This window comes from Pseudomonas frederiksbergensis (genome assembly GCF_001874645.1).
Taxonomy (GTDB): Bacteria; Pseudomonadota; Gammaproteobacteria; order Pseudomonadales; family Pseudomonadaceae; genus Aquipseudomonas; species Aquipseudomonas frederiksbergensis_B.
This window is the reverse complement of record NZ_CP017886.1, coordinates 2,997,127-3,225,642: the sequence shown is the minus strand read 5'-3', so window position 1 is coordinate 3,225,642 and position 228,516 is coordinate 2,997,127. Positions and strand designations below refer to the sequence as shown.

General features: G+C 59.0%; 211 protein-coding genes, 1 other RNA gene and 8 pseudogenes (2 of these 220 cut by a window edge). 100 read left to right on the top strand and 120 right to left on the bottom strand.

Annotated elements, in window-relative coordinates; all coding sequences use genetic code 11:
- On the top strand, positions 1 to 916 hold the 3' portion of the coding sequence (locus tag BLL42_RS15485; RefSeq protein WP_071552880.1) for a CYTH domain-containing protein. 452 nt of this gene lie to the left of the window's left edge; 916 of the gene's 1,368 nt are visible here — the last part of the coding sequence; its start codon lies beyond the left edge, outside the window; the stop codon is at positions 914 to 916.
- A 56-nt stretch (positions 917 to 972) separates the two neighbouring features.
- On the opposite strand, the gene BLL42_RS15480 is transcribed toward BLL42_RS15485, so the two are convergent.
- The gene (locus BLL42_RS15480) at positions 973 to 1,443 is read right to left on the bottom strand and encodes an Lrp/AsnC family transcriptional regulator (protein WP_071552879.1); all 471 of its coding nucleotides are present in this window, start codon (positions 1,441 to 1,443) and stop codon (positions 973 to 975) included.
- Between the two features lie 125 nt (positions 1,444 to 1,568).
- Between BLL42_RS15480 and BLL42_RS15475 the strand changes: the two genes are divergently transcribed.
- The 3 genes from BLL42_RS15475 to BLL42_RS15465 all read left to right on the top strand — a co-directional run bounded on the left by BLL42_RS15475 (position 1,569) and on the right by BLL42_RS15465 (position 4,251).
- Positions 1,569 to 1,907 (top strand): ACT-like domain-containing protein, encoded by a 339-nt coding sequence (locus BLL42_RS15475; RefSeq protein WP_071552878.1) that lies wholly within the window; start codon positions 1,569 to 1,571, stop codon positions 1,905 to 1,907.
- 139 nt (positions 1,908 to 2,046) lie between these two features.
- On the top strand, positions 2,047 to 3,828 hold the full coding sequence (gene tfpB, locus BLL42_RS15470; protein WP_071552877.1) for a type IV pilus assembly ATPase TfpB: 1,782 nt from the start codon (positions 2,047 to 2,049) through the stop codon (positions 3,826 to 3,828).
- A gap of 99 nt (positions 3,829 to 3,927) precedes the next feature.
- Positions 3,928 to 4,251, top strand: coding sequence for a DUF2388 domain-containing protein (locus tag BLL42_RS15465; RefSeq protein ID WP_071552876.1), 324 nt, complete (start codon positions 3,928 to 3,930; stop codon positions 4,249 to 4,251).
- 117 nt (positions 4,252 to 4,368) lie between these two features.
- Here BLL42_RS15465 and gcvP read toward each other — a convergent pair whose 3' ends face one another.
- Positions 4,369 to 7,242: an aminomethyl-transferring glycine dehydrogenase gene (gcvP, locus tag BLL42_RS15460; RefSeq protein WP_071552875.1), complete on the bottom strand. Its 2,874-nt coding sequence runs from the start codon at positions 7,240 to 7,242 to the stop codon at positions 4,369 to 4,371.
- Positions 7,243 to 7,395: 153 nt separating this feature from the next.
- Here gcvP and BLL42_RS15455 point away from each other — a divergent pair, with 153 nt between their 5' ends.
- The 3 genes from BLL42_RS15455 (at position 7,396) to BLL42_RS15445 (ending at position 10,555) form a co-directional block, all read left to right on the top strand.
- Complete coding sequence (locus BLL42_RS15455; RefSeq protein ID WP_071552874.1) at positions 7,396 to 8,538, top strand: DegT/DnrJ/EryC1/StrS family aminotransferase; 1,143 nt, start codon at positions 7,396 to 7,398, stop codon at positions 8,536 to 8,538.
- A 390-nt stretch (positions 8,539 to 8,928) separates the two neighbouring features.
- The gene (locus BLL42_RS15450) at positions 8,929 to 9,618 is read left to right on the top strand and encodes a hypothetical protein (RefSeq protein WP_071552873.1); all 690 of its coding nucleotides are present in this window, start codon (positions 8,929 to 8,931) and stop codon (positions 9,616 to 9,618) included.
- Between the two features lie 220 nt (positions 9,619 to 9,838).
- Positions 9,839 to 10,555, top strand: a complete 717-nt coding sequence (locus tag BLL42_RS15445) for a hypothetical protein (protein WP_071552872.1) — start codon at positions 9,839 to 9,841, stop codon at positions 10,553 to 10,555.
- 78 nt (positions 10,556 to 10,633) lie between these two features.
- Here the strand turns inward: BLL42_RS15445 and gcvH are convergent, their stop codons facing one another.
- From gcvH to BLL42_RS15405, 9 genes and pseudogenes are all read right to left on the bottom strand, one after another.
- Positions 10,634 to 11,017 (bottom strand): glycine cleavage system protein GcvH, encoded by a 384-nt coding sequence (gene gcvH / locus BLL42_RS15440; RefSeq protein WP_071552871.1) that lies wholly within the window; start codon positions 11,015 to 11,017, stop codon positions 10,634 to 10,636.
- A gap of 51 nt (positions 11,018 to 11,068) precedes the next feature.
- On the bottom strand, positions 11,069 to 12,151 hold the full coding sequence (gcvT, locus tag BLL42_RS15435; protein ID WP_071552870.1) for a glycine cleavage system aminomethyltransferase GcvT: 1,083 nt from the start codon (positions 12,149 to 12,151) through the stop codon (positions 11,069 to 11,071).
- A gap of 155 nt (positions 12,152 to 12,306) precedes the next feature.
- On the bottom strand, positions 12,307 to 13,923 hold the full coding sequence (locus tag BLL42_RS15430; protein ID WP_071552869.1) for an ABC transporter permease: 1,617 nt from the start codon (positions 13,921 to 13,923) through the stop codon (positions 12,307 to 12,309).
- A gap of 150 nt (positions 13,924 to 14,073) precedes the next feature.
- Positions 14,074 to 15,075: an extracellular solute-binding protein gene (locus tag BLL42_RS15425; RefSeq protein WP_071552868.1), complete on the bottom strand. Its 1,002-nt coding sequence runs from the start codon at positions 15,073 to 15,075 to the stop codon at positions 14,074 to 14,076.
- Positions 15,076 to 15,287: 212 nt separating this feature from the next.
- Positions 15,288 to 16,505: a 2-octaprenyl-3-methyl-6-methoxy-1,4-benzoquinol hydroxylase gene (locus BLL42_RS15420; RefSeq protein WP_174553359.1), complete on the bottom strand. Its 1,218-nt coding sequence runs from the start codon at positions 16,503 to 16,505 to the stop codon at positions 15,288 to 15,290.
- A gap of 9 nt (positions 16,506 to 16,514) precedes the next feature.
- Positions 16,515 to 16,613, bottom strand: a pseudogene (locus BLL42_RS30500) (tetrameric acyl-CoA thioesterase); the annotation flags it as partial.
- A complete protein-coding gene (gene ubiH / locus BLL42_RS15415) occupies positions 16,612 to 17,799 on the bottom strand; it encodes a 2-octaprenyl-6-methoxyphenyl hydroxylase (protein ID WP_071552866.1) in 1,188 nt (395 codons plus the stop codon). The pseudogene BLL42_RS30500 and the gene ubiH, both read right to left, overlap by 2 nt.
- A complete protein-coding gene (pepP, locus tag BLL42_RS15410) occupies positions 17,796 to 19,130 on the bottom strand; it encodes a Xaa-Pro aminopeptidase (RefSeq protein ID WP_071552865.1) in 1,335 nt (444 codons plus the stop codon). Before pepP ends, ubiH begins: the two co-directional genes overlap by 4 nt.
- A gap of 27 nt (positions 19,131 to 19,157) precedes the next feature.
- Positions 19,158 to 19,715 (bottom strand): YecA/YgfB family protein, encoded by a 558-nt coding sequence (locus tag BLL42_RS15405; RefSeq protein ID WP_071552864.1) that lies wholly within the window; start codon positions 19,713 to 19,715, stop codon positions 19,158 to 19,160.
- A gap of 128 nt (positions 19,716 to 19,843) precedes the next feature.
- On the opposite strand from BLL42_RS15405, the gene BLL42_RS15400 reads away from it, so the two are divergent.
- The 4 genes from BLL42_RS15400 (at position 19,844) to BLL42_RS15385 (ending at position 21,269) form a co-directional block, all read left to right on the top strand.
- Positions 19,844 to 20,053: a TIGR02449 family protein gene (locus BLL42_RS15400; protein ID WP_071552863.1), complete on the top strand. Its 210-nt coding sequence runs from the start codon at positions 19,844 to 19,846 to the stop codon at positions 20,051 to 20,053.
- The gene (locus tag BLL42_RS15395) at positions 20,050 to 20,367 is read left to right on the top strand and encodes a cell division protein ZapA (protein ID WP_019694181.1); all 318 of its coding nucleotides are present in this window, start codon (positions 20,050 to 20,052) and stop codon (positions 20,365 to 20,367) included. Before BLL42_RS15400 ends, BLL42_RS15395 begins: the two co-directional genes overlap by 4 nt.
- 30 nt (positions 20,368 to 20,397) lie before the next feature.
- Positions 20,398 to 20,576, top strand: a non-coding RNA gene (ssrS, locus tag BLL42_RS15390) — 6S RNA.
- A gap of 87 nt (positions 20,577 to 20,663) precedes the next feature.
- Positions 20,664 to 21,269, top strand: coding sequence for a 5-formyltetrahydrofolate cyclo-ligase (locus BLL42_RS15385; RefSeq protein WP_071555770.1), 606 nt, complete (start codon positions 20,664 to 20,666; stop codon positions 21,267 to 21,269).
- A gap of 42 nt (positions 21,270 to 21,311) precedes the next feature.
- On the opposite strand, the gene BLL42_RS30210 is transcribed toward BLL42_RS15385, so the two are convergent.
- Positions 21,312 to 21,470 (bottom strand): hypothetical protein, encoded by a 159-nt coding sequence (locus tag BLL42_RS30210; RefSeq protein WP_167368540.1) that lies wholly within the window; start codon positions 21,468 to 21,470, stop codon positions 21,312 to 21,314.
- Positions 21,471 to 21,665: 195 nt separating this feature from the next.
- Here BLL42_RS30210 and BLL42_RS15380 point away from each other — a divergent pair, with 195 nt between their 5' ends.
- Positions 21,666 to 22,115 carry an EVE domain-containing protein gene (locus BLL42_RS15380; protein ID WP_071552862.1) on the top strand — a complete coding sequence of 150 codons (450 nt, stop codon included), beginning with the start codon at positions 21,666 to 21,668 and terminating at the stop codon, positions 22,113 to 22,115.
- A gap of 105 nt (positions 22,116 to 22,220) precedes the next feature.
- Here the strand turns inward: BLL42_RS15380 and BLL42_RS15375 are convergent, their stop codons facing one another.
- Positions 22,221 to 22,637: a flagellar basal body-associated protein FliL gene (locus tag BLL42_RS15375; protein WP_071552861.1), complete on the bottom strand. Its 417-nt coding sequence runs from the start codon at positions 22,635 to 22,637 to the stop codon at positions 22,221 to 22,223.
- A gap of 151 nt (positions 22,638 to 22,788) precedes the next feature.
- Between BLL42_RS15375 and BLL42_RS15370 the strand changes: the two are divergent.
- The 3 genes and pseudogenes from BLL42_RS15370 to glpT all read left to right on the top strand — a co-directional run bounded on the left by BLL42_RS15370 (position 22,789) and on the right by glpT (position 26,008).
- A pseudogene (locus tag BLL42_RS15370) lies at positions 22,789 to 23,765 on the top strand (NADPH:quinone oxidoreductase family protein).
- 51 nt (positions 23,766 to 23,816) lie between these two features.
- Positions 23,817 to 24,431 (top strand): flagellar basal body-associated protein FliL, encoded by a 615-nt coding sequence (locus BLL42_RS15365; RefSeq protein WP_071552860.1) that lies wholly within the window; start codon positions 23,817 to 23,819, stop codon positions 24,429 to 24,431.
- 227 nt (positions 24,432 to 24,658) lie between these two features.
- Positions 24,659 to 26,008 (top strand): glycerol-3-phosphate transporter, encoded by a 1,350-nt coding sequence (gene glpT / locus BLL42_RS15360; RefSeq protein WP_071552859.1) that lies wholly within the window; start codon positions 24,659 to 24,661, stop codon positions 26,006 to 26,008.
- Here the strand turns inward: glpT and BLL42_RS15355 are convergent.
- Positions 26,005 to 26,652 (bottom strand): gamma-glutamylcyclotransferase, encoded by a 648-nt coding sequence (locus BLL42_RS15355; RefSeq protein ID WP_071552858.1) that lies wholly within the window; start codon positions 26,650 to 26,652, stop codon positions 26,005 to 26,007. The two genes, glpT and BLL42_RS15355, sit on opposite strands and share 4 nt — an antisense overlap.
- Before the next feature lie 342 nt (positions 26,653 to 26,994).
- Here BLL42_RS15355 and BLL42_RS15350 point away from each other — a divergent pair, with 342 nt between their 5' ends.
- Positions 26,995 to 27,474 (top strand): sn-glycerol-3-phosphate transporter, encoded by a 480-nt coding sequence (locus tag BLL42_RS15350; protein WP_071552857.1) that lies wholly within the window; start codon positions 26,995 to 26,997, stop codon positions 27,472 to 27,474.
- On the opposite strand, the gene BLL42_RS15345 is transcribed toward BLL42_RS15350, so the two are convergent.
- The 5 genes and pseudogenes from BLL42_RS15345 to BLL42_RS30785 all read right to left on the bottom strand — a co-directional run.
- On the bottom strand, positions 27,471 to 28,448 hold the full coding sequence (locus BLL42_RS15345; RefSeq protein ID WP_071552856.1) for a CDP-6-deoxy-delta-3,4-glucoseen reductase: 978 nt from the start codon (positions 28,446 to 28,448) through the stop codon (positions 27,471 to 27,473). The genes BLL42_RS15350 and BLL42_RS15345 overlap by 4 nt on opposite strands.
- The gene (gene ubiD, locus BLL42_RS15340; RefSeq protein WP_054594581.1) at positions 28,448 to 29,914 is read right to left on the bottom strand and encodes a 4-hydroxy-3-polyprenylbenzoate decarboxylase; all 1,467 of its coding nucleotides are present in this window, start codon (positions 29,912 to 29,914) and stop codon (positions 28,448 to 28,450) included. Before ubiD ends, BLL42_RS15345 begins: the two co-directional genes overlap by 1 nt.
- 143 nt (positions 29,915 to 30,057) lie before the next feature.
- On the bottom strand, positions 30,058 to 31,317 hold the full coding sequence (gene rho / locus BLL42_RS15335; protein ID WP_019694195.1) for a transcription termination factor Rho: 1,260 nt from the start codon (positions 31,315 to 31,317) through the stop codon (positions 30,058 to 30,060).
- Positions 31,318 to 31,564: 247 nt separating this feature from the next.
- Positions 31,565 to 31,894, bottom strand: a complete 330-nt coding sequence (gene trxA, locus BLL42_RS15330; RefSeq protein WP_003206727.1) for a thioredoxin TrxA — start codon at positions 31,892 to 31,894, stop codon at positions 31,565 to 31,567.
- A 120-nt stretch (positions 31,895 to 32,014) separates the two neighbouring features.
- A pseudogene (locus tag BLL42_RS30785) lies at positions 32,015 to 32,326 on the bottom strand (FCD domain-containing protein); the annotation flags it as partial.
- A gap of 68 nt (positions 32,327 to 32,394) precedes the next feature.
- On the opposite strand from BLL42_RS30785, the gene BLL42_RS15320 reads away from it, so the two are divergent.
- The 5 genes from BLL42_RS15320 (at position 32,395) to ppx (ending at position 36,957) form a co-directional block, all read left to right on the top strand.
- Entirely contained in the window at positions 32,395 to 33,180 is a 786-nt protein-coding gene (locus tag BLL42_RS15320) for a transporter substrate-binding domain-containing protein (protein ID WP_071552855.1), read from the top strand.
- Positions 33,181 to 33,216: 36 nt separating this feature from the next.
- Positions 33,217 to 33,897: an amino acid ABC transporter permease gene (locus BLL42_RS15315; RefSeq protein ID WP_071552854.1), complete on the top strand. Its 681-nt coding sequence runs from the start codon at positions 33,217 to 33,219 to the stop codon at positions 33,895 to 33,897.
- Entirely contained in the window at positions 33,894 to 34,544 is a 651-nt protein-coding gene (locus BLL42_RS15310) for an amino acid ABC transporter permease (protein ID WP_071552853.1), read from the top strand. The genes BLL42_RS15315 and BLL42_RS15310 overlap by 4 nt, the downstream gene beginning before the upstream one ends.
- A complete protein-coding gene (locus BLL42_RS15305; protein WP_071552852.1) occupies positions 34,531 to 35,277 on the top strand; it encodes an amino acid ABC transporter ATP-binding protein in 747 nt (248 codons plus the stop codon). The genes BLL42_RS15310 and BLL42_RS15305 overlap by 14 nt, the downstream gene beginning before the upstream one ends.
- Positions 35,278 to 35,454: 177 nt before the next feature.
- Positions 35,455 to 36,957, top strand: a complete 1,503-nt coding sequence (ppx, locus tag BLL42_RS15300; protein WP_071552851.1) for an exopolyphosphatase — start codon at positions 35,455 to 35,457, stop codon at positions 36,955 to 36,957.
- Positions 36,958 to 37,092: 135 nt separating this feature from the next.
- Here the strand turns inward: ppx and ppk1 are convergent, their stop codons facing one another.
- Together ppk1 and hemB are read right to left on the bottom strand one after the other, a co-directional pair.
- Complete coding sequence (ppk1, locus tag BLL42_RS15295; RefSeq protein ID WP_071552850.1) at positions 37,093 to 39,315, bottom strand: polyphosphate kinase 1; 2,223 nt, start codon at positions 39,313 to 39,315, stop codon at positions 37,093 to 37,095.
- A gap of 18 nt (positions 39,316 to 39,333) precedes the next feature.
- The gene (hemB, locus tag BLL42_RS15290; RefSeq protein ID WP_071552849.1) at positions 39,334 to 40,347 is read right to left on the bottom strand and encodes a porphobilinogen synthase; all 1,014 of its coding nucleotides are present in this window, start codon (positions 40,345 to 40,347) and stop codon (positions 39,334 to 39,336) included.
- A gap of 207 nt (positions 40,348 to 40,554) precedes the next feature.
- Here hemB and BLL42_RS15285 point away from each other — a divergent pair, with 207 nt between their 5' ends.
- Positions 40,555 to 41,187 (top strand): DedA family protein, encoded by a 633-nt coding sequence (locus BLL42_RS15285; protein WP_071552848.1) that lies wholly within the window; start codon positions 40,555 to 40,557, stop codon positions 41,185 to 41,187.
- Here BLL42_RS15285 and BLL42_RS15280 read toward each other — a convergent pair.
- Positions 41,168 to 42,403, bottom strand: coding sequence for a sterol desaturase family protein (locus tag BLL42_RS15280; RefSeq protein ID WP_071552847.1), 1,236 nt, complete (start codon positions 42,401 to 42,403; stop codon positions 41,168 to 41,170). The two genes, BLL42_RS15285 and BLL42_RS15280, sit on opposite strands and share 20 nt — an antisense overlap.
- 115 nt (positions 42,404 to 42,518) lie before the next feature.
- On the opposite strand from BLL42_RS15280, the gene elbB reads away from it, so the two are divergent.
- Positions 42,519 to 43,187: an isoprenoid biosynthesis glyoxalase ElbB gene (gene elbB / locus BLL42_RS15275; protein WP_071552846.1), complete on the top strand. Its 669-nt coding sequence runs from the start codon at positions 42,519 to 42,521 to the stop codon at positions 43,185 to 43,187.
- Between the two features lie 129 nt (positions 43,188 to 43,316).
- On the opposite strand, the gene BLL42_RS15270 is transcribed toward elbB, so the two are convergent.
- Together BLL42_RS15270 and BLL42_RS15265 are read right to left on the bottom strand one after the other, a co-directional pair.
- Positions 43,317 to 43,772, bottom strand: a complete 456-nt coding sequence (locus BLL42_RS15270) for a YaiI/YqxD family protein (protein WP_071552845.1) — start codon at positions 43,770 to 43,772, stop codon at positions 43,317 to 43,319.
- 117 nt (positions 43,773 to 43,889) lie between these two features.
- Complete coding sequence (locus BLL42_RS15265; RefSeq protein WP_071552844.1) at positions 43,890 to 45,788, bottom strand: FTR1 family protein; 1,899 nt, start codon at positions 45,786 to 45,788, stop codon at positions 43,890 to 43,892.
- A 309-nt stretch (positions 45,789 to 46,097) separates the two neighbouring features.
- On the opposite strand from BLL42_RS15265, the gene BLL42_RS15260 reads away from it, so the two are divergent.
- From BLL42_RS15260 to BLL42_RS15245, 4 genes are read left to right on the top strand one after another with little or no spacing between them, the layout of a single operon-like run.
- The gene (locus BLL42_RS15260; RefSeq protein WP_071552843.1) at positions 46,098 to 47,495 is read left to right on the top strand and encodes a COG3014 family protein; all 1,398 of its coding nucleotides are present in this window, start codon (positions 46,098 to 46,100) and stop codon (positions 47,493 to 47,495) included.
- 13 nt (positions 47,496 to 47,508) lie between these two features.
- Positions 47,509 to 47,880: a YcfL family putative periplasmic lipoprotein gene (locus BLL42_RS15255; protein WP_071552842.1), complete on the top strand. Its 372-nt coding sequence runs from the start codon at positions 47,509 to 47,511 to the stop codon at positions 47,878 to 47,880.
- Between the two features lie 31 nt (positions 47,881 to 47,911).
- Positions 47,912 to 48,499: a penicillin-binding protein activator LpoB gene (gene lpoB, locus BLL42_RS15250; protein ID WP_071552841.1), complete on the top strand. Its 588-nt coding sequence runs from the start codon at positions 47,912 to 47,914 to the stop codon at positions 48,497 to 48,499.
- A 3-nt stretch (positions 48,500 to 48,502) separates the two neighbouring features.
- Positions 48,503 to 49,246: a penicillin-binding protein activator LpoB gene (locus BLL42_RS15245; RefSeq protein WP_071552840.1), complete on the top strand. Its 744-nt coding sequence runs from the start codon at positions 48,503 to 48,505 to the stop codon at positions 49,244 to 49,246.
- Between the two features lie 63 nt (positions 49,247 to 49,309).
- On the opposite strand, the gene rhtB is transcribed toward BLL42_RS15245, so the two are convergent.
- Positions 49,310 to 49,942 carry a homoserine/homoserine lactone efflux protein gene (gene rhtB, locus BLL42_RS15240; RefSeq protein ID WP_071552839.1) on the bottom strand — a complete coding sequence of 211 codons (633 nt, stop codon included), beginning with the start codon at positions 49,940 to 49,942 and terminating at the stop codon, positions 49,310 to 49,312.
- A 178-nt stretch (positions 49,943 to 50,120) separates the two neighbouring features.
- The gene (locus tag BLL42_RS15235; protein ID WP_071552838.1) at positions 50,121 to 52,031 is read right to left on the bottom strand and encodes an ATP-binding cassette domain-containing protein; all 1,911 of its coding nucleotides are present in this window, start codon (positions 52,029 to 52,031) and stop codon (positions 50,121 to 50,123) included.
- Positions 52,032 to 52,081: 50 nt separating this feature from the next.
- Here BLL42_RS15235 and BLL42_RS15230 point away from each other — a divergent pair, with 50 nt between their 5' ends.
- Positions 52,082 to 52,546 carry a TIGR02444 family protein gene (locus BLL42_RS15230; protein WP_071552837.1) on the top strand — a complete coding sequence of 155 codons (465 nt, stop codon included), beginning with the start codon at positions 52,082 to 52,084 and terminating at the stop codon, positions 52,544 to 52,546.
- Here the strand turns inward: BLL42_RS15230 and BLL42_RS29265 are convergent.
- On the bottom strand, positions 52,543 to 53,472 hold the full coding sequence (locus tag BLL42_RS29265) for an AlgP family protein (protein ID WP_081427309.1): 930 nt from the start codon (positions 53,470 to 53,472) through the stop codon (positions 52,543 to 52,545). The two genes, BLL42_RS15230 and BLL42_RS29265, sit on opposite strands and share 4 nt — an antisense overlap.
- 192 nt (positions 53,473 to 53,664) lie before the next feature.
- On the opposite strand from BLL42_RS29265, the gene BLL42_RS15215 reads away from it, so the two are divergent.
- Positions 53,665 to 54,330 (top strand): FKBP-type peptidyl-prolyl cis-trans isomerase, encoded by a 666-nt coding sequence (locus BLL42_RS15215; RefSeq protein ID WP_071552835.1) that lies wholly within the window; start codon positions 53,665 to 53,667, stop codon positions 54,328 to 54,330.
- A 70-nt stretch (positions 54,331 to 54,400) separates the two neighbouring features.
- Here BLL42_RS15215 and BLL42_RS15210 read toward each other — a convergent pair whose 3' ends face one another.
- From BLL42_RS15210 to BLL42_RS30495, 8 genes and pseudogenes are all read right to left on the bottom strand, one after another.
- Positions 54,401 to 54,859, bottom strand: a complete 459-nt coding sequence (locus BLL42_RS15210) for an Rsd/AlgQ family anti-sigma factor (RefSeq protein WP_071552834.1) — start codon at positions 54,857 to 54,859, stop codon at positions 54,401 to 54,403.
- A gap of 175 nt (positions 54,860 to 55,034) precedes the next feature.
- Positions 55,035 to 55,586, bottom strand: a complete 552-nt coding sequence (locus tag BLL42_RS15205) for a disulfide bond formation protein B (RefSeq protein ID WP_071552833.1) — start codon at positions 55,584 to 55,586, stop codon at positions 55,035 to 55,037.
- Between the two features lie 231 nt (positions 55,587 to 55,817).
- A complete protein-coding gene (locus BLL42_RS15200; protein WP_071552832.1) occupies positions 55,818 to 57,056 on the bottom strand; it encodes a heme biosynthesis protein HemY in 1,239 nt (412 codons plus the stop codon).
- A complete protein-coding gene (locus BLL42_RS15195; protein WP_071552831.1) occupies positions 57,053 to 58,177 on the bottom strand; it encodes a uroporphyrinogen-III C-methyltransferase in 1,125 nt (374 codons plus the stop codon). Before BLL42_RS15195 ends, BLL42_RS15200 begins: the two co-directional genes overlap by 4 nt.
- 16 nt (positions 58,178 to 58,193) lie before the next feature.
- Positions 58,194 to 58,958, bottom strand: coding sequence for a uroporphyrinogen-III synthase (locus tag BLL42_RS15190; protein WP_071552830.1), 765 nt, complete (start codon positions 58,956 to 58,958; stop codon positions 58,194 to 58,196).
- Positions 58,955 to 59,896 (bottom strand): hydroxymethylbilane synthase, encoded by a 942-nt coding sequence (hemC, locus tag BLL42_RS15185; RefSeq protein ID WP_071552829.1) that lies wholly within the window; start codon positions 59,894 to 59,896, stop codon positions 58,955 to 58,957. Before hemC ends, BLL42_RS15190 begins: the two co-directional genes overlap by 4 nt.
- Before the next feature lie 136 nt (positions 59,897 to 60,032).
- Positions 60,033 to 60,779, bottom strand: a complete 747-nt coding sequence (locus BLL42_RS15180; protein WP_071552828.1) for a LytR/AlgR family response regulator transcription factor — start codon at positions 60,777 to 60,779, stop codon at positions 60,033 to 60,035.
- A pseudogene (locus tag BLL42_RS30495) lies at positions 60,776 to 61,021 on the bottom strand (sensor histidine kinase); the annotation flags it as partial. The gene BLL42_RS15180 and the pseudogene BLL42_RS30495, both read right to left, overlap by 4 nt.
- Before the next feature lie 254 nt (positions 61,022 to 61,275).
- Here BLL42_RS30495 and argH point away from each other — a divergent pair.
- Entirely contained in the window at positions 61,276 to 62,670 is a 1,395-nt protein-coding gene (gene argH / locus BLL42_RS15175) for an argininosuccinate lyase (RefSeq protein WP_071552827.1), read from the top strand.
- A gap of 75 nt (positions 62,671 to 62,745) precedes the next feature.
- Here the strand turns inward: argH and BLL42_RS15170 are convergent, their stop codons facing one another.
- The gene (locus BLL42_RS15170; protein WP_071552826.1) at positions 62,746 to 63,405 is read right to left on the bottom strand and encodes a glutathione S-transferase family protein; all 660 of its coding nucleotides are present in this window, start codon (positions 63,403 to 63,405) and stop codon (positions 62,746 to 62,748) included.
- A gap of 125 nt (positions 63,406 to 63,530) precedes the next feature.
- On the opposite strand from BLL42_RS15170, the gene BLL42_RS15165 reads away from it, so the two are divergent.
- The 3 genes from BLL42_RS15165 (at position 63,531) to BLL42_RS15155 (ending at position 67,326) form a co-directional block, all read left to right on the top strand.
- Positions 63,531 to 63,815 (top strand): hypothetical protein, encoded by a 285-nt coding sequence (locus BLL42_RS15165; protein WP_071552825.1) that lies wholly within the window; start codon positions 63,531 to 63,533, stop codon positions 63,813 to 63,815.
- Positions 63,816 to 64,046: 231 nt separating this feature from the next.
- Complete coding sequence (locus tag BLL42_RS15160; protein ID WP_071552824.1) at positions 64,047 to 64,292, top strand: TIGR02647 family protein; 246 nt, start codon at positions 64,047 to 64,049, stop codon at positions 64,290 to 64,292.
- Positions 64,293 to 64,476: 184 nt separating this feature from the next.
- On the top strand, positions 64,477 to 67,326 hold the full coding sequence (locus BLL42_RS15155; RefSeq protein WP_071552823.1) for a class I adenylate cyclase: 2,850 nt from the start codon (positions 64,477 to 64,479) through the stop codon (positions 67,324 to 67,326).
- Between the two features lie 6 nt (positions 67,327 to 67,332).
- Here BLL42_RS15155 and rnk read toward each other — a convergent pair whose 3' ends face one another.
- The 3 genes from rnk to cyaY all read right to left on the bottom strand — a co-directional run bounded on the left by rnk (position 67,333) and on the right by cyaY (position 68,568).
- The gene (rnk, locus tag BLL42_RS15150; protein ID WP_071552822.1) at positions 67,333 to 67,743 is read right to left on the bottom strand and encodes a nucleoside diphosphate kinase regulator; all 411 of its coding nucleotides are present in this window, start codon (positions 67,741 to 67,743) and stop codon (positions 67,333 to 67,335) included.
- A 263-nt stretch (positions 67,744 to 68,006) separates the two neighbouring features.
- Positions 68,007 to 68,231, bottom strand: coding sequence for a DUF1289 domain-containing protein (locus BLL42_RS15145; protein ID WP_071552821.1), 225 nt, complete (start codon positions 68,229 to 68,231; stop codon positions 68,007 to 68,009).
- A gap of 4 nt (positions 68,232 to 68,235) precedes the next feature.
- The gene (gene cyaY / locus BLL42_RS15140; RefSeq protein WP_071552820.1) at positions 68,236 to 68,568 is read right to left on the bottom strand and encodes an iron donor protein CyaY; all 333 of its coding nucleotides are present in this window, start codon (positions 68,566 to 68,568) and stop codon (positions 68,236 to 68,238) included.
- Positions 68,569 to 68,806: 238 nt separating this feature from the next.
- Between cyaY and lptM the strand changes: the two genes are divergently transcribed.
- Genes lptM through BLL42_RS15110 form a run of 6 tightly spaced genes read left to right on the top strand, consistent with a single transcriptional unit; the run spans position 68,807 to position 73,411 of the window.
- The gene (gene lptM, locus BLL42_RS30205) at positions 68,807 to 68,974 is read left to right on the top strand and encodes an LPS translocon maturation chaperone LptM (protein WP_167368539.1); all 168 of its coding nucleotides are present in this window, start codon (positions 68,807 to 68,809) and stop codon (positions 68,972 to 68,974) included.
- A gap of 9 nt (positions 68,975 to 68,983) precedes the next feature.
- Positions 68,984 to 70,231: a diaminopimelate decarboxylase gene (gene lysA, locus BLL42_RS15130; protein ID WP_071552819.1), complete on the top strand. Its 1,248-nt coding sequence runs from the start codon at positions 68,984 to 68,986 to the stop codon at positions 70,229 to 70,231.
- Between the two features lie 4 nt (positions 70,232 to 70,235).
- A complete protein-coding gene (gene dapF / locus BLL42_RS15125) occupies positions 70,236 to 71,066 on the top strand; it encodes a diaminopimelate epimerase (protein ID WP_071552818.1) in 831 nt (276 codons plus the stop codon).
- 13 nt (positions 71,067 to 71,079) lie between these two features.
- Positions 71,080 to 71,805, top strand: coding sequence for a DUF484 family protein (locus tag BLL42_RS15120; protein ID WP_071552817.1), 726 nt, complete (start codon positions 71,080 to 71,082; stop codon positions 71,803 to 71,805).
- Positions 71,806 to 71,807: 2 nt separating this feature from the next.
- Entirely contained in the window at positions 71,808 to 72,707 is a 900-nt protein-coding gene (gene xerC / locus BLL42_RS15115) for a tyrosine recombinase XerC (RefSeq protein ID WP_071552816.1), read from the top strand.
- On the top strand, positions 72,704 to 73,411 hold the full coding sequence (locus BLL42_RS15110; protein WP_071552815.1) for an HAD family hydrolase: 708 nt from the start codon (positions 72,704 to 72,706) through the stop codon (positions 73,409 to 73,411). The genes xerC and BLL42_RS15110 overlap by 4 nt, the downstream gene beginning before the upstream one ends.
- A gap of 154 nt (positions 73,412 to 73,565) precedes the next feature.
- On the opposite strand, the gene sutA is transcribed toward BLL42_RS15110, so the two are convergent.
- From sutA to BLL42_RS29690, 5 genes are all read right to left on the bottom strand, one after another.
- Positions 73,566 to 73,892, bottom strand: coding sequence for a dormancy-specific transcriptional regulator SutA (gene sutA / locus BLL42_RS15105; RefSeq protein WP_019694242.1), 327 nt, complete (start codon positions 73,890 to 73,892; stop codon positions 73,566 to 73,568).
- Positions 73,893 to 73,994: 102 nt separating this feature from the next.
- A complete protein-coding gene (locus tag BLL42_RS15100) occupies positions 73,995 to 74,420 on the bottom strand; it encodes a secondary thiamine-phosphate synthase enzyme YjbQ (protein ID WP_071552814.1) in 426 nt (141 codons plus the stop codon).
- A 213-nt stretch (positions 74,421 to 74,633) separates the two neighbouring features.
- Entirely contained in the window at positions 74,634 to 75,971 is a 1,338-nt protein-coding gene (locus BLL42_RS15095; RefSeq protein WP_071552813.1) for an ammonium transporter, read from the bottom strand.
- A 33-nt stretch (positions 75,972 to 76,004) separates the two neighbouring features.
- Positions 76,005 to 76,343, bottom strand: a complete 339-nt coding sequence (gene glnK / locus BLL42_RS15090; protein ID WP_002555808.1) for a P-II family nitrogen regulator — start codon at positions 76,341 to 76,343, stop codon at positions 76,005 to 76,007.
- A gap of 191 nt (positions 76,344 to 76,534) precedes the next feature.
- On the bottom strand, positions 76,535 to 76,759 hold the full coding sequence (locus BLL42_RS29690; protein ID WP_129586957.1) for a hypothetical protein: 225 nt from the start codon (positions 76,757 to 76,759) through the stop codon (positions 76,535 to 76,537).
- Here BLL42_RS29690 and BLL42_RS15085 point away from each other — a divergent pair.
- Complete coding sequence (locus tag BLL42_RS15085; RefSeq protein ID WP_071552812.1) at positions 76,758 to 77,015, top strand: accessory factor UbiK family protein; 258 nt, start codon at positions 76,758 to 76,760, stop codon at positions 77,013 to 77,015. The two genes, BLL42_RS29690 and BLL42_RS15085, sit on opposite strands and share 2 nt — an antisense overlap.
- A 285-nt stretch (positions 77,016 to 77,300) precedes the next feature.
- Positions 77,301 to 78,794, top strand: coding sequence for a YifB family Mg chelatase-like AAA ATPase (locus BLL42_RS15080; RefSeq protein WP_071552811.1), 1,494 nt, complete (start codon positions 77,301 to 77,303; stop codon positions 78,792 to 78,794).
- 6 nt (positions 78,795 to 78,800) lie between these two features.
- Here the strand turns inward: BLL42_RS15080 and BLL42_RS15075 are convergent, their stop codons facing one another.
- The gene (locus BLL42_RS15075) at positions 78,801 to 80,015 is read right to left on the bottom strand and encodes an aldose 1-epimerase family protein (protein ID WP_071552810.1); all 1,215 of its coding nucleotides are present in this window, start codon (positions 80,013 to 80,015) and stop codon (positions 78,801 to 78,803) included.
- A 150-nt stretch (positions 80,016 to 80,165) separates the two neighbouring features.
- A complete protein-coding gene (locus BLL42_RS15070; protein ID WP_071552809.1) occupies positions 80,166 to 81,086 on the bottom strand; it encodes a LysR substrate-binding domain-containing protein in 921 nt (306 codons plus the stop codon).
- A gap of 158 nt (positions 81,087 to 81,244) precedes the next feature.
- Between BLL42_RS15070 and BLL42_RS15065 the strand changes: the two genes are divergently transcribed.
- The gene (locus BLL42_RS15065) at positions 81,245 to 82,642 is read left to right on the top strand and encodes a NorM family multidrug efflux MATE transporter (protein WP_071555768.1); all 1,398 of its coding nucleotides are present in this window, start codon (positions 81,245 to 81,247) and stop codon (positions 82,640 to 82,642) included.
- Positions 82,643 to 82,690: 48 nt separating this feature from the next.
- Here BLL42_RS15065 and BLL42_RS15060 read toward each other — a convergent pair whose 3' ends face one another.
- Positions 82,691 to 84,361, bottom strand: coding sequence for a putative bifunctional diguanylate cyclase/phosphodiesterase (locus BLL42_RS15060; protein ID WP_071552808.1), 1,671 nt, complete (start codon positions 84,359 to 84,361; stop codon positions 82,691 to 82,693).
- A 265-nt stretch (positions 84,362 to 84,626) separates the two neighbouring features.
- Between BLL42_RS15060 and rep the strand changes: the two genes are divergently transcribed.
- Entirely contained in the window at positions 84,627 to 86,636 is a 2,010-nt protein-coding gene (gene rep, locus BLL42_RS15055; RefSeq protein WP_071552807.1) for a DNA helicase Rep, read from the top strand.
- 56 nt (positions 86,637 to 86,692) lie between these two features.
- Positions 86,693 to 87,265, top strand: coding sequence for a xanthine phosphoribosyltransferase (locus BLL42_RS15050; protein WP_019694255.1), 573 nt, complete (start codon positions 86,693 to 86,695; stop codon positions 87,263 to 87,265).
- Between the two features lie 109 nt (positions 87,266 to 87,374).
- Here BLL42_RS15050 and BLL42_RS15045 read toward each other — a convergent pair whose 3' ends face one another.
- From BLL42_RS15045 to dadA, 6 genes are all read right to left on the bottom strand, one after another.
- Complete coding sequence (locus BLL42_RS15045; protein WP_071552806.1) at positions 87,375 to 89,297, bottom strand: acetyl-CoA hydrolase/transferase C-terminal domain-containing protein; 1,923 nt, start codon at positions 89,295 to 89,297, stop codon at positions 87,375 to 87,377.
- A 134-nt stretch (positions 89,298 to 89,431) separates the two neighbouring features.
- A complete protein-coding gene (locus BLL42_RS15040) occupies positions 89,432 to 89,848 on the bottom strand; it encodes a c-type cytochrome (protein WP_081427308.1) in 417 nt (138 codons plus the stop codon).
- Positions 89,849 to 90,031: 183 nt separating this feature from the next.
- Positions 90,032 to 90,580, bottom strand: coding sequence for a cupin domain-containing protein (locus BLL42_RS15035; RefSeq protein WP_019694258.1), 549 nt, complete (start codon positions 90,578 to 90,580; stop codon positions 90,032 to 90,034).
- A 127-nt stretch (positions 90,581 to 90,707) separates the two neighbouring features.
- Complete coding sequence (gene alr, locus BLL42_RS15030) at positions 90,708 to 91,781, bottom strand: alanine racemase (RefSeq protein WP_071552804.1); 1,074 nt, start codon at positions 91,779 to 91,781, stop codon at positions 90,708 to 90,710.
- A gap of 103 nt (positions 91,782 to 91,884) precedes the next feature.
- Entirely contained in the window at positions 91,885 to 92,238 is a 354-nt protein-coding gene (locus BLL42_RS15025; RefSeq protein ID WP_071552803.1) for a RidA family protein, read from the bottom strand.
- Positions 92,210 to 93,514: a D-amino acid dehydrogenase gene (gene dadA, locus BLL42_RS15020; protein ID WP_071555767.1), complete on the bottom strand. Its 1,305-nt coding sequence runs from the start codon at positions 93,512 to 93,514 to the stop codon at positions 92,210 to 92,212. The genes BLL42_RS15025 and dadA overlap by 29 nt, the downstream gene beginning before the upstream one ends.
- Before the next feature lie 156 nt (positions 93,515 to 93,670).
- Between dadA and BLL42_RS15015 the strand changes: the two genes are divergently transcribed.
- Positions 93,671 to 94,159 carry an Lrp/AsnC ligand binding domain-containing protein gene (locus BLL42_RS15015; RefSeq protein WP_003177284.1) on the top strand — a complete coding sequence of 163 codons (489 nt, stop codon included), beginning with the start codon at positions 93,671 to 93,673 and terminating at the stop codon, positions 94,157 to 94,159.
- Positions 94,160 to 94,252: 93 nt separating this feature from the next.
- Here BLL42_RS15015 and BLL42_RS15010 read toward each other — a convergent pair whose 3' ends face one another.
- Positions 94,253 to 94,606, bottom strand: a complete 354-nt coding sequence (locus BLL42_RS15010) for a YkgJ family cysteine cluster protein (RefSeq protein WP_071552802.1) — start codon at positions 94,604 to 94,606, stop codon at positions 94,253 to 94,255.
- 152 nt (positions 94,607 to 94,758) lie between these two features.
- Between BLL42_RS15010 and BLL42_RS15005 the strand changes: the two genes are divergently transcribed.
- Complete coding sequence (locus tag BLL42_RS15005; RefSeq protein WP_071552801.1) at positions 94,759 to 96,072, top strand: NAD(P)/FAD-dependent oxidoreductase; 1,314 nt, start codon at positions 94,759 to 94,761, stop codon at positions 96,070 to 96,072.
- Between the two features lie 129 nt (positions 96,073 to 96,201).
- On the opposite strand, the gene BLL42_RS15000 is transcribed toward BLL42_RS15005, so the two are convergent.
- Entirely contained in the window at positions 96,202 to 96,447 is a 246-nt protein-coding gene (locus tag BLL42_RS15000; RefSeq protein ID WP_071552800.1) for a DUF1127 domain-containing protein, read from the bottom strand.
- A gap of 178 nt (positions 96,448 to 96,625) precedes the next feature.
- Between BLL42_RS15000 and BLL42_RS14995 the strand changes: the two genes are divergently transcribed.
- Positions 96,626 to 98,056 carry an aminotransferase-like domain-containing protein gene (locus BLL42_RS14995; RefSeq protein WP_071552799.1) on the top strand — a complete coding sequence of 477 codons (1,431 nt, stop codon included), beginning with the start codon at positions 96,626 to 96,628 and terminating at the stop codon, positions 98,054 to 98,056.
- 87 nt (positions 98,057 to 98,143) lie between these two features.
- A pseudogene (locus BLL42_RS14990) lies at positions 98,144 to 99,716 on the top strand (phospholipase D family protein).
- Positions 99,717 to 99,845: 129 nt separating this feature from the next.
- On the opposite strand, the gene BLL42_RS14985 reads toward BLL42_RS14990, so the two are convergent.
- Positions 99,846 to 101,339 (bottom strand): aldehyde dehydrogenase, encoded by a 1,494-nt coding sequence (locus BLL42_RS14985; protein WP_071552798.1) that lies wholly within the window; start codon positions 101,337 to 101,339, stop codon positions 99,846 to 99,848.
- A 228-nt stretch (positions 101,340 to 101,567) separates the two neighbouring features.
- Between BLL42_RS14985 and BLL42_RS14980 the strand changes: the two genes are divergently transcribed.
- Positions 101,568 to 101,930 (top strand): cupin domain-containing protein, encoded by a 363-nt coding sequence (locus tag BLL42_RS14980; RefSeq protein WP_071552797.1) that lies wholly within the window; start codon positions 101,568 to 101,570, stop codon positions 101,928 to 101,930.
- Between the two features lie 72 nt (positions 101,931 to 102,002).
- Here BLL42_RS14980 and rpmG read toward each other — a convergent pair whose 3' ends face one another.
- Both rpmG and rpmB read right to left on the bottom strand, forming a co-directional pair.
- The gene (rpmG, locus tag BLL42_RS14975; protein ID WP_007894709.1) at positions 102,003 to 102,158 is read right to left on the bottom strand and encodes a 50S ribosomal protein L33; all 156 of its coding nucleotides are present in this window, start codon (positions 102,156 to 102,158) and stop codon (positions 102,003 to 102,005) included.
- An 11-nt stretch (positions 102,159 to 102,169) separates the two neighbouring features.
- Entirely contained in the window at positions 102,170 to 102,403 is a 234-nt protein-coding gene (gene rpmB, locus BLL42_RS14970; RefSeq protein WP_007894701.1) for a 50S ribosomal protein L28, read from the bottom strand.
- A gap of 490 nt (positions 102,404 to 102,893) precedes the next feature.
- On the opposite strand from rpmB, the gene BLL42_RS14965 reads away from it, so the two are divergent.
- A complete protein-coding gene (locus tag BLL42_RS14965) occupies positions 102,894 to 104,480 on the top strand; it encodes an ABC transporter substrate-binding protein (protein WP_071552796.1) in 1,587 nt (528 codons plus the stop codon).
- Between the two features lie 7 nt (positions 104,481 to 104,487).
- On the opposite strand, the gene radC is transcribed toward BLL42_RS14965, so the two are convergent.
- The gene (gene radC / locus BLL42_RS14960; protein ID WP_071552795.1) at positions 104,488 to 105,162 is read right to left on the bottom strand and encodes a RadC family protein; all 675 of its coding nucleotides are present in this window, start codon (positions 105,160 to 105,162) and stop codon (positions 104,488 to 104,490) included.
- A gap of 134 nt (positions 105,163 to 105,296) precedes the next feature.
- Here radC and coaBC point away from each other — a divergent pair, with 134 nt between their 5' ends.
- The 4 genes and pseudogenes from coaBC (at position 105,297) to argB (ending at position 109,627) form a co-directional block, all read left to right on the top strand.
- Positions 105,297 to 106,505 (top strand): bifunctional phosphopantothenoylcysteine decarboxylase/phosphopantothenate--cysteine ligase CoaBC, encoded by a 1,209-nt coding sequence (coaBC, locus tag BLL42_RS14955; protein WP_071552794.1) that lies wholly within the window; start codon positions 105,297 to 105,299, stop codon positions 106,503 to 106,505.
- Positions 106,506 to 106,510: 5 nt separating this feature from the next.
- Entirely contained in the window at positions 106,511 to 106,966 is a 456-nt protein-coding gene (gene dut, locus BLL42_RS14950) for a dUTP diphosphatase (RefSeq protein ID WP_071552793.1), read from the top strand.
- A gap of 312 nt (positions 106,967 to 107,278) precedes the next feature.
- Positions 107,279 to 108,682, top strand: a pseudogene (locus BLL42_RS14945) (phosphomannomutase/phosphoglucomutase); the annotation flags it as partial.
- 39 nt (positions 108,683 to 108,721) lie between these two features.
- Positions 108,722 to 109,627, top strand: a complete 906-nt coding sequence (gene argB / locus BLL42_RS14940) for an acetylglutamate kinase (protein ID WP_071552791.1) — start codon at positions 108,722 to 108,724, stop codon at positions 109,625 to 109,627.
- A gap of 475 nt (positions 109,628 to 110,102) precedes the next feature.
- Here argB and pyrE read toward each other — a convergent pair whose 3' ends face one another.
- Positions 110,103 to 110,747: an orotate phosphoribosyltransferase gene (pyrE, locus tag BLL42_RS14930; RefSeq protein WP_071552789.1), complete on the bottom strand. Its 645-nt coding sequence runs from the start codon at positions 110,745 to 110,747 to the stop codon at positions 110,103 to 110,105.
- A gap of 82 nt (positions 110,748 to 110,829) precedes the next feature.
- On the opposite strand from pyrE, the gene crc reads away from it, so the two are divergent.
- Positions 110,830 to 111,609, top strand: coding sequence for a catabolite repression control protein Crc (crc, locus tag BLL42_RS14925; RefSeq protein ID WP_003176915.1), 780 nt, complete (start codon positions 110,830 to 110,832; stop codon positions 111,607 to 111,609).
- A 134-nt stretch (positions 111,610 to 111,743) separates the two neighbouring features.
- Here crc and gltS read toward each other — a convergent pair whose 3' ends face one another.
- From gltS to rph, 3 genes are all read right to left on the bottom strand, one after another.
- Positions 111,744 to 112,952, bottom strand: a complete 1,209-nt coding sequence (gene gltS / locus BLL42_RS14920; protein WP_071552788.1) for a sodium/glutamate symporter — start codon at positions 112,950 to 112,952, stop codon at positions 111,744 to 111,746.
- Positions 112,953 to 113,401: 449 nt separating this feature from the next.
- A complete protein-coding gene (locus BLL42_RS14915) occupies positions 113,402 to 113,770 on the bottom strand; it encodes a DUF4870 domain-containing protein (RefSeq protein WP_019694276.1) in 369 nt (122 codons plus the stop codon).
- Positions 113,771 to 113,813: 43 nt separating this feature from the next.
- Positions 113,814 to 114,536, bottom strand: a complete 723-nt coding sequence (rph, locus tag BLL42_RS14910; RefSeq protein WP_071552787.1) for a ribonuclease PH — start codon at positions 114,534 to 114,536, stop codon at positions 113,814 to 113,816.
- A 270-nt stretch (positions 114,537 to 114,806) separates the two neighbouring features.
- On the opposite strand from rph, the gene BLL42_RS14905 reads away from it, so the two are divergent.
- From BLL42_RS14905 to BLL42_RS14880, 6 genes are all read left to right on the top strand, one after another.
- Positions 114,807 to 115,670, top strand: a complete 864-nt coding sequence (locus BLL42_RS14905) for a YicC/YloC family endoribonuclease (RefSeq protein ID WP_071552786.1) — start codon at positions 114,807 to 114,809, stop codon at positions 115,668 to 115,670.
- A gap of 12 nt (positions 115,671 to 115,682) precedes the next feature.
- Positions 115,683 to 116,303, top strand: a complete 621-nt coding sequence (gmk, locus tag BLL42_RS14900) for a guanylate kinase (RefSeq protein WP_071552785.1) — start codon at positions 115,683 to 115,685, stop codon at positions 116,301 to 116,303.
- A 167-nt stretch (positions 116,304 to 116,470) separates the two neighbouring features.
- Positions 116,471 to 116,734: a DNA-directed RNA polymerase subunit omega gene (rpoZ, locus tag BLL42_RS14895; protein WP_003177259.1), complete on the top strand. Its 264-nt coding sequence runs from the start codon at positions 116,471 to 116,473 to the stop codon at positions 116,732 to 116,734.
- A 57-nt stretch (positions 116,735 to 116,791) separates the two neighbouring features.
- Positions 116,792 to 118,897: a bifunctional GTP diphosphokinase/guanosine-3',5'-bis pyrophosphate 3'-pyrophosphohydrolase gene (gene spoT / locus BLL42_RS14890; protein ID WP_071552784.1), complete on the top strand. Its 2,106-nt coding sequence runs from the start codon at positions 116,792 to 116,794 to the stop codon at positions 118,895 to 118,897.
- A gap of 38 nt (positions 118,898 to 118,935) precedes the next feature.
- A complete protein-coding gene (gene ridA, locus BLL42_RS14885; RefSeq protein ID WP_003229509.1) occupies positions 118,936 to 119,316 on the top strand; it encodes a deaminase RidA in 381 nt (126 codons plus the stop codon).
- A 55-nt stretch (positions 119,317 to 119,371) separates the two neighbouring features.
- Positions 119,372 to 120,112, top strand: coding sequence for a hypothetical protein (locus BLL42_RS14880; protein ID WP_071552783.1), 741 nt, complete (start codon positions 119,372 to 119,374; stop codon positions 120,110 to 120,112).
- Positions 120,113 to 120,224: 112 nt separating this feature from the next.
- On the opposite strand, the gene BLL42_RS14875 is transcribed toward BLL42_RS14880, so the two are convergent.
- On the bottom strand, positions 120,225 to 121,082 hold the full coding sequence (locus BLL42_RS14875) for an NAD-dependent epimerase/dehydratase family protein (protein ID WP_071552782.1): 858 nt from the start codon (positions 121,080 to 121,082) through the stop codon (positions 120,225 to 120,227).
- A 188-nt stretch (positions 121,083 to 121,270) separates the two neighbouring features.
- On the opposite strand from BLL42_RS14875, the gene exbB reads away from it, so the two are divergent.
- The 6 genes from exbB to BLL42_RS14845 all read left to right on the top strand — a co-directional run bounded on the left by exbB (position 121,271) and on the right by BLL42_RS14845 (position 128,247).
- Positions 121,271 to 122,266 (top strand): tonB-system energizer ExbB, encoded by a 996-nt coding sequence (gene exbB / locus BLL42_RS14870; protein ID WP_071552781.1) that lies wholly within the window; start codon positions 121,271 to 121,273, stop codon positions 122,264 to 122,266.
- 6 nt (positions 122,267 to 122,272) lie between these two features.
- A complete protein-coding gene (exbD, locus tag BLL42_RS14865; protein ID WP_071552780.1) occupies positions 122,273 to 122,701 on the top strand; it encodes a TonB system transport protein ExbD in 429 nt (142 codons plus the stop codon).
- Positions 122,698 to 123,447, top strand: coding sequence for an energy transducer TonB family protein (locus tag BLL42_RS14860; protein ID WP_071552779.1), 750 nt, complete (start codon positions 122,698 to 122,700; stop codon positions 123,445 to 123,447). The genes exbD and BLL42_RS14860 overlap by 4 nt, the downstream gene beginning before the upstream one ends.
- A 312-nt stretch (positions 123,448 to 123,759) precedes the next feature.
- Positions 123,760 to 124,683 carry a hydrogen peroxide-inducible genes activator gene (locus tag BLL42_RS14855; protein ID WP_071552778.1) on the top strand — a complete coding sequence of 308 codons (924 nt, stop codon included), beginning with the start codon at positions 123,760 to 123,762 and terminating at the stop codon, positions 124,681 to 124,683.
- A gap of 9 nt (positions 124,684 to 124,692) precedes the next feature.
- On the top strand, positions 124,693 to 126,768 hold the full coding sequence (gene recG, locus BLL42_RS14850) for an ATP-dependent DNA helicase RecG (RefSeq protein ID WP_071552777.1): 2,076 nt from the start codon (positions 124,693 to 124,695) through the stop codon (positions 126,766 to 126,768).
- Between the two features lie 78 nt (positions 126,769 to 126,846).
- Positions 126,847 to 128,247, top strand: coding sequence for an aminoacyl-tRNA deacylase and HDOD domain-containing protein (locus BLL42_RS14845; protein ID WP_071552776.1), 1,401 nt, complete (start codon positions 126,847 to 126,849; stop codon positions 128,245 to 128,247).
- Between the two features lie 94 nt (positions 128,248 to 128,341).
- Here BLL42_RS14845 and BLL42_RS14840 read toward each other — a convergent pair whose 3' ends face one another.
- On the bottom strand, positions 128,342 to 128,725 hold the full coding sequence (locus BLL42_RS14840) for an SCP2 sterol-binding domain-containing protein (protein ID WP_071552775.1): 384 nt from the start codon (positions 128,723 to 128,725) through the stop codon (positions 128,342 to 128,344).
- A 554-nt stretch (positions 128,726 to 129,279) separates the two neighbouring features.
- Here BLL42_RS14840 and BLL42_RS14835 point away from each other — a divergent pair.
- Positions 129,280 to 129,669: a DUF6124 family protein gene (locus BLL42_RS14835; RefSeq protein ID WP_071552774.1), complete on the top strand. Its 390-nt coding sequence runs from the start codon at positions 129,280 to 129,282 to the stop codon at positions 129,667 to 129,669.
- 115 nt (positions 129,670 to 129,784) lie between these two features.
- Here the strand turns inward: BLL42_RS14835 and BLL42_RS30050 are convergent, their stop codons facing one another.
- The 31 genes from BLL42_RS30050 to tssA form a co-directional block, all read right to left on the bottom strand.
- The gene (locus BLL42_RS30050; RefSeq protein WP_161492348.1) at positions 129,785 to 129,931 is read right to left on the bottom strand and encodes a hypothetical protein; all 147 of its coding nucleotides are present in this window, start codon (positions 129,929 to 129,931) and stop codon (positions 129,785 to 129,787) included.
- 14 nt (positions 129,932 to 129,945) lie between these two features.
- Positions 129,946 to 131,118, bottom strand: a complete 1,173-nt coding sequence (locus BLL42_RS14830) for a hypothetical protein (protein ID WP_071552773.1) — start codon at positions 131,116 to 131,118, stop codon at positions 129,946 to 129,948.
- A complete protein-coding gene (locus BLL42_RS14825) occupies positions 131,112 to 131,534 on the bottom strand; it encodes a hypothetical protein (protein ID WP_071552772.1) in 423 nt (140 codons plus the stop codon). Before BLL42_RS14825 ends, BLL42_RS14830 begins: the two co-directional genes overlap by 7 nt.
- Before the next feature lie 22 nt (positions 131,535 to 131,556).
- A complete protein-coding gene (locus BLL42_RS14820) occupies positions 131,557 to 131,979 on the bottom strand; it encodes a lysozyme inhibitor LprI family protein (protein WP_236721910.1) in 423 nt (140 codons plus the stop codon).
- A 162-nt stretch (positions 131,980 to 132,141) separates the two neighbouring features.
- On the bottom strand, positions 132,142 to 132,624 hold the full coding sequence (locus BLL42_RS14815) for a hypothetical protein (protein ID WP_236721909.1): 483 nt from the start codon (positions 132,622 to 132,624) through the stop codon (positions 132,142 to 132,144).
- A gap of 70 nt (positions 132,625 to 132,694) precedes the next feature.
- Positions 132,695 to 133,465 (bottom strand): hypothetical protein, encoded by a 771-nt coding sequence (locus BLL42_RS14810; RefSeq protein WP_071555765.1) that lies wholly within the window; start codon positions 133,463 to 133,465, stop codon positions 132,695 to 132,697.
- Positions 133,466 to 133,580: 115 nt separating this feature from the next.
- Positions 133,581 to 134,411: a tetratricopeptide repeat protein gene (locus tag BLL42_RS14805; RefSeq protein WP_071552770.1), complete on the bottom strand. Its 831-nt coding sequence runs from the start codon at positions 134,409 to 134,411 to the stop codon at positions 133,581 to 133,583.
- Positions 134,412 to 134,673: 262 nt separating this feature from the next.
- Complete coding sequence (locus tag BLL42_RS14800) at positions 134,674 to 135,087, bottom strand: hypothetical protein (RefSeq protein ID WP_071552769.1); 414 nt, start codon at positions 135,085 to 135,087, stop codon at positions 134,674 to 134,676.
- Positions 135,088 to 137,985, bottom strand: coding sequence for a hypothetical protein (locus tag BLL42_RS14795; protein WP_071552768.1), 2,898 nt, complete (start codon positions 137,983 to 137,985; stop codon positions 135,088 to 135,090).
- Between the two features lie 15 nt (positions 137,986 to 138,000).
- Positions 138,001 to 139,014 (bottom strand): SEL1-like repeat protein, encoded by a 1,014-nt coding sequence (locus tag BLL42_RS14790; RefSeq protein WP_236721908.1) that lies wholly within the window; start codon positions 139,012 to 139,014, stop codon positions 138,001 to 138,003.
- A gap of 11 nt (positions 139,015 to 139,025) precedes the next feature.
- Positions 139,026 to 141,062: a type VI secretion system Vgr family protein gene (locus tag BLL42_RS14785; RefSeq protein ID WP_071552766.1), complete on the bottom strand. Its 2,037-nt coding sequence runs from the start codon at positions 141,060 to 141,062 to the stop codon at positions 139,026 to 139,028.
- 21 nt (positions 141,063 to 141,083) lie between these two features.
- Positions 141,084 to 142,091: a serine/threonine-protein kinase gene (locus tag BLL42_RS14780; protein ID WP_071552765.1), complete on the bottom strand. Its 1,008-nt coding sequence runs from the start codon at positions 142,089 to 142,091 to the stop codon at positions 141,084 to 141,086.
- Positions 142,088 to 142,816: a PP2C family protein-serine/threonine phosphatase gene (locus BLL42_RS14775; RefSeq protein ID WP_071552764.1), complete on the bottom strand. Its 729-nt coding sequence runs from the start codon at positions 142,814 to 142,816 to the stop codon at positions 142,088 to 142,090. The genes BLL42_RS14780 and BLL42_RS14775 overlap by 4 nt, the downstream gene beginning before the upstream one ends.
- Positions 142,816 to 146,343 (bottom strand): type VI secretion system membrane subunit TssM, encoded by a 3,528-nt coding sequence (gene tssM / locus BLL42_RS14770; RefSeq protein WP_071552763.1) that lies wholly within the window; start codon positions 146,341 to 146,343, stop codon positions 142,816 to 142,818. Before tssM ends, BLL42_RS14775 begins: the two co-directional genes overlap by 1 nt.
- 14 nt (positions 146,344 to 146,357) lie before the next feature.
- A complete protein-coding gene (icmH, locus tag BLL42_RS14765) occupies positions 146,358 to 147,233 on the bottom strand; it encodes a type IVB secretion system protein IcmH/DotU (protein ID WP_071552762.1) in 876 nt (291 codons plus the stop codon).
- Between the two features lie 5 nt (positions 147,234 to 147,238).
- Positions 147,239 to 148,570, bottom strand: a complete 1,332-nt coding sequence (gene tssK, locus BLL42_RS14760; RefSeq protein WP_071552761.1) for a type VI secretion system baseplate subunit TssK — start codon at positions 148,568 to 148,570, stop codon at positions 147,239 to 147,241.
- A gap of 2 nt (positions 148,571 to 148,572) precedes the next feature.
- Complete coding sequence (tssJ, locus tag BLL42_RS14755) at positions 148,573 to 149,073, bottom strand: type VI secretion system lipoprotein TssJ (protein ID WP_071552760.1); 501 nt, start codon at positions 149,071 to 149,073, stop codon at positions 148,573 to 148,575.
- Positions 149,074 to 149,078: 5 nt separating this feature from the next.
- Entirely contained in the window at positions 149,079 to 150,278 is a 1,200-nt protein-coding gene (gene tagH, locus BLL42_RS14750; protein ID WP_071552759.1) for a type VI secretion system-associated FHA domain protein TagH, read from the bottom strand.
- 17 nt (positions 150,279 to 150,295) lie between these two features.
- Entirely contained in the window at positions 150,296 to 150,436 is a 141-nt protein-coding gene (locus BLL42_RS14745) for a hypothetical protein (RefSeq protein ID WP_008030659.1), read from the bottom strand.
- A 93-nt stretch (positions 150,437 to 150,529) separates the two neighbouring features.
- Positions 150,530 to 152,047 carry a sigma-54 interaction domain-containing protein gene (locus tag BLL42_RS14740; RefSeq protein ID WP_071552758.1) on the bottom strand — a complete coding sequence of 506 codons (1,518 nt, stop codon included), beginning with the start codon at positions 152,045 to 152,047 and terminating at the stop codon, positions 150,530 to 150,532.
- Between the two features lie 10 nt (positions 152,048 to 152,057).
- Positions 152,058 to 154,712, bottom strand: a complete 2,655-nt coding sequence (gene tssH / locus BLL42_RS14735; RefSeq protein ID WP_071552757.1) for a type VI secretion system ATPase TssH — start codon at positions 154,710 to 154,712, stop codon at positions 152,058 to 152,060.
- A 13-nt stretch (positions 154,713 to 154,725) separates the two neighbouring features.
- Entirely contained in the window at positions 154,726 to 155,733 is a 1,008-nt protein-coding gene (gene tssG, locus BLL42_RS14730; protein WP_071552756.1) for a type VI secretion system baseplate subunit TssG, read from the bottom strand.
- Entirely contained in the window at positions 155,697 to 157,484 is a 1,788-nt protein-coding gene (gene tssF, locus BLL42_RS14725; protein WP_071552755.1) for a type VI secretion system baseplate subunit TssF, read from the bottom strand. The genes tssG and tssF overlap by 37 nt, the downstream gene beginning before the upstream one ends.
- A gap of 91 nt (positions 157,485 to 157,575) precedes the next feature.
- Complete coding sequence (locus BLL42_RS14720) at positions 157,576 to 157,776, bottom strand: hypothetical protein (RefSeq protein WP_071552754.1); 201 nt, start codon at positions 157,774 to 157,776, stop codon at positions 157,576 to 157,578.
- 127 nt (positions 157,777 to 157,903) lie between these two features.
- Positions 157,904 to 158,209 (bottom strand): hypothetical protein, encoded by a 306-nt coding sequence (locus BLL42_RS14715; protein ID WP_071552753.1) that lies wholly within the window; start codon positions 158,207 to 158,209, stop codon positions 157,904 to 157,906.
- The gene (locus tag BLL42_RS14710; protein ID WP_071552752.1) at positions 158,209 to 158,961 is read right to left on the bottom strand and encodes an alpha/beta hydrolase family protein; all 753 of its coding nucleotides are present in this window, start codon (positions 158,959 to 158,961) and stop codon (positions 158,209 to 158,211) included. The genes BLL42_RS14715 and BLL42_RS14710 overlap by 1 nt, the downstream gene beginning before the upstream one ends.
- A 5-nt stretch (positions 158,962 to 158,966) precedes the next feature.
- Positions 158,967 to 159,473 carry a PAAR domain-containing protein gene (locus BLL42_RS14705; RefSeq protein ID WP_071552751.1) on the bottom strand — a complete coding sequence of 169 codons (507 nt, stop codon included), beginning with the start codon at positions 159,471 to 159,473 and terminating at the stop codon, positions 158,967 to 158,969.
- A gap of 10 nt (positions 159,474 to 159,483) precedes the next feature.
- Positions 159,484 to 159,891 (bottom strand): type VI secretion system baseplate subunit TssE, encoded by a 408-nt coding sequence (gene tssE / locus BLL42_RS14700; RefSeq protein ID WP_054594682.1) that lies wholly within the window; start codon positions 159,889 to 159,891, stop codon positions 159,484 to 159,486.
- 15 nt (positions 159,892 to 159,906) lie between these two features.
- Positions 159,907 to 161,382: a type VI secretion system contractile sheath large subunit gene (gene tssC / locus BLL42_RS14695; RefSeq protein WP_071552750.1), complete on the bottom strand. Its 1,476-nt coding sequence runs from the start codon at positions 161,380 to 161,382 to the stop codon at positions 159,907 to 159,909.
- Positions 161,383 to 161,410: 28 nt separating this feature from the next.
- The gene (tssB, locus tag BLL42_RS14690; RefSeq protein ID WP_071552749.1) at positions 161,411 to 161,914 is read right to left on the bottom strand and encodes a type VI secretion system contractile sheath small subunit; all 504 of its coding nucleotides are present in this window, start codon (positions 161,912 to 161,914) and stop codon (positions 161,411 to 161,413) included.
- A gap of 32 nt (positions 161,915 to 161,946) precedes the next feature.
- Positions 161,947 to 163,503, bottom strand: coding sequence for a type VI secretion system protein TssA (tssA, locus tag BLL42_RS14685; RefSeq protein WP_071552748.1), 1,557 nt, complete (start codon positions 163,501 to 163,503; stop codon positions 161,947 to 161,949).
- 709 nt (positions 163,504 to 164,212) lie between these two features.
- On the opposite strand from tssA, the gene BLL42_RS14680 reads away from it, so the two are divergent.
- Genes BLL42_RS14680 through BLL42_RS14655 form a run of 6 tightly spaced genes read left to right on the top strand, consistent with a single transcriptional unit; the run spans position 164,213 to position 171,707 of the window.
- The gene (locus tag BLL42_RS14680) at positions 164,213 to 166,240 is read left to right on the top strand and encodes a type VI secretion system Vgr family protein (protein ID WP_071552747.1); all 2,028 of its coding nucleotides are present in this window, start codon (positions 164,213 to 164,215) and stop codon (positions 166,238 to 166,240) included.
- Positions 166,237 to 167,085 (top strand): DUF4123 domain-containing protein, encoded by an 849-nt coding sequence (locus BLL42_RS14675; protein WP_071552746.1) that lies wholly within the window; start codon positions 166,237 to 166,239, stop codon positions 167,083 to 167,085. Before BLL42_RS14680 ends, BLL42_RS14675 begins: the two co-directional genes overlap by 4 nt.
- A complete protein-coding gene (locus BLL42_RS14670; protein ID WP_071552745.1) occupies positions 167,082 to 167,873 on the top strand; it encodes a hypothetical protein in 792 nt (263 codons plus the stop codon). Before BLL42_RS14675 ends, BLL42_RS14670 begins: the two co-directional genes overlap by 4 nt.
- Positions 167,874 to 167,914: 41 nt before the next feature.
- Positions 167,915 to 168,712 carry a hypothetical protein gene (locus BLL42_RS14665; RefSeq protein WP_071555764.1) on the top strand — a complete coding sequence of 266 codons (798 nt, stop codon included), beginning with the start codon at positions 167,915 to 167,917 and terminating at the stop codon, positions 168,710 to 168,712.
- On the top strand, positions 168,709 to 171,039 hold the full coding sequence (locus tag BLL42_RS14660; protein WP_071552744.1) for a lipase family protein: 2,331 nt from the start codon (positions 168,709 to 168,711) through the stop codon (positions 171,037 to 171,039). Before BLL42_RS14665 ends, BLL42_RS14660 begins: the two co-directional genes overlap by 4 nt.
- 29 nt (positions 171,040 to 171,068) lie before the next feature.
- Positions 171,069 to 171,707 carry a hypothetical protein gene (locus BLL42_RS14655; protein ID WP_129586956.1) on the top strand — a complete coding sequence of 213 codons (639 nt, stop codon included), beginning with the start codon at positions 171,069 to 171,071 and terminating at the stop codon, positions 171,705 to 171,707.
- 129 nt (positions 171,708 to 171,836) lie between these two features.
- Here the strand turns inward: BLL42_RS14655 and BLL42_RS14650 are convergent, their stop codons facing one another.
- The 3 genes from BLL42_RS14650 to BLL42_RS14640 form a co-directional block, all read right to left on the bottom strand.
- Entirely contained in the window at positions 171,837 to 172,112 is a 276-nt protein-coding gene (locus tag BLL42_RS14650; protein WP_003213368.1) for an HU family DNA-binding protein, read from the bottom strand.
- 189 nt (positions 172,113 to 172,301) lie between these two features.
- Positions 172,302 to 173,450: an NAD(P)/FAD-dependent oxidoreductase gene (locus BLL42_RS14645; RefSeq protein ID WP_071552742.1), complete on the bottom strand. Its 1,149-nt coding sequence runs from the start codon at positions 173,448 to 173,450 to the stop codon at positions 172,302 to 172,304.
- Positions 173,451 to 173,484: 34 nt separating this feature from the next.
- The gene (locus BLL42_RS14640) at positions 173,485 to 173,655 is read right to left on the bottom strand and encodes a rubredoxin (RefSeq protein WP_019694300.1); all 171 of its coding nucleotides are present in this window, start codon (positions 173,653 to 173,655) and stop codon (positions 173,485 to 173,487) included.
- A gap of 201 nt (positions 173,656 to 173,856) precedes the next feature.
- Here BLL42_RS14640 and BLL42_RS14635 point away from each other — a divergent pair, with 201 nt between their 5' ends.
- Positions 173,857 to 174,420: a chorismate--pyruvate lyase family protein gene (locus tag BLL42_RS14635; RefSeq protein WP_071552741.1), complete on the top strand. Its 564-nt coding sequence runs from the start codon at positions 173,857 to 173,859 to the stop codon at positions 174,418 to 174,420.
- A complete protein-coding gene (gene ubiA / locus BLL42_RS14630; RefSeq protein ID WP_071552740.1) occupies positions 174,420 to 175,310 on the top strand; it encodes a 4-hydroxybenzoate octaprenyltransferase in 891 nt (296 codons plus the stop codon). Before BLL42_RS14635 ends, ubiA begins: the two co-directional genes overlap by 1 nt.
- Positions 175,311 to 175,400: 90 nt before the next feature.
- On the opposite strand, the gene BLL42_RS14625 is transcribed toward ubiA, so the two are convergent.
- Entirely contained in the window at positions 175,401 to 175,778 is a 378-nt protein-coding gene (locus BLL42_RS14625; protein ID WP_071552739.1) for a COG4315 family predicted lipoprotein, read from the bottom strand.
- A gap of 151 nt (positions 175,779 to 175,929) precedes the next feature.
- Between BLL42_RS14625 and phoB the strand changes: the two genes are divergently transcribed.
- From phoB to BLL42_RS14610, 3 genes and pseudogenes are all read left to right on the top strand, one after another.
- The gene (gene phoB / locus BLL42_RS14620) at positions 175,930 to 176,619 is read left to right on the top strand and encodes a phosphate regulon transcriptional regulator PhoB (RefSeq protein ID WP_071552738.1); all 690 of its coding nucleotides are present in this window, start codon (positions 175,930 to 175,932) and stop codon (positions 176,617 to 176,619) included.
- Between the two features lie 81 nt (positions 176,620 to 176,700).
- Positions 176,701 to 177,986: pseudogene (gene phoR, locus BLL42_RS14615) on the top strand (phosphate regulon sensor histidine kinase PhoR).
- 124 nt (positions 177,987 to 178,110) lie between these two features.
- Positions 178,111 to 179,451 carry a hemolysin family protein gene (locus BLL42_RS14610; RefSeq protein ID WP_071552737.1) on the top strand — a complete coding sequence of 447 codons (1,341 nt, stop codon included), beginning with the start codon at positions 178,111 to 178,113 and terminating at the stop codon, positions 179,449 to 179,451.
- A gap of 105 nt (positions 179,452 to 179,556) precedes the next feature.
- Here the strand turns inward: BLL42_RS14610 and BLL42_RS14605 are convergent, their stop codons facing one another.
- The 8 genes from BLL42_RS14605 to BLL42_RS14570 form a co-directional block, all read right to left on the bottom strand.
- Positions 179,557 to 180,453 (bottom strand): M23 family metallopeptidase, encoded by an 897-nt coding sequence (locus BLL42_RS14605; RefSeq protein ID WP_071552736.1) that lies wholly within the window; start codon positions 180,451 to 180,453, stop codon positions 179,557 to 179,559.
- Positions 180,454 to 180,649: 196 nt separating this feature from the next.
- Positions 180,650 to 181,555 (bottom strand): response regulator, encoded by a 906-nt coding sequence (locus BLL42_RS14600; RefSeq protein WP_071552735.1) that lies wholly within the window; start codon positions 181,553 to 181,555, stop codon positions 180,650 to 180,652.
- Between the two features lie 179 nt (positions 181,556 to 181,734).
- Positions 181,735 to 182,496 (bottom strand): phosphate signaling complex protein PhoU, encoded by a 762-nt coding sequence (gene phoU, locus BLL42_RS14595; protein ID WP_071552734.1) that lies wholly within the window; start codon positions 182,494 to 182,496, stop codon positions 181,735 to 181,737.
- Positions 182,497 to 182,570: 74 nt separating this feature from the next.
- Positions 182,571 to 183,404, bottom strand: a complete 834-nt coding sequence (gene pstB, locus BLL42_RS14590; protein WP_071552733.1) for a phosphate ABC transporter ATP-binding protein PstB — start codon at positions 183,402 to 183,404, stop codon at positions 182,571 to 182,573.
- An 83-nt stretch (positions 183,405 to 183,487) separates the two neighbouring features.
- The gene (gene pstA / locus BLL42_RS14585; RefSeq protein WP_071552732.1) at positions 183,488 to 185,158 is read right to left on the bottom strand and encodes a phosphate ABC transporter permease PstA; all 1,671 of its coding nucleotides are present in this window, start codon (positions 185,156 to 185,158) and stop codon (positions 183,488 to 183,490) included.
- Between the two features lie 15 nt (positions 185,159 to 185,173).
- On the bottom strand, positions 185,174 to 187,207 hold the full coding sequence (locus BLL42_RS14580; protein WP_174553358.1) for an ABC transporter permease subunit: 2,034 nt from the start codon (positions 187,205 to 187,207) through the stop codon (positions 185,174 to 185,176).
- Positions 187,208 to 187,649: 442 nt separating this feature from the next.
- Complete coding sequence (locus tag BLL42_RS14575; protein ID WP_071552730.1) at positions 187,650 to 188,654, bottom strand: phosphate ABC transporter substrate-binding protein PstS; 1,005 nt, start codon at positions 188,652 to 188,654, stop codon at positions 187,650 to 187,652.
- A gap of 225 nt (positions 188,655 to 188,879) precedes the next feature.
- The gene (locus BLL42_RS14570; protein ID WP_071552729.1) at positions 188,880 to 190,178 is read right to left on the bottom strand and encodes an MFS transporter; all 1,299 of its coding nucleotides are present in this window, start codon (positions 190,176 to 190,178) and stop codon (positions 188,880 to 188,882) included.
- A 361-nt stretch (positions 190,179 to 190,539) separates the two neighbouring features.
- On the opposite strand from BLL42_RS14570, the gene BLL42_RS14565 reads away from it, so the two are divergent.
- Positions 190,540 to 190,944 carry an acyl-CoA thioesterase gene (locus BLL42_RS14565; RefSeq protein WP_019694314.1) on the top strand — a complete coding sequence of 135 codons (405 nt, stop codon included), beginning with the start codon at positions 190,540 to 190,542 and terminating at the stop codon, positions 190,942 to 190,944.
- Between the two features lie 56 nt (positions 190,945 to 191,000).
- Positions 191,001 to 191,900, top strand: a complete 900-nt coding sequence (locus BLL42_RS14560) for a D-hexose-6-phosphate mutarotase (RefSeq protein WP_071555763.1) — start codon at positions 191,001 to 191,003, stop codon at positions 191,898 to 191,900.
- A 39-nt stretch (positions 191,901 to 191,939) separates the two neighbouring features.
- On the opposite strand, the gene BLL42_RS14555 is transcribed toward BLL42_RS14560, so the two are convergent.
- The 4 genes from BLL42_RS14555 to purE form a co-directional block, all read right to left on the bottom strand.
- On the bottom strand, positions 191,940 to 192,476 hold the full coding sequence (locus tag BLL42_RS14555; RefSeq protein ID WP_071555762.1) for a DUF3299 domain-containing protein: 537 nt from the start codon (positions 192,474 to 192,476) through the stop codon (positions 191,940 to 191,942).
- Positions 192,477 to 192,564: 88 nt separating this feature from the next.
- Entirely contained in the window at positions 192,565 to 192,810 is a 246-nt protein-coding gene (locus BLL42_RS14550; protein WP_071552728.1) for a GlsB/YeaQ/YmgE family stress response membrane protein, read from the bottom strand.
- Positions 192,811 to 192,925: 115 nt separating this feature from the next.
- Positions 192,926 to 194,008, bottom strand: a complete 1,083-nt coding sequence (locus BLL42_RS14545; RefSeq protein WP_071552727.1) for a 5-(carboxyamino)imidazole ribonucleotide synthase — start codon at positions 194,006 to 194,008, stop codon at positions 192,926 to 192,928.
- An 11-nt stretch (positions 194,009 to 194,019) separates the two neighbouring features.
- Positions 194,020 to 194,511 carry a 5-(carboxyamino)imidazole ribonucleotide mutase gene (gene purE / locus BLL42_RS14540; RefSeq protein ID WP_019694319.1) on the bottom strand — a complete coding sequence of 164 codons (492 nt, stop codon included), beginning with the start codon at positions 194,509 to 194,511 and terminating at the stop codon, positions 194,020 to 194,022.
- Positions 194,512 to 194,923: 412 nt separating this feature from the next.
- Between purE and BLL42_RS14535 the strand changes: the two genes are divergently transcribed.
- A complete protein-coding gene (locus BLL42_RS14535; RefSeq protein WP_129586955.1) occupies positions 194,924 to 195,577 on the top strand; it encodes a hypothetical protein in 654 nt (217 codons plus the stop codon).
- 13 nt (positions 195,578 to 195,590) lie between these two features.
- On the opposite strand, the gene BLL42_RS14530 is transcribed toward BLL42_RS14535, so the two are convergent.
- On the bottom strand, positions 195,591 to 196,499 hold the full coding sequence (locus tag BLL42_RS14530; protein ID WP_071552725.1) for a LysR substrate-binding domain-containing protein: 909 nt from the start codon (positions 196,497 to 196,499) through the stop codon (positions 195,591 to 195,593).
- Positions 196,500 to 196,679: 180 nt separating this feature from the next.
- On the opposite strand from BLL42_RS14530, the gene BLL42_RS14525 reads away from it, so the two are divergent.
- From BLL42_RS14525 to BLL42_RS14500, 6 genes are all read left to right on the top strand, one after another.
- Positions 196,680 to 198,104, top strand: coding sequence for an aspartate ammonia-lyase (locus tag BLL42_RS14525; protein WP_071552724.1), 1,425 nt, complete (start codon positions 196,680 to 196,682; stop codon positions 198,102 to 198,104).
- A 463-nt stretch (positions 198,105 to 198,567) separates the two neighbouring features.
- Complete coding sequence (locus BLL42_RS14520; protein WP_071552723.1) at positions 198,568 to 200,019, top strand: alanine/glycine:cation symporter family protein; 1,452 nt, start codon at positions 198,568 to 198,570, stop codon at positions 200,017 to 200,019.
- Positions 200,020 to 200,116: 97 nt separating this feature from the next.
- Complete coding sequence (locus tag BLL42_RS14515) at positions 200,117 to 201,121, top strand: asparaginase (protein ID WP_071552722.1); 1,005 nt, start codon at positions 200,117 to 200,119, stop codon at positions 201,119 to 201,121.
- Between the two features lie 121 nt (positions 201,122 to 201,242).
- Entirely contained in the window at positions 201,243 to 202,235 is a 993-nt protein-coding gene (locus BLL42_RS14510) for an AraC family transcriptional regulator (protein WP_071552721.1), read from the top strand.
- A gap of 219 nt (positions 202,236 to 202,454) precedes the next feature.
- Positions 202,455 to 203,486, top strand: a complete 1,032-nt coding sequence (locus tag BLL42_RS14505) for a histone deacetylase family protein (RefSeq protein WP_071552720.1) — start codon at positions 202,455 to 202,457, stop codon at positions 203,484 to 203,486.
- Between the two features lie 12 nt (positions 203,487 to 203,498).
- Positions 203,499 to 204,599 carry a polyamine ABC transporter substrate-binding protein gene (locus BLL42_RS14500; protein ID WP_071552719.1) on the top strand — a complete coding sequence of 367 codons (1,101 nt, stop codon included), beginning with the start codon at positions 203,499 to 203,501 and terminating at the stop codon, positions 204,597 to 204,599.
- A gap of 149 nt (positions 204,600 to 204,748) precedes the next feature.
- Here the strand turns inward: BLL42_RS14500 and pdxR are convergent, their stop codons facing one another.
- Positions 204,749 to 206,293, bottom strand: a complete 1,545-nt coding sequence (gene pdxR / locus BLL42_RS14495; RefSeq protein ID WP_071552718.1) for a MocR-like pyridoxine biosynthesis transcription factor PdxR — start codon at positions 206,291 to 206,293, stop codon at positions 204,749 to 204,751.
- Between the two features lie 90 nt (positions 206,294 to 206,383).
- On the opposite strand from pdxR, the gene BLL42_RS14490 reads away from it, so the two are divergent.
- From BLL42_RS14490 to BLL42_RS14480, 3 genes are read left to right on the top strand one after another with little or no spacing between them, the layout of a single operon-like run.
- Entirely contained in the window at positions 206,384 to 207,013 is a 630-nt protein-coding gene (locus tag BLL42_RS14490; protein ID WP_071552717.1) for an FMN-binding negative transcriptional regulator, read from the top strand.
- A 2-nt stretch (positions 207,014 to 207,015) separates the two neighbouring features.
- Positions 207,016 to 207,462, top strand: coding sequence for a GNAT family N-acetyltransferase (locus BLL42_RS14485; protein ID WP_071552716.1), 447 nt, complete (start codon positions 207,016 to 207,018; stop codon positions 207,460 to 207,462).
- A gap of 17 nt (positions 207,463 to 207,479) precedes the next feature.
- On the top strand, positions 207,480 to 208,151 hold the full coding sequence (locus tag BLL42_RS14480; RefSeq protein WP_071552715.1) for a GNAT family N-acetyltransferase: 672 nt from the start codon (positions 207,480 to 207,482) through the stop codon (positions 208,149 to 208,151).
- 345 nt (positions 208,152 to 208,496) lie between these two features.
- Here the strand turns inward: BLL42_RS14480 and oadA are convergent, their stop codons facing one another.
- Entirely contained in the window at positions 208,497 to 210,320 is a 1,824-nt protein-coding gene (gene oadA / locus BLL42_RS14475; RefSeq protein ID WP_071552714.1) for a sodium-extruding oxaloacetate decarboxylase subunit alpha, read from the bottom strand.
- Between the two features lie 11 nt (positions 210,321 to 210,331).
- On the bottom strand, positions 210,332 to 211,747 hold the full coding sequence (locus BLL42_RS14470; protein ID WP_071552713.1) for an acetyl-CoA carboxylase biotin carboxylase subunit: 1,416 nt from the start codon (positions 211,745 to 211,747) through the stop codon (positions 210,332 to 210,334).
- A 189-nt stretch (positions 211,748 to 211,936) separates the two neighbouring features.
- On the opposite strand from BLL42_RS14470, the gene BLL42_RS14465 reads away from it, so the two are divergent.
- Positions 211,937 to 212,899 (top strand): LysR family transcriptional regulator, encoded by a 963-nt coding sequence (locus tag BLL42_RS14465; RefSeq protein WP_071552712.1) that lies wholly within the window; start codon positions 211,937 to 211,939, stop codon positions 212,897 to 212,899.
- Here BLL42_RS14465 and BLL42_RS14460 read toward each other — a convergent pair.
- Both BLL42_RS14460 and hexR read right to left on the bottom strand, forming a co-directional pair.
- Positions 212,841 to 213,053 carry a PA3496 family putative envelope integrity protein gene (locus BLL42_RS14460; protein ID WP_071552711.1) on the bottom strand — a complete coding sequence of 71 codons (213 nt, stop codon included), beginning with the start codon at positions 213,051 to 213,053 and terminating at the stop codon, positions 212,841 to 212,843. The genes BLL42_RS14465 and BLL42_RS14460 overlap by 59 nt on opposite strands.
- Positions 213,054 to 213,240: 187 nt before the next feature.
- Positions 213,241 to 214,107, bottom strand: coding sequence for a transcriptional regulator HexR (gene hexR, locus BLL42_RS14455; RefSeq protein WP_008027445.1), 867 nt, complete (start codon positions 214,105 to 214,107; stop codon positions 213,241 to 213,243).
- Between the two features lie 425 nt (positions 214,108 to 214,532).
- On the opposite strand from hexR, the gene BLL42_RS14450 reads away from it, so the two are divergent.
- The 4 genes and pseudogenes from BLL42_RS14450 (at position 214,533) to BLL42_RS14440 (ending at position 219,887) form a co-directional block, all read left to right on the top strand.
- On the top strand, positions 214,533 to 216,011 hold the full coding sequence (locus BLL42_RS14450) for a DUF6531 domain-containing protein (protein WP_081427306.1): 1,479 nt from the start codon (positions 214,533 to 214,535) through the stop codon (positions 216,009 to 216,011).
- 17 nt (positions 216,012 to 216,028) lie between these two features.
- Complete coding sequence (locus BLL42_RS14445) at positions 216,029 to 218,653, top strand: RHS repeat-associated core domain-containing protein (protein WP_071552710.1); 2,625 nt, start codon at positions 216,029 to 216,031, stop codon at positions 218,651 to 218,653.
- 37 nt (positions 218,654 to 218,690) lie between these two features.
- Positions 218,691 to 219,119: a hypothetical protein gene (locus tag BLL42_RS29675; protein ID WP_129586954.1), complete on the top strand. Its 429-nt coding sequence runs from the start codon at positions 218,691 to 218,693 to the stop codon at positions 219,117 to 219,119.
- A 455-nt stretch (positions 219,120 to 219,574) separates the two neighbouring features.
- A pseudogene (locus BLL42_RS14440) lies at positions 219,575 to 219,887 on the top strand (hypothetical protein).
- Between the two features lie 59 nt (positions 219,888 to 219,946).
- On the opposite strand, the gene BLL42_RS14435 reads toward BLL42_RS14440, so the two are convergent.
- Positions 219,947 to 222,814, bottom strand: a complete 2,868-nt coding sequence (locus tag BLL42_RS14435) for a putative bifunctional diguanylate cyclase/phosphodiesterase (RefSeq protein WP_071552709.1) — start codon at positions 222,812 to 222,814, stop codon at positions 219,947 to 219,949.
- A gap of 261 nt (positions 222,815 to 223,075) precedes the next feature.
- Between BLL42_RS14435 and uvrD the strand changes: the two genes are divergently transcribed.
- The 4 genes from uvrD to BLL42_RS14415 all read left to right on the top strand — a co-directional run bounded on the left by uvrD (position 223,076) and on the right by BLL42_RS14415 (position 227,425).
- Positions 223,076 to 225,259: a DNA helicase II gene (gene uvrD / locus BLL42_RS14430; protein WP_071552708.1), complete on the top strand. Its 2,184-nt coding sequence runs from the start codon at positions 223,076 to 223,078 to the stop codon at positions 225,257 to 225,259.
- 131 nt (positions 225,260 to 225,390) lie between these two features.
- Complete coding sequence (locus BLL42_RS14425) at positions 225,391 to 225,831, top strand: EamA family transporter (protein WP_071552707.1); 441 nt, start codon at positions 225,391 to 225,393, stop codon at positions 225,829 to 225,831.
- 177 nt (positions 225,832 to 226,008) lie between these two features.
- Complete coding sequence (locus BLL42_RS14420; RefSeq protein WP_071552706.1) at positions 226,009 to 226,881, top strand: Tim44 domain-containing protein; 873 nt, start codon at positions 226,009 to 226,011, stop codon at positions 226,879 to 226,881.
- A gap of 136 nt (positions 226,882 to 227,017) precedes the next feature.
- Positions 227,018 to 227,425: an SMI1/KNR4 family protein gene (locus tag BLL42_RS14415; protein ID WP_071552705.1), complete on the top strand. Its 408-nt coding sequence runs from the start codon at positions 227,018 to 227,020 to the stop codon at positions 227,423 to 227,425.
- A gap of 21 nt (positions 227,426 to 227,446) precedes the next feature.
- Here BLL42_RS14415 and BLL42_RS14410 read toward each other — a convergent pair whose 3' ends face one another.
- Positions 227,447 to 228,516, bottom strand: the 3' portion of a protein-coding gene (locus BLL42_RS14410) for a cation:proton antiporter (protein ID WP_071552704.1). It continues 694 nt past the right edge of the window; the window shows 1,070 of its 1,764 coding nt (coding positions 695-1,764); the start codon falls outside the window, past its right edge; it ends in the stop codon at positions 227,447 to 227,449.

Here is a 228,516-nt window from a genome sequence, read left to right as displayed (position 1 = left end):
CGTGATTGTCGGCAAGCAGAAAGAAGAGATCTGCGAGCTGGAACTGGAACTGCGCGAAGGCGAGCCGGCGGCATTGCTGGAACTGGCCGCTGAACTGGCCGCGACCCTGGCACTCATGCCGTGCGACATCAGCAAGGCCGAGCGCGGCTACCGTCTGTTCGACGCCAACAGCTATTCATTGAGCCTGCCGGCGCCGGAGTTGACCTTCGAACTGCCGCTGGACGACGCTTTCGCTGCGTTGAGCTGGCACTTGCTGGGCAGCAGCCAGCGTCTGGCCGAGCAATATCGCTTCAACGGTCATTGGCGCCTGCTGCAAGACTGGGTCGAAAACCTGGCTGAATTGCGCGCACTGCTCAGCAGCCTGGGTCAAGCCGCACCACGTCAGTCGACTCACGATCTGCGGCTCGCACTGGATGCCTTGCTCGAAGACTGGCGCCCGCTGGTACAAGCCGGTCTGGACGACGAAGACGTGCGCAAAGCCGCGCCGGAGCAGTTCCTCGAAGAGCTCGAAGATCCGCGCTGGGGCCTGTTCTCGCTGAACACCTCGCGCTGGTTGCTGGCCCGTACCTGGACTGCCGATCGCAACGTTCGCGGCAATCGCCAGGGGGCTGCACAACTGGGCAACTGGTTGCCGCGCCTGCTGGGCGAGGAGGCTACGTCCCTGCAATTGCAGCGTTATCAGCAACAACCGGAAGACCTGGCCGAGCAACTGCCGCGTATCGAACGCATCCAGGCCTGGCTGCACCATGCCCGCAACGTACTGGACATCCCGGAAATGGATCGCCTGTACGGTGAACTGAACAAACTGGCGCAACTGGCCAACGAGCCGATCACCGACGAAGTGCTGGATGCACGCAAGCAGCAGGCGATTGCGGTGTATCAGAACCGCGCGTGGAAGATGTTGCTGCGTATGTAACACCGAAAAAAGATCGCAGCCTTCGGCAGCGCCTACACAGGCTGCGATCTTGTGCTTCAACGCAACACCGGCAAACTCGTCGTGGACTTGATTTCCGACAAGGCCACGATTGAGTTGACCTCCTGAATCCCCGGCACCATCGACAGCTTCTCGAAGAAGAAGCGCTCATAGGCTTCGATGTCAGCCGTGACGATCCGCAACAAAAAATCCACCGCGCCCATCAGCACATAACACTCCAGCACCTCCGGAAAACCGCGAATCGCCTCGGTGAATTCCGTGAAGTTCGAACGCCCGTGGGCGTTGAGTTTGATCTCGGCGAAGATCTGCGTGTTGAGGCCGATTTTCTTGCGATCGAGCAAGGTCACCTGCCCGCGAATAACGCCCTCCTCCTTCATCCGCTGAATACGCCGCCAGCACGGCGACTGCGATAACCCGACCTGCTCGGCAATCTGCGCACTGGAAAGCGAGGCGTCCTCTTGCAGCAGCGCCAGAATCCGTCGGTCATACGCGTCAAGCTCGCCATGCATAGAAAAACCCGTAAAGATATTATTTGAGAATTAATTAATTCGATTTAAAGCCAATTAGCCCAATCATAGATAAGAAATACCCCGAACCGAATGTAAAAATTTCTCCAGTGATTTGGAGACCGACCATGCCCCCGCTCGAAACCGTCAGCACCCCCCCTACCCGCGCCGATGTGTGGAACGTCAGCAATGCCCATTGTCGCGTGCACTACCAACTGCTGGCCGAGGCCGAACCGGACGTGTTGTGCCGGGCGCTGAATCTGTTCGCGTTACAGTTCCTGGTGCCGCGGCGGGTCAATGTGTTGCGCGACGACGACCTGCTGTCGATCGGTATCGTCATGGATGGCCTGAGCTGGCACCGCGCCCAGGTGATCGCGGAAAAATTACGTAACCTGATCAGTGTGTGCTCGGTGGAACTGCAAGCGGCTGATTCGCAATGGGGTCAGCCTGCGCAGGCAGCCGGTTGAAGCCCCCTGTAAAAACTCGCAACGATGAATCGGCCAATGGCCAAACGGTCAGCCGTTGTGGGGACTACTCTTGGCATCAGTGGTCAGAGACGCACCTGTCTACACCGCTCGTGCAGGATCGTTTCCATAAGGAGCCCGGATGTCCGTTCAACTCACCACTCAGGATCGCTGGCTGGATCTCAATGACCTGCTGCGTGAACTGGTCGCTCAAGGCTTCATCAGCCAGGACTCGGCCGAACATGCGCTGACCACTCGCCGCAATGCCAGCAACAGTCAATTGCACCCGCTGGAGTTCCTCGCCAGCCAACACCTCGATGACCTCAGCCGCCCCGGCAAACGCCTGGATCTGGAAAGCCTGACCCTGTGGCTTTCTCAGCAGGCCGGCCAGCCTTACTTGCGCATCGATCCGCTGAAAATAAACGTCGTGCAAGTTACTCCGCTGATGTCTTACGCCTTTGCCCAGCGCCACAAGATTCTCGCGGTATCGATTGACCGCGACGCCGTCACCGTCGCCAGCGCGCAGCCTTACGTGCGCAGCTGGGAAGCTGACCTGACCCACGTTCTACAGCTGCCGATCAAACGCGTGGTGGCCAACCCGGCGGACATCCAGCGCTTCAGTGTGGAGTTCTTTCGCCTGGCCAAATCGGTCAGCGGTGCGACCAACGCCGATCAGCAGATGAACACCCTGAGCAACTTCGAACAACTGCTCAACCTCGGCGCCAGCGATCAGGAGCCGGACGCCAACGACGCGCACATCGTCAACATCGTCGACTGGCTGTTCCAGTACGCCTTCCAGCAGCGCGCCAGTGATATCCACATCGAACCACGGCGCGAGCAAGGCACTGTGCGCTTTCGTATCGACGGGGTGTTGCACAACGTCTATCAATTTCCACCGCAGGTGACCATGGCGATTGTCAGTCGCCTGAAAAGCCTGGGACGGATGAATGTTGCAGAAAAGCGCAAACCCCAGGACGGCCGGGTCAAGACCAAGACTCCGGATGGCGGCGAAGTGGAGTTGCGGCTGTCGACGCTACCCACTGCATTCGGGGAAAAAATGGTCATGCGGATCTTCGATCCGGAAGTGCTGCTCAAGGACTTCGACCAGTTGGGTTTTTCTGCCGATGATCTGCGTCGCTGGCAGGACATGACCCGCCAACCCAACGGCATCATTCTGGTCACCGGACCGACCGGTTCGGGCAAGACCAGCACGCTCTACACCACGCTGAAAAAACTCGCGACACCAGAGATCAACCTCTGCACCATCGAAGACCCGATCGAAATGGTCGAGCCGGCGTTCAATCAGATGCAGGTCCAGCACAACATCGACCTGACCTTTGCCAGCGGCGTGCGCGCACTGATGCGACAAGATCCGGACATCATCATGATCGGCGAGATCCGCGACCTCGAAACCGCCGAAATGGCCATTCAAGCGGCACTCACCGGTCACCTGGTGTTGTCGACCCTGCACACCAACGACGCACCGAGCGCCATTAGCCGCTTACTGGAACTCGGCGTGCCGCATTACCTGATCAAAGCCACCGTGCTGGGAGTCATGGCGCAACGTCTGGTCCGCACGCTGTGCCCGCATTGCAAGGCACCGCTGACGCTGGGCGAAGACGACTGGCAAACCTTGACCCGTCCCTGGCAAGCACCGCTGCCAAGCAACGCCCAGCGCGCGATTGGCTGCCTGGAATGCCGCGACACCGGCTATCGCGGACGCGCCGGGGTCTACGAAATCATGCAAATGACCGACAGTGTCAAAGCCCTGATCAACCCCGACACCGACCTGCTCGCCGTACGTCGTCAGGCGTTCAAGGAAGGCATGCGCAGTCTGCGGCTGTCGGGCGCACAAAAAGTGGCGGCGGGGCTGACGACTATCGAAGAGGTGCTGCGAGTGACGCCGCAGAGTGAGCAGAAATAGGGGGATATCCTGCTCGAACACGCCGATTGAAGGCTACGGAACTCGTTTGGGGTATTGGCAATCCAACCGGCCAGAAAACCCGAACCGGAGTCACCCGCAATGCGCTTCAAACTTGCTGCCGCTACGCTTGCCTTGCTTTCCCTCTCTGTTGGTTCAGCAATGGCCCATGATGATGGCTTCTGGCGAGGAGTTATTTCCTCAGGTGCGACCACCGCGTCCACCTACCTGACCTCCAGGGATCACAAGCTGATCGTTGCCGCTCAGGACGACGCCAGCAGTTTCGTGGCCAGTGACGGCAATATCCGTGGTCCGTACCTGGAATCTGCGATGCAGAAAGTCCGCGCCGACAACCCAGGCTTGAAGGCCACCGACATGGAACTGGCCAACGCAATCCTGGCCAAGAACGCGGTCGCCGAACAGTGATCCGTCAGTGCAACAAAAATACCCATTGAACAGCAAAGATCGCAGCCTGCGGCAGCTCCTACGCCGACCGCATATCTCCTGTAGGAGCTGGCGCAGCCTGCGATCTTTTGACTTTGTTCAGCGGTATTCATCCACCGGCACGCAGGCACAGAACAGGTTGCGATCGCCGTAAACGTTGTCCACGCGGTTCACCGTCGGCCAGTATTTATGCAGCCTGGTGTGCGCGTCCGGGGTCACCGCTTGCTCAATGCTGTAGGGCCGATCCCAGACACCAATAATGTCCGCCAACGTATGGGGCGAGCGTTTCAGCGGATTGTCCTCCGCAGACCAATTGCCATTCTGCACCTCGGCAATTTCCGCACGAATACTCAGCATCGCGCTGATAAAGCGATCCAGCTCAGCCTTGGACTCGCTTTCGGTAGGCTCAACCATCAACGTGCCCGGCACCGGGAAAGACATGGTCGGCGCATGGAAACCGTAATCCATCAGCCGCTTGGCGACGTCTTCTTCGCTGATCCCGGTCAGCGCCTTGAGTGGTCGCAAGTCGAGGATGCATTCGTGCGCCACCCGCTCGTTGCGCCCGGTGTAGAGCACCGGGAAAGCACCGGACAAATGTTTTGCCAGGTAATTGGCCGAAAGAATCGCCACTTCGCTGGCATCGGCCAGCTGCGGCCCCATCATCGCGATGTACATCCAACTGATCGGCAAAATGCTCGCACTGCCCCAGGGCGCCGCGCTGACTGCGCCATTCTGCGGATCGGGCCCGTCGATCGGCACCACCGGGTGATTGGCAACAAACGGCGCCAAATGCGCCCGCACGCCAATCGGCCCCATTCCCGGCCCGCCTCCGCCATGGGGAATGCAGAAGGTCTTGTGCAGGTTCATGTGCGAGACATCGGCGCCGATATCCGCCGGGCGGGCCAGCCCGACCTGCGCATTGAGGTTGGCGCCGTCCATGTACACCTGACCGCCATGCTTGTGGATAACTTCGCAGATTTCGCTGATGCCTTCTTCGTACACCCCATGGGTTGAAGGGTAAGTGGCCATCAGGCAGGAAAGCTTGTCACCAGCAGCCGTCGCCTTGGCTTTCAGGTCATCGAGGTCGACGTTACCGGCATCGTCGCAGTCGACGATCACCACCTGCATCCCGGCCATCTGCGCCGAGGCCGGGTTGGTGCCGTGGGCTGACGCAGGAATCAGGCAGATGTCACGTGCGCCTTGCTGACGGCTTTCATGGTATTTGCGGATCGCCAGTAACCCGGCGTATTCACCTTGGGCGCCGGAGTTGGGCTGCATGCAGATCGCATCAAAACCGGTAATCGCGCAGAGCCAGCTCTCCAGTTCGCTGATCATCAGTGAATAGCCCACCGCCTGCTCTTTCGGCGCAAAGGGGTGCAGGTTGGCGAATGCTGGCCAGGTGATCGGGATCATCTCGCTGCTGGCGTTGAGTTTCATGGTGCAGGAACCCAGCGGGATCATCGACTGGTTGAGGGCCAGGTCCTTGTTCTCCAGTTGCTTGAGGTAGCGCAACATCTCGGTTTCGCTGTGGTGGGCGTTGAACACCGGGTGGCGTAAATACGGCGTGGCCCGCAACAAGCCGTCGGGAATGCCGGAGATCAGCGCCTCGCGATCCAGTTCAGCCACATCAAGCCCATGATCGGCACCCAGGAACACATCAAACAGCTTTGTCACGGTGCGTTCATCACAGCTCTCGTCGAGACTCAAACCGACCTGCCCACGCCCGAGAATCCGCAGGTTGATCTGCGCCGCTCTGGCACTGTCGAGGATGGCCGTCTGACTGCCGCCAACTTCCAGGGTCAAGGTGTCAAAAAACTGCTTGTTGAGCCGGGTAATACCGTTGCGCTCAAGCCCGGCAGCGAGAATGGAGGTCAGCCGGTGTACCCGTTGCGCGATACGCTTGAGCCCCTGCGGGCCATGGTAGACCGCGTAAAAACTGGCGATGTTGGCCAGTAACACTTGGGCCGTGCAGATGTTCGAATTGGCCTTCTCGCGACGGATGTGTTGCTCGCGGGTTTGCAGGGCCATGCGCAGCGCGACGTTGCCGCGAGCATCTTTCGAAACACCGATGATCCGCCCGGGAATCGCTCGTTTGTATTCATCGCGGCTGGCGAAAAACGCTGCGTGAGGACCGCCGTAGCCCATCGGTACACCAAAGCGCTGGGATGAACCAAACACCACATCGGCGCCCTGCTCACCCGGCGGTGTCAGCAACAACAGGCTCAGCAGATCGGCGCAAACGCAGGCCAGCGCCTGCTGCGCATGCAAGTGATCGATCAGCGGGCGCAGGTCGCGGATCTCACCGTGAGTATCGGGATACTGCAGCAGCGCACCAAACACCTGATGCTGTTTCAAGTTATCCACAGCGTCGATGATCAGTTCGAAGCCAAAGCCTTCAGCCCGGGTCTGCACCACGGAAATGGTCTGTGGATGGCAGTTTTCGTCGACGAAGAACAGATTGCTTTTCGACTTCGCGACACGCTTGGCCAGCGCCATGGCTTCGGCCGCAGCCGTGGCTTCGTCGAGCAACGAGGCGTTGGCCAATTCCAGGCCTGTCAGGTCGATGGTCAATTGCTGGAAATTGAGCAGTGCTTCGAGTCGCCCCTGAGCGATTTCTGGCTGATAGGGTGTGTAAGCGGTGTACCAACCGGGATTTTCCAGCACGTTGCGCAAGATCACCGCAGGCGTCAGGGTGCCGTGGTAACCCATGCCGATCAGGCTGGTCCAGACCTGATTCTGTTCGGCATAGCCGCGTAGCTTTGCCAGTGCGGCTTCTTCATCGAGCGCTGGCGGCAAGTCCAGTTCGCGATTGAGACGAATGCCCGGCGGCACTGTCTGTTCGATCAGTTCGACGCGGCTGCCGAGCCCGAGGCTGTCGAGCATCGCCTGCTGCTCGGCGGTATCCGGCCCCAAGTGGCGCCGCAGAAAGGCATTCGGGTCTCGTAACTGACTCAAGGATGGCAACTGGGACATGACGGGCTCTCTCTTGAATGGCGCTCAACGTCGATGCAACTCGATCAAAGCAGCATAGCTCCCCTGCACACTCGGCATGGCGTCTTTGCTCAATCGGGCTCATCATGTGCGGCGCATATAACTACCGTCAGCCAATCGGGTGCACTGATCGTCATGAGCCAACTGCCTTTTCTGCCGTTTTCCAAACCTACTATCGATGAAACCACGATTGCCGCTGTCGGCGATGTCTTGCGCTCCGGCTGGATTACCAGCGGGCCCAAGGTTCAGGCGTTCGAAGCCCAGCTCTCGGAGTTTTTTGGCGGCCGTCCGGTGCGCACGTTCAACTCCGGGACCTGCACCATGGAGATCGCCCTGCGCATCGCCGGGATCGGTGCCGGTGACGAAGTCATCACCACGCCGATTTCCTGGGTCGCCACGGCCAACGTGATTCTCGAAGTGGGCGCCACCCCGGTGTTTGCCGACATCGACCCGATCACCCGCAACATCGACCTGGACCAGCTCGAAGCGGCCATTACCCCGCGCACCAAGGCAATCATCCCGGTGTACCTCGCTGGTTTGCCGGTGGACATGAGCCGCCTGTATGCGATCGCGAAAAAACATGGCCTGCGCATTGTCGAAGACGCCGCCCAGGCACTGGGTTCGAGCTGGAATGGTCAGCGCATCGGCGCCACGGGCGACTTCGTGTCGTTCAGCTTCCAGGCGAACAAGAACGTCACCTCCTCGGAAGGTGGCTGCCTGGTGTTGAACAATGCTGAAGAAGTGCGACTGGCCGAGAAGTATCGCCTGCAAGGCGTGACCCGCACTGGCTTCGATGGTCTGGACGTTGATGTGCTAGGTGGCAAGTTCAACATGACCGACGTCGCCGCCGCCATTGGCCTGGGCCAATTCGCCCACATTGATGCCATCACCGCTCATCGTCGCGAACTGGCCAAGCATTACTTCGCCTGTTTCGGCAGTGATTTCGAGGCCAAATACGGTGCGCAGCTGCCACCGGCAGACTTCACCAACAGCAACTGGCACTTGTTCCAGCTGGTACTGCCAGAGCGCAAGGACGGCAAACCGGCCCGCGCAACCTTCATGGAGCAAATGCAGGAACTGGGCGTCGGCATCGGCTACCACTACCCGCCGATCCACCTGCTGAGCCTTTACCGCGAACGCGGTTTCAAGGAAGGCATGTTCCCCGTGTCCGAGCGCGTCGGTCGCCTGATCGTCTCGCTGCCAATGTTCTCGGCCATGAGCAAAAGCGATGTCGAGCGTTCAGTGGCGGCGGTAAAGGCTGTCTTGCAAAACGCCTGAGTCACCTGGCCAGCCTTTGAACAGGCTGACATAGGCAACATTCAAAACGCCCAATGCACTGCATTGGGCGTTTTTTATTCCTGCTATAGATACACTTACAAATAGCTATATATAGACAGTCAATCGATCATCTCTTTGCGCCAAAAACCAGACACCCAACGGATGTTTATTCCAGCCGCCTCCGCAAACAGGTGATTAACCAGCATTAATCAACCCACTCCATTTCTGAAAAAAAACAATCGCAATAGATAGAATCAAACAATAGCCAATCAATCTATAGGCCAAAATCCTGCATGCTATGTTTGTTGAGGACTGGGCAGCGGCGACAAAACGCCACTGCCCAGTTACACACAACTTATGCCTCACCCTATTCGAAATGGAGTTCAAAAAATGAGCAGCAATCAAATAATTTTGTACATCGAAGAAGATCAGCTGGCAGCACAAAAAAACAACAATTACAGCCTTTATCTCGCCAAACAAGTCAACGGCAGCTTCACCGTTATCTGGAAATCGAAAGGCCCCGTAGCCACCGTCAATACCCCTAGTTATCAATACAGAAACACCTTTGATATTGCGACTCCGTCGTTCAATGTCAACTATACAAACGACCCCGTAACAAGCGGCGATGTCACCTTCACCTCCGGCGGGAAAAACCTGCCAATCAGTACCGGCCAAAAGACAATACTCAATCCCAACGGTATATTCTCACCCGCCCAAAACGGCGGCGTGTCATCCGACATTCTCATTACCAATCAACTGCAAGGCAACCCACGCGAGATACTGCTGGATTCCAATGGCAATAATATCTGGGTAAACCGCCAGAGTGGCATGAACATTGGCACCGCGACGCTGACGCCATTAAATAATTACCAACTTTGGTTCGGCAACACTCAAGCAACAGGCTCATTGATTGCCGTTAATGTGTCCAACACATACGCGGTTACTGTCAAGGATGGCGGCAGCGTCACCCTCACCTATACCAACAGCGGCACCTGGATAACTGGCGAACCCGCCAACAAGCTGAGCGCCAAACAAGTCGAGGCGCTTCACTCCAGGCTCGGAATCGAAGAGGTTGCATAACCACCCGGGCTGATCAAGCATCGGCGGCGAGATGAAGTGTGAACCGTATGCATGCCGTTGACAACCTTCAGCACGCCGACGTTTCTTAGGCCAATAAAAACCCTGTATATCGAGGATCTACAGGGTTTTTTATTGAATGCATCAAGGCCGTAGTCGAATCGAGTCAGGTGGATTCGGAATCCACCCTGAAATCACCCACAGGATGAATGGGAGATCAGCCATGAGCAGTCAAACTATTATTGTTTATATTGAAGAGGATCAATTGATTGCACAAAAAACCAACAACTACAGCCTCTACCTGGCCAAAAAAGTAAATAGCACCTTCACGGTCATCTGGCTTGCAAAAGCCCCACTTCCAACCCCAGGCCAACCGACCTATCAATATAAGAATACCTTTGATATTAGCAGTGACACCTACCGGGTGAATTTTACCAATACTCCATTGCAGGACGGAGATATCAGCTTCACCTCAGGAGGAAAAAGCCTACTGATCAACACCGGCCAAAAAACGACACTGAATCAATACGGGGTATTCAGCACTGCACAAAATGGCGGTGTCCCGGGAGACGTTTTAATCAACAACCAACTACCCGCCTATCCTCGTGCGATATTACTGGATTCCACGGGACGCAGTCTCTGGGTGAGTTCAAGTGGCATGGATATCGGTCCAACGACCATGACACCCAAAAACGACTTTCAGTTGTGGTTCGGTCCAGCCCAGGTGGCGGGTTCATTAATCCCCAGTACTGTATCCAACGTTGATGTCGTCACAGTAAACAACGGAGAAACCCAAACGATCACTTACACGAACAGTGGTACCTGGGTTTCTGGCGCACCGGCAACGCGCCTGACGACAGAAGAAGTAATAGCCCTTCACGTCAGGGTAGACCAAGCGGTGATGCAGGCCACATTAGCGGCCCGTCGAACCAGCCACTAAGCATCAAACATAAAACGCCACGCTCCCCCCGATAAGGGAAACGCGGCGTTCTTGCAGCGGATTCGCTTCTGGCGGTGATTACTCGCCGATAGCAGCCTTGTAGCCTGCCGCGTCGAGCAGCTTCTCAACATCAGCGGTGTTACTTGGCTTGAGCTTGAAGATCCACGCGCCGTACGGGTCGGTGTTGAGCAGCTCAGGGCTGGCGCTCAGGTCTTCATTGATCGCGATCACTTCACCGGCAACCGGGGAGTAGATGTCGGAGGCGGCCTTGACCGATTCGACCACACCCGCCTGATCGCCTGCACCGAATACATTGCCCACTTCGGTCAGCTCAACGAAAACCACATCACCCAAGGCCTCCTGAGCGTGGTCACTGATGCCCACAGTGACGGTGCCATCAGCTTCCAGGCGGGCCCATTCGTGACTTTCGGCAAAACGCAGGTCGGCAGGGATATCGCTCATGTTCTGTGTCCTCAAGAAGAAATGTCAGCGGTGTTGACCCGCCAGAAAAAGTTAGATCAAGGTTTTGCCATGACGCACGAAGGTCGGTTTGACCACCCGAACCGGGTACCACTTGCCACGAATTTCCACTTCTGCCCGGTCAGCGGTTGCCATCGGCACCCGCGCCAGGGCAATCGATTTGCTAAGCGTAGGAGAGAAACTACCACTGGTGATCTCCCCTTCGCCAACATCAGCGATGCGAACCACCTGATGGGCGCGTAAAACCCCACGCTCTTCGAGCACCAGACCGACCAGTTTATGCTTCACCCCTGCTGCCCGTTCAGCCTCAAGCGCCGCCCGACCGATGAACTGACGAGTAGCCGGTTCCCAGGCAATGCTCCAGGCCATATTGGAAGCCAGCGGTGAGACATCCTGATGAATGTCCTGACCGTAGAGGTTCATTCCGGCCTCAAGGCGCAGCGTGTCGCGGGCGCCGAGGCCAATGGGCGATATGCCCGCACCGACCAGATCGTTGAAGAATCCCGGCGCCTGATCGGCCGGCAAGGCAATCTCCAGACCATCCTCGCCTGTGTAACCGGTACGGGCGATGAACCAGTCACCGTCACACTGACCTTCGAACGGTTTGAGTTGCTGGATCAGCGTGCCACGGGACTGGGTCACCAATTCGGCGATCTTTTGCCGCGCCTGCGGACCTTGAATCGCCAGCATCGCCAACTCGCTGCGCTCGTGCAGTTGCGCCTGATAATTGCCGAGTTGGGCCTGCATCCAGGCCATGTCCTGATCACGGGTGGCAGCGTTCACCACCAAACGATAAGCGTCGTCCAGGCGATAGACGATCATGTCGTCGACCACCCCGCCATGTTCATTGAGCATGGCGCTGTACAAGGCACGGCCGTCGCTGTGCAGACGTTCGACATCATTGGCCAGCAAATGCTGGAGCCAGGCCTTGGCCTGAGGGCCGCTGACGTCTATTACGGTCATATGGGATACATCGAAAACCCCACAGTCGCGGCGCACCTGATGGTGTTCCTCGACTTGCGAGCCGTAATGCAGTGGCATATCCCAACCGCCAAAATCGACCATCTTCGCGCCGAGTGCGAGATGAAGGTCATACAGAGGCGTACGCTGTCCCATGGGTTTCTCCTTCCGGGCGTGGCGAAGGTACGGACAGGTGCTGAATGATTGAAAGCCTTTAAATAGAAGGCTTTCAGCCAATTTCAGCGACCCGGTCTGAAGGACGATCCGCACCGAATGCCGCGCATTGTAGCCGCAAGGTGTAGGACTGACACCTAGCCGTTTCGATGCGCCGAACGTCGAATCAACCCGATGACAGGCAACAGGCCCACCAGAATCAGTGTCAGCGCGGGCAATGACGCCCGCGCCCACTCGCCTTCGCTGGTCATTTCGAAGATCCGCACCGCCAGCGTGTCCCAGCCAAACGGGCGCATCAGCAAGGTCGCGGGCATTTCCTTGAGCACATCGACGAATACCAGCAACGCCGCGCTCAACGTGCCAGGCAGCAACAGCGGCAGATACACCTTGAAAAACAGTCGTGGCCCACCAACACCCAAACTGCGTGCTGCTTCCGGCAACGACGGACGGATCTGTGCCAGGCTATTTTCCAATGGCCCGTAGGCCACCGCGATAAAACGCACCAGATACGCCAGCAACAGCGCCGACAGGCTGCCCAGCAGCAACGGCTTGCCTGCACCGCCAAGCCATCCCGACAGCGGCACCACCAGTTCGCGGTCCAGATAACTGAACGCCAGCATGATCGATACCGCCAGCACCGACCCGGGCAAGGCATAGCCGATATTGGCCAGGCTGACCCCGGAACGAATCGCCCGGGTCGGTGCCAGGCGCCGGGCAAAGGCCAGCAGCAGCGCGACGCTGACGGTGATCAACGCGGCCATGGTGCCCAGGTACAGCGTATGCACGATCAGCCCGGCGTAACGCTCATCCAGGTCGAAGCGCCCGCGCTGCCAGAACCACGCCACCAGTTGCAGCAATGGAATGACAAACGCGCAGGCAAACACCAGCCCGCACCAACTGCTGGCGGCCACAGCCTTGAACCCGCGCAGGTGATAAAGCGCCTTGCCCCGTGGCCGCTCGTTACTCGCCCGGCTGGCGCCACGAGCACGGCGCTCACCGTACAGCAGCAACATCACCACCAGCAGCAACAAGCTGGCCAGTTGTGCGGCGCTCGACAGGCTGAAAAAGCCGTACCAGGTCTTGTAAATCGCCGTGGTGAAGGTGTCGAAGTTGAACACCGACACCGCCCCGAAGTCCGCCAGCGTCTCCATCAGTGCCAAGGCCACACCGGCACCAATCGCCGGCCGGGCCATCGGTAAAGCCACGCGCCAGAATGCTTGCCACGGTGATTGGCCGAGCACTCGCGCAGCCTCCATCAAACCTTTGCCCTGAGCCAGAAAGGCCGTACGCGCCAGCAAATAGACGTAGGGATAGAACACCAGCACCAATACCAGTATCACCCCGCCCGTGGAACGCACGCGCGGCAGCCGCAGGTCGCTGCCGAACCCTTCGCGCAGCAGGGTTTGCACGGGACCTGCGAAATCCAGCAAGCCGACGAAAACGAACGCCAGCACATAGGCCGGGATCGCAAACGGCAACATCAGCGCCCAATCCAGCCAACGTCGCCCGGGGAACTCGCAAAGGCTGGTCAGCCACGCCAGGCTGACGCCCAACAGCGTGACGCCAACCCCGACGCCGAGGATCAGCGTCAGGGTGTTGCCCAGCAGACGCGGCATCTGGGTGTCCCACAGGTGCGACCAGATCTGCAGGTCGACAGTTTGCCACGACAGCAGCAACACGCTCAGCGGCAGCAGTACCAGGGCAGCAACAACGAAAACCAGCGGATACCAACGGCGTTGGGCGGGATGGGCCAAGGAAAAGCTCTCTGGAGATGAATCACGCAAAAAGATCGCAGCCTGCGGCAGCTCCTACACCGAACGCATACACCCACCTATAACGGGTGAAACGAGGTCCTTGTAGGAGCTGCCGCAGGCTGCGATCTTTTGATCTTTAGTGCCCCGGACTCAGTTCCAGCCAGCGCGGTCCATCAGGCGAATGGCTTCTGCCTGACGCTGGCCAGCGACTTCGACCGGCAGGGTGTCAGGGATGAACGTGCCCCAGGCCTCGACTTCAGCAGACGGTTTCACCGTTGGGTTGGCCGGGAATTCCTGGTTGACGTCGGCGAAGATCTTTTGCGCTTGCGGTGTGGTCATCCATTCCACCAGAGCCTTGGCGGCTTCCGGGTGCGGGGCGTGTTTGGTCAGGCCAATGCCCGACAGGTTCACGTGTACGCCGCGGTCAGCCTGGTTCGGCCAGAACAGTTTGACCGGCAGATCCGGCTTCTGCTGGTGCAGACGGCCGTAGTAGTAGGTGTTGACGATACCGACGTCGCATTGCCCGGCGCTGATCGCTTGCAGTACGGCGATGTCGTCAGAGAACACGTCAGTGGACAGGTTGCGAACCCAACCCTTGAGGATCTCTTCGGTTTTTTCCGCACCGTGGGTTTCAATCAGGGTCGCGGTCAACGACTGGTTGTAGACCTTCTTCGCGGTACGCAGGCACAGACGGCCTTCCCACTGCTTGTCGGCCAACGCTTCGTAAGTGGTCAGGTCCGAGGGTTTTACCCGGTCGGTGGAATAAGCGATGGTCCGCGCCCGCAGGCTCAAACCGGTCCAGGCGTGAGACGCAGCGCGGTATTGCAGCGGGATGTTGGTGTCGATCACCTGGGAGGTGAACGGCTGCAGGATGCCCATTTGCTCGGCCTGCCAGAGGTTGCCGGCATCGACGGTGAGCAGCAGGTCGGCGGTGGCGTTCTCGCCTTCGGCCTTGATGCGCTGCATCAGCGGCGCTTCCTTGTCAGTGATGAACTTCACCTTTACGCCGGTTTTTTGGGTATAGGCATCGAAGACCGGTTTGATCAGCTCGTCGATACGCGAGGAGTAGACCACCACCTCGTCAGCGGCCTGAACGGTGGTACCTATCAGGGTCAGGGCGAGGGCTGTCAGTAGACGCTTCGGTGCCAACATGGGAGCGGTCTCTCGATCTCAAAAATGAGCCGAAATGATAATGACTCACATTTAGCTTCTCAACCGATCCCGCCGTGAAGGAGTTACCAGATGTTGCCGCAGGAGCTGCCGAAGGCTGCGATCTTTTCAAATGCTCCGCTGATTCCGGAAGATCAAAAGATCGCAGCCTGCGGCAGCTCCTACAGAGTGTGCGATGTGCAGGAGTGGGGGAGTCAGGCCTTGGCGAGGGTTGGCAGATCCCCGGTCAACCCGAGCGCCTGGCGCACGAACAGCGCCTTGGCTTCGGGCATCTGATCGACCATTTTCAACCCGGTATTACGCAACCAGCGCAGTGGCAATGGATCGGCCTGGAACAAGCGCTCAAAACCTTCCATCGCCGCCATCAACGCCAGGTTGTGCGGCATGCGTCGACGTTCGTAGCGGCTGAGCACTTTCACATCCGCCAGACGCTCGCCACGGCCGGCCGCGTGCAACAGCACTTCGGCCAGAACCGCCGCATCGAGAAAACCGAGGTTGACCCCCTGCCCGGCCAACGGGTGAATGGTGTGAGCAGCATCGCCGATCAGCGCCAGACCTTCGGCCACATAGCGCTTGGCGTGGCGTTGACGCAACGGCACGCAGAGTCGCGGATCGGCGCTCAGAACGCGCCCCAAACGCCCTTCGAAGGCACGCTCCAGCTCACGGCAGAAACCTTCGTCGTTCAGCGCCATCAGGCGTTCGGCTTCAGTCGGAGTGGTCGACCAGACGATCGAGCACCAGTCTTGCTGACCGTCACGCTCCAATGGCAGGAATGCCAGCGGACCGTGGTCGGTAAAACGCTGCCAGGCGGTCATTTGATGCGCCAGTGAGCTGCGAACGCTGGTGACGATGGCGTGATGCAGATAATCCCATTCGCGTGTCGCGACACCGGTGAGGCGGCGCACCGCCGAGTTGGCACCGTCCGCCGCGATCACCAGCGGTGCGCGCAACGTGCGGCCATCGGCCAGGGTCAGCAGCCAGTCGTCGCCGGAACGACGCATCTGCTCCAGACGCGCATTGGCCAGCAGGCCCAGGTCGCAGTCGTGCAGGCGATCGAGCAGTGCATCCTGCACCACCCGGTTTTCAACGATATGCCCGAGTGCCTCGGCGTGGACGCTGGCGGCCGAGAAATGAATCTGCCCGGTGCCGCTGCCATCCCAGACTTGCATGTCGGTATAAGGGCTGCTGCGCCGGCTGACAACGCCGTCCCACACACCCAGACGTTCGAGGATCCGCTGACTGGCGGCCGACAAGGCGCTCACCCGAGGCTCGAACGCCGACTGCGCGTCGAAGGGTTTGACGCTCATGGGGCTGCCGTCGAGCAGCAGGACTTCCAGCCCACTGTTCTGTAACGCCAGCGCCAACGCGCTCCCGACCATTCCGGCCCCGACAATCAGCAGATCTGCGCGCATTTCCATGCTTTAAGCCTGTCTCGCTTGCGGCGTGAGCCGCACGTAAAGGGTTTTATCGACCAAGGTGCCGGCGCCGTTGTGAATCTCGAATCGCTGGGGCAACCACTCAACCATCGGAGCGTGTTCCCAACCCCATCGCTTGCCGGGCGAACCAGCGTTTGGCCGGTGGCAACAGATCGAGGCCCAACAGACCGATGTTGCGGCCCAGTGAAACCAGCGGCTGGGTACTGCCGAACAACCGGGTGACCTGATCGGAGAAGCCCACGGTGAGGTTCTGGTCCAGGCGCTGGCGTTCGCGGTAAGCCTGCAAGGTAGTGAAGTCGCCCGGTGCAGTCGGGCTGGCGAGCAGCGCTTCGGCCAAGGCCTGGGCATCGCGCAGCGACAGGTTGAAGCCCTGACCGGCAATCGGGTGCAGGCTGTGGGCAGCATTGCCCAGCACAGCCAGATGCGGACGCACCTGCTCTTCGGCCTCGATCAACGACAACGGGTAAAGATGCCGTGCACCGACCTGTTTGAGAGTGCCCAAGCGATAGCCAAACACGCCCTGCAACTCGCTGAGGAAGCTGCGCTCATCCAGAGCAGCCAGACGCTGCGCGTCCATGCCCAAGCGAGTCCAGACCAGCGCGCAGCGGTTTTCCGGCAGCGGCAGCAGGGCCATCGGGCCGTCATCGGTGAAACGCTCGAACGCCATGCCATTGTGGGCTTCGCTCGGAGTGATGTTGGCGATCAACGCACTTTGATTGTACGGACGCTTTTTGACACCGATCCCTAGCTGCTCGCGCAAGCCCGAACGGCCGCCATCCGCCAGCACCGCGAGGTCGCATTCAAGGCTGGTTTCATCGTTGAGGGTCAAGCGGTAACCGTCTTCCAGCGGCTCCATGCGCGTGACTTCGGCCGGGCAGCGCCAACTGATCACGTCCTTGTCCAGACCTTGCCAGAGGCATTGGCCCAGCCAGGCGTTTTCCACCACGTAACCCAGTGCTGGAACGCCCTCTTCCATGGCCGACAGTCGCGCGGTCGAGAAGCGTCCACGGTCGGAAACATGGATCTGTTTGATCGGCTCGGCGCGGCGGGAAATTTCCTGCCACAGGCCCAATCGCTGATAAATTTGCCGAGCGCCGAAAGACAGCGCCGAAGAGCGCGCGTCGTAGCTCGGCTGGTAGGTATGGCCGGGCGCGAACGGTTCGATCAGCACGATCTTCCAACCACGGGCACGGGCACCGGCTTGCAAGGCCAACGCCAGACTGGCGCCAACCAGGCCGCCACCGATGATTGCCAGGTTGACCCGGTTCATGCCGCCTGGGTCCGTGCAGCGGCCATCAAGGCCTCGATCTCGGCGACCGTTCTCGGCACGCCGTTGGTCAGGATTTCACAGCCCAGTCTGGTTACCACCACGTCATCCTCGATGCGCACGCCAATGCCGCGCCATTTCTTCGCCACGTTCAGATTGTCCGGGGCAATGTAGATGCCCGGTTCGACGGTCAACGCCATGCCGACTTCCAGCACCCGCCATTCACCGCCGACCTTGTACTCGCCGACATCATGCACATCCATGCCCAGCCAGTGGCCGGCGCGGTGCATGTAAAACGCCTTGTAGGCTTCGCTGGCGATCAACTCATCGACGTCGCCCTGCAACAAACCGAGCTTCACCAGACCGGCGGTGATCACTTGAACCGTCGCCTCGTGCGCTTGGTTCCAGTGCTTGTTGGGTGCGATCTGGGCAAATGCAGCTTCTTGCGAGGCCAGCACCAACTCGTAGATCGCCTTCTGTTCTGGCGAATACTTGCCGTTGACCGGCCAGGTACGGGTGATGTCGCTGGCGTAACAGTCGATCTCGCAACCGGCGTCGATCAGCACCAGATCGCCGTCCTTGAGCAACGCGTCATTCTGCTGGTAATGCAGGATGCAGCTGTTGCGCCCGGCGGCGACGATCGAACCATAGGCCGGCATTTTCGCCCCCCCCTTGCGGAACTCGTAATCGAGCTCGGCTTCCAGGCTGAACTCATGCAAGCCGACACGACTGGCCTGCATCGCGCGAATGTGGGCCTGCGCGGAGATCCGTGCGGCTTCGCGCATCACCTTCACTTCTGCCGCCGATTTATACAGGCGCATGTCGTGCAGCAGATGATCCAGCGCAACGAATTCGTTCGGCGGTTGGGCGCCCAGGTGTGCCTTGGAGCGGATCACATTGATCCAGTCCATCAAGTGACGATCGAACTCAGGGTTGCTGCCCATGGCCGAATACACCCGGTCACGGCCTTCGATCAAGCCCGGCAGGATGTCGTCGATGTCGGTGATCGGAAAGGCGTCGTCGGCGCCGAAATCCCGGATCGCCCCTTCCTGCCCGGCACGCAGGCCGTCCCACAGTTCGCGTTCGGCGTTGCGTTCACGGCAGAACAGAATGTATTCGCCATGCTCACGACCCGGTATCAGTACGATGACCGCCTGAGGCTCGGGGAAACCGCTGAGGTACTGGAAGTCGCTGTCCTGTCGGTAAACGTGCTCGACGTCGCGATTGCGGATCGCCACGGCAGCGGCCGGCAGGATTGCGATGCTGTTGGGTTCCATCTGCGCCATCAACGCCTTGCGGCGGCGGGTGTATTCCGATTTAGGGATATGAATCATGGGCAGATGGAAGTCCCTTACAAACAATCAGTGCAGAGAAGGCTTGGCAGCCGATGCGGCTGCTTTGTTGTTCTCGGTGAACAGCAGCAATGGCGCGACTCGCAGGTACTCCATGACTTCCATGTAGTCGCTCTCGCCGTCGTCGGACTCTTCCAGTGCATCCTGAACCTGCGCGATGGCCGCCAGGTCTTGCAGGACTTCAGTGGCCTCGGTGCTCAGCATGCTGCTGTCACGGCAGTTCAGGCCGAACCCGCTGAGGAAGCCATGGCACCACTGGCCCAGTGCAGCGGCACGTTCGGTCAGCGGCGCGTCGTCGGTCGGCAACAGCAGAACGACGGTCATGTCGTCGCTGGTCAGCTCGCCCTTGACCATCTCTTGCAGGCCGATCAGGGCGTTGCGGACGTTGTCTTGCGGCTCGCCTTCGAGCAGTTCCGCAGCGTCGACCAACCAGCCGTCGACTTCAAAACCGGCACCGGCGCAGCTGCGACCGAGCAACAGGCCGTGCAGTTCGGCAGGCGAGACAGGATGGCCGCTGGTGCTCAGCAGGGTGGCGAAGGCTTGATACGGAGAATTCTGAATGGGCATGGGCAGCTAGGCGCCAGACGGCGCTATGTCTAGAATGAAGGCCTTGTATCCTACATCGACAGACTCGCCAAGACTATTAAAGGCTGTCCGCCAGTTACCGCCCATCAGACAAATCCCGTGGAACACCTATGGAAGACACCGACTTGCAAGCGCTGATGGCCAGACTCGAGCTGCTGATTACCCGGGTCGAGCAACTTAAGAGCCAAAACGGACTCTTAATAGCTCAGGAAAAGACCTGGCGCGAGGAACGCGCGCACCTCATTGAAAAAAACGAAATCGCCCGGCGTAAGGTCGAATCGATGATTTCGCGCCTCAAGGCCCTGGAGCAAGACTCATGAGTTCAAGCAATAGCGTTACCGTGCAGATCCTCGATAAAGAGTACTCGATCATTTGCCCCCAGGAAGAGCGCAGTAATCTGGTGAGCGCCGCCCGTTATCTGGACGGCAAAATGCGCGAAATCCGCAGCAGCGGCAAAGTCATCGGCGCCGATCGCATCGCCGTGATGGCCGCGCTGAACATCACCCACGATCTGTTGCACACCCGAGAACGTCCTGACGTACAGGCCAGTGGCTCGACCCGCGAGCAGGTGCGTGATCTGCTTGATCGAGTGGATCTGGTGCTCGCCACCGATCCGGATGTCAGCAAGGGCTGATTCCCGAGGGTGGTTGCGGTATACTCGCGCCACTCCCTGGGGTGCTTGCCAGTTGGCGATGTCCCTGAGCCGATTCGCACTACCCTGGAAGTTGCACGTTGGGCTGGTGTGCATGTCCGCTAGACGGAAAGCCTGAAAGCCTACTGCATCTTCCACCTTGAACTTTCGGGTTCAAGGGCTAAGTCGACAGCGGTTCATCCGGGGAGCCTGATTCAAGCCGATGCCAGTTTTTGCTGGCATCGGCTTTTTACGAAGGCGCCAATCGGGTGCCCTCGACACTCGAACAGCCCATGACGATGACCGAACCTGCGCCGCTTTCCCGCCCGCAACTTCGACGCATGCTACGCAAGGCCCGTCGCACTCTGAGCAACAGTGAGCAACGCCAGGCCGCTCGCGGGCTGTATCGGCAATTGGCGCAACATCCACTGTTTCGCCGCGCCAAACACATTTCCCTGTACCTGCCCACCGACGGTGAAATCGACCCGCGCCTGCTGTTGCGCGCCGCCCAACGTCGAGGCAAGGCGACTTACCTGCCAGTACTCAGCGCCTGGCCGCGAACCAAAATGGTCTTTCAGCGCATTCACCCCGGTGAAAAGCTGCGACCTAACCGCTTTCGCATTCTCGAACCACGCGTCAAACAGGCACAGCAACGCAAGGTCTGGGCACTGGATCTGGTGTTGTTGCCGTTGGTCGGTTTTGACGAACACGGTGGACGTCTGGGGATGGGGGGCGGTTTCTACGATCGCAGCCTGGCCTATCTGGCACGCCGAAAAAACTGGCGCAAGCCGACGCTGCTGGGCCTGGCCCATGAATGTCAGAAAGTCGAAAAACTGGATCAAGCGAGCTGGGATGTACCGTTGCAAGGAACGGTGACTGACAGAAAGTGGTATTTCGCGGACTAGACTCAGACGCCACTGCCATCAGCGGCGTCGCTTGCTGCGGTTTTAGCGTTTGTGCGGCTTTAGAGGTTGTGGCTGTTGTTGCGCGACGACGATCGATGCTTCAGTTTTGTTCGCCCACAGGCTTTGCGCATAACCCGTGGTTACGACACCCAGGCCGAACACAATAACTAAAATCCACAGTAAATCCGGTTTGCGTTTCATCGATTGCCCCCCTCAAGGCATGTCGCACACGATGACAGCAACGTACCGAAATAGGCCGTGCTTGCCGCGTCTCGCTTAAAAGTCCGGCATTTTGCGGTAACGTGAAGCGACACGCAAACGCTGGCGTCAACCGACCGTCGGTTTGTCATAAAATTGCCGGGCGACATTCCCGACCACCGCTTTCGGAGCAAAAAAATGGCCTACTGGCTGATGAAATCCGAGCCCGACGAGCTCTCGATCAAAGGCCTGGAGAAGCTCGGCGAAGCCCGCTGGGACGGCGTTCGCAACTATCAGGCACGCAATTTCTTGCGGGCCATGGCGGTCGGCGACGAGTTTTTCTTTTATCACTCCAGCTGCCCCGAACCGGGCATCGCCGGGATCGGGCGAATCATCGAAGCGGCGTATCCGGACCCGACGGCGCTGGAACCCGAAAGTGTTTATTTCGACCCAAAGGCCACGCCTGAGAAAAATGCCTGGAGCGCGATCAACGTCGGTCACGTCGAGACATTTCCTAAAGTGCTGAAGCTCGACTATCTGAAGCAGCAAACGGCACTGGCGCAGATGCCACTGGTGCAGAAAGGCTCACGACTGTCGGTGATGCCGGTGACGGCTGAGCAGTGGGCGGCGGTGTTGGCGCTGGGCTGAAAGAAGCCAAAAGATCGCAGCCTTCGGCAGCTCCTACGGGGGAATACGTGCATCGTAGGAGCCGCAGGCTGCGATCTTTTGGCAATCAACCAGGCAACACGCGACTTATTGAATGATCAGGTTGTTGAACAACAGATCTTCAACCACCGGTTTTCCGGTTTCGTCATTCATCACTTGCTGGGTCTGCTTCAAGGCTTCCTGACGCAATTTCTCTTTCGCTTCGACGTTGTTCATGGCTTCAGTGGTCTGCTGAGAAAACAACGCCACCAGCTGATTACGGATCAACGGCTCGTTGGCCTTCACAGCCTTGACCGCTTCTTCACCGGTTACCCGCAACGCCACGTCGGCCTTGTAGACCTTGAGTTTCGGGGTGCCATCCAGCCCGTAGTTACCCACGAACGGCGGGGTCAGGCTGATATAACTGACTTTCGGCGCCTCACCTTCTTTGGCTTCTTTGGCTTCTTCGGCCATCGCTGCCACAGGCAGAGACAGGGCCAGCATCAACATGATCCACGCTTTCACACTTCGCTCCTTATCCGGTTTGCGGCCTAGCATAACGACCCGCAGCCCAAGCACAAAGCTTATGGCTGACTATCAGGGTCGGGCATGCTCGTTGACCCGTTGACTCACACACCTACACTTATCGGCCATCACTCCCAAAGGAATAGCCCTGATGAAAGCCGTGCTGTGCAAAGCCTTCGGCCCCGCCGAATCGCTGGTGCTGGAAGAAGTCGCCGGTCCTGTCGCCAAGAAGAACGAAATCCTGCTGGACGTGCACGCAGCCGGGGTGAACTTCCCGGACACGCTGATCATCGAGGGCAAGTACCAGTTCAAGCCACCCTTCCCGTTTTCGCCGGGCGGTGAAGCCGCGGGAGTCGTGGGCGCGGTAGGCGAAAAGGTCAGCCACCTCAAGGTCGGTGATCGGGTCATGGCACTGACCGGATGGGGCAGCTTTGCCGAGCAAGTCGCGGTGCCGGGCTACAACGTACTGCCCATCCCCCGGCCATGGACTTCAACACCGCCGCCGCGTTCAGCATGACCTACGGCACCTCGATGCACGCCCTGAAACAACGCGGCAACCTGCAACCGGGGGAAACCCTGCTGGTGCTCGGCGCTGCGGGTGGTGTTGGCCTGGCCGCCGTGGAAATTGGTAAAGCCATGGGCGCCCGGGTCATCGCTGCCGCCAGCAGCGCCGAGAAACTCGCAGTGGCCAAGGCTGCCGGCGCCGATGAACTGATCAACTACAGCGAAGCCAACCTCAAGGACGAAATCAAGCGCCTGACCGACGGCAACGGTGCTGACGTGATCTACGATCCGGTGGGGGGCGATCTGTTCGACCAGGCGATCCGCGCCATTGCCTGGAACGGCCGCCTGCTGGTGGTCGGTTTCGCCAGCGGACGCATCCCGGAACTGCCGGTCAACCTCGCCCTGCTCAAGGGGGCAGCCGTGCTCGGCGTGTTCTGGGGCTCCTTCGCCCAACGCCAGCCACAAGACAACGCCGCGAACTTCCAGCAACTGTTTGGCTGGTTCGCCGAAGGCAAGCTCAGGCCTCTGGTGTCGCAGGTTTACCCGCTGGCTCAGGCCGCCCACGCCATCAATGATCTGAGCCAGCGCAAGGCCGTTGGAAAGGTGGTGGTGCAAGTACGGTGAACAAGACTCCCTGCTACGCTTCGAGTCTGTTTACCCATCACAGGACGGAGAATGAGCATGATGCTGCGCACATTGTTATTGGGGCTGGCCGTTTTACCGACATTGGTGATTTCAACGCAGGCACCGGCAAATCAGAGTGACAAGGCGGCCCAGGGCCTGAGAAATGTCACCGTGCTGATCGTCCGGCACGCAGAAAAACCCGATCAGGGCATGGGACTGAGCCCTCGTGGTGAACAGCGTGCCGAAGCTTATGCGCACTATTTCGACCCGCTGCAGTTGGGCGGCAAGAGCCTGGTGCCGCAACGACTGATTGCCACCAGCGACAGTCAATCCAGCGCACGACCACGGCTGACCCTGACACCGCTGTCGCAGCGTCTGCACATTCCGATCGAGCAACCCTATGCCGATGAAGAAGTCGACAAACTGGTCAAATCGCTGGGCAAGAAGAACCAGGCCCCGGTCGTATTGATCGCCTGGCATCACGGGCATATCGACAATTTGATCGAAGCGTTCGGTGGCGATGGCCAAGCGTTGACCGGGCAGAAATCCTGGCCAGAGGACGTCTATGACTGGCTGATCGTATTGCGCTTCGATGACCAGGGGCAATTGGTCGAATCCCACAGCCAGAAGATCCAGGAACATCTGTTACCCGGAGATGGCAGCTGATTATCCTGATCGCCCCCCCTCCCTTGCACCAGATCCATCCCGATCTGGTGCGCAGAACGCCCTATGCTCTGCCCCTCCCTTCTCTTCCACCTGAGCGACATGTTCATAAGAGAACATGCGTTTGCGTTCACTTCTCTCAATTTCCTGAGCGACAAGCGGTGCTATTTTCGGTAACGAAACTGTAACATTCGCATCCGCAGTCAAAACAAGAAATTTGGAGCTCTTGAATGTTTGCTTTCTTTCGTCCTGCCGCCCATCAGGCTCCATTGCCTGAAGAACACGTAGACAGCACTTACCGGCGCTTGCGCTGGCAAATCTTCGCCGGGATTTTCTTTGGCTACGCCGGTTATTACCTGCTGCGCAAAAACTTCTCTCTGGCCATGCCGTACCTGATCGACGAAGGCTACACCCGTGGCCAACTGGGCCTGGCAATGTCGGCGATTGCGATTGCCTACGGCTTGTCGAAATTTTTGATGGGCCTGGTGTCCGACCGTTCCAACCCGCGCTACTTCCTGCCCTTCGGCTTGCTGGTGTCGGCCGGGGTCATGTTCATTTTCGGTTTCGCACCGTGGGCCACGTCCAGCGTGACCATGATGTTCATCCTGCTGTTCATCAACGGCTGGGCCCAGGGCATGGGTTGGCCGCCGAGCGGCCGGACCATGGTGCACTGGTGGTCGCAGAAGGAACGCGGTGGTGTAGTTTCGGTCTGGAACGTCGCGCATAACGTCGGCGGTGGCCTGATCGGCCCGTTGTTCCTGCTCGGTATGGGCCTGTTCAACGACTGGCACGCGGCGTTCTACGTCCCGGCCGCCGTCGCTTTGCTGGTGGCGGTGTTCGCCTTCATGGTGATGCGTGATACCCCGCAATCGGTAGGTCTGCCGCCCATCGAGAAGTACAAGAACGATTACCCGGAAGGTTACGATGCCAGCCACGAAGACGAATTCAGCGCCAAGGAAATCTTCGTCAAATACGTGCTGCGCAACAAAATGCTCTGGTACATCGCCATGGCCAACGTCTTCGTCTACCTGCTGCGCTACGGCGTGCTGGACTGGGCGCCGACCTACCTGAAGGAAGCCAAACACTTCGACGTAGATAAAACCTCGTGGGCGTATTTCTTCTACGAGTGGGCCGGCATCCCGGGCACGCTGCTGTGCGGCTGGATGTCAGACAAGATCTTCCGAGGCAACCGTGGCCTGACCGGCATGGTGTTCATGGCGTTGGTGACCGTGGCGACGCTGGTTTATTGGCTGAACCCGGCCGGCAACCCGACCGTCGACATGATCGCGCTGTTCTCCATCGGCTTCCTGATCTATGGCCCGGTGATGCTGATCGGTCTGCAAGCACTGGAACTGGCGCCGAAGAAAGCCGCCGGTACGGCTGCGGGTTTCACCGGCCTGTTCGGTTATCTGGGCGGTTCGGTCGCGGCCAGCGCAGCGATGGGCTACACCGTCGACCATTTCGGCTGGGATGGCGGTTTCGTGTTGCTGGTCGGTGCGTGTCTGTTGGCGATGGCTTGCCTCGCACCGACCTTGTGGCACAAGCAAGTCGCCAGTCAGGGTCGTGAAGCACTCGTTTAATGCGCGGCTGATTTACAACGCTTGAGCCGCGCCTCCAGATTCCGGTCTGGCATGGCGTGGCTACGCAGGGCGTGGACGGTCTGCTCGACATAATCGCGAGTGGTGCCGTAACGCCCGCAAGCGCATTCGAACACCTGGCTCAGCACATGGTCCGGCAAGTTGCCGGCATAGCTGGGCAGGTGCCGCTCCAAAACAAACCCCAATGCCTGAACCTGGCTACCGTCTTCGAGGCGGCAATTGAGCCAGTGTGGGCGATAAGACGGCACCGGCATTTCGCGTTGCCAAAGCGCGTATAGCGATGCTTCCAATTGCTCCTCGGGCAACCGATAGGCAAAGCCGCTGCAAGAGCCGCCGCGATCCAGGCCAAACACCAGCCCCGGCATTTCCGGCGTACCGCGGTGCTCGTGGGACCACAGGTACAAACCGCGATGGTAACCGTGCACGCGTCCGCGCACCCGCTCGACTGCCGTGCATTCGGGGCGCCAGATCAATGAACCGTAAGCGAACAACCAGACGGGCCCACCCTTGTGCCGGGCCATGGTGGCCTGCATCGAGCTGAGCAATTGTTCGTGAGTCAGCTGCGCGCCCAGATCGAGCCGCGGAGGGTAAGCCAGATTCAAACAAGTGGATTCAATGGCGGTCATGGCAAAGGGTGTTCAGTCCCACAAGTATTACAGGATGTAAGCAAGATTAACGTAATAGAACATATAGCAGTAAACGTAAAACGAAAAGTGCTAAAGGACGTATGACCCTTCTATATCAAGGACTGCACCCATGAAAGAGCCTGACATATAGCTTAATACTCTTTGGGAAACACCTTAAATACCCGAATGAAATATGCATAAGCCTTGCGTCCGTTCAGAACCAATGGTCACTTAACAGCTCTTTCTGACGTCTTCGTCTGATACCCTGCCGCCCCTTCTTTGAATGCAGGCGTATAGCAGCCTCCACAGGCGTAAGCCGAATGGCTCAATAGAGGTCGCAAGATGAAAAATCTGAGAATTTACGGTCTGCTGTTACTGGCGCTGGCCACCTCGGCGCTGGCAGTAGAAAACCCGACTCAAAAAGACCAGGGTTCCTGGTACCTGCAAACCAGCGTCTTTACCAAACACTATTCGCCAGACCCTGATCACAATAACAACCAGGACTTGATCGGACTTGAACGCGATGAAGCATCCGGCTGGTTGTTTGGCGCAGCGACTTTTCGCAACTCGTTCAGTCAGCGTTCGTACTACGCCTACGCGGGCAAGCGCTACGAAAGTGCCAACTATCCGGTGTATATAAAGCTGACCGGTGGGTTACTCCAGGGTTACAGCGGCGAGTACAAGGACAAGATTCCGCTGAACCACTTCGGCGTAGCGCCCGTGATCATTCCATCACTGGGCGCCCATTACGGCCCGGTGGCCGCCGAACTGGTTCTGCTCGGTTTCAACGCGGCCATGATCACCACCGGCGTACGTTTCTAGTTTGCTTGCGGCCGGGGCGCGTAGGCGAAGACGTCGGCGCGCATCTGGTGCGCGTCCATCCCGGCGTTGACCAAGGCGTCCAGAGTCCCGTAAACCATCGCCGGCGAACCGCTGGCGTACACGTGCAGGGATTTCAGATCGGGGAAATCCTCGCAAACCGCCTCGTGCAACATGCCACAGCGTCCTTCCCAACCGCACAGATCGCTGACGACTTTATGCAGGAACAGGTTGGGCAGCTTCAGCCATTCATCCCAATGTTCGATCTGATAGAAGTCTTCCGGTCGCCGCACGCCCCAGTACAGGTGCACTGGATGCTTGAAGCCCTTGGCCCGGCAATGCTCGATCAGGCTGTGGATCTGCCCCATGCCGGTCCCCGCGGCCATCAACACCAGCGGACAGTCAGGTAACTCGGCCAAATGCGTATCGCCGAAGGGCATTTCGATCCGCACCATGCGATTGCGCTGCAACTGCTCGATCAGGCTCAGTGCACTGGTTTCGCGCGCCAGCACATGAATTTCAAGATCTCGCCCCGAGTGGGGTGCCGAGGCCAACGAGAAGGCAGATTTTTCGCCATTTTCGCGCTCGATCATCAGGTACTGCCCAGCGTGATAGCGCGGCGGCTTGCCGGCCGGCGTGCGCAGTCGAACCCGCCAGGTATCGCCGCCGACGTCCAAGCATTCAGTGACCTGACACGACACACTGCTCACCGGCAGCTCTCCCAGCGCAAGGACGCCATCCCACAATACGATGCAGTCTTCCAGCGGCTCTGCTATGCAAGTGTAGAACTCGCCGTGGTCGCGCACATCGCCGGTCTGTTCGACTCGACCTTCGACCAGCAACGCCGCGCAAACGTGGCAGTTGCCATTACGGCAGCTTTGCGGGCACTCGTAGCCCAGGCGCCGCGCCCCATCAAGAATCCGCTCGCCGGGCAGTATCTCAAGCACTGCTCCGGACGGCTGCAAGGTTACACGCATCAATCTATTCCTAACTGATTCCAGATGGCATCGATCCGGCGTGTCACCGCCTCATCCTTGACGATTACCCGGCCCCACTCGCGGGTGGTTTCACCGGGCCATTTATGCGTGGCATCGAGCCCCATCTTCGAACCCAGGCCGGAAATCGGCGAAGCGAAGTCGAGGTAGTCGATCGGCGTGTTATCGATCATCACCGTATCGCGCTTGGGGTCCATGCGCGTGGTAATGGCCCAGATCACGTCGTTCCAGTCGCGGGCGTTGATATCGTCGTCAGTGACGATAACGAACTTGGTGTACATGAACTGTCGCAAAAACGACCAGACACCGAGCATTACCCGCTTGGCATGGCCGGGGTACTGCTTTTTCATGGTCACAATGGCCATGCGGTACGAGCAGCCTTCGGGCGGCAAGTAGAAGTCGGTGATCTCCGGGAACTGCTTTTGCAGGATCGGCACGAACACTTCATTCAACGCCACCCCCAGAATCGCCGGCTCATCCGGTGGACGGCCGGTGTAGGTGCTGTGGTAGATCGGCTTGATGCGGTGCGTGATGCGCTCGACGGTGAACACCGGGAAGCTGTCGACTTCGTTGTAATAACCGGTGTGGTCGCCGTACGGGCCTTCATCGGCCATTTCGCCTGGATGAATCACACCTTCAAGGATGATCTCGGCGGTGGCCGGCACTTGCAGGTCGTTGCCACGGCACTTCACCAGCTCAGTGCGGTTGCCGCGCAAGAGGCCGGCGAACGCGTACTCGGACAGGCTGTCCGGCACCGGCGTCACCGCACCAAGAATAGTTGCCGGGTCGGCGCCCAACGCCACGGACACCGGGAATGGCTGGCCCGGATGCTTTTCGCACCACTCGCGATAGTCCAGCGCGCCGCCACGATGACTCAACCAACGCATGATGACTTTGTTGCGGCCAATCACCTGCTGGCGATAGATGCCGAGGTTCTGGCGATCCTTGTTCGGGCCTTTGGTGACCGTCAGGCCCCAGGTGATCAGCGGGCCGACGTCGCCGGGCCAGCAGGTCTGCACTGGCAACATCGCCAGGTCGACGTCGTCGCCTTCGATGACCACTTCCTGGCAGACGGCGTCCTTGACGACTTTCGGCGCCATGGCAATGATTTTGCGGAAGATCGGCAGCTTGGACCAGGCGTCTTTCAGACCCTTTGGCGGCTCAGGCTCTTTGAGGAAAGCCAGCAGCTTGCCAATCTCGCGCAACTCGCTGACGGCTTCCGCACCCATGCCCAAGGCCACGCGCTCAGGTGTACCGAACAGGTTGCCGAGCACTGGAATGTCGTAACCGGTAGGGTTTTCGAACAGCAGTGCCGGGCCTTTGGCCCGCAAGGTGCGATCGCAGACCTCGGTCATTTCCAGCACTGGTGACACTGGAACCTGGATGCGCTTGAGTTCGCCGCGCTGTTCCAGGCCGCTGATAAAGTCGCGCAAGTCGCGATACTGCATGCGTAAGCCTCGTTTGGCCGTGGCGTTCGGGGGGCATGAGTTTAGCCTCGAACCCACCCGTTCAGAAGAGTGACCTGGCAAATCATCAAAGGTCAGATAGCAAAAAGCCGGGTTTCCCCGGCTTTTTGTTGAGCCTGATCGATTTACTTGCGTTTCATCGACAGGAAGAACTCATCGTTGGTCTTGGTCTGTTTCAGCTTGTCGACCAGGAACTCGATGGCAGCGACTTCATCCATAGGATGCAGCAACTTGCGCAGGATCCACATGCGCTGCAACTCGTCGTCGGCGGTCAGCAACTCTTCGCGGCGGGTGCCGGAGCGGTTGATGTTGATCGCCGGGAAGACGCGCTTTTCAGCGATCTTGCGATCCAGAGGCAGTTCCATGTTGCCGGTGCCTTTGAACTCTTCGTAGATCACTTCGTCCATCTTCGAGCCGGTTTCAACCAGCGCGGTAGCGATGATGGTCAGCGAGCCGCCTTCTTCGATGTTCCGTGCAGCACCGAAGAAACGCTTTGGTTTCTCCAGGGCGTGGGCATCGACACCACCGGTGAGAACCTTGCCGGAGCTTGGGATCACGGTGTTGTAGGCACGTGCCAGACGGGTGATGGAGTCGAGCAGGATGACCACGTCTTTCTTGTGCTCAACCAGGCGCTTGGCCTTTTCGATCACCATTTCGGCAACCTGCACGTGGCGGGTTGGCGGCTCGTCGAACGTCGAGGCAACCACTTCGCCGCGCACGGTGCGCTGCATTTCGGTGACTTCTTCCGGACGCTCGTCGATCAGCAGCACGATCAGATGAACTTCAGGGTTGTTACGAGCGATGTTGGCAGCAATGTTCTGCAGCATGATCGTCTTGCCCGCTTTTGGCGGGGCAACGATCAGACCGCGCTGGCCTTTACCGATCGGGGCGCACAGGTCGATGACACGACCGGTCAGGTCTTCGGTGGAACCGTTACCGGCTTCCATCTTCATGCGCACGGTCGGGAACAGCGGGGTCAGGTTCTCGAAGAGAATCTTGTTTTTCGCGTTCTCGGGACGATCGTAGTTGATCGTGTCGACCTTGAGCAGTGCGAAATAACGCTCGCCTTCCTTTGGAGGGCGGATCTTGCCAACGATGGTGTCACCGGTGCGCAAGTTGAAGCGACGGATCTGGCTCGGCGAGACGTAGATATCGTCTGGGCCGGCGAGATAGGAGGCGTCTGCAGAGCGGAGAAAGCCGAAGCCGTCCTGGAGAATCTCCAGCACGCCATCACCGGAGATTTCCTCGCCGCTTTTCGCGTGCTTTTTCAGCAAGGAGAAAATCACGTCCTGCTTGCGCGAACGGGCCATATTTTCTATGCCCATCTGTTCGGCCAATTCGAGCAGTTCGGTAATCGGCTTTTGCTTGAGTTCAGTCAGATTCATATAGGAATGACGTAATCATTTATGGAGGGGGGAAATTAAGCTTTTGGCTTAATGAGGCCGCGCCGCAGAGAAGGCGACAGGATCGCGTACTTATTCGAAAAGGAGAGCGTCGGCGACGGCTTGCAGGGGGCGCTGGAGAAACCAGTGCGGGGCCGAATGTAACACCTGAGTTTCGGAGCGTCTAGCCCTGAATAACGAAAAAGCCCCGCTATTTACGGGGCCTTTTGGAGGACTCTTGCAACGACGCTTAGATGTTGGCGTCGAGGAAAGCCGCCAGTTGCGACTTCGACAGCGCGCCGACCTTGGTCGCTTCGACGTTGCCGTTCTTGAACAGCATCAGGGTCGGGATACCACGCACACCGTGCTTGGCCGGGGTTTCCTGGTTTTCGTCGATGTTCAGCTTGGCAACGGTCAGTTTGCCTTTGTAGGTTTCAGCGATTTCGTCCAGAACCGGAGCGATCATCTTGCATGGACCACACCACTCAGCCCAGTAGTCGACCAGTACAGCACCTTCGGCCTTGAGTACGTCAGCTTCGAAGCTAGCGTCGCTAACGTGTTTGATAAGATCGCTGCTCATGGAAGTCTCCAGGTTGTAAGCAAAAAAACGTGGCCCATCATAGCCGCCCTTCCCTCGTTCAGGAAGCCGCAGATGATTGAGTCTCGCTATGGTGGTGCATGACTTTGGGTATAGCTCAAGTCACGCCGCGGCGGGGGTCACGAAGGACACGCCAGTACGCAGGGCCGCGTTGCGCACGTGCTCCTGCATGGCCTTCTGCGCGGCCCCCGAAGCCCGGCGGGCTAGCGCTCGAAGGATCTTGCGGTGTTCTTGCCAGGTTTCCATGGCCCGTTCGGCCCGGATGAACGGTAGTTTCTGGCTCTCCAGTAGGCGCTTGCGCCGCAGGGGGTCGGCCTGCGCCGCAGATGCCCGATCGAGGTGCGACAAACCACTGACTGTTCGGACCAGCAAAATAGACTCACGCCAGTAAATCCGCGGCCTGACGGCCATTTCGCCGGGGGTTGGCATGGGCTGTGCTCTGTCGATTCGCAGACATCACTTGTCGAATCCGGAGATTTGCCATGACCCCGCGTTGTAGCGCCCTGCTCACTGCCCTGTTTGCCAGCCTGATGTTCAGTCAGCTCCCCGCCCACGCCGACGGCCTGGAAGATGTGGTCAAGCGCGGCACGCTCAAGGTCGCCGTACCTCAAGACTTCCCGCCGTTTGGCTCGGTGGGTCCGGACATGAAACCTCGTGGCCTGGACATCGACACCGCTGCACTTCTGGCCGACCAGCTCAAGGTCAAACTCGAACTGACGCCGGTCAACAGCACCAACCGCATTCCGTTCCTGACCACCGGCAAGGTCGACCTGGTGATCTCCAGCCTCGGCAAAAACCCTGAACGCGAGAAGGTCATCGACTTCTCCCGCGCCTATGCGCCTTTCTATCTCGCGGTGTTCGGCCCGCCAGACGTCGCCATCAACGGCCTGGATGACCTCAAGGGCAAAACCATCAGCGTTACCCGTGGCGCCATCGAAGACATCGAGTTGACTGCCGTGGCTCCGCAAGGCGTGACCATCAAGCGCTTCGAAGACAACAACTCGACCGTCGCCGCTTACCTCACAGGCCAGGTCGACCTGATCGCCAGCGGCAACGTGGTGATGGCGACCATCAGTGAGCGCAACCCGAAACGCATTCCAGCGCTGAAAGTGAAGCTCAAGGACTCGCCAGTCTACGTCGGCGTGAACAAGAACGAGCCGGCGCTGCTGGACAAGGTCAACCAGATCCTCGCCGCCGCCAGGACCGATGGCAGCCTCGAGAAAAACTCCCGGACCTGGCTCAAGCAGCCGCTACCGGCCGATCTCTGATTGCCGCTGGACGCCGTTTAGACAAGGAGCCTGATCATGGCTTATCAGTTCGACTTTTTACCGGTGGTGCACAACACCGACCTGTTACTGCGCGGTGCGCTGTTCACCCTTGAACTGACAGCCATCGGCGCGCTGCTCGGGGTTAGTCTGGGGATTGTGGGCGCGGTGGTGCGGGCGTGGAACATCCGTCCGTTTGCCGGGATTTTCGGGGTTTACGTCGAGTTAATCCGCAACACACCGTTTCTGGTGCAACTGTTTTTCATCTTCTTCGGCATGCCGTCGCTGGGCCTGCAAATTACCGAATGGCAGGCCGCCGTGCTGGCGATGGTGATCAACCTCGGTGCCTATTCGACGGAAATCATTCGCGCGGGCATTCAAGCGATCCCGCGCGGCCAGCTGGAAGCCGCGGCGGCGTTGGCGATGAGCCGCTTCGAAGCGTTCCGCCATGTGGTACTGCTGCCGGCGCTGGGCAAGGTCTGGCCGGCCCTGAGCAGCCAGATCATCATTGTCATGCTCGGTTCGGCGGTGTGCTCGCAGATCGCCACGGAAGAACTGAGTTTTGCCGCCAATTTCATTCAGTCGCGCAACTTTCGCGCCTTCGAAACCTACGCCCTGACCACACTGGTCTACCTGTGCATGGCCTTGTTGATCCGCCAACTGCTGAACTGGATGGGGCGGCGGTATCTAGCAAGAAGCAGCGCGAGGAATGGCCAATGAGCGACTTCACGTTCTGGGACATCGTGCGCAACCTGCTCACCGGCCTGCAATGGACCCTGGCGCTGTCGCTGGTGGCGTTTATCGGTGGCGGGCTGATCGGCTTGCTGATCATGACCCTGCGCCTCTCGAAAAACGCTCTGCCCCAGGGTTTCGCCCGCACCTGGATCGAGCTGTTCCAAGGCACGCCGCTGTTGATGCAGCTGTTTCTGGTGTTCTTCGGCGTGGCGCTGCTGGGGATCGAGATTTCGCCGTGGCTGGCAGCGGCGATTGCCCTGACGCTGTTTACCAGCGCTTACCTGGCGGAGATCTGGCGCGGTTGCGTCGACTCGATTGCCAATGGTCAGTGGGAAGCGTCGGCGAGCCTGGCGCTCAATCCCTTTGAACAGCTGCGTTACGTGATCCTGCCGCAAGCCCTGCGTATTGCCGTGGCACCGACCGTGGGCTTCTCGGTGCAGGTGGTCAAAGGCACGGCGGTGACCTCGATCATCGGCTTTACCGAACTCACCAAAACCGGCGGCATGCTCGCCAACGCAACCTTCGAACCCTTCACGGTCTATGGCCTGGTGGCGCTCGGTTACTTTCTGCTCTGCTACCCCTTGTCCCTCAGTGCTCGCTACCTGGAAAGGAGACTGCATGCCTCTGCTTAGAATTTCCGCCTTGCATAAATATTACGGCGATCACCATGTGCTCAAAGGCATCGACCTGAGCATCGACGAAGGCCAGGTGGTGGCGATCATCGGTCGCAGTGGCTCGGGAAAATCGACCCTGTTGCGCACCTTGAACGGCCTGGAGTCGATCAACGACGGGGTGATCGAAGTCGACGGCGAATACCTCGACGCCGCCCGCGCCGACCTGCGCAGCCTGCGACAAAAGGTCGGCATGGTGTTTCAGCAGTTCAACCTGTTCCCACACCTGACTGTGGGTGAGAACGTCATGCTCGCGCCGCAGGTGGTGCAGAAAGTGCCCAAGGCCAAGGCCGCCGAGCTGGCGCGGCAGATGCTGGAGCGAGTCGGGCTCGCCGAGAAGTTCGAGGCGTTCCCGGATCGACTGTCCGGCGGCCAGCAACAGCGTGTCGCGATCGCCCGAGCCTTGGCGATGTCACCGAAAGTGCTGCTGTGCGACGAAATCACCTCGGCGCTCGACCCGGAACTGGTCAACGAGGTGCTGAGCGTGGTCCGGCAACTGGCCAGGGACGGGATGACGCTGATCATGGTCACCCATGAAATGCGTTTCGCCCGCGAAGTCGGCGACAAACTGGTGTTCATGCATCAGGGCAAGGTGCATGAAGTGGGCGATCCGAAAGTGTTGTTTGCCAATCCGCAGACGGCGGAGCTGGCGAATTTCATTGGCACCACCGAAGGCCAGCTGCCGCTTATGTAGGAGCTGCCGAAGGCTGCGATCTTTTCGGCATCCGACACATTGTGCACACAGCCACGAAGATCGCAGGCTGCGCCAGCTCCTACGCACTGAGTCATATCAATGCTTTGGTTCGTGTCCGTTGGCGGCAGCGGTTGATCGTGGCAGGATGTCGAGGTTATCGACCGAGACCCCCTGACCATGCCCCAATCCCAAGCCAAGAATCTGTCCCTGATCGCCGCTATCGACCTGGGCTCGAACAGCTTTCATATGGTCGTGGCCAAGGCCCTCCACAATGAAATCCGTATTCTCGAGCGGCTCGGCGAGAAGGTTCAGTTGGCCGCGGGGATCGACGAAGAGCGCCAACTCACCGAAGAATCCATGCAGCGCGGGCTCGATTGCCTGAAGCGCTTTGCCCAACTGATCAACGGCATGCCACTGGGCGCCGTGCGGATCGTTGGCACCAACGCCCTGCGCGAGGCCCGTAACCGTGGCGAATTTATCCGCCGCGCCGAAGAAATCCTCGGGCACCCGGTAGAAGTCATCTCCGGTCGTGAAGAAGCCCGTTTGATCTACCTTGGCGTCTCCCACACCCTCGCCGACACACCGGGCAAGCGGCTGGTGGCCGACATCGGCGGTGGCAGTACCGAATTCATCATCGGCCAGCGCTTCGAGCCGCTGCTGCGCGAAAGCCTGCAAATGGGCTGCGTGAGCTACACCCAGCGCTATTTCCGCGACGGCAAGATCACCCCGGCCCGTTACGCCCAGGCCTACACTGCGGCGCGGCTGGAGATCATGAGCATTGAACACGCCCTGCACCGCCTGACCTGGGATGAAGCGATTGGCTCCTCGGGCACCATCCGTGCCATCGGCCTGGCGCTGAAGGCTGGCGGCCACGGGGCTGGCGAGGTCAACGCCGAAGGCCTGTCCTGGCTCAAGCGCAAGCTGATCAAACTTGGCGACGTCGAAAAAATCGATTTCGAAGGTATAAAACCGGATCGCCGGGCGATTTTCCCGGCCGGCCTGGCGATTCTCGAAGCCATCTTCGACGCGCTCGAACTGCAACGCATGGATCACTGTGAAGGCGCTCTGCGCGAAGGCGTGCTCTATGACCTGCTGGGCCGTCATCACCACGAAGACGTCCGCGAACGCACCCTCAGCTCGCTCATGGAGCGTTACCACGTCGACGTGGGACAGGCCGACCGAGTTGAACGCAAGGCACTTCACGCGTTCGACCAGGTGGCCGAGGACTGGGATCTGAATGACGGCGTCTGGCGCGAATTGCTGGGCTGGGCGGCCAAGGTCCACGAAGTCGGGCTGGATATCGCCCACTATCAATTCCACAAGCACGGTGCCTACCTGATCGAACACTCCGATCTGGCCGGCTTTTCCCGTGAAGACCAGCTGATGCTGGCGCTACTGGTACGCGGCCACCGCCGCAACATTCCCAAGGACAGGTTTGCCGAGTTCGGCGATGACGGCATCAAGCTGATCCGCCTCTGCGTGTTGCTGCGCTTCGCGATTCTGTTCCATCACATCCGCGGGACCCAAAAGATGCCGCAGGTCACGTTGCAGGCCAACGGCGACAGCCTGGATGTGTCGTTCCCGAAGAACTGGCTGGACGAAAACCAGCTGACCCAGGCCGACTTCGCGCTGGAAGCGGAATGGCTGACCCGCGTCAACTTCGTGCTTAACGTTCACTAACGCTTGCCGACAATCCCGTAGGAGCTGCCGCAGGCTGCGATCTTTTGATCCTGGCGTCCGTCCAGACAACGAATCGTCTGTTGGAAAGATCAAAAGATCGCAGCCTGCGGCAGCTCCTACACAGGGAGGTTCGCGTTAATTGACACTCAGAATCGGGCTGCCCAAACGCTCCAGCAAGGTGGCCTGGGCACTGCGCGGGTTCTGGTTGCCGGTCGGCGAGTTGCGGATGTAACGACCGTCCGACTGCAGGACCCAGCTGTGGGTGTTATCGGTGAGATAACTTTCCAGCTCTTTCTTGACCCGCAAAATCAGCTTCTTGCCCTCGACCGGGAAGCAGGTCTCGACGCGTTTATCGAGGTTGCGCTCCATCCAGTCGGCACTCGACAGGAACATCTGCTCTTCACCGCCGTTGAGGAAGTAGAAGACCCGCGTGTGCTCCAGGAAGCGACCGATGATCGAGCGCACGTGGATGTTGTGCGAAACCCCGGCGATACCCGGTCGCAGGCAGCACATGCCGCGCACCACCAGATCAATCCGCACCCCGGATTGACTGGCCTTGTACAACGCACGGATGACCTTCGGATCGGTCAGCGAGTTGAACTTGGCAATGATGTGCGCCGGCTTGCCGTCGAGGGCGAACTGGGTCTCCCGGGCAATCATGTCGAGCATGCCCTTTTTCAGGGTGAACGGCGCGTGCAGCAGTTTCTTCATGCGCAGGGTTTTACCCATGCCGATCAACTGGCTGAACAGTTTGCCGACGTCTTCGCACAAGGCGTCGTCGGAAGTCAGCAAACTGTAGTCGGTGTACAAGCGGGCGTTGGCAGCGTGGTAGTTGCCGGTACCCAAGTGGGCGTAACGGACAATCTCGCCGGCCTCGCGGCGCAGGATCAGCATCATCTTGGCGTGGGTCTTGAAGCCCACCACGCCGTAGATCACCACCGCGCCGGCCGCTTGCAGACGGCTGGCCAGTTGCAGGTTGGACTCTTCGTCGAACCGCGCACGCAATTCGATCACCGCGGTGACTTCCTTGCCGTTACGCGCCGCATCGACCAACGCATCGACGATTTCCGAGTTGGCGCCGCTGCGGTACAGGGTCTGACGGACCGCCAACACGTGCGGGTCCTTGGCCGCCTGGCGCAGCAGGTCGACCACCGGAGTGAACGACTCGAACGGGTGCAGCAACAGGATGTCCTGTTTGCTGATCACGCTGAAAATGTTCTCGCTGTTCTGCAGCAGTTTCGGGATCTGCGGGGTGAACGGCGTGTATTGCAGCTCCGGGTGACTGTCCAGACCGGTGATGCTGAACAGCCGCGTCAGGTTGACCGGACCGTTGACCTGATACAGCTCGGTCTCGCTCAGGTTGAACTGCTTGAGCAGGTAGTCGGACAGGTGTTTCGGGCAGGTGTCCGCCACTTCCAGACGCACCGCATCACCATAACGACGGGAGAACAGCTCACCGCGCAGGGCGCGGGCCAGGTCTTCGACGTCTTCGGTGTCGACCGCCAGGTCTGCGTTTCGGGTCAGACGGAACTGGTAGCAGCCCTTGACCTTCATGCCCTGGAACAGGTCATCAGCGTGAGCGTGGATCATCGACGACAGGAACACATAGTTGTCACCCGTGCCACCCACCTCTTCCGGCACCTTGATGACGCGCGGCAGCAAACGCGGTGCCGGGATGATCGCCAGACCGGAATCGCGACCGAACGCATCGATACCTTCGAGCTCGACAATGAAGTTCAGGCTCTTGTTCACCAGCAACGGGAACGGGTGCGTCGGGTCGAGACCGATCGGGGTGATGATCGGCGCGATCTCGTCGCGGAAATAGCGGCGCACCCAGGTTTTGATCTTGGTGGTCCAGTGGCGGCGACGGATGAAGCGGACCTGATGCTTTTCCAGTTCCGGCAACAGGATGTCGTTGAGAATCGCGTACTGGCGATCGACATGTCCGTGCACCAGATCGCTGATGCGCGCCAGCGCCTGGTGCGGTTGCAGACCATCGGCACCGGCCTGCTCACGGGCGAAGGTGATCTGCTTTTTAAGCCCGGCGACGCGAATCTCGAAGAACTCGTCCAGGTTGCTGGAGAAGATCAGCAAAAATTTCAGCCGTTCCAGCAAGGGGTAGGACTCATCCAGCGCCTGCTCCAGCACGCGGATGTTGAACTGCAGTTGCGACAGCTCGCGGTGGATGTACAGGCTGCTGTCATCCAGACCTGGAATCGCGATCGCCGGTGCCGCCGGTGCAGCTTCGACCACCACCACGGGTGGAGCAGGCGCAAGCGCAGGCTCGGTTTCGACGACGGGCTCAACGATGGGTTGAGCTTCTTTTACGGCAACTTCAGTGAGTCCTTCGGTATTCATCGAATGTTCCTGGGAGGGCTATTGTTGCTCTCGTAACAATTGAGCAGCACGTACGGCAAAGTAAGTCAGGATGCCATCAGCGCCAGCACGTTTAAAAGCGGTCAGGGATTCAAGAATAACCCCTTCGCTCAACCAGCCATTCTGGATCGCTGCCATGTGCATCGCGTATTCACCGCTGACCTGATAGACAAAGGTCGGCACTTTAAATTCTTCTTTGACCCGGTAAAGGATGTCCAGGTACGGCATACCTGGCTTGACCATGACCATGTCCGCACCTTCTGACAAGTCTGCCGCCACTTCGTGCAGGGCTTCGTTGCCGTTGGCCGGGTCCATTTGATAGGACGCCTTGTTCGCCTTGCCGAGGTTCAGCGCCGAACCGACCGCATCGCGGAACGGGCCGTAATAGGCGCTGGCGTACTTGGCCGAGTAAGCCATGATCCGCACGTTGACGTGACCGGCCAGCTCCAGCGCTTCACGGATCGCCTGAATGCGGCCGTCCATCATGTCCGACGGAGCCACCACCTGCGCACCGGCAGCGGCATGGGACAACGCCTGTTTGACCAGCGCATCGACGGTGATGTCGTTCTGCACATAGCCTTCTTCATCCAGAATACCGTCCTGGCCGTGGGTGGTGAACGGGTCCAGCGCTACGTCCGTAATCACCCCCAACTCCGGGAAGCGTGCACGCAGGGCGCGAGTGGCGCGTTGGGCAATACCCTCCGGGTTCCACGCTTGCGCGGCATCAAGGGATTTGAGTTCAGCCGGGGTCACCGGGAACAGCGCCACGGCTGGAATGCCCAGCTCGACCCACTGGGCCGCTTCTTCGAGCAACAGGTCGATGGTCAGACGTTCGACGCCTGGCATCGAGGCGACCGCTTCGCGACGGTTTTCACCGTCCAGCACAAATACCGGAAGAATCAGGTCATGGGTGGTCAGGATGTTTTCACGGACCAGACGGCGCGAAAATTCATCACGACGATTGCGACGCAGGCGGGTTGCAGGAAACAAACGGTTGGCGGGGGTAAAGCTCACGACAGACTCCTGAGCCCGCGCTGGCGGGCGAGCGTGACAGTTATAAGCGGCCATTATGACCAACACATGACAGTTGTGTGCACCCCTGCGACCTGTAGTCGCAACTATTGTCCTTGTAGGAAATGTTCACGTCGAGACACATTTCGAGACTTTCCTGAATGTGCGTGAAGGGTTAGGCTGCGCGTTCATTTCGCCAGCACCCAGACAATGCTCCAACAATTTCTGCATGACTTCGGCTACTTTGCCCTTTTCCTCGGCACGTTCTTCGAAGGCGAAACCATTCTGGTACTCGCAGGCTTCCTCGCGTTCCGTGGATACATGGACATCAACCTGGTGGTGGTCGTGGCATTCTTCGGCAGCTATGCCGGCGATCAGCTGTGGTACTTCCTGGGGCGCAAGCACGGCCGCAAACTGCTGGCGCGCAAACCACGCTGGCAACTGATGGGTGATCGGGCGCTGGAGCATATCCGCAAGCACCCGGACATCTGGGTCCTGAGCTTTCGCTTCGTCTATGGCCTGCGCACGGTGATGCCCGTGGCCATCGGCCTGTCGGGCTATCCTCCGGGACGCTACCTGGTGCTCAACGGCATCGGCGCGGCGATCTGGGCCACGGCCCTGGCGGCGGCGGCCTACCACTTCGGTGCGGTGCTCGAAGGCCTGCTCGGCAGCGTCAAGAAGTACGAGCTGTGGGTACTCGGCGCCCTGTTGGTGCTGGGTTTGTGCCTATGGCTGCGTCGGCGCTTCAAGAATGCGCGCCTCGCCAAGCAGATCTACCAGGACGAACAACTGCTGCAGGCCGAAAAGACCAAGACCAGCGAGCCTACGACGCCAGTCGAGTGATGCGGTTTCTGCAACAGTAGAGGCCGATGCCGCTGAGCAGGCTGTAACTGAGCAGGCCGACCCAGCCCACCGCGCTGGCCGGCCACAGCCCGACCAGCGGCGCCAGCCACACCAGCGGCAGGTTCAGTACCAGCCGCAACAACTCCAGCTTCAACGCCTGCGGGCGATTCTCCAGGGCCACGCCCAGCACAAACAAACCCAGCGCCACCGCCCCCCAGCCCAACACCAGGGCCGCGGTCGACAAACTTTGCGCAACGTTCATCAGGTAGCTGCCCAATGCGATGTACAGGCAAAACTGCAGCGCGATATACACCTGCTGTCGTCCGTCCAGCGGCACCTCGAATTTGCGGAACTGACTCAGGTCCGGCTTGTTCATCGGGTACTTCGCCGCCACGTCTGCTGGGCGCCAGCCGGTGCGCATGAACCAGATTCGCAGCTTGTCCCACAAGCGCTCGGCGCGTCGCGCATCCGCCCATAGCTGTGCATAGAACTGCACGTTCGCCCACAACGGGTTCCAGCTCGCCAGTGGCGTGGTCACGCCAAAAATCACCGGTTCGTTGTCGTCCTCTTCCTGGAACGAACCAAACAGCCGATCCCAGATAATGAACACCCCACCGTAGTTGCGATCCATGTAGAGCGCGTTCTGCGCGTGGTGAGCCCGATGGTTGGACGGCGTGACGAAGAACCATTCGAACCAGCCGAGCTTGGGAATGTGTTTGGTGTGAACCCAGAATTGATACAGCAGGTTCAGCGCCGCGACGCTGACAAACACCAGCAGCGGCACCCCGAGCACCGCCATCGGCAGGTAGAAAATCCAGCTCAGCAGGAAACCGGTGCTGGTCTGACGCAACGCCGTGGAAAGGTTGTAGTCCTCGCTTTGATGGTGCACCGAATGCGCCGCCCAGAGGATGTTGCGCTCATGGCCCATACGGTGCAGCCAGTAGTAGCAGAAGTCGTAGAAGACAAAGGCGAACACCCAGACCCAAACGCTCTCGGCCGACAGCTCGAACAACGCCAGATGCTTCAGCGCGAACGCGTATGTCACCAGCCCCACACCTTTGGTCAACAGGCCGGTAGTGGTCGACAACACACCGGTGCTGAGGCTGTTGATCGCGTCGGCCAGACGATAATGACTCACCCCGCGCCAGCGGTCCGCCAGCAGCTCGACGGCAATCAACACAAAGAAAAACGGCACCGCATACAGAATGAAGTCCATGACGCGACCTGAGCGCAATTGTGATGACTGATCCTAGGTGTAGCCGTGAATTAACCCTATGGCAACGAGTGACAAATTAGTGGACATTTAACGCCACGAATCTGGAGAAGAACCCATGAGCAAAAAAGTGGCAGTGATACTTTCCGGCTGTGGCGTGTATGACGGCGCCGAGATCCATGAAAGCGTGATTACCCTGCTGCGCCTCGACCAATGCGGTGCACAGGTCCAGTGCTTCGCCCCTGATATCGCGCAACTGCATGTGATCAACCACCTGACGGGCGAAAAAATGCCCGAGTCGCGCAACGTGCTGGTGGAGTCGGCGCGCATCGCCCGCGGGCAAGTGAAGGACCTGCGTGAGGCCAACGCCGAAGACTTCGACGCGTTGATCGTGCCCGGCGGCTTTGGTGCCGCCAAGAACCTGTCCAACTTCGCCATCGAAGGCGCCGGTTGCGTCATTCAGGCTGAAGTCCTGGCGCTGGCCGAAGCCTTTGCCGAAGCCGGTAAACCGGTTGGCCTGATCTGCATCTCGCCGGCGCTGGCGGCGAAGATCTATGGCCCGGGCGTGACCTGCACTGTCGGTAACGACGCCGACACCGCTGCCGCCATGACCCGAATGGGTGCGACGCATGTCGATTGCGCCGTCAGCGATATCATTGAAGACAAGGCACGCAAACTGGTGAGCACCCCGGCTTATATGCTTGCACAGTCGATCAGCGAAGCCGCCTCGGGCATCAATAAATTAGTGGATCGGGTTTTAGAGCTGACCCATGAGAATGATGCGTAAGGAAGCAAGATCAAACAATCGCAGGCTTCGCCAGCCCCTACAGGGAGTTATGCGTCTACCCGGGATTTTGTGCCGGGCACGGTCCTTGTAGAAGCTGCCGCAGGTTCGGGCCGCGTTCGGACGATCTTTTCAGGGTTTTCGGGCCAACCGGGTCAGAATCCGGTCCAGCGCATTGGCGAACGCCTGCTTCTCCCGTTCACCAAACGGCGCTGGCCCGCCGCCCATCTGGCCCTGCTCGCGCAGGTCGGTGAACAGGTTACGCACCGCCAACCGATCACCCATGTTCTGCGCATCGAACTCCTTCCCCCGCGGATCCAGCGCCGCGACGCCTTTCTTCACCAAACGGTCGGCCAGCGGTACATCGCTGCAAATCACGAGCTCACCCGGCAGCGCATGCTCCACCAGGTAATCATCGGCCGCATCCGGTCCGCTCGGCACCACGATCAACTTCACCAGGGCCAGGCCCGGCTTGATCTGCGGCTGCCCCGCCACCATCACCACTTCGAATTGGCGCTTGAGGGCGAACTTCACCACCAGATCCTTGGCTGCCCGAGGGCAGGCGTCGGCATCGATCCAGACACGCATTGTGTATTTCCTCTTGAAAGCAAAAGATCGTCCGAACGCGGCCCGAGCCTTCGCCAGCTCCTACGGATTATCCGCGTAGGAGCTGCCGGAGGCTGCGATCTTTTGGGGGGCTCTTGGTCAGGAAACCCGAACCCGCCGCTTCTCCGCCATCCGACTACGGCTGTAGAGCACGACAATCGCCAGAATCGCCACCGCCTGCGCACCCAGCGAATAGGCATCAGCGTGAATCCCCAGCCAGTCGAAGTCAAAGAATGGCACCGGACGAGTGCCGAAGATCCCGGCTTCCTGCAAGGCCTTGACGCCATGCCCGGCGAACACCACCGACAACGCGCAAAGCAAACCGGCGTTGATCCCGAAGAACAGCGCCAGCGGCAGTTTCGCCGAGCCGCGCAGGATTACCCAGGCCAGACCGATCAGCAGCACCAGCGCCGTGGCGCCACCCGCCAGTACCGCGTTATGCCCGGCCGGGCCTGCTTGCAGCCACAAGGTCTCGTAAAACAGCACCACTTCGAACAGCTCCCGGTAGACCGAGAAAAACGCCAGTGCCGCAAAACCGAAACGCCCGCCGCCGCTGACCAGGCTGCTCTTGATGTAATCCTGCCAGGCCGCCGCGTGACGACGGTCGTGCATCCACACCCCGAGCCAGAGCACCATGACACTGGCAAACAGTGCGGTGCAGCCTTCAAGCAGCTCGCGCTGGGCACCGCTGACATCGATCACATACGCCGCCAACGCCCAGGTCGCCAACCCCGCTACCAGCGCCAAACCCCAACCGATGTTGACGCTGCGAATCGCCGACTGCTGGCCAGTGTTGCGCAAGAACGCCAGCACTGCAGCCAGCACCAGAATCGCTTCCAGCCCTTCACGCAGCAAAATCAGCAGACCAGAGATATAGCTCAGCGACCAACTCAGGCCATCGCTGCCCAGCAGGTCCGCGGACTCTTTCAACTTGGCCTTGGCAAACGCCAGACGTTGCTCGACTTGCTCGATCGGCAGCCCGTCCTGCAACGACTGACGGTAAGCCATCAGGGATTTCTCAGTGTCTTTGCGCACCACCGTGTTGACGTTGTCCAGCGAGCTTTCGACCAGTTCAAAGCCCTCCAGGTACGCCGCTACCGAGAGGTCATAAGCCTGCTCGCGTTCGCCGGCACGGTACGCGGCCAGGCTCTTGTCGAGGGTCGCGGCGGTGTAATCGAGCAACTGCGCCGGACCGCGTTTGACCTGCGGTGGCTGGGCGCGCTGGGCGCGAAAAGTAGCGGCTGCCTGAGGACCTTCGGCTGTCAGCACTTCCGCCGGGGTCTGCCGGGCCAGGTCGGCGAGGTTGAAGTTCTTTTCGCTTTTCGCCGCGGCCGGATCGGCGCTGAACGCGGCGATATAGGTCGCCAGATCCCAGCGCTGACGCTCATCGAGTTGATCGGCGAAGGCCGGCATGTCCGTGCCTTCGATGCCCTGCCCCAGCGTGCTGTAGATCGCGTACAGGCTCAAGCGGTCTAGCCGCGCGGCATCGCGCAGGTTGGCGGGTGGCGGCGTCAGGCCGACACCTGCAGGACCATCACCGGCGCCGGCGTCGCCATGGCACACCGAGCAGTACTGCGCGTACAACGGCGCACCCCGCGTGGGGTCCGGGGTAATGATTGGCGCCTGACTGACTTCATAGGCCACCGCCAGCTTCGCGCCCAGTTGCCGCGCCTGTCGGGCCACCTCCGTACCGTCCTGACGCTGGGTCACCGCGTTACGCAGATTGCTCACGCCCTGCTCAAGCTCCGCACGCTCGGGTTTGGCTGGCAGCGCAACGATCAGCCCCTGCAACACGCCAAGAAACTCCAGCTGTTCGCGGTATTCGCCGTCATCGATGACCTGGCCCGCCTCCACGGTTGCCGGATAATCGGCACCAATGTAATCGAGTAAATGCAGTGCTTGTGGAGCGCCTTCCACCGTGTCGGCCAGCAGGTTGAAACTGCACAGGGCAAACAAAGGGAAGACCAGCCAGGCCAGAAAACGGGACGGGGCAGTCATGAATGAATCTCAATTGATAATACGAAGTAACACATTGTTCACTCTCAATGCGTTCCGCTCAAGCTTTGTCGTCCATTGCTTGTGGATTCAGACCCTCCTTGCATAGTGGCATTTATAGAAAAAATGAAATTAAAAAGCCATTACATGGCCAGCACGCACGTCTATAATGCCGCGCCCTCGTTATTGCGATCGGGTATTTAAGCTCCTCTTTTTATGAGGAATTGGCATGGAAAGCCATCTTCCCTGTCGATTGGTTCACCCAGCCCGACCAGCACGCTCGGCTGTTTAAATTCAGGGAAGAAGTACCCCATGGCATCCCGCGCCCTCACCTCGATCGCGCTCAGCGCAATCACTTTGCTTGCCGGTTGTTCGGCCTTTCGCAGCTACGACACAGAACTGCAACAAACCAACCAACAGTTGGCCAGCGGTAATGTCGACGCTGCACTGACCCTGCTGGAAAAGAACAACACAGGTGAAAACAAAGACCTGCTCTATTACTTCGAAAAAGGTGAACTGCTGCGCGCCAAGGGCGACCTGACCGGCAGCCAGACCGCCTGGAGAAGCGCGGACCAGGTCGTCGGTACCTGGGAAGAGTCGGTCAAGCTGGACACCGACAAGTACCTGACCCAGTTCGGCAGCTTTCTGGTCAATGACAAGGTCCGCCGCTACGAAGGGTATGACTACGAAAAAGTCATGCTGACCACGCAAATGGCCTTGAACCTGCTGGCAGTGAACGATTTCGACGGTGCCCGTACCGAAATCAAGAAGACCCACGAACGTGAAGCAGTGATCGCCGAGCTGCGGGACAAGGAATACCTCAAGCGCGAGGACGAGGCCGAGAAGCAAGGCGTCAAGACCCAGTACAAGGATCTGCAAGGTTACCCGGTGGCGAGTCTCGACGCGCCTGAAGTGGTCGGTTTGAAGAACAGCTATCAGAGTGCGTTCAGTCATTACCTGGCCGGTTTCGTCTACGAAGCCCTGGGTGAAAAAGACCTGGCCGCGCCGGGCTATCGCAAAGCCGCCGAACTGCGCCCCAACACTCCATTGCTCGAACAAGCACTGCTGAACCTGGACAAGCCAGCCGGCAAAAGCGAAGAAAGCGACATTCTTATCGTCGTGCAAAGCGGCCTGGCGCCGAGCCGTGACTCCATTCGCATTCCCTTGCCATTGCCGATCAGCAACAACGTGGTGATCACCCCACTGTCGTTCCCGGTGATCAAGCCTGACACCTCGACCGTGACGTATGCGCAGATCGGTGTCGACGGCCAGCAACAGAACCTGACCCAGCTCAACAGCACCACTGCCATGTCCCGCCGCGCCCTGCGTGACGATATGCCCGGGATCATCCTGCGCACCACCGTACGGGCCGTGACTCGCGCCGTGGCGCAAAAGAAGATCAACGAGACCAACCCTCTGGCCGGTCTGGCCGTAGGCATTACGTCGGCGGTGATGGAAGGGGCGGATACCCGCACCTGGCGCACCCTGCCCGACAACACTCAGGTTGTGCGCCTGCGCCTGGCCAAAGGCGAGCACCAACTGAGCCTGCCGAACGCTCTGGGCGGTTCGCGAATCACGGTCAAGGTCGATCAGCGCTACCAGGTGATCAGCCTGCGTACGGTGGGCAATCAGGTGTTCGCCAGTGGCGTCGCCGCCCACGTGATCCCAAGTGCTACCCCGCAAGTCGTGGCCAGCATCAAACAACCTTAAGCGGAGCTTCTCCATGCGTTTCAAACTGATTGCTGCCGCCGCCCTGGCTCTGCTGGCCGGTTGCGCCACCCCGCCGCCTCCTGCGCCTGGCAGTGCCGCGAGCAAAGTCGTGGTGATGAACAAGTTCAACAACGTCGCCATCGGCGCGATGCGGGTCGCCCGTGAAAACGGCTTCCTGACCGTCAAGGTCGCGCTGAACAATACCAGCCACACCAACATGACGATGTACTACCGCTTCGTCTGGCTGGGCGACGACGGCTTCCCGGTGGCCGATGAAGAAAGCTGGAAAACCCTGAACCTGTATGCCGCGCAGGCCACGTTCCTGCCAGCCATTGCGCCCGTGCCCAAGGCCACCGACTTCCGCCTTGAAGTCAAAACCCCTTAAGCCCCCTATTTCGTGACAGAGAGACACTCCCATGTTTGTACGCTTTTCATTCCTCGCCGTGGTCGCCCTTCTGGCCAGCGGCTGCGCCAACAACTCGCCGGTTCTGGGCGGGAAAAACATCGGCTACGGCGATAGCAAAGCTGTTGAGCTGGTGACCAACGAGTTCGGCTCCACTGACCTGCAAATGATCGCGGAGTCCATGACCCGCTCCCTGGCCCAGTCCGGCATCTTGCAGGGCCGCCCGGTCGTGCAGGTCTACGACGTGAAGAACAAGACCAGCGAATACATCGATACCCGTGAAATCACCACCAGCATCAAGACTCAGCTGATGAAGTCCGGCACCGCCCGTTTCGCCAGCGACAACACCGCGATGCAGAGCCAGGTCGACCAGCTCAAGCTGCAAAACCAGAGCGGCCTGTACAAGAAAGGCACCGTGGCCAAGACCGGCAACATGGTCGCTGCCAAATACCGTCTTGAAGGTTCGATCAGCTCGATCGTCAAGCGCAGCAGCGATTACAAGGACGTTTTCTACAAATTCAGCCTGCAACTGATCGACGTTGAAAGCGGTCTGGCCGAGTGGATGGACGAAAAAGAGATCCGCAAAACCACGGAGCGTTAAGCAATGCGTGCATGGATTGGCATCATGGCCCTGGCCTGTGCGCTTGGCGCGCAGGCGGCCCCGAAAATCGCGGTCACCGACCTCGCTTACCAAGAGCGGGTGGAGCAGTACATCCACATCGTCTCCGCGCAGAGCAACATGCAGGCGGGCATGTACCACGCCAGTGGTTCGTCGAGCTACAACGAGATCGAGGCCAGCAGCAGCTACATCGAGCAAGGCGAGCTTCGCAAGTTCAGCGGCGACATCAAGGGCGAGATTCTCAAGTCCGGGATGTTCCAGCTGGTACAGGGCTCGCCATACACTGCCAAGTCCAAGGAAGACGTCTACGACGTGATCAAGCGGATTAAGGCCGGTAACTACAAGGGCGCCGACTATGTGTTGTTCGGCACCTTGTCGGATATCGACTTCACCCGCGACATCACCTCGCTGGCCAACACCGACAGCTATTCGGCGATTCTCGGGCTGAGCCTGGTGGCGGACTTCAGTCTGATCAACACCCGGACGTTTGAAATCACTTCGGCGTTCACCGCCATGGGTGACGGCCAGGACACCAAGCTGGTCAACAGCGAAGACGTCAAAGTTTCGCTGAACCGCCCACGAGTGGTACGTGATGTGTCCAAGTCGCTGGGTGAGGACGTGGCTCGTCAGCTGGGCGAACAACTCGGTCGGGGCGCTCAGCAACAGCCGGGGCAAGCGCCACTGCGCAATAACCTGCCGCAGGATACGGCGCCAGTTATTCTGCGCTGAGTCATCCGTGCGGGAACGAAAAAGGCGACCGCTTGAGGTCGCCTTTTTTGTGCCTTGCGGGTTTTACACCGCGGCTCTACGAATGGTCGCCAGCAACCCGGCAGCCCCCATGAACAGTCCGGCAAACGTACGGTTCATCCGTCGTTGTTGCTTGGGTGTGCGCAGCAGTCGCAGCACCCTGGAAGCGAGGCCGGTGTAGCCGGCCATCACGATCAGGTCAACGCAGATCATGGTTACGCCAAGGATCAGGTACTGCGCCACCAGCGGCGCATGCGGGTCAATGAACTGCGGCAGCACCGCAAGCATGAACACCAGCGCCTTGGGGTTGCTGACATTCACCAGGAAACCGCGAAATACCAACGCCAGCGGTTTGCCAATCTGCCGAATGGCCGCGTCATCGCTCATGTTGCTGGGCAGTGCGCGCCATTGCTTGACCGCCAGATACACCAGGTAAGCCACGCCAAACCATTTGATCGCGTAGAAAGCCGTGGCCGACGTGGCGAGGATTGCGCCCACACCGGCGGCGACAATCGCAATCTGCATGGCCAGACCCAGTTGCAGGCCAAGGGCGTTCCAGTAGCCGCGCCAAAAACCGTACTGCAAACCGCAGGACATCGACGCAATGGCGCCGGCACCCGGGGAAAGACTGATCACCCAACAGGCGGCAAAAAACGCCAGCCATGTCTCAAGCACCATCGCACACCTCGACTCAGACTCGTTATAGACGTCTAAGCTAATGCGCTGGTCTGTGAATGACTATCGATTTTTTGCAGAAAAATGGCCCTGCCGACCAGCGTTACCGGCAGCCCGGCTACTGACGAAGCCACGCGACAACACATCGCTGCCGCGTACCGAGTGTTGGAAGGCCGCCCCATCAGGACAGCGCCTCCAGCTCCGCCTGCATGCTTTCGAGCAGCTCCAGGGCTTCCATCCAGGTTTCTTCAAGCTCGGCTTCGCGAACTTTCAACCTGGCCTGTTCGGCCAGTAGATCACGCAGCTCATCCTTGCGGGCGGCTTCGTAGACGGCGCTGTCGCCGAGGCTGGTTTCGATCTTCGCCAGCTTCTCGTGCAACTTGCCCAACTCGGCTTCGAGCTTGTCGGCTTCGCGCTTGTGCGGTGCCAGTTGCTGACGCAACGCAGCAGCGGCCTGACGCTGGGCTTTCTTGTCGGTCTTGTCCGGGTTGACCGGCGAGTTGTTCACCGGCGCATTGCGCTGGCGATAATCGACCAGCCAACGGGCGTAGTCTTCCAGATCGCCATCGAACTCCTCGACCTTGCCATCGGCCACCAGGAAGAAATTATCCGTGGTGCTTTTAAGCAGATGACGATCGTGGGAGACCACCAGTACTGCACCACTGAATTCCTGCAGGGCCATGGTCAGCGCCAGGCGCATTTCCAGGTCCAGGTGGTTGGTCGGTTCGTCGAGCAGCAACAGGTTCGGCCGGCCCCAGGCGATCAACGCCAGCGCCAGACGGGCCTTTTCACCACCGGAGAAGTTCAGCACCGGTTCGTCGATCCGCGCACCGCGGAAGTCGAAACCACCCAGGAAGTCGCGCAGGGTCTGTTCACGTTCGGTCGGCGCCAGACGTTGCAAGTGCAGCAACGGGCTGGCCTTAGAGTCCAGCGAGTCCAGCTGATGCTGGGCAAAGTAGCCCACCACCGTGTTCTCGCCACGGGTCAACCGGCCGGACAACGGCTCGAGTTCACCGGCAAGGTTTTTGATCAGGGTCGATTTACCGGCACCGTTGGGGCCGAGCAATCCGATCCGCGCGCCGGGGGTCAGTTGCAGCTTGACCTTCTCCAGCACAGCTCGCTCGCCGTAACCCAGTCGGGCGTCGGAGAGATCAATCAACGGGCTGGAAATTTTCACCGACTCGCGGAAGACGAAGTCGAACGGCGAATCGACGTGGGCGGCGGACAACTCTTCCATCCGCTCCAGCGCCTTGATCCGGCTCTGGGCCTGTCGGGCCTTGGTGGCCTGGGCCTTGAAGCGGGCGATGTAGCTTTCCATGTGCGCACGTTGCGCCTGTTGCTTCTCGTAAGCCTGTTGTTGCTGGGCCAGACGTTCGGCACGGGCACGTTCGAACGCCGAGTAGCCACCGCGATAGAGCGTGATCTTGCGCTGATCGACGTGAGCCACGTGATCGACCACGGCGTCGAGGAAGTCGCGGTCGTGGGAAATCAGCAGCAAGGTGCCGGGGTAGTTCTTGAGCCACTCCTCCAGCCAGATAATGGCGTCGAGGTCCAAGTGGTTGGTCGGTTCGTCAAGCAACAACAGGTCCGACGGGCACATCAGCGCCTGTGCCAGGTTCAGACGCATCCGCCAGCCACCGGAGAAATCCCCGACCTGACGATCCATCTGTTCGTTAGTGAACCCAAGGCCTGCGAGCAGCTTGCGCGCCCGGGCGTCGGCGGTGTACCCGTCGGCGCTGTCGAGTTCTGCGTGCAGGCGCGCCTGAGCGGCACCGTCATGGGCCGCTTCGGCCGCTGCCAGGTCTTGTTGCACCTGACGCAGGCGCAAGTCGCCATCGAGCACGTAGTCGACCGCCAGGCGCTCGAGCGTGTCGACCTCCTGACGCATATGGGCGATACGCCAATCGGCCGGCAGGAAGCAGTCGCCCGAGTCCGGGTGAAGCTCACCCCGCAACAAGGCGAACAGGCTGGATTTGCCGGCGCCGTTGGCACCGATCAGGCCGGCTTTGTGACCGGCGTGCAGGGTCAGCTCGGCGTCTTCTAGCAGACGTTGCGGGCCACGTTGTAAAGTCAGGTTCTGAAGTCGAATCATAATGGCGGCGGAGTCTACCAGCTTCGCTCGCAACTGGCGCGAGTAGCACTATGTCCTCTGACCTGTGGAGCTTTTCCCTTACCCTCTACACCCGACCGGGTGTTGAAGACGCCTGCCTGAAACTGCAAGCAGCCGGGGCCAACGTTTGCCTGCTGTTGTGCGCGGCCTGGCTCGGACAGCGCGGCGTGAGATGCAATGCGCAACGCCTGCAACACCTCCAGCACCTGGCCGGGCCGTGGCATGCACAAGTCGTGCAACCGCTTCGACAACTGCGTACGCAATGGAAGGCCGCGGCCCTCGACGACGAGGTACTGAACGCGCTACGAGCGCAAGTCAAAGCTCTGGAGCTGGAAGCGGAGCGGCAACTGTTGTTGCGCCTGGAGAATGCAGCGCAAGCATGGCCGGAGGGTCAAGCCAAAGATCTGGCCGTGTGGCTGGAAGGATTGGCGGCGAGCGCCGCCAACCTGAACCGCGACGCGCTGCATCAACTGCGCGTCGCGGTGACTGGCACTTAGGAAGCGCTGGTCAGGGTTTTGGTAGTGCTTGCAGCCGCCGGTACAGGTGAAGCGGATGGTGTGCTCGCGGCCGGAGCAGGTGAAGCCGCCGGTGCAGATGTCGCAGGCTTGGCAGCCGCTGGTGCGGTTGCCGGTTTTGCAGCTGCTGGTTTAGCGGCAGCAGGTTTGGCCACGACTGGCTTTTTCACCGCCGGCTTGGCTGCTGGTTTCGCAGCAACCGGCTTGGCAACAGCAGGTTTGGCAGCGCTGGACGTTGCAGGCTTGGCAGCGACGGCTGGTTTAGCGGCAGGCTTGGCCGGCGCTTTGGCAGTTGCAGGTTTGGCGGCAGGTTTTGCAGCAACCGGTTTAGCGGCTGGCTTGGCAGCCGGTTTGACCGCTGCGGTTTTTGCTGCTGGTTTTGCCGCAGTGGTTTTCGCTACTGCAGGTTTGGCGGCTGCTTTCGCTGGAGCCTTGGCCGGTGCCTTGGCGGCTACCGATTTGGCAGCGGGTTTTTTCGCGGTGGAAGCAGCGGTGGCTGGCTTGGCCGAACGCAGGGTCAGCGCTTTGCCGACAGCTTCTTTCACACGACCAATACCCTGGGCCAGTTTCAGGCTTTCCTGGGCATCGCGCTTGAGTTGCAGAATGTAGCCACGCGTCTCGGACTGGCGATCCTTGAGCGCATCGAGCAGGCCTTCAAGTTCTTGTACCGCATCCTTGGCCTTGGCTTGTGCCTTGGCTTTGCCGGCCGCCGCAGCGTCCTGCAATTTAGTGCGGGATTTGTGCAATTTTTCCTGCGCTTTTCCGCGCTGTTTTTCCAGTTTGGCGAGCAGCTTTTCAGCATCAGCCAAGGCTTGGGAACAAGCGTTTTCCAAATGCTCGAGCAAGCTGCCCGAGAGCTGTTGGAGTAAATGCAACGGAGTATTTACAGGCTTCTTATTGGCCGACATGGTTTACCTCCTGGCTGACGTGAGTGCGGCTCATACTAGACCTCTGCTGCTACCGCCGCTAGGGCATGTTGACAGTATCGATTGCCGTGCGTTGCACCGAATTGAAAATGTTCTGCACGCACTTAAAAGCAGTTCACCGGTCACGGCATTCTCACTGGCATAATCCACCGCATCTCAGGCTGGAGAGTGCCCATGTCGCGTTACCTTTTTTTACCTTTGTGCGTGTTTTTTTCGTTGGCTCACGCCGCTGAAAAAACCACGGAAACTGACGCCCATGATCTTGCCTACAGCCTCGGTGCAAGCCTGGGTGAACGTCTGCGTCTGGAGGCCCCCGATCTGCAAATTCAAGCATTGGTGGAAGGCTTGCAACAAGCCTATCAAGGCAAGCCACTGGCGCTGAAGGATCAGCAAATCGAGCAGATTCTGGCCGAGCACGAAGCGCAAATGGCCGAGCAGCCTGCCATACCGCAAAGCGAAGTTGCCCTGGACAAGGAGCAACGCTTCCTGACGGCCGAGAAGGCAAAACCCGGGGTTCGCGAATTGGCGGATGGCATCCTGCTGACCGAACTGGTTGCGGGCAACGGCGCCAAGGCCGGGCCCAATGGCAAGGTGCAGGTTCGCTACATTGGCAAGCTGCCCGACGGCACGGTGTTCGATCAGAACAGTCAGGCGCAATGGTTCAGCCTCGACAGCGTGATCAGTGGCTGGCGCAGTGCGTTGCAACAGATGCCGGTGGGTGCGAAATGGCGCCTGGTGATTCCATCCGCGCAAGCCTATGGTGCCGATGGCGCAGGGGACCTGATTGCACCGTTCACACCTCTGGTGTTTGAAATCGAACTGCTCGGCGCGACTGGCTGAGCAATCGTACACAACGAAAAACGGCGCGCAGAGCGCACCGTTTCAGGGATCGTTTGCATCGAGGAGAAACTCAGGCTTGTTCTGGAGTTTCTTCCTTGTGGGCCGTGTGCAGCACTTCGATCAGGCAATCTTCCAGTTCAAAGCGCTCGTGCAACAGGCCACCGAGCTCCTGGAATTTCTCCGCAACGCACTTGCCTTCATCGCAGAGATCGTTGAAAGCCAGCAGCTTCTCGGTGATCACGTCGATACGCGGGTAAATGGTTTCGGCCAATTCAAGCCCGCGCGTGTCACCGAACGCCTTGGCTTCGCCCGTCAGCTGTTCGTAGATTTCGAAGTGGCCGGCAGAGACGTAATCGACCAGGACACCACAGAACTCCTGCAACGGCTTTCGGTTTTCGCCCAGAGCCTCAGGCTTGGCGCCGAGAGCATCATAGGCTCGAACCAGTTCGTGACGCTCCTGCAACCAACGATCGATCAGCAGATGCACTCCACCCCAGCGTTCCTGAGCATTCTGACAACTTTCGAGCATGGTGATCTCTCTTCCCTTATGGGTAATGCCGCCCGCACTCGCCGCAAGACTTGAAGATCAAGATTTGGCCAGGCAGAGCACCATTGAGCAACAATTCCAATGATACGTGCGGGCCAGATTATGCCCGCACGACAACAGCTTCAAGGTACGCAGGAGATAAAGTTCATACAAGTGTTTAATCGTCCACCCTGCTCCGGTGCGACGACTCGCCGCTGATCGGTCGCTGATCGGCGTACCAGACCAGCCGCACGACCTGGTAAGCCCCGAGAATCGTCACCCCGACAAAAAACAACAGACTCCACTCGGGAATACTCAGGTCGAACAGCGTCCAGGAAATTTCCACGCAGTCAGCGGCTCCGCTGAATACCCGCTTCACAACACACAGCCAGGGCATGTTGGTGAAAAGACCTTCCAAGCCGGGAGAGCACTCCGACATGTGTTGACCCGGATCGCTTTGCAATACCACCTGGCGCCACGCCGTCACCATTCCCCCCAGGCTGCTGAACAGGCCGAGCAGCCAATAAAGTAAACAGCCCAGGCGCTTGGGCCCGTGCAGCGCGGCAATCAGGCAGACCGTCGTGAACAGGGCCAGAAAAAACCGCTGCAACAGGCACAGCCCGCACGGTTTGAGCCCGATGGAGAACTCCAGATAGTACGAAGCGCCCAAGGCCAGGGCACCCGCGATGAAAGCCATGAAAAACAAGGAGCGTGTGCTGGCCAATGACATGACTTATCCGTAACAGAAGAGACAGGCAGTTACGGTAGAGGAAAGCCCTCTGGCCTTTCAAGGCAAGGCAGTGCAGAGACTTCGCCACAGATGTAGGGAATTCCCGACAGAAGAGACAGGACCAAATGTAGTCCCTTGTAAGACGCTGCCTACACCCGGCAAGACGGGGAAGAACTTCGCGTTTTTCAAACGGCCGGGTCGCCTGCTCGGGCGACCCGGCCATCCTGCACCTTATGCGCGTGCAGGCACCGGCAAAGGCGAGGCCAGCAGGCGCTTGTCCAACAGGCCCAGGCCTTCCTGGAAGAGCTGATTGCTGCGTTCGGTGTCACCCAGCTGAGCCAGCAAGCGAGCGAGTTCGGCGCAGGCCTCGGGGTTACGCTGCACCTGCAGGCTGCTTTCCAGATAGTCCCGCGCCTTGCCCCACAGACTGCCTTGCAAACACAGCCGCCCCAGTGTCAGCAGCAAGCTTGGGTCGCCAGGATGGTCCTTCAACCAACCCTCGGCCGTGTGCAGTTGCCGCGTCGGGTCGCTGCCACGCAGCAAGCCATACAGCCGCGCCAGATGACTGTCATATTTACGCTTGAGCGCCCCGCGTAGTACTTCCTCTGCCTCCACCTCGGCACCCAGTTGTCGCAACTGTTCGGCATAGGCTAGCACCAGCTGTGGTTCTTGGCGCTGAGCGGACGTCAGCTGTTGCCAGGCGCGATTGAGCGCCTGCAATCCAACGGCGCCGTCTTCCTCCCGGCGAGCGGCCAAGGTGAGGTTTTCACCCCAGGCACGACGCTCCAACTCCGCCAGCTCGCTGGCCGGCAGAGCCTTGTCCTTGCGCAATTCCGGCAACAGGCGGATGACCGCCGACCAGTCGCCGCGCTGCGCAAGCAAACGTTGCAACTGACGCAGAACCTGAACGCTGTGAGGATGACGTTCGTGCATAGCCTGCAGTGTTGTCAGTGCACCGTCGGTATCGCCACGATCGGTCTGCAACTGTGCGTGACTCAAGGCAATCGCCAACTCGGCCTGAGGCTGACGCTCCAGTGCACGCTCCAGCAGGCTGTCGCTTTCGTCATAATGGCCCTGCTCGTTCGCCGCTCGTGCAGCACCCAGATAGTAGAGCAGCGGCTGGTGTTCGGCTTCAGCGGCGCGAGACAAGTGACGCTGAGCGCTGGCCCAACGACCTTCAGCCAGATCCAACTGACCGTGCTCGATCGCCACTTGTACACGACGACTGTGGTTGCGGCTCGACCATGGGTTGACCACACCACTGGAAGTGGCCACCAACTCGATCAGCATCCTGATCCCCCACAGCACCAGCCAGATCACTGCCACCAGTGCCAGGGTCGCCCACAGGCTCGATTCGTAGCGGAAGGTCTTGTAGGCGATCAGCACGTAACCCGAATGCTGGGCGATGGCCAGCCCCAATACCCCGGCGGCGGCGATGAGCAAAAACACAATCACATAAAGTCGCTTCATGGGCTGGTCCCCGGCGTAGTGCTCGCGGCAGGTTTCACCGAGTCCTGGGCACTGACGTTACGCCGCTCCAGGTAGGCCTGCACCGTGCTCAGGGTGGTTGCCAGGTCAGGCGTGATAACCGTTACCGGTTGCTTACTCAACTCGGCAACCTGTTCGAGTATCACTTTGCTTTGCGGGTTGTCCTGATTGAAGCTGCCCTTGAGCACATCCCGCGCTTCAGTCAGCGCCTGGGTATACACCGGCGCTTGGCCATTGAGCGCAGCCCATTGCGCTTGCTCAAGCGCCAGGCTCAGCGCCAGGCGGACCTGAGTCAGGCTTTGCCCGGCGAGCAATGGACGAATGTTTTTATCGGCGTTGAAATCGATGCGAATGTAGCGCGAAATCTGGTCCCACCATTGCGCCCAGCGACTGGCGCCATCGCCTTCGGCAGTCAGGCTCGACAGCGAATCGCGCTCATGAAACTCGGGGGCGAGTTCACTGAGCTCGACCACCTGATCACGCAAGGCGCCCAGTTGCAGGAACAACCCGGTGCGATCCGGTTGCTCGGTACTGCGCAGCGCAGCAAGACTTTTCGCAATCTGTTCGCGGGCGGCGAAAGAGCCCGGATCATTCTGCTCGCGGAGAATTTCATCGGCACCTTGCACGAGTGCCTGAGCGCTGCTGACGTCCTGCAAGGCAGACAGGCGCAAGCTGGCCAGACGCAGCAAGTGCTCGGCCTCGGCCAAACGCCAATCCTTGCGGCTGGCACCCAGAACCGTTTCCAGACGCTGATTCAAGCGCTGCTGGTCGCCCTGCAACTGAATCACCAGGCGTCGCCGGTCTTCCAGTTCATCGACAGGCGGTAATTGCTCAAGCCGGGCCGTCAGGCGCTGCTCATTGAGCTTGAGGCTTTGCGCCTGATCATTCAGGGCCTGCAATTGCCCCAGCTGTTGCTGGTTGTTGGCTTGCAGGCTACGCACCTGCCAGATCCCCCAACCACCCGCGGCAACCCCCGCGGCGCCCAGCAACATCGCCAGGATCACCAGCCCGTTGCCACGGCGCGGCTCAGGGCTCTTCACAGTTTCATCCGACGCATCGAGCGCTGGCTGGACGTCATCTTTCGGCAAGGCTGTTTCGCTCACGTATCCATCCTTTGCATTAGAAAACGGGCCGGGTTTCCCGCAACGCCGTTAGCAAAGCCGTGGCACTGGCGCCACGACAATCCACAACTGTTTGAACGCCTGCGGCCAGCGCCATCTCGGCTACCCGAGGGCTTGGAACAAACAATGTTAACCGCGCCAACTCAGGCCAGGCACTGCCCGCCAACTGGCGCAGGTGCTCAAATCCCTGCCCACTGCTGACCACCACGCCGTTCAAGCGTTCCGCTTGAATCCGCTCAGGCAATGCCCCCTCGGCATACCGCGGCAAGCCGCGACGGTACAACTCCAGATAATCGACACTAGCACCTTGCTCGCGTAAACGCTCTGCGAGCAGTTCACGTCCACCCTCGCCGCGCATGATCAACACACGAGCGTCAGGCCGTGCGATAGCCTCGCGCAACGGTGTCAGTCCAAGCAACGCTTCGCTGTCATCGCCATCCACCGGGAAGCTGACGTCCAACCCACGATCCTGGAGGATCTGCGCGGTCGCCGACCCCACGCTGAACCACTTCAAGCGCTGTGATTGCGGCCAGTGCCGTTCGACCAGATCCACACCGATTCGGGCGGCCGGCTTGCTGACCACGATGACCGCGCAATAGCGATCCATACCCTGAATCACCTCGCGCATTGTCTCAGAGACAGGAATCGGCTCTATGTCCAAAAGCGGCAAGCTACTGCTGAAAATCCCCTTTTCGGCCAGAATACGGGTCAGCACCGCCGAATCATCCGCGGGACGCGTCAACAGCAGGCGCCAATCCGTCACTCGTGATCTGCCTCGCTATAGACCGACTTCAGAATGTCGTTGGCGCCCTGGCCAAGAAGGTCTTCGGCGACTTGCACACCCAAGGCTGCGGCATTGCTCCGTGGCGCACGAGCCTCGGCACGGAGCAGCAGCCCGCCCTTCGGATCGCCCACCAGGCCGCGCAGCCAGATCTGCTCGCCTTCGAGTACCGCATAGCAAGCGATTGGCACCTGACAGCCGCCGTTCAAATGCTTGTTCAGCGCTCGTTCGGCAGTGACCCGCGTGGCGGTGTCCTGGTGATGCAGAGGGGCAAGCAGGGCATGAATTTCGTTGTCGGCGCTGCGGCATTCGATACCGACTGCACCCTGACCACCTGCTGGAAGACTGTCATCGACACTGATCGCTGAGCTGATGCGATCTTCAAAGCCCAGTCGAATCAAACCGGCTGCCGCGAGGATGATCGCGTCGTACTCACCGGCGTCAAGCTTGGCCAGCCGGGTGTTGACGTTGCCACGTAGAAAGCGGATTTGCAGATCCGGGCGACGAGTCAGCAGTTGTGCCTGGCGACGCAGGCTGGAGGTGCCGACCACGCTGCCCTGAGGCAACTCATCGAGGCTTGCATAGGTGTTGGAAACAAAGGCGTCACGCGGGTCTTCGCGCTCGCAGATGCAAAACAGACCCAGGCCTTCGGGGAAGTCCATCGGCACGTCTTTCATCGAGTGCACGGCAATGTCGGCTTCGTTTTCGAGCAGCGCGGTTTCCAGCTCTTTGACGAACAGGCCCTTGCCGCCGATTTTCGACAGCGGCGAATCGAGCAGCTTGTCGCCGCGACTGACCATAGGCACCAGCGTCACGACCAGACCCGGGTGGGCTTGCTCCAGACGAGCTTTGACGTATTCGGCCTGCCACAAGGCCAAGGCACTTTTGCGGGTAGCGATGCGTATTTCGCGAGGGGACATGGATCAATCCGTACTGAATAGATACGGCGGATAATAACAGCTCAGCCAAATCCGCTTTGACTTGTATCAGTAACAGCCGGCCTCCCTGGCCTCACCTGCCCGGCAATGGGGAGTGAAATCCGTTGCGAACAGCGGATTAAAGCTGTTGCATCATCTTGCGCACTCCAGCGACATGGCGTCGGCTGACAATCAGTGCATCACCGTTAAGCCCCTTGAGAAATAGCTGGAAGTGCCCGAGCGGTGTTCGCTGCAGCCGCTCGATACGCTCGCGGGCCACCAGCGCATTGCGGTGTATACGCACAAAACGGTCGCCAAATTCGTCTTCGAGGGCTTTCAACGGTTCGTCCAGCAGAACTTCGCCACTTTCGTGGCGCAAGGTCACGTACTTGTGGTCGGCGATGAAATAGACCACCTGAGCCAACGGGATCAACTCGATGCCTTTGCGGGTCCGCGCACTGATATGACTGCGTGGGCCACTGCCGCTTTCTGCCGCCGGCCGAGTCAGCGCCGCGAGCTGGACGCGGTTGGGGCGCTCAGCTTTTTTCAGGGCGTCGAGCAACTGCTCCGAACGCACCGGTTTAGCCAGGTAGCCCACCGCGCTGGTTTGCAGGGCGTCCAGGGCAAATTCATCCTGGGCCGTACAAAACACCACCGCTGGTGGCGTCTCGCGCTCACACAACCGGGCAGCAACTTGCAAACCGTCGAGGCCAGGCATACGGATGTCGAGCAGCACGATATCGGGCTTCAGGCTGTCGATCAGGGCCAATGCCTCATCGCCATTGGTGGCGCTGGGCTCCAGGACACTGTAACCCTCAAGCTCGCTGACCATACGGCTCAGGCGCTCGCGGGCTTGGGGTTCGTCATCAACGATCAGGACATTCATATTGCGCTGGATTCCTGCGTGAGTCTCGCACAAGGATAGCGTAGACAGGTGAAGTGACGTCCGTCACCGCGATCCACGCTAAGACTAGCGCGAGCGCCAAAAAGTGCCGCACGTCGGGTTGCAATATTTATCGGTGCCTGCGCAGTTCCGTTCGAAGCTCGCCGCAGCGTGGTGTCACCGTAGGGATTGCTGATACACAATATGAACACCCCTCTTCTCTTATAGTCGGCTTCGACGCTGACGTTGCGCGCTTTGATAAGGCTCGGCACACGATCAACAATTGCACCGCCCCTCACGTCCAACTGTAGACGCTTGCCGCGACGAAAGTGCTCATTTGACAAATATCGTTGCGTAAACGCGGCAGCGACCTATTGAGTATGGCCGGTCAAACAAGAAAAAAACGTATCGACCAGTGTCACCGACGGGATTGGCAACCCTGTTATTATCTGCGGCAGGTTTTAACGCCATCTTCCTTCAGCCGATCACGAGCGAATTCATGAGCACTGACAAGACCAATCAGTCCTGGGGCGGCCGCTTCAGTGAACCCGTCGACGCCTTCGTCGCCCGCTTCACCGCCTCCGTCACTTTCGACCAGCGCCTCTATCGTCACGACATCATGGGTTCCGTCGCCCACGCCACCATGCTGGCCAAGGTCGGCGTGCTGACCGATGCCGAGCGCGACAGCATCATCGACGGCCTGAAGACCATTCAGAGCGAAATCGAGGCCGGCACCTTCGACTGGCGTATCGACCTCGAAGACGTGCACATGAACATCGAAGCGCGTTTGACCGACCGCATCGGCGTCACCGGCAAGAAGCTGCACACCGGCCGCAGCCGTAACGACCAGGTGGCGACCGATATCCGCCTGTGGCTGCGTGATGAGATCGACCTGATCCTGGGCGAAATCACCCGCCTGCAAAAAGGTCTGCTGGAACAGGCAGAGCGCGAATCCGGCACCATCATGCCCGGCTTCACCCACCTGCAAACCGCACAACCCGTGACCTTCGGTCATCACATGCTGGCCTGGTTCGAAATGCTCAGCCGCGACTACGAGCGCCTGGTGGATTGCCGCAAGCGCACCAACCGCATGCCGCTCGGCAGCGCCGCGCTGGCTGGCACCACCTACCCGATCGACCGCGAGCTGACTGCCCAACTACTGGGTTTCGACGCTGTTGGCGGCAACTCGCTGGACAACGTCTCGGATCGCGACTTCGCCATCGAGTTCTGCTCGGCCGCGAGCATCGCGATGATGCACCTGTCGCGCTTCTCCGAAGAGCTGGTGCTGTGGACCAGCGCGCAATTCCAGTTCATCGATCTGCCTGATCGTTTCTGCACCGGCAGCTCGATCATGCCGCAAAAGAAAAACCCCGACGTCCCGGAACTGGTGCGCGGTAAAAGCGGCCGGGTGTTCGGCGCGCTGATGGGCCTGCTGACCTTGATGAAAGGCCAGCCATTGGCCTACAACAAGGACAACCAGGAAGACAAGGAACCGCTGTTCGACGCCGCCGACACCTTGCGCGACTCACTGCGGGCCTTCGCCGATATGATCCCGGCGATCAAGCCAAAGCACGCCATCATGCGTGAAGCGGCATTGCGCGGTTTCTCCACGGCGACCGACCTGGCAGATTATCTGGTGCGCCGCGGCCTGCCGTTCCGTGACTGTCACGAAATCGTCGGTCACGCGGTGAAGTACGGCGTGGAAACCGGCAAGGATCTGGCGGAGATGAGCCTGGAAGAACTGCGCAAGTTCAGCGACCAGATCGAACAGGACGTGTTTGCCGTTCTGACCCTGGAAGGCTCGGTGAATGCCCGTAACCACATCGGCGGCACCGCACCGACGCAGGTGAAAGCCGCCGTGGTTCGCGGTCAGGCGCTGCTGGCCAGCCGCTAATCAGCCAAAAGCATCGTCGGATAGCCTGCTCCGGGCGGCGATCCGACGATGACTGACTTCAGATCACTACAAGACTTACTTCCTGGCGGCGATCATCGCCAAAAACTGCGGCATCGCCGCGTCCTTGTCTGCCGCGATGCGCTTGGCATGCGGTGTCTGCTCCAATTGCTCAAGCAATGCCCTGGCGGCGGGTAACTCGGCCAGCAGATCCAGATCGAAGAGCTTTTTGCCGACTGCGCAGGCCAGGCTGACGCTGTACAGGAAGTACAAATCCGCCACGCTCAGGGTGGCGCCCGCGACGTACGGTGCGAACTGGCCATGACGTCCCAGTGATGCAATCCCCAGCAGCAGTTCGGCCTTGGCTTTTTCCTTGATCGCTTCCGGCACCGGCATGCCGAAGAAGGCTTCACCGAAACAAGCGCGAGCCGGCAGCTCGATGTACAACTCGATTTCCTTGGCCAGCGCCAGCACCTGAGCCCGCTCGAATGGAGTTTTGGGCAGAAGCGCAGGCCCCGGTTGCGTGTCTTCGAGGTACTGAAGAATCACGCTGGTCTCGTTGACGAAACCTTGTTCGACACCCAATACCGGAACCTTGCCGCGCGGGCTGATGGCCAGCGCCTCAGGGCTTTGACCGGGGTAAAACGCTACTTCCTCGAAGGGCAGGCCCTTCTCCAGCAACGCATGTTTGACCATGTTGTAGTAGTTGCTGACGGAAAATCCATAAAGCTTGAGCATCACATAGCCTCCAGGCCGTGCAGGGGGTTGGCAGCGATTGTTATAGAACGTCGGGAGCACTCTCGCCAGCAGCATCACACGGCTGAATGCAGGTAAACTGGCGACCTTTCCTTGAGGAGCCTGCCATGAGCGAGCCAGCCGATATCGATAACGACGAAGAAGAGTTCGCCGAAACCACCCTGATCGAAGCGATCGAAAACCAGATCGAAAGCGACAACCCGCCAGCGGCCAAGGCGACGTTCAACAAGCTGACGTTGGTCGGTTACGAGCGTGAAGAAATCCTGCAACTGATGGCGCACGTTCTGGCCGTTGAAATCGACGCAATCCTCGAAGAAGACCGCGCATTCAATACCCAATGGTATGAAACCGCGCTGCGCGCACTGCCAGAGTTGCCGCCAGAAAAGAAATAAAATCAAAAGATCGCAGCCTCCGGCAGCTCCTACGGAGTACGCCGTTCGTTTGTAGGAGCTGCCGAAGGCTGCGATCTTTCAGACTCCTCCCAGCGCTCAATTGATCATGCTCCTCCCTGGCCCCCGACACCCTGCCTGCGGCGAAAAGCCCTCAGCCAACACTGGACACGCCGCCCGAGTGCGTTCACCTTAGGGGCGCTATCGTCTATTCCTAGAAAGTCTGGAGTCCTTATGTCGCTTACCCCTGAGCTGGTTGCCGAACTGGAAATCCTTGCACTCTTCAACCTGGACAGTTCCCAGGAGGGTTTGAAAATCCATCAGACCGCTGCCCCGAAAGCCATTGCTGCCGCACAACGCCTGTTCGACAAAGAGTTGATCACCCAGCCCGATGGCGGTTATCTGACCAGCCTGGGACGTGACGCCGCACAGAATGTTCAGACCGTTCTGACCATTTTGTCTGTCGAAGAAACCGCATAACCGCTGCCGTATCGCCCACGGGAACCCCTGCTACGGGATTTCCGCGGGCTGACTGTCGCCCATCGATAGAAATTTGACGTCAGAAGCCAAAAATCAGCTTAAAAGTCCTGAGCGTCAGGCTGTAAACTGCCCACCGCCCTGAGACTTTCCCACGTTCGAGCACTGCGAACCGGTTTGAGCTGACATGACCCGCACCCATGAAATCCGCCCCGATCTGGACGAAGGAATCGATCGCAAGGTTCTCAGCCAGTTGCGCGCGCGCTTTCTGAAGCTCAATGACGGCCGGTTGGCCCGTGCCATGGAAGGGTTGTCACCCCGCCAGCAAGGGGTCTTGACCCTGCTGCCGCTGTTCTTCCACGTCAATCACCCGCTGTTGCCAGGTTACGTCTCGGGCAGCACGCCAGCCGGGCTGTCGAATTTCGAGCCTGACGCCATGGCGCTCGCCGAAGCGCAACGCCTGACCCGCTCCTTTTCCTACAAGCCCCGCCACGGCAATCCGCCGCGGCCGATTCATGGTTTGTTCCTGATGGGCAGCCTCGGCACTCTCGCTCAGGCCGATCAGAGCGACATGGACATGTGGGTCTGCCACGCCTCGGACTTGAGCGAAAGCGAACTCGCCGAACTGCGTAAAAAGTGCCAGTTGCTGGAAGTCTGGGCCGCCAGTCAGGGTGCCGAGGCGCATTTCTTTCTGATCGACCCGCAACGTTTCATCCGCGGCGAGCGCGACACCCAATTGAGCTCCGACAACTGCGGCACTACGCAGCACTATTTGCTGCTGGACGAGTTCTATCGCACAGCCATCTGGCTCGCCGGACGCACGCCGATCTGGTGGCTGGTGCCGGTGTACGAAGAGTCCGGTTACGACCGGTACACCCATACGTTGCTGTCCAAGCGCTTTATCCGCGCCGACGAAACCCTCGATCTCGGCCACCTGGCTCACATTCCGCCCGGCGAATTCATCGGGGCCGGGCTCTGGCAGTTGTTCAAAGGTATCGAGTCACCCTACAAATCGGTGCTCAAACTGCTGCTGACCGAGGTCTACGCCAGCGAACACCCGAACGTCGAATGCCTGAGCCTGCGCTTCAAGCACGCGGTGTTCGCCAACCGCCTTGATCTGGATGAGCTCGACCCGTACATCGTGGTCTACCGGCGCATCGAGGAATACCTTACGGCCCGAGGCGAGCCAGAACGATTGGAGCTGGTTCGGCGCGCGCTGTACCTAAAGGTCAATCGCAAGCTGACCGGCAGCAGTGGCCAGCGCAGCAAAAGCTGGCAGCGTCTGCTACTGGAGCGGCTGGCTCAGGAGTGGGGCTGGGATCATCGGCAATTGGCGATGCTCGACAGCCGCAGCCAATGGAAAGTCCGTCAGGTCAGCGCCGAACGCCGGGCGCTGGTCAACGAACTGAACTACAGCTACCGCTTCCTGACCCAGTTCGCCCGCACCGAACAAACCGTCAGCCTGATCAACAAGCGCGACCTCAACGTATTGGGTCGCAGGCTGTATGCAGCCTTCGAACGCAAAGCCGACAAGATCGAGTTCATCAACCCCGGCATCGCGCCGGATCTGGCCGAAGACACGCTGACCCTCGTCCAGTCATCGAACAAAAAAGAACCGGGGCTGACCCACTGGGGTTTGTACAACGGCAACCTGAGCAATCTGGAGTGGGAGCATTTCGCGCCGATCAAACGCAGCCACGAACTCCTGGAACTGCTGACCTGGTGCCACCGCAACGGCGTGATCGACAGCAGCACTCGCCTGGCCTTACACCCCGGCAGCAGCGACTTGAGTGAGTTCGAGCTGTTCAACCTGCTGGGCAGCCTGCAACAGACTATCGCCCTACCCCTGACCAGCGTCAGCGAAGAACAACTGCTGCGCGCCAGCGTGCCGAGCGAGGTGCTGATTCTGGTAAACGTTGGCGTCGACCCGCTCAAGCATCACCGTGACCTGAACATCCTGATGACCACCGAGCGCACCGACTCGCTGAGCTACGCCGGGGTGCGCGAGAACCTGGTGCTGACCCTCGATCAGGTCACGCTCAACAGCTGGAACGAAGTGTTGGTCAGCCGCTACGACGGCGCCCACGCCCTGCTCGCCTGCCTGCGCGATTACCTCAACAATCTGCCGGGTGGCCCTCGGCAACCCCGATTGCGAGTGCGCTGCTTCTGCCATAACCGTGCGCAGTTCATCGCCCAGCGTGTCGAGGAAGTCGTCGATACCGCGCAAAACCTGCTGCTCAGCCAACTCAATCATCGCTATCTGATCCAGGTCCAACAGCATTACCACGTACTGGAGCTGGTGCCCGGCCAGGTCAATCATGTCGCGCTGGCCAGTCTGCCGGCACTGCTCGATTACCTGAGCAAAGACCTGACCCGTTACAGCCCGCTGCAACTGGACCCGATGGCGCTGGCGGATCACGACCTGGCGCTGATCCTGCTGATGGGCCAGCCCGACTGCATTCAGGTGTTCTACCGCATCAACGATGCCTGTGCCGAGCTGTACGTGCTGGATGAGTTCAATGCCCTGTGGCAACAGCGCCAGCCGTATCACGACGAGCAAAGCCTGCTGGTGCCACTGCAACGCTTTCTGCAATCAATCCTGTTTCGCCGTGATGCGCTGTTGCCGATAGACCCCGCCCAACCGGTGACAGCCCTGGAAACCCTGTACTACCGATTGCTGCCATCGGGCATCAATCGTGCACGTCGGGTCGAGCCACGGCCCGCACCGCAGACACCCGTGAACAAGCCGTTCTACGACGTCCAGGCGATCGTCGGCAAAGCCGTACCGGGGCAAGGACAGGTCACCCTGTATTGCAATCAGCGAGAGTTTTCCGAGCTGGAGCACGGCGACCAGCTATTTGCCGTGGTCGCGCAAGAGATTGTCGGGCAGCGTCGCGAGGCGCAACACTATCGCTGCTACATCACCGACCTGGACCTGTCCGGCCTGCTCGGTGATGCTCAGAGCTCCAGCAATCTTTACCTGCGCTACAAGGCAGACCTGGAGCGCGCATTGAACAAGGCGCTCGAACAGGCCTGAGGCCTCTCAAAACTTGCAGTCGCCGCCATTTTTGGGCTGCGACTCGACCTCAAGCAATGTCAGCTTCAGGGTCTTGCCGCCCGGTGCCGGCCAGTCGATGTGCTGGCCAACCTTCAAACCGAGCAATGCACTGCCTACCGGCGCAAGAATGGAAATCCTGCCTTCGTCGGCATTGGCGTCCTGTGGATAAACCAGGGTCAGGTGATAATCCTTGCCGCTGCTTTCTTCACGGCAATGCACACGCGAGTTCATGGTCACGACATCGGCTGGCACTTCATCGTGACCGACCAGTGTATCGGCGCGATCCAGTTCGGTTTGCAGCGCGATAACACCTGGCAGCGAGTCATCCAGGCTGTCGATCAAACGCTCCAGACGTTGCACGTCCAGACGGGTAAGGATGATGGAAGGTGCGGTCATGATTAAGGCAGACTCCTTTTTTCTGCACGACAAAAGCAAAACCCCGCCAGAAATAGGCGGGGTTTTCACGGGCCTCGATGAGTTGAGGCGTATCCGGACACTATCACAGCTCAATAAATATACAAGCCAGCCCGGAGAACCTGCACGATCCCTGTGGAGCTGCCGAAGGTTCGGGCCGCGTTCGGACGATCTTTTCAGCACACCACGATGGGTGCAGAAGTCTGTAAAAGGCAAGATCAACAGATCGCAGCCTGCGGCAGCTCCTACGGATGGCTTGCGGGCTTGCGCTGTTGGGCCTGGGCGCAAATCACCCGGCGCCGATCATCGTCGGCCGAGCGCCATTCACGGATATCTTCGACGTGGCGAAAACAACCCAGGCAGACTTTCTGCTCGTCCAGTCGACAGACACTGGTGCACGGCGACGGCACCGCCGCGCTGACGTTGCTGTACAGCGGCTTTGGCGGGCGGGCGGCCGCTGCCTCGGTCACAAGATCACAGCCCTTCGAAATCAAGCTTGGCGCCGGCCTGCTGGCCGACAATGCGCTCAAGCATCTCGCCGAGCTGCTCTTCGCTCTTGTCACACATCCAGCGTTCGCTTTCTTCGTCATAGTCGAAGTGGAAGCCGCCGGACACTGCCGCCAGCCACAGCTGACGTAGCGGCTCCTGACGACTGAAGATCAACTGGCTGCCGCTTTCGAACTTGACGGTGAGCACACCGGCCGAGCTTTCCAGATCAACATCCAGGCCACTCTCATCGAAAATATCTTCCAGCATCTGCTGGGTAGCATCGACCAGATCGTGGAAACGGGCTTCAGTCAAACTCATTGCAGGAACCTCAAAAAGTGTCTACTCACGCTTAAGCGCCGCAAGATACGGCCGAGCCCCAGCGAATGCAAAGGATACCGACCAAGCATCAGGCAAGAGTAGAAAATATCCGCACGCCTTGCGCCGTTTGATCGCTTGCCCGGGCAAAGGCCCGCCAGACGGGCGGTCCGTCGCATAGGCAAGCCGCCGGGTGGCCGGTATACTCCGGCGCAATTAACGCATTTTCAAGGATTTCGCCATGAAGCGCCTGATCTCTTCCCTTGCTGCGCTCGTCGCGGTTGCCTGCCTTGTCACTGCCTGTGGTCAAAAAGGTCTGCTGTATCTGCCCGATGACAGCAAATCTCCTGAAGAACAGGCGAAGTCGTCGCAGTCCAAAGCGCACCAGCACAGCACCAGTACCTACTAAGGGAACATCATGGACGCTTTTAACTACCGTGACGGGGAGCTGTTCGCGGAAGGTGTTGCCCTGTCCGCCATCGCCGAGCGCTTTGGCACACCCACCTACGTCTACTCCCGCGCGCACATCGAAGCCCAGTATCTGGCGTACGCCGACGCTCTGGCCGGCACGCCGCACCTGGTCTGCTTTGCGGTCAAGGCCAACTCCAACCTGGGTGTACTGAATGTCCTGGCGCGTTTGGGCGCTGGTTTCGACATCGTCTCCCGTGGTGAGCTGGAACGAGTTCTGGCCGCTGGTGGCCAGCCCGACAAGATCGTGTTCTCCGGCGTCGGCAAGACCCGTGAAGATATGCGTCGCGCCCTGGAAGTCGGCGTGCACTGCTTCAACGTCGAATCCACCGACGAACTCGAACGCCTGCAAGTCGTCGCTGCCGAACTCGGTGTCCGCGCGCCGATCTCGCTTCGGGTCAACCCGGACGTCGATGCCGGCACACACCCGTACATTTCTACCGGTCTTAAAGAAAACAAGTTCGGCATCGCCATTGCCGACGCCGAAGACGTGTACGTCCGTGCCGCACAACTGCCTAACCTGGAAGTGGTCGGTGTCGATTGCCACATCGGTTCGCAACTGACCACCCTGCCGCCCTTCATCGATGCCCTCGACCGCCTGCTGGCGCTGATCGACCGTCTGAGCGATTGCGGGATCTACCTGCGCCACATCGACCTCGGTGGTGGTTTGGGCGTGCGTTATCGCGATGAAGAACCGCCATTGGCTGCCGACTACATCAAAGCCGTACGCGAACGCCTCGACGGCCGCGATCTGGCGCTGGTGTTCGAGCCGGGTCGCTTCATCGTCGCCAACGCCGGCGTGCTGTTGACCGAGGTCGAGTACCTCAAGCACACCGAACACAAGGACTTCGCCATCGTCGACGCGGCCATGAACGACCTGATCCGCCCAGCGCTGTATCAGGCCTGGATGGACGTCACAGCCGTGCGCCCGCGTGCAACTCCAGCACGCGCCTACGACATCGTCGGGCCGATCTGCGAAACCGGCGACTTCCTCGCCAAGGATCGTCAACTGGCACTGGAAGAAGGCGACTTGCTGGCCGTGCATTCGGCCGGTGCCTACGGGTTTGTCATGAGCTCCAACTACAACACTCGCGGCCGCGCCGCTGAAGTGCTGGTGGACGGTGATCAGGCATTTGAAGTGCGTCGCCGCGAGACGGTAGCCGAGTTGTTTGCTGGCGAAAGCCTGCTGCCGGAGTAAACCCATGCTGCTGCGTTTTACCAAGATGCACGGCTTGGGCAACGACTTCATGGTCCTCGACCTGGTCAGCCAGCACGCGCACATTCTGCCCAAGCACGCCAAACAATGGGGCGACCGGCACACCGGTGTCGGTTTCGACCAATTGCTGATCGTCGAAGCACCGAGTAACCCGGACGTGGATTTCCGTTACCGGATCTTCAACGCCGACGGTTCCGAAGTAGAGCAATGCGGCAACGGTGCGCGCTGCTTCGCGCGCTTCGTTCTGGACAAGCGCCTGACCGCCAAGCGGCAGATTCGCGTCGAGACCAAAAGCGGCATTATTGAACTGGATATCCGCAGCGACGGCCAGATCGGCGTCAACATGGGCGCACCGCGCCTGGTGCCTGCAGACATTCCGTTTCAGGCTCCCGCTCAGGCCTTGAGTTATCAGGTCGAGGTCGACGGCCAGACCGTCGAACTGGCCGCGGTATCCATGGGCAACCCCCACGCCGTTGTACGGGTCAGTGACATCAACAACGCGCCGGTGCATGAGCTGGGACCGAAGATCGAAAACCACCCGCGCTTTCCGGCGCGGGTCAATGTCGGTTTTCTCCAGGTCATCGACCGCAGCCGTGCGCAGTTGCGCGTCTGGGAACGCGGCGCCGGGGAAACCCAGGCCTGCGGGACCGGGGCCTGCGCTGCCGCAGTGGCCGCGATCAGCCAGGGGTGGATGGATTCGCCGCTATTGATCGACCTGCCCGGCGGGCGCTTGTCCATTGAATGGGCAGGTCCTGGCCAACCGGTGATGATGACCGGCCCGGCAGTACGTGTATACGAAGGACAAGTGCGTCTTTGAGTGAGCGAAATACATGACTGATCAGCCTCAGGTTCCAGCCCCACAGCCCGACGAATGCCCTTCCGAAAGCCTGGAGGCGGCGGCGATTGCCGCGTACCTGGAGGCTCATCCGGATTTTTTCGTCGAGCACGAAGAACTGCTCCAGACGCTGCGCATTCCGCACCAGCGAGGCGACACTATCTCGCTGGTCGAACGCCAGATGAAAATCCTGCGCGAACGCAACATCGAGATGCGCCATCGCCTCTCGCAACTGATGGACGTCGCCCGCGACAATGACCGGCTGTTCGACAAGACCCGCCGACTGATTCTCGCGCTGATGGACGCCAGCAGCCTCGACGACGTGGTCATCAGCGTCGAAGACAGCCTGCGCCAGGACTTCCAGGTGCCCTTTGTCAGCCTGATCCTGTTCAGCGACGAGCCCTTGCCCGTCGGTCGCTGGGTAACCGGTGCCGAAGCGCAAAAGGCAATCGGCGGCTTGTTGTCGGAAGGCAAAAGCGTCAGCGGCAGCCTGCGCGAACACGAGCTGGACTTCCTGTTTGGCGAAGAGCAGCGCAAGCAAATCGGTTCCACTGCGGTGGTCACCCTCAGTCATCAAGGCCTGCATGGCGTCCTGGCCATCGCCAGTCGCGATCCACAACACTACAAAAGTTCGGTGGGCACGTTGTTCCTCAGCTACATCGCTGAAGTCATGGGCCGCGTGCTGCCACGGGTCAACACTTCGCTACGCTCGGTACGCTGACCATGGAACGGCAACTCGACGCCTACTGCGAGCACCTGCGCAGTGAGCGTCAGGTGTCGTCCCATACGCTTGAAGCCTACCGTCGCGACCTGAATAAGGTCCTGGCGCACTGCAAAAAACAGAACATCGACAGCTGGACCGCGCTGGACATCCAGCGCCTGCGCAGTTTGATCGCCCGCCTGCACTCGCAAGGACAATCTTCGCGCAGCCTGGCGCGGCTGCTTTCGGCGGTACGCGGGCTCTATCACTACCTGAACCGTGAAGGCCTCTGCGACCACGACCCGGCCAATGGCCTGGCGCCTCCCAAGGGCGAGCGCCGCCTGCCGAAAACCCTCGACACCGACCGTGCGCTGCAACTGCTCGATGGCGCCGTTGAAGACGACTTCATGGCCCGCCGCGACCAGGCGATTCTTGAGCTGTTTTACTCGTCCGGTTTGCGCCTGTCGGAGCTGACCGGGCTCAACCTCGAACAGCTGGACCTGGCGGACGGTCTGGTGCAAGTGCTCGGCAAGGGCAGCAAAACCCGAGTGCTTCCCGTCGGCAAGAAAGCCCGCGAAGCCCTGGAATTGTGGTTGCCGTTGCGAGCCATGGCGAACCCGGTGGACGCTGCGGTATTCGTCAGCCAGAAAGGCCGGCGCCTTGGCTCACGGACCGTTCAGGCGCGGGTCAAGGCCGTCGGCGAGCGCGAGCTAGGGCAAAACCTGCACCCGCACATGTTGCGACACTCCTTCGCCAGCCACTTGCTGGAGTCCTCGCAAGACCTGCGCGCGGTGCAGGAATTGCTCGGCCATTCAGACATCAAAACCACGCAGATCTACACCCACCTGGACTTCCAGCATTTGGCCACGGTCTACGACAGCGCCCATCCACGGGCCAAACGCATCAAAGGCGATGAGCAATGACTATCCAACTGATCACCTTCGACCTCGACGACACCTTGTGGGACACCGCCCCGGTGATCGTCAGCGCTGAAGCGGTGTTGCGCCAGTGGCTGGCCGAGCACACGCCGAACCTCGGTGCCTTGCCGGTCGATCATTTGTGGGCGATTCGTGAGCGGGTATTGAGCCACGAACCCAACCTCAAGCACCGCATCAGCGCCCTGCGTCGCCGGGTGCTGTTCCACGCCCTGGAAGAAGCCGGTTACGCCCATGAGCACGCCACCGAGCTGGCGGATCAAGGCTTCGAGGTGTTTTTGCATGCGCGGCATCAGCTGGAAATCTTCCCCGAGGTGCAACCGACGCTGGAGATTCTGGCCAATCAGTACGCCTTGGGCGTGGTGACCAACGGCAATGCGGATGTGCGAAGGCTAGGGCTGGCGGATTACTTCAAGTTCATCTTGTGCGCAGAGGATATCGGCATCGCCAAACCCGATGCCCGACTGTTCCACGAAGCCCTGAAACGCGGCGGTGCAACTGCAGAGACCGCAGTGCATATCGGCGATCATCCGGGCGATGACATTGCCGGTGCTCAGCAGGCGGGGCTGCGGGCAATCTGGTTCAACCCGACGGGTAAAGTCTGGGAAGCCGACAAGGCACCGGATGCCGAGATCCGCAGTTTGACCGAGTTGCCAGCGTTGTTGGCGGGTTGGAACACAACCAAGATTTGAGTGGTGCCTGAAAAGATCGCAGCCTGCGGCAGCTCCTACGTTGATCGGAGTACACCCGTAGGAGCTGCCGCAGGCTGCGATCTTTTGACTTTGCTTCACCCATGAAAAAGCCCGCAGCGACGGCGGGCTTTTTCAGCAAGCACGTAGCAGGCGCTTAGATAGGCCGGCTGCCGTACTTGTTATCAGGCTTCTTTGGTGGATCCGCCACCACGTTGGCCTCGACTTCCTGAACCTTGCCACCTTTGGCAAGGAACTCTTCCATCGCGCGAGCCAGAGCATCACGCTCTTTGTTCTTGGCTTCGACACTCGGCAGCTCGTCTACTGACACCGCAGCCTTGGCCTTGCCTTTGGCGGTAGGGACCGGCGTGTCATCACCACCATCGTCGTCAGCAACGTCTTCCGCCGCTGCTTCCAGGCCTTCTTCGGTCTCGTCTTCGTCGCCTACTTCGAGGTCGTCGTTTTCCAGATCATCGTCGCTCATGTTCTACCTCATGACTTGCGAAAAGCAGATTAGTTATAGCCCAGCTTTGTCGTCTGTCGACGACCGCCGGAAAAAATTCAACATCCACTGGTAACCAGCGGTTTATGCCTCTTCACCGTGCACGGTGGCGAGGACTTTGCGAGCACCACCGTGATCGCGGTGCTCACCCAGATAAACACCTTGCCAGCTACCTAACGCCAGTCGGCCCGCCATTATCGGCAAACTCAACTGACAGCCTAGCAAACTGGCCTTGAAGTGCGCCGGGAGGTCGTCCAGGCCTTCGTCGTTATGCTCATAACCGGCTGTTCCTTGTGGGATCAGTCGATTGAAAAACCGTTCGAAGTCGCGACGTACCGCCGGATCGGCGTTCTCGTTGATGGTCAACGACGCCGAGGTATGCTGCAGCCACAAATGCAACAGACCAACCCGACAAGCCTTGAATTCAGGCAGGCCAGCGAGTAACTCGTCCGTTACCAGATGAAAGCCCCGGGGCCGTGCCCGCAGGGTTATCAGAGTCTGTTGCCACATACAGTTCTCCGCACGTTCGGGGCGCATTCTAGCGCGCTCTGGGAAAAAACAAAGGCCCTAATATTCCTTCAGTCATGTAAGCCATTGGCCGCAGAAAAACGCTCGCCACAAACACCACTAAACGTGTACGAAAAAACCTTTCAGCCGTACTTTCAGAGACAAAATCCAGACAAAAAAATGCCCGGCAAGCCGGGCAAATTTTTATGCGCTTGCTTACATGTTGTAGCCGCGTTCGTTGTGAAGTGCCAGATCGATGCCCACCGACTCTTCTTCCTCGCTAATGCGCAGCCCCATGACGGCGTCCAGCACCTTGAGAATGATGAAGGTAACGATCGCGGTGTAGATCACCGTGAAGCCTACGCCTTTGCACTGAATCCAGACCTGTGCCGCGATGTCGGTCACGGTGCCGAAGCCACCCAGTGACGGAGCCGCGAATACACCGGTGAGGATCGCGCCGAGGATACCGCCGATACCGTGTACACCGAAGGCGTCGAGGGAGTCGTCGTAACCCATTTTGCGTTTCAGGGTCGTGGCGCAGAAGAAGCACACCACGCCCGCGGCCAGACCGATAATCAGCGAGCCCATCGGGCCAACGGTGCCCGCAGCCGGAGTGATCGCAACCAGGCCGGCGACCACGCCCGAAGCGATACCCAGTGCGCTAGGCTTGCCGTGGGTCAGCCACTCGGCGAACATCCAGCCCAGGGCTGCTGCGGCGGTAGCGATCTGAGTCACCAGCATGGCCATACCGGCAGTGCCGTTGGCGGCTGACGCGGAACCGGCGTTGAAGCCGAACCAGCCGACCCACAACATCGCAGCGCCCATCAGTGTGTAACCGAGGTTGTGCGGAGCCATCGGAGTGCTCGGGAAGCCTTTGCGCTTGCCCAGTACCAGGCACGCCACCAGACCTGCGACACCGGCGTTGATGTGGACCACGGTGCCGCCCGCGAAGTCGAGCACGCCCCAGTCGCCCAACAGCGAACCCGGGCCGCTCCAGACCATATGCGCGATCGGCGCGTAAACCAGGGTGAACCAGATGCCCATGAACACCAGCATCGCGGAGAACTTCATCCGCTCGGCGAACGCACCGACGATCAGCGCCGGGGTGATGATGGCAAAAGTCATCTGATAGGTGACAAACACCGCCTCAGGAAACAGCGCCGTAGGGCCGGTAATACTGGCGGGCGTGATGCCGGCGAGGAAAGCCTTGGCAAAGCTCCCGACAAATGAATTGAGGTTGACGACGTTGACTTCCATACCCGTCGTGTCAAACGCCATGCTGTAGCCATAAAGGAACCACAGGATGGTGACCAGGCCGGTAATGGCGAAGCACTGCATCATCAATGAAAGAACGTTTTTGGAACGAACCATGCCGCCGTAGAACAGCGCGAGGCCTGGAATAGTCATGAACAGCACGAGGGCCGTAGAGGTCAACATCCAAGCGGTATCGCCGGAATTGAGGACTGGAGGAGCCACCGGATCTGCCGCCATGGCCAGACCGGGCATTACGATGGACAACAGGGCTCCTAGCCCTGCGAATTTACGCAGAGTCATATTGTTTTCTCCTGGGGCGTTAGGTTTGGCGGCTTAGATTGCGTCGGTATCGGTTTCGCCGGTACGGATGCGAATAGCCTGTTCCAGATTGACCACGAAGATCTTGCCGTCACCAATCTTGCCGGTATTGGCTGCCTTGGTTATCGCCTCGATAACCCGGTCCAGATCCTTGTCGTCAATGGCGACATCAATCTTCACCTTGGGCAGGAAATCGACCACGTACTCCGCGCCGCGATACAGCTCGGTGTGACCCTTCTGCCGACCGAAGCCTTTGACCTCAGTAACGGTAATGCCCTGCACGCCGATCTCAGACAACGACTCGCGTACGTCGTCCAGTTTGAACGGCTTGATGATGGCAGTGACTAGCTTCATGAAAACTCTCTCCCGAATTGGTGGACTTGCCCCAGGAAAACAAACCCGACTCAAGTCTAAGCGCAGTGCCTGGCTTTGTAACGCATCGTCGACCCTACTCGCCCGACTGACGCCAGTTAACCGCTCCTGACGAAACTCCCCGCTCCGCCTGCCGCACTGCATTCGTCACAGCGACTGCATCAGTGCATGGGTCACAAGGGACTAAGCAGAAAGCTTGCCATCTCGTGAAAAACCACTGATTTCAATCCCTTGACCGCTGCCGCAGGCGCCAATGCCCAATCGCCACCACCAATACGCACAACAACAGTGCGCAAATGCACGGCAACATGCGCGAAAAGCGTGCATCCGCCTCTGCGCAATTGACTATAGACACTGCGTGATACACTGCCGCCATCAGTTTTAAGGACTTCCACCATGCTCGCGCCCAAAGACCTCCTCGACGCCCTTAGCGGCCACGCCTCTCGCCTGTTCAGTGGCGAAACCCCACTGCCAAAAAGCGAAATCGAAAGCCAGTTCAAAGCCCTGCTACAAAGCGGCTTCAGCAAGCTTGATCTGGTGAGCCGGGAAGAATTCGACAGCCAGATGGTCGTCCTGGCACGCACCCGGGCACGGCTGGAGAGTCTTGAAGCGAAAGTCGCCGAGCTGGAAGCCAGACTGAATCCACCCGCGTAGGAGCTGCCGCAGGCTACGATCTTTTGATCTTTGCTGCGAACATCCCGGCCCTTTCCTACAAAAAAACCACCGCATTTCCGATTGCACCGCACAGCCCCGATTTCTAAGCTCACCGGCACCAAAGAAACCGCCTAAACGGCGGTTTTTTTCGCTCTCGAACGCTATACGCCGACATTCGCAACATCCTGCGAAGGTTTCACTCCTCAGTCGCCGTGCTAAAGCCAAACGCAGCGACTAGCCTTTCAAAACCGCAGGAAGCGGCCCCGTACAGCTCAAGGAATGATCATGTCTCTGGCCATCGTCCACAGTCGCGCCCAGGTCGGTGTGGAAGCGCCCGCCGTCACCGTAGAAGTCCATCTGGCCAATGGCTTGCCGTCGCTGACGATGGTGGGTTTGCCGGAGGCAGCGGTGAAAGAAAGCAAGGACCGGGTGCGCAGTGCGATCATCAATTCCGGGCTGCAATTTCCGGCACGGCGTATCACCTTGAATCTCGCCCCAGCCGATTTACCGAAGGACGGTGGGCGATTCGATCTGGCGATTGCTCTTGGAATTCTGGCTGCCAGCGTGCAGGTACCGACGCTGACGCTGGATGACGTGGAGTGCCTGGGAGAGTTGGCGCTGTCAGGCGCGGTGCGGGCGGTTCGTGGTGTATTGCCGGCGGCACTCGCAGCACGCAAGGCCGGACGATCGCTAATGGTGCCGCGGGCAAATGCCGAGGAAGCATGCCTGGCGTCAGGATTAAAGGTCATTGCAGTGGATCATCTGCTGGAGGCGGTCGCGCACTTCAATGGCCACACGCCCGTAGAGCCGTTTGTTTCCAATGGTTTGCTCTACGCCAGCAAACCTTATCCAGACTTGAATGAAGTACAGGGCCAACTTGCGGCCAAGCGCGCATTGCTGATTGCCGCGGCCGGGGCTCATAACCTGCTGTTCAGCGGGCCGCCGGGGACGGGGAAAACGCTGCTGGCGAGTCGTTTACCCGGGCTGCTGCCGCCACTGGCCGAGAGCGAGGCGCTGGAAGTCGCGGCGATTCAATCGGTCACCAGTTGTGTGCCGTTGAGCCATTGGCCTCAACGACCGTTCCGCCAGCCGCACCATTCGGCGTCCGGCCCGGCACTGGTTGGCGGAGGCTCGAAACCACAGCCCGGTGAAATCACCCTCGCCCACCATGGCGTGCTGTTCCTCGATGAGCTGCCGGAGTTTGATCGCAAGGTGCTGGAAGTGCTGAGAGAACCGTTGGAGTCGGGTTGTATCGTTATATCCCGAGCCCGTGACCGCGTACGTTTTCCCGCGCGCTTTCAACTGGTGGCCGCCATGAACCCGTGCCCCTGTGGATATCTTGGCGAGCCCAGCGGACGCTGCTGTTGTTCTCCAGACCAGATCCAGCGTTATCGCAACAAACTGTCGGGGCCGCTGCTGGACCGAATTGATCTGCACCTGACGGTTGCCCGCGAAGCCACAGCGTTGAATCCAGCGCCAAAACCCGGCGATGACACCCTAACCGCCGCAGCCCTGGTCGCGGACGCAAGGGAGCGGCAACACAAACGCCAAGGGTGCGCCAATGCCTTCCTCGACTTGCCGGGCCTGCGCCGACACTGCACGTTATCCACAACCGACGAAACCTGGCTGGAAACCGCGTGCGAACGATTGACCTTGTCGCTGAGGGCCGCGCACCGACTGCTCAAGGTAGCGCGCACCCTGGCGGACCTTGAGCAGGTCGATGGCATCACCCGCGAACACCTGGCCGAGGCGCTGCAGTATCGACCGACCGCAAACTAGTCGAGGTTATTCCTTGGTGAGATCCACCAACGGTGTTTGCCTCACCTCAGTCTCCCGCCCCCCCTGAATCTCACTCACCTGCGCCAACGCTTTATCCACAGCTGTTTTATCCGCCAACAGGCTGTAGCTGATCTGGAACTGCTTCTGCTCCTTGGCCGCTATCGTCGGCACCAGGTTCAGTGGTCTCTGATACCTGCGGTTGTAGGAAAAACTCGTCCCCGGCTCCAGCCCCGTGACGTAGCCCTGCCCTTGGGTATCGGTATTTTTCCACAGGGAGAACACCGGCAATTGCCGGGTATTAAAACCAACCGATACCCCGAGGCTGCCCGCCTTGTTATGCAGCACCGTCAGCGTGTCGCCCTTGGCATCGGCATATGGCACAACGTTGTATACCGTCTCGTCGTAGTCCTTGGTCGGTGCGCGATAGGTTTGCCAGTCGGGCAAATCGCCCTTGGCCTTGTCGTTAAACGGCGACACCTGTTTCACCGGCGCCGCGAAGCGGGCGCCCTGCTCCAGGAACGGGGTGCTGAAGTTGCTGTGGTAGAGCGCCTGGTATTCCTTTGGATAGTCGCCATTGTTGGTCAGCGTGTCGTTGAGGGCGAAGCGCACGCTGCCAGGTTCGGTGACCAGTTCGGTGATCACCGAGAAGTCGACTTTCTTGAACGCCTGCTCTTTCAACTCACCGCGCAGGCTGATGGCATAGGGCGGTTTTTCATCGATGTGCAGAGTGACTTTACTGGCCGGAATGTTTGCGGCGCGGCCATGCAGGGTCAGCAGTTCGCCGTTGTCCATGCCGGGGTGACCGACCCATTCGTAGCCGCAGCGGGCGACCAGTTCATTGAAGCCTTCGAGCCAGCCCAGTCCGCCACGGCCGTTGAGTTCGATGAAGGACGGATTGACCACGTCCTTGACCGGAGAATCCCACCCCATGCGCACATTACCTACCGATGCCTGCAGGACGTTCATCCCACGGGTCGGCACCACCGAGAGTTTCAACGTGCCGTTATCAATGTCGACGATGCTGACGCCCTCCTGCCGACCACCGTGCAAAGTGCGCAGGGTCACGGAAAAGGGCTTGTCGGTTTTCACACCGAGCTGTTGGCTGGTGATTTGCTGATTCTGGGCAGCCTTGTCGGTGTCGAGCAGCACGTAATCCCAGGCCATGACATGGGAGGCAGCGGTCATAGCACCGAGCGTGACGAGCAGTTTGAGCGGGGTCATGAGAAAAGCCTTTCTTGGAGTTGTGCTTTTTTATAGCGCTGATGAAACGATTCAGCAAGCTTAAAAACGGCATAACTACCACAAAACATCACTTGGCCGCGCCCACTCGATCAGCAGCGGACAAGGCCGCCATTTGGCGGTTACATCGGTTCAGTCGAGGCGCTCGACATCCGGCAACTCCATGGCCTGAACTTCGCCTTGAAGGAAGTCACTGAGGCGGCGCAAACGTTCACCGCCGGGGCGGGTTTTCGGCCAGACCAGGTAATAATTCAGGCCGCTGGCGACGGCGGTCGGCCACGGCAAACTCAGACGTCCCTGAGCCACATCCTCGGCCACCATCAGCAAGTCGCCCATTGACACCCCGTAACCACGGGCGGCAGCGATCATCCCCAGCTCCAGCGTGTCGAACACCTGCCCGCCCTTGAGCGACACTTGCTCGGACAGGCCCATACGTTCTAGCCAACTGCGCCAGTCACGACGATCGGGAGTCGGGTGAAGCAGCTCGGTGCTGGCCAGCCGCTCGACATCCCACGGTTGATCATTCAGCAGATTCGGCGCACCGACCGGGATCAACAGTTCCGGGAACAGAAAACTGGCTTCCCAATCCGGTGGAAAATGCCCGTTGCTCAGCAGCACCGCACAATCGAAAGGTTCGTGATTGAAGTCCACCGAGTCGACGTCCATCCAGGCGCTGGTCAGTTGCACCTCGTTGCCCGGCTGCAAATGCCGGAAGCGACTGAGTCGCGCCAGCAGCCAGCGCATGGTCAGGGTCGAAGGGGCTTTCATGCGCAAGACGTCATCTTCGGCGCGCAAGGTATTGCAGGCCCGCTCCAGCGCACCAAAGCCTTCACGCACGCCGGGCAACAGCAAACGCGCGGCCTCGGTCAGTTGCAGATTGCGCCCGCTGCGCTGAAACAGCCGACAGGCAAAATGCTCCTCCAGCGTACGCACATGGCGGCTGACCGCGCTTTGGGTAATCGACAGCTCTTCAGCCGCACGGGTAAACGAACTGTGCCGCGCCGCGGCTTCGAAAGCGCGAAGGGCATACAGCGGTGGAAGACGACGAGACATCAGGAACGCTCCTCTAGCGCGACCCTGAAACCCTATCAGAAACTCTCCAGCATGAGTTTTAATCATGCGAGCAATCGTTTTTATCCCTTTGTGCAAACGCTTGCGAGCGCCGAGAATCAACCCCTCCCGATTTGTCTGACTAAACGAGCGTGATGATCATGCAGCATCCAGCACGTACCGAACTCTGGGCCATCCTGCGGCTGGCGGGGCCGTTGATTGCCTCGCAGTTGGCGCACATGCTAATGATCCTCACCGACACCTTGATGATGGCCAGGCTCAGCCCGGAGGCCTTGGCCGGTGGCGGCCTGGGCGCGGCGAGTTATTCGTTCGTATCGATTTTCTGCCTCGGCGTGATCGCGGCGGTCGGCACGCTGGTGGCGATCCGGCAAGGCGCCGGTGACATCGAAGGCGCCACGCGGCTGACTCAGGCCGGGCTTTGGCTGGCGTGGTTGATGGCGCTGCTGGCGGGCCTGCTGCTGTGGAACCTCAAACCGGTGTTGCTGCTGTTCGGCCAGACTGAAAGCAACGTGCACGCGGCCGGCCAATTCCTGTTGATTCTGCCGTTCGCCCTGCCCGGCTACCTGAGTTTCATGGCCCTGCGCGGCTTTACCAGCGCCATCGGCCGGACGACGCCGGTGATGGTGATCAGCCTCGCCGGGACCGTGGCCAACTTCCTGCTCAACTATGCGTTGATCACCGGTATGTTCGGTCTGCCAAAAATGGGTTTGATGGGGATCGGTCTGGTCACCGCCATCGTCGCCAACTGCATGGCGCTGGGCCTGGCCTGGCATATCCGCCGGCATCCGGCTTACGACGCCTATCCACTGCGCAAGGGCCTGTCACGGCCCAATCGCCAGTACTTGCGCGAGCTATGGCGTCTGGGCCTGCCCATTGGCGGCACCTACGCGGTGGAGGTCGGCCTGTTTGCGTTCGCGGCATTGTGTATGGGCACCATGGGCAGCACGCAGTTGGCGGCGCATCAGATCGCCCTGCAAATTGTCTCGGTGGCGTTCATGATTCCGGCGGGGCTGTCGTATGCGATCACCATGCGCATCGGCCAGCATTACGGCGCCGGACAATTGCTCGATGCGCGCTTGGCCGGGCGGGTCGGGATTGCCTTTGGTGGCGCGGCGATGCTCGGGTTTGCCATGGTCTTCTGGCTGCTGCCGAATCAACTGGTGGGACTGTTCCTGGACCAAAATGATCCGGCGTTTCACGAGGTCATTCAGTTGGCCGTGAGTCTGTTGATGGTGGCGGCGTGGTTCGAGTTTTTCGACGGCACGCAAACCATCGCCATGGGCTGTATTCGTGGCCTGAAGGACGCCAGGACTACCTTCCTGGTCGGCCTCGCTTGCTATTGGCTGATCGGCGCACCGGCTGCATGGTGGATGGCTTTTCACCTCCATTGGGGGCCGACGGGCGTCTGGTGGGGCCTGGCGCTGGGGCTGGCCTGCTCGGCCGTGAGTCTGACGCTGGCGTTCGAATGGAAGATGAAGCGGATGATTCGGCGTGAGCCGTCGTCACAGCCGGATTTTCAGGTCGCCCAGCCGGAATAAGATCAAGAGATCGCAGCCTGCGGCAGCTCCTACGCAGGCTGCGATCTTTTAAATGGCCTCAACAATCGCCTGCTGGCTGCTGCCAAAGGTCAGATATTCAACCAGCTCGGCCAGCGGCAACGGCTTGCTGATCAAGTAACCCTGCACCTGATCACAACCAAAGCCGCGCAGTAGCTCAAGCTGTTCAGGGGTTTCAACGCCCTCGGCAACCACTTCCAGGTTGAGGTTGTGGGCCAGGTTGATCATCGCGTGAACCAGCTTGCGATTTTCCTCACGCATCTCCATGCCACCGACAAAGCTTTTGTCGATCTTCAGCAAGGCAATCGGCAGGCTGTTGAGGTGCACGAACGACGAGAAACCAGTGCCGAAGTCGTCCAGAGAGAAACGCACACCCAGACGCCCCAAAGCGTCCATGGTCTGCTTGACCAGATCGCTGCGGCGCATCACGGCGGTTTCCGTCAGTTCGAATTCCAGCCACTGCGCTTCAACGCCACGCTCGGCGATCAACCGGCTCAACGTCGACAGCAACTGACTGTCCTGGAACTGCCGGAACGACAGGTTCACTGCCATGTGCAACGGCGGCAGACCGCGTTCGCGTAACGCCTGCATGTCGCGCAAGGCGCGGGAAATCACCCAGTACCCCAGTGGCACGATCAAACCGCTCTGCTCGGCCAGCGGCACGAACTCGCTCGGCGGCAACAGCCCGCGCTCGCCATGGCGCCAACGCACCAGCGCCTCGAGGCCAACGATTTGCCCGTCGTCCAGGTTCAGCCGCGGCTGGTAATGCAATTCCAGCTCATCGCGACGCAAGGCCCGGCGCAGTTCGCTTTCAAGATCGGCGAGGCTGCGCGCATTGCGGTTGATGCGTTCATTGAAGATATGAAAGGTGCAGCCTTGGGTGCTTTTGGCCTGCTGCATGGCGATATGCGCGTGCCACATCAGCGGGTCGGCGCCAGCCTGTGCACGCGCGTGGGCGATGCCCAGGCTGCAACCGATCAACAGGCTTTCGCCGTCGACCCAGTAGGGCTCGGCCATGACTTCGGTGATGCGCTCGGCCATCCACTCGGCGCGTTGCGGCGCACGGCGGGTGTCGATGAGCAAGGCGAATTCGTCGCTGCCCAGACGCGCCAGTTGATCGCCGGCCTCAAGCTGGCTTTTGAGCCGCGAGACCACTTGCAGGATCAGCCGGTCACCGGCCTGGTGGCCGAGGGCGTCATTGGCGTGTCGGAAATTATCGAGATCGAGGTGCCCCAGCGCCAGGCCACGGCCGTCGTTTTCCGCCAAACGCGCCGCCAGCAGGGTCTGAAAACCCTGGCGGTTGGCAATGCCGGTCAGCGGATCTTGCTCGGCGAGGCGCTGCAAGGTGTTTTCCAGCACACCGCGCTCACGCACATGACGCAGGCAGCGGCGCAATGTATCCACATCCAGTGCATCGCGAACCAGCCAGTCACTGACACCGTCCGGTGGGATGGACGGTTCATGTTCGAGCAGCAGCACCGTCGGCAGGCTGCAACGGCCCGGTTCCGGTTGAAGCGCTGAAATGGTCAACAGGACCGCACTGCGGTTGTCAGTAAATAGACTGCTCACCGACTCCCAGGTCGGTGCACTGATCAGCACAGCCGAGCTCCCCATAGGAGCCAGACACTCGCGTAACAACGCTGCCCACGCTGGCTCTTCGGCCAGTAGCAGCAAACGCAAGGGTTCGACAGGCGTAGACAAGCTAGCTCCCTAGACTCTGCAAAAGATGTTGGCGGCGGGCATTATGACGCGCAGATAAGCAGCGGCCAATGATATTGATTATCAAAAACTCTGTTATACCGCTTTAAATCGAACATTAGTCGCCAATTCAGCACGCATCCTGCGGGAAAGTAACAAAACCGGCAAATTTAGATAGCGTGGTACGTCACAAGTCGGAGAGAGGCGGCAGAATCTGTGCATCCTGTTAAAATGCCCGCCCTTTTCGCAAACGACTCCCTTTTCCGTCATGTCCCGACTCAATCCCCGGCAGCAAGAAGCCGTGAGCTACGTCGGCGGCCCTCTTTTGGTGCTCGCCGGTGCTGGCTCCGGCAAGACCAGTGTCATCACCCGCAAAATTGCCCACTTGATCCAGAACTGCGGCATTCGTGCCCAGTACATCGTCGCCATGACCTTTACCAACAAGGCCGCGCGCGAAATGAAAGAGCGGGTCGGCACCTTGCTCAAAGGTGGTGAAGGACGCGGCCTGACGGTGTGCACGTTCCACAACCTTGGGCTCAACATCATCCGCAAGGAGCATGTGCGGCTGGGCTACAAACCGGGTTTCTCGATTTTCGACGAGACCGACGTCAAAGCCCTGATGACCGACATCATGCAGAAGGAGTATTCGGGCGACGACGGCGTCGACGAGATCAAGAACATGATCGGCGCCTGGAAGAACGACCTGATCCTGCCGCCCGAAGCCCTGGAAAACGCCCGTAACCCCAAGGAACAGACCGCCGCCATCGTCTACACCCACTACCAGCGCACGCTCAAGGCGTTCAACGCAGTGGACTTCGATGACCTGATCCTGCTGCCGGTGAAGCTGTTCCAGGAACACGCCGACATCCTCGAAAAGTGGCAGAACAAAGTCCGCTACCTGCTGGTGGACGAATACCAGGACACCAACGCCAGCCAGTACCTGCTGGTGAAATTGCTGATCGGCACGCGCAACCAGTTCACCGTGGTCGGCGACGACGACCAATCGATCTATGCCTGGCGCGGCGCCCGCCCGGAAAACCTGATGCTGCTCAAGGACGACTACCCGTCCTTGAAAGTGGTGATGCTGGAGCAAAACTACCGCTCCACCAGTCGCATCCTGCGCTGCGCCAACGTGCTGATCTCGAACAACCCCCACGAGTTTGAAAAACAGCTGTGGAGCGAGATGGGCCACGGCGACGAGATCCGTGTGATCCGTTGCCGCAACGAAGACGCCGAAGCCGAGCGCGTGGCCGTGGAAATCCTCAGCCTGCACCTGCGCACCGACCGCCCGTACAGCGATTTCGCGATCCTCTACCGCGGTAACTACCAGGCCAAGCTGATCGAGTTGAAGCTGCAACACCACCAGATTCCTTATCGCCTTTCCGGTGGCAACAGCTTCTTCGGACGTCAGGAAGTCAAAGACCTGATGGCCTACTTCCGCCTGATCGTGAACCCGGATGACGACAACGCCTTCCTGCGGGTGATCAACGTCCCACGCCGGGAAATCGGTTCGACCACGCTGGAAAAACTCGGTAACTACGCGACCGAACGCAAGATCTCGATGTACGCCGCCACCGACGAAATCGGTCTGGGCGAACACCTGGACAGCCGCTTCACGGATCGTCTGGCGCGCTTCAAGCGCTTCATGGACCGCGTACGCGAGCAGTGTGCCGGCGAAGACCCGATCTCCGCCCTGCGCAGCATGGTCATGGACATCGACTACGAGAACTGGCTGCGTACCAACAGCTCCAGCGACAAGGCCGCCGACTACCGCATGGGTAACGTCTGGTTCCTGATCGAGGCGCTGAAGAACACCCTGGAAAAAGACGAAGACGGCGAAATGACCGTCGAAGACGCGATCGGCAAGCTCGTCCTGCGGGACATGCTCGAACGGCAGCAGGAAGAGGAAGACGGTGCCGAAGGCGTGCAGATGATGACCTTGCACGCCTCCAAGGGCCTGGAATTTCCGTACGTGTTCATCATGGGCATGGAGGAGGAAATCCTCCCGCACCGCTCCAGCATCGAAGCCGACACCATCGAAGAAGAACGCCGTCTGGCCTACGTCGGGATTACCCGAGCACGTCAGACCCTGGCCTTCACCTTTGCCGCCAAGCGCAAACAGTACGGCGAAATCATCGACTGCTCGCCGAGCCGTTTCCTCGATGAGCTGCCACCCGACGACCTGGCCTGGGAAGGCAACGACGACACCCCGACCGAAGTCAAAGCCGTGCGTGGCAATAGCGCATTGGCGGATATCCGCGCGATGTTAAAGCGCTAGAATTGACCACTTTTTAACCGACTTTTGGCGCTCAACGCGCTTGATGAGGAAGCCTCATGGAAGCACTGCACAAGAAAATTCGCGAAGAAGGCATCGTGCTTTCCGACCAGGTCCTGAAAGTCGACGCCTTTCTGAACCACCAGATCGACCCGCAATTGATGAAGCTGATCGGCGACGAATTCGCCACGCTGTTCAAGGATTCGGGGATTACCAAGATCGTCACCATCGAGGCGTCGGGCATTGCTCCGGCGATCATGACCGGTCTGAATCTGGGCGTGCCGGTGATTTTCGCTCGCAAGCACCAGTCCCTGACCCTGACTGAAAATCTGCTATCGGCGACCGTTTACTCGTTCACCAAGCAAACCGAAAGCACTGTGGCCATTTCCCCACGTCACCTGACCAGCAGCGACCGCGTGCTGATCATCGACGACTTCCTGGCCAACGGTAAGGCTTCGCAGGCGCTGATCTCGATCATCAAACAGGCCGGCGCCACCGTGGCAGGCTTGGGTATCGTGATCGAGAAGTCGTTTCAGGGCGGCCGCGCCGAACTGGACGCGCAAGGCTACCGCGTCGAATCCCTGGCCCGGGTCAAATCCCTGGCCGGCGGTGTCGTGACCTTTATCGAGTAACGGTTGTACGCATAATAAAGATCGCAGCCTGCGGCAGCTCCTACACCGGACACATTCCCCTGTAGGAGCTGCCGCAGGTTCGGGCCGCGTTCGGACGATCTTTGCGCTCTCAAACCCGCGTCGCTTTCAGGCCTGCCAGCAGCAATCGCTGATACACATCTTCCTTCAACCCGTCAGGCTTCGTCAGCTGCATCCGTTCCAGATGAACCGGATACTCCGACGGCTCCGGCGCATCCAGGGCGGCCTTGCCCAACTCCAGAATCTCCGTGAGTTTGAACGTGCTCTTGAGCCAGTTCAGCGCCCGCAACAAATCCCGCTCCTCGCTGCTGAAATCACTGCCCAACGGATACTCCGGAAACAACCGGGGGTGCCGCGCAGCAATCGCCTGCAAGCGCTGTGGACTGTTGTCGGTGAAACGCGGATCGAGGCAAAAATCCTTCGGCAGTTTGCCAGCCTTCTGCGCCTGTTCGATCAAGCCTGGCTGGAAGCGTGAATCGCTGATGTTGAGCAATGCTTCGATCACCTTGGCGTCGGTCTTGCCACGCAAATCGGCGATGCCGTATTCGGTAACCACGATGTCGCGCAAGTGCCGTGGGATGGTGCAGTGGCCGTACACCCAGACCATGTTCGAACTCGCCTCACCGCCCGACTCGCGCCAGCTGCGCAGGATCAGAATCGAGCGCGCGCCTTCCAGCGCATGGCCCTGGGCGACGAAGTTGTATTGCCCGCCGACACCGCTGAGCACCCGCCCGTCTTCCAACTGATCAGCGACTCCGGCACCGAGCAAAGTCATGGTGAACGCGCTGTTTATGAAACGCGCATCCAGGCGCTGCAAGCGCTTGAGTTCTTCATGACCATACAGTTCATTGATGTAGCTGATGGCGGTCATGTTGAATTCGGCGAGCTTGCTGTGGGGTAAATCCCTCAACCGCTGATAGAAACTGCGTGGGCCGAGGAAGAAACCACCGTGTATCGAGACGCCACCCACTTGAGCCGATTCATCCAAGGCGCCGGCATTGGCTTGCTGTTGCAGAGCGACGCTCGGATAAACCTTACGCCGCACGATCCCGGCATCGGATAACGCCAGCAGACCATTGACGAACATCTCGCTGCAACCATAAAGCCCCTTGGCGAATGGCTCCACGCCGCCTTCACGACTCATCAGCGGTGCCCAGTAATGCGCGTCAAGGTCCGTCAATAGCGCACGGTAGCCGTCGTTATCCGCCTGCCGGGCCAACAGCGCGGCGGTCAGCGCATCGCCCATGGCCCCGATGCCGATTTGCAAGGTTCCGCCGTCACGCACCAAGGTGCTGGCATGCAGGCCGATGAAGTGATCCTGAAAACCCACCGGCATGTTCGGCGTGGAAAACAGCGTGCTGCCCTCCTCCTCGTCGAGCAGCAGATCGAACGCCTCGCGGCCGACTTCCGAGTCTCCCGGCATGTAGGGCAGGTCCCGGTGAACCTGGCCGAGCAGCAGAATGGTTTCCCCGGCGGCGCGACGCTTGGCGATCATCGGCAACAGGTCGAGGGTGATGTCCGGGTTGCAGCTCAGGCTCAGTCGATCCGGCTGTTGCGGGTCATGAGCCACCAGTTGCGCCAGCAGGTTCAACCCGGCGGCATTGATGTCCCGCGCGGCGTGGCTGTAGTTGCTGCTGACGTAGTCCTGCTGCGCCGATGTGCTGTGCAGCAAGCTGCCAGGCTGCATGAAGAACTGCTCGATGTGAATGTTCGCCGGGAGGCTGTCACGGTGCAGGTCGGCGAGAAAATCCAGCTCGGGATAGTCGCCAAACACTCGTTCGATGAAGGGTTCCAGAAAGCGCCGCTGCAAGCCGTCGCCCAATGACGGACGACCCAGGCTCAACGCGGTATACACCGTCAGCTGCCGCTCGGGCAGTTGGGCGATGCGCCGATAGAGCGCGTTGACGAAACGGTTGGGCTTGCCCAGCCCCAGCGGCAGGCCGAGGTGTATATGCGCGGGCAAACGCGCGAGCACATCATCGACTGCCTGTTCGATTGATACCGACTGCACCATCAGACCCTCCCGACCTGTCCATGAATTGAGGTGGGTCCGAGCTTGCCGGGTCCTGATCATTATGACCAGTCCAGAGGTCAAATCTCAGGTACAAAAAAGCCGCTCGCAAGCGGCTTTTTCACTGAAGATGGGGCTTATTTCAGGCCAGACATCTTCTGGATGGCGCCTTCAAGATCTTTCACTTCGCAGTCGCTGCACGTGCCTTTTGGCGGCATCGCGTTGAGACCTGCCAACGCTACTTTCGCCAGGCCAGCAGCAGTGCCGCCTTCTTTGTCGGCGCGTTTCTTCCAGTCTGCAGCATCACCGATTTTCGGTGCGCCCAGCAGACCCGTGCCATGGCAAGCATTGCAATGTTTGGCAATGATTTCGTCGGGGGTTTTCGCTGCACCGCCGCCTACCGAAGCAGCGACTTCCATCCCCTTGCACTCTTGACCTTGTACACAGACCTGGCCGACGGGCTCAAGGCGCTTGGCGATATCGTCAGTGGTCGACGCCTGAGCGCTGACTGCCCAAAGGGCCAATACGGTTGCTGGTGCGGCCAGCATTTTCATAATTAGATTCACGCGTACACCCTCAATGGTGGCTAGTCACGCCCACGGCCACGGTTTCGCAGGCGGGCGTAAGTATAACGGTTAGCCCGCCACACTGAAACAACCCTAAAGTCCAAGGGGTATTAAGTCGTGGCGAAATACAGCATGGGGCGACTCGCAAAACCCTGCCGGACGCCTCTTTTCTCAGAAATTCGCCGGTGTGGCTGCGCTGATTAGTCGCGCAGGCGCGTCGAACGGATTTCGGAAACGGTGCGGTTTGGTGCTTTCGAAATAGTAGCTGTCACCGGCCTCGAGCACGAATGTCTCCAGCCCGACCACCAGCTCCAGCCGACCTTCGAGCAGAATCCCGGTTTCCTCGCCCTCATGGGTGAGCATCTCTTCACCGGTATCGGCGCCTGGCGGGTAGATCTCGTTGAGGAACGCAATGGCACGGCTCGGATGAGCCTTGCCGACCAGTTTCATCGTCACGGCGCCATCGGAGATATCAATCAGCTCATTGGCTTTGTAGACGATCTGCGTCGGTTTTTCCTGGAGAATTTCTTCGGAAAAGAACTCGACCATGGACATGGGGATTCCGCCCAGTACCTTCCTCAGCGAACTGATCGAGGGACTGACGCTGTTTTTCTCGATCATCGAAATGGTGCTATTGGTAACACCTGCCCGCTTGGCGAGCTCTCGCTGGGATAGACCTTTCAGTTTACGGATCGATTGCAGTCGTTCACCGACGTCCAATGCATTAGCCTCCCAGGATTCAGATTGTGTGGATAGTGAGCGTTATCATGGCGACAGCGTTCAGTATTTACAACACTTGGGCCTGAATCCTGTTCAGCAAAACGACTTCTGGTCTCGACAGCGAGCCTCAGCTCCCGGAATAGAGCAGTGGGACGCGGCGCAGGTTGCAGAAGATCTGGTAGGGAATGGTCTCGGCAGCCATGGCTACGTCGCTGGCCAGGATGTTCTTGCCCCACAATTCGACCGTCGAACCGAGGCCGGCCTGCGGCACATCGGTCAAATCGATGCAGAGCATGTCCATCGACACCCGTCCCAGCAGCTGGCTGCGCTGCCCGGCCACCAATACCGGCGTGCCCGTAGGCGCCTGCCGCGGGTAACCGTCGGCATAGCCCATGGCGACCACGCCGATGCGCATTGGCTTCTGGGTGATGAACTTGGCGCCATAGCCCACCGGCTCACCGGCCGGCAGTTCGCGCACGCTGATGACTTTCGACTCCAGAGTCATCACCGGCTGCAAGCGGGCCGCTACGGGGTTGGCTTCTTCGAAAGGTGTCGCGCCGTAGAGCATGATGCCCGGGCGAACCCAATCGCTCGGCACCTGCGGCCAGCCCAGCACCGCCGGCGAGTTACGCAAGCTGACCTGCGCCGACAAGCCCTGGCGCGCCGCTTCAAACACCGCAACCTGCTCTGCCGCGCTGCGGCTATGCAGCTCATCGGCACGGGCGAAGTGACTCATCAGCACGATCTTCGAGACCTTGCCGCTGGCCAGCAAACGTTGGTACGCCGCCTGATAATCCGCCGGATGCAGGCCGACCCGGTGCATCCCCGAATCAAGCTTGAGCCAGACCGTGATCGGCTTGCTCAACGCGGCTTTCTCGATTGCTTCGAGTTGCCACAGCGAATGCACCACACACCAGAAATCATGCTCAACAATCAGCGACAGCTCATCGGCTTCGAAAAAGCCTTCGAGCAGCAGGACCGGCGCACGAATACCGGCGGCGCGCAGTTCCAGGGCTTCTTCGATACAGGCCACGGCAAAACCGTCCGCCTCGGTCTCCAGAGCCTGGGCACAGCGCACCGCACCATGGCCATAGGCATCGGCCTTGATCACCGCGAGGGCGCGCGCGCCAGAGACTTCACGGGCCAGTTGATAGTTATGACGCAGGGCTTGAAGATCAATCAGGGCACGGGCAGGACGCATGGCGGCAGACTTCTAGGCGGTCATGAGGAAGAAAAACCGGCGCTGGCTGACGGCGTGAACCGCCAACAGCGCCGGGAGAGGGATCGTTGCTTAAGATCGTTGCTTAAGGCAGAGCAGCCACTACCGACAGCTCAACCAGGATTTCCGGTTCGCACAGCTTGGCTTCGACTGTCGCACGGGCTGGCGCGACGTTCTTTGGCAGCCAGCTGTCCCAGACACTGTTCATGCCTTTGAAATGGGCATCGATGTCTTTCAGGTAAATCGTCACCGACAGCAGTTTGGTTTTATCGGTCCCGGCCAGATCCAGCAAACGCTCGATGTTGGCGAGGGTTTCACGGGTCTGCTGTTCAATCCCGGCACTCATATCGTCGCCGACTTGCCCTGCCAGATACACGGTACCGCTGTGGACAACGATCTGGCTCATGCGCTCATTGGTGAGCTGGCGCTGGATTGACATGTTTTTCAGACTCCTGATTGGTCTTGCCGTAACGGGAAATATCGAGGCCTTCGGCACTGATCTGCGGCGTTCTTTTCGCCATCAGGTCAGCCAGCAAGCGGCCGGAGCCACACGCCATGGTCCAGCCGAGCGTGCCGTGACCGGTGTTCAGGAACAGGTTCTTGAACGGCGTGGCACCAACAATCGGCGTGCCATCCGGCGTGGTCGGACGCAGACCGGTCCAGAAACTCGCCTCGGCCAGGTCGCCGCCCTGAGGATAAAGATCGTTGACGATCATCTCCAGCGTTTCGCGTCGACGTGGATTCAGCGACAGGTCAAAACCGGCGATCTCAGCCATACCGCCAACACGAATGCGGTTGTCGAAACGGGTGATCGCAACCTTGTAGGTTTCATCGAGAATAGTCGACGTCGGGGCCATCGCCGGATTGGTGATCGGCACGGTCAGCGAGTAGCCCTTGAGCGGGTACACCGGGGCCTTGATGCCCAACGGCTTGAGCAACTTCGGCGAGTAGCTGCCGAGCGCCAATACGTAGCGGTCAGCGGTTTCCAGCTTGCCGTCGATCCACACGCCGTTGATCCGGTCACCGGCATGGTCGAGGCGCTGAATGTCCTGGCCGAAGCGGAACTCCACGCCCAGCTTCACGGCCATTTCGGCCAGGCGCGTGGTGAAGATCTGGCAGTCGCCGGTCTGGTCGTTCGGCAGGCGCAAGGCACCGGCGAGGATATCGGTGACGCTGGCCAGCGCCGGTTCGACGCGGGCAATGCCGGCGCGGTCGAGCAGTTCAAACGGCACGCCGGACTCTTTCAGGACGGCAATGTCTTTTGCCGCGCCATCCAGCTGCGCCTGAGTGCGGAACAGTTGAGTCGTCCCCAGGCTGCGGCCTTCGTAGGCAATGCCGGTTTCAGCACGCAGTTCATCGAGGCAGTCACGGCTGTACTCGGACAGGCGGACCATGCGCTCTTTGTTCACCGCATAACGGCTGGCGGTGCAGTTGCGCAGCATCTGCGCCATCCACAGGTATTGGTCGATATCGGTGGTGGCCTTGATTGCCAGCGGTGCGTGGCGTTGCAGCAGCCATTTGATGGCTTTGAGCGGCACACCCGGCGCGGCCCACGGCGAGGCATAACCCGGCGAGACTTGCCCTGCGTTGGCGAAACTGGTTTCCATGGCAGCAGCGGGTTGACGGTCGACGACCACCACTTCAAACCCGGCCCGAGCCAGATAGTAGGCACTGGCGGTACCGATGACGCCGCTACCCAAGACCAGAACGCGCATTTTCATATCCCTCATCGCGGCTTACCGCTGACGTTTGTTGTTCAAAGCACAGATGCGCGCAGTGTAAAAAACATTTGCCAGTGCTTTTCACTATATAAGCACCTATATTTGGCGACAATTCTCGGCAAAATCCCTTTTCACGGAGGCGCATCCCCTATGCGTACCAATACTCAGACCAAACGCGAGCTGGACAAGATCGACCGTAATATCCTGCGCATCCTTCAAGCGGACGGGCGGATTTCGTTCACCGAGCTTGGGGAGAAAGTCGGGTTGTCGACCACGCCCTGTACTGAGCGGGTGCGACGCCTGGAACGCGAAGGGATCATCATGGGCTACAACGCCCGGCTCAACCCGCAGCACCTCAAGGGCAGCCTGTTGGTGTTCGTCGAGATCAGCCTCGACTACAAGTCCGGCGATACCTTTGAAGAGTTTCGACGCGCAGTGCTGAAACTGCCGCACGTACTGGAATGCCACCTGGTGTCAGGAGATTTCGACTACCTGGTGAAGGCGCGGATTTCCGAGATGGCCTCGTACCGCAAACTGCTGGGCGACATCCTGCTCAAGCTGCCTCACGTGCGTGAGTCCAAGAGCTATATCGTGATGGAAGAAGTGAAAGAGAGCCTGAGCTTGCCGATTCCGGACTGAAGATCAAAAGATCGCAGCCTGCGGCAGCTCCTACATGGGAGCGCGCACACCCGTAGGAGCTGCCGCAGGCTGCGATCTTTTACCCGGCGACGTTTAAACCAACACCTGCCGGGTGCTGGCCATGTATTCATGAATCTGCTTTTCGACCCGCGGATGAATCAACTCCACCGGGCGGCGGCCATTGGGGCATGGCAGGGTCTGCGTGGTGCCAAACAGCCGACAGATCAACGGCCGCTCGTCATACACGGTGCAGCCATTGGGGCCCAGGTGTACACAGTTCAGTTCGTCCATTGCGGCGTCCTGCTCGGCCCTGGTCTTACGTGGCAGACGTGACATTTCTTCTGGCGAAGTAGTCACCGGGCCACAGCAGTCATGGCAGCCGGGCACGCACTCGAACGAGGGGATTTGCTGGCGAAGAGCGCGGATTTTCTGACTGTTGCAGCTCATCGAAGCAAATACCGGGAAAGTGAACGGGGTGGGATTTTGCCCTAAAAGCCTAGGGTCTGTTGACGTTTGGTGACGAACCGCGTTGCCCAGGCCGAAAGGTCCGGCTTATGCTCCGTAAAATTTACTAAACACACGAAGTCCGGATGACGCACATGAACGCCCGTGCTCAGCAATCTGCCCCGAACCACCGGCACACCACATCTTACTACGCTGCCAGCAGCCTGCCGCAGCCCGATTATCCGGAGCTCACAGGTGAACTGCTGGCTGACGTGTGCGTGGTGGGCGGCGGGTTCTCCGGGCTGAACACCGCCATCGAGCTGGCCGAACGCGGCCTCAGCGTGGTGCTGCTCGAAGCACACAAGATTGGCTGGGGCGCCAGTGGACGCAACGGCGGGCAATTGATTCGCGGGGTGGGTCATGGCCTTGATCAGTTTGCCGAGGTGATTGGCACGGATGGCGTCCGTCAGATGAAACTCATGGGGCTGGAAGCAGTGGAAATCGTCCGGCAACGGGTCGAGCATTTTCAGATCACCTGCGACCTGACCTGGGGTTACTGCGACCTGGCCAACAAACCTCGCGACCTCGAAGGTTTCGCCGAAGACGCGGCCGAACTGCGAGACCTCGGCTATCGCTATGAAACCCGGTTGCTGCAAGCCCATGAGATGCACAGCGTGGTCGGTTCCGATCGCTACGTCGGCGGCCTGGTCGACATGGGTTCCGGGCATCTGCACCCGTTGAATCTGGCCTTGGGTGAGGCAACGGCCGCTCAGCAACTGGGCGTGAAGCTGTTCGAACAATCGACCGTGACCCGCATCGACTATGGCAATGAGGTCAAGGTGCACACCGCGCAAGGCTCGGTCCGTGCCAAGACCCTGGTACTGGGCTGCAACGCCTACCTCAACAACCTGAACCCTGAACTCAGCGGCAAAGTGTTGCCCGCCGGCAGTTACATCATCGCCACCGAACCCTTGAGCGAAGCGCAGGCCCACGCATTACTGCCGCAGAACATGGCGGTCTGCGATCAACGAGTGGCGCTGGACTACTACCGGCTCTCGGCGGATCGGCGCTTGCTGTTCGGCGGCGCCTGCCACTATTCCGGTCGCGATCCGTCGGACATCGCCGCGTATATGCGACCGAAGATGCTCGACGTTTTCCCGCAACTGGCCGGCGTGAAGATCGACTATCAATGGGGCGGGATGATTGGCATCGGCGCCAACCGCCTGCCGCAGATCGGCCGGCTCAAGGACCAGCCGAATGTGTATTACGCCCAGGCCTATTCCGGTCATGGGTTGAACGCCACCCACCTGGCCGGCAAACTGCTGGCCGAAGCCATCAGCGGCCAGCAAGGTGGGGGTTTCGATCTGTTCGCCAAGGTGCCGCACATGACCTTCCCGGGCGGGAAGTACCTGCGTTCGCCGTTGTTGGCGCTGGGGATGCTTTGGCACAAGTTCAAAGAACTGGTCTGAGCCCGCTCCCGAACCCGAATCCGCCCCCGTAGGAGCTGCCGCAGGCTGCGATCTTTTGATCTGGGCTTGCGTGGCGCTGCGAAAAAGATCGCAGCCTTCGGCAGCTCCTACAGGGAACCGCATTTCGGTTTACAGCCGCCAAAAGGGTTTGAGCCCCTCCTCCCGCGCCTGTGCAAGGCTCAACCCCACATCGCGCAACTGCTCGGGCGTGAGTTCAAGCAAGGCTTTGCGCGTGTGCAGACGATGCCACAACAGACCCCAGCGACCGAGACAGGACGGGGCATTGCGGGCTCTTGCCGCACGCATGCCCTTTTCCTGCCCTGCCACCAGTTCCTGACTGTGTAACGTCAGCCGCACATCGCTCAAGCCGCTCATTTTAATTGCTCCTGTTTACATGGGTCGCCAGAGATTCCATGATGCGCGGACAGGAAAAACCGTTACAGATTCAAAATAACCGTATTACATCAATACAGATTTCCCGCTTCCCCGACTGAATCCTGTATTTTTGCCCAATCTGTACTGGTTTCTTGAATCTCCTCACCGAGGCTGCACCATGACCCTTTACGTCAACCTCGCCGAATTGCTCGGCACGCGCATCGAACAGGGCTTCTACCGTCCGGGTGACCGACTGCCGTCGGTTCGGGCATTGAGCGTCGAGCACGGGGTCAGCCTGAGCACGGTGCAGCAGGCCTATCGGGTACTGGAAGACAGTGGGCTGGCGATGCCAAAGCCGAAATCCGGCTACTTCGTTCCGGCCGGACGCGAGCTGCCGGAGCTGCCGGTCGTTGGCCGCCCGGCCCAGCGCCCGGTGGACATTTCTCAGTGGGATCAGGTGCTGGAACTGATTCGCGCCGTCCCGCGCAAGGACGTCGTGCAGCTCGGTCGCGGCATGCCGGACATCACCACGCCGACCATGAAACCTCTGTTGCGCGGGCTGGCGCGGATCAGCCGGCGGCAGGACATGCCCGGCCTGTATTACGACAACATCTACGGCACCCTCGAACTGCGCGAACAGATTGCCCGCTTGATGCTCGACTCCGGCTGTCAGCTGAGCGCCAACGACCTGGTGATCACCACCGGTTGCCACGAAGCGCTGTCCACCAGCATTCGCGCGATCTGCGAGCCGGGCGACATCGTTGCCGTCGACTCACCGAGCTTTCACGGCGCCATGCAGACCCTCAAAGGGTTGGGCATGAAAGCCCTGGAGATTCCCACCGACCCGATTACCGGGATCAGTCTCGATGCGCTGGAACTGGCCCTGGAACAGTGGCCGATCAAAGCCATACAGTTGACCCCAAACTGCAACAATCCACTGGGCTACATCATGCCGGAGGCACGCAAGCGGGCGCTGCTGACCCTGGCACAGCGCTTCGACGTGGCGATCATCGAAGACGATGTGTATGGCGAACTGGCCTACACCTACCCGCGGCCCCGCACGATCAAATCCTTCGATGAAGACGGCCGCGTCCTGCTGTGCAGCTCGTTCTCCAAGACCCTGGCGCCGGGGCTGCGCATTGGCTGGGTTGCGCCGGGCCGGTATCTGGAGCGGGCGCTGCACATGAAATACATCAGCACCGGTTCCACTGCGCCGCAACCACAAATCGCCATCGCCGAATTTCTCAAAGGCGGCCACTTCGAACCGCATTTGCGACGGATGCGCACGCAATACCAGCGCAATCGCGACCTGATGCTCGACTGGGTCAGTCGCTATTTTCCCGCCGGCACCCGAGCCAGCCGTCCACAGGGCAGCTTCATGCTTTGGGTCGAATTGCCGGAAGGTTTCGATACCTTGAAACTGAATCGTGCACTGAACGATCAAGGCGTACAGATTGCCGTCGGCAGCATTTTTTCCGCCTCGGGCAAGTACCGCAATTGCCTACGCATGAACTACGCGGCCAAGCCGACAGCGCAGATTGAAGAGGCGGTGCGCAAGGTTGGCGCAGCGGCGATCAAGCTACTGGCCGAGCATCACGAGGAAAAATGACGTAATCAACCGACGCCTGAGCATTCGCGGAGCATTGCCAAATGCCGTGCCATACTCCGAATCTTGCCCATTCGCGGAAACTCCGATTTGCGCCCCAGACAAGCCCTGCTCTTTTTGCTGCTCGTCTCGCTACTGAGCGGCTGCACTTCTCTCGCCGTACATCACGAGCCGAGCCAGGCATTGCCGGCGACGGACTCTGCGTTTGGTCGTTCGATCCAGGCACAGGCTGCGGCGTATCAGGGCCGCTCCGGGTTCCGCCTGCTACCCAACAGCAGTGAAGCCTTCATGGCGCGTGCCGAGCTGATTCGCAATGCGCAATGCGCAAAGCAGCCTCGACTTGCAGTACTACATCGTCCACGACGGTGTCAGCACACGGTTGCTGGCGGCAGAGCTGCTCAAGGCCGCCGACCGCGGTGTGCGCATACGCATTCTGCTCGACGACACCACCAGCGATGGCCTGGACCAGATCATCGCCACCCTTGCTGCGCATCCGCAGATTCAGGTTCGCCTGTTCAACCCACTGCACCTGGGCCGCAGCACCGGACTGACCCGCACGATGGGGCGCCTGTTCAGCCTGTCACTTCAGCATCGGCGCATGCACAACAAGCTGTGGCTGGCGGACAACAGCGCAGCCATTGTCGGTGGCCGTAATCTGGGCGACGAGTACTTCGACGCCGAGCCCGACCTGAATTTCACCGACATCGACATGCTCAGCATCGGCCCGGTGGCCGAACAGCTCGGGCACAGTTTCGATCAGTACTGGAACAGCGCACTGAGCAAACCGATCGATGAGTTTGTCTCGAGCACACCCACGGCAAAGGATCTGGCCAACACCCGACTGCGGTTGAAAGAGTCGCTGGAAGACTCCCGCCAACAGAACCATGCGCTGTACCAGCAACTGAAGATTTACCAGACCCATCCACGCCTGAATGTCTGGCGGCGCGAATTGATCTGGGCCTGGAACCAGGCACTGTGGGACGCACCGAGCAAGGTGCTGGCCAAGGACGAGCCAGATCCGCAACTGCTGCTGACCACTCAACTCGCGCCCGAACTACAAGGCGTCAGCAAAGAACTGATCATGATCTCGGCCTATTTCGTCCCCGGCCAGACGGGGCTGGTCTACCTGACGGGACGCGCGGATGTCGGGGTTTCAGTCAGCTTGCTGACCAACTCCCTGGAAGCCACCGACGTGCCGGCCGTACACGGTGGTTACGCGCCGTACCGCAGGGCTTTGCTGGAACATGGCGTGAAGTTGTTCGAGTTGCGCCGCCAGCCCGGCGAGCATGGCGGCAGTGGCCCGAACTTGTTCCACAGCGCCGCCTCCCGAGGCTCAGATTCAAGCCTGCACAGCAAAGCGATGATTTTTGACCGGCAAAAGGCGTTTATCGGCTCGTTCAATTTCGATCCGCGCTCGGTGCTCTGGAACACTGAAGTCGGGGTGCTGGTAGACAGCCCGGAACTCGCCGAACGGGTGCGTGAACTGGCCCTGCAAGGTATGTCGCCGGCCCTGAGTTATCAGGCACAGCTGGAGAATGGCCAGGTCGTGTGGGTCACGGAAGACAATGGCGAGTTACACACATTGACCGGCGAACCGGGGAGCTGGTGGCGGCATTTCAATGCCTGGCTCAGCAATTCAGTGGGGCTGGAGCGGATGCTCTAGAAAACATCCCGGTCAGGTGGCGCGACTTACATTGCCAAGATCGCAGCCTGCGGCAGCTCCTACAGACAGACATCGGCGTAGGAGCTGCCGCAGGCTGCGATCTTTTTGCCGCACCCACGGTTGTACTTCCTACAGTTTGATCCAGGTCGCCTTCAGCTCGGTGTACTTGTCGAACGCGTGCAGCGACTTGTCACGGCCGTTGCCCGACTGCTTGAAACCACCAAACGGCGCAGTCATGTCGCCGCCATCGTATTGGTTGACCCACACGCTGCCGGCACGCAGGGCCTTCGCGGTCAGGTGACCCTTGGAAATATCCGACGTCCAGACTGCAGCAGCCAGGCCATACGGCGTGTCGTTGGCGATCTGAATTGCTTCCTCGGCGCTGTCGAAGGTGATGACCGATAGCACCGGGCCAAAAATCTCCTCCTGGGCGATCTTCATGGCGTTGCTCACGCCATCGAAAATCGTCGGCTCAACGTAGGTGCCACCGGTTTCCTGAAGAACCCGCTTGCCGCCCGCCACCAGTTTGGCGCCGTCGGTGTGACCGGACTCGATGTAGGACAGCACGGTGTTCATCTGTTGCGTGTCGACCAGCGCGCCGACGTTGGTGGCCGGATCCAGCGGATTGCCCGGTTTCCAGGCTTTCAGGGCCTCGATCACCAGCGGCAGGAACGTGTCCTTGATCGAACGCTCGACCAGCAGACGCGAACCGGCGGTGCAGACTTCGCCCTGGTTGAACGAGATGGCACCAGCAGCCGATTCAGCCGCAGCTTGCAGGTCCGGTGCGTCGGCAAACACGATGTTCGGGCTCTTGCCGCCGGCTTCGAGCCAGACGCGCTTCATGTTCGATTCGCCGGAATAAATCATCAGTTGCTTGGCGATCTTGGTCGAACCGGTGAACACCAGCGTGTCGACGTCCATGTGCAAGGCCAGCGCCTTGCCGACGGTGTGACCGTAGCCTGGCAGCACGTTCAGCACACCTTTCGGGATACCGGCTTCAACGGCCAGCGCCGCGATGCGGATGGCGGTCAGCGGGGATTTTTCAGACGGTTTGAGGATCACCGAGTTACCGGTGGACAGCGCCGGGCCGAGTTTCCAGCAGGCCATCATCAGCGGGAAGTTCCACGGCACGATGGCACCAACCACACCCACTGGCTCACGGGTCACCAGACCCAGTTGGTCGTGTGGGGTAGCGGCCACTTCGTCGTAGATCTTGTCGATGGCTTCACCGCTCCAGCTCAGCGCTTGCGCCGCGCCCGGAACGTCGATGTACAGGGAGTCGCTGATCGGCTTGCCCATGTCCAGGGTTTCAAGCAGCGCGAGCTCTTCGGCGTGCTGCTTGAGCAAGCCGGCGAAACGAATCATGGTGGCTTTGCGTTTGGCCGGCGCCAGACGCGACCAGACGCCCGAGTTGAACGTGGTGCGGGCGTTTTCTACGGCGCGCTGGGCGTCGGCGGCGTCACAGCTGGCGATCTTGCCCAGCAGACGGCCATCGACAGGGCTAATGCACTCAAAGGTCTCGCCGGAGACGGCTGCGGTGTATTCGCCATTGATGTAGGCGCGGCCTTCGATTTTCAGATCGCTGGCGCGCTGTTCCCAGTCGGCACGAGTCAGGGTGGTCATACGAGAGTCCTCCTCTTATTGAATACGAGCGCCACGCGATCTACGCAGGCACCTTCAGGAATTCTGCCCCGCCAGCCTACACAAATCGGCCCAAGGCACCTGCCACCCTAAACCAGCGGCCCCTCATGTTTCAATATATTTGACACAAGACCGGAAAACGGCCTTGCGATGTTCATTTTAATAAACATAGACTTTGGCTTTTCCAGCAATCACGGGGGGATTACAAGAATGAGCATCCAGGACATCGTCGACTTCAACCAGGCCACCACACCCGCCGAGCGTTACCGCCCGGACGCCGCAAAAGTCCTCAAGGGCGACCCCGAGCAAGCCGTCTACAACCACTACAACAGCCCTTGCGGTCAGTTGAACGCGGGCGTGTGGGAAGGGGAAGTCGGGCAATGGATGGTGAACTTCACTGAACACGAATACTGCGAAATCATGCAGGGGGTTTCGGTGCTGCGTGACAGCGACGGCAACGCCAAGACCCTGCGCGCGGGCGATCGCTTTGTCATCCCGGCCGGCTTCAAAGGCACCTGGGAAGTGCTGGAGCCATGCCGCAAAATCTACGTGGCGTTTGAACAGAAGTCCTGAGGCTTTTCTGACCACAACAAAAAAGGCCCGTATCTCGCGATACGGGCCTTTTTCTCAAGAGGGAAAAATCAATTACTTGATTTTGCCTTCTTTGTAGATCACGTGCTTGCGAACAACCGGATCAAATTTCTTGATCTCGATTTTGTCCGGAGTAGTGCGCTTGTTCTTGTCGGTAGTGTAGAAGTGACCAGTACCGGCGCTCGAGATCAAACGAATCAATTCACGCATGATTATCTCCCTTAGATCTTGCCAGCTTTGCGGATTTCGGCCAGCACGACAGTGATGCCACGCTTGTCGATGATACGCATGCCTTTGGCGGATACGCGCAGACGCACAAAACGTTTCTCTTCTTCAACCCAGAAGCGGTGATGCTGCAGGTTCGGCAGGAAACGACGACGGGTTTTGTTGTTTGCGTGGGAAATGTTATTCCCAGTCACCGGACCCTTACCGGTAACTTGACAGACTCTCGACATGCCTCAGCCCTCTAAAACCACATGCCCAACCCGGCATGGGTTGGCCGCTTAATCTCTCAGTCATTTGGCGCCAGGCGCCGCGTTTCTTTAAGGGTCTTACCGGCTACACCTACAGTGAAGGAACCGGGCCCCTAGAAAAGAGCGCTGCTTTATACCAGAAAGACCCCATAGCAACAACTATCGGTGTGAACAGACTTTTCAAAATCCCCGGTTTTACGGCGCCAGACGCCTTGAACAAAGGCTGTCGATGGCCGCGACCGCTCGTCGCAGAGTACCGACATCCACGTCCGCACAGACGATTTTCAGGTGCAAACCTACTCTGATTAGCCCTGCACGGGGGGTAATACAGCGCAAATTTTGCCCAAAAAACCAGCCGGACGCACGCCACAAAGTGAAAAAGGGGATAGTCATTTGTAAAAGAGCCCACTAGGGTAAGCCTTTTCCAGACTGCACTTGCAGATGGGCCTTCGATCTGCACAGGAATTCACGCATGCGCCTCGCTGCCCTACCGCTGTTGCTCGCCCCACTTTTGCTGAGCCCATTGGCCCAGGCTGCCGCGTTAAGCGTCTGCACCGAGGCCAGTCCGGAAGGATTCGATGTCGTTCAATACAACTCGCTGACCACCACCAACGCCTCGGCCGATGTGCTGATGAATCGTCTGGTCGATTTCGACACCGCCAGCGGCAAAGTCGTCGCCAGCCTGGCCGACAGCTGGGAAGTGTCAACCGACGGCCTGACCTACGTCTTCAAGCTGCACCCCCAAGTGAAATTCCACCACACCGAGTACTTCAGCCCCACTCGCGACCTGAGCGCCGAAGACGTGAAGTTCAGCTTCGACCGCATGCTCGACCCGGCCCACCCTTGGCACCCGGTAGCTCAAAGCGGCTTCCCTCACGCCCAATCGATGCAGTTGCCCGCGCTGATCAAGAAGATCGACGCGCTGGACCCGCTGACCGTGCGCTTTACCCTGGACCACCCCGACTCGACCTTCCTTGCCACCCTGAGCATGGGTTTTGCCTCGATCTACTCGGCTGAGTATGCCGACCAGTTGCTCAAGGCCGGCACGCCCGAGAAGCTCAACAGTCAGCCAATCGGCAGTGGCCCGTTCATCTTCGGGCGCTTCCAGAAAGATGCGTCGATTCGCTACAAGGCCAACCGCGACTACTTTGCCGGTAAACCGGCGGTGGACAGCCTGGTGTTCGCCATCACCCCGGACGCCAACGTGCGCTTGCAAAAACTGCGGCGCAACGAGTGCCAGATCGCCCTGTCGCCCAAACCACTGGACGTGCAGGCCGCCGCCCAGGAGCCGACCCTGAAGATCGAGAGCACACCGGCGTTCATGACCGCGTTCGTGGCCATCAACAGTCAGCATCCGCCGCTGGACAAGCCCGAAGTCCGCCAGGCGATCAATCTCGCCTTCGACAAGGCCAACTACCTCAAGGCCGTTTTCGAAGACACCGCGCAAGCCGCCAACGGTCCATACCCGCCCAACACCTGGAGCTACGCCAAGGACCTGCCGGGCTATCCAAAAGACATCGCCAAGGCTCGCGCATTGCTGGCCAAGGTCGGGCTCAAGGAGGGTTTTAAAACCACGATCTGGACCCGCCCTTCCGGCAGCCTGCTCAACCCAAACCCAAGCCTTGGCGCCCAGTTGTTGCAGGCGGACCTGGCTGAAATAGGGATTCAGGCTGAAATCCGGGTGATTGAATGGGGCGAGCTGATCCGTCGCGCCAAGGCCGGTGAACACGATCTGCTGTTCATGGGCTGGGCCGGCGACAACGGTGACCCGGATAACTTCCTCACGCCGCAGTTCTCCTGCGCTGCGGTCAACTCCGGGACCAACTTCGCCCGCTACTGCGACCAAGGCCTGGACAAGGTCATCAGCGCCGGCAAGACCACCACCGAACAAGGCGTGCGCAGCAAGCTTTACGAACAGGCCCAGACGCAGATCCAGCAACAGGCGCTGTGGCTGCCACTGGCGCACCCGACCGCTTACGCGCTGACGCGCAAGGAAGTTCAGGGCTACCAGGTCAGCCCGTTCGGCCGTCAGGATTACTCGAAGGTCAGCCTGAAATAGCCCGAAACTACATCCACCCGTACTCGACCATCGACAGCGGATCGCCGTCGCCGACGATGAAATGGTCGAGTACCCGCACATCAACCAGGTCCAGCGCCTCTTGCAGGCGCTTGGTCAGCGCTCGATCCGCCTGACTGGGTTCGGCACTCCCTGACGGATGGTTGTGGCACAGGATCAGCGCAGCGGCGTTGTGCGCCAGTGCACGCTTGACCACCTGACGCGGGTAGACGCTGGCACTGTCGATCGAGCCGCGAAACAGTATCTCGAATGCCAGCACACGATGCCGGGAGTCCAGAAACAGGCAACCGAACACCTCATGAGGCTCATGGCGCAACATTGCCTTCAGGTAATTGCGCACGTCAATCGGGCTCTTGAGCACCGAGTCGCGACGCAAGCGTTCCGCCAAATGCCGCCGCGCCATCTCCAGTACGGCCTGTAATTGGGCGAACTTCGCAGGGCCGAGCCCAAGCTGACTACCGAACGTCTGCTGGTCTGCCTCCAGCAACGTGCGCAGGCTGCCAAATTGATGCAACAGGTGTCGCGCCAGATCGACCGCACTTTTGCCGGTTACCCCGGTGCGTAGAAAGATGGCCAGCAATTCGGCGTCCGAAAGACTCGCCGAACCTTGCTCCAAAAGCTTCTCCCGCGGTCGCTCCGCCGCCGGCCAATCGCGAATGCTCATAGCACCTCCATGTGTGTGGGCGCCGCTGTTCCGTAGCGGTCGCTGTGATATCGTAGCCCATCTTTTTTGCGGGCGAATTCACCTTGGGGAGGGGGGTTCGCCACGTAGTCATCAACGAATTGAAAGGCAGGCCTATGCAGCGGCTGTATCGGAAACGCATCGTTCTCGGCGTCGGCGGTGGCATTGCCGCCTACAAGAGCGCCGAGCTGGTTCGCCGACTCATCGACCAGGGCGCCGAAGTGCGCGTGGTCATGACCCGCGGCGGCAGCGAGTTCATCACCCCGCTGACCATGCAGGCACTCTCCGGGCACCCGGTCCACCTGGACCTGCTGGACCCGGCGGCCGAAGCTGCGATGGGCCACATCGAGCTGGCCAAGTGGGCCGACCTGGTGCTGATCGCCCCGGCCACCGCTGACCTGATCGCGCGCTTGGCCCAGGGCATCGCCAACGACCTGCTGACCACCCTGGTGCTGGCCACCGACGCCACCGTGGCGCTGGCACCGGCGATGAACCAGGCCATGTGGCGCGACCCGGCCACCCAGGCCAACACCCAATTGCTCGAAAGCCGTGGCTTCAAGGTCTTCGGCCCGGCGTCCGGCAGCCAGGCCTGCGGCGACGTCGGCATGGGCCGCATGCTCGAAGCCAACGACCTGGCGCAGTGCGCTGCCGATTGCTTTCAGCGTCAGGCGCTGACCGGCAAACACGTGCTGATCACCGCCGGCCCGACCCAGGAAAACATCGACCCGGTGCGCTACATCACCAACCACAGCTCCGGGAAAATGGGCTTTGCCCTGGCCGAAGCGGCAGTTGAGGCCGGCGCCCGAGTGACCTTGATCACTGGCCCCGTGCACTTGCCGACCCCGGATCGCGTCACCCGGATCGACGTGGTCAGCGCGCGCGACATGCTCGCCGCCTGCGAAGCCGCAATCCCTTGCGACCTGTTCATTGCCTCTGCTGCGGTCGCGGACTATCGCCCGGAAGTCGTTGCCCCACAAAAACTCAAGAAAGACCCTACGAACGGCGACGGCTTGCTGCTGCAAATGGTCCGTAACCCAGACATACTGGCGACCATTGCCACGCGCCCCGACCGTCCGTTCAGTGTCGGTTTCGCCGCCGAAACCGAACACTTGCTCGACTACGCTGCACGCAAACTGAAAGACAAAAACCTCGACCTGATCGTCGCCAACGACGTGGCCAACCCGAGCATTGGCTTCAACAGTGAGGAAAACGCCTGCAGCGTGATCGACCGTGAGTTGCACGCAACACTCTTCGCCCAGACCAGCAAGGGCAAAATCGCCCGCCAACTGATCACTTTTATCGCCGAACGTCTGAACCAGGTTTAACTCGCATGCACGCTTTACAAGCCAAGATCCTCGACCCACGCATTGGCCGCGAATTCCCGCTGCCGCAGTACGCCACGCCAGGCTCCGCTGGCCTCGACCTGCGGGCGATGCTGGAACAGGACACCGTCATCAAGCCGGGTGAAACCCTGCTGATCCCGACCGGTCTGTCGGTGTACATCGGCGATCCGGGCCTTGCCGCGCTGATCCTGCCGCGCTCGGGCCTGGGCCATAAGCACGGCATCGTGCTGGGCAACCTGGTCGGGCTGATCGACTCCGATTACCAAGGGCCGCTGATGGTTTCCTGCTGGAACCGCGGCCAGACCGACTTCAACATTGTGGTCGGCGAACGCCTTGCCCAACTGGTGTTGGTGCCAGTGGTTCAGGCGCACTTCGAACTGGTTCAAGAGTTCGACGAAACCCAGCGTGGCGCCGGTGGTTTCGGCCATTCCGGTACCAAATGACCCGGTAGAAACGCTAAGCCCCGTGGGAGCTGCCGAAGGCTGCGATCTTTTGATCTTAAAAACGAAAATCAAAAGATCGCAGCCTTCGGCAGCTCCTACAGGGGAAGCGGGAGCAAGCTCCCTCGCCACAAATTTTATGCAGACTCACCTGCAAGGTTCATCGTGAAAATCAAGGCATCGGCCGGCTTTCAGAGGTGTCATAGCCTTTTCGCACCACGAACTCTCTGCCAAAAACACCGTCATACCCTTCAGTTTGATCCCGCTGGCGAACAGTTCGTCGGCCCGTCCAGCAACCGTTGAGTTGGAGCAGCCCCAGCAATGAGCAACGCAGCCCGAGTCGCACCGACCTTCCCCGACAGCATCTTTCGCGCCTACGACATTCGTGGCGTCGTCCCGGAAACCCTGACGGCTGAAACCGCTTACTGGATCGGTCGCGCCATTGGTTCCGAAACGCTTGCCAAGGGTGAGCCGAACATCTCTGTGGGGCGTGACGGTCGCCTGTCTGGCCCGGAATTGGTCGAGCCGTTGATTCAGGGCCTGCACGACAGCGGCTGCCACGTCAGCGACGTCGGCCTGGTGCCAACCCCGGCGCTCTATTACGCGGCCAACGTGCTGGCCGGCACGTCCGGCGTGATGCTCACCGGCAGCCATAACCCGTCGAACTACAACGGTTTTAAAATCGTTATTGCTGGCGACACCCTGGCCAACGAACAGATTCAGGCCCTGCACGAACGCCTGAAAACCAACAACCTGAGCAGCGGCAAAGGCAGCATCACCAAGGTCGAGATCCTCGATCGCTACACCACCGAAATCGTCCAGAACATCACACTCGCCCGCCGCCTGAAAGTGGTGGTCGATTGCGGTAACGGCGCCGCTGGCGTTATCGCGCCTCAGCTGATCGAAGCGCTGAACTGCGAAGTCATCCCGCTGTTCTGCGAAGTCGACGGTAACTTCCCGAACCACCATCCGGATCCGGGCAAGCCTGAGAACCTGGTGGACCTGATCGCCAAGGTCAAGGAAACCAACGCCGACCTGGGCCTGGCCTTCGACGGCGATGGCGACCGCGTGGGCGTGGTGACCAATACTGGCGACATCGTCTTCCCGGACCGCCTGCTGATGCTCTTTGCGAAAGACGTGCTGGCACGCAACCCGGACGCCGAGATCATCTTCGACGTCAAATGCACGCGTCGCCTGACCCCGCTGATCAAGGAATACGGCGGTCGCCCACTTATGTGGAAAACCGGTCATTCGTTGATCAAAAAGAAGATGAAACAAACCGGTGCCCTGCTCGCAGGCGAAATGAGCGGGCATATCTTTTTCAAGGAGCGCTGGTTCGGTTTCGATGACGGTATTTACAGCGCCGCGCGGCTGCTGGAGATCCTCAGCCAGGAAAAATCCAGCGCGCAGGAGCTGTTCGAGACCTTCCCGAATGATATTTCTACGCCGGAAATCAATATCCATGTGACCGAAGAGAGCAAATTCAGCATCATTGATGCACTGCACGATGCCCGCTGGGGCGAAGGCGCCGAACTGACCACCATCGACGGTGTGCGAGTCGACTACGCCAAAGGCTGGGGCCTGGTTCGCGCGTCCAATACCACACCGGTGCTGGTCCTGCGTTTCGAGGCCGACAACGACGCCGAACTGCAGCGCATCAAGGACGTGTTCCACGCCCAACTGAAACGTGTTGCACCTGACCTCCTACTACCATTTTGATTTTTTGAAGCGCCTTTTATTGAAGTGCCGGAGCCCCGAATGACCCTCGAACGCGAAGCCGCCGCCAACACCGCCAAGGTCCTGTCCGAAGCGCTGCCTTACATTCGCCGCTATGTCGGCAAGACCCTGGTGATCAAATACGGCGGCAACGCGATGGAAAGCGAGGAGCTGAAAACCGGCTTCGCCCGCGACATCGTGCTGATGAAAGCCGTGGGCATTAACCCGGTAGTGGTTCACGGTGGCGGCCCGCAAATCGGCGACCTGCTCAAGCGCCTGTCGATCGAGAGCCACTTCATCGATGGCATGCGCGTCACTGACGCCCAGACCATGGACGTGGTGGAAATGGTCCTCGGCGGCCAAGTGAACAAGGACATCGTCAACCTGATCAACCGCCATGGCGGCAGCGCCATCGGCCTGACCGGGAAAGACGCCGAGCTGATTCGCGCGAAAAAACTCACCGTCACCCGCCAGACGCCAGAGATGACCCAGCCGGAAATCATCGACATCGGCCAGGTGGGCGAAGTGGTCGGCATCAACACTGACCTGCTGAACCTGTTGGTCAAAGGCGACTTCATCCCGGTGATCGCGCCAATCGGTGTCGGCGCCAACGGCGAGTCGTACAACATCAACGCCGACCTGGTAGCCGGCAAGGTCGCTGAAGCGCTGAAAGCTGAAAAGCTGATGCTGCTGACCAACATCGCCGGTCTGATGGATAAAACAGGCAAGGTGCTCACCGGCCTGAGCACCCAGCAGGTCGACGAATTGATTGCCGATGGCACCATCTACGGCGGCATGCTGCCGAAGATCCGTTGCGCGCTGGAAGCCGTACAGGGCGGCGTCGGCAGCTCGCTGATCATCGATGGCCGGGTGCCGAATGCGATTCTGCTGGAAATCTTCACCGACACCGGAGTGGGCACCCTGATCAGCAACCGCAAGCGTCACTGAGTCAAAACCTTAAAAAGATCGCAGCCTGCGGCAGCTCCGATAGAGGATTTTCGAATGTCCGAAAAACCCGTAGGAGCTGACGAAGTCTGCATTCTTTTTGTTCGCGTCGGAAACGCCCGGCCGGACTTAGCGAAACGTCCGACATCGCGCACGAATCAATCTACATAGGATCCTCCCTGAGCCCACAGGAGATCTACCCATGCAAAAAGAACACGTTCCCTACGGCAGTGATGTTTCGGCCGGCAGTTACTCATGCGCAGACTGCGGACACAAATACTCCAATCAGTCGAAGACTTCGCTTCCACCCTGCCCCAATTACACTCCGAGCACTCACACGCTCAACGGCTGGAACATCCTGTCGGGACGAGGCGATGCGATAGGCGATCCGTATCCGAGCAGACCCGGTCATTGACCAAAGCAGAGCGTGAATCGCAGCCAATCAAAAAAGGCCCTGTTTTCACAGGGCCTTTTCTATCTAGACGCCGAACTGTGCTCGGTAGGCTTCAACTGCCGGCAGGTGTTGTTTGAGCTGCGGATCATCGGCGAGGTATTCCAGCACCTGATTCAGCGAAACAATGCTGATCACCGGGATACCGAAGTCACGCTCCACTTCCTGGATCGCCGACAGCTCACCGTTGCCACGCTCCTGACGGTTCAGGGCGATCAGCACGCCAGCGGCCTTCGCACCGTCCTGGGAAGCGATGATCTGCATCACTTCACGGATTGCGGTACCGGCAGTGATCACGTCGTCGATGATCAGCACTTCGCCGGTCAGCGGCGCGCCGACCAGGCTGCCGCCTTCGCCGTGGGCCTTGGCTTCCTTGCGGTTGAAGCACCATGGCAGATCGCGGTCATGGTGCTCAGCCAGCGCTACGGCGGTAGTCGCCGCCAAAGGAATGCCTTTGTACGCAGGACCAAAGAGCACGTCGAACGCAATGCCGCTCTCGACAATGGCTGCCGCATAGAAACGACCCAGCTGCGCCAGCGCAGAACCTGAGTTGAAAAGGCCGGCATTGAAGAAGTAAGGACTGGTACGCCCGGACTTCAGGGTGAACTCACCGAAGCGCAAAACGCCACGATCGATGGCAAAACGAATGAAGTCGCGCTGATACGCTTGCATGAAAAAAACCCCAAATACCACGGATTTAGCTAATTAGGTAGACGCCGTGTATCATACACGCACGCGATTTTTGGGGCCATTTATGCGGATCATCAGTGTGAACGTCAATGGTATTCAGGCTGCAGTCGAGCGTGGTTTGCTCAGTTGGCTGCAAGCACAGAATGCCGACGTCATCTGCCTGCAGGACACCCGCGCCTCCGCCTTTGAACTGGACGATCCAGCCTTCCAACTGGATGGCTACTTCCTTTATGCCTGCGATGCCGAAGTTCCCGCCCAAGGTGGCGTGGCTTTGTACTCGCGGTTGCAACCGAAGGCTGTCATCAGCGGTCTCGGCTTCGAGACGGCCGACCGCTACGGGCGCTACCTGCAAGCCGATTTCGACAAGGTCAGCATCGCGACCTTGCTGCTCCCTTCGGGGCAGAACGGCGATGAAGACTTGAACCAGAAGTTCAAGCTAATGGACGACTTCGCCCGTTATCTGGATAAACAGCGGCGCAAACGTCGCGAGTACATTTATTGTGGCTCGCTGTACGTGGCGCAACAGAAGCTGGATATCAAGAACTGGCGCGACAGCCAGCAATCCCCGGGCTTCCTGGCGCCAGAGCGTGCCTGGATGGACGAGATTGTCGGCAACATGGGCTATGTCGATGCCCTGCGTGAAGTCAGCCGCGAAGGCGATCAGTACAGCTGGTGGCCAGACAACGAACAGGCGGAGATGCTCAACCTGGGCTGGCGTTTCGACTACCAACTGCTGACCCCGGGCCTGCGCCGCTTTGTACGCAGCGCACGCTTGCCACGTCAGCCGCGGTTCTCGCAACACGCACCGCTGATCGTGGACTACGACTGGACGCTGACGATCTAAGCGTCTTTTCGCAGACACAAAGAACCGGCATCGCGCTGGCTGTGTGAAACCTGGCAGCCTGCCAACCGGTTAAAAAAATGCCCGTATCGCAAGATACGGGCATTTTTCATGCGTCAGTGAACATGACCCGAACCTCAAGCCACTGCAAAGAACGGTAGCGCAAGGTACAGTTTGATCACGATGACATTAATGATGTCGATGAAGAACGCACCCACCATGGGCACCACGAGAAACGCTATCTGCGAAGGCCCGTAGCGCTGCGTCACCGCCTGCATGTTGGCGATGGCCGTGGGTGTGGCACCCAGCCCAAAACCGCAATGCCCTGCCGCCAACACCGCCGCATCGTAGTTGCTGCCCATGACCCTGAACGTCACGAAAATCGCAAAGAGCGCCATGACCAACGCTTGCGCAGCCAGGATGATGAAGATCGGCAAGGCCAGCGCTGCCAGATCCCACAGCTTGAGCGACATCAAGGCAATCGCCAGAAACAGCGACAGGCTTACATTGCCCAGCACCGAGACTTCACGCTCGAATACCTGATACAAGCCCAACGCTGAAAGCCCGTTGCGTAAAACCACACCCACGAACAAGACGCACACGAACGTCGGCAACTCAAGGACAGTTCCTTGCAGCAAGCCATTCAGAAGATTGCCGGCCAATAAGCTGACTGCGATCAGAGCCAGTGTTTCGATAAACGAAAATGGCGTAATCGAGCGCTCTTTGTTCGGCTGCTCAAAGCCCTTTGGCAACCGTGGCGTTTCCTGAGGGTGGCAGCCGGGTGCTTGAACACGCTTGATCAGCAGCCGAGCGACCGGACCACCAATCAAACCACCTAACACCAGGCCAAACGTCGCAGAGGCAATTGCAAGCTCGGAGGCAGAGGCCAAGCCGTACTGCTCACTGAACACCGCCCCCCATGCAGCACCTGTACCGTGACCGCCCGACAAGGTAATCGAGCCTGTCAGCAGGCCCATCAAAGGATCGAGCCCCAGCACTTTTGCGAGGCCAATGCCCATGGCATTCTGGACGATCAGTAGTCCGGCCACCGCCAGCAGAAAAACGCCTACTACGCGACCGCCTTTCTTCAGGCTGGCGAAGTCCGCACTCAAGCCGATGGTGGCAAAAAAAGCCAACATCAACGGCGTCTGCAATGAAGTATCGAAGCGGACTTCAATATCAAAAGTTCGCAATACCAGGAGAACCAGGGCAACCAACAGGCCACCGGCCACCGGCTCAGGGATATTGTAATTACGTAGAAAACCAACACGTGTAACAAGTCCGCGCCCCAGCAAAAGCACCAGGGAAGCGGCCACAAGCGTTCCATAAAAATCGAGCTGAATCATTGGAATTATTCTTGGCTATATATATTCAGAGGCGCACTTTTTACCTGCGCACGCCTCTTGAATCGGCTGAGTGTCTCAACACTGATTGCTTGAAATTCAAGGACCTTCGATGGCTTGAATATGTCGAAATATTTCTTAGGGAATATGACGTGGGGCAACTCTATCAACCGTAAAGTCTCATTGCCAAGGACATAGCCGATGCTGAGGCATTGCAGTTGTGACTAAAGATGTAAGCGTGATATTTGATAAAGACATGTGGCATTTGGTTATCGCGGATATCACACGCTAGAAAATTTAATTGAGTTGTAAAAATACAAATGCCCTGACAAGTCAGGGCATTTGTTTTAAAGCGTCCAATGTAGGAGCGGGCGTGCTCGCGAATGCGCCGTGTCAGGCGACAATGGCATGGTGAAGACCGTTGCTCCCACAGGGGAAATCAGCATTGACCGTTACTTGATCAACCGCCAAGTGAACGGATAGCGATACAGCTGCCCTTCATTGGCTTTTACCCCGGCGATGATCGTCAGCACCAGCGCACCGATGGCCACCAGGCCAAACAGAAAGAAACCGATCACCACCACCATCAGCAACAGGCAGATCGCCGAAGCAATGGCCACGCTAATCTGAAAGTTCAGCGCCTCCTTGCCCTGGTCATCGATGAACGGGTCCATCTCGCGCTTCAGTTGCCAGAGGATCAGCGGCCCGATCAGTGAACCGAACGGCACCCAGATCCCCAGCAAGGCCGAGAGATGGCAGAACATGGCCCACTGACGAACCTCACGGCTCGGCACTGGCAGCGGAAGTTGCTCATCACTCATGACGCTCTCCTTGCTGGACATCGGAACCTGGACATCAAAACAATCAGTCGGCCAACGCAGCTTTTTGCAGATCGAAAATTTCGGTCATGCCTTTTTTCGCCAGCTCCAGCATCGCGTTCAGCTCTTCAGGCTGGAACGGCGCGCCTTCAGCGGTGCCCTGCACTTCGATGAAACCACCGGTGCTGGTCATCACCACGTTCAGGTCAGTCTCGGCAGCCGAATCTTCCAGGTAGTCCAGATCCAGCACTGGTTCGCCCTGGTACATGCCCACGGACACTGCAGCAATCATCTGCTTGAGCGGGTCACCGCCTTTCAGGCCGCCGCGCTTCTTGATCACTTTCAAGGCGTCGACCAGCGCAACCATGGCACCGGTGATCGAGGCAGTACGCGTCCCGCCATCGGCCTGGATCACGTCGCAGTCGACGTACAGGGTCACGTCGCCCAGCTTGGACATGTCCAGCGCAGCGCGCAAAGAGCGACCAATCAGACGCTGGATCTCGAGCGTACGGCCGCCTTGCTTGCCACGGCTCGCTTCACGCTGGTTACGCTCGCCAGTGGCGCGCGGCAGCATGCCGTATTCAGCGGTCAGCCAGCCTTGGCCCTGACCCTTGAGGAAGCGCGGCACACCGTTTTCGACGCTGACGGTGCAGATCACTTTGGTATCACCGAACTCGACCAGTACAGATCCCTCGGCGTGTTTGGTGTAGTTGCGGGTGATGCGGATCGAGCGGAGCTGATCGGCAGCGCGACCACTTGGACGTTTCATAGAGGAACACCTGTACGGAGGACGGAAATCTGCCGAGCATTATAGGGCGACCAGGCGCGGCTGGGCACTTCTAAAAAACCCGGGCGACGAGCGAGGGCTCTGAACCGCGCTCTGCGACGACCTGCAGCGCTTTGTCACACGCGCCATTTGGGAGCATCCGCCGCACTGCGCTACAATCCTGCGCCTTTACAGCCTGTGGGCTTTAATTCATCTAATCAGGTCCGTTGAGCCCGCAGGGTTCGGCGCCGGCCTGAATCGCGAGGTACCTCCATGGTGCACAGCATGACCGCCTTCGCCCGCGTCGAAAAAGCCGGCAGCCAGGGCACCCTGAGCTGGGAGCTGCGCTCGGTCAACAGCCGCTACCTGGAACCGCACCTGCGCCTGCCAGAGTCCTTTCGCGACCTCGAAGGCAACGTGCGCGAAGCACTGCGCCAAGGCCTGTCGCGTGGCAAACTCGAATGCACCCTGCGCTTCACCGAAGAAACCACCGGCAAACCGCTGCAAGTCGATCGTGAGCGCGCCGCGCAACTGGTCGCCGCCGCCGAAACCGTCGCCAGCCTGATCAAGAACCCGGCCGCCCTGAACCCGCTGGAAGTGTTGGCCTGGCCTGGCGTGCTGGTCGCCGACGCAAGCGACCCGCAAGCGCTCAATGCCGAGGCGCTGGGCCTGTTCAATGAAGGCCTCAAGGAACTCAAGGCGGGCCGCGAGCGCGAAGGTGCGGAGCTGGCCCGACTGATCAACGAGCGCCTGACGTCGATTGAAGAAGACGTGGTGACCCTGCGCGAACTGGTTCCGCAGATGCTCGCCACCCAGCGCCAGAAGGTGCTCGACCGCTTTGCCGACATGAAGGCCGAGCTCGACCCGCAGCGCCTGGAACAGGAAATGGTCATGCTCGCGCAAAAGAGCGACGTCGCCGAAGAACTGGACCGCCTGAGCACTCACATCATCGAAGTTCGCCGCGTGCTCAAGTCCGGCGGCGCTGCCGGTCGGCGCCTCGACTTCCTGATGCAGGAGCTCAATCGCGAAGCCAATACACTGGGCTCCAAAGCCTTCGACCCGCGCAGCACCCAGGCTGCGGTCAACCTCAAAGTGTTGATCGAGCAGATGCGCGAACAAGTGCAGAACATTGAGTAAGGCTACCCCGACATGACCCACAGCACCGGCACCCTTTACATCATTTCCGCCCCTTCGGGCGCGGGCAAGAGCAGCCTGGTCAAGGCCCTGACCGACGCTGATCAGGCGATCCGCGTCTCCGTTTCCCACACCACCCGCGCCATGCGCCCCGGTGAAGTGAACGGCGTGAACTATCACTTCGTCGACCGCAGCGAGTTCGTGAAGATGATCGAACACGGGGATTTCCTCGAGCGCGCCGAAGTCTTCGGCAATCTCTACGGCACCTCGCAAAGCCACTTGCAGCAGACCCTGGATGAAGGTCACGACCTGATTCTGGAAATCGATTGGCAAGGCGCCGAGCAAGTGCGCAAGTTGATGCCGCAAGCGCGCTCGATCTTCATTCTGCCGCCGTCCTTGCAGGCCTTGCACCAGCGCCTGACCAATCGCGGCCAGGACAGCGACGAAATCATCGAAGGCCGGATGCGTGAAGCGGTCAGCGAGATGAGCCACTACGTCGACTACGACTACCTGATCATCAATGACGATTTCGCCCACGCACTGCACGACTTGAAGGCGATTTTTCGTGCCAATCAGCTGCATCAGAAGCGTCAGCAGCAGCGCAACGGAAAACTTTTAGCTGAATTGCTCGGCTAAACAGCTCTTCCCAAAACTGCTGCAAGGGCTTTACATTGGTGCTTGCAGCGCGTTGAAGGGCTTGGTTAAAAAATCAGCGCTTCCCTAATCGCTGGTGATTTTTTAAACTGTTGAGTCCGCTCGCCCAACCGGGCAGCGCGCATATTGCATTCGCTCCGAGGAATACCATGGCCCGCGTAACCGTTGAAGACTGCCTAGAACACGTGGAAAACCGCTTTGAGCTGGTCATGCTCTCTACCAAGCGTGCCCGTCAACTGGCCACCGGCGGCAAAGAGCCTTTGGTCCAGTGGGAAAACGACAAGCCCACCGTTGTGGCCCTGCGTGAAATCGCTGAAGGCCTGATGAGCTACGAGTTCATCGCCAATGCTGAAATCGTCGAAGACGAACCGCTGTTCGCAGCGTTCGAGGACGAGTCCAACGAGGCCGTCTAAGCCTATGCCTGGTCGACGTAGAACGGCGCGGGGTCACAGCCATCGGCAGGAGTCATCATGCCGAGCATAGACGCCCTCGCCGAACGCTTATCGACCTACCTCGGCACTGACCAGGTCAACCTGGTCCGCCGAGCGTACTTCTACGCCGAACAAGCCCACGACGGCCAACGCCGCCGCAGCGGCGAGGCGTACGTCACGCACCCGTTAGCGGTCGCGAACATTCTTGCCGACATGCACATGGACCATCAGAGCCTGATGGCCGCGATGCTGCATGACGTGATCGAAGACACCGGTATTGCCAAGGAAGCGCTCTCTGCGCAGTTTGGCGAAACCGTGGCCGAACTGGTCGACGGGGTCAGCAAACTGACCCAGATGAACTTCGAGACCAAAGCCGAAGCCCAAGCCGAAAACTTCCAGAAAATGGCCATGGCCATGGCCCGCGACATTCGCGTGATCCTGGTGAAACTGGCCGACCGCTTGCACAACATGCGCACGCTGGAAGTCCTGTCCGGTGAAAAACGCCGGCGGATCGCCAAGGAAACCCTGGAAATCTATGCACCCATCGCCAACCGGCTGGGCATGCACGCCATCCGCATAGAGTTCGAAGACCTGGGCTTCAAGGCCATGCACCCGATGCGTTCCGCGCGGATCTACCAGGCGGTCAAGCGCGCCCGGGGCAACCGCAAGGAAATCGTCAACAAGATCGAAGAATCCCTCAGCCACTGCCTGGCCATCGACGGCATTCAGGGCGAGGTCAGCGGTCGCCAGAAACACCTCTACGGCATCTACACGAAAATGCGCGGCAAGCGTCGGGCTTTCAACGAGATCATGGACGTCTACGCGTTCCGGATCATCGTCGACAAGGTCGATACCTGCTACCGCGTGCTGGGTGCTGTGCATAACTTATATAAACCACTGCCGGGGCGCTTCAAGGATTACATCGCGATTCCCAAGGCCAACGGCTATCAGTCGCTGCACACCACGCTCTTCGGCATGCACGGCGTACCGATCGAAATCCAGATCCGCACCCGTGAAATGGAAGAGATGGCCAACAACGGCATCGCCGCCCATTGGCTGTACAAATCCAGCGGCGACGAGCAGCCAAAAGGCACTCACGCCCGCGCCCGCCAGTGGGTCAAAGGCGTGCTGGAAATGCAGCAACGCGCTGGCAATTCGCTGGAATTCATTGAAAGCGTGAAGATCGACCTGTTCCCGGACGAGGTCTACGTGTTCACGCCAAAGGGCCGGATCATGGAGCTGCCAAAAGGCTCCACGGCGGTCGACTTCGCTTACGCGGTGCACACCGACGTCGGCAACAGCTGCATCGCCTGCCGGATCAATCGTCGACTGGCGCCGCTGTCCGAACCACTGCAAAGCGGCTCGACGGTCGAGATCGTCAGCGCGCCGGGCGCACGGCCAAACCCGGCGTGGCTCAATTTCGTGGTCACCGGCAAGGCCCGCACGCACATTCGTCACGCGCTGAAACTGCAACGCCGCTCCGAGTCCATCAGCCTGGGCGAACGCCTGCTGAACAAGGTGCTCAACGGTTTCGACAGCTCGCTGGAAAAAGTCCCGGCCGAGCGCATCAAGGTGATGCTCAACGAATACCGCCTCGAACTGATCGAAGACCTGCTGGAAGACATCGGCCTGGGCAATCGCATGGCTTACGTCGTGGCGCGTCGTCTGCTCGGCGAAGGCGAACAGCTGCCAAGCCCGGAAGGTCCGCTGGCGATTCGCGGGACCGAAGGCCTGGTGCTGAGTTACGCCAAGTGCTGCACGCCGATCCCGGGCGACCCGATTGTCGGCCACCTGTCCGCCGGCAAAGGCATGGTCGTGCACCTGGACAACTGCCGCAACATCAGCGAAATCCGCCACAACCCGGAAAAATGCATCCAGCTCTCGTGGGCCAAGGATGTCACCGGCGAATTCAATGTCGAACTGCGCGTCGAGCTGGAACATCAGCGCGGTCTGATTGCCTTGCTGGCCAGCAGCGTCAACGCTGCCGACGGCAACATCGAAAAAATCAGCATGGACGAACGCGACGGTCGTATCAGCGTGGTCCAACTGGTGGTCAGCGTGCACGACCGTGTACACCTGGCCCGCGTGATCAAGAAACTGCGCGCCCTGACCGGGGTGATTCGCATCACCCGCATGCGTGCTTAGCGCGTCCACATAGCCCCCCCAATTACAAGGAGTCATAAATGACCAAGACTGTTATCACCAGCGACAAGGCCCCGGCCGCCATCGGTACTTATTCCCAGGCGATCAAGGCTGGCAATACCGTCTACATGTCCGGTCAGATCCCGCTCGATCCAAAAACCATGGAACTGGTCGAAGGCTTCGAAGCCCAGACCGTCCAGGTGTTCGAGAACCTCAAAGCCGTGGCCGAAGCCGCTGGCGGTTCATTCAAGGACATCGTCAAACTGAACATCTTCCTCACCGACCTGAGCCACTTCGCCAAGGTCAACGAGATCATGGGCAAGTACTTCGACCAGCCTTACCCGGCGCGCGCCGCCATCGGCGTGGCTGCCCTGCCAAAGGGTTCGCAGGTTGAAATGGATGCCATTCTGGTCATCGAGTAACACGTACGGCGTAGTCCCTTGGGCTGCGCCGACTTCGTTCTGTAAGGATCTCCTCATGCGCAAAGCGCTAGCTCTCTCGTTGCTCGCGGTGTTTCTCGGTGGCTGCGCCAGCAACCCTGCCGACCGCGACATCAGTGGCACCTGGATCAACCAGTCAGCAATCGATGCTGCGGCCAAGGGCGGCCCACTGCGTGAAGCACTCCAGGCCTATGGCCCGAACCTGGAGTGGGACGTCAACACCAAGGCCAGCCAGGCGCGCTACAGCAATGGCTTCGAGAAAATCGAAGGCAAGGTACTGGGCGAGCAGTCCGGCGCCTGGAAAATCGAGATTTATGGCAGCGCTGCCACCGAATTGAAGCGCGACGGCAAACAATTGCAGCAAGTGGCCAACGACAACGAGCCAGGGCAACTGTTTGACCGCGCCACAGATGCCGCTCCTGAGGGCGCGCCACTGGGCGCCAGCTTCGAACGCGCGCTGTACTCGGCGTACCTCGGCGGTAGCTGGAAGATCGTCGACGGTCCAGGCATTGGCAGCACCGTTCAGTTCCAGGCCGATGGCGCCGTTCAAGGCCTGCCCGGCGCTGACCGTTACGCGCTGTGCCTGGCAGGCGACTGCGCCTCCATGAGCGGCGGCCACGACACCGTCTGGCTGCAACTGAGCGGCCAGGGCAACCCGTGGATCTTTACCCGCAACGGCAAACAGATGGAGATCTTCCAGGCGGTCAACGGATCCCAGGCAGACGAAGTGCCTTCGTTCGCCCCTGGCAATCGCCAATGGACACTGGAAAAACAGTGATTCCAGATTAAAAGATCGTCCGAACGCGGCCCGAGCCTGCGGCAGCTCCTACAGATATTCGGTGTAGGAGCTGCCGCAGGCTCGGGCCGCGTTCGGACGATCTTTCTGTTTGTCAGCAACGCCCTTCAAGAATCGCTGCATACCCTTCACGAAAGCTCGGATAACGCGGCGTCCAGCCCAGGGCCTTGGCGCGGGCGTTGCTGCAACGCTTGCTGCCGGTACGGCGCACGCTGGCGTCCTCGGCCCACTCGGTCACCCCAAGGTACTCGCGCAACCAGCCCACCACGTCCGCCAGTGGCGCGGGCGCATCGTCGACGCCGATATAGCAGCCCTCCAGCGACTCACCGCGTTCGGCACGCAGTAACAGGAACGCCAACAACCCGGCCGCGTCATCCACATGAATCCGGTTGGCATACAGCGGCGGGTCAATCGCGACGCGATACCCCTGACGCACTTGGCTCAACAGCCACTCACGACCCGGGCCGTAAATCCCGGTCAAGCGCACCAGACTGGCAGGGATGCCGCCGTTTAAAGCAACCTGCTCAGCTTCCAGCATCACCCGCCCGGAATAGCCGTCCGCTTGAGTCGGCGACGTTTCATCGATCCACTCACCGTTCTGCTGACCATAAACGCTGCTGCTGGAGACAAACAGCAAGCGCTTCGGTGCCTGACCGTAGTCGTTCAGCCAACCCAGCACATGCTGCAAGCCCTGGACATAAGCGGCGCGGTAGCCGGCTTCATCGTGATCGGTGGCGGCCGCGCAATACACCAGGTAATCCACCGCACCGACGGGCCAGGTCGCCGGACAGTCTTCATTGAACAAGTCGCCGGCAACGCCAATAACGCCCTCGGGCAGGCGTGAGATGTCACGCCGCAGGCCATGAACCTCCCACCCTGAGGCCAGCAATTGAGTGGCCAGACGGCCGCCGACATCGCCACAACCGGCGATTAAAACAGAAGGCGCGGACATCAAAATTCTCCCATCAGAAAGGTACAGGCTAGCCTTGGCATTAGACGCGCGGCTAGCAATCAAAGAAAAAAGAGACTCTATTACTTTTGTTAACAAGAATTACTTGCAATAATGCCTGCCACTTTTGTTCTCGGCCCACGAGGCCTGGAAGGACATTAAACCCTCTTTTTCTCTCAGGTCCGGCCAGCATGACACGTAATCCTCTCTCCGCTTCGCCAACCACGCTTACTCGCCCATCTCGCGCCATGAGCGCGGTCGCCGCACTGCTGTTCAGCTTGCTGCTGGCCCCCAGTGCCGCGTTCGCCGATGAGCCGACCGCCGCCGCACCGGCCGCGACAGCCTCTGCCCCAGCCGTTCACGCAAACGCTGACCACGCCGTCCCGGTCGTGACGCCCGTCGCCGCCGACCCGGCACTGGCCGCCGAAGGCGCTGCCGCTGACGCACCAGAAGTCCTCGAAGCCGACAACTCCCTGGGCATGGCCCACGACCTGTCGCCATGGGGCATGTACCAGAACGCCGACATCATCGTGAAAATCGTGATGATCGGTCTGGCGATCGCCTCGATCATCACCTGGACTATCTGGATCGCCAAAGGCCTTGAGTTGCTGGGCGCCAAGCGTCGTCTGCGCGGTGAAATCGCCAGCCTGAAAAAAGCCACCACCCTTAAAGAAGCCAGTGTCAGTGCGGCCAAGGAAGGCACCCTCGCCAACCTGCTGGTCCACGACGCGCTGGAAGAAATGCGCCTGTCGGCCAACAGCCGCGAAAAAGAAGGCATCAAGGAACGCGTCAGCTTCCGTCTCGAGCGCCTGGTCGCCGCCTGTGGCCGCAACATGAGCAGCGGCACCGGCGTGCTGGCCACCATCGGCTCCACCGCACCGTTCGTGGGGCTGTTCGGCACCGTGTGGGGCATCATGAACAGCTTCATCGGCATCGCCAAAACCCAGACCACCAACCTCGCGGTCGTGGCTCCCGGCATCGCCGAAGCCTTGCTGGCCACCGCGCTGGGCCTGGTGGCTGCGATTCCTGCGGTCGTCATCTACAACGTCTTCGCCCGCTCCATCGCCGGTTACAAGGCTCAGGTTTCCGACGCCTCGGCTGAAGTCCTGCTGCTGGTCAGCCGCGACCTTGACCACCTGCCGGCCGAGCGCACTGCCTCGCAACCGCACATGGTCAAAGTAGGGTAATCCGTCATGGGCTTGCATTTAAAGGAAGGCGCGGACGACGATCTCGCCGAGAACCACGAAATCAACGTCACGCCGTTCATCGACGTGATGCTGGTGCTGCTGATCATCTTCATGGTGGCCGCCCCGCTGGCCACCGTGGACATCAAGGTCGACCTCCCCGCCTCGACCGCCAAACCGGCGCAGCGGCCGGAGAAACCGGTGTTCCTCAGCGTCAAGGCCGACCAGCGCCTGTACCTGGGCGAAGACGAAGTCAAAACCGAAACCCTCGGCGCGACCCTCGACGCACGGACCCAGGGCAAGAAGGACACGACCATCTTCTTCCAAGCCGATAAAGGCGTGGACTACGGCGACCTGATGCACGTGATGGATGCCCTGCGGGCCGCCGGCTACCTGAAAGTCGGTCTGGTCGGACTTGAGACGGCAGCCAAGAAATGATCACGACGCGCCAAAAGCTGACGCGTTACGGTGGTAGCCTGGCCGTGGTGCTGGGCGTCCATGCGGTCGCGATTATGCTCGCACTCAACTGGAAGTCCTCACCGCCAGTCGAGCTGCCGCCGATGGCGATGATGGTCGAGTTGGCGCCGGTTCCGGCACCGCCGTCGCCCGCACCGCCCAAGGTCATCACGCCGCCACAACCACCGGCCCCGGCCGAAGAGCTGCCGTTGCCGAAACTTGCGGAAGCGCCAAAACCGACGATCTCGGTGCCCAAACCGGTCAAACCCAAGCCCAAGCCTCAACCGCCCAAACCGGTGGAGAAAAAGCCTGAGCCGCCGAAGGAAAAACCGGCTGAGGAAAAACCCAGCGACGCACAGCCGACCAACGCTCCGACGGAGAAATCCGCGCAACCTGCCCCCGGCCCGTCGCCTGCGCAGAATGCGGCCAAGGAAAGTTGGCAAAGCACGCTGCTGGCGCACCTGGCCAAGTACAAGAAGTACCCGCCGGCCGCCCAATCGCGTGGCAAGGAAGGCTTGAACCGTCTGCGCTTCGTGGTCGACGCTGAAGGCAAGGTATTGTCGTACGAGCTGGTCGGTCGCTCCGGCAACGCCGATCTGGACCGGGCCACCCTGGAAATGATCCGCCGCGCCCAGCCACTGCCCAAGCCACCGGCCGACATGCTGAGCAACGGCTCGATCGAAATCGTCGCACCGTTCGCTTACTCCCTGGAAAAACGCCGACGCTGAAGACCAGCCTTGTAGCAGCTGCCGCAGGCTGCGTTCGGCTGCGCAGCAGTCGTAAATCCTATACGCGCGATTTACTTGAACGACCGCGGTGCCTGATTCTACGACTGCTGCGCAGCCGAACGCAGCCTGCGGCAGCTGCTACAGAAGCGGAAGCGATCTTCGATCTTTTATGAAAGGCACCGAAAGGTGCCTTTTGCATATCTGCCAGCGCCAAACAGGCATTGCCCAGTGTCGCTCTGCTCCCCCAGTCTGATAACGTGCGTCTATCGATTGCAGCCGGTATGCTTGGCCGCATCTTCATGGACGCCCGCTATGACCCTCACAGAATTACGCTACATCGTTACCCTCGCCCAAGAGCAGCATTTCGGTCACGCGGCCGAACGTTGCCACGTCAGCCAGCCAACCCTGTCGGTGGGCGTGAAAAAGCTTGAAGACGAACTCGGTGTGCTGATTTTCGAGCGCAGCAAAAGCGCGGTGCGCCTGACCCCGGTCGGCGAAGGCATCGTCGCCCAGGCCCAGAAAGTCCTCGAACAGGCCCAAGGCATTCGCGAGCTGGCCCAGGCCGGTAAAAACCAGCTGACCGCCCCGCTGAAAGTCGGCGCGATCTACACCGTCGGCCCGTACCTGTTCCCGCACCTGATTCCACAACTGCACCGGGTCGCCCCGCAGATGCCGTTGTACATCGAAGAAAACTTCACCCACGTACTGCGCGACAAACTGCGCAACGGCGAGCTCGACGCGATCATCATCGCCCTGCCGTTCAACGAAGCCGATGTGCTGACCCTGCCACTCTACGACGAGCCGTTCTACGTCCTGATGCCGGCCCAGCACCCGTGGACCGAGAAAGAAAGCATCGACGCCAGCCTGCTCAACGACAAGAGCCTGCTGCTGCTCGGCGAAGGCCACTGCTTCCGCGATCAGGTGCTCGAAGCTTGCCCGACCCTGGCCAAAGGCAACGATGGTGCCAAGCACACCACGGTCGAATCCAGCTCCCTGGAAACCATTCGGCACATGGTCGCCTCCGGCCTGGGCATCTCGATCCTGCCGCTCTCGGCCGTCGACAGCCATCACTACGCCCCCGGCGTGCTCGAAGTGCGCCCACTGACGCCGCCAGTGCCGTTCCGCACCGTGGCCATCGCCTGGCGCGCCAGCTTCCCACGGCCAAAAGCGATTGAAATCCTCGCTGACTCGATCCGCCTGTGCTCGGTGGCCAAGCCGCCAGCGGTTGCGGGTTAAGCGTTAGCCATGACAGAGCTGTCGCAGGTGTCGGTCACGGCACTCAAGGGTGTTGGCGAAGCCATGGCCGAAAAACTGGCCAAGGTCGGCCTGGAAAACCTCCAGGACGTGCTGTTCCACCTGCCGCTGCGCTACCAGGATCGCACCCGCGTGGTGCCGATCGGCCACTTGCGGCCGGGTCAGGATGCGGTGATCGAAGGCACCGTCAGCGGCGCCGACGTGGTCATGGGCCGCCGCCGCAGCCTGGTCGTGCGCCTGCAGGATGGCACCGGCGGGCTCAGCCTGCGCTTCTACCATTTCAGCAACGCACAAAAGGAAGGCCTGAAACGCGGCACCCGTGTGCGCTGCTACGGCGAGGCCCGGCCCGGTGCGTCGGGGCTGGAAATCTACCACCCGGAATACCGCGCCATCACCGGCGACGAACCGCCGCCGGTGGATGAAACCCTGACGCCGGTCTACCCGCTCACCGAAGGCCTGACCCAACAGCGTCTGCGCCAACTGTGCATGCAAACCCTGACGCTGCTCGGCCCCAGCAGCCTGCCTGACTGGCTGCCACAAGAGCTGGCGCGGGACTACCAACTGGCGCCGCTGGCCGACGCGATCCGCTACCTGCATCACCCGCCCGCCGACGCCGATGTCGACGAACTCGCCCTCGGTCATCACTGGGCGCAGCACCGTCTGGCCTTCGAAGAACTGCTGACCCATCAGCTGTCGCAGCAACGCCTGCGTGAAAGCATGCGGGCGCTGCGGGCGCCGGCCATGCCCAAGGCCACCAGGCTGCCGGCTCAGTATCTGGCTAACCTCGGCTTCCCGCCGACCGGCGCGCAGCAACGGGTGGGCAATGAAATCGCCTACGACTTGAGCCAGCACGAGCCGATGCTGCGGCTGATTCAGGGCGACGTTGGCGCCGGTAAAACCGTGGTCGCGGCCCTCGCGGCCTTGCAGGCGCTGGAGGCCGGTTATCAAGTCGCGCTGATGGCGCCCACCGAAATCCTCGCCGAACAGCACTTCATCACCTTCAAGCGCTGGCTCGAACCGCTGGGCCTGGAAGTCGCCTGGCTGGCCGGCAAGCTCAAGGGCAAGAACCGCGTTGCCGCACTGGAACACATCGCCAGCGGCGCGCCGATGGTGGTCGGCACTCACGCCTTGTTCCAGGACGAAGTGCAGTTCAAGAACCTCGCGCTGGTGATCATCGACGAACAACACCGCTTCGGCGTGCAGCAACGGCTGGCGCTGCGGCAGAAAGGCGTTGGCGGGCGGATGTGCCCGCACCAGTTGATCATGACCGCCACGCCGATTCCGCGCACCCTGGCCATGAGTGCGTATGCCGACCTCGACACCTCGATCCTCGACGAACTGCCGCCCGGCCGAACCCCGGTGAACACCGTGCTGGTCACCGACACCCGCCGGGTTGAAGTCATCGAACGGGTGCGTGCTGCCTGTGCCGAAGGGCGTCAGGCGTATTGGGTGTGCACGCTGATTGAAGAGTCGGAAGAGCTCACCTGCCAGGCCGCCGAAACCACCTATGAAGACCTCACCGCCGCCCTCGGCGAGCTGAAGGTTGGCTTGATCCACGGCCGCATGAAGCCCGCCGAGAAAGCCGACGTCATGGCGCAATTCAAGGCCGGCGCGCTGCACCTGCTGGTGGCGACCACGGTGATCGAAGTCGGCGTCGACGTGCCCAACGCCAGCCTGATGATCATCGAAAACCCCGAGCGCCTCGGCCTGGCGCAATTGCACCAGCTGCGTGGACGAGTGGGCCGGGGCAGCGCCGCCAGTCACTGCGTGCTGCTCTACCATCCGCCGCTGTCGCAGATCGGCCGTCAACGCCTGGGCATCATGCGCGAGACCAACGACGGCTTCGTGATCGCCGAAAAAGACCTCGAACTGCGCGGCCCCGGCGAAATGCTCGGCACCCGACAAACCGGCCTGCTGCAATTCAAGGTCGCCGACCTGATGCGTGACGCCGACCTGCTGCCAGCGGTACGCGACGCGGCCCAGGCGCTGCTCGAACGATGGCCCCATCACGTCAGCCCGTTGCTCGACCGCTGGCTACGACATGGGCAGCAATACGGCCAAGTGTGAGCAGTGTCTCAGTTTCAGGGCCATGGTTTTAAACAAGCTGGGTATACTCCTGCGATTGTTTGAAAACGGATACAGGCCATGACCGAAGTTGCCCTCGCACCCGAAGCCCCGCACGCACCGTCTGTTATCCGGCTGCTGCTCGGCAAACTGGGCATCCGCTACGCCGAAGTGCTCGATCGCCCGAGCCTCAACCCCGCCCGCAAGGTGCAAGCGGTGTTGCTCGACGACGCTGTCGGCGCGCTCATGGTGCTGTTCCCGCAGAGCCAGTTGCTGGACCTCAACCGCCTCGCCGAACTCACCGGCCGCCGGCTCACCGCCGTGCCGCTGGAACGCCTGGAGCGCATGCTCGGCAAACACAACCTGAGCTTTCTGCCCGGCCTGCCAGCGCTCACCAGCTCGCCGTGCCTGTACGAAGCAAGCTTGCTGCGCGAACCTTTGCTGCTGATCAACTCGGGCGAGCCCGGCGTGCTGCTGGAAGTCACCCGCGAAGACTTCAAAAGCATGCTGACCAAGGCCAGCGCCGCAAACTTCGGCGAAGCCCTGAGCCTCATCCGCCCCAACCTCGACCGCCCCGACGATGACCGCGAGGAAATCACCCAAGCGGTGCAGGCCTTCACGGCGCGACGTATTCAGCAACGCCTGGAAGCAACCATCGAGATTCCACCGCTGGCCGAAACCGCACAGAAAATCATCAAGCTGCGGGTCGACCCCAACGCCACCATCGACGACATCACCGGCGTCGTCGAAACCGACCCGGCGCTGGCCGCGCAAGTGGTGAGCTGGGCAGCGTCGCCGTACTACGCGTCACCGGGCAAGATTCGTTCAGTGGAAGACGCGATCGTCCGCGTGCTGGGCTTTGATCTGGTGATCAACCTGGCGCTGGGCCTGGCCCTGGGCAAAACCCTGAGCCTGCCCAAAGACCACCCGCAACAGACCACGCCGTACTGGCAGCAATCGATCTACACCGCCGCCGTCATCGAAGGCCTGACCCGCGCCATGCCGCGCGCCCAGCGCCCGGAAGCCGGCCTGACCTACCTCGCCGGCCTGCTGCACAACTTTGGCTACTTGCTGCTGGCCCACGTCTTCCCGCCGCACTTCTCGCTGATCTGTCGGCACCTGGAGGTCAACCCGCACCTGTGCCACAGCTTTGTCGAGCAACACCTGCTGGGCATCAGCCGTGAACAGATCGGCGCGTGGCTGATGCGCTACTGGGACATGCCCGACGAACTGGCCACTGCGCTGCGCTTCCAGCACGACCCAAGCTACGACGGCGACTACGCCGAGTACCCGAACCTCGTCTGCCTGACCGTGCGCCTGCTGCGCAGCCGTGGCATCGGCTCCGGCCCCGACGAAGCAATCCCCGACGCCCTGCTCGACCGCCTCGGCCTCTCCCGCGACAAAGCCGAAGACGTCGTCAGCAAAGTCCTCGAAGCCGAAGTCCTCCTACGCGAACTCGCCTCGCAGTTCAGCCAGCCCTAAAAAACCCGCTCCCACACTCAATCAAATGTGGGAGCAGGCTTTTGTGGGAGCGAGCCTGCTCGCGATGAATTCACTACGGTCTATCTGAAAGACCTCAAGCCTTAGGCTTGGCCTTCCTCGGCTTCAAATACTTGGTCAGCCCCTGGAACCACATCACCAGCGCCGGGTTGCCCTTGATCTGAATCGACTTGTCCTGAATCCCGGTCATGAACGCCAACTGCTTGTTCTTCGCCTGCATCGTGGCAAAACCGTAAGCGGCATCTTTAAAGGCAATCGCAAACGCCGGCTCGGCGTACACCCCAGCCTTGCTGCTAATGCGCTGATCCTTCACCACGAAGTGCCGCGCCACCTTGCCGTCCAGCGTCTGCAACTGGAACACCAGTTCTTTATCACCCAACTGCTGCTGAAACGCCGGATTGGTCCGACTGGCCTTGCGCATCAGCAAGCCCATCATCCAGAGAAGAAAACGAAATTTCATGCTCAAGCCCCAAAGGAAAAAATGAACGCTGGCGCAGTGTAGCGGCTTAAACCCAGAACGCCACCGTTGCGCAGCGTTAGCAGAAGATGAAGCGCTTTTTAAGCACGATGACTACCAAGTCACACTTCTCAAAGTCCCAACTGATCGTTCCCACTCCCCCGTGAGAACAATCTTCAACCCACCCACCGCGTAGGAGCTGCCGAAGGCTGCGATCTTTTGATCTTGAACCCCTCCAATCGCAAAACCCCGTCCTCGGACATTTCCTTCAAGTTGTAGCGGTGTTCAGTAACTATCCCGGTCGGCAGACCAGGGCTAGTCTCACCCTGTCACCAAAAAACGGTGACACGGACGTGCAAGTCCGGTATCGGCACACAATCGGTTATGGCTATTCATCGAGTGTTTTCTTATGCTCGCGAATCGTTATGGCGGCTGTGTGTGGGAGACCTTCGGGTCTGCCGGTTTGCCGATTCCGGTCTTGCACACCTATACACAGCTGCCACCTCATTCGAAGTGCACGCGAAATGGTGTTAGCTCCTAATATCGGTACTAATCCAATGATCAAGCCAACACCGAATCCCCCTGAAGACCCAGCAACATCCCCCTACGAATCCCTCGATTCGAAAAAACTCCACGAAGCCGCCGAGCGCGCCCTCGACCACCACCTCGGCACGCCCCCACCCAAAATCCACCTCGCCGACGCCCGCAAAGGCCAACTCTTCATCGTCGCCCCAGACGTCGACACCGACAGCCTCCTGGCCAACGCCTCCGAAGACATCGCCGCCATCAAAGCCATCGCCGGCGACCTCGCCTTCGAAATCGAAGGCTCCCGCCGCAACGTCGCCCTCGCCATCTACCGCATGGCCGAAGGCGCCCAACTGCTGATCGACCGCGCCATGGACAACCTCGACCCACCGAATCCGGTGGAGTATCGGGTTAAGGTGTAATCCAACCCAAGGGCGCGCCGGTATCGGTGCGCTTCTTGACGATGGCTCACGTTCGCTCAGGCGCGCCGCACTCCAGCCCCTTAATCTGCGTCCCCCGAATGGGATCACACAAGCCCTACGCTCCTCGCCGATCGGCTGTATCACCGATACGACCGGCGCCAACTTCCGAAACGTTACCGAAGTCGATCATCCCGGCCATGGCCGGCAGCGAACTCGATAGCAACGTCAACGGGATCAAGACTGCTTTGAAAAACGAAGACAAATTCCGCTCCTGAATCACCTTACATCACATCCTAAAGCGTCCTCAGAATCACAAGGCAACTTATTAAATAGCACCGGCAGGTCATCCTTGATAATCCGCGCGCAGGCCAAATTTATTTCCTTGGCGTCACCAGCCCTTTTAATCACCGTAACACCGGCTCCAACTCTCGGCTTCTGGTCGTCATCTTCGTCAGCATTACGAGCGATATTGTAGTTATAGGGGCCACTGTCAAACGCTACCCGAACGTAATCAACGTGATACCGGACATAGTGATTGATCGTGAACTTATCCAAAGATGAATCCATGACTGATGGGTACACCAACTCAACCTTGCCCTCTCGACCAAAGCGATACTGCAAACCCTTGATTTCACCAGCGCTGTCACGCGCCGCGCACAGTGCCAGGTTCTTCCCGCTTTTTAATTCGCACTGGAACACCGCAGTAGAGCGTTCATCACAAAGCAGGGCCGGCCCAGCCGTCTTTCGCATTTGGGGCACAGGTTGTTCTTGCGCGAGTGGCGAGCAATTGGAATGACAAACCATCGTGGACAGGTCGGGCTCATCACTTCCGACAAATACGTACGTGGCCGCATCGTTGCGCTGCCTGGCGTTATAGACGGGAACACTGACAGACAATGATTTTGCGGGAGCGGATGAAGGTGCATCGTCCTTTATCAGTACCACTTCGCCCTCAACATCGCCACACAGAGCCCCCATAGCCGACTCGCTAAACGACTGCCCCGATAGACTGTCAAATGCCCTGGAATCCGGCCGACACTCGTAACCATGCCAGTACGGCCCTGATTGCTCGGGGAAGTCCAATGAAAAGATGTAGATCCTCTTCAGAATCACTTTCCCATCATCGTAACCAAACACCACCCAACGGTGAGTTTTAGCTCTAGAGTAGTTTTCATTGACTAAGATATATCGACTACCGTCTCGGTATAGTTCGTATGAATTTAGAGCCCCCATCGACTCCGCAGTGTCGGAAAGCTTCTTGCCAGAAATGGAGTCCACAACATAGCCATTGTTATCCAGCACTACTGAGCAGCTGCTAGCGTCACGATTGCCGGGCATGCATGACTGTAATGATGGAAACATCAGTTCAGTAGCGGCAGCTTCGGAGAGATAAAAAGCCAACAAAAAAATGAAGCATCTCAACTTATAAAACCTTAATAACTTCACCACCGGCAACCCGTTTCTGGAGAGGACTCGACATTCGGATAATAATCAAAAGAGTAGTGTTTTTTGCTTTTATAGTTTGTATATGACATTGCATTAACAAGTGCACCTTGGGTGGCCATAACGTACTCTCCGCTCACCGTACCTTCAGCGACCTCGACCCACGTTGTTGTGAACTCAGAAGGCCCGCCTTCCGCCATGTCTTGCGCCTGAATGTCTTTGCGCACCAACGAGATTGACTCCTTGGACACCCCATACTTGACACCGGCACCAACCCAATTGGCTGCCGGATCATAGTAGGTTCTAAACTCAAACTTGATGCTTTTACCTTCCCTGGAGTGGAAACAGTAAATCTGTGACTCCACTTCACTGTGTGCAATCGAGGGGCACATGAACACCATCAGCAAAAACAACTTTTTCAAAACAGCTCCCTTGTTTCTTCAGTTAAAGGTCAGGCGCAATCTTGTCTAGATAGTCCGAGCGTTCCAGACTCATTCGTGCAACGCAATTGCTCACCGTCGTCACATACGCGGGCATGCCCGTCTCATTTTCAAAAGCTTCAAGCGGACAATCCGTATCGCGTAACTTGATCCAGATGCGCTGCGATTCCTTTACCTTCGCCTTGAATGCCTGCCCCAAATCGGGCTGGACTCGATACTGAGAGTCGAGCCGCGCCATCAGCTTCTGGTAACTGGCATTAAGCCGGGAATCGGCAGCCTTCTTCGCGATGCCTGCACACGTATCAATCGGCTGACTTGCAGTCATCTCGTTGCAATCTGCCCCAGCAAACGCGAGTGAAATGGGCAGAGATGCACCGCCCGCTAGCGTGCAAACAAGTACCACCATAAAACGCTTCAACGCTTTCACGTGCTCACCCTCCCTGGCCTTAATGTGAAGATCATCCAGACACGCGCGCCGGGATCTTCTTTCCTTCCTTACCCTCAGCCCTCGCAATAGCTCACCCAGCAACGACGCGGTCCCTCCCACTCATCTCTGTTCATCCTCGAACGCATTATGTTTGCCAGACCATTACTCATCCTTGATCTTCAACAGCCGAAACGCGTTGTTCGCGAACTCGTAATAGCGAACCCGGTCGCCCCTTTTCAGGCCCTTTCCTTTCATATCCTTTTCAGAATCTGCCGCGACCCCGGAGATGATGATCAAGTTGCTATCGGACTGATAGGACAAGACAAGAGAGTCGCCGTTGTAAGCATTCGGCAACCCGGTCACGACTTCTCCCGTCCGGGCGTCCAGCACCTCAGCACAGAGAGTGCCTCCGCCACAGCCAAACTTATGCAGAATGTAGTGCCCGGCAAAATTGACTTTGCCTGCGATTGCCTGTGCTCGTGCTTCATCCATCCACAGGTTGCTGTGATCAACCGGCAACAATGCATGGTTCTGCCCTGAAAACACCTCGGCAACCTTGAAGTCCTCGAACTTCATACCAGCGGCAAAACACAGTGATGTTGAGATGGCGAGGAAGCTGCCAAATAACGCTGAAAATCCTTTCACTCTGATCCTTCCCTAAATATCAAAAATAAAACAGGACAAATCTCCCAAATAAACCTGCCCTCGTCCTCAATCAGCAACCACCAGCATTCTCACATTTAATCCAACCACGAATCTCCTTCCCTTTGGGGGTTTTGAACATGATTGATAGCCATCCTGCCTCAACACCTTCCTGCTTCACCTTATCTCCCGCGACTAGATACATACGAGTAACGTCTGCTAGTACAGGAGAGCTATGTATCGAAGTTTTTTTGTTGATAGTAAGATCCACCGGGGCGCCCACATACCAACTTTTGTAGCTTGTGGAGACTAGCTTCTCGATAATTGACGATTCACTTTTGTATGGAAACACATGGACTAAATCCTTGTAGTCATCTGACAGAATATCCCCACCATTTCCAAAATATGTAGAGAGCCTCTCATCCCTGACATAGCCATTCGCTGAATCTTGATACACATGGACGGTGTAGTAGTCACCAGAATACTTAACACCTGTATCAGAGCGAATATTGACGCTATGAATTACAAAAAGACTCTCCTTGGCATCCTGCCCAGCCCTTGCGAAAAAAGCCGCTCGCACTTTTCCTGTATCAGCAAGAAACGGTAGCTTCCCAATGAGCTTCTTTGCGCCATCGCTGCAGCTCACAAAGCTGACCTCAATACCTATTTGCTCATCGGCACTTGCATCCCCTGGCTCTTTTTCAATTGGAGCCTCATCAAAGACTACTACCCCATTCTCGGTGAGCAATGAGGGAAATGCCTTGTCCGCCTGAACATCGCATGCAAACACACCTACCGAATAAATAACCGACACTATAGCCAGCGTATTTTTTAGAATACCCATCATTTACTCCGAGCAAGCTCCTCAGGACTCATTAGGGACAGACCACGATTTTTCTTCAAAAAATATCGTGATCTGCCCTGATATTTTTACAAACAACTCCACTTTCTTTTGGCTGCTAGTTAACTCGCTCTACGGCTCTCTTGGGGACTTTGGACTTTTGATTGCTCTTCGCCATGAGATCCCCATACATTTTATATTGCACCTTGGCCTCTTCTTGCTTACCCACAGCCCAATTAGAGTCCGCTAAATTGAGCCAAGCCACCGCTCTTTTCGGGGCAGCCCCGACAATATCATTCAAAATAGGTATAGAGTCTGCCGCCTGATTATTTTCTTGTAAAAAATAGGCATAATCGTTTAACGCCGGAATCACCGCATCTGCAAATTTTTTATCCGCCAGCCAATTACTCTGATAGTAACTTGCATAAGGAGCTAGTTCAGCCATAGCCTCTGACCTCATTCCTTTCTTGTACAAAAACAGCGAATCTTCGTGAGCAAGATTGATCATTTCCGCGTACACAGACTTATAACCCTTATCGTCCCTCTGAACCTCTTTATAAATATTTATCAAGCTAGCATCCAAACTACATATCCCGATGTAGTCCACATCACTAATGACTATCGACCCAACACGTTGATCAATCGAAATTTTTTTACCTTGCGCCTGCTCATCGTTATAGCTATTAATTCCAGTACTAATAGGTGAGAGCGTGCCATTGAATCCACCCTCTACCTTTGTCAAGTTCGCCCCAATTACACAACTTCCTGCCGTCGCCTCACCTTGGTCATTACCACCCGCCAGAACGAGCAAGGAAACTTTTCCATCAGACTGTGTTATTGCTGCACTCCCTAATGAAGAGATGTATAGCGATAAATTAGTTTGTGCCGTCGAAAAACTGGCAAAAAGTAGCGAAAAAGCCAACAACAGCAATTTAGCAACCACTTTCACTCATCAATTACTCTTGTAATGACGCCTAGGGCAGACCACGACTCCTTTTCAACCAATATCGTTGCCTGTCTATAATATATATACATTCTTATACCTACTGCTATGAAACGGCACGACTTATCGCATTCTTGACTTGAGCTTTTCTCGTCATCACCGCCAAAACCACACCCCCGACCTAGCAAAAGATCGAAATTAATAGACGGCGACCGCGCCACAACACTCTAACATAGAGCACCCAACACAATCGCCATCTCAAGCAAAACTATTTATTTAGCTTAGAAATGCAATTCTTATATAGAGCGGCGTACTTTTTATCGTATTTCAGCTCAACGGGCTCATCCAAATCTGCCGACGCATTAAATAGTGTTTCATCTTGGATATAATATTTAACCCACCCAACAATACCCTCACCAGACGTCTTATAGAACAGCTGAGCCAATACACGCTCACCATTATCATCATCAATAAGCAGGTTAATTTTGTCTTTAGTTGTATAACGAAATGGAAAATCACTGCTCCTAACCATCTCGGTTAGATAGCCATAGCAGCCTTCACCTTCAGAGCGAGCATCAGCGCTGTCTTGACCACCAGCGAAAGCCAGCCCTGTTATTAGTAGAAGTGCTGTCCCCACGCATGTTCTAAAGACAACACTAGGAACAAAATTTGAAATTTTCATTTACTCGCCTTTCTCCAGAGCCTCTACAAATCGAGCGCGAATTGCTTGAATATGAGTTTTATAAACATTTTGCACACTAGTTTCTTTGGAGTGCCAGCGCGCCCAGTTACCGTCGTACTTGTTGATGTATGCAGCCTTATACTCCATGCCAGCCAATACCGAAGGCAATACCACAAAAACTTTTTTCTTATCTGTGACCTGTTGATTGCCGCCCTGACCACTCATCCCCTTGTTCTCGAATGCCGACCAAGTACCAACTGGTGTGTATTCTGGATGTGCTTCGAAGATTGCACCATCCCAGCCATAGTAAGGAGGGCCGCCAAAAGCTTCCATCCCACCGGTTCCGCAATTTGCATATTGCCCCGATTCAAAATGGGCAGTCTCGTCGCGGTACATCCGCTCGATGATGATCGCCATTTCTTTACCGTACTTTTCGTAAATTACCTTAATCGCCGCTTTACCGTCTGCGACCGTAAATAGGCCAGCATGAGCTGTACCACCTTTCGGTTTCAGGTTACTAATAAATTCTATAGGGTGAAAGTGATAAACCTGATTGGTCAATGCAACCTGCATTGAACCAGCCATTTCATCCCAAAATACAAGCTTGTCTATGCGGTCCTGCTCATGCTTGAGTAACTCAGGCGAGTCATCAAGTAGGCGTTTTAGCTTTGCCCATTTTGGCTCCGAAGACTTTGCTTGCCATTCGGTAGGATGGTACGCAATCAACTTAGACCAACTACTACGTATTTCTGGATCACGTAGAGCCGCGTGAAGCTCATCCGGAGTAACTTCGTTGTCTTTAGTACCTTTCTCATCGATTTTTTTATAGAGCTCCTGAAAAAAAGCGGGCATGTTTTCAGGATCCAAAAATCCGTCTGCACTAGTGTTGGTTTCCTTTACTACTCTGAAACCAAGCTTTTCCCAATCATGCTGACAGATGACCTCTCCCTTTTCCTTGCTGACAAATCCAGTTTGAGGCTTCCCGTCATTTTGGACTGTAACTCTTATCCATTCCTTGCCAGCAGCGTCCGTTAGAACGGTGGCTCGATCCATCGAAGCAAATGTCTTGACCTCCATGGCAGGTCCTTGCTCGGTGAATACCGGTGCCTCATCGGTCCCTGTTTTCGCAGCCAGCATCTGTCCGGGGCTCAGAATAATATATTTATTTCCGTCAACCAACTCTGCTGGATTCTTTAAATATTTTTCCAGTTCAGCGTCCGCACTGAAAACCTCGACATGGACTTGATGCTTACTGCGGACCCCACCCGTCGCATTAGCGGGTGTCTCATAGAGGCCCATATAACCTATTGGCTCGCCTGCCTTTATTGCAGTATTAGTAATAACCACACTATCGAAAGCTGTAGGTGTAATTTTTTTCCTGGTTATCAGTCGTTTCGGACCGACGTCATCTACGCAGCACCAAAATTTCTCGGGTAACACACCTGTGCCTTTCAGGCCGGTTCCTTCCGACGGAAGGAATGTACACTCCGCCATCGGATATTTCTTTCCATCTTCAAGTACCAGCCACTGGACCTCTCCACTATCAAACTGAATCATACTGCCGGTACAAAGCACTTGCTCCGGAGCAACCTGCGCCCCGCCATTTTCACCAACGGGTGCACTCCTTACTTTAAGTCCTTGTAATGCTGTAACACTTGCATCGACCATACCTTTCCAGTAACCGGGTGTTGATCGTTCAGGAGGAAGAACAACCTTCAATCGTTCATTGCCTTTGCTGTTTTTTATTGGAGCACCATCTTCCTGAGTGGCAAACCATACAATATCATCTTTTTTTAAATCGGAAATCTTACCCTTAAGTATACGCCCTTGCGCAAACGTATATTTACCGTCAAGTGTAGGCTGCTCTTTCAAAATCTCAAATTCAACGCCGGTAGGTATATCGCCAACAACCTTGCTTTCATCAAGGTCTTTATGCTGAGTACGCGCAGGCCACCCGCCATTTACAACTTTAACAACCCTATTAGACTCTTCTTCTGAGCTATAGAGCTCATAGGGCAGGATGTGCATATAAAGACTAAAAAAACTTAATCTATTGGTTTTTTCCGCATTCGACTTTTCATTAGTCGGTGATTCATATTTATGACGCACCAGACAAAATGATGTCGAATACCTCAAATTTGCGCAGCTAGTCGCACCTATATATTCCGAGGACTGATAATTTTTATTCAACCTGTAAGCTACGACTACACCGTCACCGATACAACGCACAGGCTCATCACGAACGCACTGAGGAGCACTCGCATTAGTGATATGAATCCCGCCGTGCCAAAACTGATGGCTTCCAAGCAAGTAGTCTCCTGACGTCTCTACTTCCAGAGCTTTATACAGCTCCTCAGCGTCTTCAAACTGACTCCCACCATGTTTTCTGATGGGGTACTGAAAATTCATGACTGGTGCCCCCGCCGGAGCAGGAGTCGTTGCGGGGGTAGGAGCAGGCGCTGGTTGCGCACCGCTCTTGTACTCTGCCTTTGGCCGCAAATACTTGTTGGGCATAGGCCAGTAACCGCTACCAGCACCGTACTTCGCGGACTTCGGTCCGGTCGAAGTTTGTGAGCCGAAGAAGTTCCCCTTGGTTCGGGTGACGTCCATGTCCTCGATCACACCGGTATGGTGCAGTCCTGTCCAAAGCGCAATATCACCCGGCTGAACGCTGTTCAGGAGAATGACGTCGAAATGCGTGGCGTCCGTCGCCAGTTGGCTTGTAGAACGATAGGGGATGTTGTAACCCGCATCACGCAGCATGCGATTCAGTAGGTGAGAACAATCGATTTCCTTCCGACCGTCACCGTCTTCGTCCGCAGTTCCGTCCTTACCGTAACCGTATTCGTATCCACTGTTGGGGTAGTTATCCCGCTGCTCGAGTAGTCCCGTGCTCATCGATAGCATCCTTCATTAAAGGCAATGAATTGAGTTATTTGCGGTAATGCCTTGGGTGCTTAGTCGTTCGACGCCTCTTGCACCTGCTTCATTGCCTTTCTTGTCGGCCTCTTGATAACAGGCCATTGCCCGGGGCAAATCACCAGGGATGATTGCGCCGGTTTCATAGGCACCGCCTAACTGAATCAGTGCATCCGAGGAGCCGAGCCGGGCGGAGCTCACAAGAGCGCCCAATGACTTTTCTGGATTGACACACGCTCGCGTCTCTTCGTAATTGCCTTCGTCGCAATAGAAATCAGCAAGGGCGACCCCTGCTTCAGGTACGCTCTTGGCAGCTGATTCCAGGAGCTGAAGGATCTTTGCATTTTCCAACCGTGGCGCTTGACCTGAAAGGCTGATTCCCGCAGCTGCGAAGGCCGCCTCTGCAGATCCTTGATCTGCCCCATTCAAGTAACTATTCAGAGCAGAAATGTACAACTGGCTGGAAGCAGAGGACTCGGTATCAATACCCAGTTGGTTATATAACGCCCCTCTTTTCAGTGCGCGCTCACCCGGCGAGGCCTTCAACTTCGGGTATTGAACGTCAAGTACGGCCTCAAGCGACCAGTCTTCAGCACGGGTCAATACCCAGCAGTCGTTATGTTTGAAAGTGAAGATCTTCAGCACTTCACCGTTGTGGTCGCGAACGAGCACTTGGTTCGGTAGCTGAACTTGCAGGCTCAACTCGGACTTCGCGATGTTGTCAGGAGCAAGCATCACCAACGACTGAAGGTCCAACACCTTCGACTTTCGCTGCACCACCCGCGGCTTCGACTCGGTGGCGACTACCGTCTGCTCGATCACGGGCGAGGCGATAAACGCTTGCTGCACCTCAGGCTTGGTCGAGAACTCTTTTACGAAATCTGCAAAGTTGTCACTTGGGCATTGCGCGGTGCTCGATTGCGCCGCAAAGGCTCCTGAACACACCCCAAATGCCAGCAACGCCAGACATTTCAGCTTGAATTGACGCACTCGATTGTTCTTTGTCATCACGACACTCATCACTCAGAAAACACAAAAAAAGCCTTCGGTTTAACCTTCTCCGGCGGCGCATTCCCCACCGCCTCCTCCATCAAACTCCCCGCCTTATCCTTATCCGCCGCCCCCGGCAGCAGCGGCGGTTTAATCCCGATCCCCGTGCCGTTCCCCGCCGAGCCACCGGCATTGATCTTCACCACCGGCCCGACCACGGTCACGCCACTGGCATCCAGCTTGATGAAGCTGCCACCACCGCTGATGGTCAGTTCCGTGTCCGCCTCGATGACGATTTTGTCGCCGGCCTTGAGGTGGATTTCTCTTCCGGCGCTGATGAGTTGGGCGGTGCCGAGTTTGATGTGTTGGTTCTGGCCGATGGTCAGGTGGTCGTCGGCTTTGACCTCAATCTTGCGGTCGGCAATGGTGGTGCGGTGTTCTTCGGCTTTGAGTTCGGTGTAGGTGTTCTTTTCGACGGTGTCGTGGCGTTCGTTGCCGACGCGGATTTTCTGGTCGTGTTCGATGTTTTCATCCCAGTCGCGTTGGGCGTGGATGAAGATTTGTTCGGCGCCTTTTTTGTCTTCGATGCGCAGTTCGTTGTAGCCGCCGCCACCGGGGGAGCTGAGGGTTTTGAAAACGCTGCGGGTTTTGTTCGCCGGCAAGGCGTACGGCACCTGGTTTTCCTTGTGGTACAGGCAGCCGGTCACCAGCGGTTGGTCGGGGTCGCCTTCGAGGAAGGTGACGAGCACTTCCATGCCGATGCGCGGGATGGCGATGGCGCCGTAGCGGTCGCCGGCCCAGCTGCTGGAGACGCGCAGCCAGCAGCTGGTTTTGTCGTCGGCCAGGCCTTCGCGGTCCCAGTGGAATTGCACCTTCACGCGGCCGTACTGGTCGCAGTGGATTTCTTCACCTTTGGGGCCGGTGACTTGTGCGGTCTGGCTGCCGAGCACGCGGGGTTTGGTGTGCAACAGCGGCGGTCGGTAGAACACGTCCCACGGGGTGGCGAGAAACGTGTTGCGGTAGCCCTGGTGGAAGTCGTCCTTGTTGGCGGTGGTGTCGCTGGTCACCGACTCTTCGAGGACTTGCGGCTGTTTGCCTTCGTGGATGACTTCAGTCAGCAGCCAGAGGTCGTTCCACTCGGTGCGCGGGTGGTCGGAGATCTCCAGGAAGTGACCGCTGACCAGGGTGGTCTGGTCGCCACGGCCTTCGGCTTGTCGGTAGTCGGCGCGGTGGCGTTCCAGCGCCCGCTGGCTGAGGAATTTGCCACGGGCACGCTCGGTGAAGCCGCCCGGGTAGTCGTAGTCTTCCAGGTCCGGTTCTTCACTTTTGCCGTCGGGCTTGTAGGCCGCCTCCAGTTGCAGGCGCGGCTTCTCGAAATCGTAGTCGCGGCGCGTGGTGCGGTTGGTGCGGGTTTCCAGGCGCAACGTGAAGCCTTTGATCACCGGCTCGTCGGCGACCATGCCGCTGCCCTGCACGTAGGCGGTGGGCTGACCGAGTTTCGGGAACACGGTCTGGTCATCGCCGAATACCAGTGTGTGGCCGGAGGCCGAATGCTGGAAGTGGTAGTGGATGCCCTCTTCCTCGCACAGACGCTGGACGAAATGCAGGTCGGTTTCGTCGTACTGCACGCAGTAGTCGCGGTCCGGGCACGGCTGGCTGAGCTGGAAGCTGTAGGCGTTGCCCTTGATGCCGTGTTCTTCGAGAATCAGCGCGATGATTTTCGGCGCCGACATCTGCTGATAGATGCGCTGATTGGTGCGATGGCGCAGGTATTCGAGTTGCGGCACCAAGGACACTTTGTAGCGGGTCAGGCGCTTGCCGGCATCGCCTTGGGCAACGCGATAGATTTGGCCGTGGATGCCACTGCCTTGTGGGTCGAACGCCAGAAATGCCTGTTTGTGCAGCAACGTTTCCAGGTCCAGATCCGGGTTTTCGCTGACCAGCTCCAGGTCAAAACGAAAGGTCTGGCTGATGCCTTCGGTGCCCGTGAACGACAGCACTTGCAGGTCACCCTGAAAGTCAGCCACGGTCAGGCTGAAATGGGTTTCGTTAGAAGGGTTGAACATTGCTTGCTCCCTGTTCGGTAGTCATCCGTTGCGCCGATGCAGCCAGCGTTGCAGCCAGGAGGAAGTGGCGCCTAGGGCGTCACGCAGTTGTGCGGCAGTGATCGTGCGATCTGCCGCATCGAAAGCCAGCGCAGTGCGCAGCGCCGGCCAGCAGTGTTTCGGTAGGTGCCTGGGCGCTTGCAGTTCACGGTCCAGGCGTTCGTCACGGGCCTGGGTCGACGGCAAGCGGCGGAACGGGTGTTTGCCGCCCGCCAGCTCAAAGATCACGCAGGCCACCGCGAAGAGGTCGGCGCTGGCGCTCAGCGGTGCGCCTTCCAGCAACTCCGGTGCGGCGTAGCCCGGGGTCCAGGCGTTGAAACGGCTACGGCTCAAGTGCGGCAGGCCGGGCAACACGCCCTCCTCGGCCTGACCGAGGCCGAAGTCGAACACGCGCACGCCCTCCTCGCTGAGCATCACGTTGCTCGGTTTCATATCGCCGTGCAGCACGCCGCGACCGTGGGCATAAGCCAACGCGTCGAGCAGCGGCAGCGCGATGTCTCGCAGCTCTTGCCACGGCAGGCCCAGAGGCCGTTCGCAGAGCAGTTTGTCCAGGGTCAGCCCGCGCATCAGTTCCATGGTGATGAAGGCGCGCTGACACTCGGTGTCCACTTCAAAGGTGTGCAAACGCAGCACGTTGGCGTGGCGCAGGCGCCGGGTCAGGGCGAACTCGCTGTAGAGCAAGGCACTGGCGTCCGGCGATTCGGCAAATTCTTCGCTGAGGATTTTCAGCGCTATATACGGGTCGGGGTCACCGAACTGTTCGTGCAGCAGGTCTCGCGCGCGATACACCACGCCCATGCCGCCGGCACCGAGCAAACGCTCAAGGCGGTAACGCCCCGCCAGCACCTCCGGCAACTCGGCAATGCTGGCCCGCATCGGCGCCACGGTACGCGGCGCTGCATGGGGTTTGGCGAAGGCAAAGTACGTCAGGTTGGCGGCATCGATGTCGCTGACCAACAGCTCGTCGAGCACAGGCTTGAGCTCACTCATTGGCGGATCACCACGGCGGTCAGGTTGTCCCGCGCCGAACCGCGCAAGGCGCCGTCGAACAACCGCTCCAGCGCTACGTGCGGCGCGGTCAGGCTCAAGGCGTTGCCCAGCGCGTCGCTGCTCAAGCCTTGGTACAAACCGTCGCTGCACAGCAGAAACGCGTCACCGGGATAGACCTCGAGTTCGAGCACGTCCAGGGTCAACTGCTCGCTGGCCCCGACCGCACGGGTCAAGGCGCTGGCGGCCGGATGAGCCCGGGCCTGCTCGACGCTCAGTTGTTGTTCGTCGATCAGTTGCTGCATCAGCGAATGGTCCCTGGACAGCTGATACAAGCGCTGCCCGCGCCACAGATAACAACGGCTGTCGCCGGCCCAGATGCAGGCCGCGCGATTGCCGTCCACCAACAACGCCACCACCGTGCTGCCCATGATGCTGTCATGGCGCCCGGCGGTGACGGTCAATTCCTGGCCCAAGCGGCGGTTGAGCCAGTGCAGGCACTGGCGCACGCCTTTGAGCCGCTCGTCGAAGCTGTCTTCGACGGGCAGTTCCGCCAGGCTGGCGACGATCAACTGGCTGGCGATATCGCCACCCTGATGACCGCCCATGCCGTCCGCGACCACCCACAGGCCATGCTGTGGGCTGTCGAGGAAAGCATCTTCGTTGCGCGCCCGAACCTTGCCCGGATCGGTGCGCGCCGCGCTGCGCCAGGGGCTGGCAACCAGCATCAGAGCTGCACCGGCATACGGAAGGTGCGCAACACGCCCATGTCGAACGGGTTCGGCGTGCGCTGGCTCATCAGCAGGTAGTTGGCGCGCAGGCCACCCACGTCGGCCTTGAGCACCAGCACGTCGCGCCCGGTCAGGTATTCGGTCTGCATCAAATCGAACAGACGGAACAACGACCATGGACCGGAGTTTTTCTCGATGCCAATCGGGCGGCCGGCCATTTTTTCGAGGACCAGGCTGGTGCGACCGTCTTCCGCGTCGGTTGGCCATTTGAAGGCCACCGGCACAATCGGGCCATGGCGGTATTCCATGGTCTTGTCGCCAAAGCGGAACTCGGAACGGCTGACGGCCGGGTCGAGGGTGTACGGCTCCAGTTTGAACTGCACCTGCGGCTCGGCCGGGTTTTCGGCAAAGAAGCTTTGGCGGATCACTTGTGCGGCGGCCATTTGGTCGAGGTAGACCTTGGACATCGGCAGGCTGTGACCGTCAATGCTGCGCAGGCGATAGTTGCCCGGATCGCCGCTGACGAAAGGCCGCATGTAGTTTTCGAAGAAGCGATCGGCGATGCCCTGCGCCTTGAAGAACTCGCGGAAGTCGCTGATGGCAACGTCGCTGGTGCTGTGGGCGTTGAACGGATAACGCTTGTTGATCGCCTTGCCATAGAAGCTATACAGCTCGCTCTGGTAGCGCTGGTTGAGGTACTGGTAGGAGTCGTTGAGCACCAGACGCCAGGTGTCTTCAGCCAGTACGTTGAACCATACGCTGACCGGACGCGGCAGGCGGCTGGATGCGTTGCGCAAGTTGCTCAGCGCATCGCGCTGGCCGCTCATGCGGGTCTTGGCCATTTCAAACGCAGCCTGGTCCGGGGCACTGGCACGCGCCAGGCTGGACAGTTGCAGTTGCAGGTCGTTCAGCGCTTGCAGCGCCGGGGTCAGGTCGGCTGCCGGGCCGTTGTTGTCATCGAGCAAACGGTGCAGCGGTTCGAAGCGCCGTTGCAGGGATTTTTTCGCGGTGTCCGGCAGGTTCTTGGTCAGGGCTTCCGACGCCTTGCCCGCTGCTGCAGCGGCAAGCTTGCCGAGTTTTCCGCCCTTGGCGCCCAGTTTGTCAGCGACATCGGCGGCTTCATCAGCGCTCTCGGCGATCACCGGGAAACGGGTGTTCTCGCGCACTTCAACCAGCATTTGCAGGATCGGCGAGTTGGCGGACGTCAACCCGGCCAGTTGTTCGGCGCCTTCACCGGCATCGTTGATCGGCTGCAACGCCACCTGGCCGACCGCTTCACTCCAGAAGTTGGCGTAGTCGCGGAAGTACAGTTGCTCCAGTTCGACCATCAGGCGGCGCAAGTCCATGCCGCTCATGCCCGAGCCTTCGCCCAGTACCCAGTTGTCACGCAGGATGTCGGTGACCAATGCAGAGCCCTGGACCGAGAAGTACTGCTGATAACCTTGTTGGGTGTAGAACCCCGGGATCACGTAGTCGGTGCCGACGAACAGCGCGCCCTGCGGACCGAGGTGTTGGCTGAAGCGGTATTCCGGCAGGTTGCGAGCCTGCTCGCGCAGCATCCGGTAGACCACGGTGGCCAGCGATTCGCTGCGCAGAACCTGACGCGCCTGGGCGACCAATGCATCGTTGAGCGGGTAGATAAACGGCTGCTTGAGCAGGCGTTCGAAGTGCCCGTTCAGACCGTTCTGCACCGCGGTGTTGCCCGCGTAACGGACGGACCAGTCCTGCGCCAGCCAATCTTGCAGCCACGCCGGATCACGACGGTCCTTCATGTTGAGCATCAGGTAGGCGCGCAGGCTGTTGAGCAGGCGATCGCGGTCCTTCATGTTGTTGCGGATCTGCCCTTCGAGCAGTTGCGCCACTCGCGGCAGCAGTTGGGTTTCAAGTTCACGTTGATACGCGTCCTTGACCACCGGGTTGCTCTCATTCCCCTGATACAGACCACCACGCTCGAATACCGACACGTCGCCTTTCGGCGGGAAAACTTTGGTCGCTTCATAACTGGTGTCGAGGGTTTTGAGCACCCCCATCGCGTCATCGCGGGCGGTCAGCGCCGAGCGCTGCTGGGTCCAGGTTTGCGCCAGCGAACGGAGGTTTTCCAGGCGTTCGTAGTTGGCCGAGAACCCCGTCGCCCAGAGCAGACCGAACGCCCCCAGCGCCGTCAGTGCACCGACGTACAACGCACGCTGGCCCCAATGGATGCGGCTGCGTTCGCGTTTGTCCAGACCGGCCAGATCGGCCTCGGGGAAAATCACCCGGCTGAGCACGTGGTGAATGAACCGCGAGCGACCGCTGCGCAAGGTCGGCAACACACCGCTGTCGATGCCCAGGTTCGCGCCAATACCGGCGGTGCTCGGGTCCATCTGTTGCTTCAAGTGCGGCGCGCTGGTCAGGTAGAAACCGCGCAACTGGCTGGCGCGCTGATAGCGGTTGCCGGTGAAGGCCATGTCGACGAACAGGCACAGACGCTCGCCGATCTGCCCCAGTTGATGTGGGAAGTCGAGAATGCGACCACGGCGCTGGGTGTCGCGCTCCTGGTGCATGCGCATGATCACCTGGCTGTTGAGGCGACGCAGCAGCTCTTCGAACTCGGCACGCAACACCGTCACGTCAGTACCGCTCTGCTCTTTGCGGAAACTGGTGCCGAGCACCTGATCGCTTTCTTCGCGGGTCAACTGATCGAAGAACTCGTCGAAGCCCAGCAACTGGTCGGCCTTGCTCAGTACCAGATAAATCGGCAGGTCGACGTGCAGTTTTTGATGCACCTCTTGCAGGCGCGCACGCACCTGATGCGATAGGGTTTTGAGGTCATCCTCGTTGCTCCCGATCAGTAGCTCCACCGGAAGAGTCACCAGCACGCCGTTCAACGGACGGTTGCGACGACGCTTGCGCAGCAGCTCGAGCAAGGTGGTCCAGGCGCTGCCGTCGACATCCACGCTCGGTTGGGTCAGGTAACGCCCGGCGGTGTCGATCAGCACGCCGTGGTCGGCGAAGTACCAGTCGCAATAGCGAGTGCCAGTGGTGTCGCGGGTGAGTTTGCGCTCGGTCTTGTTGATCGGAAACTCAAGGCCCGAGAAGTCCAGCAGGCTGGTTTTACCGCTGCCCTGCGGACCGATCAGCAGGTACCACGGCAGATCGTTGCGCCAGCGTTCGCTGCGGCCACGATACAGGCTGGAAGTTTTCAAGGTGCGCAGCGCGTCTTTGAAACGTGCGCGCAGTTCCTTTTGTTCCTCGTCGATCAGCTCTTCGCGGCGAATATGGTCCTGGCCGTCTTCGGTTTCTTCGACAGCCTTTTTGCGCACACCGGCGCGCCAGCTGACGAAGACCATGGTCAGGCCCCAGATCAGGAACAGCACGCTGATGGTCAGCAGGCGCGAGGTCGAGCCTTCCCAGAATTTGTAATCGTTGACGGCCAGCAGCGGCCCGACGAACCACACCAGCAGTGCGACGAACAGCACCAGCAGCAGGGTCCAGACCCAGGTCTTGCGCAAGAACGCGCCGACTTTCTTGAAAAACTTTTTCATCACACGTCCCTGTTTTACGGCTTCAACTGCGGCTGAACCGCGGCCGGATCAAGCGGCTGATAAGGTTGCAGAACGGTGTCACGCTGTTCGCCGAGTACCCAGGCAAAGCCCGAATACATCACCACCAGGCACACCAGCGTGAACAGCGCCACCATCCACCACGGCACGATGCGCACCAGGCTGCGACGCCTGTCGTTGAGGCCTTCCCAGTGCGGCGACAGTTCACGCGGCACGTCGCCACGCAGCTGGCGAATCTGCCGGTAGAGCGCATCGCGAATGCCGTCGAGTTCCAGCATGCCGCGCGCCTGCACCCGGTACTTGCCCTCGAAACCGAGCGACAGGCACAGGTACATCAGTTCCAGCATCGGCAGGTGTTTGACCGGGTTCTTCGACAGACGATCGAGCAGCTGAAAGAATTTCTCGCCGCCAAAGGTCTCGTTGTGGAAGCTGCTGAGCAGGCTCATCTGCGACCACTCGCTTTCGTTGCCCCACGCGGTGGTGACCACCGCTTCGTCGACCACGGTGCACAGCACGTAACGCGCGGCCATGACCTGGCTGCTCTCGGCGCCGTTGTGCAGCGCACGGACTTCGAAGAGTTTCAGCGCAGCCGTCAGCCGCTCGTTGAGCGCGTGCATGTCTTCGCGGGAGTCGCTGTGCTTGAGTCGCACCACTTCCGACAGCAAGTCGGACGACGCGGCCACCAGCGAGTTGAGGCTGATGTTGAACGCTTCCGCCGGACGCAGGCGCGCAGCGTAAATCATCCGTTCTTCCAGTTGCTCGAAACGCGGCGGTGCCGCGAAATCGGTCAGCGGGCTCTGTGCCGGGCCGTGGCCCTGGCGATCGAGCAGGACGGTTTTGTCGTCCTGGTTGTGATCCACTTCCTTGATCATATCGGTCAGTTCCTGATGGCCCAGAATTTCAGTTCAAGCTCGGCGAATTCGCCGGACACGTGGAACGCGAAGCCGCCGGAGCGCTCCAGTTGTGCCAGGTCTTCGGAACTGAGTTCGAGGATGAAATAGGTTTTGTTCGAGTGGAACGGGATCTGCCGCGGCGCCACCGGCAAGGGTTTGACCTTGATGCCTGGCAGGTGCAGGTTGACCAACTGACGGATGCGCTCCACCGGGCCAACCTTGAGGTGTGCCGGCAGGCGATGACGCAGCTCTTCGGAGTCGCAGTTGGCACTGGCCGCCAGCACGAACGACGCCGTGCCCAGCAATTTGTGGTCGTGCAGCGGCGAGACGGTGATCCCGTATTGACGCGCTTGCAGCACCAGCTCGATGGCGTGCTGTTCAAGCACCATCGACAGCACCTGACGAATCGCTTCCATCAGTTTGCGGAAGCTCGCGCCCTGGTCGCTGTGCTGATAGCGGCTGTCCAGACGCGGGCGTTTGCTGTCGCTGGCAAAGGTCGACAGATCGCCGAGCATCGACAGCAGCGTGCGGTACAACTCTTCCGGGTGAACCTGTTCCAGGCCCAGGTAATGGCGCAGGACCAGTTCAGTGCGGTTGATCAGTTGCAGCATCATGAAGTCGCCGACTTCCGCACCGCCGACCTTGCCGTTGGAACGAATCCGGTCGGCAATGGTGTCGCCACGGTGGCCGAGCATGCTGATGACTTCTTTGAGGCACGACAGCAGGTAGCCGGACGCGTGAGCGTGGATGAACGTCGGGACGAAGTCCGGGTCGAGGCTGATCACGCCGTCGGGCGTGGTGTCGAGAACTTCACAGATCTTCAGTTTGACGTAGGCCTGGTCGCTCTGCTGCTCGCCGAGCAACAAGCGAAAGTCCGGACGTGCGCAGCTGACCTGACTGCTGGAATCGTCGCCGGCGTTGGAGTCGGCGACTTCCGCTTCGTACGCGGTGTAACGCGCCAGCACGTCGGATTGCTCCGGGCGACGGGACTCGATGTGGTTACCGGTGACCAGCGGCAAGGCCAGGTAAATCGGCGTGTTTCCGGTGTTCGGCGGGACGTCCAGGGCCAGCGGCTCGGTGTTGCCGCCGAGTTCGAACAGGCTGCCGTCCGGGAGAATCCCCGAGGCCTGGCTGATCACCAGTTTGCCCATGTTGAGGAACTGCAAATCGATCTCGAGCCCCAGAAAACCCCAGGTGTAACTGCCCAGCAACTGGGTGCGGGTTTTCATCTGGTTGTCGTAGTAGCGATCGTTGTGCTGGAAGTGCTGCGGACGCAGCAACATGCCTTCCTGCCAAATGACTTTATGCACGTTCATGTTCAGTCATCCGCCTTGGCGAGCTTTTCGTTTTTGTTATGAATGCCGGTCTGATCGAGGGTCAATTCGGCCACGGTCAGATCGGCCGGGGTGACTTGAACCACGTAGCGCCATTGGGTTTCGCGCAGGTCGCGATACGCCGCAAGCACGCCGACGTAACGACTGCCACTTTCGACGCTGAGCTTGAACTCGGCGGTTTCGCCCGGGCGCAGTTCCAGCTCTTCGCTGGCCACCAGGTCCGGTGACAGGGATTCCTTGGCGCGCTCGTACAGGCTGAAGAAGTCAGCGTTTTCGAAGGCCACCGGGTGTTTGAGCTCAATCAGCCGCACGACAATCGGCGACGGCCGGCCATTGAGGTCCGGGTTGACCTGATCGCTGGCGGTCAGCTTGAGGTTGAGCTTGGTCACGGTGGAATACGGCGAAATCGATGAGCAGCCGGCCAGCAACACCAGGGCGGTGAACGCTGTCAGCAGGTTGATTATTACGGCCTTGCAGCGAGACATGCGGATCATCCTTGGTGTTCGGTGTGTAGGGTGGAAATCAGGCGGATCTGTTCTTCGTAGGCCTGCGCGAAGTCCCGCGCCAGCAGGCGTTCGCTCCAGTCATCGTCCTGACGCAGCGCCTGGTGATAACGGCCGTAGGCCCTCCAGCGGCTGCCCGAGGTGGCGAGCAGCGGCTTGTTGCCGTCACGCTCGAAACGCAGGGTCAGTTGCTGCGGCGAGAAATGTTCGAGGGTGCCGCGTACCGCCGCGCGACTGGCGGTGAGCAAGGCCACCTGATGCGCCTGCAAATCACGGAAAGCCCGCGAGATCGCCTGCCCGGCCGGCAACTGGCCGGGTTTGTCGCCCTGCAACAGAATGCCCAGCGCTTCGCTGGCATCGACGGCAAATTTCAGCGGGTTTTTGCCGGTGCCTTGAACCGTGGTCTGCGCCAGACGCAGTTCGTTTTTCAGCTCCGAACGGGTACGCAGGCTCTGCTGCAAACCACCGATGCTTTGCTTGAGCAAACGCGCGGCGTTGATTGCCAGGGCTTCGCGACTTTCGTGATCGAGGCCTTTGAGGTCGACGCCCAGTGCATCACCGAAATGTTCCCAGAAGCCTTCGCTTTGACGCTCGACAGCCTTGGGCGCTGGCGCAGGTTCCGGCGCGGCAGGCGCAGCCACCAGTTCCGGCACCAGCAGGCTTTCCATGTCGATGCGCGCGTAGTCGGCACGCTGGCGCGGCTCCTGACGCGGCGCATTGAGGGCGCTCAGTTCGTCGATTTCCGAGTAGACCCGTTCCTGTTGATCAAGCGCGTTGAGCGGATCGAGGTCGAGAAACGCATCGTCCGGAATGATGCTGCCGGCGGCTTGCGGGCGGCCGATTTCCGTATCGAAAGTCGCCGGGTCGCGTACCAGCCGCGCACGGATTTCGAAATCCCCCAGCACGTAGACGCTGCCGTGTTCGATGCGCTGTGCTTCACCCTTGCGCAGACGCGCGCCGCTTTCACTGGCCTGAATACCGTTGCTGCTGGTATCGGTCAGGAAAAACGTGCCGTCGCGATAGCTGATCAGCGCGTGATGGTTGGACAGGTGACGCTTGCGGTCTGGAATGATCCAGTCGCAATCCTCGCCCCGCCCGATCACGCCGCCAGCCTGTTTGAAGGTCTTTTGGCACAAATCCGTGGGCACGAACTGCTTGGTGTTCAGCATTTCGAAAACCAGTTCCATGATGTCGCTCCTTGCGGTCACTTGCCGCGATTGACCGCCTGCGGATCACCCAGTGGGCGATAGGTGTTGTCGTTGAATTTGTAATTGCCGCTACAGCCCCCGAGGCCGCATAGAACGACGAGGGTCAGCAGGACGGCTTGCCAGTGACGAACAGACATCAGAGGGTCTCCAGGGCTAAACAATGCACAAAGCGCCGCCCCTTGAGGGCGGCGCTGACAGAAGCAAAAGGGGTGAGATGACGCGTCATGGGCCTATCCATCGAAATCGCCGAGATTGATGTTCAGGCGCCCGAGGCGGTACAGCAGCGTGCGCCGTGGCAGGCCGAGTTCGCGGGCAGCAAGGGTTTGGTTGCCGTCGTTCTTGCGCAGGCAATCGAGCAACAGGCTGCGCTCGACCTGCTCCAGGCGTTCACGCAGGTTCAGGCTGCTTTCCTCCGGCGCCACCTCGATACGCAGCGAGAAATGTTCGGCCAGCAACTCGCCGCCTTCGCAGAGCAACACGGCGCGTTCGACCAGACCTTTGAGCTCACGGACGTTGCCGGGGAAGGCGTAGCTCGACAGGTGATCAAGCGCCGCTTCGGACCAACGCACCGTATCGCGTTGCAGGAACGCGCAGGCCTTGTCGGCGAAGTGTCGGGCCAGGTCGAGGATGTCGCCTTCACGCTGACGCAGGGCCGGCAGTTCAATCGGGAACTGCGCGAGGCGGTAGTACAGGTCTTCGCGGAACTTGCCTTCGCTGACCAGCACCGCCAGGTCCCGGTGAGTCGCGGCGATGATGCGCACGTCGATTTTGTGGGTGTCGTTGGAACCCAGCGGACGAATCTCGCCTTCCTGCAATACCCGCAATAGCTTGGCTTGCAGAGACAGCGGCATGTCGCCGATTTCGTCCAGTAACAAGGTCCCGCCGTTGGCCGCATCGAACAGCCCGGCGCGGTCACGGTCGGCGCCGGTAAAGGCACCTTTGCGGTAGCCGAACAGCTCGCTTTCCAGCAGGTTTTCGGGGAACGCTGCGCAGTTCTGCACGATGAACGCCTGGGAACGGCGTGGCCCGCAATCGTGGATGGCCCGCGCCACCACTTCCTTGCCGGTGCCGGTTTCGCCGCGCAGCAGCACGGTGTACGGGCTGTGCAGCACCTTGCTGATCAGTTGGTAGGTCTGGCGCATGGCCGAACTCTTGCCGATCAATCCATAACCGCTGGCACTCGGCACGCTGCTGCGCATCGGCGACACATCACCTACCGGCCGGCGCAAACGTTGCAGCAAGTGCAATTGCCCGAGCACGAACGAGCCCAGTTGCCCGAGCGAATCGGCAAAGCCCTGCAATTCGACCTGTTCGCGGCTGGCGCACAGCAGCAGGCCGACCACCGCTTTTTGCGGGTTGACCAGCGGCACGCACAGGAGTGACTGCCACGGAACGGCCTGATCCGGCAGGAAACTGGTTTCGTGCAGGCTGCCACTGAGCCCGGTGAGGCTGAGTACACGGTTCTGGCACAGCGAGAATTGCAGCAGTTGCTCACCGTTGTAGTCGGCCGGCAGGCTCGCGGTTTCCCGGGGTTGCAGGATGCCGTGCAAACATTCGGCGGTCAGCCCGAGGCTGGTGTGGGTCGCGTCGAGCAGGTATAGCTGACTCAACTCACAACCACTGAGTTCGGCCACCGCGCGCACGAAGTCACCCAGCAGCGCCGCGCCGTCAGCCGCCCGCGACAAGCTGGCGAACTTCGCCAGCAAGGCTTCGGCATAGACCAGCGGTTGCGGCACTCGAGTGAACATCACAGCCACCTCAAGCGAACTCGCAGGTCACGCAAGCAGAGCCATCGAGCGTTGCGTGAACGCGCTTGAGACTTTCGCCAGTGGCCATCGCGTCGAGCAGACGATCCGCCACCAATGGCAGCACGTGCAGGTCAAGCAAATGGTCGATCAGGCGCGCGCCGCTGTCGCTTTGGGTGCAACGCTCGGCCAGGTGGTCGACGAGGTTCTGGCAATAGCTGAAATCCAGCTGACGGCGGTTCAGGCGTTCGCCCAGGCGACCCAGTTTGATTTCGATCAGCTCGCGCAGCACCGGGCCGCCGACCGGGTAGTACGGAACCACGCGCATACGCGCCAGCAACGCCGGTTTGAAGTGTTTGCTGAGCACCGGACGAATGGTTTCTTCGAGGACTTCAGCCGTCGGCCGCGCACCGTTCTCACAGAGTTCGCTGATGCGCTCGCTGCCTAGGTTCGAGGTCATCAGGATCAGCGTGTTGCGGAAGTCGATTTCACGCCCTTCCCCATCGTTGGCCACGCCTTTGTCGAATATTTGGTAGAACAGGTTCAGCACGTCCGGGTCGGCTTTCTCGACCTCATCGAGCAGCACCACCGAGTACGGTTTCTGCCGCACGGCTTCGGTGAGCATGCCGCCTTCGCCGTAACCGACGTAGCCCGGCGGTGCACCGATCAGGCGCGAGACGGTGTGCTTTTCCTGAAACTCGGACATGTTGATGGTGGTGATGAAACGATCACCGCCATACAACAAGTCGGCCAGCGCCAATGCGGTTTCGGTCTTGCCGACGCCGCTCGGCCCGACCAGCAGGAACACGCCCACCGGTGCATCGGGTTTGTTCAGGCCGGCCGCAGTGGCGCGCATCGAACGGTCCAGCGCATGCACGGCTTGTTCCTGCCCACGAATGCGGGTGCGCAGGTCAGTGGCGAAGCTCGCGACCTTGGCGTTGTGTTCACGGGCCAGTTGCGCCAGCGGCACACCGGTCCAAGCGCTGATCACTTCAGCCACCAGACGCGGGCACACTTCAAAACTCACCAGCCGCTCTTTGATCTGGGCATCGGTCAGCGCACGGTGGGTTTCGTTCAGCGCGGCTTCCAGCGCTTCGACGCTGTGCGCTTCGTCCACGCTCGCTTCAAGGGTTTCAATCACTGTGCCTTCGGCGTCCTCTTCAACCGAAACGGTCGGCTCGACGGCAGCGGCTTCGCGAGCCTTGGCCAGTTGCTGACGCAGCTCCAGCAAGCGCTCGGCCAGTGCCTTTTGCTCGGTCCAGAGGCTTTCCAGGGCGACCCTTTCGTCTTCGGCGGCGTCCAGGCGATCTTCCAGCGCGTCGAGCGCTTCCTGATCGATCAGCAAACCGGCTTCGGCATCGCGGCGCAGGGCCTGACGCTGACGCCCGCCTTCGGCCAGTTCGCCACGCAAACGCTCAAGGCTTTCCGGCGCGGCGGCGAGGCTGATGCGCACGCGGGCGCAGGCGGTGTCGAGCACGTCGACGGCTTTGTCCGGCAGCTGTCGGCCGGCCAGATAACGTGCCGACAATTGCGCCGCCGCGACCACCGCGTCATCGCGCAGGTAGATGCCGTGGCTCTTCTCGTAGACCTGTGCCAGGCCACGGAGGATGGTCACTGCTTCACTGACGGTCGGTTCATGCAACTGCACCGGCTGGAAACGACGGGCCAGGGCCGGGTCTTTCTCGAAGTATTTTTTGTACTCGGCCCAGGTGGTGGCGGCGATGGTGCGTAACTCACCACGCGCCAGGGCTGGCTTGAGCAGGTTGGCCGCGTCCGAACCACCGGCATTGCCGCCCGCGCCGATCAGGGTGTGGGCTTCGTCGATGAACAGGATGATCGGTTTCGGCGAGGCTTTGACTTCGTCGATCACGCCTTTGAGGCGGCGTTCAAATTCGCCTTTGACGCTGGCGCCGGCTTGCAGCAGTCCCATGTCCAGCGACAGCAGTTCAACGCCCTTGAGCACTTGCGGCACTTCACCGGCCGCAATGCGCGAGGCCAGGCCTTCGACGATCGCGGTTTTACCGACGCCGGCTTCACCGACCACAATCGGGTTGTTCTTGCGCCGACGCGCAAGGATGTCGACCATCTGCCGAATCGCGCCATCGCGGCACAGCACCGGGTCGAGTTTGCCGTCGCGGGCTTGCTGGGTCAGGTTGTGGGTAAAGCGTTGCAACAGGGATTCGCCCGGTACGGCCGGTTTGCCGGTGGCCGGTTGTTCCTTCTGCGACAGGGCAAAATCTTTCAGGCGATCAATGTTCAATTTCGCCAGCAATGGCTGGTAACGGCTGCCGGCATAGCGCATCGGATTGCGCAGCAACGCGAGAATCAACGCGGCCTGCTCGACCTGGCTCTGGCCCAATTCGAGGTTGGCCACCAGCAACGCATCTTGCAGCCACTGCACCAGTTCCGGGGCGAACACCGGGTTGCGCGAGGCGCTGTGCTCGACCCGCGATTGCAGCGCGGCGCTGAGTTCGCCAGCGTCGACTTCGGCGTCTTGCAGCGCGCGTGCGAGCAGGCCTTGCGGGCGCTCCAGCAGGCCCAGCAACAGGTCTTCGACGAGGATCTTGCTGCCGCCACGGGCGACGCAGCGTTCGGCCGAACGTTCCAGGTCACGACGGGTTTCGGCGTCCAGCGCCTGGATCAGTTGTTGCAGGTCTACGTTGATCATAGGTCTCACGTCCTTAATGAATTTTGCTGCCCAGGGTCACCACGCCGTCCGCGTGTTCGCGGCCCAGCCAACTGGTCCACCCAAGGCGACAGGCGTTCTGCTCACCGATGCGCAGTTCGCGGATTTCTTCCTGGCGCAGGACCAGGCGAATGTCGTAATCAAGCGGGTCACGCAGGGTGAACCGCACCAGCGCGCACAGCGGCTGGTAGCCGAAACCGATCGGCAGGAATTCGTGGAAGCGTTGCCAGTCGAGCTCACGGATGTGAATCCGGAACTTGCCGCTGCGGTCGCGCACGTGTTCACCCAGCACCAGGTCTTCGCCGAGCTGGCTGTTGGCGCGGCCCAAACGGTTGCGCTGCTCGTCGAGGATTTCGACGCGGCGCTCGATGCACTGCTCGATGGTCAGTTCAGCGTGCTTGAAGTAGTAACGCAGCACGGCCTCGATCAACGCCGCCGAGTGCGCCCGCAAGCTCAACAGGCCGAGGTACGGCAACAGGCGTTTCCAGTTCAGCTCCTGGGCCTTGCGAATGTCTTCGCCACCCAGGCCGATCAGCGCGAACAGCTGCGAGGAAAACGGGTCGAGGGCGCCGCTCTTGAAGCTGGCGCGGTAGCGGTACTTGCGCCAGATCGGCAGCATCAACCGTTGCAGGCGATGGTGGAACAGGTCGAGAAAATGGCGTGTCGGGTTGCCGTCTTCGCTGTCGCCCAGCGCTTGCTCACCGTAGAACGCCGGCAGCGGCGAACCGGAGCCGACCAGGCCGATCAGGTTGAAACGCAGGCGCGCGCGCAGTTGCCCGTGCTCGCGGAAAAACTCCACGCGATCGACGTCGCTGCCAGGGAAACCCAGGCTCGGGTTGGCCTGGAATTCCAGCTGGTCGTAGAGGTCCTCTTCGCTCAGGTACGGGTGAGCCTCGCGCAGCCGATCGACGACCAGCAGCACGGCCTGAAACAGCGAGTACTCGCGTATTCCTCGGGTCAGCCCGCTTAAAGCAGAGGCTGAAGGCCCATACGTGGTGTCCATTGGTACACCTCTCCCTGTGTGCTTTTTACCCGCAGCTCGTGGTACGAATTGAGACTGGCGTAAAGCGCGAAAAACTCGTTAAGAACCGAAGCGAACACGAACAGGTCGCCTTCGCCGATATAGCCTTCCGGGTCGATGGTCAGCTCGGTGCGCAGCCCGCGCAGCGGCAACCCTCGGTGCAGCCGGTCGACGTGTTGGTGCTTGATCGACTTGAGCCCGCCGAGCAGGCGTTTGCTAACCTTCTCTGAGTGCTGGTCGTAGTAACGCGGCAAGTCGTAGGTTTCGAGAATCACCTTGAGCGCGTCGACGTTGGCCAGCGACAGGTAGTTGAGCGACATGTTGCTGATCAGCTTCCACAGGAAGTCGTGGCTCAGCGGCGGCGCGAAACTCGACGTGGCCGGGGTGATGTTGCGGAAACTGAGGAACTCCGGGGTCTCTTCGCAGGCCATGCAGATGTCGCCGAGCTTGAGCCGGCGCGGCAGGTTCTGGTTGGTGCACATCAGCTCGATCGACAGGGTTTCGTGGGCTTCGGTGTGGCGGATGCCGAAGCTCAGGTAAGTGTCGAGGCCGTCGTGAAGCAACGAGGTGCGCTGGCGAATGCTGTAATGCGGACGGCTTTGCGGCACGTCGAAACTCGGGTCGTGCTCAAAGGATTCGAACGGCACGTACGCCTGATAACCCAGGCCACCCGGCTTCCAGCCCGTAACGCCTTCAACCGAAAACACGCCGCAGTTTTCCAGGTCGTATTCGGCCGGCAGCAACAGGTATTCGTCTTGCTTGCCATCGAGGCGAATCGGCAAGGCGTCGTGCTTGAACAGGTTGACGATAGGCGTGCAGTAGAGCTTCACATTGTCCAGGGTCGGGCGCAGACGCTGGATGCCACTCTTGCGAATATCGAAGCGCAGCTCCAGACCGTGCATCTGCTTGAGGGTGTCTTCGGGCAGCGCCTTGAGCAGGTCGAGACCGTTCAAATCGACGAACAGGAATTTGTCCTGGAAGGCGAAATATTCCTGCAAATAGCGATAGCCACGGAAGGTGTTCAGCGGATACGGAATCAACGCCTCTTCTTCGGCAAAACCCACCGGCTGCACCCGATCGCCAGGCATCTTGAACGCCATCGGCGTGCCATTAACCCCATTGAGCGGCTTGCCGGCCGCGTCCAGCGGAATCAGTTCGATGCCGTCCAGGTTGCGCAACAGGCTCAGGTAAAGCATCTGGCTGATGTAACGCTCACCGGCCAGGTGCAGGCGCAGACGGCTCAGGTCCAGCTCACCGATATGCCCGTCGCAACTCATCTCCAGACGCAGACTCAACAGCGAACCGTCGCCCTTCACCGAGTACGTCAGCGCGGTCAGGTCCAGCGGCAGGACTTCAGTCGGGTAGCACGTGCGGAAACGGCAACGCACGTCATCGATCGGCTTACTCTCGACCGGCGTATCTCGCTCGACCCGCAACGCCGGCCCGGAACGCTTCAACGGGTCGAACTGCAAAATACTGAACGCCGGCAACGGCCGCATGTAGTTCGGCCACAGCAAATGCATCAGCGAGTGGCTGAGCTCCGGCAACTCGTCATCGAGCTTCTGCCGCAGGCGGCCAGTCAGGAACGCAAAGCCCTCCAGCAACCGCTCCACGTCTGGGTCACGCCCGGCCTGCCCCAGGAAAGGTGCCAACGCCGGACTGCGCTCGGCGAAACGACGACCCAACTGGCGAAGTGCGGTGAGTTCGCTTTGGTAGTAGTGGTTAAAGGACACGGAGGGTTACCTGTTTGTCGGTTTTGCAAAAAGTTGTGAAAATCGAAACATTCAACTCACCCAGCAGAAACGGAGTATTTTGAATAAAAAATCAGACACTGGAGTGCGTCAAATAATAGACACCTATCGCAAACATAACTGGAACGGCCATAACACAAATAAAATTCAATATCTTGTGAAGCCTTTTCTCCCTAACACTTGGTATAAGTCCGGCAATACCAACAAAAAAACAAAAAACCGCCAGCACACCGAAATAGTCATTATCTACCATGCCGGCAAAGTAACCTTCCATAGTCATTCCTTATTAAACCCCATAAAATTCCAGCGGTATAATTCAAAGAATTTAAGAAAATCTTCAGTAACAGAGCCTTTCGCCAAATTATTCTCTATTGGGGACTGTCCCGTTTTTCGCAAACCACTCACGACATCGGCCCATTTGAAAAAAACTTCGGAAGCACGAACAGCACCAACAAACTGATTACCCACAGCACCAACAAATAATAGTTACCAGGCATTCTGCAGGCCGCCCATCCTTTAACTACCCCATAGCCAACAGCAAACTGCAACAGTAAGAGCGAGATAATTCCCAACGGAACGGAAAACAGATAGCTATAAGGTTCAGCAAATCCGAACCGGACAACCGTATAAATTTCAAACAATACAAATGGCACAATCAAAGCAAGCGCCAGGATGATCATTGCCCTGACCTTTTTTGCACTGCTCATCAACGCAATCCCTCGGCATATAGGGATTGGGCCAACTCAAGCCGACGCTGTTCACCTGATGGTCCATCAATACCGTAGTAGAAATGCCCCACACCTTCCTTGCGCTGGCTGGACTCTGTCATCTGCGAGCCGAGCAAAGGGGCGTGTTCAGCCAGGTCGAAAAATGACATGCCCGCATGGATCGGGTCGCCATGCTCTTTCAAATCGAGCACAACAACATGTTTAATAAGCGATTGCTGTTTAATCTCTCCCAACATTTCTTCAGAAATGGGAGAACCAATCAAAACCAAATAATCAACTGCCTGCCCCTTATCGGCGTAATAAAGAGCTGATTGAGCGGCCACCAGCGATCCGAAAGAATAACCGATAAGGTTGAATTGCCCACCCATTGGAATAGAGCGGTTTACCCCTAGCGCGTTCAAACTCCAGTCTGCTTCGACACTGTATGGCCCAGTGTCAGACATACCATTTATTGTCTTAAGTCTATAACGGTGCTTGTTGACCCCGGCAACCGCATCGACGTATTGACCTTCAGTATTCCGCCCTACCACTGCGCCACTAATACCGACCCTACGTAGAGACTTAACCTGATCATCAATATATCCGCCGGTCATTCCTGCACCACCGAGATAAACGGTCAGACCTTCTTCCACCACGATACTTTTGGGCGCCCTATCCGCAGTAGCAGTGCTGCTAGTCGACGCAACCTTTTTAAATATCCCAGTTGGTGTTTCCAACACATCGGTCGTCATTTGCATCAATCCTCTGACGCAACGTAGATATCAACTTTTTCCGCACTATTGTGCCGCGCCACCCGATGAGTCAGGCCTGTATCACTGGTAACGCCTTCCTCTTGAAGACCATTTTCTCGAATCAACAGATACCGACGGTTTGCCATAGGCGCTCCGCTCTTGTCAGTCAGGACAAACTGCTCATCAAACCCCGGAATAATCAAAGGCAACGGCGCCACAAACGGCACCGGCGTATGCGAGTTCCCGATAATCACCGTCGAAGACCCGGCAGTAACTTTATTGCCATGGGTGCCTACGGAGTCGACGGTCGCCGCTGGCTTGCCGTTGATCAAAACGGTACTCGCCACCCCTCCGGAGATCGCGCTGCCACAGGCCGAGACATCGTCCAGGCGGGCGGCCGCGAGGCCGTCAAAGAACACGTCGCCGGAACCGGAGGCGATCGGGTTGGTGCCGTGGCCGGGGAGCGGGCAAGCGGTAGGGTCACTGACTCGTGCTGCGGGTTTACCGGACATCGTCGTCTCCTTAGTTGACCTTGACTTGACCGCTGCCATCCAGGCGCGCGGCAAAACTGACCTGACGCTTGAAACCTTCAACTTCCAGCAGGCCTTCGATACTGAAGGTCAGCCTGAGTTGATCGTTGTCTCGCGGCAGGGAAACGACACGCACGTTCGTGAGGCGCGGCTCGTAGGCTTCGATGAAGCGTTCGATGGCCAGGCGTGCCTGGCTCAGGGAGTCGTGCAGGCTCAGGCGCATGTCGTTGAGATCGGGTAGCCCGTAATCGGACAGCGTTTGCACGCTGCCCGCACGGGTGCTGAGCATCTTGGCCAGATGGGCAGCCACCGACGCCATGGCGGAAACCTCGCGGCTCCAGCCGACGCGTTTGTCCGCGTCGCCACCCAGGCGTTCGAAAAGGCTGCCGTATCCAGTCATGACCCAGCTCCTTGGTTACTCTTTGTCCAGCTTGCCAACCAGCGACAAGGTGAAATCGGCACCCATGTACTTGAAGTGCGGGCGCACGTTCAGGCTGACGCGGTACCAGCCAGGCTCGCCTTCAACATCGCTGACGATGATCTGGGCGGCACGCAGCGGACGACGGCCACGGACTTCGGCGCTCGGGTTTTCCTGGTCGGCCACGTACTGGCGGATCCACTTGTTGAGTTCCAGCTCGAGGTCGGTACGTTCTTTCCACGAACCGAGTTGCTCGCGCTGCAGCACTTTCAAGTAGTGAGCCAGGCGGTTGACGATCATCATGTACGGCAGCTGAGTGCCGAGCTTGTAGTTCAGCTCTGCCGCCTTGCCTTCAGCACTGATGCCGAAGAACTTCGGCTTTTGCACCGAGCTGGCGGAGAAGAACGCGGCGTTGTCGCTGCCTTTGCGCATGGTCAGGGAGATGAAACCTTCCTCGGCCAGTTCGTATTCACGACGGTCGGACACCAGCACTTCGGTCGGAATCTTGGTTTCGATTTCGCCCATGCTTTCGAAGTGGTGCAACGGCAGGTCTTCAACTGCGCCACCGCTTTGCGGGCCGATGATGTTCGGGCACCAGCGGAATTTGGCGAAGCTGTCGGTCAGCTTGGTGCCGAACGCGTAGGCCGTGTTGCCCCACAGGTAGTGCTCGTGGCTGTTGGCGACGGTTTCTTTGTACACAAACGATTTCACCGGGTTTTCTTCCGGATCGTACGGGTTGCGCAGCAGGAAACGCGGAACAGTCAGGCCGATGTAACGCGAATCTTCGGACTGACGGAAGCTCTGCCATTTGGCGAATTGCGGGCCTTCGAAGTGATCTTTCAGATCCTTCAGGTCCGGCAGGCCGGTGAAGCTTTCCAGGCCGAAGAATTTCGGGCCGGCAGCCGCGATGAACGGCGCGTGGGACATGCACGCAACGCTCGACACGTACTGCATCAGTTTCACGTCAGGGGAGCTTGGCGACATGAAGTAGTTGGCGATGATCGCGCCCACTGGCTGGCCACCGAACTGGCCGTATTCCGCGGTGTAGATGTGCTTGTACAGGCCAGCCTGCATCACTTCCGGCGAATCTTCGAAGTCGTCCAGCAGGTCTTGCTTGGAAACGTTGAGGATTTCGATCTTGATGTTTTCGCGGAAGTTGGTGCGGTCGACCAGCAACTGCAGACCACGCCACGCCGATTCCAGCGACTGGAAGTCCAGGTGGTGGAGGATTTCGTCCATCTGACGGCTGAGCTTGGCATCGATCTCGGCGATCATGCGGTCAACCATGGCTTTCTTGACCGGCTCACCGTTGTTCTGCGGCTTGAGCAGTTCTTCGATGAACGCCGACACGCCACGCTTGGCGATGTCGTAGGCTTCGTCGTCCGGGGTCAGACGGGTTTCGGCGATGATGCTGTCGAGAATGCTGTATTCGCCGTTCTCGTTACTCTTTTGCTGTGCTGCACGGGTGCTCATAGTGTTGGCTTCCTTGGCTGATGGGGACTCAGGCGTCCTGGGCTGCGGCGTTCAGGCCCAGCTCACCCAGTACGCGACCGCGCGATTCGTCGTCGGCGAGAACGCCTTCGATGGCTTTGCGGAAGGCAGGTGCGTTACCCAGTGGGCCTTTGAGGGCCACCAGTGCGTCACGCAGTTCCATCAGTTTTTTCAGCTCAGGCACTTGCTCGACCAGGCTGGCCGGGTTGAAGTCCTTCATCGAATTGACGCGCAGTTTCACGGCCAGCTCTTCGGTGTCGCCCTCTTCCTGAAGACGGTTCGGCACGCTCAGTGTCAGCTGCAGCTCTTGCTTGGCGAGGACTTCGTCGAAGGTCATCTTGTCGATGCTGATCGGCTTGCGATCTTCAACTTTGCGCTCGTCCGCGCGGTGGGTGTAGTCACCGATTGCCAGTAGTTTCAGCGGCAGTTCAATCTCTTCCTGAGCACCGCCGGTGGCGGGTTTGAAGGTGACGTTGATGCGTTCCTTGGGGGCTACCGAGCCTTCTTTGGCCATGGCTTTTCTCCTTGCGGTTGTGGCCCTGGGGCCTATTCGAGTACCACTTCAAGATCGAGGTGGCACAGCCTGCGATAAATCTCTTCCTTGCGTTCTCGCACTGCGTGGTTCTGCGGCAACAACTCACAGCAGCTATGCAGGAGGTGCAGCACTTCCAGCGCAAGATCAGGCTCCCAGGCGTGCAAGCCTGAGTTCTGTAATTCTGAATCGAGGGTTTCGAGTTGGGTCTTGGCCAGTTCGTATTTCTTGGCCAGGAAGCACAGCCGCGCCAGGCTGAACTGCCAGAAGAACCGCACGCGCCCGCCGTGGGCGGCTTGCAGGCCTTGCTTGAGAATTTGCACCGCGGCCTTGAGACCGTCCTTGCGCAGCACCGGCAAGACTTCTTCGAGCGCCAGCTCCCAGGCCGGTTGGCTGCTGCTGACTTCGACCTTGCGCGGCGCGCTGGCGGTTTGCAGATGGGGCATCACGTTGGCGCTGATCCAGGCGCGAGTGGCCGGATCAGCGAACGGCGCGCCATCGTGGTAACGCAATTCGACGATGCCCGGCAGGCGCTGAATCAACAACGCGAAGTGAATTTCCACTTCGCGCATGGCCAGGTCAGCGTTCAACCCTTGCAAACATTCCCAGACCAGCCGCTGACCATCGAACCAGAACGGTGCCTTGGCCAGGCTTGCTTCCAGTTCCACCAGCAGGTCGGCGAATTGCCCTTGGTCGAAACGGTCCTGGTAGATTTTCAGCTTGTCGGCCGGCAGCCCGCGCAATGCGGTGATTTGCTCGGCGTTGCGCTCGGGGACGGCGTCGATCGGCAACCACAGCAAGGTTCGGTTCAGGCGCAGGGCGCGCAGGTCGGTGGCTTTCTGTTTCAGCCACCAGGCGCACAGCGGGCGCGCATTTTCCTGCTGCGCGCGCAGGGCCTTGTGGGCTTCTTTTTCGTTGTCGATCGGCGCGCCGGGGGTGAACAGCTGGGTCGCGGCCTGTTTGACCTGAGCCACCACCGCGCCAACAGCGCCGGGCTCCGGCTGGTTGTCGGCGGCACGCTGGACCATGTTTTTCAGACGGCGCGAGATCGGCAGCAGCAGCGGCGCATCATCGCTCAAATGCTCGGTGCAGGCGGCATCGAGACCTTCCAGGTGCTCGACCAATTTGCGGAACAGCGGCAGTTGCTCTTTGATCGCGACGTTTTCGTTCAGCACCTGCTCAAGACGCGGCACCAGCCAACTGATGGCAGCGGAGCGAGTGCGGGCTTTGTTCGGGTGAATCTCGGCCCAGTGGTGCTCGCACAGATGGTGCAGCAGGCCGAGACCGGCCAGCAGGCCCTGGAAGGATTCGCGCTGATACAGCGCCCAGGTCAGCCAGGCGCCGACCCGCAAATCCTTGGATTGGGTTCGCAGCAACGCTTCACTGTTTTCACGGATTTTCAGCCAGTCGATCTGACCGCTTTCATGCATGGATTGGGCTTTGCCCAACTCGCTTTCCAATGCCTCATATTCACTCGAAAAGCGAACGTCCTCGCCCGCAAAATTCTCTTTGGAAACAGAGCACTTGGCGAGTTCGAGGTAATGAGCAGAAAGTTTGCTTGAATAGGACATCCCTGGCCTTTAATAGTATTACGGTCTGTACGCTTTCCGGAGTTTCGGTGCGTTGGACAGTATCAAGAGCATCACGTAAGACTCATCCAATTGAGTACCGTGCTCTTTCAAGTGGTGCGCATCGTACTCACGATGGTGGCCACTAGCAAGCATCCAATTAAATAACAAGGCAAAGTGTTCTCTGTAGCGTGTAGGTAATCACCCTATATGTGACAGGGGATACCCTGATGTCAGTTTAATATTCTCGCTTTCGCCCCATCGCCCCGGAACCGTTGAGCCAGAGCGGCCTGCAAACCTGATCTTCGTCATTGAGCATCCGCCCTCTGAGGCAGGCGCAGAGCATGACAAGAATCAAAAATGATAAATGTAGGATTGTTCTGAAAAAGTTACTGCCATCAATCTCCAAATCGATAAATGACAACAGTCAATTAAAAAAAATGACATCAAATTGATGGCACCTCATGTTTCAACAAACTCCTCAAATGTGACCCTATACAGCGAAATTGCGTGGAATTGGCCACACAATTGCACTGTCTTTGTCGTTCACTAACGCAACACTTTGAAACACGGAGTGCTCCGACTGACGTTAGGGAGCCTTCCTACATTATTTCGCTTGCCAGCTTGTTAGCGTGCCCAGAAGTTCACGCGAGCAAGACCAAGGACGGTTTGAATATCGCGCGTTGTTTCCATCCAGCTAAAGGATAAGCGAATGTTCCAATCGTCCAATACGGCGCACTTTTCACTGCAGGTTCCCGGTGTTCGCAACGATTTCAAGGTGCTGGCCTTCGACGGCACCGAAGCCATCAGCAGCCTGTATGCCATTCGGGTGGAGCTGGTTAGCGAGTACCCGGATTTCGATCTGGAGAGCCTGCTCAGCCAGCCGGCCTTTCTCCAGTTCGGTCATCACGGCGAAGGTATTCATGGGCGTATCGAAGAAGTGGCGGCGGGTGGGCCCGGCAAACGCCAGACCCGTTATCTCCTGACGTTGGTGCCGGCGCTGTACTACTTGCAGTTCAGCCATGATCATCGGATTTTCCAGCACCTGACGGTGCCGCAAATCATTGCTCAGGTACTCAAGGGACATGGCATCCAGGCCGATGCCTTTACCTTCAATGTCAGCACCAGCCCCGAGCGCGAATACTGCACCCAATACGGGGAAAATGATTTTGAGTTCGTCCAGCGACTGTGCGCCGAGGACGGCATCGCATGGCATCACCAGCATTCCCGGGAAGGCCATGTGCTGGTGTTCACCGATGACCAGACCTTCTTTCCCAGGCTGGACGCAACCCCTTATCAGCAAGACTCCGGCATGGTGGCGGAGCATCCCGTCGTCAGCCAGTTCTCCCAGCGTTTCAACACCCGTACCAGCAAGGTCACACGCCGTGGTTATGACCTGAAGCGTCCCAGTCTGTTGCTGGAAAGTCGCTTCACTGCCGAGTTCAGCCCTGCGCTTGAAGACTATCGCTACCCGGTGTTGATGGCGACTGAAAAGCTCGGCAAACAGCTCGCCCGGCAGACCCTGGAGCGGCACCGTATCGATTACCAATTGGCCGAGGGCGAAAGCGACCAGCCGACCCTGCGCAGCGGCCACTTTTTTGACCTGACCGAACACTCGCGCAAATCCTGCAACGATTTATGGTTGTTGGTCAGCGTTCACCACGTTGGGAAACAACCTCAATCGCTGGAGGAATCGATCACCAGCGACGCCCAACCCGAAGGCGACATGACCCAAGGCTACCGCAATAGCTTCAGCGCTATTCCGTGGGACGTGTTCTACCGACCGCCTCTGCCTCCCCGAAAACCTGTGCTGGTCTGCCAAACCGCTCGTGTCACAGGGCCGCCCGGAGAGGAAATTTTTTGCGATGAGTACGGCAGGGTTCGTGTCGAGCTGCCTTGGGATCGGGCAGAACTCAATAGCGAAAAAAGTAGTTGCTGGTTACGGGTTGCATCCAGCTGGGCCGGTGAGGGTTTTGGGGCAGTGACCATCCCGCGCGTCGGCATGGAAGTGGTCGTGACATTTCAGGAGGGCGACCCGGATCAACCGTTGATCACCGGTTGCGTGGTCAACAAAGTCACGTCCGTCGCTCATCAACTGCCCGAGAACAAGACCAGAACTGTCCTGCGCAGCCAAAGCTCGCCGCGCAGTGGCGGCTACAACGAACTGTCGATTGAAGACCGCGCCGGGCAAGAAAGAATCTACCTGCGCGCCCAACGCGACCTTGAGCAACTGATCCTCAACGACAGCACCCGCCTGATCAGCAACGACCGCTTCGAGCAGGTGGACAACAACAGCACCAGCCTGATCAAGGGCGAGGAATTCCATACCACCCAAGGCGTGCGTAGCACGGTGATTGGTGGTGATGAGCTGATCACTATCAGCGGCAATAGCAGCACGACGTCCGTGGGGTCGCTGGTGATTCAGGCCGGTCCCCATGCCCAGCTCACCGCCGCCAACGTGGTGATCGATGCCGGCATGAGCCTGACGCTCAAGGCGGGTGGTCACCACATCGTTATCAATACCAGCGGGATTTTCAGCAGCGTGGCCATTGTCGAGGGCGGTGCGCCACTGACGGGTATTCAGCCACTACAGGCGCTACAGGCTTTGACCCGCAATCCCAATCCCATCATCGCCAGCCCACTGTCTATCGTGACCGGCGCCAGACAGCAGGCGGCGGACTACTGCCCGCTTTGCGAGGCTTGTCTCGCTGGCCAATGCAGCATTGGAGAAGTCGCATGAATACACTCGAACAATGGCTAGACGAGCAATCCCGGTCCGGACGGGATCTCTATCTGATGCTCGACACTGTCGGCCAACTCGACGAACGCATTGCGCTGACCAGCGAACCGGGAGCCGATCAATATCGCAATCTGTATGTGGGTACAGCGGCTGATTCACTGGCACAAGCTGGCCCTTATCTTTTTCAGATTGGCTCCATCAAACATCCGGTCATCCAGGGGCTGCTCGACACGCCCGAGCGTCATTGGGGCTGGCTGGCAAGTGCCAGTAACGTTGACCTGGATGTTTTGGCCGCTCATTGGCGCGACCGTGTGGTAACCGGTGAACGCCCGCACCTGGCGGTGTATCGCATGCACGACAACCGCGTACTGGGGCGCGCCCTGGCCTATCTGCAACCAGAGCAGTACGCCGATTTTCTTGGGCCGATCGCCAGCGTCTGCTACTGGCAGGCTGAGCAATGGACAGTCACTAACAACCCAGACCCCGGCGCACACCCGCTGCCGCTCGATCCGCCCTGGCTGAACACCCCGACGCCGGAAATCGTCTACGCGAACCTGCAGTTCGATAACACTCGTCGCTACCTGATCCGTGAGCACACCGAAGCCCTGGCGACCCTCGCCTCGCAGTTGGATGTGGATGACTGGTTATGGGGCCAGATTCAATTGGCCCGTTCATGGGGCTGGCAACAACCCGAGCAGGTGCATTTTTTGCTGACCCAGAGCTTGCAAGCGCCGGGTTACCTTCCGCCAAAGTCCTGGCTACCCAAGCCCGAAGAGGACTCGGCGGCACATTTTGAGCGGGTGTATCAGCAAGCGCTGTATTGGCAGGGAAATGCTCCCGTATGAAATGTGTCATTCAAAGCCTGACCCTCGGCAGTTGCCTTTCCCTGACCGTGGGTTGTGCGGCTGTCGGCAAGCCAGACAGCTTCACCTTCATTCCCGATTTTCCACCTGACTTCAAGTACGAACTGAAGGCCATCTACCTGCCCGCCAAAGGACAAACGTGCAGCTTGCCGGGAGGGCGAAATTTTCAGGTCAGCTTCAATAAACCCAACATGGAATACGAAGCTACTTCCGAGATTGAACTGTACAGAACCGTGAGCGACTGCCCGATGGCATTGAACCATGTGGAGATCAAAATCACGGGAATTTTTGGCCCGGAACGAAGTGACAGCAGCTATGACTACGCCTCCTTTGCCGTACGTCCTGAGTTGTTGGAGCGACACATGGGCACTTTCAGCGATGACGGCGTGGGTGAGTTCTTCGGCGAATGCCAGTGGGCTTTTCGCACGGTCGGCCCCAAGCGCTACCTGATAAAACTGCTCACCTGCAAAAAAATGGATGCACAGGGAACTGTCGCCCGAAGTCGTCCTTTCACGGCGTACACGCTGGCTCAGTTACCGGGGAAAACCGTAAGACTGAAGATCAAGTTGGCCGAACAGGAAAAACCTGCCATTGGTGATACGTGGGTCCAAGTGCCTGGCGGTTGGAAACGCTGCATGGGCGATAACTTTGAAGATCAATACGCATTTTGCTACGGCAATTACAAGGATTTCAGCACCTTCAAGATGGTGGATGAACGGATCTGCACCATTTACCCAGGTTGCACGGAAAACAAGGACGAAAACCCATGACGCATCCGAACGCACTGTATTGCCGGGAAGGTGTCCCGCACATCAAACGTGTCATTCAAGGCTTGACCCTCGGTAGTTGCCTTTCCCTGACCGTGGGTTGTGCGGCTGTCGGCAAGCCAGACAGCTTCACCTTCATTCCCGATTTTCCACCTGACTTCAAGTACGACCTGACGGCCACCTACGTGCCCGCCAAAGGTCAAACGTGCACCGTGCCAGGCGGAAAAGATACTCAGCTTGGCTTCAATAAAATCTACATGGATTACGAAGCCACTTCCGAGATCCCGCTTTACAGAACCGTGAGCGACTGCCCGCTAGCGCTGAACCATGTGGAGGTCAAAATCATAGGGATCATTGGCAGAGACAAAAAACGCAGCTATTCCGGCTACGACTACGCCTCGTTTGCGGTGCGCCCGGAGTTGTTGGAACGACACATGGGCACTTTCAACACTGACGATGTAGGCGAGTTCTTCGGCGAATGCCAATGGTTATTCCGTACGGTTGGCCCCAAGCGCTACATCACAAAAATCCTCACCTGCAAAAAAATGGATGCACAGGGAAATGTCGCCCGAAGTCGTCCTTTCACGGCGTACACGCTGACTCAGCTACGGGGGAAAACCGTGAGGCTGAAAATCAAACTAGCGGATGAAGAAAAACCCGGCTGGGGTGACACCTGGGTTCAAGTTCCGGGTGGCTGGAAACGCTGCATGGGCGAAGGCTTTGAAGATCAGCGTGGCTATTGCAATGGTAATTACAAAGATTTCAGCACTTTCAGAATGGTGGATGAAAGAGTCTGCACCATTTACCCAGGTTGCACGGAAAACAAGGACGAAAACCCATGAACTTCAAACCTTTAGCCGCCAGTGACGTAGCCTTTATGGCGGGTAACATCCATGCCTGTCCATTGCGTGGTCATTCGACGAGTTTTCAATTAGTGGACGAGTTCGGTGATGGCAAACCCTACGCCGGTTTGACATATGAAATCATCGATTACGAAGACACCGTCTACACAGGAAAACTGGATGCTACAGGCTCCGGGAAGGTGGATAACCACTACTGCGGCCCGGTAGTGCTCAAACTGAACCAACCCTTTAAAGGCGCAGAAGCGCTCTATAAGGATTTAAGAACAAGACCGCACTACCCACTCCCCATCACCGAACTCCAGGTACGCGCCGAAAAAACCCGCTTCTTCAACACATCAGGCGTACGCACCCAAGCCAATCCAGCAAAAGACCTCGCTGATGCCACTGCCTATTACCAGGTTGAAGTCAGCGAACTGGTGAAGCATGTGGCGCACTTACCGCCACTGGCCCTTCGTCGCGATCCACCGAATATGGTGGTGCACAAACTACTGCGACCCACTCCCACATCCAGAGCTTTCACGAGTGTTGATAAAAGCGCCCCGGATGGCGGGATAAGCGCGGTCTTCAGTCAGATGGACATGGCCACGGTCGAGTTGGGATTTTTCCCGCCACCGCACAAACCAAAAGGCATTGCCCTGTTGCCGAACAAGCATCATGTGATGGAAGTGCGGCCCATGAGGGCGCTGCGCCCGATGTTGTCGACCGGCAACGAGTTTTGCGCACTTAACCTTTATCAACTGGCGTTGATGGCAACCCTGAGTTACACCGATTTTGGTCAGGAGCCGGACACACAACCCGTCAAAACGGACAGCGTGAGCTTTCCCTTGCAGCCCAGCAGCGGCAACTGGTTCGGCCATGCCCTACCGCAGTTTGATGAGCTGTGGAAAGTCGATGCCACGCAGACGACAAAGTACTACCCGCTGTATGAAGAGGTGCCTTACTCGAAACGGCTGGAAGTGGTGCCGTTCGACCCGTTGCTCTACCCCGACGTCAACAATCCAGAGTTGGGTGATGAGCAGGAGCACCCGGCCAAACTGCACTTTCTCGATGATCGCAAACAAGTCAAAAGCTCGGACACCCAGGCATTTATCACCCATCACGACGAGTTGATATTGATCAGCGTGCGCGGAACCAACGAACTGCTGGCCGACGGCCTGCGTGATGCGGATGCCCAGCAGGTTCCTTTTGAGGAAGGGGAAGGCAAAGTTCATAACGGTTTCTACGGAGCCGCCAAGGTCGCCTATACGTTTGTCGTCACCTATCTGGATAAATTCTACAGCGGGCAAAAACTACTGATTACCGGACACAGCCTGGGCGGGGCGGTGGCGCTGATACTGGCTGAAATGTTGCGCCGCGATAAACGTTTCGACCTGAATATCGTGCTCTACACCTACGGCGCCCCTCGCGCAGGCGACACAACCTTTATCAAAAACGCCCACCCCTTGAACCATCACCGTATCGTCAACCACAACGACCCCGTTCCAAGCGTACCCGCCACCTGGATGAACACGCCGTCCAAGCCGATGTATGTCGCACATGGGACGGTACTTGTCCTCAACCCAGCCGCTGGTTTGGCGCTATTGATCGTGGGGATGGTCAACTTCCGGGGCGAGCCCTACGCGCATCACGGCAAATTACGCCACTTCATGCCGGTGGAATTTAACGAAGGACACAAGTCCTCGATTCTCTGGGAACCGGGCTGCAGCACGATCAATGATCATGGCTGCGCAAAGGCACTGCGACAGATCGATGGCCTGCCCAAGCGTGGCTCACTCCTGCGGCAGGTGATGGAGGCCGCCGATCACTCGATGGTCGCCAGCTACATTCCCGGCTGCTGGGCCAGCCTGCGCCGTTGGCAGGAGGCGCAGAAACTCAAGCGCTCACGGGTGACTGCTCAGGAGTTGGAAAGGATCAACGGCGCCTTGGGAAACATCAGCAGACAGCTGGACGACCTCCAGCAAACACTCGAAAACAACCCCCGCGCACATGCCAATTACCATCAAGACGCGCAAAAGTCCCAGGCTCTCAAGGAAGAAAAGGGAAAGATTCAGATGACCCAGACTCGCCTGCTGGCCCTGCACGACCAGCGAGTCACCGAGACCGAGGTTTACGGCAGCTACGCCGACCAGCCCGAGTGGGTGCAGGAAAACCTGCTGCGCTGGAATGCCCACCCGGAAAACACCGTGAATGAACAACTGGCGAAGATTCCGCCACCGGCCGAAGACCATGACTTGGCAATTGCGGCAATCACGGGAGGGCACGCCGTGGGCGCCCCTTACCATCTGGATATTGATTCGATTGTGTAGCCCTTATCCAAATCAACAAGGAAGTATTAATGCGCCCATTACCACAGCACCGCTGCCCAAGCGCTGCGCCTCGTTCCGTTCGTACCTTACTACTGGCTGGCCTTGTGATGCTCGGATCCGGATGCGCTGTGTTTTCCAACACCGTGACGTTAAAGACGGAAATGCCTGCAGAGTTTAGCGTGCACGCTACCGCGTACTATCACCCAGTGTTTTCCAGCGTGTGCTTTTTGCCTGACGATTATGCAGGCGACCCCAATCCTGATAAAAAAAGGTTTTCCAGTCGGTCCCACGCCACTGCGCACACTTCTGAATTCGAGGTGCCGCTATACGTCAGCGTTGAGGGTTGCGTCATAGGAATTAGCCACTTTACGTTCTTGATCTTCGACATGCGTGAAACAAACCAAAAGAAGCTCGGCGTGGCCAGCGCCGAGTTGAGTGTCGATACCCGCCTTGATGATGGAAATCATCCAGCGCCGACGCCTGACGAGCAAGTGATCTCAGTGAGCTGTCGCTATGAAGATCTCGAACACAGCAGCGTCTTCCAGCAGGAACTTATGTGCAAAGGGCTGGACACAAATAGCAAGGTACTTGGCATGCCGCATATGAAACAGCTCCAAGGCAGAACATTGCGGTTGAAGGTCAGTGTGGCCGACACCACTCTCGAGTAGCTTGGCCGAGTAACCCGAGCCTCTATGCGCACTGCCTTATCCCACGCCAATAAAAAATGGACACTCGACCTGCTCGATGTGCCCATTTTCAATACAACTCTCCCCCGCAACTCTGGGAGTTCGCAGCATTTATGGATTGACGCTGTCTTTCAACGACTTGCCTGGCTTGAAGGCAACGGTGTTGCTGGCCTTGATTTTCACTGGCTCGCCGGTTTGCGGGTTCTTGCCGGTGCGAGCGCCACGGTGGCGCTGCAGGAAGGTACCGAAACCCACCAGGGTGACGCTGTCTTTACGGTGCAGAGCGCCGGTGATTTCTTCGAGAACGGCGTTGAGGACGCGGTTTGCCTGCTCTTTGGTGAGGTCAGCCTTTTCAGCGATGGCTGCGGCGAGTTCTGGTTTACGCATGAGTGAAGCCTCTTTGACGGTTTTTTGTTGTTATGTCCGTGCTGTTCTTCCAGAACAGCGCCCAAGGCGCCGCAGGCTCTACTCTGCGGCAGACGTGAGTGAGGATGGCATGCGGTTACGAGCGGCGCCAGTCTCGGGGCGACCTTTGTAGGGGCAAAAGCGGGGTGATTCCGACAGAACGACCGGTATTTACGCCAGAAGCGCCGGAAGCTCCTTGTTTAGAGCCAGTTTCTCCATCACCGCCGCCCCGGTCAGCGCATAACCCAGCAGTTTGCCGCTGGTATCACGGCACAGCGCCTTGATGTCGGCACCCTGCCCTTCGACGGTCCAGACACCTTCTAAACCGCGTGGTGGCGGGGAAACCACCAATGGGCAGACCGGTGTTTTCACGGTGATCGGCATCGCACCATAACTGACCGCAGTCGGGTTGCCGGCCAGGGTCTGAGCCAGCGCACGCGCACAGCTCATCAGGGGCATCACGTACAGCAAATTCAGCCCATCGACCTCGGCACAGTCGCCCAAGGCGTAGATATTGGCGTGAGAAGTCTTCAGGTGGCGGTCAACCACCACACCGCGATTGATCTGCAAACCGGCAGCGGCCGCCAGATCGATGCGCGGACGCAGGCCGATGGCGGAAACCACGACATCGCAGGGAATCACCTGGCCATCGGACAAGTGCCCTTCAAGCCCGTCATCGGTGCGTTGCAAACGGTTGAGTACCGGGCCGAGGTGGAACTGCGCGCCCAGGCTTTCCAGCCCGGCCTGCACGGCTGCGGCCGCCGCGGGGTGAAGCAGCGTCGGCATGACTTGTTCGCACGGCGCGACCAATTGTACGTCGTAACCACCGAGGATCAGGTCGTTGGCAAACTCACAGCCGATCAGGCCGGCGCCGAGCAACAACACCCGACGCTTGCCCGCAGCCGCCGCCCGAAAGCGCGCGTAGTCTTCGAGGTCGTTGATCGGGAAGATCGCTTCGGGCGCATCGCCCTGCACCGGCACACGCACGGTTTCCGCGCCCCAGGCGAGGATCAGGTCGCGATAGGCCACGGCTTCATCGCCGATCCACAGGCGTTTGTGGCCCGGGTCGATGCCGCTGATGCGCGTGTGGGTACGCACCTCAGCCTTTAGCTGTTCGGCCATGGCGCCCGGTTCGGCCATGCTCAGGCCGTCAGCGTCCTTGTTCTTGCCGAAACCGGTGGAGAGCATCGGCTTGGAGTAAGAGCGTCCGTCATCTGCGGTAATCAACAGCAGCGGTGTTTCGCCATCGAGTTTGCGAAACTCCCGGGCCAGGTTGTAGCCAGCCAGCCCAGTGCCGACGATCACGACAGGTGCGTTCATTCCTTACTCCTCTTCAATTCATGTAAATCTGTGATCAGGCCGCGATTTCGATCATCTCGAAATCCATTTTGCCGACGCCACAGTCCGGGCACAGCCAGTCTTCCGGTACGTCCTGCCACAAGGTCCCGGCTGCGATGCCGTCATCCGGCCAGCCGTCGGCTTCGTTGTAGATCAGCCCACAGACCACGCATTGCCACTTCTTCATTACTTGTTTCCTCAAATTCTCAGGCTTTTGCTGGCACGAACGGTCGCCCGATAAAGGTCTGCCGTCCGGCTCAAGGCGTTTTGTACTGATCAGGCTCAACAGATGCAAGCCTGTTCGCGGTCATTACCCCGTCTGATCAGTCAATATCACCGACCAGCATGGTAAGCTCGCCGCCTCATTTGCTGCCAATACTGACTCACTGTGCCGCACTCAAACCCCCTCGCCCCTGCCCCGCTCTGGTTGCCACAAAGCCAGCTGGCGCCCCTTCCTGACGCGCAAACCCTCGACTGGCTATTCGATGAAGGCTCGCTCACCCGCCGCCTGACCCGTTTGTCGGATGACGGCTTCAGCGTGACGCCATTATTCGAAGGCTGGCAGCCTTTGCGCGCAGACGAATGCGCCGCGCTGGAGTTGCCCGAAGGCAGCGAAGGCTGGGTGCGTGAAGTATATTTGCGCGGTCATGGCGAGGCGTGGGTGTTTGCCCGCAGTGTGGCGGCGCGCAGTTCGTTGCAGGACGGCGGGTTGAATATGGATGAGTTGGGCAGCCGCTCCCTGGGCGAGTTGCTGTTTTGCGATCAGGCATTCCAGCGTGGCGCCATCGAGGTTTGTCACTATCCTGCCGAGTGGTTGCCAAGCGAATCCCGGGCACCGGAACGGTGGGGCCGACGCTCGCGTTTCGACCGGGGGAACTTAAGCGTGCTGGTCGCGGAAATATTCCTGCCAGCCCTGTGGCGCACTGCCCGCGCGAATGCGGAGAACTGCTGATGTACCAAAGCCTGCTCAAATCCCTGAATCGCCTGAACCCACGCGCCTGGGACTTCATTCAGCTGACCCGCATGGACAAGCCCATCGGCATTTACCTGCTGCTGTGGCCAACGCTGTGGGCGCTGTGGATTGCCGGGAAAGGTTCGCCGTCACTGGCCAATAGTGTGATTTTCGTCCTTGGCGTGGTGCTGACCCGCGCCGGCGGCTGCGTGATCAATGACTGGGCTGATCGCAAGGTCGACGGTCACGTGAAACGTACCGAACAACGGCCCTTGGTCAGCGGCAAGATCAGCTCGAAAGAAGCGTTGGTGTTCTTCGCGCTGTTAATGGGCGTGAGTTTCCTGTTGGTGCTGTGCACTAACGCGGCCACGGTCTGGTTGTCGTTTGGTGGCCTGGCGCTGGCTGCCACTTACCCGTTCATGAAGCGCTACACCTATTACCCGCAAGTGGTACTGGGCGCGGCGTTCTCCTGGGGCATGCCGATGGCGTTCACCGCCGAAACCGGTGAACTGCCGGCCATTGCCTGGTTGCTGTGGATCGCCAACCTGCTGTGGACAGTGGGTTATGACACCTACTACGCCATGACCGACCGCGACGACGATTTGAAAATTGGTGTGAAATCCACGGCGATTCTGTTTGGCGATGCCGATCGGGTGATCATTCTCACGCTGCAAGGGCTGGCCCTGGCGTGCTTGCTGCTGGCGGGATCGAAATTCGAGCTGGGTGGCTGGTTTCACCTCGGCCTGCTGGCAGCAGCCGCGTGCTTTGCCTGGGAATTCTGGTACACCCGCGACAAGGACCGACTGAAGTGTTTTCGGGCCTTCCTGCATAACCATTGGGCCGGGTTGGCGATTTTCGTCGGGATCGTGCTGGATTACGCGTTGCGCTGAAGTTTGGAAAAGATCGCAGCCTGCGGCAGCTCCTACAGGTGCACGCGCGCAGGCCGCGATCTTTTAGCGGTTCAGATCATGTTGTATGGATCAGTGCTTCGCCATGTGCCACATGTCTTTGAAACCGTCACCGTTCTTATCGCCGGGCTTCATGTCCATTTTGTAGGTGTACAGCGGCTTGCCGTCGTAAGCCCATTGCATCATGCCGTCATCACGCTTGATCGGCGTCCATTCGCCCATGGGCTTGGCATCCTTCGGCGCCATCATCGGCGGCCAGGTCTTGGCACAATCAGCGTTACACATCGACTTGCCGCCTGTGTCCTTGTCGAACGTGTACACGGTCATGCCCTTGGAATCGACCATCATGCCGTCCTTCATCATTGCCGGCTCGGCAGCGAGCGCGAGTGTCGGTAATGCCAGGGTAGCGGCCAACATCAGGGCTTTAAAAGATTGAGCGTAGAGAGTCATAGAAACCTTCTTTTGTGGTTGTCAGGATCCGGACTTAAAGCGTAGTTCAGGATTGCGCTGACTGCCGCACGGCTAAAATACTGTCACACGACTGCAATAATTCCGTTATCTAATGCGGCGCAAGACAGTTAAATGACAAGAGGATTAAGGCATGGCTGGCAGGAGTATTCTGATCGTCGACGACGAAGCGCCCATTCGCGAAATGATCGCCGTTGCGTTGGAAATGGCCGGCTATGACTGCCTGGAGGCCGAAAATTCCCAGCAGGCCCACGCCATTATCGTCGACCGTAAACCGGACCTGATCCTGCTCGACTGGATGCTGCCCGGTACCTCAGGCATCGAGCTGGCCCGGCGCCTCAAGCGCGATGAGCTGACCGGGGACATCCCGATCATCATGCTCACCGCCAAGGGTGAAGAGGACAACAAGATCCAGGGCCTGGAAGTCGGTGCCGATGACTACATCACCAAGCCGTTTTCGCCACGTGAGCTGGTTGCGCGCCTGAAGGCCGTGCTGCGTCGTGCCGGGCCTACCGACGGCGAAGCACCGATCGAAGTCGGCGGCTTGCTGCTGGACCCGATCAGCCATCGCGTGACCATCGACGGCAAACCCGCCGAGATGGGCCCGACCGAATACCGCTTGCTGCAATTTTTCATGACCCATCAGGAACGCGCCTACACCCGCGGGCAATTGCTCGATCAGGTCTGGGGCGGCAATGTGTATGTCGAAGAGCGCACCGTCGACGTGCACATTCGTCGTTTGCGCAAAGCCCTCGGCGATGCCTACGAGAATCTGGTACAAACCGTGCGCGGCACGGGCTATCGTTTTTCCACCAAGGCCTGAGCCGGCCCTTACTGGCTCGACAAGCTGACAAGGACGCGTGTTTAAGTGAACCAAAACTGGCATGGCACTCTGATCCGCCACATGCTGTTACTGGTCACCGGCTGTCTGGTGATCGGCCTGATTACCGGCTACTACGGCTGGAGCCTGGCCGCAGGTCTGGGAATCTACCTGGCCTGGACCCTCAAGCAATTGCTACGCCTGCACGAGTGGCTGCGCCTGCAAAAACCCGACGAAGCCCCCCCGATGGCTACGGCCTGTGGGGTGAAGTGTTCGACAGCATCTACCACCTGCAACGGCGCGATCAGCGCGTGCGCGGACGCCTGCAAGCGGTGATCGACCGGGTTCAGGAGTCCACCGCGGCGTTGAAGGACGCCGTGATCATGCTCGACAGCGACGGCAACCTGGAATGGTGGAACCGCGCCGCCGAAACCCTGCTGGGCCTCAAGACCCCGCAGGACAGTGGTCAGCCAGTGACCAACCTGGTGCGTCATCCGCGCTTCAAGGAATACTTCGAGCAGGACAGCTACGCCGAGCCGCTGGAAATTCCTTCGCCGACCAACGACCGGATGCGGATCCAGCTGTACATCACCCGTTATGGCAACAACGAACACCTGATGCTGGTGCGCGACGTCACGCGTATTCATCAACTTGAGCAGATGCGCAAAGACTTCATCGCCAACGTCTCCCACGAACTGCGCACGCCGTTGACGGTGATCTGCGGCTACCTGGAAACCCTGCTCGATAACGTCGAAGAGGTGAATCCGCGCTGGAGCCGTGCGTTGCAACAAATGCAGCAACAGGGCGGACGCATGCAGACGCTGCTCAACGACTTGCTGCTATTGGCCAAGCTCGAAGCCACCGATTACCCATCGGACAACCAGCCGGTGCCGATCGACAGTCTGCTGCAATCGATCAAGAGTGACGCCCAGGCGCTGTCCGGGCAGCGCAACCAGCACATCACCCTGGAAGCCGATCCGTCGATTATGCTCAAGGGCAGTGAAGCCGAGTTGCGCAGCGCGTTCTCGAACCTGGTGTTCAATGCGGTCAAATACACGCCGGACGGCGGCAACATCCGCATCCGCTGGTGGGGTGACGAGCAAGGTGCGCACCTCAGCGTGCAGGACTCGGGGATCGGTATCGACAACAAACACCTGCCACGCCTGACCGAGCGCTTCTACCGTGTCGACTCCAGCCGCAACTCCAATACCGGCGGCACCGGGCTAGGCCTGGCCATCGTCAAACACGTTTTGTTACGCCATCGTGCGCGAATGGAGATCAGCAGCGTGCTGGGGCACGGCAGCACGTTCACCTGCCATTTCGTGCCGGCACAGGTCACAAAATCGCGAGTCAACTCGCTGACCGACTAGCGCACGTGTTGACTGAACACTAGGCAATCGCCTTGTCAGCCGCTACATTGGCTGGCTTGGGCCTGCCTTTCAGGCTCGGCAATCCCCTTTCTTTTCGAATATACGGAACCCGCAAAACTCCATCATGGACCCTTCCCCTGGCTTGACCCTCGCTGCACTCTTCGCCGATTTCGGCATGATTCTTTTTGCACTGATCCTGGTTTTGCTCAACGGCTTCTTCGTTGCGGCGGAATTTGCCATGGTCAAATTGCGCTCGACCAAGGTCGAGGCCATTGCCCATAAAAACGGCTGGCGCGGGCAGATCCTGCGCACCGTACACAGCCAGCTCGATGCTTACCTGTCGGCGTGCCAATTGGGTATCACCCTCGCCTCCCTGGGCCTTGGCTGGGTGGGTGAACCGGCGTTCGCGCTCATTCTCGAACCGTTGCTCAGCGCGGTCGGTGTCAGCTCCCCGGAAGTGATCAAAGGCATATCGTTCTTTACCGCCTTCTTCATCATTTCCTACCTGCACATCGTGGTCGGCGAACTGGCCCCCAAATCCTGGGCCATCCGTAAACCCGAGCTGTTATCGCTGTGGACCGCGGTGCCGCTGTACCTGTTCTACTGGGCGATGTACCCGGCGATCTACCTGCTCAACGCCAGCGCCAACACCATTCTGCGGATCGCCGGCCAAGGTGAACCCGGCCCTCATCACGAGCACCATTACAGCCGTGAAGAACTGAAACTGATCCTGCACTCCAGCCGCGGCCAGGACCCAAGCGATCAAGGCATGCGTGTACTCGCCTCGGCCGTGGAAATGGGCGAGCTGGAAGTGGTCGACTGGGCCAATTCCCGGGAAGACCTGGTGACGCTGGAGTTCAACGCGCCGCTCAAGGAAATCCTCGCGCTGTTCCGTCGCCACAAATTCAGCCGCTACCCGGTGTACGACAGCGACCGCCAGGAGTTCGTCGGCCTGCTGCACATCAAGGACCTGCTGCTGGAACTGGCGGCGCTGGACCACATTCCCGAGTCGTTCAACCTGGCCGAGCTGACCCGCCCGCTGGAACGCGTATCGCGGCACATGCCGTTGTCGCAGTTGCTGGAGCAGTTCCGCAAAGGCGGTTCGCACTTCGCCGTGGTTGAAGAAGCCGATGGCAACATCATTGGCTACCTGACCATGGAAGACGTGCTGGAAGTGCTGGTCGGCGACATCCAGGACGAACACCGCAAGGCCGAACGCGGGATCCTCGCCTACCAGCCGGGCAAATTGCTGGTACGCGGTGACACACCGCTGTTCAAGGTCGAACGCCTGCTGGGTATCGATCTGGATCACATCGAAGCAGAAACCCTCGCCGGGCTGGTCTACGAAACCCTGAATCGGGTGCCGGAAGAGGAAGAAGTGCTGGAAGTCGAAGGTTTGCGGATCATCATCAAAAAGATGAAAGGCCCGAAAATCATTTTGGCCAAGGTGTTGATGCTCGACTAATCGCAATGCAGGAAACCGCATTGCTTGCACAAAGATCGCAGCCTTCGGCAGCTCCTACAGGTGAAACACAATCCCTGTGTAGGAGCTGCCGAAGGCTGCGATCTTTTATTGTTTGCCGAGCGCAAAGTTCGGCAAGCTGCCCACCGGTTGATTGAACTGGTACGGAATCGACACCAGGCCCAACCCGCTATTGCGCTGCACCACGAAGTGCAGGTGCGGCCCGCTGCTGTTGCCGGTATTGCCCGACAACGCCAGCGCACTACCGACTGCTACCCGCTGACCCTCCCGAACACACACCGAGCCGCGCTTAAGGTGCAGGTACACGCCCATGGTCCCGTCATCGTGCAGCACCCGCACGAAATTGCCGGACGGGTCGGTGCCGCGCCCGCTCTGGCCGTTCTCGGTCTTCACCACCACCCCGCCGCGCGCCGCGATGATCGGTGTGCCTTCCGGCATGGCGATGTCCATGGCATAACGGTTTTTGACCCCAAAGTGGCTGTATTGGCCATTGGCGCCCTGCGTCAGGTGAAACGGTCCGCCACGCCACGGTAGCGGATACCGATAGGCCAGCGTGGTATCTGTGGGGTTGCCCAGGGAATAGTTGAACGTCGGGGTATAGGCCAGCGGCTTGCCGGGCGCAATCGCCGTGAGCAACGCCAGACGCATATTGCTGCGCGCCGGCAACACCCGGCGGATCGGTTGTTCTGGTGCACCGCTGACATTCTTCAGCCCGACGAAACTCAGCTCGACCTCTACCGGCGCATACAGGTCGTTGCGCACAAACACACTGTGCGTGTCCCTCTGCTTCTTGATATCCAGATACACCTGGCGCTCAAGGTGCTCGTCCATGCGGTCGCGGAATACAAAGATCCGTGCGCCTTGGGATGGGCGGTCACTGTAGGAGACCGCTCCGGTGGCGCTCGTGGACTTATAAATAGTGATGGCCACGGCCGAGGTGGAGGCCATGAAAAGACCACAGAAAAACAACAATCGCGCGAACATGGGCAAGGTTCTGTCGAGGAAGGCCTGAAAAACAGCCTAGCAGCCAGAACTGATCCGCGTAGTCGGCAGATGTTTCAAAATCGGGGAGGAATGTGTTGGGCGATCAGAGAGGAAAATCAAAAAATCGCAGCCTGCGGCAGCGCCTACACCGGTTTTGTAGGCGCTGCCGCAGGCTGCGATCTTTTAGAAGCGACGCTTACGCGCCCGGTACGAAATGCTTCTGCGCCGTACCGCGGGCAATCAGGCGGGAGATGTAGTCAAGCTTTTGTGCGTCCTGGTCGACGAAGCGGAAGGTCAGTTGCAGCCAGTCGCTGTCGGGTTTCGGCTCGTGGGCGACGATGGCGTGCAGGTAGCCGTTCAGGCGCGCGACTTCGGCGTTGTCGCCTTGCTCCAGGTCGAGCACTGCGCTGTCGAGCACTTGCGGCAGGGTGTCGGTGCGTTTAACCACCAACAATGCTTCCTTGATGCTCAACGCTTTGATCACGCATTGCGCAGTACCACTGGGCAGACGCAGTTGACCTTGGCCACGACCACCCGCCGGGGCCGCTGCTGGCGCCTTGACCGGTGGGCTGTTGAGCAGACCGCGAGAGGGGGCGGCTGCGGTCGGGGCGGCTGCGGGGGCGACGACAGCAGCCTTGCCGCCCGTGAGCGCGCTGAGGGAGTCGTTGCCGAACGCCGAATTCATCTTGGTTGGCGCGCTGCTCATCAAGGTGTCGAGTTTGCCGACCTTGTTCAGCGCCTGCTTGACCTTGGTCAGCAGCTGCTCGTTGGTGAAAGGCTTGCTGACATAGCCCGAAACGCCGGCCTGGATTGCCTGAACCACGTTTTCCTTGTCGCCCCGGCTGGTGACCATGACAAACGGCATGCTCTTGAGATTGTCCTGCTCGCGGCACCAGGTCAGCAGTTCGAGGCCCGACATTTCCGGCATTTCCCAGTCACACAGCACCAGATCGAACGCTTCCTTGGCCAGCATGGCCTGGGCCTTTTTGCCGTTGACGGCATCTTCGGTCCGGATACCCGGGAAGTAGTTGCGCAGGCACTTCTTTACCAAGTCACGAATGAACGACGCATCGTCCACGACCAACACACTGATCTTGCTCATCCAACACCCCTATAAAAATCCCGGCAAGCATAACGCTGGCTGATGGCACTTTGCCAAAACTCTTCAGTCACGCCGGGACTTTTCGTTCGCGGGTGCTGCTTTTCCATTCGGTTTTTCAATTCGAAAGCCACACAAACAAAAACGCCCGACCAAAAGGCCGGGCGCTTTACTTGGCAATCTTACTTATCGTCAGCTTTGACCGGAACATTAGCGCTTTCGGCACTTGTACCTTCAACTTCTTCCTTCATGCGCTTGAGGCCCAAGTGACGGACATCGGTACCGCGCACCAGATAAATCACCAGTTCGGAAATATTGCGTGCGTGGTCGCCAATCCGCTCCAGCGAACGCAGCACCCAAATGATGCTCAAGACCCGCGTGATAGAACGCGGATCTTCCATCATGTAGGTCGCCAGCTCGCGCAGCGCGGTCTTGTATTCACGGTCGATGATCTTGTCGTACTGGGCCACCGACAACGCCAGCTCGGCGTCGAAGCGAGCGAAGGCGTCCAGCGCGTCGCGAACCATGTTGCGTACCTGGTCGCCGATGTGCCGAACTTCGACGTAACCCCGCGGAGCCTCGCCTTCTTCACACAGCTGGATGGCACGGCGGGCGATTTTGGTCGCTTCATCGCCGATGCGTTCCAGGTCGATCACCGACTTGGAAATGCTGATGATCAAACGCAAGTCCGACGCGGCCGGCTGACGACGGGCCAGAATGCGCAGGCATTCTTCGTCGATGTTGCGTTCCATCTGGTTGATCTGGTCGTCGATCTCGCGCACTTGTTGGGCCAGCCCCGTGTCCGCTTCTATCAGTGCAGTGACCGCGTCATTGACCTGCTTCTCGACCAGCCCGCCCATGGCCAGGAGGTGGCTGCGCACTTCCTCAAGCTCAGCGTTGAACTGCTGGGAGATGTGGTGGGTAAGGCCTTCTTTACTAATCATGTTGGCGTCCTTGGAGCGTCCGGTAAGGTGCGGTCTACCGCAGCGATGGTTTAGCGAGCAACGCTAGCGGCATCCTAGCCGTAACGACCGGTGATGTAGTCTTCGGTCTGCTTCTTCGCCGGATTGGTGAACAGGGTATCGGTGTCGCCGAACTCCACCAGTTTGCCCATGTACATGAACGCCGTGTAGTCGGAAACCCGCGCAGCCTGTTGCATGTTGTGGGTCACGATGACGATGGTGAACTTGGATTTCAGTTCGTAGATCAGCTCTTCGACTTTCAACGTCGAGATCGGGTCAAGTGCCGAGCACGGTTCGTCGAGCAGCAGTACTTCCGGCTCGACCGCAATGGTACGAGCGATCACCAGACGTTGCTGCTGACCACCGGACAAGCCCAGTGCCGACTCGTGCAAACGGTCTTTCACTTCATCCCACAGCGCGGCGCCTTTCAACGCCCATTCGACGGCTTCGTCGAGTACGCGCTTTTTGTTGATGCCTTGAATACGCAGGCCATAGACCACGTTTTCATAAATGGTTTTCGGGAACGGGTTCGGTTTCTGGAACACCATGCCGACGCGACGACGCAGTTCGGCCACGTCTTCGCCCTTGCGGTAGATGTTGTTGCCGTACAGGTTGATCTCGCCTTCGACACGGCAGCCATCAACCAGATCGTTCATCCGGTTGAAGGTGCGCAGCAGCGTTGACTTGCCGCAACCGGACGGACCGATGAAAGCGGTCACGCGCTGCTTGGGAATGTTCATGCTGACATCGTACAGCGCTTGTTTGTCGCCGTAGAACAGGCTCAGGCTTGGCACTTCGATGGCCACGGTTTCCTGTTCCAGGTTCAGGCTCTGTTTGTCGCGACCCAGGGCCGACATGTTGATGCCGTGGGTATGTGTTTCGTGCTGCATGGGAAGCTCCCTGTGCTAACAAATTCGGTTCAGTGAGCTGCCGGCATCAGGGCCAGCGGCACATTCAATTTTGGGGACAGCTATCAGCTGTCCAGCGCTTTGTATTTCTCGCGCAGGTGGTTACGAATCCACACGGCCGACAGGTTGAGCGTGGCGATCACCAGCACCAGCAGCAGCGCCGTGGCATACACCAGTGGCCGCGCGGCTTCGACGTTCGGACTCTGGAAGCCGACGTCATAAATATGGAAGCCCAAGTGCATGATTTTCTGGTCAAGGTGCAGGTACGGGTAGTTGCCGTCGACCGGCAGCGACGGCGCCAGCTTCACCACACCCACCAGCATCAGCGGTGCCACTTCACCGGCAGCGCGAGCCACGGCGAGGATCATCCCGGTCATCATCGCCGGGCTGGCCATCGGCAGTACGATCTTCCACAAGGTTTCAGCCTTGGTCGCGCCGAGGGCCAACGAGCCTTCACGCACGGTGCGAGGAATCCGCGCCAGACCTTCTTCAGTGGCCACGATCACCACCGGCACCGCCAGCAGCGCCAGGGTCAGCGAGGCCCAGAGCAAGCCCGGGGTGCCGAAGGTCGGCGCCGGCAGGGCTTCAGGGAAGAACAAACGGTCAACCGAACCGCCGAGTACGTAAACGAAGAAGCCCAGACCGAACACCCCGTAAACAATCGCCGGAACGCCCGCCAGGTTGTTCACCGCGATGCGGATCAAACGGGTCATCGGCCCCTGACGTGCATATTCACGCAGGTAGACCGCTGCCAGTACGCCGAACGGGGTGACGATCATCGCCATGATCAAGGTCATCATCACGGTGCCGAAGATCGCCGGGAAGATCCCGCCTTCGGTGTTGGCTTCACGCGGGTCGTCGCTGAGAAATTCCCAGACCTTCTTGAAGTAGAAACCCAGTTTGGTCAGGTAGTTCATGGCGTTCGGCTGGTAGGCATGAACGACTTTGCCGATGCCGATTTCGACTTCTTTACCGTTGGCATCGCGAGCGGTCAGGCTGTCGCGGTTGAACTGCACGTGCAGATCGCTCAAGCGCGCTTCAATGTCTTGATAGCGGGCGTTCAGCTCAGCGCGTTCGGTGTCCATGTCGGCTTGCGCGGTCGCATCGAGTTTACCTTCCAGCTCCAGCTTGCGGCCGTGCAGACGAATCCGCTCAAGGCCCGAGTTGATCGCACCGATGTCGGTTTTTTCGAGGCTTTTGAGTTGTGCCGCGAGCGTGTTGACGCGGTCCACCCGCGCTTGCAGCTCCGGCCAGGCCGCTTCGCCTTCAGCGATGACCTTGCCGTCCTGTTTGACGTTGACCAGGTAGCCGTAGAAGTTACCCCACTCGCGGCGCTCGATGGTCATCAGCTCCCGCGGCGTGCTCTGGTTGGTCAACCATTCGCCGACGATCCAGGTAAAGTCGTTGCCGTTCAGGTCACGGTTACCGACCTTGATCAGCTCGCGGGTCATGAATTCCGGACCTTGATCCGGCACGGGCAAACCCGCGCTTTTCAGACGCTCGCGTGGCACTTCTTCTTTCTGTACCACTTCGCCGATGACGACATGGTTGGCCTGGCCCGGCACGTCGTAACTGGCGTGCATCAGGTCTGCTGGCCAGAAGTGGCCCAGACCGCGCACGGCAATCACCGCCAGCAAACCAATGGTCATGATGACCGCGATGGACACCGCGCCACCGCTGATCCAGACGCCGGGGGCGCCGCTCTTGAACCATCCTTTCAGGGAGTTCTGTTTCACAGACTTCTACCTTTCTTAAAGCGACGAGTATTTCTTGCGCAGACGCTGACGGATCAGCTCCGCGAGGGTGTTCATGATGAAGGTGAACAACAGCAGCACCAGCGCCGAAAGGAACAGCACGCGGTAGTGGCTGCCACCGACTTCCGATTCGGGCATTTCCACCGCAACGTTGGCGGCCAGGGTACGCAGGCCTTCGAACAGGTTCATTTCCATGACCGGGGTGTTACCGGTGGCCATCAGCACGATCATGGTTTCCCCGACCGCACGGCCCATGCCGATCATCAGTGCCGAGAAAATGCCCGGGCTGGCGGTGAGGATTACCACGCGGGTCATGGTCTGCCATGGCGTGGCGCCGAGGGCCAGGGAGCCCAGCGTCAGGCCGCGCGGCACGCTGAACACGGCGTCTTCGGCGATCGAGTAGATGTTCGGGATCACCGCAAAGCCCATGGCCAGACCAACCACCAGTGCGTTGCGCTGATCGTAGGTGATGCCCAGGTCGTGGGAGATCCACATGCGCATGTCGCCGCCGAAGAACCAGGTTTCCATGTACGGGCTCATGTACAGCGACAACCAGCCCACAAACAGAATCACCGGGATCAGGATCGCGCTTTCCCAGCCGTCCGGCACTTTCAGGCGCACGGATTCAGGCAGGCGACTGAAGATGAAACCAGCCACCAGAATGCCGATCGGCAAGAGCATCAACAGGCTGAAAATGCCCGGCAAATGCCCTTCCACATACGGTGCGAGGAACAGGCCGGCAAAGAAGCCGAGGATCACCGTCGGCATCGCTTCCATCAATTCGATGACCGGCTTGACCTTGCGGCGCATACCCGGAGCCATGAAGTAAGCGGTGTAGATCGCCGCCGCTACCGCGAGCGGTGCGGCCAGCAGCATCGCGTAGAACGCGGCTTTCAGCGTACCGAAGGTCAGTGGCGAAAGGCTCATCTTGGGTTCGAAGTCGGTGTTGGCCGCGGTCGATTGCCAGACGTATTTAGGCTCGTCGTAGTTTTCGTACCAGACCTTGCTCCACAACGCGCTCCACGAGACTTCCGGGTGCGGGTTGTCGAGCAGCAGCGGTTGCAACTTGCCGCCCTGTTCCACGATGACGCGGTTGGCACGCGGCGACAGGCCGAAGATGCCCGAGCCATCGACCACCTGGTCCACCAGCAAGGTGCGGTGGGCGGTGCTGTGGAACACGCCGAGCTTGCCGGAAGTGTCGAGGGCGAGGAAGCCCTTGCGACGTTCTTCAGCGGTGATTTCAACGATCGGCGTGGTGCCCATCTGGAAAGTACGGATCTGTTTCAGTCGTTGCTCGCCATCGGTATCGCGAGCCATGAACCACTGGGCCAGACTACCCTTGGAGTCGCCGATGATCAGCGAGATACCACCCACCAGTTGAGTACTGGCAGTCACTTGCGCTTCGCCGTCATCCAGCAGTTTGTAGCGACCGTTGAGACTTTTGTCACGCAGGCTGAAGACGTCGGCCTGAGCACGGCCGTTGACCACGTACAGCCACTGCTGACGCGGGTCGACGAAGATGTTCTTCACCGTCTCGGTCATTTGCGGCAGTTCGATACGCTTCTGCTCGTTGGTGACCTCACCGGTCATCATGTTTTCTTCGCTGGTCAGCGACAGCACCTGCAATTGCGAACCGGTAGAGCCGGCGAGCAGCAGGGTCGAATCGGTCGCATTGAGGCTGACGTGCTCCAGGGCACCGCCCTGCTCGTTCAACGCGATCGGTGTTTCGCCGTAGGGGAACTCGATGGCCGGCGAGATGGTTTTCTTGCCTTCCGGATAGCTGACTTTATAAGTGTGACTGAATACCAGTGCCTGACCGTTGGACAGGCCCACGACGACCAACGGATGGCCGGGTTGGTCTTTACCAATGGAGGTTACGCGGGTGCCGGCCGGGATTGGCAGGTCGACGCGGCGCAGCTCGGCGCCACTGTCGACGTCGAAAAACAGCGCCTGGCCCTTGTCGGAAACCCGCATGGCGACCTGGTTCTGTTCTTCGAGGGAGATCATCAGCGGTTTGCCGGCGTCTTGCATCCAGGCCGGGGTGATCGCGTCTTTGGCGGTCAGGTTGGCGCCCTGAAACAGTGGCGCAACGACGTAGCCAAGGAAGAAGAAGATCAGCGTGATCGCACCGAGCACGGCGAGACCGCCGACGAAGACGTACCAGTGGGTCAGGCGGTCTTTAAGCGCACGGATGCGACGTTTGCGTTGTAACTCAGGCGTATTGAAGTCAATTCGCTTGGGGGGATTGGTAGTCATGGTGGAATTGGCCAGATCATTCATGCGCACACCCTAGCGATCCTGTATGACAGAAAGATGACAATGCAGTGACGCAACAAATCCGCCGCCTGTGTGAACTGGCAGCGGAGTAAAAATTCTTGGGGGGGTAGGAACTATGTAGGAGCAGCCTCGTTTCACTCGACAGCTCCTACACGCTCCTACACAGGTCCGAGGTTAGTCCCCCGGACCTACGGTGTTACTTTTTTGCGACTTCAGCGCCGCCTTCTTGCAGACCCAGGTCAGCCAGTGCCTTGGCGGCAACTTTGGCTGGCAGTGGGATGTAGCCGTCTTTCACGACAACTTCCTGGCCCTGTTTGGACAGAACCAGTTTCACGAACTCGGCTTCCAGCGGGGCCAGAGGCTTGTTCGGGGCTTTGTTGACGTAAACGTAGAGGAAACGCGACAGCGGGTATTTGCCGTTCAGGGCGTTTTCTTCGGTGTCTTCGATGAACTCGGTGCTGCCTTTCTTCGACAGGGCAACGGTTTTCACACTGGCGGTCTTGTAGCCGATGCCCGAGTAACCGATACCGTTCAGCGACGAGCTGATCGATTGCACGACCGACGCCGAGCCTGGTTGTTCGTTGACGTTTGGCTTGTAGTCGCCTTTGCACAGGGCTTCTTCTTTGAAGTAGCCATACGTGCCGGATACCGAGTTACGGCCGAACAGTTGAACCGGCTTGTTGGCCAGGTCGCCTTTCACGCCCAGGTCGCCCCAGGTTTTGACTTCTTCTTTAGCGCCGCACAGACGAGTCGAGGAGAAGATCGCGTCGACTTGTTCCATGGTCAGGTGCTGGATCGGGTTGTCCTTGTGCACGAACACGGCCAGGGCATCCACGGCAACCGGGATAGCGGTTGGCTTGTAGCCGTACTTCTGCTCGAAGGCAGCCAGTTCGGTGTCCTTCATCTTGCGGCTCATCGGGCCCAGGTTGGAGGTGCCTTCAGTCAACGCAGGTGGCGCAGTGGCGGAGCCAGCGGCCTGAATCTGGATGTTTACGTTCGGGTATTCTTTTTTGTAGTTCTCAGCCCACAGGGTCATGAGGTTGGCCAGGGTATCGGAACCGACGCTGGACAGGTTGCCCGACACACCGGTGGCCTTTACATAAGGCTTAATAGCCGGGTCAACACCAGCGGCGACCGCATTGGCGGTCGCAACGCCAGCAGCGACAAAAGTCATTGCCGCCATCAAACGCTTCAGTTTCATGCCTTGCTCCTAGCAAATAGGGTGTGTTAAGTCGGGGCCAAGCATCGGCAGGCCGTGCAAACACTCTATGACTTGAATATGACAATTAGATGAAAGGCCGACACTCGGAGAGAGCTGGCCCTTGAAATGAAACCCGAAAAGATCGCGGCCTGCGGCAGCTCCTACAGGGCGTTCACCGATCTGGCGTAGGAGCTGCCGCAGGCTGCGATCTTTTGATTCAGTGAATCAGCGGTTGTTCTTCCAGAGGTAGCTACCCACCAGGATGCCGATGCCGCAAATGATCGCCACGTAATACGCCGGCCCCATTGGGCTTTCCTTGAGCAACAGGGTGACAACCATCGGGGTCAGGCCACCAAAGATCGCGTAGGCCAGGTTGTAGGAGAACGACAGGCCGCTGAAGCGCACCACGGCCGGGAACGCCTTGACCATCACGAACGGCACCGCGCCGATGGTGCCGACGAACAGGCCGGTCAGCGCGTACAGCGGGAACAGCCAGTCGGGGTGATTGAACAGGCTGTGGTAGAACGTCCAGGAAGTCGCCAACAGCGCCGCGCTGCCGAACACGAACACCCGGCCAGCGCCGAAACGATCCGCTAGCGCGCCGGAGACCACGCAGCCCAGACTCAGGCACACGATAGCCACGCTATTGGCTTGCAGCGCGGTCGTGGCCGAGAAGTGATAAATGGTTTGCAGCACGGTTGGGGTCATCAGAATGACCACGATAATCCCGGCCGACAGCAGCCAGGTCAGCAGCATCGAGATGGCAATGGCGCCGCGATGGTCACGCAGGACCGCACGCAGCGGCACTTCTTCGGCCAGCGCCTTGCGCAATTGCAACTCGGCAAACACCGGGGTTTCGTGCAGCCAGCGGCGCAGGTAGACCGAGAACAGGCCAAACACACCGCCGAGCAGGAACGGGATCCGCCAGGCGTAATCGGCCACCTGCTCAGGGGTGTAGAGACTGTTGATCGCGGTGGCGACCAGCGAGCCGAGCAGGATGCCGGCGGTCAGGCCGGACGTCAGCGTGCCGCAGGCGTAGCCAATGTGCCGCTGTGGCACGTGTTCGGAAACGAATACCCAGGCCCCTGGCACTTCACCGCCAATCGCCGCGCCCTGGATCACCCGCATCAGCAGCAACAGGATCGGCGCCCACAGGCCGATCTGTGCGTACGTCGGCAGCAAGCCCATGATCAGCGTCGGCACGGCCATCATGAAAATGCTCAGGGTGAACATTTTCTTGCGCCCCAGCAGGTCGCCGAAGTGCGCCATGACGATGCCGCCCAAGGGCCGCGCCAGGTAACCGGCGGCAAAGATGCCGAAGGTCTGCATCAGCCGCAGCCACTCGGGCATGTCCGCCGGGAAGAACAACTTGCCGACGACCGTGGCAAAGAACACGAAAATGATGAAGTCGTAAAACTCCAGCGCGCCGCCCAACGCTGAAAGCGACAGTGTCTTGTAATCGTTGCGGGTCAAGGGGCGTGCAGATTGCGCGGGTGTCGCTATGCTCGATGGCGCTGTGGTCATGGCAAGGGCTTCTCTTATAGTCAGATCCGCAACCCCAACAACGCTGGCAGGGGCTTGGGCAGGTTCGGCACGATAGCAAATTGTTCGAAAAAGCACAGGGAAGCGCGTATTTGGCCGTCAAAATGAGAACCGGGTGGTCGTCGCGCGGTCTACCGCTCGATATACTCGCAACCTGCAACACGCTGAAAGGGTTGCTGTGCGAAGACGCCGCTGGCTCTACCAGTCGATTTCGCAGAGTTTCCCTTTAGTACGCCTTACGAAAAACGCGACGAACGTAGTATGTTCGGGCTGAATCGTTTTTCCCAAGACGGCTATTCACCTGAAGTACAAAAGAGAGTCACGGGTCAGAGGCACCCCCGGCATGATAGAGCTCGAACAAGAAGATCCTATTCCGCAAGGCGATCTGGCCCTGCAAATTACCGCGCTTCCTCGCGAAACCAACGGCTTTGGCGATATTTTCGGCGGCTGGCTGGTGTCACAGATGGATTTGGCCGGTACGGCGATGGCCAGCAAGGTCGCGGGCGGACGCGTCGCCACGGTGGCGATCGATCGCATGGCGTTCCTGGTGCCGGTCGCGGTAGGCGCTCAGCTGTCCTTCTATACCCAGGCAACGGAAATCGGCCGCAGCTCGATCAAGATGATGGTCGAAGTCTGGAGCGACGATCCGTTGTCCAGCGAATGGCGTAAAGTCACTGAAGCGGTGTTCGTGTTCGTCGCCATCGATGGCAGCGGCCGCACCCGTTCGGTTCCGCCTAGAGCTCGTTAAACCCGGCGGCCGTCTGCGGTCCATTGCCGTCAATGATCCTGAACGAGATGTGCAACATGCCTACTCCCAACGTTGAAGCCGTGAAACTGAATGAACTGAACTGCTGGCGCATCCGCCACGGTCAGGCCGAATTGCTGGTGGCCCAGCAAGGCGCGCACATCCTCAGTTATCAACTGGCCGGGCAACCGCCGCTGATATGGCTCAACGAAGAGGCTGTGTTCAAAACCGGCAACAGCATCCGCGCCGGTGTTCCGATCTGCTGGCCGTGGTTTGGCAATCTGGACCGCAACCCGCCGAGCGTTCAGGCGATGCGCGTCAGCGATCAACCGGCTACCGCCCATGGACTGGTGCGGGCAATGGACTGGGAGCTGGGTGCAATTGAAACCGAAGGCGAAAGCCTGAAGGTCGAATTCTTCCTGCCCTACCCCGAAGGCGGCTTGCCAGGTTGGCCGTATTCGGTGGATCTGAAACTGAGCATTCGCCTGGATGAGCAACTGCACATCAACCTGACCAGCCAAAACCAGGGCAGCGCCCCCGTCACCATCAGCCAGGCGCTGCACAGCTACTACGCCGTCAGCGATGTACGCAACGTGCACGTCGAAGGCCTGGACGGGCTGAACTACATCGAAACCCTGGATAACTGGAAAATCGTCACTCAGACCGACGATCTGCGTTTTGCCGGGGAAACCGACCGGATCTACCTGGAGACACCGGCGCAATTGAGCATCGTCGATCCGGCCTGGGAACGGCGCATCGAGCTGACCAGCAGCGGCTCGCGCTCGGCGGTCATCTGGAACCCGTGGATCGCGCGGGCGGCGCAGTTCAGCGACATGGCCGACGATGGCTGGCAGCGCATGCTGTGCATCGAAACGGCGAATGTGATGGATGACGTGGTGACCCTGGCGCCAGGGGCGAGCCATACGCTGGGTGTGAGCATCGCCAGCAAACCGCTTTAAGGTCAAAAGATCGGGCCGCGTTCGGACGATCTTTTTCGATTACAAATCCGACTCTTTGACCGCCCGCACTTTCGCCGCATCCAGTGCATAGGCTGCATCGGCCAGGTCGTTGTTGACCTTCTCGATCTTCAGCGTGCCGGTGACCCACAACGGTGTGTAGATATCGTCCAGCTTCAAGCCCTTCGGATAGCGCACCAGCACCAACTGGTTAGGCGGCGGTGGCGGCACGTGGATGCAGGCGCCTGGGTACGGCACCAGGAAGAACAGCGTGCTGCGACCCTTGGCGTCGGTTTCCAGTGGCACGGGATACCCACCGATACGGATGTTCTTGTCGTTCATCGACGCCACGGTTTTGGTCGAATACATCACCGCCGGCAAGCCCTTGCTCTGCTTCAAGCCACCCTTGTCGGTAAAGGTGCCATTGGCTTCGGGCGAGTTGTGGTCGATTTCAGGCATGGCCTCAAGGGCTTTCTGGTCCGACTTGGGCATCAGTTCGAGCCAGTCGGTTTCCGGCAGCTCGCCAGCATGGACCAGGCCAGTGCCCAGCAATAGAAGAGTCAACAGAAGACGGCGCATGAATGTGCTCGGCAAAAAGGGGGTCAGTAAGTCGTCGAGCATTTTAACCCTCCCCGCACGCAGAGCCGAGAGGGCTTTGTCGCTTGAATCAGCTCTTTTTGATGAAGCCGTAAATCACCAACAGGATGATCGCGCCCACCAGTGCACCGATGAAGCCCGCACCTTGGCCAGCCTGATAGATACCCAGCGCCTGGCCGCCGTACGTGGCCGCCAGCGAACCGCCGATGCCGAGCAGGATGGTCATGATCCAGCCCATGCTGTCGTCACCCGGTTTCAGGAAACGAGCCAGCAGGCCAACGATCAATCCGATGAAGATGGTTCCAATAATATGCATGGCGTTTCCCTCTGAGTGAAGTGAGACAGGACACTAAGCCAAAGCCTAGTCAGGCTTTGGCATCCTGCCATCAGAGAACGGCGGCGACCGAAGGTTCCGTCGCCGCCAGATGAAACTATTCGGCGATCAGCGCTTCGACCTTGAGGATCTGTTGCTCCAGCGTGGCCCTGTCGGCGCAACGCAGGTTGGCGTGACCGACCTTGCGGCCGACCTTGAACGCCTTGCCGTAGTGGTGCAGATGGCAATCAGCAATGGCGATGACCTTCTCGACCGGCGGGACAACGCCGATGAAGTTAAGCATCGCGCTCTCGCCGACCTTGGCGGTCGAGCCCAGCGGCAGGCCGGCCACGGCGCGCAGGTGGTTTTCGAACTGACTGCACTCGGCACCTTCGGTAGTCCAGTGCCCGGAATTGTGTACGCGCGGGGCGATTTCGTTGGCCTTGAGGCCACCGTCGACTTCAAAGAACTCGAATGCCATCACGCCGACGTAATCCAGTTGCTTGAGCACGCGGCTGGAGTAATCCTCAGCCAGGGCTTGCAACGGGTGGTCGGTGCTGGCCACGGACAACTTGAGAATGCCGCTGTCGTGGGTATTGTGGACCAGCGGGTAGAACCTCGTTTCGCCATCGCGAGCACGCACGGCGATCAGCGACACTTCACCGGTGAACGGCACGAAGCCTTCCAGCAAGCAGGCCACGCTACCCAGCTCGGCGAAGGTGCCGACCACATCAGCCGACGTGCGCAGGACTTTCTGGCCCTTGCCGTCGTAACCCAGGGTGCGGGTTTTCAGCACGGCGGGCAGGCCGATGGTGGCTACCGCAGCCTCCAGGTCGGCTTGCGAGTGGATATCGGCGAAGGCCGGAGTCGGAATGCCCAGGTCCTTGAACAGGCTCTTTTCGAACCAGCGATCACGGGCAATGCGCAGCGCTTCGGCACTCGGGTAAACCGGGACAAATTGCGACAGGAAGGCCACGGTTTCGGCAGGGACGCTTTCGAATTCGAAGGTCACCAGGTCGACTTCATCAGCCAACTGGCGCAGGTGGTCCTGATCACCGTAATCGGCGCGCAGGTGTTCACCCAGCGCGGCTGCGCAGGCATCCGGCGCAGGGTCCAGAAAAGCGAAGTTCATTCCCAGCGGCGTACCCGCCAAGGCCAACATGCGACCCAGCTGGCCGCCACCGATTACACCGATTTTCATCGTCAACAACCTCAGGCAATGCGTGGGTCTGGATTGTCCAGGACGCTGTCTGTCTGCTCAGCACGGAAGGTTTTCAGCACTGCGTGGAATTGCGGGTGCTTGGCGCCCAGGATACTCGCCGACAGCAGCGCGGCGTTGATCGCGCCGGCCTTGCCGATGGCCAGGGTAGCAACCGGGATGCCCGCTGGCATCTGCACGATCGACAACAGTGAATCGACACCCGAAAGCATCGATGACTGCACCGGCACACCTAGCACCGGCAGGTGGGTCTTGGCTGCACACATGCCTGGCAAATGGGCCGCGCCACCGGCACCGGCGATGATCACCTCGATGCCACGGGCCTCGGCCTCTTCGGCATACTGGAACAGCAGGTCCGGGGTGCGGTGGGCAGAGACCACTTTCACCTCGTAAGGGATGCCGAGCTTTTCCAGCATATCGGCGGTGTGGCTAAGGGTGGACCAATCGGACTTGGAGCCCATGATCACGCCAACCAGTGCACTCATCGTCGTGCCTCTTCTCTCTGGGCGCCCGCAGGCGCGTCAAAAAACAACAAGCCACGCGAAATGCGTGGCTTGAATGTACGAATTATGGCCGGGCGAACCGGCCGAAGGCCGCGCAGTATACCGTAAAGATACCGATAAACAGCCCCCTGGACGACCATCTGTCACATGACTGATTTCGGCCAGAATCCGACAGATTTACTGACTCAAAGGTCAGAGAAAAAACATCTCTTATTCACTCTCCAGTGAACTCAGTATTCCACACCTTGTGATACATAACTCACCCATACAAATTATTTAATAACCGCTATTAATATCCGCAGTGTTTTCACACGCCCACCCAAAACATTAATATTAATAAATGTGAGATTGTTAGATGTCGCCAATATTCAAACTTGTACTTTCGATGCTGTTAATGCCGCTGATCAATCAAACGACCTACGCAACCGTCGTCAAGGACGAAACACCCTGGCCCTCCGATCCATCCGTTCAGCCCAGAAGCCTGGTTACTATTCCCATGGGAAAACGGCCGATATTCATTTTTGCATTTGTACACGATGATGTTCCCGAATCGAGATTCCAGTCGATTTACCCAGCGCATTTTCTACCGATGGTCAAAGAGTTGAAAATTGCAACAGGCCGTGACGTATCCGTAAAGTTTATCCGTAAGACTCCACCCTATACCTCCTACGTGTACAGGGGCGAAAACCAGACTTCATATGATGGATGGAAGGCGCTTGGAGAACATTACCGCGACAATAACAACCTTCCATTTGGCAGAACAACAAAGTTCCTGCTGCTCACCAACGACTGGATGAATAGCCATACACTAGGTATTACAGCTGAGGGCCAACAGTTCGGGCTCGCCACTGTGGCCAGCCAACAAATAGTCGGTCATGAAGTAGGGCACATGCTTACTGCGCAGCACGAACTTTCTGAAATCAGATACAACGGCTGGCTGTGTGAAACGTTCATGATCCCCAAAGTGAATCCTCTTTACTCCAGCTGCTTTGTGTATACCGATCCCAACCGTGCACGCATCAACAACTTCCTGGCTGACACCCCGTGACATAAACGCTCCATCAATTACTTCCCGCTGTCCCGCCTTCCAGCTTGCGCCACAACAACCGCACATTGGCCTTGCGCACCAGCGCGCAGCGGTACAGGCGAATCTCCAGCGGCACGTGCCATTGCGGGCCACCGCAGACCACCAGTTCACCGCGCGCCAATTCGGCGCGCACGCTGAGTTGCGGCACCCAGGCGATGCCCAGCCCTTCCAGTGCCATGCTTTTCAGGCTGTCGGCCATGGCGGTTTCATAAATGGTGGTGAAACGCAGCGCGCGCTGGCGCAGCAGCATGTTCACCGAACGCCCGAGAAATGCCCCGGCGCTGTAGGCCAACAGCGGCACGCTGGCCTCGCCTTCGAGGTCAAACAGCGGTTTGCCATCGGCATCCGCCGCGCAGACCGGGAGCATTTCGGTATCGCCCAAGTGCAGTGACGGGAAAATCTCCGGGTCCATTTGCATGGCCGCATCCGGGTCGTAAAACGCCAACATCAGATCGCAGCCGCCTTCGCGCAGCGCATGCACGGCATCGCCCACGTTGGTCGCCACCAGCCGCGTGGCGATGTTCAGGCCTTCATTACGCAGTTGCGCGATCCAGCGCGGAAAGAAGCCCAGGGCCAGGGAGTGCGCGGCAGCGACTTGCATCACTTCGCCCTGCCCGCCTTCAAGGTGATGCAAATGCCGCAGCACTTCGCCGAGTTGCTCGACCACCGTGCGAGCCGTCACCAGAAACAGCTGACCCGCCGCCGTCAGTTCGATGGGCGTGCGCGAGCGATTGACCAGAGTCAGCCCCAGCGCGGCTTCCAGGCTGCGGATCCGCCGACTGAATGCCGGCTGAGTCACAAAGCGCCGTTCGGCGGCCTGCGAAAAGCTGCGGGTGGCGGCCAGGGCACTAAAGTCCTCGAGCCATTTGCTTTCCAGATTCATCACGCCCTCCCGGACACGCACCAATTTAGGTCACACGCTCGCCGTACACACGGCGTCACACGGGCATTATGCCGAATGTGCATAGGGCAGTGCTTAACAGCATTGGCCCAAAATTTTCCACAAGCCTAGCATTCGCAGCGTTCCGGCACAGACCGGGTCCATATCGAGATGATTTCTATCATGTCCTCCGCTGCATCTTTCCGCACAGAAAAAGACCTGCTTGGCGTACTCGAAGTACCCGCTCAAGCGTATTACGGCATCCAGACCCTGCGAGCGGTGAATAACTTCCGTCTCTCCGGCGTTCCGATTTCGCATTACCCGAAGCTGGTTGTGGGCCTGGCAATGGTCAAGCAGGCTGCTGCTGACGCCAACCGCGAGCTGGGTCACCTGAGCGAAGTCAAGCACGCTGCCATCAGCGAAGCGTGTGCCCGTCTGATCCGCGGCGATTTCCACGAAGAGTTCGTGGTGGACATGATTCAAGGCGGCGCTGGCACTTCAACCAACATGAATGCCAACGAAGTCATCGCCAACATCGCGCTGGAGGCCATGGGCCACAGCAAGGGCGAATACCAATACCTGCACCCGAACAACGACGTGAACATGGCGCAGTCGACCAACGACGCCTACCCGACGGCCATCCGTTTGGGTCTGCTGTTGGGTCACGACGCCCTGCTCGCCAGCCTCGACAGCCTGATCCAGTCGTTCGCTGCCAAAGGTGAAGAATTCAGCCACGTTCTGAAGATGGGTCGTACCCAGCTGCAAGACGCTGTGCCGATGACCCTTGGTCAGGAATTCCGCGCCTTCGCCACCACCCTGAGCGAAGACCTGGCACGCCTGAAGACACTGGCACCGGAACTGCTGACCGAAGTGAACCTGGGCGGTACCGCGATCGGCACCGGCATCAACGCCGACCCGCGCTACCAGCACCTGGCCGTTGAGCGTCTGGCACTGATCAGCGGTCAACCGCTGGTACCGGCCGCCGACCTGATCGAAGCCACTTCCGACATGGGCGCCTTCGTGCTGTTCTCCGGCATGCTCAAGCGTACCGCGGTCAAGCTGTCGAAGATCTGCAACGACCTGCGTCTGCTGTCCAGCGGCCCACGCACCGGCATCAACGAAATCAACCTGCCAGCGCGTCAGCCAGGCAGCTCGATCATGCCAGGCAAGGTCAACCCGGTTATTCCGGAAGCCGTTAACCAGGTGGCGTTCCAGATCATCGGTAACGACCTGGCACTGACCATCGCGGCCGAAGGCGGCCAGCTGCAACTGAACGTGATGGAGCCGTTGATCGCCTTCAAGATCTTCGACTCGATCCGCCTGCTGCAACGTGCCATGGACATGCTGCGCGAGCACTGCATCGTCGGTATCACCGCCAACGAAGCCCGCTGCCGCGAACTGGTCGAGCACTCGATCGGTCTGGTGACCGCGCTGAACCCGTACATCGGCTATGAGAACGCCACCCGCATCGCCCGTATCGCCCTCGAAAGCGGCCGCGGCGTGCTGGAACTGGTGCGCGAAGAAGGTTTGCTCGACGACGCCATGCTCGCCGATATCCTGCGCCCGGAAAACATGATTGCTCCGCGTCTGGTACCACTGAAGGCCTAACGCTGTAGTTTCTGCTCACCAGGTTGAGGGACTAGACACCTCTCACCTTTTGAGGGCCTGGAGATGATTCTCCAGGCCCTTTTTTTTCAGCATTTTCCGGATTCCATCGATGCCCAGTGCCGCCAAGATCGCAGCCTTCGGCAGCTCCTACGCAGGGACTGACATACACCTGCAGGTGCTGCCGAAGGCTGCGATCTTTTGATCCAGAGGGCCTTCGTTTCATCGTTCGCACCACAACCGTGCAGACGGACGCCGCACTGATAGGTATAGTGCCGCCCCTCTTCGCGTGAGCGGTCGTCGGTAACGAGACCCAAACCCATGCGAAACCCGAACTAATAACAAACCCGCGATATGGAACCGGGACGAACTTCGCCCCACCTGTTGTGCCCTGCGCAGACTGGTGTAACGCGATGTGTCTGACCGACCAGCATTTGCCTACACAAAAAATAGCGAGGAATACTCCATGCTCGAAGTCATTAACGACTTCCTCTCAGGGAAAGTACTGATCGTGCTCATTGTCGGGCTCGGTAGCTACTTCACGATCCGCTCGCGTTTCGTTCAGCTGCGTCACTTTTTCCACATGTTTTCGGTCTTCCGCGACAGCCTGCGCAGCAGCGCCGGTCAACTCAGCTCCTTCCAGGCACTGATGCTCAGCCTTGCCGGCCGCGTCGGCGCAGGCAACATCGCCGGTGTCGGCATCGCCGTGACCCTCGGCGGTCCGGGCGCGGTGTTCTGGATGTGGGTGACCGCACTGGTCGGCATGTCCAGCAGCTTCTTCGAATGCTCCCTCGGCCAGCTCTACAAGCGCTGCGACTCCGAAGGCCAGTTCCGCGGCGGCCCGTCCTATTACATCCAGCACGGCCTGCAGAAACGCTGGCTGGGGATGGTCATGGCATTCCTGCTGCTGGTCACCTTCGGCTTCGCCTTCAACGGCCTGCAAGCCCATGCCGTGACTCACTCGCTGAACAACGCCTTCGGCCTCGACACCACCTACACCGGTCTCGGTCTGGCCGTATTGCTGGGTCTGGTGTTCGTCGGCGGGATCAAGCGCATCGCGGCGATCGCTGACCTGCTGGTGCCGGTCAAGACGCTGGTCTACATCGCCGTGACCCTGTACGTGATCGTGCTGCAATTCGATCACGTGCCAGGCATGCTGATGACCATCGTCAAAAGCGCCTTCGGTCTGGACCAGGCCTTCGGCGGCCTGATCGGCAGCGCCATTATCATGGGCGTGAAGCGTGGCGTGTTCGCCAACGAAGCGGGCCTGGGCAGTGCACCGAACGTGGCCGCTGTGGCCTCGGTCGAGCACCCGGTCGCACAAGGCGTGGTTCAGGCGTTCAGCGTGTTCCTCGACACCTTCGTGATCTGCACCTGCACCGCATTGCTGATTCTGTTGTCGGGTTTCTACACTCCAGGCTTCGAAGGTGACGGCATCGCCCTGACCCAGAACTCCCTGGCAGCGGTAGTCGGCGAATGGGGCCGGATGTTCATCAGCGTCGCGCTGGCGTTGTTCGTGTTCACCTCGATCCTCTACAACTACTACCTCGGCGAAAGCAACCTGCGCTTCTTGATCGGTGAAAACCGCAAGGTGCTGATCGGCTATCGCGCGCTGGTATTGGTGCTGATCTTCTGGGGTGCTATCGAGAACCTCAGCACGGTGTTCGCGTTTGCCGACATCACCATGACCATGCTGGCGTTCGTCAACCTGATCGCGCTGTTCCTGCTGTTCAAGGTCGGTATGCGTATCCTGCGTGACTACGATGACCAGCGTGCGGCGGGCATCAAGACGCCAGTGTTCGATTCGAGCAAATTCCCGGACCTGGACCTGGACCTGAAAGCCTGGCCAGCCAACCCGCCAGCCGCCGCTCCAAAAGCCGAAGCTGAGCCGCAAGGCGTGACCGCAGCGCAACGCTGATTGGTTAAAACCGGGCGCATCCCTTGCGCCCGACGTGACACATCGTGCGGCCAGCGTCATGCTCGGCCGTACGCTGTCATCGTTCAGGAGACCCCACATGAATCCCGCAACTTATCCCGCTGCGCAGCACGTCATGGTGCTCTACACCGGTGGCACCATTGGCATGCAAGCCAGCGCCAACGGTCTGGCCCCGGCGTCCGGTTTCGAAGCCCGGATGCGCGACTACCTGCACAGCCAACCCGAGCTGATCGTGCCGAATTGGCGCTTTCGCGAGATGACTCCGCTGATCGACAGCGCCAACATGACCCCGGCCTATTGGCAGCGCCTGCGCGACGCAGTCGTCGAAGCGGTCGAGGTCGACGGCTGCGACAGCGTGCTGATCCTGCACGGCACCGACACCCTGGCCTACAGCGCCGCCGCCATGAGTTTTCAATTGCTCGGCCTGCACGCACGGGTGCTGTTCACCGGCTCCATGCTGCCGGCCGGCGTGCCTGACAGCGATGCCTGGGAAAACCTCAGCGGTGCGCTGGTTGCCCTCGGCCAAGGCCTGGCACCGGGCGTGCAGTTGTACTTCCACGGCGAGCGGCTGGACCCGACCCGTTGCGCGAAGATTCGCAGCTTCGGTCGGCACCCGTTTGCTCGCCTGCAACGCCAGGGCGGCGGCGTCAAAGCGCCTGCTCTGCCGGCGGCGCTTGAGTATCGTCAGAGCAAGCAATTGGCCAAGGTCGGCGTGCTGCCACTGTTCCCCGGCATCGGTGCGGAACAACTCGATGGCATGCTGAACAGCGGCGTCCAGGGTCTGGTGCTGGAATGCTTCGGCAGCGGCACCGGGCCGAGTGATAACCCCGATTTTCTCGCCAGCCTTGCGCGGGCGCGGGACAAAGGCGTGGTGGTGGTCGCGATCACTCAGTGCCATGAAGGTGGTGTCGAGCTGGACGTCTACGAGGCGGGCAGCCGCTTGCGTGGCGTGGGCGTATTGTCCGGCGGCGGAATGACCCGTGAAGCAGCGTTTGGCAAATTGCATGCGCTGTTGGGTGCAGAACTGGATACGGCAGAGGTTCGGCGGCTTGTAGAACTCGACCTTTGCGGCGAACTCAGCTGACAGCACTCCATACTGCTGATCGTTCCCACGCTCTGTGAACTGACCCCACTGCGTGGGAACGATCTGTACCCAGCGGCACACAACTTGCTCCTTTCCAGCCACCCAAAGGCTGGAATCGCCCATGCTCCACTCCCACCTCACGACCCTCAACGCCGTATCCCTGGTGCTCGACGCCTTCAAGGCCGATGGGCTTTCAAGTGAGGCGCTGCTGGCCGGCAGTGGCATCAGCGCGGCGGATTTGAGCCGGGCGGACACGCGAATCACCACCAACCAAGAGATGCAGGTCTGCGCCAACGCGGTCGCACTCAAGCGTGATGTCGGCCTGGAGCTGGGCCGGAGGATGCACGTTTCGTCCTACGGCATGCTCGGTTATGCGTTGCTCACCAGTGCCACCTTCGGTGACGCTTTGCGTCTGGCGATTCGTTATCCGGCGCTGTTGGGAACACTTTTCGAGTTGAGCCTTGAAAACGATGGCGAGCGCATCTGGTTCGTGGCCGCCGATTACCGGGAGAACCCGGCGCTGGCGGTGTTCAACGCCGAGTTCTGCCTGGTCTCGCTGAAAGTCATTTGCGACGACCTGCTCGGCCATCCACTGCCGCTACTCGGTGCTCGCTTCGAACATTCGGCACCGGATTATCAGGCCAGCTATGCAACGCACTTTGATTGCCCACTGCACTTCGACTGCACCGATAACGCCTTCGCCTTCGACAAACAGTGGCTGGACCAGCCCTTGCCGCTGGCCGACATCATCACTCATCAGGCCATGACCGAACGCTGTCGCAAGCAGAACACTGAGTTCACCGGCCGCCAGGCGTGGCTGGGACGGATTCGCCAACTGCTCACCGCCCAACTCGACGCCGCGCCAGGCCTTGAAGGTCTGGCCGCACAGATGAACTGCTCGGCGCGGACCTTGCGCCGGCACCTCAAGGACCTGGGTTGCAGCTATCAGGAATTGCTCGACGAATTACGATTCGAGCAGGCCAAACAAATGCTCTATGAGGATCAGCTACCGATCTACCGCATTGCCGAGGCGCTGGGGTTCAGCGAGACCGCGAGTTTCCGCCATGCCTTCGTGCGCTGGAGTGGAGTGGCGCCGAGTCAGTTCCGGCCTTGAAGATCAAAAGATCGCAGCCTGCGGCAGCTCCTACATAGGTATGCATTCTCTGTAGAAGCTGCCGCAGGCTGCGATCTTTTCGGATTACGCCATTCAGGGGCGAATTTCGGTCAAACACTCTGGCCATATCTATCCCCTTTTGGCCTTTCCTGCCGTTCTCTGAAACTCCGCGCGCCGCAAGACTGTGTTCAACCGAATCAGCCTGCGGAGAACAAGAAAATGCTGACGATCTACTCGGACGATCACCACCTGCACCACGGACGCTGCGAATTGATGGACGGGCAATTGATGCCCTGCTTCGAAATGCCCTCGCGGGCCGACCACGTACTGGAACGTGTGCAGCATCGCGATTTGGGTCCAGTCGAAGCGCCGCAGGACTTTGGTCCTGGACCGATTCAACGCATTCACAGCGACGATTACCTGACCTTCTTCAAAGGCGCCTGGCAGCGCTGGACCGAGTTCGAACGCGACGGCGATTTGCTGCCGTACACCTGGCCGGCGCGCACCCTGCGCACGGTCATCCCGAAAAGCCTGCATGGCCAGCTCGGCTATTACAGCTTCGACGGCGGCGCACCGATTACCGCAGGCACCTGGCAAGCGGCGTATAGCGCGGCGCAAGTCGCGCTGACCGCCCAGGCCGCGATCCAGCGCGGCGCCCGCAGCGCGTTTGCCCTGTGCCGGCCACCGGGACATCACGCTGCCAGCGACTTGATGGGCGGTTATTGCTACCTCAACAACGCCGCCATCGCCGCCCAGGCCTTCCTCGATCAAGGTCACCAGAAAGTTGCGATCCTCGACGTCGACTACCACCACGGCAACGGCACCCAATCGATCTTCTATCAGCGCAGCGACGTGCTGTTCGCCTCGATCCACGGCCACCCGGAAGCCGAATTTCCGTTCTTCCTCGGTTACGAAGATGAGCGCGGCGAAGGCGCGGGTGAAGGTTTCAACTTCAACTACCCTCTGCCCGCAGGTTCAGGCTGGGACAGCTGGAGCGCCGCGCTGGAACAGGCCTGCAAAGAGATCGAACGCTACGGCGCCGATATCGTCGTCGTGTCTCTGGGCGTCGACACGTTCAAGGACGACCCGATCTCCCAGTTCAAACTCGACAGCCCGGACTACCTGGCGATGGGCGAGCGCATCGGCGCCCTCGGCAAGCCGACCCTGTTCGTGATGGAAGGCGGCTACGCGGTAGAAGAAATCGGCATCAATGCCGTGAACGTTCTCGAAGGTTTCAAAAGCGCCCAATGAGGAATTAGAACAATGAATCAACTCAAGCGTTTTATCGCCCCAGCTCTCTGCGCCACAGTCCTCAGCGGCGCCGTGCACGCTGAAGAGCGCACCTTGCGGGTCTACAACTGGTTCGACTACATCACCCCCAAAGCTCTTGAAGACTTCAAGGCCGAGAACACCAAGGTCAAGCTGGTCTACGACATTTTCGACACCAACGAAGCGCTGGAAGCCAAGCTGCTCACCGGCAACTCCGGTTACGACGTGGTGGTGCCGTCCAACGTGTTTCTCGCCAAGCAGATTGAAGCCGGGGTATTCCAACCGCTGGACCGCAGCAAACTGCCGAACTGGAATCACCTCGATCCCAAGCTGATGAAGCTGATCGAGGCCAACGATCCGGGCAACAAATTCGCCGTGCCGTACATGTACGGCACCATCCTGATCGGCTTCAACCCGGACAAGGTCAAGGCGGCGCTGGGCACCAACGCACCCGTGGACAGCTGGGACCTGATCTTCAAGGAAGAGAACATCAGCAAGCTCAAACAGTGCGGCGTGGCCCTGCTCGACTCGCCGTCGGAGATATTGCCGCTGGCCCTGCAACACCTGGGCCTGGACCCGAACAGCAAAAAGCCTGCGGACTACGACAAGGCTGAAGCGTTGCTGATGAAGATTCGTCCGTACATCACCTACTTCCACTCATCCAAGTACATGGCCGACATCGCCAACGGTGATATCTGTGTGGCCGTCGGTTACTCCGGCAGCTTCTCCCAGGCCGCCAACCGCGCCAAGGAAGCCAAGAACGGGGTGATCGTCGACATGCGTCTGCCGAAGGAAGGCGCGCCGATCTGGTTCGACATGCTCGCGATCCCGAAAGGAGCGAAAGACCCGGAAGATGCCTACACCTTTATCAACTACTTGCTGCAACCGAAAACCATCGCGCCGGTCAGCGATTTTGTTGGCTACCCAAACCCGAACAAGGACGCCACCGAGCTGGTCGACCCGGCGATCCGCAGCAACCCGAACCTGTACCCGACCGAAGCGGCCATGAACACGCTTTACACCCTGCAACCGCTGCCGCGTGATGCCGAACGGGCGCGGACCCGGGCCTGGACCAAGATCAAGTCCGGGACCTGAAACACTCACGCCACTCAAACCGAAGACCCGCACGTGTGCGGGTCTTTTTTTGCCTATTGGTAGTTAGGGGGCGTTCTCAATTAGTTCCCACACCGCGCCGGGTTGTGTCTTAAAGCAATGACGGCGACTCAGTCCTCCAGACATGAGCATCACCAGACCTTTTTCAACCGCCCGAGCGCTGCGCGGATCGCCTCCTCGGGCACCGCCGCGAACCCCAGCACCAGGCCGGCGCGCTGATCCAGCGGGATGCTCGATTCCGGCAGCCAATAACTGCTCAGGCCATTGATCTCGACATCAACGCTGGCGGCGGCTTCGATCAATTCACGTTCTCGGGCCTGTGTGTCGACCGCCACCGTCAAGTGCAGCCCCGCCGCGACATTCGGCAGGCTGCCAACGCCGGGGATATCCACAGGCCAGCCGGCCAACAAGGTGTTGCGGCGACTCAACGCCGCACGCCGCATACGGCGGATATGCCGCTGAAAGTGCCCGGCGGCCATGAACTCGGCCATCACCGCCTGAGTGCCTACCTCGGAATGGCGCACGTCCACCGCGCGACGCTGGGCAAACGCCTCTACCAGGCCCATCGGCAACACCAGATAGCCCAGACGCAACGCCGGAAACGCGACTTTACCGAAGGTGCCGACGTAAAGCACCCGACCCTGTCGATCCAACGCCGCCAAGGGCGCCAACGGTGCGCCGCTGTAGCGGTACTCGCCGTCGTAGTCGTCCTCGATGATCCAGCCGTCAGTGCGCTCGGCCCAGGCGAGCAACTCCAGACGCCGGGCCAGGCTCATGATGACTCCGGTCGGATACTGATGAGACGGCGTGACATAAGCCAATCGGCAGTCGCTCAATTCCGCCAGTTCGGCGCAGTCGATGCCGTCGCTGTCCACCGAAACCCCATGCAAACGCGCCCCGGCCACGGCGAAGGCATGCCCGGCCGCGCGATAGCCGGGGTTTTCCACAGCCACCCCATCGCCGGGCTCCACCAGCAGCTGTGCACAAAGGCTAATCCCCTGCTGTGCGCCACTGGTGATCACAATTTGCTCAGCGCTGCACTGCATGCCGCGTGAACTGCGCAAATAGGCCGCGATCAACCCGCGCAAACGCTCGTCACCTTCGGGCGCGCCGTAACACAGCTGCTGTAAATCCGGTTTTCGCCAGAAAGCCGCATTCAGCTTGGCCCAAACCTCGAACGGGAACAGATCGAAGGCCGGCACACCCACCCGAAAAGCCCTCGGCGGACCACTCGGCGGCCTGGCCAAATGATGCTTCTCGACCCGCTCCAGAGCACCTCTGTGGATAACTTTACTGGATGTAACCACAGGTAAATCCAGCCAATTTGTGGATAACCCTGTGGGTAAGCCTGTTGAAAACCCTGTGGATACTTTTGTGGATAGTTTTTTCGTGGGCAGCACGGTGGGTGGCAATTGCGCCACGTAAGTGCCATCACCGACCCGCCCTTCGATGAAACCTTCGGCGTAGAGTTGGTCGTAGGCACGGACCACGCTATTGCGGGAAATCGACAACGCTGCTGCCAGATCGCGACTGGCTGGCAAGCGCGTGCCGCTGGCCAGACGACCGTCGAGTACGCGCACACGCAATGCCTGGTAGAGCTGACGGCTCAAGCCCTGACGACGATCGAGTTCGATACCGGCCGGGTTGAATGACAAGGACAGCGACGGATTGCTCATCAGAATGGACCCATGAAATTGGTCATTAATGGCTCTTACAACAGACCAATAGCCTGCCTAGGATGCAGACATTCGCCAAGGAAAATTTCCATGTATACCCCCAGCGCATTTGCCATCGAAGACCTTCCCGCCCTGCATCAGCAGATCCTCGACACTCGCCTGGCCGTGCTGGTCACCCATGGCGAACAAGGCTTGCAGGCCAGCCATGTGCCGCTGCTGCTAAGCCCGGAACAAGGCCCTAACGGGACCCTTTATGGGCACTTGGCCCGGGCCAATCCACAATGGCAGGAACTGGAAGCCGGTGCCGAAGCGTTGGTGATTTTTGCCGGCGCCGATGCTTACGTCAGCCCGTCGTTCTACCCCAGCAAAGCTGACCACGGCAAAGTCGTGCCGACCTGGAACTACGTGGCGGTGCACGTCTATGGCAGCGCCGAAGTGTTCAGCGACGCTCATCGCCTGCGCAACCTGGTCAGCGCCCTGACCGATCGCCATGAAGCCAGCCGCGCCAAGCCGTGGAAAGTCGACGATGCGCCAGCCCATTACATCGATGGCATGCTCAAGGCCATCGTCGGCTTCGCCCTGCCCATCCAGCGCCTGGAAGGCAAGCGCAAGCTCAGTCAGAACCGCAGTACCGCAGATATCGCCGGCGTGCGCGAAGGGCTGACTGCCAGCCCCGACCTGCGCGACCAGGCCCTCGCCCACTTGATGCCAAAGGAATGATCATGAGTCAGATCGAGATTCGCCGCGTTACCGCCGACGACCACGCAGCGTGGCTGCCGTTGTGGCAAGCCTACCTGCGCTTCTACAACACCGAGCTGCCAGAGGCCGTCAGCCACAGCACCTGGCAACGTTTCCTCGACCCGAGCGAGCCGACCCACGCCGCCCTCGCCTGGGCCGATGGCAAAGCGGTGGGCATGGTGCATTTCATCTATCACCGCTCGAACTGGAGCATCGAAAACTCCTGCTACCTGCAAGACCTGCTGGTGACGCCCGAAACCCGCGGCACCGGTGTCGGCCGCAAGCTGATCGAATTCGTCTACGCCACGGCCAAGGCCGACGGTTGCTGCAAGGTTCATTGGCTGACCCATGAAACCAACGCCACCGCGATCCAGCTCTACGAGCGCATCGCCGAACGCCCCGGCTTCATTCAGTTTCGCAAAGGCCTTTAAGGTTCAAGGAGAACAGCATGTCGACTTCACTCGCAGACTGGAAAGGCGTTCCGGCGCCCTCGGTTCAACTGATCGAAGGGCGCTTCATTCGCCTGGAAAAACTCGACCCGGCGCGTCACGCCGACGGTCTGTTCAAAGCCCTGCAAGGCCCGGGCGCCGACCCGAAGCTTTGGGATTACCTGCCTTACGGCCCCTTCCCGGAGCGCAGCGTATTCAATGATTGGCTGAACAACCATGCCGCCAACAGCGATCCGTATTTCTTCTGCGTGATCGACCGCACCAGCGGCGACGTGCAGGGCATGCTCAGCCTGATGTCGATCGTCCCGGCCCAGGGCCGCATCGAAATCGGCCACGTCACCTTCGGCGCCCCAATGCAGCGCTCACCGAAAAGCACTGAAGCGGTGTACCTGCTGGCCAAAGAATCGTTCGCCCTGGGCTACCGTCGCCTGGAATGGAAATGCAACAACGGCAACGCCCGCTCCAAGTACGCGGCCGAACGCCTGGGCTTCAGCTTCGAAGGCGTGTTCCGCCAGCACATGGTGGTCAAGGGCCAGAACCGCGACACCGCGTGGTATTCGATTCTGGATTCGGAGTGGCCGGCGATTGGCGCGGGGTTTGAGCAGTGGCTGTCTGATGAGAACCAGACGGATTCGGGGCAGGTGAAAACGTTGGTGGAGTGCCGGGGATAACAGCCCCTGACAGCAAAAGATCGCAGCCTGCGGCAGCTCCTACGGGAGATTTGGCGGTCATCAGAGATGTGTAGATACCGATGGCCATCGCGGGCTAACTCTCGTAGTAGATCGGCGCGCACCCAAATCAACCAGCCGGAAGGTCACCTCTAGTCTCGGTTGATAAAACGACGAACCTTCACAACCCCCATTCGAAACCCCAACGGTGAGATGAGCAGCAACAGCCACGAAAATGGCGTGATGGGTCAGTGGCGGGTGAGTTTCTAAAACACTGACAACAGCGGACAAAAAAAAGGGGAGCACATGCTCCCCCGAGGTAAAAGTGTTGCAGTCGAGGCTGTTAAATCAGCCTTCGATCTCGATCAGGATTTCGCCCGGGTTGACCCGGTCGCCCTTGGCCACGTGGATGGCAGTCACTTTGCCGGCGATGGCCGATTGCACTTCGGTTTCCATCTTCATCGCTTCGGTGATCAGCACCGCCTGGCCGGCTTTCACGCTATCGCCTTCCTTGACCAGCACATCGACGATGTTGCCTGGCATGGTGGTGCTGACGTGGCCTGGCGCGCTGGCTTGCTTGCGCTTGCTGCTGCCGCCGCTGACGAATTCATTGAGTGGCTCGAACACCACTTCTTCCGGCATGCCGTCGATGGACAGGTAAAAGTGACGCTTGCCTTCAGCCTTGACGCCCACACCAGTGATGTCGACGCGGTAGGTTTCACCGTGAACGTCGATGACGAACTCGGTCGGTACACCTTCGCCGCCCGCCGAGGTCACGCCACCGGCTTCTGGAATCGGCAACAGCACTTCTGGAGTCAGGGTGCCGGCCTCGCGCTCTTCAAGGAACTTGCGCCCGATGTCCGGGAACATCGCATAGGTCAGCACGTCTTCTTCGGACTTGGCCAGCGCCCCAATTTCGCCGCGCAGCCTGGTCATTTCCGGCTTGATCAAGTCAGCAGGACGAACATCGATCACCTCTTCGCTGCCGATCGCCTGACGACGCAGTTTCTCGTCGACGGTGCCCGGTGCCTTGCCATAGCCACCCTGCAAGTAGAGCTTCACTTCGTTGGTGATGGTCTTGTAGCGCTCACCGGCCAACACGTTGAAGAACGCCTGAGTACCGACGATCTGCGAAGTCGGGGTCACCAGCGGCGGGAAACCGAGGTCTTCGCGAACCCGCGGGATTTCGGCCAGCACTTCGCTCATGCGGTTCAGCGCGCCCTGCTCTTTCAACTGGTTGGCGAGGTTGGAAATCATCCCGCCCGGCACCTGGTTGACTTGCACGCGGGTGTCGACGGCGGTGAATTCGCTTTCGAACTGGTGGTACTTTTTGCGCACGGCGTAGAAGTACAAACCGATTTCCTGCAGCAGCTCCAGACTCAGGCCGGTGTCGAACTCGCTGCCTTTAAGGGCGGCAACCATCGACTCGGTGCCTGGGTGACTGGTGCCCCAAGCGAAGCTGGAGATTGCGGTGTCGATATGGTCGGCACCATTTTCGATGGCCTTCAGTTGGCACATCGCGGCCAGGCCCGCAGTGTCGTGGGAATGGATGAATATCGGCAACGACTGCTCGGATTTCAACGCTTTGACCAGTTCGCCAGTGGCGTACGGGGTCAGCAAGCCGGCCATGTCCTTGATCGCCACGGAGTCGCAACCCATGGCTTCCATTTGCTTGGCTTGCGCCACGAACGCCTCGATGGTGTGCACCGGGCTGGTGGTGTAGGCGATAGTGCCCTGGGCGTGTTTGCCGGCAGCTTTTACCGCTTCGATGGCCACCCGCAGGTTACGCACGTCGTTCATCGCGTCGAAGATGCGGAAGACGTCGATGCCGTTCACGGCGGCCTTGGCGACAAAGGCCTTGACCACGTCGTCGCTGTAGTGACGGTAGCCCAGCAGGTTCTGTCCGCGCAGGAGCATTTGCAAACGGGTGTTAGGCAGCGCCGCACGCAATTTGCGCAGACGCTCCCACGGGTCTTCTTTGAGGAAGCGTACGCAGGCATCGAAGGTCGCGCCGCCCCAGACTTCCAGCGACCAGTAGCCGACTTTGTCGAGCTTGTCGCAGATCGGCAGCATGTCGTCAGTGCGCATGCGGGTCGCGAGCAGCGATTGGTGAGCGTCGCGCAGGATTGTGTCAGTGACATGTATTTTTTTAGAAGAAGGGGTCTTGGACATTGTTTTGTTCCTCACAGGCCTGCGTGGGCGGCGATGGCGGCGGCGATGGCCAGGGCCAGCTCTTCGGGTTTGCGCTTGATCGAGTAGTTGGTCAGTTCTGGGTGGCTTTCAACGAAGCTGGTATTGAACTGACCGCTACGAAATTCCGGGTTACGCAGAATTTCCTGGTAATAGGCGGCGGTGGTCTTGACCCCTTGCAGACGCATGTCGTCGAGGGCGCGCAAGCCACGGTCCATTGCCTCTTCCCAGGTCAATGCCCAGACCACCAGTTTCAGGCACATGGAGTCGTAGAACGGTGGAATGGTGTAACCGGTGTAGATCGCCGTGTCGGTACGGACGCCGGGACCGCCGGGTGCGTAGTAACGGGTGATCTTGCCAAAGCTCGGCAGGAAGTTGTTTTTCGGGTCTTCGGCATTGATCCGGAATTGCAGCGCGAAACCGCGGTACTGGATGTCTTCCTGTTTCACCGACAGAGGCAGACCGGACGCAATGCGGATCTGCTCACGGACGATGTCGATGCCAGTGATTTCTTCGGTGATGGTGTGTTCCACCTGCACCCGAGTGTTCATCTCCATGAAGTACACCTCGCCCTCGGCGAGCAGGAACTCCACAGTGCCAGCGTTCTCGTAACCCACCGCCTTGGCTGCACGCACCGACAGGTCGCCGATGTAGGCGCGTTGCTCTGGCGTCAGTTGCGGGCTTGGGGCGATCTCGATCAGTTTCTGGTTACGACGCTGGATCGAGCAATCACGCTCGAACAGGTGCACCACGTTGCCGAAGCTGTCGCCGAGGATCTGCGCTTCGATGTGCTTGGGATTGACGATGCATTTTTCGAGAAAGACTTCCGCCGAACCAAAGGCCTTGGTCGCTTCGGAAATCACTCGCGGGAAGGCTTGTTCCAATTCTTCGCGGCTGTTGCAGCGACGAATCCCGCGACCGCCACCACCGGAGGTGGCCTTGAGCATCACCGGGTAACCGATGCGATCGCCTTCGGTCAGGGCTTCGGCGATGTCGGCAACGTTGCCTTCAGTGCCCGGCGTGACCGGCACACCGGCCTTGATCATGCTGCGGCGGGCTTCGGTCTTGTCGCCCATGCGGCGAATGACTTCCGCCGATGGGCCAATGAATTTGATACCGCGCTCGGCGCAGATATCCGCCAGCTCGGCGTTTTCCGAAAGAAAGCCATAACCTGGGTGCAACGCGTCGCAACCGGTTTCCACCGCCAGGTTCACCAGCTTGCGCGGGTTCAGGTAGCCTGCCAGTGGCTCGGCACCAATGCTGTGGGCTTCATCGGCGCGTTTGACATGCAACGCATGGCGATCAGCGTCGGAATAGATCGCGACCGAACGAATGCCCATCTCGGCGCAGGCACGTACGATTCGTACGGCAATCTCACCACGGTTGGCAATCAGGATCTTTTTTATCACTTGGAGGTTCCCTTGAGCCGGTTGCTACCCACGACCTTGGACTGGGTCGGCGCGTGACTAAATGTTTCAAGCCAGTCGCGTAGTCACACTAGCCCGCTCAAGGGATTAACAAAAATCAATAATTATTGGGTTAGGTATAAGCAAAGACTTATAGTTGAACGACCCGCCTATGACCAGAGTCTCTAGATAATGCGTAAGTCTTTGATGCGTATGACATTGCGCCAGCTTCAGATCTTCAATGAAGTCTGCGATTTACGCTCCTATAGCCGCGCAGCCGACGAAATGTCGCTCACACAACCGGCCGTCAGCCTACAGATTCGTCAGCTTGAAGAGCTGATTGGCCAGCCTTTATTCGATTACGTCGGCAAAAAACTCTACATGACCGAAGCGGCTGAAGCGTTACAGCGCGCCAGCCGGGATATTTTCGGGCGCCTGGAAAACCTCGATATGCAGCTTTCGGACATGCAAGGCTCGCTGCAAGGTCAGCTGAAACTGGCGGTGGAATCCAGCGCCAAGTACTTCGTACCGCACTTGTTTGCCGCCTTCAAGCGTCAGCACCCGGAAGTGAACCTGCACCTGACGGTGGTCAACCGCGCCCAGGCGATTCGACGCCTGTCCGACAACCGCGACGACCTGGTGATCATGTCCATGGTGCCGCAGGACATGGGCCTGGAGTTCTTGCCCTTCCTCAACAACCCGATCGTTGCCGTCGCACCACCGGATCATCCTCTGTGCCACATGGGACCACTGCGCTTGCAGGATCTGGAACCCTACACGCTGCTCTTGCGCGAACCGGGCTCCGGGACACGACTGGCCTGCGAAGAATATTTCAAAGAAAAGCGCGTGCACTTCACCCAGACCGTGGAAGTGGCATCGGCCGAAGCCCAGCGTGAATGCGTGGTGGCGGGTCTGGGCCTGGCCTTGTTGACGCGCCACGCCCTGAACCTGGAGTTGGCGACCGGCGCGCTCAAGGAGCTGCCGGTCGAAGAACTGCCGTTGTACCGCAGTTGGTGCCTGGTGCAGGCCAAAGCCAAACGCCTGTCACCGGTAGCGCATGCGTTCCTGGGATTTATCCGCAGTGAACGGGTGCAGATCAGCGCGCTGGTTGAGCGTTTCGACGCGAAGCTGCCGGTGTTGCCTGCCAGTAGTTGAGTTCGGCTGCGTCGGGAAAGTCGCCAATCTCGGCCAGAAGCTGGCGGTGCTCGCATCGATCTTCAATCGCGCGGCGAAACGCCATGCGGCGCTGGTCTTCTTGCTGACGGCGGGTTTTGACTGCGCTGTTGCGTTCTTCGTAGTGCTGGGCCATTTCGAGTCTCCCAAGGCGAGTACGGGAGTTTCAAGATAGGCGCGGGGGATGACGGTTTGGCGGCGGGTGGGTTACAGGGATGTGAAAGTTATCAACGCAGTTAAAAGCAAAGATCGCAGCCTGCGGCAGCTCCTACACGGGCAATGTGTACTCCCGTAGGAGCTGCCGCAGGCTGCGATCGTTTGAATCAATCGTCCAGCGCTTTCACCGACTTGGGCGACAGGCGCAGGCTGCGAAGGCTGCGTTTGACGCTCTTGAGGTGGTTGACCAGGCTCGGCCCGCGCGCCATGGCCACGCCCATGGCCAATACGTCGATCACCACCAGGTGAGCGATGCGCGAAGTCAGCGGCGTGTAGATCTCGGTGTCTTCGTGCACATCGATCGCCAGGTTGACGGTCGACAGCTCGGCCAACGGGGTCTGGCTCGGGCACAACGTGATCAGCGAAGCGCCACTTTCACGCACCAGGTTGGCGGTGATCAACAGATCTTTGGAGCGGCCAGACTGGGAAATGCAGATCGCCACGTCCGTCGGTTTCAGCGTGACCGCCGACATCGCCTGCATGTGCGGGTCGGAATAAGCTGCTGCGGTCAGCAGCAAACGGAAAAATTTGTGCTGGGCATCCGCTGCAACGGCGCCGGACGCGCCGAAGCCGTAGAACTCGACACGCTGGGCCTGGGACATGAGCGACACAGCCCTCTGTAACTCCACCGGATCGAGCTTCTCGCGAACCTCCATCAGGGTGTGCAGGGTGGTGTCAAAGATTTTCAGGCTGTAGTCGGCGACCGAATCGTCTTCGTGAATCGCGAACTGCCCGAAGCTCGCCCCCGCTGCCAGGCTTTGCGCCAGTTTCAGTTTCAAGTCCTGAAAACCCGAACAACCGATAGCACGACAGAAACGCACGATGGTCGGCTCGCTGATGCCGACACTGTGGGCAAGATCGGCCATGGAACTGTGCATCACAGCCGCAGGGTCAAGCAGCACGTGATCGGCAACCTTGAGTTCCGATTTGCGTAACAGGTGGCGAGACTGGGCGATATGTTGCAACAGGTTCAAAGGGCAGGACTCATTGTTATGGGCTGGCGCCGGGGATGTAGCAAGCTTGTAGTTATACTACATGAATCGGCTTTTTGCCTGCTCAATGCGTAACTGAATGGTCCTTCTGCCCTTTGTTTTGGCCATAGGCGCTCCATGTAGCGATCCTCACCCATGGGCGAAACGGGTGCTGGTAATCTCATAAGGGCTTCAGCCCACGCTGATCTTGGCAAAACAGAGACAAGTATCAAAATGTCCATCGTAATCAACCGCCCTATAGAAGCTCCGCCTTGTGTTGCATATAGAAACAACAAGAAATGTATGACGGCATATATGCTACCAAATTTGTTATATACATTTTATTTCAGGCCAATACAAAAAATTCCAAACTTGTTATAACGACAGCATACATCTAGCAATCTAAAATACGACCAAGGAAGGTCTATATGGCAACCAAAATATACAATGGCCTTTTTTTATTTTTAACGTTCGCAACAACCCGTGAATTACAAGCGCAGGGGTATCACTGGAAGGTAAATGAACAAGATATTCCACATAATCAGCAGCCAGAGCATTCCTCCCCAGATTCAGTTTGTAGATGGCTATATAAAGAATATGACGCTACATGGGTTTACACGCCAGCACAATCCGGAAAAGAAAAGAATACCTGGGTGTGCCCTATGTTTTTCTCCGATGGAGATTACATGGGTGCGATAGGACTTGTACGCTCAGGGGAAAACTGTGAGCAAGGCAAAAAATACAACTCACTAACCGGACAGTGCGAAATTAAAACCTTTGGCGGAAGCTGCCCCTCTAGCATCGCTGGAAACCCTATAAACTTTTCAACCGGGCAAAAAATTCAAATAGAAACAGATTTCGCGCCCCCTAAAAACAAACACAAGCCTAATTCAGTCAGATTCTCTAGAACCTATACAAGTGCAAATGGCCTGTGGACACACAGTTATAATTATCGACTTGATATAAATTCTGAGATCATAGCGCTTTTTAATGCAGACGGGACAACCTCAACGTTTGACAGATCAGAACCAAATCTATCCGTCCAACACCCCGAACAGGGATTTTTAGCTCGCAAGGGAAATCGCTGGCGCTATCAGTCGAAAGACAACCATTTTTATGACTTCGATGATAGAGGAAAACTACTCGCCATCGAGTATCTAGGGGCGCTGCAACACATAAAGCAGGACAAAAATTATATAACTGTTACTGATGAATACGGCACCCACATCAAAATAACTGAAGATCCCCGCGGGCAACCTGTAAAGCTTGAATCCCAGAATGTCACAATTGATTACTCCTACAACGAATACAAACAATTAAAACGCGTTACTCGTTTATATGAAGACGGCGGCGATAAAAAAGATTATCTATACGAAGATGAGAGAAACCCCACGCTACTGACAGGCATAATTGATGAGCGCGGCATTCGTTACGCCAGCTGGAGTTATGATGGTCAAGGACGAGCCATTTCAAGTGAGCACGGAGCAGCTGCGGATAGAATGCTGGTCAACTACAACAACGACGGGTCAACCACCATCATCAATGCGCTAGGAAAATCCACTCATTATAAGTTTGACCTTATTCAAAACGTCAAACATATCATTTCAATTAAAGGTTTACCCTCCGCGAACTGCCCTGATAGTAATTCGTCCTTCACATACGATGATCGTGGCAATCTAAAAACGAAAACAAACAACAACGGCAATATTACAACTTACTCCTATAACGACCGGAGACTGGAAACTTCCAGAACAGAAGCCAGCGGGACACCCGACGCCAAAACTATTGCCACCGAGTGGCACCCGACTTTGTTTTCTCCCGTGCGCATCACCGAACCGAACCGGCTAATCCAGTACACCTATGACGCCCAAGGACGACAACTTAGTAAAACTGTTATCTCACGTTGATTCAGAAGGATCTGATCATGAACACACGTATATTTAGGGTAGGGTTGTTAGCGCTAGCGGTGGGGGGCACTCTTGTTACCGTGCCCTTTTGGCAAGCACCGGAGCGCGGCTGGTCATTCACCTACAATGCTAAAGGCTTGCTCGAGTACTCGGATGGACCGCGAACCGATGTTAACGATATAACTCACTACGAATACGACACAGAAGGCAATCTGACGCGCGTTACCAACACCCTTGGGCACATCACTGAGCTGTCAAATTTCGACTATATGGGAAATCCCCAGACCATCATTGATCCAAATGGAGTCGCCACAACCCTGACCTATGCGCCCCAAGGATGGTTAACGTCAGTCAGTATCGAAAACAGCACAATACAATTCGAATACAACGCTGTCGGTGATATCACCAAGCTGATTCGTGGTGACGGTAGCTGGTTGGCCTACACCTGGGACGACGCCAGGCGGCTCACTCGTATAACCAATAGCCTGGAAGAGCGAGTCGAATTCGATGTTGATCCAATGGGCAATCGCACCGCAACACGCCTGAAAGACAGTGCGGGCAATCTGACGAAACAGCATCGATGGGTATATGACGAACTGGGTCGCTTGCTGCACTCAGTGGGTGCTGCTGGTCAGACCCGTCGCCTGCAGTACGACCTGAACGATAATCCCACCGTCGCTACCAACCCTCGCAATGACAGCAATAGCAGAGCCTATGACCCGCTCGACCGGTTAGTGAAGAACACCGACCCGCTAAACGGCACCACTCGTTTTGAATACGACGCCCAAGACAACCTCACACACGTACACGACCCGCGCGGAGTGATCACTCGATATCAATACGACGGCCTCGGCAATCTGACCCATCTGGTCAGCCCCGACAGCGGCACCCACATCTACAAGCATGACGCCGCTGGCAACATCACACAGAAGACTGATGCCCGCGGCGTCGTTACGCTTTTCACCTACGACGCCCTCAATCGTTTGACTGCTCGCCGTTATCCGGCCAAACCACAACTGGATACCCAGTTCCACTACGACGCGATGGCCGAGGGCAACAAAGGCAGCGGCCGATTAACTGGGGTAGAAGACAGCAATGGTGTGCTGAGTTACACCTACGATGAGCAAGGCAACCTCACAGGGCAACGGCATCTCCTGACAACGAACGAAGTCGCTCGGTCCGATAACCTCGGCTATGGGTACGACGGAGCCAATCGACTGATCCGTATCGACTATCCGACGGGCTTCAGCATCGACTACCTGCGCAACTCCGCCGGGCAGGTCAGCCAGGTGCAAATGCGGCTTGGCGCAGATGAACCGATCAGCTTCGCCAGCAACCTTGCTTATCTCCCCTTCGGCCCGCTTAAAAGCCTGACCTGGACCAACGGCGCCACGCTTGAACGTAGCTATGACCAGGACTATCGGTTGACAGCACAAATCGTCGCCGGCTGGAGCAACCTGTATGACTACGATGCCAACGGCAACATCACCCAAATACAAAGCAACCTGTTCGGCGAACTGAACTACAGCTACGACGCGTTGGACCGCCTGACAGAAGAGACAGATGCCAGCCGACAGCAGACCTTCACCTATGACGCGGTGGGCAATCGAACCGACAAAACCCTCGCGCCGCTAATCGAAGGTCAGGTGCAAGAGAGTGCCGTCACTACTTACCAGTATGACGCCAGCAATAACCGTTTGACTCAAATCGACGACCAAGTGGTCATCGCTGATGCAGCGGGCAATCTGACCCAAGACCGCGCTGATCGTCAATTGACCTACGACGAACAAAATCGCCTGAGCAGCGTGAAAAACGGCGACCTGACCCTGGCCGAGTTTCGCTACAACGTTTTGGGTCAGCGCACCCAGAAAATCACGCCGCAAAGTGTGACCACATTCCTCTACGGACCTGATGGGCAACTGTTGGGCGAAACCCTGTTCGACAGCCAAGGCAACAAGCTAACGAGTCAATACTATGTCTGGCTCGAGGGTCTGCCATTAGGTGGAGTCAGCGTTAACTACGACGCGACAGGCGCACTCGCAAACAGCACCTCGTTTTATATCCATAGCGATCACCTCAACACACCGCGTATCGCCACCAACGCCAGTCAGCACACCATATGGCAATGGAAATCCGACGCCTTTGGCGCCGGAGAAACCAGCGGCAGCCTGACCTTGAACCTCCGCTTTCCTGGCCAGTATTACGATGCTGAGAGCGGGCTGTACTATAACTATTTCCGGGATTACGATCCGGAAGCGGGGCGCTATGTCCAAAGTGATCCGATTGGGCTGAATGGCGGCCTTAACACCTATGGGTATGTTGAGGGAAATCCAATTAGCTTCTTTGACCCATACGGCCTCACCAAACCCAATCTTGGTAGTGGAGTGGAATCACACAATGGTGGCAAGGAACATGTTCATTGGGGAGATAAATCCGACCCGCGGAAGAATGCGGTAAATAAGGACGGATCTATACGACACGGAAAGGAACCGCCCCAACAAATAAAAGACAAGATAAACGACAAGTTCAACTGGAATCTAAAAATTCCTTTAATACTAATCCCACTTTCTCCTGAAACGTTGGAAAGGATAAATCCACAACGCCTCCCTGATCCAATGGAGGGCGTGCCTAGAGAGTGTTAAAACTCAGGTCAGGCCTGAATTACTAAAGGAAAGTAAAATGATTTATATTGAAGAAAGTAGCTTCGAGAGACGAACACACTTGATCTCTGAGCTTGCGAATCAGGAATCCATCGAGCTAGTGATCTGGCTGTATCCAGAGTCGAGCATTGATAGCATAATTGGCGAAAGTATTTTTGCATCAACCACTGTCAATGCAATTCCAGTTACAACTTACAAGAGTGGTGGCATCACGAGGTGCACTCAAAGACTCCGACTAACCGGCACATTAATAAATAAAATCACGCAAGAAAAAAACTTCATAGCGAAAAACTGCGACAGCCTATGTGTCTACAGCCTTAAAAGTCCTGAGTGGCAAGCATGCATAATAGGTCACGAAGGAATGATCTTGGTTAAAGATACTACTCTACTTAGTAATTTAAAATCTCTTGGCTTCAATGCATCACTACATCCACCATCTTGGTGGTGACTCACCTGCACACAAAATGTAATACGTAAAACGCTATGACCTAAAAGCAGAGGCCTATTTAAAGAAAAATTTGATCGACAGAAATTTGAAATAAGAAACTATAGCGTTCATGGCGAAACAAGTATTGGAGCTGCCCAATTTCGATTCATCAATGGGCGCTTATCTTCAATAACCTACATCCCCAAGACATCGGAGTCCGTGCTCAAGCTATATCCAGAAAAAATCGGAAGCGATAACCGTAGACATCTAATAAACTATCAGGGGCTGAAATACATATCATGGTCAAATAACCACCTTGAAGCTTATATCACATGAGGGATATCAGAATTTTCATAGGCCAGCACCCGAACAATATTATCTTACAAACTCAAGTTAATTTTCCTCTTGCACCACAACAAAGCTGTATATATTGCTAGTGCAGGACGCAATAAACCTAATTACAGGAGTTACACGCTATGAGCATTAAAACCAAAGACTGGACCGCACAGATTGACCGGATGCCAGGCGCCGCATCTTTCCGCACCTTCGGCACCGTAACCGTTGCACACCCAGGCATTACGCCAAAACTGGTAATGACTGATATTCAAGATAAATCCTTTGATCTGCGACTGGAGTTGAAACTTTAAACTTCCAATGAAGTTTCTCTGCAAGTCGAGTCAGATAAACTTGTTTAATATAAAGCACCGGGTGACTCCCATGTCACCGGCGTGAGCATTTTTTAAAGGCGAACTAATTCACCATATTACAGACGTGATGATTACGGACTAAAAGCCTGAACGCCTTCCCGTCACGCATGTGACGGGAAGGCGCGACTTTGCGACCAGCTTTCAGTGTATGCCTTGCGTTTGCAGCAAAACCGCCAGTGCCTGCGCCTCGACCGGGCGACTAATCAGGTAACCCTGCACCTCATCGCACAACTCGGCCTTGAGGAATTCAAGCTGCTCCGAACGCTCCACACCTTCTGCCACCACTTTTAGCGAAAGCCCATGCGCCATGGCAATGATCGCCCGGGTGATCGCCGCGTCTTCACCACCCTCACCCAACCCACGGATAAACGCCTGATCGATCTTCACGTAATCCACAGGGATGCGCTTGAGGTAGCTCAGCGAAGAATACCCCGTGCCAAAATCGTCAATCGCCAGTTTCACGCCGAGGTCGCGCAACTGCTGGAAGGTCGCGATGATGTGCTCGACGCTGTCCAGCAACTGGCTTTCGGTCAGCTCCAGTTCGAGGTAGTGCGGCGCCAGGCCAGTTTCTTCAAGCACCTGGCGCACCAGACTGACCAGCTTGCCCTGACGCAACTGGTGGACCGACAGATTGACCGAAACCCGAATCGGCTCCAGCCCCTGACGTTGCCACTCGCACGCTTGCCAGCAAGCCTGGCGCAGCACGAATTCACCGATCGGCCCGATCAGCCCTGTCTCTTCCGCCAGACCGATGAAGTCTCCCGGCGGCACCCGACCCATGGTCGGATGATCCCAGCGCACCAGCGCTTCAGCGGCGTTCAAGCGGCCAGTCGCGAGGCAGAGTTTCGGTTGGTAAAACACCTTCAGCTGCTTTTCTTCGATGGCCTTGCGCAGGTGGTTCTCCAGCTGCAAGCGCTCAAGGGTGCTGGCTTGCAGGCTGTCGGTGTAGAACTGGAAATTGTTCCCGCCCAGGTGCTTGGCGTGTTGCATGGCCATGTTTGACTGGCTGACCAGCGCGGAAATTTCCCGCGCGTTGTCCGGCAACATGCTGATGCCCATTGATGCACTGACCACCAGCTCATGGCCTTCAACGGTCAGCGGCAAGCGCAGCTTGGTCGACAGTCGGGTGGCGACCCGCGCCAGACTCGACAGGTTGCCATAAGCGTCGAACAGTACCGCGAACTCGTCGCCGGACAAACGTGCAATGGTGTCCGCCTCCGGTAATGCGTTGACCAGACGCCGAGCCATTTTCTGCAGCATCTGATCGGCGACTTCATGGCCGAGGCTGTCGTTGAGCAATTTGAAACGGTCCAGGTTGATGTGCAGCAGCGCCAGACTCCGGCCGCCCTGGCGCACCCGTTGATGGGCTTCATGCAGGCGCTCGCGAAACAACGAGCGATTGGCCAGCCCGGTCAGTTCATCGTAATGGGTCAGGTAGCGCATGCGCTCTTCGGATTCGCGACGCGCGGATAGATCAGCGAAGAAGCCGACGATGTGGCTGACATTTCCTCGAACATCACGCACCACATTCAGTTGCTGCCACTGCGGATAGAGCTCGCCGTTTTTGCGCGCCTCCACCAACTCGCCCTGCCAGCTACCGTGTTGATCCAGTGCCTGATGGATTGCCGAGTAGTGCCGCCGCGCGTCGCGACTGCACGGCAACTCGACCACATTGCGCCCCAACAAATCTTCAATCTGATACCCGGTAACCCGGCTGAACGCCTGATTGACCGCAATCAAGGCGTAATTCGGGTCGAAAATCACAATGCCTTCGCTGGCCGCTTCAAACACCGTCGCCGCCAGTTGCCGCTGTTCTTCAAGCCCTTTGCTGACGCTGATGTCACGCCGGGTGCCAACCATCCGGATCACCCGCCCGTTGGCACCCCGCTCCACTGCCCGGCCGCGGTCTTCGATCCAGACCCAGTGGCCATCGCCGTGGCGCACGCGGTACTCGATCTGATAATCCTCGGTGCGACCCTTCAAATGCTCCACCAGCGCCCGCCGCAGCGGCGGCAAGTCCTGCGGGTGCAACCGCGGCTTCAAGTGACTCAGCATCGCCGTGACGAATTCCGGCTCAATACCGAACAACTCCTTGAGTTGGGTGTGATGCACCTCATCGGTTTGCAGGTTCCAGTCCCAGAGCCCCAGTTCACTGGCCTTCAACGCCAGCGCCAGCCGTGCTTCGCTCTTGCTCAGGGCCTGGTTGGCGGCATCCAGTTCGCGGCTACGCTGGGCCACCCGGCTTTCGAGACCGACCTGGGCCTCACGCAGCTCTTCTTCGGCATGGCGGCGCTGTTCGATTTCACGCGCCAGTTCCTGATTAAGCAGCTCGCTGCGACTTTGCGCCTGCTGCAAGTGCTCGATCAGCGCCTGATTCTGAAAGCGCCGCATCAAACCGTGCTGGATCAGCCGGTTGACCTGCCACGCGACCACACTCAGAGAACCCAACAGAATCAGCCCGAGCCAGCCCCATCCCTGCTGCTGTTCATCGCCGCCCCAGAATAAATAACCGATCGCCGGTAACAGACACGGCAAGGTAAACGACAGGAAGGCCGGCAAGCTCACCGCATAGGCGACACTCGCCGAGAGGGTCGCCGCGCCGATCAGGCCGAACACCCAGGCTTGTTGCAGAAAGCTGTCGGTGGGCACCAGGGCAATGCCGGCGGCAGCCAGGGTCAGGCCGCTCATGGCCGAGCCCAGCAAAAACATTCGGCGCCAGACTGGCTGCGCCTGACGGCTGGGCATCGCCGAATCGAAGGCCGCGACCTGAATCACCCGCAACGCCACCAGCGACAGCAGCCAGACCAGCCAGACGCTCACCAGGAAGTAGCGCTGCGGGCTCCAGAGCAGCCCGGCGCAGACCAGACCATTGATCAACATGAACAACGTGGGCAGCAACGAGCCCTGATACAGCAGTCGCGTGCGTTCGACCGCCATCTCCATGGCGTACTGTTTGCGGATAACCCGCGGCTCCACAGAAGGGCCCGACAGGCTGGGACTGAGGGTCATAGGCGATATTCTTGTTCTTATATTAATGAGCGTGGTGAGCCCGAAACGTCGACGGAGCATACACAAGCAATGGCCCGGACCAAACTGCTCCAGATCAGAAAATCGACAAAGCAAATGGCCCGTTGCCACTGTTCAAAACCACAAAAGCGCGGCCCATCAAGGCTTGCAGCGGATGACCGACCGGTCGTCCCCCGCGTTTCTTTCATCGGTTAATGCAAAGCTCGGTTTGCCCGGTGTGGCGCGGCGCCCTAGAATGCCCCGATGCGCGATGATCTCTCCCTTCTGCTGAACTCCCTCAACGATGCCCAACGTCAGGCCGTAGCGGCCTCCGTGGGTCGTCAGTTGGTCCTGGCCGGTGCTGGTTCCGGTAAAACCCGTGTGCTGGTGCACCGTATCGCCTGGTTGATCCAGGTCGAGAACGCCTCGCCACACTCAATCCTGTCGGTGACTTTCACCAACAAGGCCGCCGCCGAGATGCGCCATCGCATCGAGCAGCTGATGGGTATCAACCCGGCCGGCATGTGGGTCGGCACCTTCCACGGCCTGGCGCACCGCTTGCTGCGGGCGCACTGGCAGGAAGCCGGCCTGAGCCAGACCTTCCAGATCCTTGACAGCGATGACCAGCAGCGTCTGGTCAAGCGGGTGATCCGTGAACTGGGCCTCGACGAACAGCGCTGGCCGGCGCGACAGGCTCAGTGGTTCATCAACGGGCAGAAAGACGAAGGCCTGCGCCCACAACATATTCAAGCCAGCGGCGATCTGTTCCTGGCCACCATGCGCAGCATTTATGAAGCCTATGAGGCCGCGTGCCTGCGCGCGGGCGTTATCGACTTCTCCGAACTGCTGCTGCGCGCCCTCGACCTGTGGCGCGACCATCCGGGCCTGCTGGCGCATTATCAGAAGCGTTTCCGCCATGTGCTGGTGGACGAATTCCAGGACACCAACGCCGTGCAGTACGCCTGGTTGCGACTGCTGGCCAAGGGCGGCGACAGCCTGATGGTGGTGGGCGACGACGATCAGTCGATCTACGGCTGGCGCGGCGCGAAAATCGAGAACATTCACCAGTATTCGGCCGACTTCCCGGACGCGGAAGTCATTCGACTGGAACAGAACTACCGCTCCACTGCCGGGATCCTCAAGGCCGCCAACGCCTTGATCGCCAACAACACCGGGCGTCTGGGCAAAGAGCTGTGGACCGACGGCGGCGAAGGCGAAGCGATCAACCTGTATGCCGCGTTCAACGAACATGACGAAGCACGCTACGTGGTGGAAACCATCGAAAGTGCGCTGAAAACCGGCATGGCCCGCAGCGATATCGCGATTTTGTACCGCTCGAACGCCCAATCGCGAGTTTTGGAAGAAGCTTTGCTGCGTGAGCGCATTCCGTACCGCATCTATGGCGGCCAGCGCTTCTTCGAACGGGCTGAAATCAAGAACGCCATGGCCTACCTGCGCTTGCTCGAAGGTCGTGGCAACGATGCGGCGCTGGAACGGGTGATCAACGTTCCGGCCCGTGGCATCGGCGAAAAAACTGTCGAAGCGATCCGCGATCACGCTCGTCACAGCGATGTGTCGATGTGGGAAGCCATGCGTCAGCTGGTGGCCAATAAAGGTCTCACCGGGCGCGCAGCCGGCGCTCTGGGTGCGTTCATCGAGTTGATCGAGAACCTGGCAGCCAAAACCGCCGAAATGCCGCTGCACCTGATGACTCAGACAGTCATCGAGCAGTCCGGCCTGATCGCCTATCACGAAGCGGAAAAAGGCGAGAAAGGTCAGGCGCGGGTAGAAAACCTCGAGGAATTGGTCAGCGCGGCGCGCAACTTTGAAAGTGCCGAAGAAGACGAAGACCTGACGCCGCTGGCCGCGTTCCTCGGCCACGCCTCGCTGGAGGCCGGTGACACTCAAGCCGACGAGCACGAAGACAGCATTCAGCTGATGACCTTGCACAGCGCCAAAGGCCTGGAATTCCCTTACGTGTTCCTGGTGGGCATGGAAGAAGGTCTGTTCCCGCACAAGATGAGCCTGGAAGAGCCCGGCCGCCTTGAAGAAGAACGCCGCCTGGCCTACGTCGGCATCACCCGGGCCATGCAAAACCTGGTAATGACCTACGCCGAAACCCGACGCCTGTACGGCAGCGAGACCTACAACAAGGTTTCACGCTTCGTACGCGAAGTGCCTAAAGGCCTTATCCAGGAAGTGCGGCTGTCCAACAGCGTCAGCCGTCCGTTCGGTGGCGGCCAGAAACAAAGTTCGAGCAGCCTGTTCGCCGGTACGGAAATCCCGGAAACCGCGTTCAGCCTCGGCCAGCAAGTGCAACACGCGGTCTTCGGCGAAGGGGTGATCCTCAACTTCGAAGGCGCCGGCGCGCAGGCCCGGGTGCAAGTGAACTTCAGCGAAGGCAGCAAGTGGCTGATGCTCGGCTACGCCAAGCTAGAAGCCATCTAACGGCTTAAAAGATCGCAGCCTGCGGCAGCTCCTACAGGTCCACGCAAGCTAATGTAGGAGCTGGCGAAGCCTGCGATCTTTTGATTTATTCCCGAACCCGGCGTGGGAACGATCAACTTAGAGGATTACACATGGGCTCAGGCTTCTTTTCTTCCTGGACATTCTGGGCCCTGTTGTCGGCGGCATTCGCGGCGCTGACCGCGATTTTCGCCAAGGTCGGCATCGAAAACGTCAATTCCGACTTCGCCACGCTGCTGCGCACGATCGTGGTATTGGTCAGCTTGGCCTTGATTTTGTACGCAACGGGCCAATATCAGTCATTAGGATCGATATCCGCCAAGAGCTACCTGTTCCTGCTGCTGTCTGGCCTGGCAACCGGGGCCTCGTGGATTTGCTACTTCCGTGCGCTGAAACTTGGGCCAGCCTCGTTGGTAGCACCCGTCGACAAACTCAGTGTGGTGCTGGTGGCCGTGCTGGGCGTAGTGTTGCTGGGTGAGCGGCTCGACCTGCGCCAATGGGGCGGAATCGGTCTGATCACGGCGGGCGTGGTGATGTTGGCGTTGCGGCGTTAAGCGGCTTCCCGCAAAACCAATCCACTTGTCCTACAGACAAAAGTACACGCGCCGCCTTGTACCGACGGAGCTGAACGCAGCCTGTCAGGCAAAAGCCCGAAACACTCTGCCGCTAGCCAGTGTCACTTCACCTGTGCAACATGGCGCGCGTGCCATCCACAAATGGGAATTCCCTTTATGAAACGTTTTCTTAGCATCGCCCTGGCGTTGTGCATCGGCCTGACGATGAGCCTCGACGCCAACGCCAAGCGCTTCGGTGGCGGCAAAAGCGTAGGCGCTGCGCCTACCCACCAGACCAGCCAAATGGCGCCGGCTTCTTCCGGCATGGGTTCTGCTGCCGCGACCGCTGGTGCTGCGGGTGCCGCAGGCGCTGCCGCCAAAGCCGGCGGTGCTTCGCGCTGGCTCGGCCCTCTGGCCGGTATCGCTGCCGGCGGCCTGCTGGCCTCCATGTTCATGGGCGGCGGCTTTCAGGGCATGCAGTTTTTCGACATCCTGATCATGGCGGTCATCGCGTTCGTGATCTTCCGCTTCATCGCCGCTCGTCGCCGCAAGCAGCAAGAGCACATGGCTCCTGCGGGCGCGCCAATGCAGCGTGAAGTGTACGAACAGAAGCCGGCCATGGGTTCGATCTTCGGCGGTTCGGCTGCTCCTGCTGCCGCTCGCCCGGTGATCAACGCTCCGGCCTGGTTCAACGAGGAGCGCTTCATTGAAGCCGCACGCAGCCACTTCCAGTCCCTGCAACAGCACTGGGACGCTAACGAAATGGACAAGATCGCCGAGTTCGTGACCCCGCAAATGCTGGAGTTCCTCAAGCGCGAACGTGCCGATCTGGGTGACGGCTTCCAGTCCACCTACATCGACAACCTTACCGTTCAGCTGGACGGCGTGGATGATCGCGCAGACAAGACCATCGCCACCCTGACCTTCAGCGGTGTGTCGAAAAACTCGCGTTTCGACCAGGGCGAAGTGTTCAGCGAGAGCTGGAACATGGAGCGTCCGCAGGGCGAAAACCAGCCTTGGCTGGTAGCCGGTATCCGTCAGAACGGCTAATACCGTTCTCGTTTCGCATGCTGTAATAAAAACCCCGGACTTGTCCGGGGTTTTCTATTTCGCGGTTGCATCTATAGCAAGCTACTGTATAAACCGCCCCAACTAAACCGCGCCATTGAGCAAGAGGATCCCGGACGTGGAAGAAATCATCGAACAACTGCGAGAAGCCAACGAACCGGTACCGGTGCCCTTGGAGCTGCCTGACGAAGACCAACTGGTGGAAATCGAAGAACAACTGTTCATCGATATCCCGTTCGTCTTCAGAGAATTCCTGCTGACCGTCAGCGACGTCGTTTACGGCAGCCTGGAGCCGGTGACCGTCACCGACCCGCAATCGCACACCTACCTGCCGGACGTTGCCGCCAATGCCTGGGACGCAGGCGTTGATCGCAGCATGATTCCGATCTGCCAGGACGGTGACAACTATTACCTGGTCGAAGAAGACGGCACCGTGGTGCTGTGGCTGGCCGAGGAAGAGCTGCTGGCCGAAGAGACCTGGGAATCAGTGTGGCACTGGGCGCGGGACGTCTGGCTGGAAAGCTGATCTGCTTGACGCCCCGCTGGGTCAATGCCCGGACGAATCCTTGTGGTTATCCAGGGTTTCCAGCAGGGCGACCTGCATCCGCGTGTGCACGCGGATAAACCATCGCCAAAGCAGGGCCGCCACCGCAGCGGTTACGACGACGATCAGTACCAGCAGCTTGTTGGTCGGCAAGATACTGGCCGACAAGGCTGCCAGCAGCAGAAAAATCACCAGCAGCGAGAGAATCGGGATCACTTCGGCGATCACCCGACGCACTCGCTGCGTGTGGCGGCCGGCCATTTCCGGTTTCACGCCCATTTCTGCCAGCAGCATCGAAAGCGCCTTGAGCTTGCGGTAGGCGGCAATCAGGAACGGCAGCGACAGCAGCAATGCCCCGCCCCAGATCAACGCCTTCTGCCAGCTCGGATCACTGATCCAGGTGTGCAGGTAGCTGGAAATCCGCTCGGCAAAAAAACTGCCTGAAAAGAAAATCGCCACCACCAGCGCCAGATTGACCCCGACCTGCAGCAAAATCCGCCGAATCATCGACGCCAGCAGCGCACCTTCGCCCTGCGGCTGAATGCTGCGTAGCCATTCCCCATACATCCCCAGCACACGGCCAAGGCGCTGTGGGATGACCGCAGCCAGCTTCAATGAAAGCGGGTCGGCAGCCCGGATCAGGTAGGGCGTCAGCAAGGTGGTGATGGCCGAGACGGCGACCGCCACCGGGTAGAGGAAATCACTGGTGACCTGCAGGGTCATGCCCAACGCCGCGATGATGAAAGAGAATTCGCCAATCTGTGAGAGGCCCATACCGACTCGCAGTGAGGTGCGTCCGTCATTACCGGCGATAAACGCCCCAAGGCCGCAAGAGAGCATCTTGCCGAGCACCACCGCGACGGTAATCACCGCAATCGGCCAGGCGTACTGAAGAAGAATCTGCGGATCGATCATCAGACCAATGGCGACAAAAAAGATGGCGCTGAACATGTCGCGAACCGGCTCGATCAGGCGCTCGATTTTCACCCGTTGCCGGGATTCGGCCATGATCGCGCCGATCAGAAACGCGCCGAGCACCATGCTGTACTCAAGCTTGACCACCAGCAGGCAAA

Bases quoted from the DNA above. Each gene is read 5' to 3' on its own strand.
- BLL42_RS15270 (WP_071552845.1), bottom strand. From the start codon at position 43,772: ATGCGTGTCTGGATCGATGCCGACGCCTGCCCTCGGGCAGCCAAGGAT.
- elbB (WP_071552846.1), top strand. From the start codon at position 42,519: ATGAGCAAAAAAGTGGCAGTGATACTTTCCGGCTGTGGCGTGTATGAC.
- BLL42_RS14425 (WP_071552707.1), top strand. From the start codon at position 225,391: ATGGGCTCAGGCTTCTTTTCTTCCTGGACATTCTGGGCCCTGTTGTCG.
- BLL42_RS14460 (WP_071552711.1), bottom strand. From the start codon at position 213,053: ATGGCCCAGCACTACGAAGAACGCAACAGCGCAGTCAAAACCCGCCGT.
- dut (WP_071552793.1), top strand. From the start codon at position 106,511: ATGCACGCTTTACAAGCCAAGATCCTCGACCCACGCATTGGCCGCGAA.
- BLL42_RS15120 (WP_071552817.1), top strand. From the start codon at position 71,080: ATGACTGATCAGCCTCAGGTTCCAGCCCCACAGCCCGACGAATGCCCT.
- phoU (WP_071552734.1), bottom strand. From the start codon at position 182,496: ATGATTAGTAAAGAAGGCCTTACCCACCACATCTCCCAGCAGTTCAAC.
- BLL42_RS15285 (WP_071552848.1), top strand. From the start codon at position 40,555: ATGCTCCAACAATTTCTGCATGACTTCGGCTACTTTGCCCTTTTCCTC.
- BLL42_RS15070 (WP_071552809.1), bottom strand. From the start codon at position 81,086: ATGTCTCGTCGTCTTCCACCGCTGTATGCCCTTCGCGCTTTCGAAGCC.
- BLL42_RS15445 (WP_071552872.1), top strand. From the start codon at position 9,839: ATGAGCAGTCAAACTATTATTGTTTATATTGAAGAGGATCAATTGATT.
- BLL42_RS15095 (WP_071552813.1), bottom strand. From the start codon at position 75,971: ATGACTCTGCGTAAATTCGCAGGGCTAGGAGCCCTGTTGTCCATCGTA.
- BLL42_RS14645 (WP_071552742.1), bottom strand. From the start codon at position 173,450: ATGAACGCACCTGTCGTGATCGTCGGCACTGGGCTGGCTGGCTACAAC.
- BLL42_RS14435 (WP_071552709.1), bottom strand. From the start codon at position 222,814: ATGACCCTCAGTCCCAGCCTGTCGGGCCCTTCTGTGGAGCCGCGGGTT.
- tssK (WP_071552761.1), bottom strand. From the start codon at position 148,570: ATGAACGTGCATAAAGTCATTTGGCAGGAAGGCATGTTGCTGCGTCCG.
- BLL42_RS14485 (WP_071552716.1), top strand. From the start codon at position 207,016: ATGAGTCAGATCGAGATTCGCCGCGTTACCGCCGACGACCACGCAGCG.
- exbD (WP_071552780.1), top strand. From the start codon at position 122,273: ATGGGCTTGCATTTAAAGGAAGGCGCGGACGACGATCTCGCCGAGAAC.
- BLL42_RS15320 (WP_071552855.1), top strand. From the start codon at position 32,395: ATGACCCCGCGTTGTAGCGCCCTGCTCACTGCCCTGTTTGCCAGCCTG.
- BLL42_RS15280 (WP_071552847.1), bottom strand. From the start codon at position 42,403: ATGGACTTCATTCTGTATGCGGTGCCGTTTTTCTTTGTGTTGATTGCC.
- tssC (WP_071552750.1), bottom strand. From the start codon at position 161,382: ATGAGCACCCGTGCAGCACAGCAAAAGAGTAACGAGAACGGCGAATAC.
- ridA (WP_003229509.1), top strand. From the start codon at position 118,936: ATGACCAAGACTGTTATCACCAGCGACAAGGCCCCGGCCGCCATCGGT.
- ubiD (WP_054594581.1), bottom strand. From the start codon at position 29,914: ATGCAGTATCGCGACTTGCGCGACTTTATCAGCGGCCTGGAACAGCGC.
- gltS (WP_071552788.1), bottom strand. From the start codon at position 112,952: ATGATTCAGCTCGATTTTTATGGAACGCTTGTGGCCGCTTCCCTGGTG.
- BLL42_RS14530 (WP_071552725.1), bottom strand. From the start codon at position 196,499: ATGAATCTGGAAAGCAAATGGCTCGAGGACTTTAGTGCCCTGGCCGCC.
- tssG (WP_071552756.1), bottom strand. From the start codon at position 155,733: ATGGACACCACGTATGGGCCTTCAGCCTCTGCTTTAAGCGGGCTGACC.
- BLL42_RS15165 (WP_071552825.1), top strand. From the start codon at position 63,531: ATGAGCGAGCCAGCCGATATCGATAACGACGAAGAAGAGTTCGCCGAA.
- exbB (WP_071552781.1), top strand. From the start codon at position 121,271: ATGACACGTAATCCTCTCTCCGCTTCGCCAACCACGCTTACTCGCCCA.
- BLL42_RS14575 (WP_071552730.1), bottom strand. From the start codon at position 188,654: ATGAAACTGAAGCGTTTGATGGCGGCAATGACTTTTGTCGCTGCTGGC.
- tssB (WP_071552749.1), bottom strand. From the start codon at position 161,914: ATGGCCAAAGAAGGCTCGGTAGCCCCCAAGGAACGCATCAACGTCACC.
- rhtB (WP_071552839.1), bottom strand. From the start codon at position 49,942: ATGGTGCTTGAGACATGGCTGGCGTTTTTTGCCGCCTGTTGGGTGATC.
- xerC (WP_071552816.1), top strand. From the start codon at position 71,808: ATGGAACGGCAACTCGACGCCTACTGCGAGCACCTGCGCAGTGAGCGT.
- BLL42_RS14525 (WP_071552724.1), top strand. From the start codon at position 196,680: ATGTCCTCCGCTGCATCTTTCCGCACAGAAAAAGACCTGCTTGGCGTA.
- BLL42_RS15480 (WP_071552879.1), bottom strand. From the start codon at position 1,443: ATGCATGGCGAGCTTGACGCGTATGACCGACGGATTCTGGCGCTGCTG.
- BLL42_RS14740 (WP_071552758.1), bottom strand. From the start codon at position 152,047: ATGTTCACTCGAGTGCCGCAACCGCTGGTCTATGCCGAAGCCTTGCTG.
- BLL42_RS14555 (WP_071555762.1), bottom strand. From the start codon at position 192,476: ATGCGCCGTCTTCTGTTGACTCTTCTATTGCTGGGCACTGGCCTGGTC.
- BLL42_RS14515 (WP_071552722.1), top strand. From the start codon at position 200,117: ATGAATCCCGCAACTTATCCCGCTGCGCAGCACGTCATGGTGCTCTAC.
- BLL42_RS15160 (WP_071552824.1), top strand. From the start codon at position 64,047: ATGTCGCTTACCCCTGAGCTGGTTGCCGAACTGGAAATCCTTGCACTC.
- BLL42_RS14650 (WP_003213368.1), bottom strand. From the start codon at position 172,112: ATGCGTAAACCAGAACTCGCCGCAGCCATCGCTGAAAAGGCTGACCTC.
- BLL42_RS15380 (WP_071552862.1), top strand. From the start codon at position 21,666: ATGGCCTACTGGCTGATGAAATCCGAGCCCGACGAGCTCTCGATCAAA.
- BLL42_RS15245 (WP_071552840.1), top strand. From the start codon at position 48,503: ATGCGTGCATGGATTGGCATCATGGCCCTGGCCTGTGCGCTTGGCGCG.
- BLL42_RS14500 (WP_071552719.1), top strand. From the start codon at position 203,499: ATGAATCAACTCAAGCGTTTTATCGCCCCAGCTCTCTGCGCCACAGTC.
- BLL42_RS30210 (WP_167368540.1), bottom strand. From the start codon at position 21,470: ATGAAACGCAAACCGGATTTACTGTGGATTTTAGTTATTGTGTTCGGC.
- BLL42_RS14480 (WP_071552715.1), top strand. From the start codon at position 207,480: ATGTCGACTTCACTCGCAGACTGGAAAGGCGTTCCGGCGCCCTCGGTT.
- BLL42_RS15405 (WP_071552864.1), bottom strand. From the start codon at position 19,715: ATGCCCATTCAGAATTCTCCGTATCAAGCCTTCGCCACCCTGCTGAGC.
- BLL42_RS15075 (WP_071552810.1), bottom strand. From the start codon at position 80,015: ATGACCCCGCTCAAACTGCTCGTCACGCTCGGTGCTATGACCGCTGCC.
- BLL42_RS15015 (WP_003177284.1), top strand. From the start codon at position 93,671: ATGCGTACCAATACTCAGACCAAACGCGAGCTGGACAAGATCGACCGT.
- dapF (WP_071552818.1), top strand. From the start codon at position 70,236: ATGCTGCTGCGTTTTACCAAGATGCACGGCTTGGGCAACGACTTCATG.
- BLL42_RS15365 (WP_071552860.1), top strand. From the start codon at position 23,817: ATGAGCATGATGCTGCGCACATTGTTATTGGGGCTGGCCGTTTTACCG.
- BLL42_RS15355 (WP_071552858.1), bottom strand. From the start codon at position 26,652: ATGACCGCCATTGAATCCACTTGTTTGAATCTGGCTTACCCTCCGCGG.
- BLL42_RS15065 (WP_071555768.1), top strand. From the start codon at position 81,245: ATGCAGCATCCAGCACGTACCGAACTCTGGGCCATCCTGCGGCTGGCG.
- BLL42_RS15450 (WP_071552873.1), top strand. From the start codon at position 8,929: ATGAGCAGCAATCAAATAATTTTGTACATCGAAGAAGATCAGCTGGCA.
- BLL42_RS14860 (WP_071552779.1), top strand. From the start codon at position 122,698: ATGATCACGACGCGCCAAAAGCTGACGCGTTACGGTGGTAGCCTGGCC.
- BLL42_RS14520 (WP_071552723.1), top strand. From the start codon at position 198,568: ATGCTCGAAGTCATTAACGACTTCCTCTCAGGGAAAGTACTGATCGTG.
- ppx (WP_071552851.1), top strand. From the start codon at position 35,455: ATGCCCCAATCCCAAGCCAAGAATCTGTCCCTGATCGCCGCTATCGAC.
- BLL42_RS15425 (WP_071552868.1), bottom strand. From the start codon at position 15,075: ATGTTGGCACCGAAGCGTCTACTGACAGCCCTCGCCCTGACCCTGATA.
- BLL42_RS14845 (WP_071552776.1), top strand. From the start codon at position 126,847: ATGACCGAAGTTGCCCTCGCACCCGAAGCCCCGCACGCACCGTCTGTT.
- rpmG (WP_007894709.1), bottom strand. From the start codon at position 102,158: ATGCGTGAATTGATTCGTTTGATCTCGAGCGCCGGTACTGGTCACTTC.
- BLL42_RS14670 (WP_071552745.1), top strand. From the start codon at position 167,082: ATGAAATGTGTCATTCAAAGCCTGACCCTCGGCAGTTGCCTTTCCCTG.
- oadA (WP_071552714.1), bottom strand. From the start codon at position 210,320: ATGTCCAAGACCCCTTCTTCTAAAAAAATACATGTCACTGACACAATC.
- BLL42_RS15350 (WP_071552857.1), top strand. From the start codon at position 26,995: ATGAAAAATCTGAGAATTTACGGTCTGCTGTTACTGGCGCTGGCCACC.
- BLL42_RS14840 (WP_071552775.1), bottom strand. From the start codon at position 128,725: ATGAAATTTCGTTTTCTTCTCTGGATGATGGGCTTGCTGATGCGCAAG.
- tssJ (WP_071552760.1), bottom strand. From the start codon at position 149,073: ATGTCTCGCTGCAAGGCCGTAATAATCAACCTGCTGACAGCGTTCACC.
- spoT (WP_071552784.1), top strand. From the start codon at position 116,792: ATGCCGAGCATAGACGCCCTCGCCGAACGCTTATCGACCTACCTCGGC.
- pepP (WP_071552865.1), bottom strand. From the start codon at position 19,130: ATGATTCATATCCCTAAATCGGAATACACCCGCCGCCGCAAGGCGTTG.
- BLL42_RS15255 (WP_071552842.1), top strand. From the start codon at position 47,509: ATGCGTTTCAAACTGATTGCTGCCGCCGCCCTGGCTCTGCTGGCCGGT.
- BLL42_RS15100 (WP_071552814.1), bottom strand. From the start codon at position 74,420: ATGTGGCAACAGACTCTGATAACCCTGCGGGCACGGCCCCGGGGCTTT.
- BLL42_RS15235 (WP_071552838.1), bottom strand. From the start codon at position 52,031: ATGATTCGACTTCAGAACCTGACTTTACAACGTGGCCCGCAACGTCTG.
- rho (WP_019694195.1), bottom strand. From the start codon at position 31,317: ATGAATCTGACTGAACTCAAGCAAAAGCCGATTACCGAACTGCTCGAA.
- BLL42_RS15385 (WP_071555770.1), top strand. From the start codon at position 20,664: ATGACCGAACCTGCGCCGCTTTCCCGCCCGCAACTTCGACGCATGCTA.
- BLL42_RS15200 (WP_071552832.1), bottom strand. From the start codon at position 57,056: ATGAAGCGACTTTATGTGATTGTGTTTTTGCTCATCGCCGCCGCCGGG.
- BLL42_RS15010 (WP_071552802.1), bottom strand. From the start codon at position 94,606: ATGAGCTGCAACAGTCAGAAAATCCGCGCTCTTCGCCAGCAAATCCCC.
- BLL42_RS15260 (WP_071552843.1), top strand. From the start codon at position 46,098: ATGGCATCCCGCGCCCTCACCTCGATCGCGCTCAGCGCAATCACTTTG.
- BLL42_RS14660 (WP_071552744.1), top strand. From the start codon at position 168,709: ATGAACTTCAAACCTTTAGCCGCCAGTGACGTAGCCTTTATGGCGGGT.
- BLL42_RS15040 (WP_081427308.1), bottom strand. From the start codon at position 89,848: ATGAAAATGCTGGCCGCACCAGCAACCGTATTGGCCCTTTGGGCAGTC.
- BLL42_RS15315 (WP_071552854.1), top strand. From the start codon at position 33,217: ATGGCTTATCAGTTCGACTTTTTACCGGTGGTGCACAACACCGACCTG.
- radC (WP_071552795.1), bottom strand. From the start codon at position 105,162: ATGAGCATTCGCGATTGGCCGGCGGCGGAGCGACCGCGGGAGAAGCTT.
- gmk (WP_071552785.1), top strand. From the start codon at position 115,683: ATGACCCACAGCACCGGCACCCTTTACATCATTTCCGCCCCTTCGGGC.
- tssE (WP_054594682.1), bottom strand. From the start codon at position 159,891: ATGACTGGATACGGCAGCCTTTTCGAACGCCTGGGTGGCGACGCGGAC.
- BLL42_RS14835 (WP_071552774.1), top strand. From the start codon at position 129,280: ATGATCAAGCCAACACCGAATCCCCCTGAAGACCCAGCAACATCCCCC.
- ppk1 (WP_071552850.1), bottom strand. From the start codon at position 39,315: ATGAATACCGAAGGACTCACTGAAGTTGCCGTAAAAGAAGCTCAACCC.
- BLL42_RS14775 (WP_071552764.1), bottom strand. From the start codon at position 142,816: ATGCTGGTTGCCAGCCCCTGGCGCAGCGCGGCGCGCACCGATCCGGGC.
- BLL42_RS29675 (WP_129586954.1), top strand. From the start codon at position 218,691: ATGATTTATATTGAAGAAAGTAGCTTCGAGAGACGAACACACTTGATC.
- BLL42_RS14810 (WP_071555765.1), bottom strand. From the start codon at position 133,465: ATGGGTATTCTAAAAAATACGCTGGCTATAGTGTCGGTTATTTATTCG.
- BLL42_RS14655 (WP_129586956.1), top strand. From the start codon at position 171,069: ATGCGCCCATTACCACAGCACCGCTGCCCAAGCGCTGCGCCTCGTTCC.
- BLL42_RS14745 (WP_008030659.1), bottom strand. From the start codon at position 150,436: ATGTCTGTTCGTCACTGGCAAGCCGTCCTGCTGACCCTCGTCGTTCTA.
- BLL42_RS14965 (WP_071552796.1), top strand. From the start codon at position 102,894: ATGCGCCTCGCTGCCCTACCGCTGTTGCTCGCCCCACTTTTGCTGAGC.
- BLL42_RS14570 (WP_071552729.1), bottom strand. From the start codon at position 190,178: ATGACCACAGCGCCATCGAGCATAGCGACACCCGCGCAATCTGCACGC.
- BLL42_RS14450 (WP_081427306.1), top strand. From the start codon at position 214,533: ATGGCAACCAAAATATACAATGGCCTTTTTTTATTTTTAACGTTCGCA.
- BLL42_RS14565 (WP_019694314.1), top strand. From the start codon at position 190,540: ATGATAGAGCTCGAACAAGAAGATCCTATTCCGCAAGGCGATCTGGCC.
- BLL42_RS15215 (WP_071552835.1), top strand. From the start codon at position 53,665: ATGTCGCGTTACCTTTTTTTACCTTTGTGCGTGTTTTTTTCGTTGGCT.
- BLL42_RS14785 (WP_071552766.1), bottom strand. From the start codon at position 141,062: ATGTTCAACCCTTCTAACGAAACCCATTTCAGCCTGACCGTGGCTGAC.
- BLL42_RS14800 (WP_071552769.1), bottom strand. From the start codon at position 135,087: ATGAAAATTTCAAATTTTGTTCCTAGTGTTGTCTTTAGAACATGCGTG.
- BLL42_RS14445 (WP_071552710.1), top strand. From the start codon at position 216,029: ATGAACACACGTATATTTAGGGTAGGGTTGTTAGCGCTAGCGGTGGGG.
- BLL42_RS14490 (WP_071552717.1), top strand. From the start codon at position 206,384: ATGTATACCCCCAGCGCATTTGCCATCGAAGACCTTCCCGCCCTGCAT.
- tagH (WP_071552759.1), bottom strand. From the start codon at position 150,278: ATGGAACTGGTTTTCGAAATGCTGAACACCAAGCAGTTCGTGCCCACG.
- BLL42_RS15180 (WP_071552828.1), bottom strand. From the start codon at position 60,779: ATGAATGTCCTGATCGTTGATGACGAACCCCAAGCCCGCGAGCGCCTG.
- tfpB (WP_071552877.1), top strand. From the start codon at position 2,047: ATGTCCGTTCAACTCACCACTCAGGATCGCTGGCTGGATCTCAATGAC.
- BLL42_RS14640 (WP_019694300.1), bottom strand. From the start codon at position 173,655: ATGAAGAAGTGGCAATGCGTGGTCTGTGGGCTGATCTACAACGAAGCC.
- rpoZ (WP_003177259.1), top strand. From the start codon at position 116,471: ATGGCCCGCGTAACCGTTGAAGACTGCCTAGAACACGTGGAAAACCGC.
- glpT (WP_071552859.1), top strand. From the start codon at position 24,659: ATGTTTGCTTTCTTTCGTCCTGCCGCCCATCAGGCTCCATTGCCTGAA.
- BLL42_RS14905 (WP_071552786.1), top strand. From the start codon at position 114,807: ATGGTGCACAGCATGACCGCCTTCGCCCGCGTCGAAAAAGCCGGCAGC.
- rnk (WP_071552822.1), bottom strand. From the start codon at position 67,743: ATGACCGCACCTTCCATCATCCTTACCCGTCTGGACGTGCAACGTCTG.
- lysA (WP_071552819.1), top strand. From the start codon at position 68,984: ATGGACGCTTTTAACTACCGTGACGGGGAGCTGTTCGCGGAAGGTGTT.
- BLL42_RS15170 (WP_071552826.1), bottom strand. From the start codon at position 63,405: ATGCTCAAGCTTTATGGATTTTCCGTCAGCAACTACTACAACATGGTC.
- gcvT (WP_071552870.1), bottom strand. From the start codon at position 12,151: ATGGGACAGCGTACGCCTCTGTATGACCTTCATCTCGCACTCGGCGCG.
- BLL42_RS14985 (WP_071552798.1), bottom strand. From the start codon at position 101,339: ATGACCACCCTGACTCGTGCCGACTGGGAACAGCGCGCCAGCGATCTG.
- pstB (WP_071552733.1), bottom strand. From the start codon at position 183,404: ATGCAGCACGAAACACATACCCACGGCATCAACATGTCGGCCCTGGGT.
- BLL42_RS14795 (WP_071552768.1), bottom strand. From the start codon at position 137,985: ATGAGCACGGGACTACTCGAGCAGCGGGATAACTACCCCAACAGTGGA.
- pdxR (WP_071552718.1), bottom strand. From the start codon at position 206,293: ATGAGCAATCCGTCGCTGTCCTTGTCATTCAACCCGGCCGGTATCGAA.
- ubiH (WP_071552866.1), bottom strand. From the start codon at position 17,799: ATGAACCGGGTCAACCTGGCAATCATCGGTGGCGGCCTGGTTGGCGCC.
- BLL42_RS14855 (WP_071552778.1), top strand. From the start codon at position 123,760: ATGACCCTCACAGAATTACGCTACATCGTTACCCTCGCCCAAGAGCAG.
- argH (WP_071552827.1), top strand. From the start codon at position 61,276: ATGAGCACTGACAAGACCAATCAGTCCTGGGGCGGCCGCTTCAGTGAA.
- tssH (WP_071552757.1), bottom strand. From the start codon at position 154,712: ATGATCAACGTAGACCTGCAACAACTGATCCAGGCGCTGGACGCCGAA.
- BLL42_RS15005 (WP_071552801.1), top strand. From the start codon at position 94,759: ATGAACGCCCGTGCTCAGCAATCTGCCCCGAACCACCGGCACACCACA.
- BLL42_RS14915 (WP_019694276.1), bottom strand. From the start codon at position 113,770: ATGAGTGATGAGCAACTTCCGCTGCCAGTGCCGAGCCGTGAGGTTCGT.
- glnK (WP_002555808.1), bottom strand. From the start codon at position 76,343: ATGAAGCTAGTCACTGCCATCATCAAGCCGTTCAAACTGGACGACGTA.
- BLL42_RS14675 (WP_071552746.1), top strand. From the start codon at position 166,237: ATGAATACACTCGAACAATGGCTAGACGAGCAATCCCGGTCCGGACGG.
- rph (WP_071552787.1), bottom strand. From the start codon at position 114,536: ATGAAACGTCCAAGTGGTCGCGCTGCCGATCAGCTCCGCTCGATCCGC.
- uvrD (WP_071552708.1), top strand. From the start codon at position 223,076: ATGCGCGATGATCTCTCCCTTCTGCTGAACTCCCTCAACGATGCCCAA.
- gcvP (WP_071552875.1), bottom strand. From the start codon at position 7,242: ATGTCCCAGTTGCCATCCTTGAGTCAGTTACGAGACCCGAATGCCTTT.
- BLL42_RS14980 (WP_071552797.1), top strand. From the start codon at position 101,568: ATGAGCATCCAGGACATCGTCGACTTCAACCAGGCCACCACACCCGCC.
- argB (WP_071552791.1), top strand. From the start codon at position 108,722: ATGACCCTCGAACGCGAAGCCGCCGCCAACACCGCCAAGGTCCTGTCC.
- BLL42_RS15310 (WP_071552853.1), top strand. From the start codon at position 33,894: ATGAGCGACTTCACGTTCTGGGACATCGTGCGCAACCTGCTCACCGGC.
- BLL42_RS14995 (WP_071552799.1), top strand. From the start codon at position 96,626: ATGACCCTTTACGTCAACCTCGCCGAATTGCTCGGCACGCGCATCGAA.
- hemC (WP_071552829.1), bottom strand. From the start codon at position 59,896: ATGTCCCCTCGCGAAATACGCATCGCTACCCGCAAAAGTGCCTTGGCC.
- BLL42_RS14580 (WP_174553358.1), bottom strand. From the start codon at position 187,207: ATGCAAGACGCCGGCAAACCGCTGATGATCTCCCTCGAAGAACAGAAC.
- tssM (WP_071552763.1), bottom strand. From the start codon at position 146,343: ATGAAAAAGTTTTTCAAGAAAGTCGGCGCGTTCTTGCGCAAGACCTGG.
- tssA (WP_071552748.1), bottom strand. From the start codon at position 163,503: ATGTCCTATTCAAGCAAACTTTCTGCTCATTACCTCGAACTCGCCAAG.
- BLL42_RS14535 (WP_129586955.1), top strand. From the start codon at position 194,924: ATGCCGCTGATCAATCAAACGACCTACGCAACCGTCGTCAAGGACGAA.
- sutA (WP_019694242.1), bottom strand. From the start codon at position 73,892: ATGAGCGACGATGATCTGGAAAACGACGACCTCGAAGTAGGCGACGAA.
- BLL42_RS14880 (WP_071552783.1), top strand. From the start codon at position 119,372: ATGCGCAAAGCGCTAGCTCTCTCGTTGCTCGCGGTGTTTCTCGGTGGC.
- BLL42_RS15345 (WP_071552856.1), bottom strand. From the start codon at position 28,448: ATGCGTGTAACCTTGCAGCCGTCCGGAGCAGTGCTTGAGATACTGCCC.
- BLL42_RS14465 (WP_071552712.1), top strand. From the start codon at position 211,937: ATGCGTAAGTCTTTGATGCGTATGACATTGCGCCAGCTTCAGATCTTC.
- BLL42_RS14610 (WP_071552737.1), top strand. From the start codon at position 178,111: ATGGACCCTTCCCCTGGCTTGACCCTCGCTGCACTCTTCGCCGATTTC.
- BLL42_RS14790 (WP_236721908.1), bottom strand. From the start codon at position 139,014: ATGACAAAGAACAATCGAGTGCGTCAATTCAAGCTGAAATGTCTGGCG.
- BLL42_RS14560 (WP_071555763.1), top strand. From the start codon at position 191,001: ATGCCTACTCCCAACGTTGAAGCCGTGAAACTGAATGAACTGAACTGC.
- BLL42_RS14720 (WP_071552754.1), bottom strand. From the start codon at position 157,776: ATGGAAGGTTACTTTGCCGGCATGGTAGATAATGACTATTTCGGTGTG.
- BLL42_RS14875 (WP_071552782.1), bottom strand. From the start codon at position 121,082: ATGTCCGCGCCTTCTGTTTTAATCGCCGGTTGTGGCGATGTCGGCGGC.
- icmH (WP_071552762.1), bottom strand. From the start codon at position 147,233: ATGATCAAGGAAGTGGATCACAACCAGGACGACAAAACCGTCCTGCTC.
- BLL42_RS15025 (WP_071552803.1), bottom strand. From the start codon at position 92,238: ATGTCAATCCAGCGCCAGCTCACCAATGAGCGCATGAGCCAGATCGTT.
- BLL42_RS15045 (WP_071552806.1), bottom strand. From the start codon at position 89,297: ATGGTGCAGTCGGTATCAATCGAACAGGCAGTCGATGATGTGCTCGCG.
- BLL42_RS15085 (WP_071552812.1), top strand. From the start codon at position 76,758: ATGCTCGCGCCCAAAGACCTCCTCGACGCCCTTAGCGGCCACGCCTCT.
- BLL42_RS15465 (WP_071552876.1), top strand. From the start codon at position 3,928: ATGCGCTTCAAACTTGCTGCCGCTACGCTTGCCTTGCTTTCCCTCTCT.
- lpoB (WP_071552841.1), top strand. From the start codon at position 47,912: ATGTTTGTACGCTTTTCATTCCTCGCCGTGGTCGCCCTTCTGGCCAGC.
- purE (WP_019694319.1), bottom strand. From the start codon at position 194,511: ATGAGTGCACTGGTTGGCGTGATCATGGGCTCCAAGTCCGATTGGTCC.
- BLL42_RS14420 (WP_071552706.1), top strand. From the start codon at position 226,009: ATGAAACGTTTTCTTAGCATCGCCCTGGCGTTGTGCATCGGCCTGACG.
- crc (WP_003176915.1), top strand. From the start codon at position 110,830: ATGCGGATCATCAGTGTGAACGTCAATGGTATTCAGGCTGCAGTCGAG.
- BLL42_RS15265 (WP_071552844.1), bottom strand. From the start codon at position 45,788: ATGACTGCCCCGTCCCGTTTTCTGGCCTGGCTGGTCTTCCCTTTGTTT.
- BLL42_RS15205 (WP_071552833.1), bottom strand. From the start codon at position 55,586: ATGTCATTGGCCAGCACACGCTCCTTGTTTTTCATGGCTTTCATCGCG.
- phoB (WP_071552738.1), top strand. From the start codon at position 175,930: ATGGCTGGCAGGAGTATTCTGATCGTCGACGACGAAGCGCCCATTCGC.
- BLL42_RS15305 (WP_071552852.1), top strand. From the start codon at position 34,531: ATGCCTCTGCTTAGAATTTCCGCCTTGCATAAATATTACGGCGATCAC.
- BLL42_RS15400 (WP_071552863.1), top strand. From the start codon at position 19,844: ATGGAAGACACCGACTTGCAAGCGCTGATGGCCAGACTCGAGCTGCTG.
- BLL42_RS14510 (WP_071552721.1), top strand. From the start codon at position 201,243: ATGCTCCACTCCCACCTCACGACCCTCAACGCCGTATCCCTGGTGCTC.
- trxA (WP_003206727.1), bottom strand. From the start codon at position 31,894: ATGAGCAGCGATCTTATCAAACACGTTAGCGACGCTAGCTTCGAAGCT.
- BLL42_RS15230 (WP_071552837.1), top strand. From the start codon at position 52,082: ATGTCCTCTGACCTGTGGAGCTTTTCCCTTACCCTCTACACCCGACCG.
- BLL42_RS14715 (WP_071552753.1), bottom strand. From the start codon at position 158,209: ATGAGCAGTGCAAAAAAGGTCAGGGCAATGATCATCCTGGCGCTTGCT.
- BLL42_RS29265 (WP_081427309.1), bottom strand. From the start codon at position 53,472: ATGTCGGCCAATAAGAAGCCTGTAAATACTCCGTTGCATTTACTCCAA.
- BLL42_RS15395 (WP_019694181.1), top strand. From the start codon at position 20,050: ATGAGTTCAAGCAATAGCGTTACCGTGCAGATCCTCGATAAAGAGTAC.
- rep (WP_071552807.1), top strand. From the start codon at position 84,627: ATGTCCCGACTCAATCCCCGGCAGCAAGAAGCCGTGAGCTACGTCGGC.
- cyaY (WP_071552820.1), bottom strand. From the start codon at position 68,568: ATGAGTTTGACTGAAGCCCGTTTCCACGATCTGGTCGATGCTACCCAG.
- BLL42_RS14600 (WP_071552735.1), bottom strand. From the start codon at position 181,555: ATGAGCAAGATCAGTGTGTTGGTCGTGGACGATGCGTCGTTCATTCGT.
- BLL42_RS15155 (WP_071552823.1), top strand. From the start codon at position 64,477: ATGACCCGCACCCATGAAATCCGCCCCGATCTGGACGAAGGAATCGAT.
- pyrE (WP_071552789.1), bottom strand. From the start codon at position 110,747: ATGCAAGCGTATCAGCGCGACTTCATTCGTTTTGCCATCGATCGTGGC.
- BLL42_RS29690 (WP_129586957.1), bottom strand. From the start codon at position 76,759: ATGGTGGAAGTCCTTAAAACTGATGGCGGCAGTGTATCACGCAGTGTC.
- recG (WP_071552777.1), top strand. From the start codon at position 124,693: ATGACAGAGCTGTCGCAGGTGTCGGTCACGGCACTCAAGGGTGTTGGC.
- BLL42_RS14780 (WP_071552765.1), bottom strand. From the start codon at position 142,091: ATGAGTGAGCTCAAGCCTGTGCTCGACGAGCTGTTGGTCAGCGACATC.
- BLL42_RS15080 (WP_071552811.1), top strand. From the start codon at position 77,301: ATGTCTCTGGCCATCGTCCACAGTCGCGCCCAGGTCGGTGTGGAAGCG.
- BLL42_RS15455 (WP_071552874.1), top strand. From the start codon at position 7,396: ATGAGCCAACTGCCTTTTCTGCCGTTTTCCAAACCTACTATCGATGAA.
- rpmB (WP_007894701.1), bottom strand. From the start codon at position 102,403: ATGTCGAGAGTCTGTCAAGTTACCGGTAAGGGTCCGGTGACTGGGAAT.
- BLL42_RS15420 (WP_174553359.1), bottom strand. From the start codon at position 16,505: ATGCGCGCAGATCTGCTGATTGTCGGGGCCGGAATGGTCGGGAGCGCG.
- dadA (WP_071555767.1), bottom strand. From the start codon at position 93,514: ATGCGCGTTCTGGTCTTGGGTAGCGGCGTCATCGGTACCGCCAGTGCC.
- ubiA (WP_071552740.1), top strand. From the start codon at position 174,420: ATGTACCAAAGCCTGCTCAAATCCCTGAATCGCCTGAACCCACGCGCC.
- BLL42_RS14605 (WP_071552736.1), bottom strand. From the start codon at position 180,453: ATGTTCGCGCGATTGTTGTTTTTCTGTGGTCTTTTCATGGCCTCCACC.
- BLL42_RS14680 (WP_071552747.1), top strand. From the start codon at position 164,213: ATGTTCCAATCGTCCAATACGGCGCACTTTTCACTGCAGGTTCCCGGT.
- BLL42_RS14505 (WP_071552720.1), top strand. From the start codon at position 202,455: ATGCTGACGATCTACTCGGACGATCACCACCTGCACCACGGACGCTGC.
- BLL42_RS14545 (WP_071552727.1), bottom strand. From the start codon at position 194,008: ATGAAAATCGGTGTAATCGGTGGCGGCCAGCTGGGTCGCATGTTGGCC.
- BLL42_RS15000 (WP_071552800.1), bottom strand. From the start codon at position 96,447: ATGAGCGGCTTGAGCGATGTGCGGCTGACGTTACACAGTCAGGAACTG.
- BLL42_RS14550 (WP_071552728.1), bottom strand. From the start codon at position 192,810: ATGCATATTATTGGAACCATCTTCATCGGATTGATCGTTGGCCTGCTG.
- BLL42_RS14625 (WP_071552739.1), bottom strand. From the start codon at position 175,778: ATGACTCTCTACGCTCAATCTTTTAAAGCCCTGATGTTGGCCGCTACC.
- gcvH (WP_071552871.1), bottom strand. From the start codon at position 11,017: ATGAGCGATATCCCTGCCGACCTGCGTTTTGCCGAAAGTCACGAATGG.
- BLL42_RS15210 (WP_071552834.1), bottom strand. From the start codon at position 54,859: ATGCTCGAAAGTTGTCAGAATGCTCAGGAACGCTGGGGTGGAGTGCAT.
- BLL42_RS15110 (WP_071552815.1), top strand. From the start codon at position 72,704: ATGACTATCCAACTGATCACCTTCGACCTCGACGACACCTTGTGGGAC.
- lptM (WP_167368539.1), top strand. From the start codon at position 68,807: ATGAAGCGCCTGATCTCTTCCCTTGCTGCGCTCGTCGCGGTTGCCTGC.
- alr (WP_071552804.1), bottom strand. From the start codon at position 91,781: ATGCGTCCTGCCCGTGCCCTGATTGATCTTCAAGCCCTGCGTCATAAC.
- BLL42_RS15050 (WP_019694255.1), top strand. From the start codon at position 86,693: ATGGAAGCACTGCACAAGAAAATTCGCGAAGAAGGCATCGTGCTTTCC.
- coaBC (WP_071552794.1), top strand. From the start codon at position 105,297: ATGCAGCGGCTGTATCGGAAACGCATCGTTCTCGGCGTCGGCGGTGGC.
- BLL42_RS14705 (WP_071552751.1), bottom strand. From the start codon at position 159,473: ATGTCCGGTAAACCCGCAGCACGAGTCAGTGACCCTACCGCTTGCCCG.
- BLL42_RS15475 (WP_071552878.1), top strand. From the start codon at position 1,569: ATGCCCCCGCTCGAAACCGTCAGCACCCCCCCTACCCGCGCCGATGTG.
- BLL42_RS14710 (WP_071552752.1), bottom strand. From the start codon at position 158,961: ATGACGACCGATGTGTTGGAAACACCAACTGGGATATTTAAAAAGGTT.